The sequence below is a fragment of the Pseudomonas putida genome (genome assembly GCF_028682395.1).
Classification (GTDB): domain Bacteria; phylum Pseudomonadota; class Gammaproteobacteria; order Pseudomonadales; family Pseudomonadaceae; genus Aquipseudomonas; species Aquipseudomonas putida_AB.
Genome location: NZ_JANHLC010000003.1, coordinates 337,530 through 558,620, shown reverse-complemented (window position 1 = coordinate 558,620; position 221,091 = coordinate 337,530). Strand labels below are relative to the sequence as shown.

Annotated in this window: 217 protein-coding genes (2 of these 217 running past the window's edge); 118 read left to right on the top strand and 99 right to left on the bottom strand. The window is 61.3% G+C overall.

Features of this window, described 5'->3' with window-relative positions:
- Positions 1 to 1,375, bottom strand: the 5' portion of a protein-coding gene (locus NPS46_RS10910; RefSeq protein ID WP_012316927.1) for a copper resistance system multicopper oxidase. 443 nt of this gene lie to the left of the window's left edge; 1,375 of the gene's 1,818 nt are visible here — the first part of the coding sequence; the start codon lies at positions 1,373 to 1,375; its stop codon lies off the left edge, out of view.
- Between the two features lie 181 nt (positions 1,376 to 1,556).
- Positions 1,557 to 1,763: a co-regulatory protein PtrA N-terminal domain-containing protein gene (locus tag NPS46_RS10905; RefSeq protein WP_012316926.1), complete on the bottom strand. Its 207-nt coding sequence runs from the start codon at positions 1,761 to 1,763 to the stop codon at positions 1,557 to 1,559.
- 165 nt (positions 1,764 to 1,928) lie between these two features.
- Here NPS46_RS10905 and NPS46_RS10900 point away from each other — a divergent pair, with 165 nt between their 5' ends.
- From NPS46_RS10900 to tnpC, 5 genes are all read left to right on the top strand, one after another.
- A complete protein-coding gene (locus tag NPS46_RS10900; RefSeq protein ID WP_012316925.1) occupies positions 1,929 to 2,606 on the top strand; it encodes a heavy metal response regulator transcription factor in 678 nt (225 codons plus the stop codon).
- Positions 2,606 to 4,012 carry a heavy metal sensor histidine kinase gene (locus NPS46_RS10895; protein WP_012316924.1) on the top strand — a complete coding sequence of 469 codons (1,407 nt, stop codon included), beginning with the start codon at positions 2,606 to 2,608 and terminating at the stop codon, positions 4,010 to 4,012. The genes NPS46_RS10900 and NPS46_RS10895 overlap by 1 nt, the downstream gene beginning before the upstream one ends.
- 385 nt (positions 4,013 to 4,397) lie before the next feature.
- Positions 4,398 to 4,730 carry an IS66-like element accessory protein TnpA gene (gene tnpA, locus NPS46_RS25330; protein WP_009684096.1) on the top strand — a complete coding sequence of 111 codons (333 nt, stop codon included), beginning with the start codon at positions 4,398 to 4,400 and terminating at the stop codon, positions 4,728 to 4,730.
- A complete protein-coding gene (gene tnpB / locus NPS46_RS10885; RefSeq protein ID WP_009684097.1) occupies positions 4,727 to 5,062 on the top strand; it encodes an IS66 family insertion sequence element accessory protein TnpB in 336 nt (111 codons plus the stop codon). Before tnpA ends, tnpB begins: the two co-directional genes overlap by 4 nt.
- A 61-nt stretch (positions 5,063 to 5,123) precedes the next feature.
- Positions 5,124 to 6,659 carry an IS66 family transposase gene (gene tnpC / locus NPS46_RS10880; protein ID WP_274106956.1) on the top strand — a complete coding sequence of 512 codons (1,536 nt, stop codon included), beginning with the start codon at positions 5,124 to 5,126 and terminating at the stop codon, positions 6,657 to 6,659.
- A gap of 33 nt (positions 6,660 to 6,692) precedes the next feature.
- Here the strand turns inward: tnpC and NPS46_RS10875 are convergent, their stop codons facing one another.
- From NPS46_RS10875 to NPS46_RS10865, 3 genes are all read right to left on the bottom strand, one after another.
- Positions 6,693 to 7,226 (bottom strand): NUDIX hydrolase, encoded by a 534-nt coding sequence (locus NPS46_RS10875; protein WP_009684099.1) that lies wholly within the window; start codon positions 7,224 to 7,226, stop codon positions 6,693 to 6,695.
- A gap of 92 nt (positions 7,227 to 7,318) precedes the next feature.
- Positions 7,319 to 8,170 (bottom strand): universal stress protein, encoded by an 852-nt coding sequence (locus tag NPS46_RS10870; protein ID WP_012316922.1) that lies wholly within the window; start codon positions 8,168 to 8,170, stop codon positions 7,319 to 7,321.
- Between the two features lie 11 nt (positions 8,171 to 8,181).
- Entirely contained in the window at positions 8,182 to 9,669 is a 1,488-nt protein-coding gene (locus NPS46_RS10865; RefSeq protein ID WP_009684101.1) for a SulP family inorganic anion transporter, read from the bottom strand.
- A gap of 1,495 nt (positions 9,670 to 11,164) precedes the next feature.
- On the opposite strand from NPS46_RS10865, the gene NPS46_RS10860 reads away from it, so the two are divergent.
- Entirely contained in the window at positions 11,165 to 11,848 is a 684-nt protein-coding gene (locus tag NPS46_RS10860; RefSeq protein ID WP_177336881.1) for a hypothetical protein, read from the top strand.
- A 283-nt stretch (positions 11,849 to 12,131) separates the two neighbouring features.
- The gene (locus tag NPS46_RS10855) at positions 12,132 to 12,263 is read left to right on the top strand and encodes a YHYH domain-containing protein (RefSeq protein ID WP_016489890.1); all 132 of its coding nucleotides are present in this window, start codon (positions 12,132 to 12,134) and stop codon (positions 12,261 to 12,263) included.
- A gap of 72 nt (positions 12,264 to 12,335) precedes the next feature.
- On the opposite strand, the gene NPS46_RS10850 is transcribed toward NPS46_RS10855, so the two are convergent.
- The 3 genes from NPS46_RS10850 to NPS46_RS10840 are packed head-to-tail and all read right to left on the bottom strand — an operon-like array spanning position 12,336 to position 13,817.
- Positions 12,336 to 13,067, bottom strand: a complete 732-nt coding sequence (locus tag NPS46_RS10850; protein ID WP_012316919.1) for a TraX family protein — start codon at positions 13,065 to 13,067, stop codon at positions 12,336 to 12,338.
- On the bottom strand, positions 13,064 to 13,504 hold the full coding sequence (locus NPS46_RS10845; RefSeq protein ID WP_012316918.1) for a YqaA family protein: 441 nt from the start codon (positions 13,502 to 13,504) through the stop codon (positions 13,064 to 13,066). Before NPS46_RS10845 ends, NPS46_RS10850 begins: the two co-directional genes overlap by 4 nt.
- 4 nt (positions 13,505 to 13,508) lie before the next feature.
- On the bottom strand, positions 13,509 to 13,817 hold the full coding sequence (locus NPS46_RS10840; protein ID WP_012316917.1) for a metal-sensing transcriptional repressor: 309 nt from the start codon (positions 13,815 to 13,817) through the stop codon (positions 13,509 to 13,511).
- Positions 13,818 to 14,329: 512 nt separating this feature from the next.
- Between NPS46_RS10840 and NPS46_RS10835 the strand changes: the two genes are divergently transcribed.
- The 6 genes from NPS46_RS10835 (at position 14,330) to NPS46_RS10810 (ending at position 17,559) form a co-directional block, all read left to right on the top strand.
- Entirely contained in the window at positions 14,330 to 15,067 is a 738-nt protein-coding gene (locus NPS46_RS10835) for a HupE/UreJ family protein (RefSeq protein WP_012316916.1), read from the top strand.
- Between the two features lie 11 nt (positions 15,068 to 15,078).
- The gene (locus NPS46_RS10830) at positions 15,079 to 15,735 is read left to right on the top strand and encodes a hypothetical protein (RefSeq protein ID WP_012316915.1); all 657 of its coding nucleotides are present in this window, start codon (positions 15,079 to 15,081) and stop codon (positions 15,733 to 15,735) included.
- Between the two features lie 74 nt (positions 15,736 to 15,809).
- A complete protein-coding gene (locus tag NPS46_RS10825) occupies positions 15,810 to 15,932 on the top strand; it encodes a hypothetical protein (protein ID WP_016489889.1) in 123 nt (40 codons plus the stop codon).
- A gap of 170 nt (positions 15,933 to 16,102) precedes the next feature.
- The gene (locus tag NPS46_RS10820) at positions 16,103 to 16,378 is read left to right on the top strand and encodes a metal/formaldehyde-sensitive transcriptional repressor (RefSeq protein WP_012316914.1); all 276 of its coding nucleotides are present in this window, start codon (positions 16,103 to 16,105) and stop codon (positions 16,376 to 16,378) included.
- Positions 16,375 to 17,316: a CDF family Co(II)/Ni(II) efflux transporter DmeF gene (dmeF, locus tag NPS46_RS10815; RefSeq protein WP_012316913.1), complete on the top strand. Its 942-nt coding sequence runs from the start codon at positions 16,375 to 16,377 to the stop codon at positions 17,314 to 17,316. Before NPS46_RS10820 ends, dmeF begins: the two co-directional genes overlap by 4 nt.
- Positions 17,317 to 17,385: 69 nt before the next feature.
- Positions 17,386 to 17,559, top strand: a complete 174-nt coding sequence (locus NPS46_RS10810; protein ID WP_012316912.1) for a DUF1289 domain-containing protein — start codon at positions 17,386 to 17,388, stop codon at positions 17,557 to 17,559.
- 40 nt (positions 17,560 to 17,599) lie between these two features.
- Here NPS46_RS10810 and NPS46_RS10805 read toward each other — a convergent pair whose 3' ends face one another.
- Positions 17,600 to 18,904 carry an MFS transporter gene (locus NPS46_RS10805; protein ID WP_012316911.1) on the bottom strand — a complete coding sequence of 435 codons (1,305 nt, stop codon included), beginning with the start codon at positions 18,902 to 18,904 and terminating at the stop codon, positions 17,600 to 17,602.
- A 190-nt stretch (positions 18,905 to 19,094) separates the two neighbouring features.
- On the opposite strand from NPS46_RS10805, the gene NPS46_RS10800 reads away from it, so the two are divergent.
- The 3 genes from NPS46_RS10800 to NPS46_RS10790 are packed head-to-tail and all read left to right on the top strand — an operon-like array spanning position 19,095 to position 21,855.
- Positions 19,095 to 20,036 (top strand): chromate resistance protein ChrB domain-containing protein, encoded by a 942-nt coding sequence (locus NPS46_RS10800; protein WP_012316910.1) that lies wholly within the window; start codon positions 19,095 to 19,097, stop codon positions 20,034 to 20,036.
- Positions 20,029 to 21,399 (top strand): chromate efflux transporter, encoded by a 1,371-nt coding sequence (gene chrA, locus NPS46_RS10795; protein ID WP_043860740.1) that lies wholly within the window; start codon positions 20,029 to 20,031, stop codon positions 21,397 to 21,399. Before NPS46_RS10800 ends, chrA begins: the two co-directional genes overlap by 8 nt.
- A gap of 36 nt (positions 21,400 to 21,435) precedes the next feature.
- Entirely contained in the window at positions 21,436 to 21,855 is a 420-nt protein-coding gene (locus tag NPS46_RS10790) for a chromate resistance protein ChrB domain-containing protein (protein WP_228759674.1), read from the top strand.
- A gap of 686 nt (positions 21,856 to 22,541) precedes the next feature.
- Here NPS46_RS10790 and NPS46_RS10785 read toward each other — a convergent pair.
- Positions 22,542 to 25,949, bottom strand: coding sequence for a hypothetical protein (locus NPS46_RS10785; protein WP_274106943.1), 3,408 nt, complete (start codon positions 25,947 to 25,949; stop codon positions 22,542 to 22,544).
- Between the two features lie 346 nt (positions 25,950 to 26,295).
- Positions 26,296 to 26,616, bottom strand: a complete 321-nt coding sequence (locus tag NPS46_RS10780) for a hypothetical protein (protein WP_274106941.1) — start codon at positions 26,614 to 26,616, stop codon at positions 26,296 to 26,298.
- 548 nt (positions 26,617 to 27,164) lie between these two features.
- On the opposite strand from NPS46_RS10780, the gene NPS46_RS10775 reads away from it, so the two are divergent.
- From NPS46_RS10775 to cfaB, 4 genes are all read left to right on the top strand, one after another.
- The gene (locus NPS46_RS10775; RefSeq protein ID WP_274106939.1) at positions 27,165 to 27,416 is read left to right on the top strand and encodes a hypothetical protein; all 252 of its coding nucleotides are present in this window, start codon (positions 27,165 to 27,167) and stop codon (positions 27,414 to 27,416) included.
- Between the two features lie 57 nt (positions 27,417 to 27,473).
- Positions 27,474 to 28,319 carry a DUF692 domain-containing protein gene (locus tag NPS46_RS10770; RefSeq protein ID WP_274106937.1) on the top strand — a complete coding sequence of 282 codons (846 nt, stop codon included), beginning with the start codon at positions 27,474 to 27,476 and terminating at the stop codon, positions 28,317 to 28,319.
- Positions 28,310 to 29,098 carry a DNA-binding domain-containing protein gene (locus tag NPS46_RS10765; RefSeq protein WP_274106935.1) on the top strand — a complete coding sequence of 263 codons (789 nt, stop codon included), beginning with the start codon at positions 28,310 to 28,312 and terminating at the stop codon, positions 29,096 to 29,098. Before NPS46_RS10770 ends, NPS46_RS10765 begins: the two co-directional genes overlap by 10 nt.
- An 86-nt stretch (positions 29,099 to 29,184) precedes the next feature.
- A complete protein-coding gene (cfaB, locus tag NPS46_RS10760) occupies positions 29,185 to 30,372 on the top strand; it encodes a C17 cyclopropane fatty acid synthase CfaB (RefSeq protein ID WP_274106933.1) in 1,188 nt (395 codons plus the stop codon).
- A gap of 4 nt (positions 30,373 to 30,376) precedes the next feature.
- Here the strand turns inward: cfaB and cls are convergent, their stop codons facing one another.
- Positions 30,377 to 31,816 carry a cardiolipin synthase gene (gene cls, locus NPS46_RS10755; RefSeq protein ID WP_274106931.1) on the bottom strand — a complete coding sequence of 480 codons (1,440 nt, stop codon included), beginning with the start codon at positions 31,814 to 31,816 and terminating at the stop codon, positions 30,377 to 30,379.
- Between the two features lie 161 nt (positions 31,817 to 31,977).
- Between cls and NPS46_RS10750 the strand changes: the two genes are divergently transcribed.
- On the top strand, positions 31,978 to 32,493 hold the full coding sequence (locus NPS46_RS10750) for a DUF3617 domain-containing protein (RefSeq protein WP_274107128.1): 516 nt from the start codon (positions 31,978 to 31,980) through the stop codon (positions 32,491 to 32,493).
- 18 nt (positions 32,494 to 32,511) lie between these two features.
- Here the strand turns inward: NPS46_RS10750 and thrS are convergent, their stop codons facing one another.
- The 4 genes from thrS to folE2 are packed head-to-tail and all read right to left on the bottom strand — an operon-like array spanning position 32,512 to position 37,251.
- Positions 32,512 to 34,416 (bottom strand): threonine--tRNA ligase, encoded by a 1,905-nt coding sequence (gene thrS / locus NPS46_RS10745; protein ID WP_274106929.1) that lies wholly within the window; start codon positions 34,414 to 34,416, stop codon positions 32,512 to 32,514.
- A gap of 38 nt (positions 34,417 to 34,454) precedes the next feature.
- A complete protein-coding gene (locus NPS46_RS10740) occupies positions 34,455 to 35,792 on the bottom strand; it encodes a dihydroorotase (RefSeq protein ID WP_274106927.1) in 1,338 nt (445 codons plus the stop codon).
- Positions 35,793 to 35,794: 2 nt separating this feature from the next.
- On the bottom strand, positions 35,795 to 36,355 hold the full coding sequence (locus tag NPS46_RS10735; RefSeq protein WP_274106925.1) for a carbonate dehydratase: 561 nt from the start codon (positions 36,353 to 36,355) through the stop codon (positions 35,795 to 35,797).
- The gene (folE2, locus tag NPS46_RS10730; RefSeq protein ID WP_274106923.1) at positions 36,352 to 37,251 is read right to left on the bottom strand and encodes a GTP cyclohydrolase FolE2; all 900 of its coding nucleotides are present in this window, start codon (positions 37,249 to 37,251) and stop codon (positions 36,352 to 36,354) included. The genes NPS46_RS10735 and folE2 overlap by 4 nt, the downstream gene beginning before the upstream one ends.
- Positions 37,252 to 37,352: 101 nt before the next feature.
- Between folE2 and NPS46_RS10725 the strand changes: the two genes are divergently transcribed.
- Positions 37,353 to 38,555, top strand: a complete 1,203-nt coding sequence (locus NPS46_RS10725; protein ID WP_274106922.1) for an N-acetylmuramoyl-L-alanine amidase — start codon at positions 37,353 to 37,355, stop codon at positions 38,553 to 38,555.
- Here NPS46_RS10725 and NPS46_RS10720 read toward each other — a convergent pair.
- Positions 38,552 to 38,929, bottom strand: a complete 378-nt coding sequence (locus NPS46_RS10720) for a glutamine synthetase (protein WP_274106921.1) — start codon at positions 38,927 to 38,929, stop codon at positions 38,552 to 38,554. The genes NPS46_RS10725 and NPS46_RS10720 overlap by 4 nt on opposite strands.
- Before the next feature lie 117 nt (positions 38,930 to 39,046).
- On the opposite strand from NPS46_RS10720, the gene dksA reads away from it, so the two are divergent.
- From dksA to NPS46_RS10705, 3 genes are read left to right on the top strand one after another with little or no spacing between them, the layout of a single operon-like run.
- Positions 39,047 to 39,451, top strand: a complete 405-nt coding sequence (gene dksA, locus NPS46_RS10715) for an RNA polymerase-binding protein DksA (RefSeq protein ID WP_274106919.1) — start codon at positions 39,047 to 39,049, stop codon at positions 39,449 to 39,451.
- A 27-nt stretch (positions 39,452 to 39,478) separates the two neighbouring features.
- Positions 39,479 to 40,687: a zinc metallochaperone GTPase ZigA gene (gene zigA, locus NPS46_RS10710; protein WP_274106917.1), complete on the top strand. Its 1,209-nt coding sequence runs from the start codon at positions 39,479 to 39,481 to the stop codon at positions 40,685 to 40,687.
- Positions 40,687 to 41,337: a DUF1826 domain-containing protein gene (locus NPS46_RS10705; protein ID WP_274106915.1), complete on the top strand. Its 651-nt coding sequence runs from the start codon at positions 40,687 to 40,689 to the stop codon at positions 41,335 to 41,337. The genes zigA and NPS46_RS10705 overlap by 1 nt, the downstream gene beginning before the upstream one ends.
- Positions 41,338 to 41,342: 5 nt before the next feature.
- Here the strand turns inward: NPS46_RS10705 and NPS46_RS10700 are convergent, their stop codons facing one another.
- Positions 41,343 to 41,699 carry an NADH:ubiquinone oxidoreductase gene (locus NPS46_RS10700; RefSeq protein ID WP_274106913.1) on the bottom strand — a complete coding sequence of 119 codons (357 nt, stop codon included), beginning with the start codon at positions 41,697 to 41,699 and terminating at the stop codon, positions 41,343 to 41,345.
- A gap of 26 nt (positions 41,700 to 41,725) precedes the next feature.
- On the opposite strand from NPS46_RS10700, the gene NPS46_RS10695 reads away from it, so the two are divergent.
- Together NPS46_RS10695 and blaOXA are read left to right on the top strand one after the other, a co-directional pair.
- A complete protein-coding gene (locus tag NPS46_RS10695; protein WP_274106911.1) occupies positions 41,726 to 42,703 on the top strand; it encodes a CobW family GTP-binding protein in 978 nt (325 codons plus the stop codon).
- Positions 42,704 to 42,806: 103 nt separating this feature from the next.
- The gene (gene blaOXA, locus NPS46_RS10690; protein ID WP_274106909.1) at positions 42,807 to 43,604 is read left to right on the top strand and encodes a class D beta-lactamase; all 798 of its coding nucleotides are present in this window, start codon (positions 42,807 to 42,809) and stop codon (positions 43,602 to 43,604) included.
- Here the strand turns inward: blaOXA and NPS46_RS10685 are convergent.
- Positions 43,598 to 43,987, bottom strand: coding sequence for a DUF3301 domain-containing protein (locus NPS46_RS10685; protein WP_274106907.1), 390 nt, complete (start codon positions 43,985 to 43,987; stop codon positions 43,598 to 43,600). The two genes, blaOXA and NPS46_RS10685, sit on opposite strands and share 7 nt — an antisense overlap.
- Before the next feature lie 114 nt (positions 43,988 to 44,101).
- Here NPS46_RS10685 and pdxY point away from each other — a divergent pair, with 114 nt between their 5' ends.
- A complete protein-coding gene (gene pdxY, locus NPS46_RS10680) occupies positions 44,102 to 44,974 on the top strand; it encodes a pyridoxal kinase PdxY (RefSeq protein WP_274106905.1) in 873 nt (290 codons plus the stop codon).
- A gap of 27 nt (positions 44,975 to 45,001) precedes the next feature.
- Here the strand turns inward: pdxY and NPS46_RS10675 are convergent, their stop codons facing one another.
- Positions 45,002 to 45,487 (bottom strand): acyl-CoA thioesterase, encoded by a 486-nt coding sequence (locus tag NPS46_RS10675; RefSeq protein ID WP_274106904.1) that lies wholly within the window; start codon positions 45,485 to 45,487, stop codon positions 45,002 to 45,004.
- Positions 45,488 to 45,767: 280 nt separating this feature from the next.
- Between NPS46_RS10675 and NPS46_RS10670 the strand changes: the two genes are divergently transcribed.
- Positions 45,768 to 47,531, top strand: coding sequence for a cation:proton antiporter (locus NPS46_RS10670; RefSeq protein ID WP_274106903.1), 1,764 nt, complete (start codon positions 45,768 to 45,770; stop codon positions 47,529 to 47,531).
- 18 nt (positions 47,532 to 47,549) lie between these two features.
- Here the strand turns inward: NPS46_RS10670 and NPS46_RS10665 are convergent, their stop codons facing one another.
- The 4 genes from NPS46_RS10665 to uvrD form a co-directional block, all read right to left on the bottom strand.
- Positions 47,550 to 47,957, bottom strand: coding sequence for an SMI1/KNR4 family protein (locus tag NPS46_RS10665; protein ID WP_274106901.1), 408 nt, complete (start codon positions 47,955 to 47,957; stop codon positions 47,550 to 47,552).
- Between the two features lie 130 nt (positions 47,958 to 48,087).
- Complete coding sequence (locus NPS46_RS10660) at positions 48,088 to 48,945, bottom strand: Tim44 domain-containing protein (protein WP_274106899.1); 858 nt, start codon at positions 48,943 to 48,945, stop codon at positions 48,088 to 48,090.
- Positions 48,946 to 49,103: 158 nt separating this feature from the next.
- The gene (locus NPS46_RS10655; protein WP_274106897.1) at positions 49,104 to 49,544 is read right to left on the bottom strand and encodes an EamA family transporter; all 441 of its coding nucleotides are present in this window, start codon (positions 49,542 to 49,544) and stop codon (positions 49,104 to 49,106) included.
- A 24-nt stretch (positions 49,545 to 49,568) separates the two neighbouring features.
- On the bottom strand, positions 49,569 to 51,752 hold the full coding sequence (gene uvrD, locus NPS46_RS10650; RefSeq protein ID WP_274106896.1) for a DNA helicase II: 2,184 nt from the start codon (positions 51,750 to 51,752) through the stop codon (positions 49,569 to 49,571).
- Positions 51,753 to 51,999: 247 nt separating this feature from the next.
- Here uvrD and NPS46_RS10645 point away from each other — a divergent pair, with 247 nt between their 5' ends.
- The 3 genes from NPS46_RS10645 to NPS46_RS10635 all read left to right on the top strand — a co-directional run bounded on the left by NPS46_RS10645 (position 52,000) and on the right by NPS46_RS10635 (position 56,235).
- Entirely contained in the window at positions 52,000 to 54,867 is a 2,868-nt protein-coding gene (locus NPS46_RS10645; RefSeq protein ID WP_274106894.1) for an EAL domain-containing protein, read from the top strand.
- A gap of 190 nt (positions 54,868 to 55,057) precedes the next feature.
- Positions 55,058 to 55,924 carry a transcriptional regulator HexR gene (hexR, locus tag NPS46_RS10640; protein WP_274106892.1) on the top strand — a complete coding sequence of 289 codons (867 nt, stop codon included), beginning with the start codon at positions 55,058 to 55,060 and terminating at the stop codon, positions 55,922 to 55,924.
- A gap of 116 nt (positions 55,925 to 56,040) precedes the next feature.
- The gene (locus NPS46_RS10635; protein ID WP_274106890.1) at positions 56,041 to 56,235 is read left to right on the top strand and encodes a PA3496 family putative envelope integrity protein; all 195 of its coding nucleotides are present in this window, start codon (positions 56,041 to 56,043) and stop codon (positions 56,233 to 56,235) included.
- Here NPS46_RS10635 and NPS46_RS10630 read toward each other — a convergent pair.
- Positions 56,177 to 57,139, bottom strand: a complete 963-nt coding sequence (locus tag NPS46_RS10630) for a LysR family transcriptional regulator (RefSeq protein ID WP_274106888.1) — start codon at positions 57,137 to 57,139, stop codon at positions 56,177 to 56,179. The two genes, NPS46_RS10635 and NPS46_RS10630, sit on opposite strands and share 59 nt — an antisense overlap.
- A gap of 188 nt (positions 57,140 to 57,327) precedes the next feature.
- On the opposite strand from NPS46_RS10630, the gene NPS46_RS10625 reads away from it, so the two are divergent.
- A complete protein-coding gene (locus tag NPS46_RS10625) occupies positions 57,328 to 58,743 on the top strand; it encodes an acetyl-CoA carboxylase biotin carboxylase subunit (protein WP_274106886.1) in 1,416 nt (471 codons plus the stop codon).
- Positions 58,744 to 58,844: 101 nt separating this feature from the next.
- Positions 58,845 to 60,653, top strand: a complete 1,809-nt coding sequence (oadA, locus tag NPS46_RS10620; protein WP_274106884.1) for a sodium-extruding oxaloacetate decarboxylase subunit alpha — start codon at positions 58,845 to 58,847, stop codon at positions 60,651 to 60,653.
- Between the two features lie 68 nt (positions 60,654 to 60,721).
- On the opposite strand, the gene NPS46_RS10615 is transcribed toward oadA, so the two are convergent.
- The 3 genes from NPS46_RS10615 to NPS46_RS10605 are packed head-to-tail and all read right to left on the bottom strand — an operon-like array spanning position 60,722 to position 62,492.
- The gene (locus tag NPS46_RS10615; protein ID WP_274106882.1) at positions 60,722 to 61,393 is read right to left on the bottom strand and encodes a GNAT family N-acetyltransferase; all 672 of its coding nucleotides are present in this window, start codon (positions 61,391 to 61,393) and stop codon (positions 60,722 to 60,724) included.
- A 17-nt stretch (positions 61,394 to 61,410) separates the two neighbouring features.
- Positions 61,411 to 61,857 (bottom strand): GNAT family N-acetyltransferase, encoded by a 447-nt coding sequence (locus NPS46_RS10610; protein WP_274106880.1) that lies wholly within the window; start codon positions 61,855 to 61,857, stop codon positions 61,411 to 61,413.
- 11 nt (positions 61,858 to 61,868) lie between these two features.
- Complete coding sequence (locus NPS46_RS10605) at positions 61,869 to 62,492, bottom strand: FMN-binding negative transcriptional regulator (protein ID WP_274106878.1); 624 nt, start codon at positions 62,490 to 62,492, stop codon at positions 61,869 to 61,871.
- Between the two features lie 102 nt (positions 62,493 to 62,594).
- Between NPS46_RS10605 and NPS46_RS10600 the strand changes: the two genes are divergently transcribed.
- Positions 62,595 to 64,160 (top strand): PLP-dependent aminotransferase family protein, encoded by a 1,566-nt coding sequence (locus tag NPS46_RS10600; RefSeq protein ID WP_274106876.1) that lies wholly within the window; start codon positions 62,595 to 62,597, stop codon positions 64,158 to 64,160.
- Positions 64,161 to 64,165: 5 nt separating this feature from the next.
- Here the strand turns inward: NPS46_RS10600 and NPS46_RS10595 are convergent, their stop codons facing one another.
- Positions 64,166 to 65,170: an asparaginase gene (locus NPS46_RS10595; RefSeq protein WP_274106874.1), complete on the bottom strand. Its 1,005-nt coding sequence runs from the start codon at positions 65,168 to 65,170 to the stop codon at positions 64,166 to 64,168.
- Between the two features lie 208 nt (positions 65,171 to 65,378).
- Entirely contained in the window at positions 65,379 to 66,803 is a 1,425-nt protein-coding gene (aspA, locus tag NPS46_RS10590; RefSeq protein WP_274106872.1) for an aspartate ammonia-lyase, read from the bottom strand.
- A 178-nt stretch (positions 66,804 to 66,981) separates the two neighbouring features.
- Between aspA and NPS46_RS10585 the strand changes: the two genes are divergently transcribed.
- From NPS46_RS10585 to NPS46_RS10565, 5 genes are all read left to right on the top strand, one after another.
- Positions 66,982 to 67,890 (top strand): LysR substrate-binding domain-containing protein, encoded by a 909-nt coding sequence (locus tag NPS46_RS10585; RefSeq protein WP_274106870.1) that lies wholly within the window; start codon positions 66,982 to 66,984, stop codon positions 67,888 to 67,890.
- 242 nt (positions 67,891 to 68,132) lie between these two features.
- On the top strand, positions 68,133 to 68,624 hold the full coding sequence (gene purE, locus NPS46_RS10580) for a 5-(carboxyamino)imidazole ribonucleotide mutase (RefSeq protein WP_274106868.1): 492 nt from the start codon (positions 68,133 to 68,135) through the stop codon (positions 68,622 to 68,624).
- 11 nt (positions 68,625 to 68,635) lie between these two features.
- Positions 68,636 to 69,718, top strand: a complete 1,083-nt coding sequence (locus NPS46_RS10575; RefSeq protein WP_274106866.1) for a 5-(carboxyamino)imidazole ribonucleotide synthase — start codon at positions 68,636 to 68,638, stop codon at positions 69,716 to 69,718.
- A 106-nt stretch (positions 69,719 to 69,824) separates the two neighbouring features.
- Positions 69,825 to 70,070 carry a GlsB/YeaQ/YmgE family stress response membrane protein gene (locus NPS46_RS10570; protein WP_274106864.1) on the top strand — a complete coding sequence of 82 codons (246 nt, stop codon included), beginning with the start codon at positions 69,825 to 69,827 and terminating at the stop codon, positions 70,068 to 70,070.
- A 75-nt stretch (positions 70,071 to 70,145) separates the two neighbouring features.
- A complete protein-coding gene (locus NPS46_RS10565) occupies positions 70,146 to 70,682 on the top strand; it encodes a DUF3299 domain-containing protein (RefSeq protein WP_274107126.1) in 537 nt (178 codons plus the stop codon).
- A 42-nt stretch (positions 70,683 to 70,724) separates the two neighbouring features.
- Here NPS46_RS10565 and NPS46_RS10560 read toward each other — a convergent pair whose 3' ends face one another.
- Both NPS46_RS10560 and NPS46_RS10555 read right to left on the bottom strand, forming a co-directional pair.
- The gene (locus NPS46_RS10560) at positions 70,725 to 71,618 is read right to left on the bottom strand and encodes a D-hexose-6-phosphate mutarotase (protein WP_274106862.1); all 894 of its coding nucleotides are present in this window, start codon (positions 71,616 to 71,618) and stop codon (positions 70,725 to 70,727) included.
- 30 nt (positions 71,619 to 71,648) lie between these two features.
- Entirely contained in the window at positions 71,649 to 72,050 is a 402-nt protein-coding gene (locus tag NPS46_RS10555) for an acyl-CoA thioesterase (protein ID WP_150640794.1), read from the bottom strand.
- A gap of 377 nt (positions 72,051 to 72,427) precedes the next feature.
- Between NPS46_RS10555 and NPS46_RS10550 the strand changes: the two genes are divergently transcribed.
- The 8 genes from NPS46_RS10550 (at position 72,428) to NPS46_RS10515 (ending at position 82,917) form a co-directional block, all read left to right on the top strand.
- Positions 72,428 to 73,717 carry an MFS transporter gene (locus NPS46_RS10550; RefSeq protein WP_274106858.1) on the top strand — a complete coding sequence of 430 codons (1,290 nt, stop codon included), beginning with the start codon at positions 72,428 to 72,430 and terminating at the stop codon, positions 73,715 to 73,717.
- A gap of 161 nt (positions 73,718 to 73,878) precedes the next feature.
- A complete protein-coding gene (locus NPS46_RS10545) occupies positions 73,879 to 74,877 on the top strand; it encodes a phosphate ABC transporter substrate-binding protein PstS family protein (protein ID WP_274106856.1) in 999 nt (332 codons plus the stop codon).
- A 414-nt stretch (positions 74,878 to 75,291) separates the two neighbouring features.
- On the top strand, positions 75,292 to 77,325 hold the full coding sequence (locus tag NPS46_RS10540) for an ABC transporter permease subunit (protein ID WP_274107124.1): 2,034 nt from the start codon (positions 75,292 to 75,294) through the stop codon (positions 77,323 to 77,325).
- Positions 77,326 to 77,340: 15 nt separating this feature from the next.
- Positions 77,341 to 79,011 carry a phosphate ABC transporter permease PstA gene (pstA, locus tag NPS46_RS10535; RefSeq protein WP_274106854.1) on the top strand — a complete coding sequence of 557 codons (1,671 nt, stop codon included), beginning with the start codon at positions 77,341 to 77,343 and terminating at the stop codon, positions 79,009 to 79,011.
- Between the two features lie 92 nt (positions 79,012 to 79,103).
- The gene (pstB, locus tag NPS46_RS10530; RefSeq protein WP_274106852.1) at positions 79,104 to 79,937 is read left to right on the top strand and encodes a phosphate ABC transporter ATP-binding protein PstB; all 834 of its coding nucleotides are present in this window, start codon (positions 79,104 to 79,106) and stop codon (positions 79,935 to 79,937) included.
- A 124-nt stretch (positions 79,938 to 80,061) separates the two neighbouring features.
- Positions 80,062 to 80,823, top strand: coding sequence for a phosphate signaling complex protein PhoU (phoU, locus tag NPS46_RS10525; protein ID WP_274106850.1), 762 nt, complete (start codon positions 80,062 to 80,064; stop codon positions 80,821 to 80,823).
- A 159-nt stretch (positions 80,824 to 80,982) separates the two neighbouring features.
- Positions 80,983 to 81,903, top strand: coding sequence for a response regulator (locus NPS46_RS10520; protein ID WP_274106847.1), 921 nt, complete (start codon positions 80,983 to 80,985; stop codon positions 81,901 to 81,903).
- 117 nt (positions 81,904 to 82,020) lie between these two features.
- Positions 82,021 to 82,917, top strand: a complete 897-nt coding sequence (locus NPS46_RS10515) for a peptidoglycan DD-metalloendopeptidase family protein (RefSeq protein ID WP_274106845.1) — start codon at positions 82,021 to 82,023, stop codon at positions 82,915 to 82,917.
- A gap of 47 nt (positions 82,918 to 82,964) precedes the next feature.
- Here NPS46_RS10515 and NPS46_RS10510 read toward each other — a convergent pair whose 3' ends face one another.
- From NPS46_RS10510 to phoB, 3 genes are all read right to left on the bottom strand, one after another.
- Positions 82,965 to 84,308, bottom strand: coding sequence for a hemolysin family protein (locus tag NPS46_RS10510; protein ID WP_274106843.1), 1,344 nt, complete (start codon positions 84,306 to 84,308; stop codon positions 82,965 to 82,967).
- Positions 84,309 to 84,446: 138 nt separating this feature from the next.
- On the bottom strand, positions 84,447 to 85,754 hold the full coding sequence (phoR, locus tag NPS46_RS10505) for a phosphate regulon sensor histidine kinase PhoR (protein ID WP_274106841.1): 1,308 nt from the start codon (positions 85,752 to 85,754) through the stop codon (positions 84,447 to 84,449).
- A gap of 85 nt (positions 85,755 to 85,839) precedes the next feature.
- Complete coding sequence (gene phoB, locus NPS46_RS10500; protein ID WP_095108660.1) at positions 85,840 to 86,529, bottom strand: phosphate regulon transcriptional regulator PhoB; 690 nt, start codon at positions 86,527 to 86,529, stop codon at positions 85,840 to 85,842.
- Between the two features lie 152 nt (positions 86,530 to 86,681).
- Here phoB and NPS46_RS10495 point away from each other — a divergent pair, with 152 nt between their 5' ends.
- Positions 86,682 to 87,065: a COG4315 family predicted lipoprotein gene (locus tag NPS46_RS10495; RefSeq protein ID WP_274106838.1), complete on the top strand. Its 384-nt coding sequence runs from the start codon at positions 86,682 to 86,684 to the stop codon at positions 87,063 to 87,065.
- 83 nt (positions 87,066 to 87,148) lie between these two features.
- Here NPS46_RS10495 and ubiA read toward each other — a convergent pair whose 3' ends face one another.
- Together ubiA and NPS46_RS10485 are read right to left on the bottom strand one after the other, a co-directional pair.
- A complete protein-coding gene (gene ubiA, locus NPS46_RS10490) occupies positions 87,149 to 88,039 on the bottom strand; it encodes a 4-hydroxybenzoate octaprenyltransferase (RefSeq protein ID WP_274106836.1) in 891 nt (296 codons plus the stop codon).
- A complete protein-coding gene (locus NPS46_RS10485; protein WP_274107122.1) occupies positions 88,039 to 88,575 on the bottom strand; it encodes a chorismate--pyruvate lyase family protein in 537 nt (178 codons plus the stop codon). Before NPS46_RS10485 ends, ubiA begins: the two co-directional genes overlap by 1 nt.
- A 223-nt stretch (positions 88,576 to 88,798) precedes the next feature.
- Between NPS46_RS10485 and NPS46_RS10480 the strand changes: the two genes are divergently transcribed.
- From NPS46_RS10480 to NPS46_RS10465, 4 genes are all read left to right on the top strand, one after another.
- Positions 88,799 to 88,966 carry a rubredoxin gene (locus NPS46_RS10480; protein ID WP_032856748.1) on the top strand — a complete coding sequence of 56 codons (168 nt, stop codon included), beginning with the start codon at positions 88,799 to 88,801 and terminating at the stop codon, positions 88,964 to 88,966.
- 30 nt (positions 88,967 to 88,996) lie between these two features.
- Positions 88,997 to 90,145, top strand: coding sequence for an NAD(P)/FAD-dependent oxidoreductase (locus tag NPS46_RS10475; protein ID WP_274106833.1), 1,149 nt, complete (start codon positions 88,997 to 88,999; stop codon positions 90,143 to 90,145).
- Between the two features lie 189 nt (positions 90,146 to 90,334).
- Positions 90,335 to 90,610, top strand: a complete 276-nt coding sequence (locus NPS46_RS10470) for an HU family DNA-binding protein (protein ID WP_003213368.1) — start codon at positions 90,335 to 90,337, stop codon at positions 90,608 to 90,610.
- 239 nt (positions 90,611 to 90,849) lie between these two features.
- Entirely contained in the window at positions 90,850 to 91,230 is a 381-nt protein-coding gene (locus NPS46_RS10465; protein WP_274106831.1) for a helicase, read from the top strand.
- 60 nt (positions 91,231 to 91,290) lie between these two features.
- Here the strand turns inward: NPS46_RS10465 and NPS46_RS10460 are convergent, their stop codons facing one another.
- From NPS46_RS10460 to exbB, 6 genes are all read right to left on the bottom strand, one after another.
- Complete coding sequence (locus NPS46_RS10460) at positions 91,291 to 92,691, bottom strand: aminoacyl-tRNA deacylase and HDOD domain-containing protein (RefSeq protein ID WP_274106829.1); 1,401 nt, start codon at positions 92,689 to 92,691, stop codon at positions 91,291 to 91,293.
- 77 nt (positions 92,692 to 92,768) lie between these two features.
- Positions 92,769 to 94,844 (bottom strand): ATP-dependent DNA helicase RecG, encoded by a 2,076-nt coding sequence (gene recG / locus NPS46_RS10455; protein ID WP_274106827.1) that lies wholly within the window; start codon positions 94,842 to 94,844, stop codon positions 92,769 to 92,771.
- Positions 94,845 to 94,853: 9 nt separating this feature from the next.
- Positions 94,854 to 95,774 (bottom strand): hydrogen peroxide-inducible genes activator, encoded by a 921-nt coding sequence (locus NPS46_RS10450; protein WP_274106826.1) that lies wholly within the window; start codon positions 95,772 to 95,774, stop codon positions 94,854 to 94,856.
- Positions 95,775 to 95,923: 149 nt separating this feature from the next.
- Positions 95,924 to 96,664 (bottom strand): energy transducer TonB family protein, encoded by a 741-nt coding sequence (locus tag NPS46_RS10445; RefSeq protein ID WP_274106824.1) that lies wholly within the window; start codon positions 96,662 to 96,664, stop codon positions 95,924 to 95,926.
- The gene (gene exbD, locus NPS46_RS10440; RefSeq protein ID WP_274106822.1) at positions 96,661 to 97,086 is read right to left on the bottom strand and encodes a TonB system transport protein ExbD; all 426 of its coding nucleotides are present in this window, start codon (positions 97,084 to 97,086) and stop codon (positions 96,661 to 96,663) included. The genes NPS46_RS10445 and exbD overlap by 4 nt, the downstream gene beginning before the upstream one ends.
- Positions 97,087 to 97,092: 6 nt before the next feature.
- Positions 97,093 to 98,088: a tonB-system energizer ExbB gene (gene exbB, locus NPS46_RS10435; RefSeq protein ID WP_274106820.1), complete on the bottom strand. Its 996-nt coding sequence runs from the start codon at positions 98,086 to 98,088 to the stop codon at positions 97,093 to 97,095.
- A 192-nt stretch (positions 98,089 to 98,280) separates the two neighbouring features.
- Between exbB and NPS46_RS10430 the strand changes: the two genes are divergently transcribed.
- Positions 98,281 to 99,150, top strand: a complete 870-nt coding sequence (locus tag NPS46_RS10430) for an NAD-dependent epimerase/dehydratase family protein (protein WP_274106818.1) — start codon at positions 98,281 to 98,283, stop codon at positions 99,148 to 99,150.
- A 6-nt stretch (positions 99,151 to 99,156) separates the two neighbouring features.
- On the opposite strand, the gene NPS46_RS10425 is transcribed toward NPS46_RS10430, so the two are convergent.
- The 6 genes from NPS46_RS10425 to NPS46_RS10400 form a co-directional block, all read right to left on the bottom strand.
- Positions 99,157 to 99,900 carry a hypothetical protein gene (locus NPS46_RS10425; protein ID WP_274106816.1) on the bottom strand — a complete coding sequence of 248 codons (744 nt, stop codon included), beginning with the start codon at positions 99,898 to 99,900 and terminating at the stop codon, positions 99,157 to 99,159.
- A gap of 55 nt (positions 99,901 to 99,955) precedes the next feature.
- Positions 99,956 to 100,336: a RidA family protein gene (locus NPS46_RS10420; protein ID WP_274106814.1), complete on the bottom strand. Its 381-nt coding sequence runs from the start codon at positions 100,334 to 100,336 to the stop codon at positions 99,956 to 99,958.
- Between the two features lie 24 nt (positions 100,337 to 100,360).
- Positions 100,361 to 102,466 carry a bifunctional GTP diphosphokinase/guanosine-3',5'-bis pyrophosphate 3'-pyrophosphohydrolase gene (gene spoT / locus NPS46_RS10415; RefSeq protein ID WP_274106813.1) on the bottom strand — a complete coding sequence of 702 codons (2,106 nt, stop codon included), beginning with the start codon at positions 102,464 to 102,466 and terminating at the stop codon, positions 100,361 to 100,363.
- Positions 102,467 to 102,526: 60 nt separating this feature from the next.
- Positions 102,527 to 102,790 carry a DNA-directed RNA polymerase subunit omega gene (gene rpoZ, locus NPS46_RS10410; RefSeq protein ID WP_010447888.1) on the bottom strand — a complete coding sequence of 88 codons (264 nt, stop codon included), beginning with the start codon at positions 102,788 to 102,790 and terminating at the stop codon, positions 102,527 to 102,529.
- Positions 102,791 to 102,960: 170 nt separating this feature from the next.
- Positions 102,961 to 103,581 carry a guanylate kinase gene (gene gmk, locus NPS46_RS10405; protein WP_274106810.1) on the bottom strand — a complete coding sequence of 207 codons (621 nt, stop codon included), beginning with the start codon at positions 103,579 to 103,581 and terminating at the stop codon, positions 102,961 to 102,963.
- A 12-nt stretch (positions 103,582 to 103,593) separates the two neighbouring features.
- Positions 103,594 to 104,457, bottom strand: a complete 864-nt coding sequence (locus tag NPS46_RS10400; protein WP_274106808.1) for a YicC/YloC family endoribonuclease — start codon at positions 104,455 to 104,457, stop codon at positions 103,594 to 103,596.
- A 239-nt stretch (positions 104,458 to 104,696) separates the two neighbouring features.
- On the opposite strand from NPS46_RS10400, the gene rph reads away from it, so the two are divergent.
- Positions 104,697 to 105,419, top strand: coding sequence for a ribonuclease PH (gene rph, locus NPS46_RS10395; protein WP_274106806.1), 723 nt, complete (start codon positions 104,697 to 104,699; stop codon positions 105,417 to 105,419).
- Positions 105,420 to 105,449: 30 nt separating this feature from the next.
- On the top strand, positions 105,450 to 105,815 hold the full coding sequence (locus NPS46_RS10390; RefSeq protein ID WP_274106805.1) for a DUF4870 domain-containing protein: 366 nt from the start codon (positions 105,450 to 105,452) through the stop codon (positions 105,813 to 105,815).
- Between the two features lie 57 nt (positions 105,816 to 105,872).
- On the opposite strand, the gene NPS46_RS10385 is transcribed toward NPS46_RS10390, so the two are convergent.
- The gene (locus NPS46_RS10385; protein ID WP_274106804.1) at positions 105,873 to 106,652 is read right to left on the bottom strand and encodes an exodeoxyribonuclease III; all 780 of its coding nucleotides are present in this window, start codon (positions 106,650 to 106,652) and stop codon (positions 105,873 to 105,875) included.
- A gap of 81 nt (positions 106,653 to 106,733) precedes the next feature.
- Here NPS46_RS10385 and pyrE point away from each other — a divergent pair, with 81 nt between their 5' ends.
- Both pyrE and NPS46_RS10375 read left to right on the top strand, forming a co-directional pair.
- A complete protein-coding gene (gene pyrE / locus NPS46_RS10380) occupies positions 106,734 to 107,375 on the top strand; it encodes an orotate phosphoribosyltransferase (RefSeq protein ID WP_274106803.1) in 642 nt (213 codons plus the stop codon).
- A gap of 5 nt (positions 107,376 to 107,380) precedes the next feature.
- Positions 107,381 to 107,983: a DUF4124 domain-containing protein gene (locus tag NPS46_RS10375; RefSeq protein ID WP_274106802.1), complete on the top strand. Its 603-nt coding sequence runs from the start codon at positions 107,381 to 107,383 to the stop codon at positions 107,981 to 107,983.
- A gap of 39 nt (positions 107,984 to 108,022) precedes the next feature.
- Here NPS46_RS10375 and argB read toward each other — a convergent pair whose 3' ends face one another.
- The 4 genes from argB to coaBC form a co-directional block, all read right to left on the bottom strand.
- A complete protein-coding gene (gene argB, locus NPS46_RS10370) occupies positions 108,023 to 108,928 on the bottom strand; it encodes an acetylglutamate kinase (protein WP_274106801.1) in 906 nt (301 codons plus the stop codon).
- A gap of 24 nt (positions 108,929 to 108,952) precedes the next feature.
- Positions 108,953 to 110,341, bottom strand: coding sequence for a phosphomannomutase/phosphoglucomutase (algC, locus tag NPS46_RS10365; protein WP_274107120.1), 1,389 nt, complete (start codon positions 110,339 to 110,341; stop codon positions 108,953 to 108,955).
- A gap of 1,261 nt (positions 110,342 to 111,602) precedes the next feature.
- On the bottom strand, positions 111,603 to 112,058 hold the full coding sequence (gene dut, locus NPS46_RS10360) for a dUTP diphosphatase (protein WP_274106800.1): 456 nt from the start codon (positions 112,056 to 112,058) through the stop codon (positions 111,603 to 111,605).
- A gap of 5 nt (positions 112,059 to 112,063) precedes the next feature.
- The gene (coaBC, locus tag NPS46_RS10355; protein ID WP_274106798.1) at positions 112,064 to 113,272 is read right to left on the bottom strand and encodes a bifunctional phosphopantothenoylcysteine decarboxylase/phosphopantothenate--cysteine ligase CoaBC; all 1,209 of its coding nucleotides are present in this window, start codon (positions 113,270 to 113,272) and stop codon (positions 112,064 to 112,066) included.
- A 131-nt stretch (positions 113,273 to 113,403) separates the two neighbouring features.
- On the opposite strand from coaBC, the gene radC reads away from it, so the two are divergent.
- Positions 113,404 to 114,078 carry a RadC family protein gene (radC, locus tag NPS46_RS10350; protein ID WP_274106796.1) on the top strand — a complete coding sequence of 225 codons (675 nt, stop codon included), beginning with the start codon at positions 113,404 to 113,406 and terminating at the stop codon, positions 114,076 to 114,078.
- Positions 114,079 to 114,086: 8 nt separating this feature from the next.
- Here radC and NPS46_RS10345 read toward each other — a convergent pair whose 3' ends face one another.
- Positions 114,087 to 115,676: an ABC transporter substrate-binding protein gene (locus NPS46_RS10345; protein WP_274106794.1), complete on the bottom strand. Its 1,590-nt coding sequence runs from the start codon at positions 115,674 to 115,676 to the stop codon at positions 114,087 to 114,089.
- Positions 115,677 to 116,128: 452 nt separating this feature from the next.
- On the opposite strand from NPS46_RS10345, the gene rpmB reads away from it, so the two are divergent.
- Together rpmB and rpmG are read left to right on the top strand one after the other, a co-directional pair.
- On the top strand, positions 116,129 to 116,365 hold the full coding sequence (rpmB, locus tag NPS46_RS10340; protein WP_166367116.1) for a 50S ribosomal protein L28: 237 nt from the start codon (positions 116,129 to 116,131) through the stop codon (positions 116,363 to 116,365).
- Between the two features lie 11 nt (positions 116,366 to 116,376).
- Positions 116,377 to 116,532 carry a 50S ribosomal protein L33 gene (gene rpmG, locus NPS46_RS10335; protein WP_274106790.1) on the top strand — a complete coding sequence of 52 codons (156 nt, stop codon included), beginning with the start codon at positions 116,377 to 116,379 and terminating at the stop codon, positions 116,530 to 116,532.
- Between the two features lie 79 nt (positions 116,533 to 116,611).
- Here the strand turns inward: rpmG and NPS46_RS10330 are convergent, their stop codons facing one another.
- Positions 116,612 to 116,974 carry a cupin domain-containing protein gene (locus NPS46_RS10330; protein ID WP_274106788.1) on the bottom strand — a complete coding sequence of 121 codons (363 nt, stop codon included), beginning with the start codon at positions 116,972 to 116,974 and terminating at the stop codon, positions 116,612 to 116,614.
- 225 nt (positions 116,975 to 117,199) lie between these two features.
- Here NPS46_RS10330 and NPS46_RS10325 point away from each other — a divergent pair, with 225 nt between their 5' ends.
- Complete coding sequence (locus tag NPS46_RS10325) at positions 117,200 to 118,693, top strand: aldehyde dehydrogenase (RefSeq protein WP_274106786.1); 1,494 nt, start codon at positions 117,200 to 117,202, stop codon at positions 118,691 to 118,693.
- A 111-nt stretch (positions 118,694 to 118,804) separates the two neighbouring features.
- Positions 118,805 to 119,941, top strand: a complete 1,137-nt coding sequence (locus tag NPS46_RS10320; RefSeq protein ID WP_274106784.1) for an MFS transporter — start codon at positions 118,805 to 118,807, stop codon at positions 119,939 to 119,941.
- 13 nt (positions 119,942 to 119,954) lie between these two features.
- Here NPS46_RS10320 and NPS46_RS10315 read toward each other — a convergent pair whose 3' ends face one another.
- Both NPS46_RS10315 and NPS46_RS10310 read right to left on the bottom strand, forming a co-directional pair.
- The gene (locus tag NPS46_RS10315) at positions 119,955 to 121,511 is read right to left on the bottom strand and encodes a phospholipase D family protein (protein WP_425312721.1); all 1,557 of its coding nucleotides are present in this window, start codon (positions 121,509 to 121,511) and stop codon (positions 119,955 to 119,957) included.
- A gap of 59 nt (positions 121,512 to 121,570) precedes the next feature.
- Complete coding sequence (locus NPS46_RS10310; protein ID WP_274106782.1) at positions 121,571 to 123,004, bottom strand: PLP-dependent aminotransferase family protein; 1,434 nt, start codon at positions 123,002 to 123,004, stop codon at positions 121,571 to 121,573.
- Positions 123,005 to 123,179: 175 nt separating this feature from the next.
- Here NPS46_RS10310 and NPS46_RS10305 point away from each other — a divergent pair, with 175 nt between their 5' ends.
- A complete protein-coding gene (locus tag NPS46_RS10305; RefSeq protein WP_274106781.1) occupies positions 123,180 to 123,422 on the top strand; it encodes a DUF1127 domain-containing protein in 243 nt (80 codons plus the stop codon).
- Here NPS46_RS10305 and NPS46_RS10300 read toward each other — a convergent pair.
- On the bottom strand, positions 123,419 to 124,732 hold the full coding sequence (locus NPS46_RS10300; protein ID WP_274106779.1) for an NAD(P)/FAD-dependent oxidoreductase: 1,314 nt from the start codon (positions 124,730 to 124,732) through the stop codon (positions 123,419 to 123,421). The two genes, NPS46_RS10305 and NPS46_RS10300, sit on opposite strands and share 4 nt — an antisense overlap.
- 149 nt (positions 124,733 to 124,881) lie before the next feature.
- On the opposite strand from NPS46_RS10300, the gene NPS46_RS10295 reads away from it, so the two are divergent.
- Positions 124,882 to 125,235, top strand: coding sequence for a YkgJ family cysteine cluster protein (locus NPS46_RS10295; RefSeq protein WP_274106777.1), 354 nt, complete (start codon positions 124,882 to 124,884; stop codon positions 125,233 to 125,235).
- A gap of 5 nt (positions 125,236 to 125,240) precedes the next feature.
- On the opposite strand, the gene NPS46_RS10290 is transcribed toward NPS46_RS10295, so the two are convergent.
- Complete coding sequence (locus NPS46_RS10290; RefSeq protein ID WP_274106775.1) at positions 125,241 to 125,729, bottom strand: Lrp/AsnC ligand binding domain-containing protein; 489 nt, start codon at positions 125,727 to 125,729, stop codon at positions 125,241 to 125,243.
- Between the two features lie 156 nt (positions 125,730 to 125,885).
- Here NPS46_RS10290 and dadA point away from each other — a divergent pair, with 156 nt between their 5' ends.
- The 6 genes from dadA to NPS46_RS10260 all read left to right on the top strand — a co-directional run bounded on the left by dadA (position 125,886) and on the right by NPS46_RS10260 (position 132,006).
- On the top strand, positions 125,886 to 127,187 hold the full coding sequence (gene dadA, locus NPS46_RS10285) for a D-amino acid dehydrogenase (RefSeq protein ID WP_274106773.1): 1,302 nt from the start codon (positions 125,886 to 125,888) through the stop codon (positions 127,185 to 127,187).
- Positions 127,159 to 127,512, top strand: a complete 354-nt coding sequence (locus NPS46_RS10280) for a RidA family protein (RefSeq protein ID WP_274106771.1) — start codon at positions 127,159 to 127,161, stop codon at positions 127,510 to 127,512. The genes dadA and NPS46_RS10280 overlap by 29 nt, the downstream gene beginning before the upstream one ends.
- 88 nt (positions 127,513 to 127,600) lie before the next feature.
- Positions 127,601 to 128,674, top strand: coding sequence for an alanine racemase (gene alr / locus NPS46_RS10275; protein ID WP_274106769.1), 1,074 nt, complete (start codon positions 127,601 to 127,603; stop codon positions 128,672 to 128,674).
- Positions 128,675 to 128,801: 127 nt separating this feature from the next.
- Positions 128,802 to 129,350 carry a cupin domain-containing protein gene (locus tag NPS46_RS10270; RefSeq protein ID WP_274106767.1) on the top strand — a complete coding sequence of 183 codons (549 nt, stop codon included), beginning with the start codon at positions 128,802 to 128,804 and terminating at the stop codon, positions 129,348 to 129,350.
- A gap of 181 nt (positions 129,351 to 129,531) precedes the next feature.
- The gene (locus NPS46_RS10265; protein ID WP_274107118.1) at positions 129,532 to 129,945 is read left to right on the top strand and encodes a c-type cytochrome; all 414 of its coding nucleotides are present in this window, start codon (positions 129,532 to 129,534) and stop codon (positions 129,943 to 129,945) included.
- A 135-nt stretch (positions 129,946 to 130,080) separates the two neighbouring features.
- Positions 130,081 to 132,006 carry an acetyl-CoA hydrolase/transferase C-terminal domain-containing protein gene (locus NPS46_RS10260; protein ID WP_274106765.1) on the top strand — a complete coding sequence of 642 codons (1,926 nt, stop codon included), beginning with the start codon at positions 130,081 to 130,083 and terminating at the stop codon, positions 132,004 to 132,006.
- A 40-nt stretch (positions 132,007 to 132,046) separates the two neighbouring features.
- Here the strand turns inward: NPS46_RS10260 and NPS46_RS10255 are convergent, their stop codons facing one another.
- Together NPS46_RS10255 and rep are read right to left on the bottom strand one after the other, a co-directional pair.
- Positions 132,047 to 132,616, bottom strand: a complete 570-nt coding sequence (locus NPS46_RS10255; RefSeq protein ID WP_274106763.1) for a xanthine phosphoribosyltransferase — start codon at positions 132,614 to 132,616, stop codon at positions 132,047 to 132,049.
- Positions 132,617 to 132,670: 54 nt separating this feature from the next.
- Positions 132,671 to 134,680 (bottom strand): DNA helicase Rep, encoded by a 2,010-nt coding sequence (gene rep / locus NPS46_RS10250; RefSeq protein WP_274106761.1) that lies wholly within the window; start codon positions 134,678 to 134,680, stop codon positions 132,671 to 132,673.
- Positions 134,681 to 134,946: 266 nt separating this feature from the next.
- Between rep and NPS46_RS10245 the strand changes: the two genes are divergently transcribed.
- Positions 134,947 to 136,620: a putative bifunctional diguanylate cyclase/phosphodiesterase gene (locus tag NPS46_RS10245; protein WP_274106759.1), complete on the top strand. Its 1,674-nt coding sequence runs from the start codon at positions 134,947 to 134,949 to the stop codon at positions 136,618 to 136,620.
- On the opposite strand, the gene NPS46_RS10240 is transcribed toward NPS46_RS10245, so the two are convergent.
- A complete protein-coding gene (locus tag NPS46_RS10240) occupies positions 136,590 to 137,978 on the bottom strand; it encodes a NorM family multidrug efflux MATE transporter (protein ID WP_274106758.1) in 1,389 nt (462 codons plus the stop codon). The two genes, NPS46_RS10245 and NPS46_RS10240, sit on opposite strands and share 31 nt — an antisense overlap.
- Positions 137,979 to 138,136: 158 nt before the next feature.
- On the opposite strand from NPS46_RS10240, the gene NPS46_RS10235 reads away from it, so the two are divergent.
- Complete coding sequence (locus tag NPS46_RS10235) at positions 138,137 to 139,057, top strand: LysR substrate-binding domain-containing protein (protein ID WP_274106756.1); 921 nt, start codon at positions 138,137 to 138,139, stop codon at positions 139,055 to 139,057.
- A 10-nt stretch (positions 139,058 to 139,067) separates the two neighbouring features.
- On the opposite strand, the gene NPS46_RS10230 is transcribed toward NPS46_RS10235, so the two are convergent.
- Together NPS46_RS10230 and NPS46_RS10225 are read right to left on the bottom strand one after the other, a co-directional pair.
- Positions 139,068 to 140,564: a YifB family Mg chelatase-like AAA ATPase gene (locus NPS46_RS10230; RefSeq protein ID WP_274106754.1), complete on the bottom strand. Its 1,497-nt coding sequence runs from the start codon at positions 140,562 to 140,564 to the stop codon at positions 139,068 to 139,070.
- Between the two features lie 174 nt (positions 140,565 to 140,738).
- A complete protein-coding gene (locus tag NPS46_RS10225; RefSeq protein WP_274106752.1) occupies positions 140,739 to 140,999 on the bottom strand; it encodes an accessory factor UbiK family protein in 261 nt (86 codons plus the stop codon).
- A gap of 418 nt (positions 141,000 to 141,417) precedes the next feature.
- Between NPS46_RS10225 and glnK the strand changes: the two genes are divergently transcribed.
- The 4 genes from glnK to sutA all read left to right on the top strand — a co-directional run bounded on the left by glnK (position 141,418) and on the right by sutA (position 144,195).
- A complete protein-coding gene (glnK, locus tag NPS46_RS10220; RefSeq protein ID WP_002555808.1) occupies positions 141,418 to 141,756 on the top strand; it encodes a P-II family nitrogen regulator in 339 nt (112 codons plus the stop codon).
- 34 nt (positions 141,757 to 141,790) lie between these two features.
- The gene (locus NPS46_RS10215) at positions 141,791 to 143,128 is read left to right on the top strand and encodes an ammonium transporter (RefSeq protein WP_274106750.1); all 1,338 of its coding nucleotides are present in this window, start codon (positions 141,791 to 141,793) and stop codon (positions 143,126 to 143,128) included.
- 212 nt (positions 143,129 to 143,340) lie between these two features.
- Positions 143,341 to 143,766 carry a secondary thiamine-phosphate synthase enzyme YjbQ gene (locus NPS46_RS10210; RefSeq protein WP_274106748.1) on the top strand — a complete coding sequence of 142 codons (426 nt, stop codon included), beginning with the start codon at positions 143,341 to 143,343 and terminating at the stop codon, positions 143,764 to 143,766.
- Between the two features lie 102 nt (positions 143,767 to 143,868).
- Positions 143,869 to 144,195, top strand: coding sequence for a transcriptional regulator SutA (gene sutA / locus NPS46_RS10205; RefSeq protein ID WP_274106746.1), 327 nt, complete (start codon positions 143,869 to 143,871; stop codon positions 144,193 to 144,195).
- Between the two features lie 89 nt (positions 144,196 to 144,284).
- On the opposite strand, the gene NPS46_RS10200 is transcribed toward sutA, so the two are convergent.
- From NPS46_RS10200 to lptM, 6 genes are read right to left on the bottom strand one after another with little or no spacing between them, the layout of a single operon-like run.
- On the bottom strand, positions 144,285 to 144,986 hold the full coding sequence (locus tag NPS46_RS10200; protein WP_274106744.1) for an HAD family hydrolase: 702 nt from the start codon (positions 144,984 to 144,986) through the stop codon (positions 144,285 to 144,287).
- Positions 144,986 to 145,882, bottom strand: coding sequence for a tyrosine recombinase XerC (gene xerC / locus NPS46_RS10195; RefSeq protein ID WP_274106742.1), 897 nt, complete (start codon positions 145,880 to 145,882; stop codon positions 144,986 to 144,988). The genes NPS46_RS10200 and xerC overlap by 1 nt, the downstream gene beginning before the upstream one ends.
- A gap of 2 nt (positions 145,883 to 145,884) precedes the next feature.
- Positions 145,885 to 146,610, bottom strand: a complete 726-nt coding sequence (locus tag NPS46_RS10190; protein ID WP_274106740.1) for a DUF484 family protein — start codon at positions 146,608 to 146,610, stop codon at positions 145,885 to 145,887.
- A gap of 13 nt (positions 146,611 to 146,623) precedes the next feature.
- Positions 146,624 to 147,454, bottom strand: coding sequence for a diaminopimelate epimerase (dapF, locus tag NPS46_RS10185; protein ID WP_274106738.1), 831 nt, complete (start codon positions 147,452 to 147,454; stop codon positions 146,624 to 146,626).
- A gap of 4 nt (positions 147,455 to 147,458) precedes the next feature.
- Entirely contained in the window at positions 147,459 to 148,706 is a 1,248-nt protein-coding gene (gene lysA, locus NPS46_RS10180) for a diaminopimelate decarboxylase (protein WP_274106736.1), read from the bottom strand.
- Positions 148,707 to 148,716: 10 nt separating this feature from the next.
- Positions 148,717 to 148,863 carry an LPS translocon maturation chaperone LptM gene (gene lptM / locus NPS46_RS10175; RefSeq protein WP_274106734.1) on the bottom strand — a complete coding sequence of 49 codons (147 nt, stop codon included), beginning with the start codon at positions 148,861 to 148,863 and terminating at the stop codon, positions 148,717 to 148,719.
- 225 nt (positions 148,864 to 149,088) lie between these two features.
- Between lptM and cyaY the strand changes: the two genes are divergently transcribed.
- From cyaY to rnk, 3 genes are all read left to right on the top strand, one after another.
- Positions 149,089 to 149,421 (top strand): iron donor protein CyaY, encoded by a 333-nt coding sequence (gene cyaY / locus NPS46_RS10170; protein ID WP_274106732.1) that lies wholly within the window; start codon positions 149,089 to 149,091, stop codon positions 149,419 to 149,421.
- Between the two features lie 2 nt (positions 149,422 to 149,423).
- Positions 149,424 to 149,651 carry a DUF1289 domain-containing protein gene (locus NPS46_RS10165; protein WP_274106730.1) on the top strand — a complete coding sequence of 76 codons (228 nt, stop codon included), beginning with the start codon at positions 149,424 to 149,426 and terminating at the stop codon, positions 149,649 to 149,651.
- A gap of 138 nt (positions 149,652 to 149,789) precedes the next feature.
- Positions 149,790 to 150,200 carry a nucleoside diphosphate kinase regulator gene (gene rnk / locus NPS46_RS10160; RefSeq protein ID WP_274106728.1) on the top strand — a complete coding sequence of 137 codons (411 nt, stop codon included), beginning with the start codon at positions 149,790 to 149,792 and terminating at the stop codon, positions 150,198 to 150,200.
- Here the strand turns inward: rnk and NPS46_RS10155 are convergent.
- The 3 genes from NPS46_RS10155 to NPS46_RS10145 form a co-directional block, all read right to left on the bottom strand.
- A complete protein-coding gene (locus NPS46_RS10155; RefSeq protein ID WP_274106726.1) occupies positions 150,190 to 153,054 on the bottom strand; it encodes a class I adenylate cyclase in 2,865 nt (954 codons plus the stop codon). The two genes, rnk and NPS46_RS10155, sit on opposite strands and share 11 nt — an antisense overlap.
- 176 nt (positions 153,055 to 153,230) lie before the next feature.
- On the bottom strand, positions 153,231 to 153,476 hold the full coding sequence (locus tag NPS46_RS10150; protein ID WP_274106724.1) for a TIGR02647 family protein: 246 nt from the start codon (positions 153,474 to 153,476) through the stop codon (positions 153,231 to 153,233).
- A 145-nt stretch (positions 153,477 to 153,621) separates the two neighbouring features.
- Complete coding sequence (locus NPS46_RS10145) at positions 153,622 to 153,900, bottom strand: hypothetical protein (protein ID WP_274106722.1); 279 nt, start codon at positions 153,898 to 153,900, stop codon at positions 153,622 to 153,624.
- 121 nt (positions 153,901 to 154,021) lie between these two features.
- Here NPS46_RS10145 and NPS46_RS10140 point away from each other — a divergent pair, with 121 nt between their 5' ends.
- Entirely contained in the window at positions 154,022 to 154,681 is a 660-nt protein-coding gene (locus NPS46_RS10140; RefSeq protein ID WP_274106720.1) for a glutathione S-transferase family protein, read from the top strand.
- Between the two features lie 46 nt (positions 154,682 to 154,727).
- Here the strand turns inward: NPS46_RS10140 and argH are convergent, their stop codons facing one another.
- Positions 154,728 to 156,122, bottom strand: a complete 1,395-nt coding sequence (gene argH / locus NPS46_RS10135; protein ID WP_274106718.1) for an argininosuccinate lyase — start codon at positions 156,120 to 156,122, stop codon at positions 154,728 to 154,730.
- A gap of 460 nt (positions 156,123 to 156,582) precedes the next feature.
- On the opposite strand from argH, the gene NPS46_RS10125 reads away from it, so the two are divergent.
- The 7 genes from NPS46_RS10125 to rsd all read left to right on the top strand — a co-directional run bounded on the left by NPS46_RS10125 (position 156,583) and on the right by rsd (position 162,882).
- Positions 156,583 to 157,329 (top strand): LytR/AlgR family response regulator transcription factor, encoded by a 747-nt coding sequence (locus tag NPS46_RS10125; RefSeq protein ID WP_274106716.1) that lies wholly within the window; start codon positions 156,583 to 156,585, stop codon positions 157,327 to 157,329.
- Between the two features lie 127 nt (positions 157,330 to 157,456).
- Positions 157,457 to 158,398: a hydroxymethylbilane synthase gene (gene hemC, locus NPS46_RS10120; RefSeq protein WP_274106714.1), complete on the top strand. Its 942-nt coding sequence runs from the start codon at positions 157,457 to 157,459 to the stop codon at positions 158,396 to 158,398.
- Positions 158,395 to 159,183 carry a uroporphyrinogen-III synthase gene (locus tag NPS46_RS10115; protein WP_274106712.1) on the top strand — a complete coding sequence of 263 codons (789 nt, stop codon included), beginning with the start codon at positions 158,395 to 158,397 and terminating at the stop codon, positions 159,181 to 159,183. The genes hemC and NPS46_RS10115 overlap by 4 nt, the downstream gene beginning before the upstream one ends.
- Entirely contained in the window at positions 159,180 to 160,316 is a 1,137-nt protein-coding gene (locus tag NPS46_RS10110; RefSeq protein WP_274106710.1) for a uroporphyrinogen-III C-methyltransferase, read from the top strand. Before NPS46_RS10115 ends, NPS46_RS10110 begins: the two co-directional genes overlap by 4 nt.
- Positions 160,313 to 161,536: a heme biosynthesis protein HemY gene (locus tag NPS46_RS10105; protein ID WP_274106708.1), complete on the top strand. Its 1,224-nt coding sequence runs from the start codon at positions 160,313 to 160,315 to the stop codon at positions 161,534 to 161,536. Before NPS46_RS10110 ends, NPS46_RS10105 begins: the two co-directional genes overlap by 4 nt.
- Before the next feature lie 175 nt (positions 161,537 to 161,711).
- Positions 161,712 to 162,215 carry a disulfide bond formation protein B gene (locus NPS46_RS10100; protein ID WP_274106706.1) on the top strand — a complete coding sequence of 168 codons (504 nt, stop codon included), beginning with the start codon at positions 161,712 to 161,714 and terminating at the stop codon, positions 162,213 to 162,215.
- 205 nt (positions 162,216 to 162,420) lie between these two features.
- Positions 162,421 to 162,882, top strand: a complete 462-nt coding sequence (gene rsd, locus NPS46_RS10095) for a sigma D regulator (RefSeq protein WP_274106704.1) — start codon at positions 162,421 to 162,423, stop codon at positions 162,880 to 162,882.
- 61 nt (positions 162,883 to 162,943) lie between these two features.
- Here the strand turns inward: rsd and NPS46_RS10090 are convergent, their stop codons facing one another.
- Positions 162,944 to 163,606 (bottom strand): FKBP-type peptidyl-prolyl cis-trans isomerase, encoded by a 663-nt coding sequence (locus NPS46_RS10090; RefSeq protein ID WP_274106702.1) that lies wholly within the window; start codon positions 163,604 to 163,606, stop codon positions 162,944 to 162,946.
- A gap of 284 nt (positions 163,607 to 163,890) precedes the next feature.
- On the opposite strand from NPS46_RS10090, the gene NPS46_RS10085 reads away from it, so the two are divergent.
- A complete protein-coding gene (locus NPS46_RS10085) occupies positions 163,891 to 164,901 on the top strand; it encodes an AlgP family protein (protein ID WP_274106700.1) in 1,011 nt (336 codons plus the stop codon).
- On the opposite strand, the gene NPS46_RS10080 is transcribed toward NPS46_RS10085, so the two are convergent.
- Complete coding sequence (locus tag NPS46_RS10080) at positions 164,898 to 165,362, bottom strand: TIGR02444 family protein (RefSeq protein ID WP_274106698.1); 465 nt, start codon at positions 165,360 to 165,362, stop codon at positions 164,898 to 164,900. The genes NPS46_RS10085 and NPS46_RS10080 overlap by 4 nt on opposite strands.
- A 50-nt stretch (positions 165,363 to 165,412) precedes the next feature.
- On the opposite strand from NPS46_RS10080, the gene NPS46_RS10075 reads away from it, so the two are divergent.
- The 5 genes from NPS46_RS10075 to NPS46_RS10055 all read left to right on the top strand — a co-directional run bounded on the left by NPS46_RS10075 (position 165,413) and on the right by NPS46_RS10055 (position 171,496).
- Positions 165,413 to 167,323 carry an ATP-binding cassette domain-containing protein gene (locus NPS46_RS10075; RefSeq protein ID WP_274106696.1) on the top strand — a complete coding sequence of 637 codons (1,911 nt, stop codon included), beginning with the start codon at positions 165,413 to 165,415 and terminating at the stop codon, positions 167,321 to 167,323.
- Positions 167,323 to 167,916: a mechanosensitive ion channel family protein gene (locus tag NPS46_RS10070; RefSeq protein ID WP_274106694.1), complete on the top strand. Its 594-nt coding sequence runs from the start codon at positions 167,323 to 167,325 to the stop codon at positions 167,914 to 167,916. The genes NPS46_RS10075 and NPS46_RS10070 overlap by 1 nt, the downstream gene beginning before the upstream one ends.
- 89 nt (positions 167,917 to 168,005) lie before the next feature.
- Entirely contained in the window at positions 168,006 to 168,638 is a 633-nt protein-coding gene (locus NPS46_RS10065; RefSeq protein ID WP_274106692.1) for a LysE family transporter, read from the top strand.
- A 428-nt stretch (positions 168,639 to 169,066) separates the two neighbouring features.
- Positions 169,067 to 170,965, top strand: a complete 1,899-nt coding sequence (locus tag NPS46_RS10060) for a cytochrome c/FTR1 family iron permease (RefSeq protein WP_274106690.1) — start codon at positions 169,067 to 169,069, stop codon at positions 170,963 to 170,965.
- Positions 170,966 to 171,043: 78 nt separating this feature from the next.
- Entirely contained in the window at positions 171,044 to 171,496 is a 453-nt protein-coding gene (locus NPS46_RS10055) for a YaiI/YqxD family protein (RefSeq protein WP_274106688.1), read from the top strand.
- Between the two features lie 35 nt (positions 171,497 to 171,531).
- Here NPS46_RS10055 and elbB read toward each other — a convergent pair whose 3' ends face one another.
- Positions 171,532 to 172,200 carry an isoprenoid biosynthesis glyoxalase ElbB gene (gene elbB / locus NPS46_RS10050; protein WP_274106686.1) on the bottom strand — a complete coding sequence of 223 codons (669 nt, stop codon included), beginning with the start codon at positions 172,198 to 172,200 and terminating at the stop codon, positions 171,532 to 171,534.
- A 112-nt stretch (positions 172,201 to 172,312) separates the two neighbouring features.
- Here elbB and NPS46_RS10045 point away from each other — a divergent pair, with 112 nt between their 5' ends.
- Positions 172,313 to 173,551, top strand: a complete 1,239-nt coding sequence (locus NPS46_RS10045) for a sterol desaturase family protein (RefSeq protein ID WP_274106684.1) — start codon at positions 172,313 to 172,315, stop codon at positions 173,549 to 173,551.
- Here the strand turns inward: NPS46_RS10045 and NPS46_RS10040 are convergent.
- Positions 173,529 to 174,161, bottom strand: a complete 633-nt coding sequence (locus NPS46_RS10040; protein ID WP_274107116.1) for a DedA family protein — start codon at positions 174,159 to 174,161, stop codon at positions 173,529 to 173,531. The two genes, NPS46_RS10045 and NPS46_RS10040, sit on opposite strands and share 23 nt — an antisense overlap.
- 205 nt (positions 174,162 to 174,366) lie before the next feature.
- Between NPS46_RS10040 and hemB the strand changes: the two genes are divergently transcribed.
- Positions 174,367 to 175,377 carry a porphobilinogen synthase gene (hemB, locus tag NPS46_RS10035; protein ID WP_274106682.1) on the top strand — a complete coding sequence of 337 codons (1,011 nt, stop codon included), beginning with the start codon at positions 174,367 to 174,369 and terminating at the stop codon, positions 175,375 to 175,377.
- Positions 175,378 to 175,395: 18 nt separating this feature from the next.
- Complete coding sequence (gene ppk1 / locus NPS46_RS10030; RefSeq protein ID WP_274106680.1) at positions 175,396 to 177,615, top strand: polyphosphate kinase 1; 2,220 nt, start codon at positions 175,396 to 175,398, stop codon at positions 177,613 to 177,615.
- 82 nt (positions 177,616 to 177,697) lie between these two features.
- Here the strand turns inward: ppk1 and ppx are convergent, their stop codons facing one another.
- The gene (gene ppx, locus NPS46_RS10025; RefSeq protein ID WP_274106678.1) at positions 177,698 to 179,200 is read right to left on the bottom strand and encodes an exopolyphosphatase; all 1,503 of its coding nucleotides are present in this window, start codon (positions 179,198 to 179,200) and stop codon (positions 177,698 to 177,700) included.
- A 311-nt stretch (positions 179,201 to 179,511) separates the two neighbouring features.
- Between ppx and trxA the strand changes: the two genes are divergently transcribed.
- From trxA to NPS46_RS10005, 4 genes are all read left to right on the top strand, one after another.
- Positions 179,512 to 179,841: a thioredoxin TrxA gene (trxA, locus tag NPS46_RS10020; RefSeq protein ID WP_003206727.1), complete on the top strand. Its 330-nt coding sequence runs from the start codon at positions 179,512 to 179,514 to the stop codon at positions 179,839 to 179,841.
- 245 nt (positions 179,842 to 180,086) lie between these two features.
- Positions 180,087 to 181,346 (top strand): transcription termination factor Rho, encoded by a 1,260-nt coding sequence (gene rho / locus NPS46_RS10015; RefSeq protein WP_274106676.1) that lies wholly within the window; start codon positions 180,087 to 180,089, stop codon positions 181,344 to 181,346.
- A 137-nt stretch (positions 181,347 to 181,483) separates the two neighbouring features.
- Positions 181,484 to 182,950 (top strand): 4-hydroxy-3-polyprenylbenzoate decarboxylase, encoded by a 1,467-nt coding sequence (gene ubiD, locus NPS46_RS10010; RefSeq protein ID WP_274106674.1) that lies wholly within the window; start codon positions 181,484 to 181,486, stop codon positions 182,948 to 182,950.
- A complete protein-coding gene (locus tag NPS46_RS10005) occupies positions 182,950 to 183,918 on the top strand; it encodes a CDP-6-deoxy-delta-3,4-glucoseen reductase (protein WP_274106672.1) in 969 nt (322 codons plus the stop codon). The genes ubiD and NPS46_RS10005 overlap by 1 nt, the downstream gene beginning before the upstream one ends.
- 19 nt (positions 183,919 to 183,937) lie before the next feature.
- On the opposite strand, the gene NPS46_RS10000 is transcribed toward NPS46_RS10005, so the two are convergent.
- Positions 183,938 to 184,414 (bottom strand): sn-glycerol-3-phosphate transporter, encoded by a 477-nt coding sequence (locus tag NPS46_RS10000; RefSeq protein ID WP_274106670.1) that lies wholly within the window; start codon positions 184,412 to 184,414, stop codon positions 183,938 to 183,940.
- Between the two features lie 202 nt (positions 184,415 to 184,616).
- Here NPS46_RS10000 and NPS46_RS09995 point away from each other — a divergent pair, with 202 nt between their 5' ends.
- The gene (locus tag NPS46_RS09995; protein ID WP_274106668.1) at positions 184,617 to 185,264 is read left to right on the top strand and encodes a gamma-glutamylcyclotransferase; all 648 of its coding nucleotides are present in this window, start codon (positions 184,617 to 184,619) and stop codon (positions 185,262 to 185,264) included.
- 15 nt (positions 185,265 to 185,279) lie between these two features.
- Here NPS46_RS09995 and NPS46_RS09990 read toward each other — a convergent pair whose 3' ends face one another.
- Complete coding sequence (locus NPS46_RS09990; protein ID WP_274106666.1) at positions 185,280 to 186,257, bottom strand: NADPH:quinone oxidoreductase family protein; 978 nt, start codon at positions 186,255 to 186,257, stop codon at positions 185,280 to 185,282.
- Between the two features lie 156 nt (positions 186,258 to 186,413).
- Between NPS46_RS09990 and NPS46_RS09985 the strand changes: the two genes are divergently transcribed.
- Positions 186,414 to 186,821: a flagellar basal body-associated protein FliL gene (locus NPS46_RS09985; protein ID WP_274106664.1), complete on the top strand. Its 408-nt coding sequence runs from the start codon at positions 186,414 to 186,416 to the stop codon at positions 186,819 to 186,821.
- A gap of 152 nt (positions 186,822 to 186,973) precedes the next feature.
- Entirely contained in the window at positions 186,974 to 187,546 is a 573-nt protein-coding gene (locus tag NPS46_RS09980; RefSeq protein ID WP_274106662.1) for a hypothetical protein, read from the top strand.
- 7 nt (positions 187,547 to 187,553) lie between these two features.
- Here NPS46_RS09980 and NPS46_RS09975 read toward each other — a convergent pair whose 3' ends face one another.
- Positions 187,554 to 187,856, bottom strand: a complete 303-nt coding sequence (locus NPS46_RS09975; RefSeq protein WP_274106660.1) for a hypothetical protein — start codon at positions 187,854 to 187,856, stop codon at positions 187,554 to 187,556.
- 511 nt (positions 187,857 to 188,367) lie between these two features.
- Here NPS46_RS09975 and NPS46_RS09970 point away from each other — a divergent pair.
- Entirely contained in the window at positions 188,368 to 189,138 is a 771-nt protein-coding gene (locus NPS46_RS09970; protein WP_274106658.1) for a hypothetical protein, read from the top strand.
- Positions 189,139 to 189,272: 134 nt separating this feature from the next.
- On the opposite strand, the gene NPS46_RS09965 is transcribed toward NPS46_RS09970, so the two are convergent.
- The 3 genes from NPS46_RS09965 to NPS46_RS09955 all read right to left on the bottom strand — a co-directional run bounded on the left by NPS46_RS09965 (position 189,273) and on the right by NPS46_RS09955 (position 192,564).
- Positions 189,273 to 190,817 (bottom strand): phosphoenolpyruvate carboxykinase, encoded by a 1,545-nt coding sequence (locus NPS46_RS09965; protein ID WP_274106656.1) that lies wholly within the window; start codon positions 190,815 to 190,817, stop codon positions 189,273 to 189,275.
- A 179-nt stretch (positions 190,818 to 190,996) separates the two neighbouring features.
- Entirely contained in the window at positions 190,997 to 191,899 is a 903-nt protein-coding gene (hslO, locus tag NPS46_RS09960; RefSeq protein ID WP_274106654.1) for an Hsp33 family molecular chaperone HslO, read from the bottom strand.
- Between the two features lie 257 nt (positions 191,900 to 192,156).
- Positions 192,157 to 192,564, bottom strand: coding sequence for an RNA-binding S4 domain-containing protein (locus NPS46_RS09955; RefSeq protein ID WP_274106652.1), 408 nt, complete (start codon positions 192,562 to 192,564; stop codon positions 192,157 to 192,159).
- Positions 192,565 to 192,939: 375 nt separating this feature from the next.
- On the opposite strand from NPS46_RS09955, the gene NPS46_RS09950 reads away from it, so the two are divergent.
- Positions 192,940 to 193,389 carry an ATP-dependent zinc protease family protein gene (locus NPS46_RS09950; RefSeq protein ID WP_274107114.1) on the top strand — a complete coding sequence of 150 codons (450 nt, stop codon included), beginning with the start codon at positions 192,940 to 192,942 and terminating at the stop codon, positions 193,387 to 193,389.
- Complete coding sequence (rimK, locus tag NPS46_RS09945) at positions 193,386 to 194,291, top strand: 30S ribosomal protein S6--L-glutamate ligase (protein ID WP_274106650.1); 906 nt, start codon at positions 193,386 to 193,388, stop codon at positions 194,289 to 194,291. The genes NPS46_RS09950 and rimK overlap by 4 nt, the downstream gene beginning before the upstream one ends.
- Before the next feature lie 41 nt (positions 194,292 to 194,332).
- On the opposite strand, the gene NPS46_RS09940 is transcribed toward rimK, so the two are convergent.
- Positions 194,333 to 195,646, bottom strand: coding sequence for an ATP-binding protein (locus NPS46_RS09940; RefSeq protein ID WP_274106648.1), 1,314 nt, complete (start codon positions 195,644 to 195,646; stop codon positions 194,333 to 194,335).
- A 121-nt stretch (positions 195,647 to 195,767) separates the two neighbouring features.
- On the bottom strand, positions 195,768 to 196,508 hold the full coding sequence (ompR, locus tag NPS46_RS09935) for a two-component system response regulator OmpR (protein ID WP_274106645.1): 741 nt from the start codon (positions 196,506 to 196,508) through the stop codon (positions 195,768 to 195,770).
- 313 nt (positions 196,509 to 196,821) lie between these two features.
- Here ompR and NPS46_RS09930 point away from each other — a divergent pair, with 313 nt between their 5' ends.
- From NPS46_RS09930 to gcvH, 7 genes are all read left to right on the top strand, one after another.
- Positions 196,822 to 199,146, top strand: a complete 2,325-nt coding sequence (locus NPS46_RS09930; protein ID WP_274106643.1) for a Tex family protein — start codon at positions 196,822 to 196,824, stop codon at positions 199,144 to 199,146.
- Complete coding sequence (locus NPS46_RS09925) at positions 199,146 to 199,529, top strand: PaaI family thioesterase (protein WP_274106641.1); 384 nt, start codon at positions 199,146 to 199,148, stop codon at positions 199,527 to 199,529. The genes NPS46_RS09930 and NPS46_RS09925 overlap by 1 nt, the downstream gene beginning before the upstream one ends.
- Before the next feature lie 198 nt (positions 199,530 to 199,727).
- On the top strand, positions 199,728 to 201,311 hold the full coding sequence (gshA, locus tag NPS46_RS09920) for a glutamate--cysteine ligase (protein ID WP_274106639.1): 1,584 nt from the start codon (positions 199,728 to 199,730) through the stop codon (positions 201,309 to 201,311).
- Between the two features lie 157 nt (positions 201,312 to 201,468).
- Positions 201,469 to 202,470, top strand: coding sequence for an extracellular solute-binding protein (locus tag NPS46_RS09915; protein ID WP_274106636.1), 1,002 nt, complete (start codon positions 201,469 to 201,471; stop codon positions 202,468 to 202,470).
- A gap of 107 nt (positions 202,471 to 202,577) precedes the next feature.
- Entirely contained in the window at positions 202,578 to 204,194 is a 1,617-nt protein-coding gene (locus NPS46_RS09910) for an ABC transporter permease (RefSeq protein ID WP_274106635.1), read from the top strand.
- A 149-nt stretch (positions 204,195 to 204,343) separates the two neighbouring features.
- Positions 204,344 to 205,426: a glycine cleavage system aminomethyltransferase GcvT gene (gcvT, locus tag NPS46_RS09905; protein WP_274106633.1), complete on the top strand. Its 1,083-nt coding sequence runs from the start codon at positions 204,344 to 204,346 to the stop codon at positions 205,424 to 205,426.
- Positions 205,427 to 205,476: 50 nt separating this feature from the next.
- Positions 205,477 to 205,860 (top strand): glycine cleavage system protein GcvH, encoded by a 384-nt coding sequence (gene gcvH, locus NPS46_RS09900; RefSeq protein WP_274106631.1) that lies wholly within the window; start codon positions 205,477 to 205,479, stop codon positions 205,858 to 205,860.
- A gap of 89 nt (positions 205,861 to 205,949) precedes the next feature.
- Here the strand turns inward: gcvH and NPS46_RS09895 are convergent, their stop codons facing one another.
- From NPS46_RS09895 to NPS46_RS09875, 5 genes are all read right to left on the bottom strand, one after another.
- Positions 205,950 to 206,267, bottom strand: a complete 318-nt coding sequence (locus NPS46_RS09895; protein ID WP_274106629.1) for a DUF2388 domain-containing protein — start codon at positions 206,265 to 206,267, stop codon at positions 205,950 to 205,952.
- 67 nt (positions 206,268 to 206,334) lie between these two features.
- Positions 206,335 to 206,781: an NfeD family protein gene (locus NPS46_RS09890; RefSeq protein WP_274106627.1), complete on the bottom strand. Its 447-nt coding sequence runs from the start codon at positions 206,779 to 206,781 to the stop codon at positions 206,335 to 206,337.
- Positions 206,782 to 206,791: 10 nt separating this feature from the next.
- Positions 206,792 to 207,706: an SPFH domain-containing protein gene (locus NPS46_RS09885; protein WP_274106625.1), complete on the bottom strand. Its 915-nt coding sequence runs from the start codon at positions 207,704 to 207,706 to the stop codon at positions 206,792 to 206,794.
- Positions 207,707 to 207,794: 88 nt separating this feature from the next.
- The gene (locus NPS46_RS09880) at positions 207,795 to 209,576 is read right to left on the bottom strand and encodes a GspE/PulE family protein (RefSeq protein WP_274106623.1); all 1,782 of its coding nucleotides are present in this window, start codon (positions 209,574 to 209,576) and stop codon (positions 207,795 to 207,797) included.
- 141 nt (positions 209,577 to 209,717) lie between these two features.
- Positions 209,718 to 210,047 (bottom strand): hypothetical protein, encoded by a 330-nt coding sequence (locus NPS46_RS09875; RefSeq protein ID WP_274106621.1) that lies wholly within the window; start codon positions 210,045 to 210,047, stop codon positions 209,718 to 209,720.
- A 126-nt stretch (positions 210,048 to 210,173) separates the two neighbouring features.
- Between NPS46_RS09875 and NPS46_RS09870 the strand changes: the two genes are divergently transcribed.
- On the top strand, positions 210,174 to 210,644 hold the full coding sequence (locus NPS46_RS09870) for an Lrp/AsnC family transcriptional regulator (RefSeq protein ID WP_274106619.1): 471 nt from the start codon (positions 210,174 to 210,176) through the stop codon (positions 210,642 to 210,644).
- 36 nt (positions 210,645 to 210,680) lie between these two features.
- On the opposite strand, the gene NPS46_RS09865 is transcribed toward NPS46_RS09870, so the two are convergent.
- Complete coding sequence (locus NPS46_RS09865) at positions 210,681 to 212,048, bottom strand: inorganic triphosphatase (protein WP_274106617.1); 1,368 nt, start codon at positions 212,046 to 212,048, stop codon at positions 210,681 to 210,683.
- A 193-nt stretch (positions 212,049 to 212,241) separates the two neighbouring features.
- On the opposite strand from NPS46_RS09865, the gene argE reads away from it, so the two are divergent.
- On the top strand, positions 212,242 to 213,399 hold the full coding sequence (gene argE, locus NPS46_RS09860; RefSeq protein WP_274106616.1) for an acetylornithine deacetylase: 1,158 nt from the start codon (positions 212,242 to 212,244) through the stop codon (positions 213,397 to 213,399).
- A 131-nt stretch (positions 213,400 to 213,530) separates the two neighbouring features.
- Positions 213,531 to 214,829, top strand: coding sequence for an amino-acid N-acetyltransferase (gene argA / locus NPS46_RS09855; protein ID WP_274106615.1), 1,299 nt, complete (start codon positions 213,531 to 213,533; stop codon positions 214,827 to 214,829).
- 55 nt (positions 214,830 to 214,884) lie between these two features.
- Here argA and NPS46_RS09850 read toward each other — a convergent pair whose 3' ends face one another.
- From NPS46_RS09850 to NPS46_RS09835, 4 genes are all read right to left on the bottom strand, one after another.
- Positions 214,885 to 216,003 (bottom strand): ABC transporter permease, encoded by a 1,119-nt coding sequence (locus NPS46_RS09850; RefSeq protein ID WP_274106613.1) that lies wholly within the window; start codon positions 216,001 to 216,003, stop codon positions 214,885 to 214,887.
- Positions 216,003 to 218,729, bottom strand: a complete 2,727-nt coding sequence (gene rbbA, locus NPS46_RS09845) for a ribosome-associated ATPase/putative transporter RbbA (RefSeq protein ID WP_274106611.1) — start codon at positions 218,727 to 218,729, stop codon at positions 216,003 to 216,005. The genes NPS46_RS09850 and rbbA overlap by 1 nt, the downstream gene beginning before the upstream one ends.
- Positions 218,726 to 219,691, bottom strand: a complete 966-nt coding sequence (locus NPS46_RS09840) for an HlyD family secretion protein (RefSeq protein WP_274106609.1) — start codon at positions 219,689 to 219,691, stop codon at positions 218,726 to 218,728. The genes rbbA and NPS46_RS09840 overlap by 4 nt, the downstream gene beginning before the upstream one ends.
- Positions 219,692 to 219,846: 155 nt before the next feature.
- A complete protein-coding gene (locus NPS46_RS09835; protein WP_274106607.1) occupies positions 219,847 to 220,296 on the bottom strand; it encodes an EVE domain-containing protein in 450 nt (149 codons plus the stop codon).
- A 207-nt stretch (positions 220,297 to 220,503) separates the two neighbouring features.
- Between NPS46_RS09835 and NPS46_RS09830 the strand changes: the two genes are divergently transcribed.
- The gene (locus NPS46_RS09830; protein ID WP_274106605.1) at positions 220,504 to 220,656 is read left to right on the top strand and encodes a hypothetical protein; all 153 of its coding nucleotides are present in this window, start codon (positions 220,504 to 220,506) and stop codon (positions 220,654 to 220,656) included.
- Between the two features lie 21 nt (positions 220,657 to 220,677).
- On the opposite strand, the gene NPS46_RS09825 is transcribed toward NPS46_RS09830, so the two are convergent.
- Positions 220,678 to 221,091, bottom strand: the 3' portion of a protein-coding gene (locus tag NPS46_RS09825) for a 5-formyltetrahydrofolate cyclo-ligase (protein ID WP_274106603.1). The gene runs 186 nt beyond the window's last position; the window shows 414 of its 600 coding nt (coding positions 187-600); its start codon lies beyond the right edge, outside the window — the gene reads right to left on this strand; it ends in the stop codon at positions 220,678 to 220,680.

Here is a 221,091-nt window from a genome sequence, read left to right as displayed (position 1 = left end):
GATCGTTCAGCTTTGGCGTTGGCGACATAGTCTGCATATCGACCAGTGGGTTGTTGGTCTCGGAAGCCGGATGGCTTTGCATTGCGCCGCTCATGCCGGCCATGCCTTCATTGCCCATCCCAGTCATCTTGCTGTGGTCCATACCGGCCATGCTGCCGTGGTCCATTCCAGCCATCTTGCTGTGATCCATGCCGGCCATGCTGCCCTGGTCCATGCCAGCCATGCTGCCATGATCCATTCCGCCCATGCTGCCGTGGTCCATGCCCATATCGCTCATGGCGATGATCGGGCGTGGATCTACCGCCGGTACGGGCGCTTGCAAGCCTTCGCGAACTGCCAGGGTGCCTCGGGAATACCCGGTACGGTCCATGGATTGCGCGAAAATCGTATAGGCCTGTTCGTTTTCAGGCTCGACGATGACATCGTAGGTTTCAGCAACGGCGATCCGGAACTCATCGACCGATACGGGTTTGACGTACTGGCCGTCGGCAGCCACAACCGTCATCTTGAGCCCAGGAATCCGGACATCGAAATAGGTCATGGCCGAGCCGTTGATGAATCGCAGGCGGATCTTCTCGCCGGGCTTGAAGATACCCGTCCAGTTGCCGTTCGGAGCTTGGCCGTTCATGAGGTAGGTGTAGGTATACCCGCTCACATCTGCGAGGTCGGTGGGGCTCATCTTCATTTCAGCCCACATCTTCCGATCCGCTACAGCGGCCGACCAGCCTTTCTCGCTCACGTCGTCAACGAAGTCGCTGACCGTGCGCTTGTGGAAGTTGTAATAGTCGGACTGCTTCTTGAGTTTGGAGAGCACCCGCGCCGGGTCCTCATCCGTCCAATCGCTGAGCATGACGACGTAATCGCGGTCATATACAAACGGCTCGGGATCCTTAGCATCGATCACCAGTGCGCCATAGACCCCAGACTGCTCTTGGAGGCCTGAGTGGCTGTGATACCAGTAAGTGCCGTTCTGGTGGACCTTGAACTTGTATTCGTACATGCCATCGGGAGCGATGCCGTGAAAGCTCAAGCCCGGCACACCGTCCATATTGGCGGGCAGGATTATGCCGTGCCAGTGAATGGAGGTGTCCTGTTTCAACCGGTTGCGTACACGCAGCGTCACGGTGTCGCCTTCGCGCCATCGCAGGATCGGCCCAGGCACGGAGCCGTTGATGGCCATGGCCGTACGAGCTGCCCCCGTAATGTTGACGGGCAGTTCACCGATATACAGGTCGAATTCATTGCCGCTGAGCACGTTCGGTTGGCCAGGGCTGGTCACAGCCCAGACCGGCGCGCGCCACATGCCGAGCCCACCCAGAAGTCCGGTAGCGGCCAGGCCTTTGACGAATGATCGTCTCGTGGTTTTGCTTTGCATGCCGTTGCGTCCAGTCAGGTAGATCGCTGATATCCAGGCTGCTCGATGGCGCAGCCCTTGGGTTCGTTGGAGCTCTCACCAGTCTCGTAGACTTTCGCTACTGCGCGAGGCTGATGAGAGGCCGTAGTCTGAAACTGCCATAGTTCAGATTCCGGAGTGATTACATTTCTGTAAGCTCGGATCAGCAGCTCTCGTGGCCGACATGCTTGCTGGACTGTGCGGCGACCGGCGGCTGCTCTTTCTCCTGCTGCGCAACCTGATAGGCCTGCATGGAGTTTTGGCGAGCCGCTTCCATCCGCGCAAAGGTCCGGTCCGCGCCGCCCTCTGCCAGGGCGATGCCTGCCATGCCGAAGGTAACGACCACCACAATTGCTTTGACCATGTTCATCTGGAGATCCTCAGTGGGTTCTGCGCCTCATGGCGTCAGGTACAGGGTCAAATTAGCCTCGCGGTGCTGTCAGAAAACTGATCGCGACATTACTTTTCCGTCAGCTTCTGGTTGGGCGTCTTTTTTCCTGCAAACTGGAGATGCACTCCGCGTGGATGAGAGCAGATGAAATTACTCGTAGCCGAAGATGAGCCGAAAACCGGTGTCTACCTCCAGCAAGGCCTAACAGAGGCTGGCTTCACTGTAGACCGGGTGATGACAGGCACTGACGCCCTGCAACAGGCGCAGAGCGAAGCGTATGACTTGCTGATCTTGGACGTAATGATGCCGGGGCTCGATGGCTGGGAGGTCCTGCGCAAGATCCGGGCAGCGGGGAAAGACGTGCCGGTCCTCTTTCTCACGGCCCGTGATGGCGTAGATGATCGCGTTAAAGGCTTGGAGCTGGGTGCTGATGACTACCTTGTGAAGCCCTTTGCGTTCTCTGAGCTGTTGGCTCGGGTCCGCACACTGCTGCGCAGAGGCAACGGTGGTTCTGCTCAAACCACCATGAAGATGGCGGACCTTGAGGTTGACCTGCTCAAGCGCCGGGCTACGCGAAACGGCAAGCGGATCGACCTTACTGCCAAGGAGTTTGCCCTTTTGGAGCTGCTCATGCGCCGACGCGGGGAGGTGCTCCCCAAGTCGCTGATCGCTTCTCAGGTCTGGGACATGAACTTCGACAGTGACACCAACGTGATCGAGGTCGCGATTCGCCGACTGCGGGCCAAGATTGATGACGACTTCGCGCCAAAGCTCATCCATACCGCCCGAGGCATGGGCTACATGATGGATGTGGCAGAGTGATGCGCCCGCAATCATCGCTCGTCAAGCGACTGACCCTGATGTTCATGTTCGCGGTGACTGCTGTCTTGGTCGTTGCCGGCGTGGCTTTCTACGGGCTCAGCCAGCACCATTTCCGGATGCTGGATGAGCAGGCGCTCTCCGAAAAGCTGGAGTCAACGCGTCATATTCTGTCCATTTCAGCAGCGCGAGGCGAGCTCGGCGATCAGGAGCAGCAGCTGCGGGCATTGCTCGGCGCACATCAGGATCTTTCGGCGAAAATCACCAAGGCTGACGGAACGACCCTTTTTTCAGACTCCAAAGCCTCCCAAATTCCTCAGCGGTTCGAGCAGGCGCGCCAGGGTGCGGTCTGGGAGTGGCAGGATGAATCGCAGAACTTCCGCGGTATCACCGCCCAGTTGGCCATCGCGGGCGAGCCGGAACCTGTGACGGCGGTGCTGATGCTCGATGTCACCACTCATGCCCATTTCTTCCACACCTTGCAGTGGTGGTTCGGGATCGGCTTGGTGATCAGTGCAGTGGTGAGTGCAGGCTTGGGCTGGGTCGTGGCCAAAAGCGGGCTTCGGCCTGTCGGGCAAATCACCAAAGTGGCGACCGCGATGTCAGCAAGATCGCTCCGCGAGCGCATTCCCCTGAAGCCCGTACCGATTGAGCTTCAGGAGCTCATCCTGTCTTTCAACGGGATGCTGGGACGATTGGAGGATGCATTCGTTCGGTTGTCCAACTTTTCTGCCGATATCGCTCACGAGTTGAGAACGCCGGTCAGCAACCTACTGACCCATACTGAAGTGGTGCTCACCAAGAAGCGTGACCTGGATGCATATGAGGAAAACCTCTATTCGAACCTGGAAGACCTCAAGCGCATGTCGCGCATGATTGACGACATGCTTTTCCTCGCCAAGGCGGACAACGGTCTGATCGTGCCCGAGCAGATCGATGTGGACCTCTCCGAACTCGTATACAAGCTGTTCGAGTACTACCAGTTCCTGGCTGAGGACCGGGGCATTCAGCTGACCCTCCAAGGTCGTGGCAAGGTTCGTGGCGATCGCCTGATGATTGACCGAGCGCTTTCCAACATTTTATCGAACGCGTTGCGCTACACCCCGGAAGGCAACGAGATATCAGTGCAGATCGAGCAAACACGTGAAACCGTGACGCTATCCGTACGTAACAGCGGAGTAACCATCGATCCTCAGCACATTGGCAAGATCTTCCACCGGTTCTATCGGGCCGATCCAGCCAGACGCGAAGGCGGGCCAAGCAATGCAGGCCTAGGCCTGTCGATAACACGCTCCATCATCGAGGCTCACAGCGGACGAATTTGGTGTACTTCAGCGGAGGGTGTCACAACCTTCTTCATCAGTCTCCCAGCCTCCATGCGGTTGGTTGGTGCAGCCCCAACCCCTTAATGGTGAGTTCATCCCGGTAACCTATACTCGCCCATCCTGATTCTTATCGTGGCGCTTCCGCTTAACGGGATGGCGGGCATCGATTCGGCGACTGAACCTTGCCCAATGCAGACCATGGGCATGGAAATGATGGCGGGCATGGACCATGCCTGCTGCCAGGACCAAGACCTGGGAAAGACTGGTGACCATACCAATCCTGCAAGGTAGGCCAGGAGTGCAGGACTGCCAGCACAGTGCAGCCCAGCTTCCTAACGCCTGGACTGACTATGCCAAGCCACGACCGTAACCGTCCGGCCAACTCACCTTCCTGACCCCGACGCCAAAGGCGATGGTGTCCACCTAATTTAAGTGGACACCATTTCTAGCCTTTTAAGCGGGTCTTTCCATGCAGTCACAACGCCGTTCCTATTCAAAATCCTTCAAGGCCCAAGTTGTCCAAGAGTGCGCCCAGCCCGGCGCATCGATTGCCAGCGTCGCGCAGAAGCACAGCCTTAACGCGAACCTCGTACATAAATGGATTAGGGTACTCACGAACAAAACTATGGCGCTGCAACCTGCTTTCATTCCAGTGCCCTTGCCGCTAGCCGGAGGACATTCGCAGGCAGCTTCATCAAGTATCTGCATTGAAATCCAGCACCCGCGTGGCACCGTCAAAGTGAACTGGCCGACCGAAAGCGCTGTCGCCTGTGCCACCTTTCTGCGAGACCTGTTGGAATGATTCGGATCGATGCCATCTGGCTTGCCACCGAGCCTATGGACATGCGCGCCGGTACCGAGACCGCGCTGGCCAGGGTGATCGCGGTGTTCGGTGTGGCGAAGCCGCACTGCGCATACCTCTTCGCTAATCGCCGTGCCAACCGAATGAAAGTCTTGGTGCATGACGGTGTGGGCATTTGGCTGGCAGCGCGACGATTGAACCAAGGCAAGTTTCATTGGCCCGGCATCCGTCACGGATCGGAAGTCGAACTCGATAACGAGCAACTTCAAGCCTTGGTACTGGGTTTGCCGTGGCAGCGGGTCGGCGCAGGCAGCGCGATCACAGTGCTTTAGCCCCTGCCATTAGCCCATCGGTTTATCGCTGTTGACGACCTGCTCTGACACAATCAGCGGCATGACTTCCTCGCCCAATCTCGACCAGATGACACCGGAACAGCTGCGCGGCTTGGCCGAACAGGCTATGCAGTTGCTGTCCCAGGTCGACTCCATGAGCCAGAAAATCCAACGCCTCGAAACGGTCAACGAGCAACTGGCTCATGAAATCGCCATCCTCAAGCGACACAAGTTCGCCAAGCGCAGCGAGCAACTGAGCCCCGACCAAGGCAGTCTGCTTGATGATCTGCTCGATACCGATATCGCAGCTATCGAAGCCGAGCTGAAGGCAGCCAATCCGCCGGCCGCACCGGCCGAGCCACGTCATAAGCCCAAGCGTGCACCACTGCCGCCGCAGTTTCCGCGAACCGTGATCCGTCACGAACCAGAGAATACTCAGTGCGTGTGCGGCTGCCAGCTTCAGCGAATCGGCGAAAACGTCAGCGAGAAGCTCGATTACACTCCGGGCGTGTTCACAGTTGAGCGGCATGTGCGTGGAAAATGGACGTGCCGTCAGTGTGAAACACTGATCCAGGCGCCTGTACCGGCCCAAGTGATCGACAAGGGCATCCCGACCGCAGGCCTTTTGGCCCACGTGATGGTGGCGAAGTTCGCCGACCATTTACCGCTGTACCGGCAGGAGAAGATTTTTGGTCGGGCCGGACTGCCCATCGCCCGTTCGACACTGGCGCAATGGATCGGACAGACCGGTGTGCAGCTCCAGCCTCTGGTCGATGCGCTGCGTGAGCATGTGTTGGCCCAGGGCGTGATCCACGCCGATGAGACCCCGGTTCAGATGCTCGCACCAGGCGAAAAGAAAACCCACCGCGCTTACGTGTGGGCCTATAGCACCACGCCTTTCTCGGCCCTAAAGGCCGTGGTCTACGACTTCAGCCCCAGCCGTGCCGGCGAACATGCGCGTAACTTCCTGGGCACGTGGAACGGTAAGCTGGTCTGCGATGACTTCGCCGGCTACAAGGCCAGCTTCGAGCTGGGCATCACCGAAATCGGCTGCATGGCCCATGCACGCCGCAAATTCTTCGACCTGCATGCAGCCAATAAAAGCCAGTTGGCGGAGCAGGCGCTTCACTCGATTGGCGGGTTGTATGAAGTCGAGCGACACGCCAAGGAAATGAGCGACGAAGCCCGCTGGCGATTACGTCAGGAAACAGCGGTGCCCATCGCTGAAAAACTGCATGAGTGGATGTTGGCCCAACGCGAACTTGTGCCCGAGGGTTCGGCCACGGCCAAGGCCCTGGATTACAGCCTTAAACGCTGGGTAGCGCTGACGCGCTACCTGGAAGATGGTGCTGTGCCCATCGACAATAACCAGATCGAGAATTTGATCCGGCCGTGGGCGCTTGGGCGCTCGAACTGGTTATTTGCCGGGTCGCTGCGCAGTGGAAAAAGGGCGGCGGCAATCATGAGCCTGATCCAGTCGGCGCGTATGAATGGGCACGATCCGTATGCCTATCTCAAGGATGTACTGATGCGGCTTCCGACACAGCGGGCGAGCGAAATCACGCAATTACTCCCGCAGCATTGGATGCTTGCCTGAGGCAGGCTAAGTGGACTTCGCCAAATAGTCAGCTCAAAGGCTGATTGGCATCAACAATTCGGAAGCGACTTTTCTCAGCATGTAGGTTTCGCGCAGAATTGACTGCCCCATCGAAGACTCGTGACGCTGCATGACGGCTTCATTGTGTGCGATGGCTTCATGCAGGTTGATCCAGACAGGCCGCATACCATTAGCGATTTCGTGGCTTTCCATTCTCACCGGCTCTAGCTGGGGCGCTACTTCGCATTGATAAAAATGCGAGGTCATGTGCATCAGATCGTACTGTGGCTTTTGGTAGGGCCGGTACTCCTCGATGTAACCGTAGTGCTGGAGCACCTGTATTTCACGAGCACCAGTCTCTTCCTCAAGCTCACGCTTCAGGCCTGCGACAATGTCCTCGTCACCATCAAGGCCGCCTCCAGGAAAGCTGAAATCGTTATAGCGCTCGGTGAACAGCAACAGGATCTGTTCACCCCGCATCACGATGCCGCGAGCTGCATGTCGACGGAATACTCTGCCCTGCTTGGATTTCAGCTCGGGGTGAACAATTTCAGTTATGAGTTGCATGTGGTCTCGTAGCGGCAAGATCAGTTAGTCATCGTCCAGGGTGGCCACGGTATTTCCTCAGTTCTGGAAATACTGTGGCCAGTGGAACTGGCTCAGCGAAGCAGCAATAAGGGTACAGTGGATGTACGCAGCATCGTCGTGGTCGTGCTGCCTATCAGAAACTGCCTGATGCGTGAGTGCCCGTACGCCCCCATGACCAAGAGGTCAATGCCGTGCTCTGCCTGATACGCATGCAGTGTGGACTCTACTTCGCCTGGGCGGATCTCGGAATGCACCAGCGAGCCGGAAGACGCAAGCGTGGTTCGTGCCTTCTCCAGCGCGTTCTGGTTGTCTTCAGAATCCGTTCCAACCATGACGATATGAATTGGCAGGCCTTCGCACAGCGGGCTTGAAGCAAGCATCTGTAAGGTCTTGTGGCCTGTTGCGCTGCCGTCAAATGCCACCATGACCGTTTCAGGTTTCCTGAAATGGCTGGTTGTAATCAGGGTGGGGCGGTGGATAGTTCGGACTATCGCTTCAATCTGGCTGCCAAGACTTTGGGCACTGCGCGTGCTGTCCTCACCGACTCTTCCAATCACCAGTAACCGAATATCGTCTTGGAGATCGCTCAGGCTCTCGACGAGATGGCCATGGCGCTGCTTCATATCAGGTGACATGGCGCCAGAGTGAACTGTTCGCTCGCGAGCTTTTTCAAGCATGTGCTGCCCATGCTCCAACGCCAGTTTTGCCCGCTGCGCATCCAGCATGGCCAACTCTTCCAGCAGATGTTCTCTGCTACCGAGACCGATATTGCCGCTGAGGTCAGCGGATGCAGGATATTTCTCCTTATCCAGCACATGAAGCAAGGTCAGGGGAGCGCTGAGTCGTTGCGAGGCCCATGCTGCGTAATCGCAGACCGCCAATGAGGATTGTGAGTTATCAATGCATGCCATTACGCGGGTCATTGTCGTTCTCCTTAGTGGCTCATGAGCTTGTCGATGGCACCGGGTTTGTCATGCACGCCGAAGCGGTCAACGATTGTCGCGCTGGCTTCATTGAGACCGAGCACTTCAACCTCAGCGCCTTCGCGTCGGAACTTGATCACGACCTTATCCAGCGCTGCGACGGCGGTGATATCCCAGAAATGCGCCTGTGTGAGATCGATGGTGACCTTGTTGAGCGCCTCCTTGAAGTCAAAAACCTCAGTGAACTTGTCCGCAGAGCTAAAGAACACCTGGCCCACGACGCGGTAAGTCCGATGCGATTTCGTCTCTTCAAGAGTGCTCTTGATATCCAGGTAGTGCCCGACCTTGTTTGCGAAGAACAGGGAGGCCAGCAGCACACCTACCAGTACGCCGTAAGCCAGATTGTGAGTGGCCACGACGACCACGACGGTCGCCACCATGACGAGGTTGGTCGACAGCGGATGCTCTTTCAGATTACGCAAGGAATCCCAGCTAAAGGTGCCGATGGACACCATGATCATCACAGCCACGAGTGCCGCCATAGGGATTTTGGAGAGCCACTCGCCAAGAAATACCACCATCAGCAGCAGGAAAACGCCGGCACACAATGTCGAGAGACGGGTGCGGCCACCAGATTTCACGTTGATGATCGACTGGCCGATCATGGCGCAACCTGCCATGCCGCCAAGCATGCCGGCAGCGATGTTGGCCACACCCTGGCCTTTGCACTCGCGGTTTTTGTTGCTGGTGGTGTCGGTAAGGTCGTCGACGATGGTCGCGGTCATCATTGATTCGAGTAGACCCACTACTGCCAACGCAGCCGAGTACGGGAAAATGATGCGCAGGGTTTCAAAATTCAGCGGAACTTCAGGCCAGAGGAAGATCGGGAGCGTATCAGGCAGTTGGCCCATGTCACCGACGGTGCGGATATCCAAACCGAGGTAAATGGCGATGGCAGTCAGCGTCAGAATGCACACCAATGGAGAGGGAATCACCTTGCCGATTTTCGGTACATACGGGAACAGGTAGATGATTCCCAGGCCCGCAGCGGTCATGGCATAGACATGCCAGGTGACATTGGTCAGCTCAGGCAATTGCGCCATAAAAATCAGAATCGCTAATGCGTTTACGAAGCCGGTGACTACCGAGCGTGAAACAAAGCGCATCAACGAGCCGAGCTTCAGGTAGCCGGCAAGGATTTGAAGTACGCCACATAGTAGCGTCGCGGCCAGCAGGTACTGGAGTCCATGCTCTTTTACCAGCGTAACCATCAGCAGTGCCATGGCGCCTGTCGCCGCCGAGATCATTCCGGGGCGCCCGCCGACAAAGGCGATGACAGCACAGATACAGAAGGAGGCGTAGAGACCGACTTTGGGATCTACCCCGGCGATGATGGAAAAGGCGATGGCTTCCGGGATCAGCGCGAGTGCGACCACCAGCCCCGCGAGCACGTCGGCACGGACGTTGGAAAACCACGTTTGTCTAAGTTTTTGCAGCATATAAATATCCAAGGCAAAGCATCGCGCACGCCAAGGGAGTGGCGAGCGAATCGATACAAATTCAAATTTTGAGGATTTTTTGCTGTGTGCTTAAGGTGTAAAACCAGGCGTACAGCAGTGAGCACCCGCGAGCGAGGCTAGCGGAAGCAGGTTGTTGCGAGGGGGCGTAGCGCTAAGGCGGCGTAGGCTGCCAGTAGATCGTTTGGAGTACAGTCATGCTGATGTTCCTGTAGCTCAAGGGGTATGCGGAGCCGAAGTATACAATGAAGCCATCGTCGATTGCGACCCGCTGGCAGGCTCTGCATGACCTACGTCAGATACAGGCTTATTCAATGGGTATACCTGCGGGCAAGGCTTTGTTTTCCACCCGTTCTTGTCCGAGCTGGTCTGTGTGCTGAGGGGTGAGTTGGCCAGACGGTTACCCACGACCTGCCGATACCTATGCTGTAGGCATAGCGACAGGTTCTCCCCCCCGATCCATGGCGTCCTCCCCGCGTCTGACTCCCTCTTAATTTCACACCATCGTTCTGCGTAGCAGCGGGGCGATGGCACGCGGCTGGGCGCTGATCTGTCGAGGAATCATTTTCATGACTCCATAACGTTTTCAGGGACGGATCCAAGCTGAGCCTGCACAGCTGAAGGGCTTGAACGTAGGAGACAAGGTGAAATTTGGGTTCCGTATGGGGGGAAGCGTCGCGAAATCGTGAGCATTCAGAAGCAGTGATTTTCCAGCCTTAAATGATCGGGCAGGCCTTCGCACCGAGATGCTGACCACTGTCAGCAATGCGCACAGGCCTGTATGACCTGCGCAGATTCCTGCGAAGCAATGACTGCGTAAGCGAATTTCGCCAAACCTCCGCCTGCTTTCCATGCGCCTGATAAAAGATTTGGGTACGTCGATAACCGGCGTGCCTAGGGAGACAGGTAGACCGCTTATGGGCATGCGTTCTGGCAGAGCCTAGCTTGGGCAGCTAGCCAACCAAAGGCGCTGCTGTACAGATCTGGTAGCAAAGAAGCCCGCCTCGGCGGCGGGCTATCAGATGTCTCCAAGGGGAGGCTGTAGGCCAACAAGTCTCGGAGCAAGCGCTTGTAGGATACGCCTCTTGGCTCACGCCCACCAGCCAGCTCGACGGGAGCGAATGGTCCTGCGTTCTGACGGCATTTGAAGCGGCTTATGTGGGCCACGTCAATCGGCAGGGCAATCCGCCAAGACAAAGCAAGCTGGTTATCCCCAGGCGGTATACCCTCAGGGAGAGTCAAAGGCAAAGCTAGGGGTAAATCTAGCGGGTACTCACATTTGAGGGCAGAATCACCAGCTTCGCCTACATTGCACTGGGTTGAGGGGAAGGTGGTGGGAGCAGAGCTAGATCGGGTAAAGGATCGCAAAAGGAGCAGAGCGTTAATCGAAGACCTCTACCTCGACGCGAACCGAGTTTACGTAATCCACTACTCCTGCGAATCGTTTTATCAGAACGATACGGGGGAGTCGAAACGTGTGACCTCCATCGCCACACGAAACCTAAAAACCGGCCAGACCAAATCATGGTCCATCCATAAAGAAGCAGAGCTCAGCAAACAGCTCTCCAGCATGCAAGCAGAGCTCAATAAATTCGAAAAGTCGATGCTCAAAGGCTTTTTCCAATGGCTTGATAAGCACAAGGATTGCCGTTTCCTGCACTGGAATATGCGAGACGAAAATTTCGGGTTCTTTGCGCTTGAGCATCGCTTCCGGGTACTCGGCGGCAAACCCGTAGAGCTGCCGGATGACAAGAAGGTTGACCTTGCGCGTGAGCTGGTTGCGTTGTATGGAAGAAATTATGCCCCGCATGCCGATAGCAAGGGAAGGAAAGGCAGGATCATGGCATTAGCTGAACTCAACAATGCCAGCGACCAAGACGCGCTGCCGGGCGCTGATGAGGCTGCCGCCTTTGTGAACGCTGAGTACATAAAAATGCATCAATCGACCTTGAGGAAGCTCGATATGTTTGCGAACTTCTTCGAACGGACACATGACAAGTCCTTGAAGACGAAATCCAAATGGTACGAGCGGAACGGGGTGCACCCTGTTGTGTTGATTGAAATCGTCAAAGACCATCCGATCTACACGACAGTTATCGTACTGAGTGGCCTTGCCATAGCTGCCGTCAATTTCAGCCGTTTCTTGGAGCTTTTCAACTAGCTCCCCGTATCGGGTTCTGCGCTGTAGCGCAAGCGCCAGTTCACCACTCTTTGGGCCTCATTAGGAGGCCTGTAGGTGTATACGGGACTCGGGACGATTGGATTTAGAGAATTAAAACTCTCGCAGCGTTTAATTCCACGGGCTCCAGCCCGACGCCCGTAATTACCCCTTTCATTGGACCACACCTCGTCGGGGACGCAGCCGCTTGCCGTATGAAGGCAATTAGCCATAATCTTCGCCGGTGGCCGAAGCCACGTACAAAAACCAAGCATGGAGTAGCCTGATGAAAATCGTTTACCTCGTGATCGCAGCAGTCCTGTCGTTCTCCTCGGTCACTGCCTTCGCACATAGCGGCGGTACCGACTCCAAGGGTTGCCACACCAACCACAAAACGGGCGAGCGCCACTGTCACTAAGGCGGTCCGCAGGTCCTTCAGCGCTGGTGTTCTTGACCCTGAGGATGCCAGCCATAGAAGCAAAGCCAGCAGCTAAAGCAAGTTGCGAATACCCAGTAGCGCCACCAGGTGGCCGGGGTAGAACCAATAGCTCCACTGTTTGACAGGCACGACCTTGAACGGCAATGGGGCCCAGAACAGCGCCAAACCGAGCAGAGGTGCAAGAGCGGCGGTCGACAGTGCGAGGATGGCGAATGGTTCTAGTTGCGCTGCTTGCTCGAACAGGCCAGTTCGAGAGTTGGCAGCAGCACAGAGTGCGACGGGCAGTAACGCGAAAAGTTCGGGGCGCTTGATCGCGAGCACCAGAGCTGCCGGCACGAACACTCCATAAAAGCCGAACATCAACGGCTCGCTCAGCAAATAGGCAGCCAGAATCGCCCCGCCGGCCAGTACCAGGCTTTCGAGCGTCCGGTGCTGCACTCCCCAAGCGACCAGCAGACCCAACGCCAACGTGACCAGGACGTTGAATGTGCCTGAGGTGCTGACCATCCGGTATGGCACTTCTGATAGCGCCGCAAACAACACCAAAAGGGCGAGATACCGGCCATTACTCCGGATAAACAACTCACCAGGCTGGTTCCGCGAAACGTTGATGGCCACCGCCAAACAGAACAAAGGAAAGGACAGTCGGCCTAAGACAAACAGGTTACTGGTAGCCGGCCAGGCCAACCGCATGTGATCGAGCACCATCGTAATCAAGGCGATCCACTTGATCAGGTCCTGGCCCGTGTGCCGCTCTCTGTGACGGATGGGATCTGACGTCACGGCATGCTCCCGAGTACCAAAAGAGTCAGTAGCAAGTACCGCCCACCCTTGGCCAAGGTCACCAACAGTGTGAACCGCCAAAGTGGCTCGCGCATGACCCCGGCTACCAACGTAATTGGATCGCCGATAATGGGTACCCAGCTCAATAGCAGTGACCAGTATCCATAGCGCTGGTAGAAGACTTGTGCCTTCTCCAGCTTGGACTCCCTAATCGGGAACCAGCGCTTGTGCTTGAAGTGCTCGACGCCTCGACCCAAAAACCAGTTAACCACGGAACCCAGCACATTGCCGGCGGTAGCCACCGCGACAAGCGCCACGGGCAGGTACAGCTCAGACACTAGCATCGCGGCCAGCGCGGCTTCTGACTGCATGGGTAGCAGCGTGGCGGCCGCAAAAGCTGCCAGAAACAGGCCGAGGTAGCTGGTGAGCTCGAACACGGCCCTACAGGTACTTGGTAATTTGCTTGAATTCGTCCAGGGCCGATCGATCGCCCTTGCTCAAGGCTGCAACCGAGTCCTCAAGACAGTGGTCGATATGGTCCTGGATGAGCGTGCGCTTGGCCTGGCAGACGGCCTTTTCAACCGCATGCAGTTGCTGGGCAATGTCTACACACTCGCGCCCATCCTCGATCATGGCAATGATGCTGCGCAGATGGCCGTCTGCACGCTTCAGGCGCTTGATGATCGCCTCATGGCTCTGGTGAGTATGGGCATGGCCCTGTTCATCATCGTGCTGGTGATCATCGGACATATCTTGAGTCTCTGTCGGCGATACATTACGCTGGCGATGCTATCCCCCCCAGGGGGTTAGGTCAAACGTGCAACGTTGCTGTTGAATCAGCGTCATAGGCATCTGAATGTCCCGTCGTTTCCTGTCATCAGCCATCCTCGTGGCTTTGGCTATGGCCGTTATGCTGGCCTGGACGGGGCACGCCTATTCGTTGGCAGTACCGACTCAAGTCGCTGCCCAAGAAGCAGGGAACATGAAGCATGGGCATGACCATGGCGAGGCCTCATGGAGCTGCGCGCATTGCACTGACCACTATCATGCCCCGCTCACGCCCGACCACCAGCACGAGACCCCTCAGCTCTCTTCTGCTGCGCAACTGACACCTATCTTCGGCCCGTCCATGCCATTGGCCTGGTCAGGCAACTCGGTACCACACCCGCCTATCTTCCGAATCGAACGCCCACCTCGTCCTGCTTTTGCTTCCTGACCCTGGCCGCTTTGCGGCTCTCGATCACTGCAAAAAGGATTGATCCATGCGTTTACACTCGATAACGGGTGGGAGCTTGCTCGCTGTGCGTGCACGCCATCCCATCTGCCTCTTGTTCCTGTTCGTCGCGTCATTGCTTATCGGCATGCCGGAGGCATTGGCACACGCCGTAGCGGAAGGCGACAAGGGATTCATCCAGGAAAGCTCGGGGGTCATGCTGATCCCGTTCATCTACATGGGCGCCAAGCACATGATGACGGGCTATGACCACCTGCTGTTCCTGTTCGGCGTCATCTTCTTCCTCTACCGCCTCAAGGACGTGGGCCTCTACGTCACGCTATTCGCCGTTGGACATTCGGTCACGCTGCTGTTCGGCGTGCTTACTGAGATCAGCATCAGCTCCTACATCATCGACGCGATCATCGGTTTCTCGGTGGTCTACAAGGCGATGGACAACCTGGGGGCCTTCAAGCGCTGGTTCGGTTACCAGCCGAACACCAAAGCCGCGACGCTCGTCTTCGGCCTGCTGCATGGCTTTGGCCTGGCAACAAAGATCCAGGAGTACGAAATCTCGGCCGACGGCCTGATCCCCAACCTCATTGCTTTCAATGTCGGGGTTGAGATCGGTCAGTTGCTCGCGCTGAGCGCCATCCTGATCGTGATGGGCTTCTGGAGAAGAACCGGTGGTTTCTGGCGTCACGCCTACACCGCCAACGTTGCCATGATGAGCGCCGGTTTCCTGCTGATGGGTTATCAGCTGACTGGCCTGATTGTTACCGCTTGAGGATTCTGAACATGTTCAACTCCCCACTTCCTTCGGCAAACGAACTGCCGAGCAGCCGTCAGCTCATTCGATCCACCGCCATCGCCTTCGCTGCCGCGATGGGCCTTCTGGTCACCGTGGTCATGCCTTCGGAGTATGCCGTCGACCCAACAGGTCTGGGCCGAGCCATGGGTCTTACCCAGATGGGCGAGATCAAGATCTCCCTCGCCCAAGAAGCCTTGGCCGATGAGGCCGCTACGAAAGCCGCTGTACCTGCGCCGGCAATACCGGCACCGGTTCCCGAGGCTGCTCCCGCTCCGGCTCCACAAGTTGCAGCGGTGCAGCCTGCCCAGCAAGCAGTGCAGCCAGCGGCAAAAACCGACGAGGTCAGTTTGACCCTCAAGCCAGGCGAAGGGCGCGAGATCAAGCTCGAAATGCGTAAGGGAACTGTCGTTGCATATGAGTGGAATGCTTCGGGACCGGTCAACCACGACACCCACGGTGAAACCTATGACGCGGCCCAGGGCGACTTCCACAGCTACAGCAAGGGTCGTCAGGTGCAAAGCGACAAGGGTGAGCTGACTGCGCTCTTCGACGGCACCCATGGCTGGTTCTGGCGCAACCGTACCACGGGTAACGTCACCATTGTGCTGAACACGACTGGCGACTATCTCAACCTGAAGAAATGACGCGTGGTCGAGGCTCACTAGAAGTGAGCCTCGACCTATCAATTTTTTGATCTCACCACTGTGGAACCTACGACATGACCATCAAACTGCTACGTTCGCTCGCTGTAATCGGTCTCCTCGGCCTGCTCGTCGCATGCGGCGATGCCGAGCCAGAGGTGTCGAACGATAGCGCGGGCCATGGCCACGCTCACGACTGATACCCCGGTTAGAGCCAAGGAAGGCTCTATCTACCGCTCCTCAGGATGACGGTTGATACGTTCGCCAGTCATCCCGCTCGTCTCAAAAATCGCCTGCTGATTACTGGTCTCTTGTATAGGGGGGTGGGGTATGACAATCTCCGCGCCAATATACATAGGGGGAGTATGGTATGGGCCATCTCGCATCGAACAAAGAGGCGCTGCTCAAGCGCGTCAAACGCATTGCTGGGCAGGTGCAGGCAATTGAAAAAGCCCTTCAGGAAGAAGAGGACTGCGCCAAGACCCTGCTACTGGTGGCATCGGCCCGTGGAGCGATGAATGGGTTGCTGGACGAAATCATCAAGGATCACGCCAGGGCGCACGTAGCTCACCCGTCACTTACTGACGAAGAGCGCAGCAAGGGCGTAGAAGAACTCCTGGAAGCCATTCAGCGGTACTCAAAATGACTTCGGACATCCAAGCTATGAGCACGACGGCAACCACCCATGACCATGTTTTTCTCGGTGCCTCCCATGAAGAGAATGCGAAGCGCACGCTCTGGGTCGTGTTGCTGACCGTTGTAATGATGGTGGGTGAGATTGCCGCAGGCTACATCACCGGATCGATGGCCCTACTCGCCGACGGCTTCCACATGGCCACACACGCTGGTGCGCTCGGCATCGCGGCCGCTGCATACGCGTATGCCAAGCGACACGCCACCAACTCTGGGTTCAGTTTTGGTACGGGCAAGGTCGGCGATCTGGGTGGGTTTGCTTCGGCGCTGATCCTGGGACTCGTTGCCCTGGCAGTGGGTGCTGAGTCGATCGTCCGTTTGTTCCAACCGAATGAAGTGCAATTCAGCATCGCGATTGGTATCGCGATAGTTGGCTTGCTGGTGAACATCGTGAGTGCGTTGCTGCTGGGCCACGGGCACAACCATGATCACGGGCATGACCACCACCATCACCACGATCATGGCCACGGGCACGGCGACAACAATCTGCAATCGGCCTATGTGCATGTCCTGGCCGATGCACTGACCTCGGTCCTTGCGATCGTCGCACTGCTGGCGGGCAAATACCTTGGATGGGTCTGGCTCGACCCTGTGATGGGCATCGTCGGCGCCGTTGTTATCGGGCGCTGGTCCTGGAACCTGATGAAAGTGACTGCCGGCGTCCTTCTGGACAAAACTGATGATCACGTAGCGCAGGAAATCCGCGAGTTCATTGAGCAACCGGGTGACGTCCGCATCTGCGATCTTCACGTTTGGCGCGTAGGCCCCGACGCCCACGCCGCTATCGTCAGCGTTGTTGGCAAAGCCGCAACCAGTGTTGAAAGTATTCGTGAGCGGCTGTTGCCGGTTCATGAAATTCGGCACCTGACCGTCGAAATTCACCAAGCCTAATCTGTGGATGCGGGCCGCTGAGGCGGCCTGCACTCACGCGCCACAATCCTGCCCACAGGTAACTCATCCATGGCTTCGCAGATCGAGAACCCTTGTATTTCACTCTGTCAGTTGAAGGGCGATCTCTGTGTAAGCTGCGGACGGTCGAAAGATGAAATCCGCAAGTGGAAGCGCATGAAACGTCCGGAGAAGATGGCCGCCGTACAGAAAGCCAGTGCGCGGCTGAAGGCGCTCAAGAAATAGCACCGACCCAGCGACTCTCCACCGCCCTGGATGGAGGGCGCTATCGCCGTGGCCATTTCCGGTGGAGCTCATCAATGACAAACGAGTGCGCATGAGATTTTCCATCAGCGACATGAGGATGATCTTCCGAAAGATCGTCGTGCTGATGCGACACAACCTCGTGCTCATGGTCGGGATGCCAGATCCATTTGCTCAGTGTCCACGCAAACCCAGCGAGTAGACCTAGGCCAACGAACGCAGCAGTGAGGCTGACGCTGGCTCCCAGCCACCCGGCCAGCGGGTAGGTAATCAGCCAACAAGCATGAGACAAGGCGAACTGCGCCGCGAACAGCGCTGGTCGATCCTGAGCCGAAGAAGATCGACGCAAGATCCGCCCCGACGGCGTTTGTGCCAGGGAATATCCAGCGCCCAGCACCACCCACAGAACAACCAAGGCCGAATAACTGGAGACGAAAGCCCCGATCAGCAAACCAGCCACCAGGATCGCTCCGCCGGCAAGCATGGCCTTACGATCGTCCAGACGCTCAAGAAGTCGCGGAAGCAGCATGGCCACCACCATCGAACCGCCACCGAAAGCCATCAACGCCATGGCCATCGCGCTCTGATCCAGCCCAAGCTTCGCCTGAACCAACACGACCGTATTCACGATAACCATCGCGCTGGCTGCAGCAATTGCGAGGTTCAAGGCCAGGAGGCCGCGCAGGCGCGGGGTACGCAGGAAGATCCGTAGGCCTTTGGTCGTCCGCTCGTAGATGCTCCGCTTGGGCCCGCGAACGGCTACCGGCAATACCGCTGAAACCACCATCGCAGCTGACACGAGGAAACCCACGACGGTGCCACCGAACAGGCTGTGGAAGCTGACCACGGTCAACAGGGCTGCCGCGAGCATCGGGCTAATAACACTCTCCAGGTCATAAGCCAGGCGCGAAAGTGATAGCGCCCGGGTGTACTCACGCTCGTCAGGGAGGATGTCAGGAATGGTGGCCTGGAACGTTGGCGTAAACGCGGCAGATGCAGACTGCAGCACGAAAATCAGCACGTAGATCTGCCAGATCTCGGTGACAAACGGGAGTAACAGCGCCACGGCTGCCCTGACCAGGTCGAGGGAGACCAGCATGGCTTTTCTGGGTAGGTGTTCGGCAAACGCACCGGCAATCGGCGCCACGCCAATGTAGGCCACCATCTTGATCGCGAGCGCAGTGCCCAAGACGGCGCCGGCCTGCGCGCCGGCTAGATTATAGGCCAGAAGCCCAAGCGCTACGGTCGCCAGGCCGGTGCCGATCAAGGCAATCACCTGAGCAATGAACAGGTGCCTGTAAGTGCGGTTTTTCAGGACAGATAGCATGGCACCTCCGTGCACGGCTGGAGGCGATCTCTATCGCCTGAACTTCATCAGATCGACAACAGCGTATCCCCCCCAGGGGGATATGGTCAACGCGATTCCATACGGCTCGACACGCTCGATGAATACCCGTTGCATTTGGACGAAACTGGCTTAATGTAGGAAAAGATACATTTTATGTTGAGTTTTCTATATGATTAGCTGGTCGCTATTGATTTTGGGACTGCCGACAGCAAACGCCACCGAACGAATGCGCGCCTGGAGAACGCTGAAGGCCTCTGGCGCCGCCGTGCTACGCGATGGTGTGTACTTGCTGCCGGAACAAAGCGCGGGCCGCGAAACGTTCGAAGCCGTGGAGCGAGATGTGCTAGCCATCAACGGCACGGCATTTCTGCTGTCGTTGCCAGAACGCGAGGAGCGCTTCAGCGGGCTATTCGACAGAAGCGATGAATACGCCAAGCTGATGGAAGAAATTGCAGGCTGCCGAGCTGACCTATCCCCGGATAATGCGTTGCTGACAGCCCGACAGGTGCGCAAGCTCAGGAAGGCCTTCGGCCAGTTGGCAGCGATCGATTTCTTCCCAGGTGTACTCAAGACCCAAGCCGACGCGGCCCTGCAGGAGCTTGAGACCGCGATTAGCCGCGCTCTGTCTTCTGATGAGCCGAGTGCGCACGATGAGGCGATCAACCAGCTGGAGCGCAGCGAATACCAAGGTCGCCGATGGGCAACGCGAAAACGTCCTTGGGTAGACCGGTTGGCCTGTGCCTGGCTGATCCGTCGCTTCGTTGATGCCGATGCCCAATTCATTTGGTTGGACAGTCCCAGCGACTGCCCAAGCGATGCGCTCGGCTTTGATTTTGATGGGGCCCGATTCAGCCACGTTGGCCAGCGGGTTTCCTTCGAAACCCTCATCGAGAGCTTCGCCTTTCAGCAGCCAGGCCTGGCACGCCTGGCGGGTGTCATCCACTACCTGGATGTGGGAGGCGTACAACCTTCCGAAGCACCCGGTATCGAGCGTGTCCTCGCCGGATTGAGAGAGAGCATTGGCGATGACGATCAACTGACAATGGTCGCAGGAGGCATCTTCGATGGCCTGCTGACGGCTTTCGCAAGCGAGGAAGCCCAAAATGGTTGATACCACCTCCGCAGTAAGTGAACAGCCGCCATCGCAAGCGTCTCAGCAGCCGATCGGTCTGTATGAAGCCTTCCTGTTCTGGCTCAAGTTAGGCTTCATCAGCTTTGGCGGGCCTGCCGGACAGATCTCAGTCATGCATCAGGAGTTGGTCGAGCGTAGGGGGTGGATCAGCGAGAAACGGTTTCTACACGCGCTGAACTACTGCATGTTGCTGCCCGGCCCCGAGGCTCAGCAGCTCGCAACGTATATCGGTTGGCTCATGCACCGCAGCTGGGGTGGGGTAATTGCCGGCGCATTGTTCGTGCTGCCTTCACTGTTCATCCTGATCGGTTTGTCCTGGGTCTATGTCGCCTTTGGCGAGGTGCCGGTAGTCGCGGGCATTTTCTATGGCATCAAGCCGGCGGTCACCGCCATTGTCGTCCACGCTGCACACCGGATTGGTTCACGAGCCCTCAAGAACGGCTGGCTGTGGGCTATGGCCGGCGCCTCGTTCGTCGCTATCTTCGCCCTCAACGTGCCGTTCCCGCTGATCGTGCTGGTGGCCGCCATCATCGGCTATGTGGGGGGCCGCTTCGCACCCGGCAAGTTCGTGATCGGCGGCGGTCATGGGGCCGCGAAGAACAGCTTCGGTCCGGCGCTGATCGATGACGACACCCCAACCCCTGAGCATGCCCGTTTCAGCTGGGGACATCTGGTACACCTGCTGCTGGTCGGTGGAGCGCTGTGGGTGCTGCCCATGGGGTTGCTAACGCTGTCGTTTGGCTGGGACGGCAGCCTGACGCAGATGGGCTGGTTCTTCACCAAGGCTGCACTGATGACGTTTGGCGGGGCGTACGCGGTGCTGCCTTATGTCTACCAGGGCGCTGTCGGTCATTACGGGTGGCTGACGCCAACCCAAATGATCGATGGCCTCGCTTTGGGGGAAACCACGCCAGGGCCACTGATCATGGTGGTTGCCTTCGTCGGATTCATCGGTGGGTACGTGCATCCGATGTTCGGTGCGGAGCACCCGTTCCTTGCCGGTGCAGTCGCGGCGAGCCTCGTGACCTGGTTCACCTTCCTGCCTTCCTTCATCTTCATCCTTGCCGGTGGCCCAGTGGTGGAGTCGACTCACAACGAGATGAAATTCACTGCACCGCTGACAGGCATCACCGCGGCTGTGGTGGGGGTGATCCTGAACCTCGCCATGTTCTTCGGCTACCACGTACTTTGGCCAAAAGGCTTCAGTGGGGCGTTTGACTGGCCTTCAGCGGTGATAGCGGTTGCTGCAGCAATTGCCCTATTCCGCTTTAAGCGGGGTGTCATTCAGGTTCTATTCGCTTGCGCCCTGGCAGGCCTGGCAGTCCACATGTTGCGTGGTTGAAACCAACTGCCGGCCGACATCATCGGCCGGTGTTTCATGACCCATCGCCTGCCGGCGGTGGGGTGTCCAATGAAATGGGTAACGCGTGAACGTCCAAAGATCGATCGGATCGCCTGTCCTTGGCTCATCCAGCGCTTCATCGATACAGTCCCGGTTTTCCGCTACGTCCCCAGCAGCGAGGTCTTGCGCGTGGCAAGTGATGAAGGTGCCACGCTCTATGACATTCTAGGGGTAGACCTGAGCCATGTCGGGCCGTTAAGCAGCTTCGACGCCTTCCTCAAGAAGTACCAGCTCGATGATCCCACTCTGGCCAAGCTCGCCGAAATCGTCCGTGGCGCGGACACGTCCAGGCTGGATCTCACGCCCCAGTCGGCGGGGCTTTACGCCATTTCTTTGGGGCTGTTTCGCTGCTACACGGATGACCACGAAATGCTCAAACATGGCCGGATTCTGTAAGACGCCCTCTTTGCATGGTGCCGTGACTGCCACGGTGAAACGCACACCAGGTCACCGCAGATGTAAGAACTCAGCTTGCCGGGCAATGGAAATTTCTTCTGATGACGTATCGGTGGGGCTGCGTCATGAGCTCGCTGTACTGGCCCTTTGCTTGTTTCGCCGCGCAGCCGAGAATCGCTTCCAACCGGACTGTAAGGCCCGATCTAGGACTGTGTGCTGGCAGAGTGAAGAGGGGGCATGAGACAGACTTAGTACCTGTGAACAGGAGAAGCTCGTACCGATTACCTCTGTGTACAAAGATACCATCATAATTTTTCCGGGGTTTTTGCACGATATATCCTTGTGATTTTTCTTTGGCTGAACCTTTGCTGTGACAACCTTTACTGTTGTGACGACCTTTATTAAACGGAAAAGCCCAAGAATTTTTGAAAGATTATGCTTTGTGACAACCTTTATTCTCTCTTCTCCAGGATCAGCGCCCCCGCTCGGCCGCGGAATCCAAGAGCTTTTGTGACAAAGTTTATTAATCCGTAACAATCTGATCGGGCCTTAGGGCGTAAACTTGTTGCAACCTGGAGGCCCTTTGTCGGGTCTCCAGGTTTGTATGGTAAGGGCCATGTAGAAAAGTTGATGAGGTCCGATATATCGCCGTCTGCTTCGCGGGCGATTGATATTTGGCCACGTAGTCATTTAGCTGTAGATAAATTTATTGTTTCCAAGGTTTTTAAGGTCTGTTTAATATTACTGCGCTGATTGAAGCAGTTATAGATGTTCCAGCCGACCCAGCCCAATAGGGCGAAGGGCAGCACAACGGCTGCGGTAATGCCCAATGGAATGGCGATCAATTTGGGTAAGGTCGTCAACGCAAGCGTCAACCCGCCGATTAGGGGAATACAGCCCAGTATTTTCGCAGGTGTTGGTTCGAACGCGCGTTTGAACGCTGATATCAATGTCGTTCCGATGCTTTCCAATTTGGGAAGGCGGTTCTTGATTTTTTCCACCAAGGGTTGGGTCACCTCTTTTATTGCCTCATTCAGTTTCGGAGCCAGGTTTTCTTTCTCCAGTGTCGAGCAATTCTTATAGGAAGTTGAGCGGATCTTGGTGATTGTCTCGCTCAGCTCATTGGAGAGTGTGCGCAACGCCTTGGAATTGGTTTCTTCTTTGCTAAAGTTGCCGGCAAGTGGCACTTTGATTTTTGTCACGCCCTTGTCGTACAAGCTTAATACATGCTTACAGTTGTCCAGTACCTTTGCCTGGATACTGTCGGCCAGGCCCTGTTCCAAACTTTCGAAATCGCGGTTTATCTCTTCAATAATGTCTGAATCAGAGAGTTTCTTGGTTACTTGTCGGATATTTTCTTTGTGATGTGTTTGTGCAAACCCATACAGAGAGTCTAGTTTTTTATTGATGGCGATGATGTCGTCCGCCGCCTCTTTGCGAGATGTGCCTTTAAGGTAATTGGAGACGGAAAAAACTGAGATAGCATTGGTCAAGTTATCGATAAACTTCTTTCCATAGCCGGCGATAATCTCTTTGAGCACGGTATGGGAGTTTTTCTGTGCTTGTTTCACAATCTGTTGGATGGTCGCAGGGTTAATTTTTTCTGAGAAAATATTGGTACCCGTTATTTCTTCGGCGTAAAGATCATGGGCTTCTTTCTGACACTTAATCAGCATATTATTAGTACGCGTGCTCACACTCTCTGGCGGATGTTCCGTTTGAACCTTGTCCAGCCATGAGAGCATCTTCGTGCGAAGCCTGGTATCTAGAGTCGCGACGTCTTCGGAGAACCTTTCTAGCCGTTCCTCGGGTTTAAAAAAGCCTAAATAGCGTTTTAACATGTCTAAGAAACCGTCGTCATTTAGGGTCTGTTCGGACTTTATTTCTTTCAGCGATTTTTGTAGTTTATCCAGATCTTTTTTTGTACGACCATAATGCTCGATAAGTTGATCCAGTACGCCAGTGGGTAAGGGCTTTTCGTGGTTCTCGGGGGCACTGAAAAATTCAAGGGCCTTAGTCATGGCATCCCGCTTCATCTTTACCACTTCGCCGCTGCCGGGCATGTGAGGTGCTGGCTCGGCGGCCTTCTGGATAATATTTTTAAGAGTCGCTGCGTCGAGCATTTGAAAGCCCAATGCTGGGAGCTTGGAATCGGATAGCACTCGGAGCAAACTGCTTTTCCCTCCATTATGCAGTTTTCTGAATTCATTCAGAAGCGAATGTAAATCGCCATCAGTGACGTTGTTACGTGTCCATTGAAGTTGTTTGTCTTTTAATATCAGGAGTTCACCGATCGTCGAGTTTTCAGTGATGTCACGCTCCATCTTTTTGACGTGTGCCTCGTTGATGCTTTCCCCCCATTGCCTGTCTTTGGTCTTGATGTATTTATTGAGTAATTGGAGGAAAATGGGGGCAGCGGAAGATGTCGTCGAGCTGTTGGATGTTTGTGTCTGCTCAACGTTATCGGCTTCAGCATTCGCAAAAGGGTTGTATTCATCTAGATAGCTGTCGGCGCTTTTATTTGGGGCGCTGTCAGTGCTCAGCCCTTCGTTAGAGGAGGCGGGGGTTGTACCTGAAGGAGTGCTAATCTTCGCTGACTGAATACTATCTTGCGAATGAAGCGCAGAATCACCGGCGGCCTTATCTGCTGCGTTGAGTATTTCGAAGGCTGAGAATAGCACTTTGTACATGCTTCTTCCCTTCTTATGCTCTGCTTTGAATGCATCCAGCAACAACTTTAAAGCGGCGTTGGTAAATACGACCTCTTTATTTCGCCATTCGAGTTTATTATTATTTAATATCAGGTATTTTCTTATTATATCGTTGTTGGCGATGTCTTCTTCTATCTTTTTGACGTGTGCCTTGTTGACATCTCCAAAAGAACTTCCGTCTAGGGTCCTGAGGTAGTTATTGAGTGAATCCAGGACAATTTTGGGGAGGAGATCTGCGGAAGTTTCCGCTTGCGGTGAGGTGCTGGATGTGTGCGAAACGTCATCGTCTTCCGCAAAGGGGTTCTTATCGTGGGCAGAGAGGGTGTTTGCGGAAGGTATCGCTTTCGGTAAGGTCGCCGAGACGTTGGATGGCTGTGTTTGCTCAACGCTATCGGCTTTAGCATCCGCATAAATTTTATACTTGTTGGGATTGAGTTCGGCGCTTTTACTTAGGGTGCTATCAGTTCTCAGCGCTTCGGTAGTGGCTGTCTCTGAGGGGGCTTCAGTCGAATTTTTATCTTCATCAAAGGGGTCAGAGGGAGCGAGAATGCTAATGCTCGCTGGGTGAGCACGATCTTGCGCAGGGTGCGCAGAATCACGGGCGGCTTGCTGTACCCCGTCCCATGCTGTCTTCAACTTCTTTGTTAGACTGCTTTTGGAGCCATGACCGGCGTTCGCCAGCACTTCGATAAACGTGTCGAACTCTTGTTTGGTCAGTTGTGCCTGTTTGAAGCGCAGTACTGATTCGTCCAGCGAGAGAAAGTCTCGCAGTTCTGGCTTGGTCACGTCCTGTTTCAGGCAACTGGCTTTTTCATTGTCCTTGCAATACCTTATTAGCGCTTCCTGCAAGGGCGCAGAGGTGTGGGACGTCTGCTGTGCACCGCTCTCCTTCTGGGTCAAGCGCCATGCTTTCTTCAACAGTTTCGTTAGACTGCTGCTGGAGCCATGACCTTCGTTCGCCAGCGCTTTGATAAATGTGTCGAACTCTTGCTTGGTCAGTTGGTCCTGTTTTAGGCACAGTTCCGATTCGTCCAGCGATAGAAAATCTCGCAGTCCTGGCTTGGTCAGGTCCTGTGTTAGGCGGTCGGCTTTTTTACTGTCCTCGCAATAGGTTGTTAGAGCTTCCAGCAAGGGCGCAGAGCTCCAGCTGGCTGGAGGCTTTATAGCGGAGAGTGCGCTATTGATGCTGTCGTGAGATGGGCCCAAGCGTGGTTTGCCCTTGGTGAGGGGCCGATTTGGCTGTTTAGACGCTGATGCCTGCCTGAACAAGTGATAGTTTTCGGTGTCCGTCTTTTTCTGCACGGCTGTTGATTGCGTAGCTGGACGATCAGTATCGATGTAGGCAACTTCATTCTGAGTGATCGCGGTGGTCTGGCGGGGCATGGGAGTGTCCTCGAAGGGCTTGTGTCAGGGTTTCAGCCTAGGTGGCCGACGAAAAGCTGATCTATCAATGACAGTCGCGATTCTCCATAGCCTAGGCGGCAACGGGGGCCCTTTGCACGGCAGCACATGCGGGGGTCAGTTGCGGTTTGTGTGCTGTTCATCCACGCAGCACTGCAGCGCTCGGAAAGCCTTACCGGCAATGGGCCTGCGTCCTTTCTGCGAGGTTGGTTTGAACAAGATCTGTGGTGAGCGGTGACCACCGGCATCATGAGTTGAGTACCAAGGTGCCCGCGCAGGTATTCGCAGCCATGCTGCGATCCTGACGGTGGAGGGGCCAGGGCCTTGCTCAGGCCGGCTGCCGAACCTTGCGAGCCGGATCGTCCAGCAGCGTCGAGAGTGACGAGTCGCACTCGCTGCGAAAGTTGATGTATTGACCCCTGACCGTGACCATTCTGGAGTCGGCCTTGATCCAGAGTGTCTGGCCACTCTTGAAGGTCAGCCGATGAACTTGCTGGTCGTCTTCCTGGCAGATTTCGTGGCCGATCAGGTCCAGGAGATTGCTCAGCCCCAGTGTCGAGCCGGGTTGATTGAGAGTCAGGCAACTGCTGTGGTTGTTATCGAGTGCGGTCGTGCGCGTCTGAAATCGAGGATAGCTGGGCTTGTTCATGACGGCTCCCTGGATGCGTTCAATCAATATGGGAATGGGCGTACGGTTTTATCTTCGCTGAAGACAGGTGCCATTACTCATGTCAGTGTCAGCGGCGATGCCGGCTTATTTATGAATGAGCGCTTCCAGGCATTCACGAAGTTGAAGCTTGCTTTTAAATCAAAGAGAAGCGCATGCAAGAGCACTGTTTTTATGCCTGATTGGTACTGGCATTTTATGAAAAATTGATGCTAGACATCTGGGCCCAGCAGGGCAAGGCAGGCGGCTAGTGAAAATTGTTACCTGAACATCAAGGGTGTTTATAAGTTCTTTTACAAAAAGATCAAAATCCAATATTTGAACTTACGTGCTAATAGGATTTTTACTACAAAAATGTTAATTGATTTTGGTTGTTTTAAGTCGATCCAACCGTTTGTTCGTTGCCGCGATGGCTCGCAAAAAGAAATTTAGGTCAGCTGTAACGTCCTGCCAGGTCGTCACTCTAGAACTATGTCCGACAGAACATTGCGTTCGGCCGGTCTCCCCCTGAAATGACCGAGGATAAGAAAATGACCATCAAAACCGTTGCTGCCGGTGCTGCACTTGCGCTTGCCGCTGCCACCCTGTTCGCCGGTGTTGTCACTCAGGTGTCGGCTGCCGATGCTCAGGTGCATTGTTATGGCGTCAACTCCTGCAAAGGTCAGAACGACTGCAAAACCAAGGATCATGCCTGCAAAGGGATGGGCGCTTGCAAAGGGCAGGGCTTCAAGGCCATGACCCAGAGCGAATGCACCAAGGCCGGTGGAAAGGTCGGCGAGTAACTGCTTGCCTCCGGGGCTGTGTCGCCACCGCCCCGGGGTTTGGCCAGGGAGCCCATGATGCGTGTATCCGATACTTCTCTGGGATTTGGCCTGGGTTTGCGCAGCGCCTACTACCAGGAAATCCTTGCGCAACAGCCGGTTGTAGACTGGTTCGAGATCATTAGCGAAAACTATCTGGTTGACGGCGGCAAGGCGCTTTATTACCTGGACGCCATCGCCGAGCGTTATCCGGTGGTCATGCACGGGGTGTCGCTGTCCATCGGCGGCCCCCATGCGCTCGATCCGGACTACCTCAGGCAAATTAAACGCCTGGCGGCACGGGTCAATCCGGCCTGGATTTCCGATCACCTGTGCTGGAGCCGTGGCAGCGCGCACCAATTGCATGACCTGTTGCCATTGCCCTATACCGAGGAAAGCCTGCAGTACGTCGCCGGACGCGTCCGACAGGTACAGGACGTGCTGCAACGTCCATTGGTGCTGGAAAATGTCTCAAGCTATGTGCGTTCGGCCCGGGATGATTACAGTGAGTGCCAATTCCTGCGGGCCTTGAGCGAGGACAGCGGTTGCGAGCTGCTGCTGGATATCAATAACGTCTATGTCAGCTCGCGCAATCACGGCTTCGATGCCTGGGCCTTTATCGAGACATTGGCGCCGCAGACCATCCGCCAGCTGCATCTGGCCGGCCACAGCGACTATGGCGACTACGTAATCGATACCCATGACCATCCCGTCAGTGATCCGGTGTGGGCGCTGTATCAACGTACGCTCGAGCATCTGGGACCGGTGGCGACGCTGCTCGAACGCGACGACCATTTTCCGCCTCTGGGCGAGCTGCTCGACGAGCTGAACATCGCGCGTACCCTGGCTGACGAGGTGTTGGCACGGAGGTCGGCATGCGGCTGATCGACTGGCAACTGGCGTTTGAAGACTATCTGCGCGGCAGCGCCGATGGCGCCAGTGCGGTGCTGCACGACAGCCTACGGGGTGGGCCGAGCCTGAATGTCGCCAATGGTTTGGCCATCTACCGCAACGCCTATTCGGCCCGTTTGCGCGAAGTACTGCGCGCGGACTTCCCGGCGCTCCGCAACTGGCTGGGTGACGATGAGTTCGACGCGCTGCTTGATGCCTACATCCAGCACTATCCCTCGGTGCATTTCAGCCTGCGTTGGCTGGGGACGAACTTGGAAAGGTTTATCCGTCAGCATCTGGTTACCGCACAGAGTGCGCCGCTGGCCGAGCTGGCGCGGCTGGAATGGGCCTTTACTCTGGCTTTCGATGCCGCGGACGCTGATCTGCTGAACCTGCAACGCATGGCCGCCCTGAGCCCCGAGCAGTGGCCGCTGTTGCGGGTGGCCCTGGCGCCTTCGGTGCAATGGTTGAGCTGTCATTTCAATAGCCTGGCGCTCTGGCGTGCGGCCAAGGGGGAACTGGCCTTTCCCGTCAGCCAGCGACTGGAGCAGCCCGAAGTCTGCCTGGTCTGGCGTCGGGAGCTGCTCTGTCATTACCGCAGCCTGTCCGCTCAGGAGGCGTGGGCGCTCGCTGGTATGGCCCTTGAGAACTGGACCTTTGCCGCGCTGTGCGCACAGCTGGCGGACGAGCTTGTCGAGGGCGCGCCGCTGCAGGCGGTGACTTGGCTCAAGGGCTGGATCGAGGAAGGTTTACTACAGCTCATTGATCCATAGGTCTCCGCTATTAGACCGATAGCCTGCCGGCGCCGACAGATGTACTACCCTCAATTCAGACTTCTGAAACCAAGGGGGGATTACTGATGCTCGCGCAACTTCCACCGGCCCTACAGAACCTGCACCTTCCATTGCGCTTGCGACTCTGGGATGGCCATGAGTTCAACCTCGGCCCTTCTCCCAGTGTCACGATTGTGGTGAAGGATCCGCAACTGGTGACTCAGTTCACTCATCCCAGCCTCGATCTTCTGGGGAGTGCGTTTGTCGAAGGGCGATTGGAGCTTGAAGGGCCGATCAGCGAAGTGGTGCGAGTCTGCGATGAAATGAGCCAGGCGCTGCTCGAAGACGAGGGTGAAAACCTTCCTGTGCGTGCGGAGCATGACAAGGCGGCCGATGCTGCGGCCATTGCCTATCATTACGACCTGTCCAATACCTTCTACCAGCTGTGGCTCGACCAGGAGATGGTGTATTCCTGCGCGTACTTCGAGACGGGCGGTGAAACCCTGGAGCAGGCCCAGCAGGCCAAGTTCCGCCATCTGTGTCGCAAGCTGCGCTTGCAGCCTGGTGAATACCTGCTCGACGTCGGTTGCGGCTGGGGTGGGCTGGCGCGTTATGCGGCACGAGAGTTCGGTGTGAAGGTCTTCGGGATTACGCTGAGTGAGCAACAACTGGTGCTGGCGCGCGAACGGGTCAAGGCGCAAGGGCTCGACGGCCAGGTTGAACTGCAGTTGCTCGACTACCGTGACCTGCCCCAGGACGGGCGCTTCGACAAGGTGGTCAGCGTTGGCATGTTCGAGCATGTCGGCCACGCCAATTTACCGGTTTACTGCCAGCGACTGTTCGGCGCGGTGCGCGAGGGCGGTCTGGTGATGAATCACGGGATTACTGCCAAGCACACCGATGGCCGTCCAGTCGGGCGCGGGGCCGGTGACTTTATCGAGCGCTATGTGTTTCCCAATGGCGAACTGCCCCATCTGTCGATGATCAGTGCCCAGATCAGCGAGGTCGGGTTGGAAGTCGTCGATGTCGAAAGCCTGCGGCTGCATTACGCGCGTACGCTGGATTTCTGGAGCGAGCGCCTGGAAGACAATCTACAGGCCGCGGCCAAGTTGGTGCCCGAGCAGGCCCTGCGCATCTGGCGGCTGTACCTGGCTGGCTGCGCTTATGCCTTTGCCAAGGGGTGGATCAATCTGCACCAGATACTCGCGGTCAAACCCCATGCCGACGGCAGCCACGAGTTGCCCTGGACCCGCGACGATCTGTACCGCGACTGACTCGCTAGAGAATCGGCGAGATCAGCCGGGCGATGCGCATGCCCAGTTTTTGCAGGCGGTGTGTCTCCTGGCTGTCTTCCTTGGTCACCACCCGGGCCAGGGCAAAGTCGGCTTCGAGCATGGCGGCGACCTGGCCGGCAAAGGCCTCGTCGACGGTCAGTAGCATCAGCTCGAAATTCAGCCGGAAGGACCGATTGTCCAAATTGGCGCTGCCGATGGCCGTGATGGCCTCATCGACCAGCACCACCTTCTGGTGCAGGAAGCCTGGTTTGTAGCGCAACACCTTGACCCCAGCTCGCACGGCCTCGAAGGCATACAGGCTGGAGGCGGCATAGACGATCCGGTGATCGGCCCGGGCGGGCAGCAGAATGCGCACATCGACGCCGCGCAGCACCGCCAGGCGCAGTGCGGCGAACACGGCCTCGTCAGGGATGAAGTAAGGCGTTGTGATCCAGACGCGGTGGGTGGCTGCATGGATGGCTTCGACAAAGAACAGCGAGCAGGTTTCGAACGGATCTGCCGGCCCACTCGCGAGCAACTGGCAGAGCACTCCATCATCGGGGTAGGACTGCGGCAGGATCAGCGGCGGCAGGTTACGTGCGGCCCAGAACCAGTCTTCGGCGAACGACTCCTGCAGGCACGCAACTACCGGGCCACTGACCTCGACATGGGTATCGCGCCAGGGCGACAGCGGTGGCTTCTCCCCAAGGTATTCGTCGCCGACGTTGTGTCCGCCCAGAAACCCGCGCACCCCGTCGACCACCACCACTTTGCGGTGGTTGCGAAAGTTCACCTGGAAGCGGTTGATCCAGCCGCCATGGGTGGCAAAGGCATTGACCTGTACCCCGGCCTTGCGCAGTACATCGACATAGGTCGTCGACAGGGCATGGCTACCGATACTGTCGTAGAGCAGATAAACCTGCACGCCCTCGGCGGCCTTGCGTATCAACAGTTGTTGCAGGCGGCGGCCAAGCTTGTCGTCATGGACGATAAAGAACTGCACCAGCACGGCTTCACGGGCCTGCTCGATGGCCTGGAAAATGGCCGAAAAGGTGGCCTCGCCATTAATCAGCAGTCGGACCCGGTTGTTGGCCAGGCAGGGCATGCGGCCCAGCTTGGGCATGGCCCGCAGTGCGGCGTAGGCCTGGGAGTTGCGCGCGCTGAGCGCTTCTTCTACCCAGGGGCGCCAGTCGAGGGCGGTAATGGCAGTGTGCATTTCCAGGTTGGCCTGGCGCCGTGCCTGGATATAGGCATCAAACGTGCTGCGGCCGAAGATGAGGTAGGGGATCAGGGTCAGGTAGGGAATAAAGACCAGTGACAAGGCCCAGGCGATCGAGCCCTGGGCGGTGCGCACGGTCAGCACGGCATGGATGGCCGCGAGCGTGCCGAGAAAGTGGATCAGTGCAATCAGATAGCCAAAAAAGTGCGGGCCGAAGTAGTCCATGGGGCAGCCTTACTCCTGAGTCTTCAGTGCCTAACAGACCATGTTCGGGGGCGGATGTCGCTATTTAATTGTGCGTGCAACACAAAGGCTATTCTGGCGTCTATATCGGACAACTTTGAATTCATCACAGGAAGAAGGGCGGCCGCATGAAAAGTCACGGGATAAAGGTTCGTCTGTTGGGTGCCGCTTTTTGCCTGGTGTTGGCGCCATGGGCTCAGGCGCAGATGTTGCAGCCTGGGCTCTGGGAGTTGACCTCAAGCAATATGCAGGTCGATGGCCAGGCACTGCCGGATCTGCAATTGATGCTGGGCGCCTTGCAGCAAAACATCACGCCGGAGCAGCGGGCGATGCTGCAAAAGCAGGGGCTCAATATTGGTGGGCAGGGTGTACGCGTGTGCCTGACGCCCGAGCAGGTGAAGTCCGACTCGATCCCGCTGACCGACCCGCAATCCGGCTGTAGCCAGCAGATCACCGAGCGCAACGGCGCGCAGTGGCGGTTTCGCTTCAGTTGCCCGAAAGCCCAGGGTGCGGGCGTTGCGCATTTCGCCAGTGACCGCGAGTTCACCACCCAGGTCAGTGGCACGTTCAATGCTACGGGTATCCAGCAAAAGGGCAGCATGGACACTCGGGCGGTTTGGCTGGGCCAGGATTGCGGCACGGTCAAACCTCGGACCTAAGCGGCCAGCTTCAGGTTTTTAGCGGCTCGCTGGTAGCTTGCCGCTGGATGCCAACTCCGCCAGGCGTACACGGCCTTCGTTCGTGCCGTCTCGGCGGCGCAGGCTGACCTCGCCGGCGGCCATTTCCTGGTCGCCAACCACCAACAGGTACGGCACTTTTTGCAGGCTGTGTTCGCGAATCTTGTAGCCGATCTTTTCATTGCGCACGTCTGCGCTGATACGCCAGCCCTGGGTCCTCAGGGTCTGGGCCACCTGCTGGGCGTAGGCCGTCTGGTGCTCGCTGATGGTCAGCACCACCGCTTGTAGGGGCGCGAGCCATAGTGGCAGGGCGCCGCTGTAATGCTCCAGCAGAATGCCGATAAACCGCTCCAGAGATCCGAACAGCGCCCGGTGCAACATGACCGGTCGCGCGCGTTGGCCGTGTTCGTCGGTGTAGCCAAGGTCGAATCGCTCCGGCAGGTTGAGGTCGACTTGCAGGGTGCCGCATTGCCAGTCGCGACCGATGGCATCGCGCAACACGAATTCCAGCTTGGGGCCGTAGAAGGCACCCTCGCCGGGGTTGAGTTGGAACTCGATCGCCATTTGGTCCAGGGCCCCGCTCAGGGCTCCTTCGAGCTGGTCCCAGGTGTCATCGCTGCCAATCCGGTTGGGCGGGCGGGTCGAGAGTTTCACGGTGATGTCCTCGAAGCCGAACTCCCGGTAGATCTCGAAGACCAGCGCGATGGTCCGGGCGCACTCGTCCTGCATCTGCGCAGGTGTGCAGAAAATATGCGCGTCGTCCTGCGTGAAGTGCCGGACCCGCAGTAGCCCGTGCAACGCTCCGGAGGGTTCATAACGATGGACCTTGCCGAATTCGGCCAGGCGCAGCGGCAGGTCGCGGTAGCTTTTGCGCCCATGGGCGAAAATCGAGACGGCACCAGGGCAGTTCATCGGCTTGAGGGCAAAGACCCGTTGGTCCTCGGTCGCGGTGGTGAACATATGGTCGCGGTAGTTCTGCCAGTGCCCGGAGATTTCCCACAATCCCCGGTCCATCACATCCGGGGTGTTGACCTCACTGTAGCCGGCGGCTTCCTGACGCTGGCGCATATAGCCGATCAGGCCCTGGAACAGGGTCCAGCCCTTGGCGTGCCAAAACACTGATCCCGGCGCACATTCGTCGAAATGGAACAGGTCCAGCTGTGTACCCAACTTGCGATGGTCGCGTTTACCGGCTTCCTCAAGGCGTAGCAGGTAGGCCTTGAGGTCGTTCAGGGTGGCCCAACAGGTGCCATAGATGCGTTGCAAAGGCGCGTTGTTGGCGTTGCCGCGCCAATAGGCGCCGGCAACCTTGGTCAGCCGAAACGCCTGGAGGATGCCTGTCGAGGGAATATGGGGCCCACGGCACAGGTCTTCGAAATCTCCCTGGCGATACAGCGAAATGGTTGCCCCTGCCGGCAGGTCGCGAATCAGTTCAACCTTGTACGACTCGCCCAGCGCGGTGAAGTACTCGAGCGCTTCTTCGCGGGCGAGTTCACGGCGACGCACCGAATGATTGGTCGCCGCCAGGCTGTGCATGCGGGTTTCAATCAGCTCCAGGTCCTTGGGAGTGAAGGGCCGCTCATAAGCGAAGTCATAGTAAAAGCCATCTTCGATAACCGGCCCCAGGGTGAGCTGTGCGCCCGGGTAGATCTGCTTGACCGCCATCGCCAGCAGATGGGCACAGGAGTGGCGCAGGATCTCCAGGCCTTCGGGATCGCGCGGGGTGATGATGCTGACCCGGGCGTCCCGCTCGAGCATAAAGGTGCAGTCGACAACCTGGCCGTCGACTCGGCCGCCGACCGTAGCACGGGCCAGGCCGGCGCCGATGCTGGCAGCCAGTTCATGGACGGTAAGCGGCTGGTCGTACTCGCGCAACGTGCCATCGGGCAGGGTGATGCGGATCATCGAAACATTTTCCTTGGGGCGCGAGGGAGTATTGGAAGTCAGCGCATAAAGCGCATGGGCAGGCCCTGGCAGTCACGACGGATTTGCCCGGCATGCCAGGCCAGTTGGCCGGAAACCACTGTGCTGGTAACACGATGGCGAAAGTGCGCATGCATGAAAGGAGTCCAGCCGCACTGGCTGAGCACCGGCTGTAATGACACCGCTTGTGGTTGCGCCAGGCGTTCGATCAGGACCAGGTCGGCCCAGTAGCCCTCACGCAGATAACCGCGCTCGGCAATCGCGAACAAATCCGCGACGCGATGGCTGGTTTTCGCGACCAGGGTGGTCATCGGCAAGACGCCATCGGCGACCAGTTCGAGCAAGGCAGGCAAGGCTTGCTGAACCAGCGGTAGCCCGGCAGGTGCCTGCTCGTAGGGTTGCTGCTTTTCGTCCCAGGTATGGGGCGCATGATCGGACCCGATCACATCCAGGCGATTGCCGAGCAAGGCCAGACGCAGGGCGGCCTGGTCCTGCTGGCTTTTGATTGCCGGGTTGCATTTGATCAGGTTGCCGAGCCGCGCGTAATCACGATCATCGAAGAGCAGATGATGCAGGCAGACTTCGGCGCTGATGTGCTTTTCGCTCAGGGGTTTGTCTTCGAACAGGGCTAGCTCGCGGGCGGTGCTCACGTGCAAGACATGCAAGCGGGTGCCGTGGCGGCGTGCGAGTTCCACGGCCAGTGACGAGGATCGATAGCAGGCCTGTGCATCGCGAATCAGGGGATGTGCGCCGGGTGGGAAGTCGTTGCCAAAGGCACTGCGCAGGCTTTGCTCATTGGCCAGGATGCTGGGCGTGTGTTCACAGTGGGCCAGCAACAAGGTCGGGACTTCGGCGAACAGGCGCTCAAGGACGTGCGGGTCATCCACCAGCATCTGGCCGGTAGATGCCCCCATAAACACTTTTACCCCCGCCACCTGGCAGGGATCGAGCGCTGCGACGGTGTCGAGGTTGTCGTTGCTGACGCCAAAATGGAACCCGTAGTTGGCCACCGAGTACAGAGCCGCACGCCGCTGCTTGTCGGCCAGCGCCGCGAGCGTCAGGGTCGCGGGCCGGGTGTTGGGCATGTCCATGTAACTGGTGATGCCTCCAGCCACGGCAGCGCGCGATTCGCTATGGAAGGTGCCTTTGTGGGGCGCTCCGGGTTCGCGAAAGTGCACCTGGTCATCAATCATGCCCGGCAGCAGCGATTGCCCCTGGGCATCGATTTCGACCTGGGCATGAGGTGCGCATATCTGGCTGGCAATCTGTTCTATTCGCCCATGGGCCACTAGCAGGTCGGCGTCGAACTCGCGGCCTTCATTGACCAACCGGGCATTGCGGATAAGGATTGTCGACATGCCTAGAACTCGTTCTGCAGGGCTTTGTAGCCGCGCACCAGATCGACATTGGTGCGCGCCACATCTTCGGAAAACTCCGAGGCGCGGACACTGACCGGTGGGAACTGGCTGAGGTCGGTGTTGGGGCCGATGCGGGTCGTGGAGGGCACATAGAAGTCGGCGGGCAGGTCGCGGCCGTCCACGACCGAGTTGTGGCGGACCACGCTGCCGGCGCCGATCGTGCAGTTGAACAGCACACTGTTAAAGCCGATAAAGGCGCGGTCGCCGACGGTGCATGGGCCGTGAACGATTGAGCGGTGGGCGATGGACGTGAACTCGCCGATGGTCACCGCAGCGCCAGACTTGGAGTGGATCACCACGCCGTCCTGGATGTTCGAGTTGGCCCCAATGGTGATCGGGTCCATCCCGCCACTGGCATCGACTTCGTCGGCGCGGATGACGGCGTAGGGGCCGACAAATACATTTTCACCAATGACCACCTTGCCGCAAATGATCGCGGTTTTATCCACGTAGGCGGATTCGGCAATGATCGGTAGATCGCCGGAGGGATTCTTGCGGATCATTGCCCCGACTCCCAGTTCCAGCGGCTTTCGGCCACGGCATCGTGGGCATGCAGGCTTTCGGCGTGGACGACCTGCAAGCGGAAGGCGCTCACGTCGCTGCGCTCGCGGAACGCTTGATGCAAGCGGCGGGCGGCATCCTCGCAAAACATCAGGTTCTGGCCGTTGGCCAAGGCAAAGGCTTGTTCGTCGGCGCGCTTTACCGCCGTTTGTACGGCAGTGCCCAGTGCGGTTTCGGCGCTGTCGATCAGGCTTTTCAAGGGCAGCCACGGAGTATTACTGCGCAACCGCAGCCTCAGTCGAGCGACGCTGCGTTGACTATGGGGTGTTGCAACAATGCCGTTTGCACTGCCCAACCAGGACAGGACGTCTGCGTGCTGGAGTGGTTGGTTGGCGAAGTCGTCGATAAATTGCTGCTGAATCAACTGCCGGGCGAGCGCAGCGGAGCACGGGCACGTCGATGAATAGAGCACATCGATTTTTAGTTCCACGTGGAACATTGCGTTTTCCAGTCGCGCTTCGAGCACCAGTGGATAGGTTTTCCAGCCGGAAAGTGGGCTGACCAAGGCCGGCCGCTTGAGCAAAAGGTCGGTATGAATGTGCAAGAAAGCGCTGTTGGAAAGGCCCTCATGGCTGTCGAGAAAACGCTGCAATACATGCCGTAACAAGGCTGGAGTGAGATTTTCCTGCTGAAAATCTTCCAGCGCCAGATACAGACGTGACATATGGATGCCGCGCGCTTCGCCGTCATCGAGGCTGACACCGGCATCGGCTCTCGCACTCAGGCGTTGATCGTCTATTTGGATGGGCAGGGCGACGCCACGCATCCCAACCCAATCCAGGGGCAAGGCCTGCCTGGCGGTTTGGGCGGCAATATCCGGCAGAGTCAGCGCATTCATGAGCGGGTCCATCGTCGGAAGAAAAGTTAATGTTATATTATAACAATAAGCTCGAAAAAGCTTTTTTCAATCCGAACTGTTCCCGGCCGGTGGAAGACCTTATGCACAGACGTCAATTGCTCAACTGGCTGCTGGCCAGTGCTTCCCTTGCGTTACCGTTTTCCGTGATGGCGACGCAGATCCATCACGCCCGGCTTTCTCATTCGCCCGACAAGCTGCGCCTGGTGTTCGAACTCAGTGGTGCCGTGCAGTACAAGACCTTTGCGCTCAGTGCGCCCGAACGGGTGATCGTCGATATCCAGGGCGCGCGGCTGACTACCGACTTCAACCATCTGGCGTTGGCCGGCACGCCAGTTCGGGCCATTCGTAGCGGGCCGCTGGGCGGCGGCGAGGGGCGTCGGATCGTTCTGGACCTGCAGAAGCCGATGCGCCTGGAGAGCTTTCTTCTGCCGCCGGGCAACGGCCAGGGCCATCGTCTGGTACTCGATCTATTGCCACCGACGACGGCACTGATCGCGTCGCCGGACACATTGGCAAGGCCCCAGGGCCAAGGGGTTGGGCGCGACATTATCGTCGTGGTCGATCCGGGTCATGGTGGCAAGGATCCGGGGGCGGTCGGTGCGCGTGGCGAGCGGGAAAAGGATGTCGTGCTGGCTATTGGGCAACTGCTGGCCAAACGGCTCAAACGTGAGAAGGGCTTTGATGTGCGCCTGGTGCGCAACGCCGATGTCTTTGTGCCGCTGCGTAAACGGGTGGACGTGGCCCGGCAGCACAAAGCCGATATGTTTATCTCGATCCATGCCGATGCGGCGCCGCGGCTGACGGCCTCGGGCGCTTCGGTTTATGCGTTGTCCGAAGGCGGCGCGACCTCGACCACTGCGCGCTTCATGGCCCAGCGCGAAAATGGTGCAGACCTGTTGGGGGCTACGAGCTTGCTGAATCTCAAGGACAAGGACCCGATGCTCGCCGGGGTGATCCTGGATATGTCGATGAACGCGACCATCGCCGCCAGCCTGCAACTGGGCCATCAGGTGCTCGATAGCCTGGCGGGTATCACCACGTTGCATCAAAAACGCGTGGAACAGGCAGGTTTTGCGGTGCTCAAGTCGCCGGACGTGCCGTCGATCCTGGTTGAAACCGGGTTTATCTCCAATGCCCGCGATCGCCAGCGGCTGGTCACCGCCCGTCATCAGCAAGCGGTGGCCGAGGGTTTGTTTAGTGGCCTGCAGCGCTACTTTCGCGCTAACCCGCCGGCAGGCAGCTACCTGGCGTGGCAGCAGGCGCGAACCTCAGGGCAGGTTTAGCAGCCAACGAGGCGGTTGCAGGTGAAACGACCGGCTCCGCCGCTGGAGCTGGAGAATCGATTGAGGGTGGTCCAGCCCACCTTGCGGCTGTAGCCGACCCAGGCTTCGCCGTCCGATGCCAGCCCGGTAAAGAAGGTGAGGTTGCCATAGCGGCTGCTGACCTGGCTCCAGCGTCGCTTGTCGCGGACTTCGTAGCCGCGCAGGTAGATCGTCGTGCCGAGTGCGGCGACGCTATAGCTATTACCCAGATTGTCCCGGCAGGCCAGCAATGTCGCGCTGCGGGTGCAGTCGGCCGGGGTGACGGAAATCTGGCTATGGGCCGGTGTGGCCGCGAGACAGAGCCCGAACAGGGCACATCTGAAGATCACATTCATCGTTGTTTCCTGGGCGAGGGCCGCAGCGTTGCGCGCTTTGTCGGGTCGCGCAAGAGAGGGTTGGTATTATTGCGTTGTTATAATATAACATAATCTAAAGCCCAGCCTGTGATTGCCATGACCGAACAAGAACTGCTCGCCCAACCGAGCGCAGCCTATATGGATGAAACCCAGCAGGGATTTTTCCGCGAGCTGCTGCTGGACCAGCGTCACGCGTTGCAACAGCGCATCGGTGAAGAGTTCGAGCAGTTGCGCGAACACGAACCGAGCAGCGATCCGGCCGATGTGGGCAGCGCCGAAGAGCAGCGCCAGTGGCAACTGCGCCTGCTGGAGCGGGAGAAGAGGTTGCTCGACAAGATCGATGAAGCCCTCGAACACCTGGCCCGTGGCGAATATGGCTGGTGCCGTGAAACGGGCGAGCCCATTGGGCTGAAACGCCTGCTGCTGCGGCCCACCGCCACCTTGAGTATCGAAGCCAAAGAGCGTGAAGAGTGGCGCGAGCGGCACCAGCGCACGCTCTGAACCGCCGTCCCTGATGAGGAATACCCCATGCCCCAGCGCCTCCCTGTAACTGTGTTGTCCGGCTTTCTTGGGGCCGGAAAAAGCACCCTGCTCAATTATGTCCTGCGCAACCGCGAGCACCTGCGGGTGGCGGTGATCGTCAACGATATGAGCGAAATCAATATCGATGGCAGCGAAGTTCAGCGCGATGTCAGCCTCAACCGCGCTGAGGAAAAGCTGGTCGAGATGAGCAATGGCTGCATCTGCTGCACGCTGCGCGAAGATTTGCTGGAGGAAGTCGGCAAGCTGGCCCGGGAGGGCCGCTTCGATTACCTGCTGATTGAGTCCACCGGTATTTCCGAACCACTGCCGGTGGCCGAAACCTTCACCTTTCGCGGTGAAGACGGGCAGAGCCTGGCGGATCTTGCGCGGCTCGACACCATGGTGACGGTGGTCGATGGCCTGAATTTCCTGCGCGACTATCAGGCTGCCGAAAGCCTGGCGTCCCGGGGTGAAACCCTGGGCGAAGAAGACGAGCGCTCGATCACCGATTTGTTGATCGAGCAGGTCGAATTTGCCGATGTGATTCTGCTCAGCAAGATCGATTTGATCAGCAGCAGTGAGCGCGCCGAGCTGACCGCCATTCTCGAACGGCTCAATGCCCAAGCGCGGATTATCCCGATGGTGATGGGCGAGGTCGCGCTAGCGGAGATCCTCAATACGGGCCGTTTCGATTTTGAACGGGCGGCCCAGGCTCCGGGCTGGCTACAGGAGTTGCGCGGTGAACATGTGCCCGAAACCGAGGCGTACGGGATTGCCTCCACGGCCTACCGGGCGCGGCGTCCCTTTCATCCCCAGCGCTTCTACGACTTTATCGATCGGCCCTGGACCAACGGCAAACTGCTGCGCTCCAAGGGTTTCTTCTGGCTGGCGAGCAAGTATCAGGAAGCGGGCAGTTGGTCTCAGGCCGGCGGCCTGATGCGCCATGGTTTTGCTGGGCGCTGGTGGCGCTTTGTACCGCGCGAACATTGGCCGCAGGACCAGGAAAGTACCGCTGCCATCCTGGAGCATTGGACGAGCGACACCGGTGATTGCCGCCAGGAACTGGTGTTTATCGGGCAAAACATCGACTTTACGCTTCTTCGCGCCCAGCTCGATGAGTGCCTGCTTGACGATGCCGAGATGGCGAGCGGCATTGAGGGGTGGCGCCTGTTGAGCGATCCTTTCGGACCCTGGCATGACGAGGTGGCCGCCTGATGCTGGCGCCGCGCGTACAGCCGTCGGGGGGCGTTTACCAGGTGCACGGAGAAAGCCCCCAGGTGTTGGCCCGGATCCTGGAAGACGGGGTCAATCTGGCGGTCTGGCAGCGCCGCTTGCCGGTGCATATCGCCGAGTTTGCTCAGTTAGTGCTGGCCTTGAATCAACCGCTGGCAGAGTCGATCACCTTAGAGATGCCGACCGAGGATTCGGTGCCGAACCTGCAGGGGCTGGCGGTAGGCTTTAGTGACTTGGAGGGGTATGCCGGCTTTATCGCCGAGCTTTCCTGGCTGGTCAGTGCCTATGCCTGTTTACTGGGCGCGCAGCGCATTGGTTTGCGCTTGCGGGTGCTGGATAAGGCCATGTGCCCGCGTTTTCACGTCGATCATGTGCCCGTGCGGCTGATCAGTACGTTCGCCGGTGCCGGTTGCCAGTGGCTGGCAGAAGAGGTCATGGACCGGCGGCAATTGGGCAATCCGGCGGCCGAACCGCTCGATCCGACCTTGATCCAGCAGATTGGCTGTGGCGAGGTGGCGTTGCTCAAGGGAGAGCGATGGCGGGGCAATGAAGGCCAGGGCTTGGTGCATCGCTCGCCAGCGCTGGGGGCGGGTGAGCGGCGTTTGATCCTGACCCTCGACTGGCTGGCCTGAGTGCGTCAGGGGGCCTGCCAATGGCCCTGGCTCTGGTTCTCGCAAAACGGCTTGAGGTAGAGCGCATCGCGCGCCACGCCGTAATAGTGAATATCCTGGCGGTAAGGCATATTGGCGACCTGGGCATCGCGGCAGATGCCGAAAGAGCCGCCGGGACACTGTTCGACATACTCCACTTCAACCTTCTGTCCGGCCAGGTTCGGCTGACAAAAACCGTCGTGGAACAGTTGAGGCGGAATACTGCGGTTCTCCTGGCAGACTTTCACATCGAGCCGTTCGGCCTGACTATGCACCACGCAGGCCTGGGCCAGGACCGGATCCGCCCCCAGGAGCCATAGCCACGGCAACCATCTGACTTGCATCCACCACCTCCAAGAAAACCTCGAGCATGCTGCAGAACATTCCCACCCATGTCATCGCAGGCCCGCTGGGTGCCGGCAAGACCAGCCTGATTCGCCAGCTGCTGGCACAGCGGCCCGCCGGTGAGCGCTGGGCAGTGCTGATCAACGAGTTCGGCCAGATCGGCCTGGATGCTGCGCTGCTGACCCGCGCCGGGGATGGTATCGCACTGGGGGAAGTGGCTGGCGGCTGTTTATGTTGCGTCAATGGCGCGCCGTTCCAGGTCGGCCTCGCCCGTCTACTGCGCAAGGCGCGGCCGCATCGCTTGTTTATCGAGCCGTCGGGCCTGGGCCATCCGGCGCAGATACTGGCCCAACTGCAGGTCGCGCCCTGGGCTGGGGTGCTGGCCGTGCAGCCTTGCGTCCTGGTGCTGGATGCCGCGGCACTGGCGGCCGGTAAACCGCTACCGGCGGCACAACAAGAGGCTTTGTCGGCGGCGGGTTTGCTGGTGTTGAATAAATCCGAAGGGCTGTCGCAGGCTGAACGCCAGCGTCTGGTTGCGCTGTTGCCAGCGGGAAGTGCGTTGTACTGGAGCGTCCAGGCGGCGTTGCCGTTGGCGCTATTACCAGGGGCGACGACCCATGCCGGAGCGCCTGTGGATAACCCGGCTCTGCCAGCCGGGCCGAGTCCAATGCCGATGCTCTGGAGCGATCCGCGTCAGCCGATTTGCCTCAGTCAGCAGCAGGCGCAGGGCTGGAGCATCGGTTGGCGCTGGCATCCGAGCCAGCAGTTTGATCGTGAGCGTCTCGAGCATTTCCTCGGCAAGCTCGACTGGCAGCGGGCCAAGGCTGTTATCCACAGCCCGGCTGGCTGGATCTCGACCAACGCTGTGGATAATTCGGCTTTGGAATGGCTGCCGAGCGAGTGGTCCCGGGATTCGCGGCTGGAGCTGATTTTTGCCGCAGAGCAGGATGAGCAGGCTTTACGGGCGGGCATCGCCGCCTGCTTGTGTGAAAAGCCGGGGTAGGCGCGAGCGGGCTGGTGAAGGTTTCAGGCGTATCGATTGAACGGTGTGCTGATGGTTTTTTATCGCGAGCAAGCTCGCTTCTACAGGGTTGGGCCTGAGCCTCATGAACGTTTTTTTACTGATCTTCAGCCTGCTGTTCGCCCCCGCTCTCCTGGCGGCGGATATCGAGGAAAACCCGGCCCTGGCCGAGGTCTTTGCCAAGGCCGGGGTTCAGGGCACCTTTGTGCTGTATGACGCGAGTGCCCAGCGCTTGAGCGGCTTCAACGTTCAGCGGGCCGGTACCCGCTATATCCCGGCCTCGACCTTCAAGATTGCCCATACCCTGATCGGGTTATCCACAGGCGCGGTCAGCAGCGTCGATGAAGTGTTCCCCTACGATGGCAAGCCGCTTTATCTCAAGGCGTGGGAGCACGACATGGGCCTGCGCGAGGCCATCAAAGTGTCGAATCTGTCGGTGTATCAGGCACTGGCTCGCCGCATCGGGCTGACGCGTATGCAGGACACGCTAGCGCGGCTGGACTATGGCAATGGTGAGGTGGGTGACCACGTGGACCAGTTCTGGATCGCGGGCCCGCTGAAAATCAGCGCCGTCGAGCAGGCGCGTTTTCTGGCGCGCCTAGCCTTGGGCCAATTGCCGTTGCCCGCAGCGCTCCAGGCCAGCACGCGGGAGATCAGCTTGCTAGAGCAGGGGCCAGGCTGGCGGCTCTATGGCAAGACGGGCTGGGCCGACAAGCCATCCCCGGATATCGGCTGGTGGGTCGGCTGGGTCGAGCAGGAGGGCAAGGTTTACACCTTTGCGTTGAACATCGATATGCCCGCGGGCATCGCGGACGCGCCCTTGCGTATCCCGTTGGGCAAGGCCTGCCTGCGCGCCTATGGCCTGTTGCAGGTCGATCAGTGACGGGACTTGCTGTGCTCTTCGCGCCACTGGCTTAATTCGATCACTTCGGCGCGTGGCTGTGGTGGGGTTTCGCACGGATAGGGCGCCAGTTCGATCCGGGCACTATGGGCGCCGAACTGGGTGATGGTGCCGGCATGGCGCTGCTCGCCGGTGACGGTGAATTCGAAATTGTAAATCCGTGCCAGCCGCCGCCGGCCTCGGGCGTCGCGTTCAAAGCCGATTCGGCGCAGGGCCACGTTGCCGTCGAGCAGTTCGATATCGAGCTTGGCACAGTGCTGCTTGACCCTTTCCAGCGCCCGCTCGCGCAAGCCATGGTTGTGCCATAGCCAGGCGCCGCCGGTGGCCAGCAGCATCAGCACAAAGATATTTCCCAGGGTCAGCATGTGGTCATGGCTCCAAAAATTGGCAGCAGCTTAACTGTGTGATCGGTCTGTCGTACAGGCTGCGTTTGGTCGCATACTGCGCGGCTTGAATTCATCTGTCTTTCGGAATCCGGCATGAAACGCACACCCCATTTGCTCGCCATCCAGTCCCACGTGGTTTTCGGCCATGCCGGCAACAGTGCCGCGGTGTTTCCGATGCAGCGGCTTGGGGTGAATGTCTGGCCGCTCAATACCGTGCAGTTCTCCAACCACACCCAGTATGGCCAATGGGCGGGCGAGGTGCTTGCACCACAGCAGATTCCTGCACTGGTCGAAGGGATTGCCGCCATTGGCGAGCTGGGGCAATGCGATGCCGTGCTGTCCGGCTACCTGGGCAGTGCCGCCCAGGGGCGGGCGATCCTTAGTGGCGTGGCGCGGATCAAGGCGGCCAACCCCAAGGCGCTGTATCTGTGCGACCCGGTCATGGGGCATCCGGAAAAGGGCTGCAGCGTGCCGACGGAAGTCAGTGACTTCCTGCTCCAGGAAGCCGTGGCGGTGGCCGATATCCTCTGTCCCAACCAACTGGAACTGGATAGCTTTGCCGGGCGTCAGCCGCAGTCGCTGTTCGACTGCCTGGGCATGGCCCGCGCGTTGCTGGCCCGTGGGCCGAAAGCGGTGCTGGTCAAGCACCTGGCGTATCCCGGCAAGCCGGCGGACGGTTTTGAAATGCTGCTGGTGACCGCCGAAGGCAGTTGGCACCTGCGCCGGCCTTTATTGGCCTTCCCGCGCCAGCCGGTGGGCGTTGGCGACCTGACGTCCGGGTTGTTCCTGGCCCGCATTCTGTTGGGTGACAGTCTGCTGGCGGCTTTCGAATTCGCCGCAGCGGCCGTGCACGAAGTGCTGCTGGAAACCCAGGCCTGCGCCAGCTACGAGCTGGAACTGGTGCGGGCTCAGGATCGCATTGCCCATCCGCGGGTACGCTTCGAGGCGCAGTCGATCAGCCTCTAGGCGCTCCCGCCAACGATGCGGCGTCGATCAGACGACGTCGCCCTTGAGTTCCTGGTAGCGTTTTTCCAGTTCCTGGCGAATCTGTCGGCGTTGCCGCCCCTGGACGTAACGGCGCTTGCCTTCACTGGTTTCGGGCAGCAGCGGGGGCACCGCTGCCGGTTTGCGCTGGTCGTCGACCGCGACCATGGTGAAAAAGCAGCTGTTGGTATGACGCACCGAGCGCTCGCGAATGTTTTCGGTCACTACCTTGATGCCCACCTCCATAGAGGTATTGCCGGTGTAGTTGACCGACGCCAGGAAAGTCACCAGTTCGCCGACATGAATGGGCTCGCGAAAAATCACCTGGTCCACCGACAGGGTCACCACATATTGCCCGGCATAGCGGCTGGCGCAGGCATAGGCGACTTCATCGAGGTACTTGAGCAGGGTGCCGCCGTGGACATTGCCTGAGAAATTGGCCATGTCGGGAGTCATCAGCACGGTCATCGACAGCTGGGCATTTCCGGGTTCCATAACACGCTCACGGTTGTGTTGACGAAAAGGGACCACGGCATCTCTGCGAATGCTCGCGGCTTTTGCAAACCATCGATAACGGGACGCCGGGCCTGCCTGTGCCGTCACGCCATACGGATCTGTTTCTACATATTGCGCCGGCTTTTTGCCAGAAGTCGCAGTGTTAATCTTCAGAAAGCCATGCCATAGATAATCTCACCGCCAAAGCAGACCTTGCTGACATGCGAAATCGACCTTCGCTGTAGTCCGTGTGATGCGAAAAAACAGGGAGCCCCTCGCCATGCATGCCATCAGTTTTATCCAGGACCTGGCCGTGATCATGCTGGTGGCCGGCGTCGTGACCATCCTCTTCCACCGCTTCAAGCAGCCGGTGGTCCTCGGCTATATCGTTGCCGGTTTTATCATCGGCCCGCACACCCCGCCGTTCGGCCTGATTCACGATGAAGAAACGATCAAGACCCTGGCCGAGCTGGGGGTGATCTTCCTGATGTTCTGCCTGGGGCTCGAGTTCAGCCTGCGCAAGCTGTTCAAGGTGGGCGCCACGGCGTTTATCGCGGCCTTCCTGGAAATCGTGCTGATGATCTGGATCGGCTACGAAATCGGCCGCTGGTTCGACTGGAACACCATGGACTCGCTGTTCCTTGGCGCGATCCTGGCGATTTCCTCGACCACCATTATCGTCAAGGCACTGAACGACCTGAAGATGAAGAACGAGCGCTTTGCGCAGTTGATCTTCGGGGTGCTGATCGTCGAAGACATCCTGGGCATCGGCATTATCGCGCTGCTGTCGAGCATCGCGGTCAGTGGCACCGTCAGCTCCGGCGAGGTGTTTTCCACGGTCGGCAAACTCTCGCTCTTTATGATCGTTGCCCTGGTCGTGGGGATTCTGCTGGTGCCGCGCTTGCTGGCGTATGTGGCGCGGTTCGAAAGCAATGAGATGCTGCTGATCACCGTACTGGGCCTGTGCTTCGGCTTCTGCCTGCTGGTAGTCAAGCTCGAATACAGCATGGTGCTGGGGGCGTTTCTGATTGGCGCGATCATGGCCGAGTCCCGGCAACTGCTGAAGATCGAGCGACTGATCGAACCGGTGCGGGACCTGTTCAGCGCGATCTTCTTTGTCGCCATTGGCTTGATGCTCGATCCGGCCATTCTCCTGGCCTATGCCTGGCCGATTGCGGTGATTACCGTGGCGGTGGTGCTGGGCAAGATGCTTTCCTGCGGCCTTGGGGCGTTTATCGCCGGTAACGATGGCAGGACCTCGCTGCGCGTCGGCATGGGGCTGTCGCAGATCGGCGAGTTCTCTTTCATCATCGCGGCGCTGGGCATGACGCTGCAGGTGACCAGCAACTTCCTTTATCCCGTGGCCGTGGCGGTGTCGGTGATTACGACGCTGCTGACGCCTTACCTGATTCGCGGGGCCGATCCCTTGTCGCTGAAACTTGCGTCGGTCGTGCCTCAACGGGTGTCGCGAGTGTTCAGCCTGTATGGCGAATGGCTGCGTAGCATCCAGCCCCAGGGCGAGGGGGCGCTGCTGGCGGCGATGATTCGGCGGATTCTGTTGCAGGTCGGGGTCAACCTGGCGCTGGTCGTGGCGATCTTCTTCAGCGGCGGTTTTTTTGCCGCGCACATTGGTAACTATCTGCAGGACTGGATCGGTAATCCAGCTTGGCAGAAGGGGCTGATCTGGGGCGGGGCTTTGCTGTTGTCGCTGCCGTTCCTGATTGCCGCGTATCGCAAGCTCAAGGCGCTTTCGATGCTGCTGGCGGAAATGGGCGTGAAACCGGAGATGGCTGGGCGCCATACCCAGCGGGTGAGACGGGTGATCGCCGAAGTGATTCCGCTGTTGTCGCTGCTGGTGATTTTTTTGCTGTTGTCGGCCCTGTCGGCCAGTATCCTGCCGACCAACGAGTTGCTGATCCTGATCGGCGTGGTCGCGGCGGCCGTTGCCGCCGTACTGTGGCGCTGGTTTATCCGTGTGCATACACGCATGCAAGTCGCCTTGCTTGAAACCCTGGACAACCACAAGGACACGCCCGGGCACTGACCCGGGCGCGGCGCGGGGTCAGCTTTCCAGCCAGACCTCGCGAGCCCAGTGCCAGACCGACTCCCAGGTCTCTTCGGTGACGATCTCTTCTTCGCCGGACCAGAGCACCACGGTGCCGTCTTCCTCGACGCAGTAATAGTCGTCGCCGTCCTGGCAGATCGGGATCAGATCCCGGGCCACACCGGCGTCCCAGGCATTGGCCGCGACATCCGGCAGATAGGTATGGGACTGTGGGTCCATCACGGTCACGGGTTCCAGGCGGCCATAGACCACATCACTGACCGTCAGCAGAAACTCGCGAAACACGAAGGGGATGTTGATGAACAACTCCTCTTCGATCTCGACCAGATCATCTTCTTCGGGCAGTTCCAGTGGTACTGGAACGGCTTCGTTGAGCTCACGCAATTGTTCGATGACTTCTTCCACGACCCGGGTCCTCTTGCTCTATGGCGCGGTTTATAAGACGCGCTTTATACAGTAGCTCGTTACAAGTGCAATCGTGAAATGAAAAACCCCGGACGAGTCCGGGGTTTTCGGTGTTGCCAAGCGCTCTGTATCAGCCGTTCTGGCGGATACCGGCGACCAGCCATGGCTGGTTGTCGCCTTGTGGACGCTCCATGTTCCAGCTTTCGCTGAAGGCTTCGCCCTGGTCGAAGCGCGAGGACTTCGATACGCCGGTGAAGGTCAGCGTGGCGATGGTCTTGTCTGCGCGATCATCGAGGCCGTCCAGTTGCACGTTCAGGTTGTCGATGTAGGTGGACTGGAAGGCATCACCCAGCTCGGCGCGCTCGCGCTTGAGGAAGTCGAGCATCTGTGGGGTCACGAACTCCGCGATCTTGTCCATTTCGTTGGCGTCCCAGTGCTGCTGCAGGGACTGGAAGTGACTGCGCGCGGCTTCCAGGAAGCGCTCTTCGTTGAACCAGGCCGGTGCATTGATGACCGGACGGGCCACGGCTGCGGACGAGCCACCGAAGATCGAGTGCTGCGCCGCTGGCGGCTGCTCGAACACTTCACGCTGGAACGGCGCGTGGCCGGCGGGAGCCATTTGCTCCTGCTGCTTGCGGCGACGGGCGGCGATAAAGCGGAAGATCACGAAGGCGATGACCGCCATGATCAGGATGTCGAAGATCTGCATGCCCTGGAAACCACCGCCCATGAACATGGAGGCGAGCAGGCCGCCGGCGGCGATGCCGGCCAGAGGACCGAGCCAGCGCGCAGCACCGGCAGGTTTGGCCGCGGCAGCCGCGCCCGCAGCCGCAGGACCGGCGGCCGGAGTGGCAGGTGCTGCCTGGCGAGTCTGGTGGCTCGGGGCGGAGCCGAAGCTCTTGCCGCCGCCGAAGCGTTTGGCATTGGCGTCCAGGCTCATCGTCAAACCGATGCACAGCGCCAGGGCGATGCTAAGAAAACGTTGCATAAAAAGGTTCCCGTTTAGTGGAGTGCACGCGCGCCATACTGCACAGATGGCGGTGGGCTGGCTAGCGGCAGAGTGTTTCCGGTTTTTGCCTAAATATTTGTAGGAGTAGTCTTTTTCTCTGTAGTGCGCAGAAATAGTCGGCGTGAGAAATCTACAATCTAGCGCCTGAACGCCAGTAGAACGACGCCTGCGGTGATCAGGCCGATGCCGCTCCATTGGCGCAGATCGAGCTTCTCGCCCAGCAGTATCACCCCTAAAACCGCCACCAAGACCACGCTGAGTTTGTCGACCGGCGCCACCAATGACGCCGGGCCGAGCTTCAGTGCGCGGAAGTAGCAGATCCAGGAGGCGCCGGTGGCCAGCCCGGAAAGGGTCAGGAAGACATAACTGCGTGTCGAGATTGTGGCCAATGATTGATATTGGCCCGTTGCGTAGAGAATCAAGGCCAGGCTGATCAACACCACGACCGTGCGCAGCAGGGTGGCGAAGTCGGAATTGAGGTTCTCGATGCCAATCTTGCCGAAGATCGCGGTCAGTGCGGCAAACGTCGCAGAAAGCAGGGCCCAGAACGTCCATGACGAAAACACGCTAGGGCCCATGGTTTTTTACCTTTTATTTAGGTGTCAGACCGCTTCCAGTTTTGCGTAGCCCAGCATCAGCCATTTGCTGCCTTCGCTGAAGTTCACCTGCACCCGCGCCTGGGCGCCGGCACCCTCGAAATTGAGGATCACCCCGTCGCCGAAGACGGCATGGCGCACCTGCTGGCCCAGGCTGAACTCGGTCTGCGGGATTTCCGTGCCGCCGAACAGGCTGCTCGAACTCTGCTTCTGAGCGCCGCCGAAAGGTCGGCTTACGCTGTTGGACAGCCGTACTTCCTGGATCAGGCCCTTGGGGACTTCGCGAACGAAGCGCGACACCTTGTTATAGGTTTCGCTGCCGTACAGGCGTCGTGTTTCAGCGTAGGTCATCACCAGGTTCTGCATGGCCCGGGTAATGCCGACATAGGCCAGCCGGCGCTCCTCTTCGAGGCGTCCGGGTTCTTCCAGGCTCATCTTGTGCGGAAACAGGCCTTCTTCCATGCCCACCAGGAACACGTAAGGGAACTCCAGGCCCTTGGCGCTGTGCAGCGTCATCAGCTGGATGCTGTCTTCGTGCTCGTCGGCCTGGGTGTCGCCTGCTTCCAGCGACGCGTGGCCCAAGAAGGCGGCCAGTGGCGACAGTTCGGCATCTTCTTCGGCGTTCTCGAAGTTACGCGCGGCGCTGACCAGTTCCTCAAGGTTTTCTACCCGTGCCTGGCCTTTCTCGCCCTTTTCCGCCTGGTGGTAGGCGATCAGGCCGGTCTGCTCGATGACGGTCTGGGTCATCAGGTGCAGGGGCATGTCCTGGGTCTTGGCCGCGAGGTTCTCGATCAGTTCGACAAAGCCACCCAGGGCACCGGCGGCGCGGCCGGTCAGGCCTTTGTTGGCGACCAGTTGGCGCATGGCTTCCCACATCGATACATCGCTGTGGCGTGCATGCTCGCGAATCGCTTCGACGGTCTTTTCACCAATGCCCCGCGCTGGGACGTTGATCACCCGCTCCAGCGCGGCATCGTTGCCACGGCCTTCGAGCAGGCGCAGGTAGGCCATGGCGTTCTTGATTTCGGCGCGTTCGAAGAAGCGCTGGCCACCATAGATCCGGTACGGAATGCGCTCGCGCAGCAGGGCCTCTTCAAGAACCCGCGACTGGGCGTTGGAACGATAGAGAATGGCGATATCGCTGCGGGCCATGCCGGTTTTCAGCGCGCTTTCGATGGTTTCCACCACGTAGCGGGCTTCGTCGTGTTCGTTGAAGGCGGCGTAGAGGTTGATTGCCTCGCCTTCGCCGCCATCGGTCCACAGCTCCTTGCCCAGGCGCCCGGTGTTATTGGCGATCAAGGCGTTGGCCGCCTTGAGGATGCCGGCCGTGGAGCGGTAGTTCTGCTCCAGGCGGATGGTTTCGGCATCCGGGAAGTCTTCGGAGTACTGGTGGATATTCTCGATCTTGGCACCGCGCCAACCGTAGATCGACTGGTCGTCGTCGCCGACCACCATCAGGCTGTCACCGCCCTTGGCCAGCAGGCGCAACCAGGCGTACTGCACGGCGTTGGTGTCCTGGAACTCATCCACCAGCAAATGGCGAAAGCGCTTCTGGTAGTGGGCCAGCAGGCCTGGATGGTCGCGCCACAGGTCGAGGGCGCGCAGCAGCAGCTCGGAGAAGTCGATTACGCCGGCGCGCAGGCAGGCCGCCTCGTAGGCTTCATAAATGCTGCGCATGGTGGCCAGGAACAAGTCGCCGCTGGCCTGGATATGTTGTGGGCGCAGGCCTTCGTCCTTCTGCCCATTGATAAACCATTGGGCCTGGCGGGCGGGCCAGCGCTGTTCGTCCAGGCCCAGCTCGCGGATCACTCGCTTGACCAGCCGCTGCTGGTCGTCGCTGTCGAGGATCTGGAAGGTCTGGCTCAGGCCGGCTTCCTGCCAGTGCGCTCGCAACAGGCGGTGCGCCAGGCCGTGGAACGTGCCGACCCACATGCCGGCCGGGTTGATACCCATCAACTGCTCGATGCGATGGCGCATCTCGGCAGCCGCCTTGTTGGTGAACGTCACCGACAGGATCGAGTGTGGCGAGGCGTTCTCGACCTGGATCAACCAGGCGATACGGTGCACCAGCACGCGGGTTTTGCCTGAGCCGGCACCGGCCAGGACCAATTGACGACCCACGGAGGCCGCTACGGCCTGGCGTTGGGCATCGTTGAGGGAGTTCAGCAGAAGGGAGAGATCATCGCGCATCGGCGCATTCTAGGGTGCTGGGGCGGGGTGGGCAAACCCGGCATGGATTCGCTGTAAAAAAGCCCGACCTGCGGCGACCGACCGGTCACGCGCTACAGACGGCGCCCGCTCTCGCTCGGGCTTTATACGGAAGGTCAAGGTTGTGGAATATTTCGTACTAATTGTGACTTAGAGCAGTTTGGTCTGGGCAAATGCTTGTGTATGCTCCGTCGACGTTTCGGGCTCAACCATTATAAGAACACTGCCTATGACTCACAGCTTCAGCGCGACGGCTCCCACCGTGGAGGCTCTGCGGGTGACCCGCAAGCAATTTGCCACCGAGCTTGCGGTGGAGCGTACGCGGCTGCTTTATCAGGGCTCGCTGCTGCCTACCCTGTTCATGCTGCTCAACGGTCTGGTCTGCGCCTGGTTACTCTGGAGCCCGCAGCGCTACCTGCTGGTCAGCATTTGGCTGGTCTGGTTGATGGCCCTGGTGGCGTTGCGCGTGATCCAGGTCGCGGCCTTCGATTCGGCGCCCCCCAGCCGTCAGGCGCAGCCCATCTGGCGCCAGATGTTCCTGATCGGTTCCGCCGTCAGCGGCCTGACACTGGCCAGTGCCGCCATCGCCTTGGTCCCGGTGGACAGTTTCGTGCAGCAGGCCTGGGTCTTCGGCCTGATTGGCGCCGCGACGCTGTCGGCCAGCGTCGCCTATGCCGTGAGCCTGCCCGCGTTTCTCAGTTTTGCCCTGCCGTGCCTGCTACCGGGCATCGCCTACCTGTTCTGGCGTGGCGAGCAGTATGGCTGGGGCTGGCTGGGCCTGATCTTGCTGCTGTCGCTGAGTGTGGTTGCCTGGCAGGTCAATCGGCTGATCCAGAGCAGCCTGCTGCGGCGTTTTCAGAACCAGGCCTTGATCGAACACCTGCAACAGACCCAGGCCCGCGGCGCGCGGCTGAATGAAGAGCTGGCACGTGAGGTCGAGCAGCGCCGACGCGCCGAGCAGGAACTGCGTGAAGCTCAGGTCGGGCTGGAAGGCCGCGTGGCCCAGCGCAGTCTTGAACTGGATGCGGCCAACCAGGCGCTGAGCAAGAGCGAGGCGCGTCTGGCCCTGGCCTTGCAGGCCAGTGAACTGGGGCTGTGGGATTGGAACCTGCAAACCGACGAGGTTCACCACACCCAGCTCAAGGAGTTGTTCGGACTTGAGCCCGAGCATGTCAAAGCCATGCTCAGCGACCTCAAGCCTCGTCTGCACCCCCAGGATCTGCCGTTGCTCAAGCGCGCCCTGGTCGAGCATATGAAGGGCCGCTCCGAGGACTACCAGGTCGAGTACCGGATCCGCCATGGCGACGGCCGCTGGGTCTGGATCGAGGACCGTGGGCGCGCGGTGGAGCGCAGCGACAGTGGTCGGGTGATCCGTATGGTCGGTACTCGCCGCGATATCAGCGCCAGCAAGGAGCTCGAACAGCAGTTGCAACTGGCTGCCACGGTCTTCGAGGCGGCCAGCGAAGGTATCGTGATTTTCGATCCGGACTTCGCCCTGATCGCCATCAACCAGGCCTTTAGCCGAGTCACCGGCTATCAGATTGAAGACATGCTGGGGCGCAACATGGTGGAGTTGCCCTGCAGCCGCGACGCGCGGCGCCATTACCCGACCATTCGCCATGCCCTGGAGCAATACGGCAGTTGGCAGGGTGAATTGGTGGAAGCGCGCAAGAATGGCGAGTTGTATCCGCAATGGCTGCAATTGAGCGCTGTTCGCGACAGTCGCGGCAATGTCAGCCATATCGTCGGCTTTTTCGCCGATCTTTCCGCCCGTCGTGCCTCTGAAGAGCGCATGCGCTACCTGACCCACTACGACGAGCTGACCGGCCTGGCCAATCGTGCGTTGTTCCGCGAGCGGCTGCACGAGGCCAACCAGCGCGCGCGCCAGGGTGGCCGTAGCCTGGCGCTGCTGCATATCAACCTGGACCGCTTCAAGCTGCTCAATGACAGCCTGGGCCATGAAGTCGCCGACCAGCTCTTGCAGAAAATGGCGCGCCGACTGGTTAATGCCCTGCCCGAGGCCGACACGATTTCACGCCTGTCCGGCGATGAGTTTGCCGTGTTGTTCGATGCCTACGGCAACCTGTCCAGTCTGGCCCGGGTCGCGACTCGGCTGCTGGGCAAGCTGCGGCTGCCGCTGATGGTCGCAGGGCATGAGCTGGTGGTCAGTGCGTCAATGGGCATCAGCCTGCTGCCGGACAATGCGCGGGAGATTTCCGCGCTGGTCAGCCAGTCGAACATGGCCATGCAGCATGCCAAGCACTTGGGCGGGAATAACTTCCAGTTCTACACGGACAGCCTGCAAGCCAGCACCCTTGAGCGGCTGCAACTGGAGAACCAGCTGCGCAAGGCCATCGAAGAGCGTCAGTTGAAGGTCTTCTACCAGCCCAAGCTGTGCCTGGCTACCGGACGCCTGAATGCCGCCGAAGCGCTGGTGCGCTGGGACCATCCGGTACAGGGCATGGTGCCGCCTGGGGACTTTATCGGCCTGGCCGAGGAAACCGGCCTGATTGGGCCGATTGGCGAGTTCGTGCTGCGCCAGGCCTGCTGGCAGGCGTGCGAGTGGCAGCGCCAGGGCCTGGCGCCGATCCGTGTCTCGGTCAATCTGTCGGTGCATCAGTTGCGCCAGGGCAAGCTGGTCAGCCTGGTTCGCGAGGTGCTGGAAGACACCGGGCTGGCGCCGGGTTGCCTGGAGCTGGAGCTGACCGAAAGCCAGTTGCTCGACAGCGTGGAGCACATCATCTCGACCTTTGAGCAACTGCGTGGGCTGGGGGTCAAGCTGGCAATCGATGACTTCGGCACCGGCTATTCGTCGCTGAGCTATCTCAAGCGCATCCCGGTGGACTACGTGAAAATCGACCAGACGTTTATCCGCGGCCTGGCCGAAGGCAGCGAGGATGCCGCGATCACCCGGGCGATCATTGCCATGGCCCATAGCCTGGAGCTGAAGGTGGTCGCCGAGGGTGTCGAAAACCAGCATCAACTGAATTTCCTCAAGGCCGAGGGCTGTGACGAGCTGCAGGGCTATCTGATCAGCCGGCCGGTCGAGGCCGACGCTCTGGCGATCTTGTTGCAGGAGCAGCGACAGTTCTTGTAGCAGGTGCGCCATTGACTTTCAGCAGGGGCCGCGAGGTTGAAAAAACCTCGCCATAACCGCTACATAGAGCATTTGGCAGTGAAATCAGGTTGTTTGATGAGGATTTGGCGGGCAATAAGGCGATTCATGTAGTATAACTACAAGATTGCTACAACCTCGGCGTCCGCCGCTCACAACCGAGTCCTGCCCTGTGAACCTGTTGCAACACATCACTCAGTCGCGCCATCTGTTACGCAAATCGGAACTCAAGGTTGCCGATCACGTGCTGCTCGATCCTGCGGCCGTGATGCACAGCTCCATGGCCGACCTGGCCCACAGCGTAGGCATCAGTGAACCGACCATCGTGCGCTTCTGTCGCGCCATCGGTTGTTCCGGTTTCCAGGACCTCAAGCTGAAACTGGCGCAGAGCCTGGCGGCGGGGGCCAGCTTCGGCCAGTTCGCGATCCACGAGGATGACTCGGTTGCCGACTACAGCCTGAAAATTTTCGACACCACCCTGCATACGCTGATGGAGGTGCGCGAGAAGCTCGATCCGGTGGCCCTGCAGCAGGCGGTTACCGCGATGTCCCTGGCCCAGCGCGTAGAGTTCTATGGCTTCGGCGCCTCCGGTGCCGTGGCGGCCGACGCCCAGCATAAGTTCTTCCGGCTGCTGCTGACCGCAGCGGCCTATTCCGACCCGCATATGCAGGCCATGTCGGCAGTGACCTTGAAGCCTGGCGATGTTGCGATCTGCATTTCCCAGTCCGGCCGCTCCAAGGACCTGCTGATTACCGCCAACCTGGTCCGCGAAAGCGGCGCGAGCCTGATTACCCTGTGCCCGAGCCAGACCCCGTTGGCCGAGCTGTCGACCGTCAACCTGGCCATCGACGTGCACGAAGACACCGAAATCTATACGCCGCTGACCTCGCGTATTGCCCACCTGGTCGTGATCGATGTGCTGGCCATGGGCGTGGCCATGGCGCGTGGGCCGAGCCTGGTCAACCACCTCAAGAGCGTCAAGCGCAGCCTGCGTAGCCTGCGTCTCTCGCCCAAGTCGGTCAAAGCGCTGGACGATTGAACCTGGCGCGCCGGTTCCGGTGCGGTCATCTTCATCATCCTGTCACTCGCGTGCCGCCAAACCGTCACGCCGTTGAGCCATGCTCAAGCTCCCGTACACGCCTTGGGAGACTCGAAATGGCCCGCAACCACGCAGAGCAAAACAGCAGCGTCAAAACCCGTCGGCAGCAGGAAGATCAACGCCGCATGGAGTTTCGTCGCGCCATCGAAGACCGGACCGAGCTGCGTCATCTGCAGCAGGAAATCGCTGCCCTCAACTACTGGCAGGCGGAGCCGGCAAGCGACCGTCGAAGCGCTCAACCAGCGCGCTGATTTGCACGCGCTCGCTGCGGATAAATCCGAGAAACGCGTGGGCCACTGGCGACAGGCGCTTGGCCTTGGCCTGGACCACGCACCAGCTGCGGTACAGCGGTAACTCCTCGACCGGCAGCTCGCGCAGCGTCCCGGTCGCCAGCTCCAGGCTCAGGGCGTGGCGGGTCAGCAACGCCAGGCCCAGCCCGGCCACCACGCATTCACGCTGGGCATCGGTGGAGGCCACTTCCACTGTCTGGGTGAAGTGCACGCGCTTCTCCTTGAAGTATTCCTCGCAGGCCAGGCGTGTTCCTGAACCCTGCTCACGGATCAACAGCGTATAGGGTTCCAGGTCCTGCAGGCGCAGCGGTCCGCGCTGACAGAGCGGGTGATCCGGAGGTGCGACGGCGACAATCGGGTTGTTCAGAAAGGGCAGGAACTCCAGGCCCATGTCCTGGGGCACCATCGACATGATCAGCAGGTCGTCACGGTTATCCGAGAGCCGGCGGATGGCCTGGGCGCGGTTGACCACCGTCAGGTGCAGATTGACCTCGGGATGCTGGCGCTTGAAGGCGGCGAACAGGTGCGGCACGAAGTACTTGGCGCTCGATTCCACGGCCAGCTTGAGCTGGCCCTGCAGCGAGCCGCGCATGTCCGAGAGCTGCATATCGAGGTTGCCCAGGCGGGCGAAGATATCCCGACTGGCCTTTTGCAGGGCGTCGGCGGCCTCGGTCATATAGAGCTTCTTGCCGACATATTCGAACAGCGGCTGGCCAATCAGCTCTTCGAGCTGGCGAATCTGTAGGCTGACGGCGGGTTGGGTGAGCGACATTTCCTCGGCGGCGCGGCTGTAGGAGCGCAGATCACAGACCTCATTGAAGACCTGCAATTGACGCAATGTCATACGCATCAATGATTTGCGCATGCTTTTCGACTCCCTTGCCGAGGTTGGTGGAGCAACTATAAGTTTTTACTTATGGGTCGCCCAATAATAATTGATTTTTGTTTATCACCTGCGAGGCATAGTGTGGCGTTGCGACTGGCTTGAAACATTTGGTCACTCGTCGGCTCGGTCTAGCGGGTCGTTTGTTCCAGCGGCTTAGGAAACGCCAAGTGATAACAAAAATCCTGATCGCCAACCGTGGTGAGATTGCCGTCCGTATCGTGCGCGCGTGTGCCGAGATGGGCATTCGCTCGGTCGCGGTCTATTCCGAGGCCGACCGCCATGCACTGCACGTCAAACGTGCGGATGAGGCGCACAGCATCGGCGACGAACCGCTGGCCGGCTACCTGAACCCGCGCAAGCTGGTGAACCTGGCGGTGGAAACCGGTTGCGATGCGCTGCACCCAGGCTACGGCTTCCTTTCGGAAAACGCAGAGCTGGCGGACATCTGTGCTGAGCGCGGGATCAAATTCATTGGCCCGGCGGCGGAAGTCATTCGCCGTATGGGCGACAAGACCGAAGCACGCCGCAGCATGATCAAGGCCGGCGTGCCGGTCACCCCGGGCACCGAGGGCAATGTCGCGGACATCGCCGAAGCGTTGCGCGAAGGCGAGCGTATTGGCTACCCGGTCATGCTCAAGGCCACTTCCGGCGGTGGCGGGCGCGGTATTCGCCGCTGCAACAGCCGCGAAGAGCTGGAGCAGGCCTTTCCACGGGTGATTTCCGAAGCGACCAAGGCCTTTGGCTCGGCGGAAGTCTTCCTGGAAAAATGCATCGTCAATCCCAAGCACATCGAAGCACAGATCCTTGGCGACAGCTTTGGCAACGTGGTGCACCTGTTCGAACGTGATTGCTCGATCCAGCGCCGCAACCAGAAGCTGATCGAGATTGCCCCCAGCCCTCAGCTGACCCCCGAGCAGCGCGCCTATATCGGTGATCTGTCGGTGCGCGCGGCCAAGGCGGTGGGCTACGAGAACGCCGGTACCGTGGAGTTCCTGCTCGCCGATGGCGAGGTGTACTTCATGGAGATGAACACCCGGGTGCAGGTGGAACACACCATCACCGAGGAAATCACGGGCATCGATATCGTCCGCGAGCAGATTCGCATTGCTTCCGGCCTGCCGCTGTCGGTCAAGCAGGAAGATATCCACCACCGTGGTTTCGCCCTGCAGTTTCGGATCAATGCCGAAGACCCGAAAAACAACTTCCTGCCCAGCTTCGGCAAGATCACCCGTTACTACGCACCCGGCGGTCCCGGCGTGCGCACGGACACGGCGATCTACACCGGCTACACCATTCCGCCGTTCTACGACTCCATGTGCCTGAAGCTGGTGGTCTGGGCGCTGACCTGGGAGGAAGCGATGGACCGTGGCCTGCGCGCGCTCGACGACATGCGCCTGCAAGGGGTCAAGACCACCGCCGCGTACTACCAGGAAATCCTGCGCAATCCGGAATTCCGCAGCGGTGAGTTCAACACCAGCTTTGTGGAAAGCCACCCGGAACTGACCAATTACTCGATCAAGCGCAAGCCCGAAGAACTGGCCCTTGCCATTGCCGCCGCCATTGCCGCCCACGCAGGCCTATGAATAAGCAGCGGCAAGCTTCAAGCCGCAAGCCTCAGGTTGAAGCGCACACGCTTTGACCTTTCGCTTGTAGCTAGCAGCTTGCAGCTTCTGAGGAGATAAAAATGTCCAAGAAGATCTTTGTTACCGACACCATCCTGCGTGATGCCCACCAGTCCCTGCTGGCGACCCGCATGCGCACCGAAGACATGCTGCCGATCTGCGACAAGCTCGACAAGGTGGGCTACTGGTCCCTGGAAGTCTGGGGCGGCGCGACCTTCGATGCCTGCGTGCGCTTCCTCAAGGAAGATCCGTGGGAGCGCCTGCGCAAGCTGCGCGCAGCCTTGCCCAACACCCGCCTGCAAATGCTGCTGCGCGGCCAGAACCTGCTGGGCTATCGCCATTACAGCGACGACGTGGTCAAGGCGTTCGTCGCCAAGGCGGCGGTCAACGGCATCGATGTGTTCCGTATCTTCGATGCGATGAACGATGTGCGTAACCTGCGCGTGGCCATCGAGGCGGTGAAGGCGGCCGGCAAGCATGCCCAGGGCACCATCGCCTACACCACCAGCCCGGTGCACACCATCGAGGCATTTGTGGCCCAGGCCAAGCAAATGGAAGCCATGGGTTGCGACTCTATAGCGATCAAGGACATGGCCGGCCTGCTGACACCGTATGCCACCGGCGAGTTGGTCAAGGCGCTGAAGGCCGAGCAGTCGCTGCCGATCTTTATCCACTCCCATGACACCGCCGGCCTGGCTGCGATGTGCCAGCTCAAGGCGATTGAAAACGGTGCCGACCATATCGACACTGCGATCTCCAGCTTTGCCTGGGGCACCAGCCACCCGGGAACCGAGTCGATGGTGGCGGCCCTTAAAGGCAGTGAGTTCGATACCGGCCTGGATCTGGAACTGCTGCAGGAAATCGGTCTGTACTTCTACGCCGTGCGCAAGAAGTACCACCAGTTCGAGAGCGAGTTCACTTCGGTCGACACCCGGGTGCAAGTCAACCAGGTGCCGGGCGGAATGATTTCCAATCTGGCCAACCAGCTCAAGGAGCAGGGCGCGCTCAACCGCATGAGCGAAGTGCTGGCAGAAATTCCGCGCGTGCGTGAAGACCTCGGCTTCCCGCCGCTGGTGACGCCGACTTCGCAGATCGTCGGCACCCAGGCGTTCTTCAACGTCCTGGCCGGCGAGCGCTACAAGACCATCACCAACGAAGTGAAGCTCTATCTGCAAGGTGGCTACGGCAAGGCGCCCGGCCAGGTCGACGAAACCTTGCGTCGCCAGGCCATTGGCAGCGAAGACGTGATCGACGTCCGTCCGGCCGACCTGCTCAAGCCGGAAATGGTCAAGCTGCGCGCCGAGATCGGTACCGTGGCCCAGTCTGAAGAAGACGTGCTGACCTATGCCATGTTCCCGGATATCGGGCGCAAATTCCTGGAAGAGCGTGCGGCCGGCACCCTGGCGCCGGAAGTCCTGCTGCCGATTCCGGAAACCGGTGGCGTGCGTTCGGCGGGCGGTGAAGGTGTGCCGACCGAATTTGTGATCGATGTTCACGGTGAAACCTACCGCGTCGATATCACCGGTGTCGGCGTCAAGGCCGAAGGCAAGCGGCACTTCTACCTGTCCATCGACGGCATGCCGGAAGAAGTGGTGTTCGAACCGCTCAACGAGTTTGTCGGCGGTGGCGGCAGCAAGCGCAAGCAGGCCAGCGCACCGGGGCATATCAGCACCACCATGCCGGGCAATATCGTCGATGTCCTGGTCAAGGAAGGCGATACCGTGAAGGCCGGGCAAGCCGTGCTGATCACCGAAGCCATGAAGATGGAAACCGAGATCCAGGCGACCATCGCCGGCAAGGTAAGCGCCATCCATGTGGCCAAGGGCGACCGGGTCAACCCGGGCGAGATCCTGATCGAGATCGAAGGCTGATCGACGCCACGATCACAACGTTTTAAACCTCGGGGGAGCATCTGCTCCCCTTTTTTTGCCTGCCCTTTTTACGCCCGACACTCCACAAGCGCTCGCACCTGCCCCTCGGGCCCATGGTTCTGCGGCGCCAGCCAACGCTCGAAGCCGGCCGCCACCTGCGGCCACTCCGAATCGAGGATGCTGTACCAGGCCGTGTCGCGGTTCATGCCCTTGACCACCATATGCTGGCGGAACACCCCTTCGAACTGGAAGCCCAGTCGCTCGGCGGCCTGCTTGCTGCGTGCGTTCTCGTTGTTGCACTTCCACTCCAGGCGCCGGTTGCCCAGGGCAAAGGACTCCTTGGCCAGCAGGTACACGGCTTCGGTACTTTTTGGCGAGCGCTGCATCGGTGCGCCAAAGGTCACATGGCCAATCTCGATGCGGCCCTGGGTCGGGACAATCGACATCAGGCTGAGAAGTCCCTGAACCTGGCCGCTGGCCTTGTCGATAACGCTGAAAAAATACGGATCGCTATGGGCGGCATGGTTATCCAGCCAAGCGTCGAATGCCGTGCGTTCGGTAAAGGGGCCGTAAGGCAGGTAGTCCCACAGCTTTGGATCGGCCCCCGGGCCCTGGAGCGCCCGCCACAGATCATCTCCGTGGCGGGCAGGGTCGAGCTTTTCCAGGCGAATAAAATGACCTTCCAGTACCTGGGCGCTAGGTGTCGGGACGGCTGTCCAGTGTTCTACAGGTGTCGGCATCGAGCGTTCCTCGGGGGTTAGAGGGCTTTGCGAAACTGGATGAAACCGGGGCGTTCGGCGACGCGTTCGTAAAGGCGGATGCCGGTGGCGTTGGTTTCATGGGTCAGCCAATGGACCTTGGCGCATTGGTCGGCCTTGGCGCGCGCATAGACGTGTTCGATCAAGGCGCGGCCCAGGCCGGTGCCGCGCAGTTGAGGATCGACGAACAGGTCCTGCAGGTAGCACGAATTTTCGATGCTCCAGTTGGAGCGATGATAGATGAAGTGCACCAGGCCGACGGCCTTGCCATCGATCCAGACCAGGGCCGCGTGGGTGGGCTCGTCGGGATCGAGAAAACGCTGCCAACTGGATTGGGTGACGGCATCCGGCAACCGGGTTTCATAGAACTGCAGGTAGCCCTGCCATAAGGGCAGCCAGGCGGTCTGGTCGGCGGGAGTAACGGGGCGAATGTCGATCTGTGGCATTGCAGCCTTCCTTATTTCATCCAGTGGGCGAGATTGCGGTCCAGTATGTCGGTGCTGGCGGCGAGCCCCTGGCGCACGCCCTGGACATCGGCCGGGCTGCGGTTTTGGCTGAGCTTGCGCTTGCCTTCCAGGCGCGTGATCGGCAGGGCGAAACCGACAATGGCCCTGAGCATGCCGTCGATATAGTCGGCCGGGGCATCGGTGACTTGCCACGGGCTGGCGCGATCAGCCTCGTGGCGGTCGGTCAGGCTGCTGACCAGTTCGAGCAGGCGCGGCGGCTCGTCGAAGACCTCGGCCTGGCCATAAGCGTGGACCGCCAGGTAGTTCCAGGTCGGTACCACTTTGCCGTGCTCGGCCTTGGCTGGGTAGAACGAAGGGCTGACGTAGGCATCGCCCCCCGTGAAGATCACCAGCACCTCGCCACCGGCCGCCAGCGTCTGCCATTGGCGGTTGGCCCGGGCCAGGTGGCCGTAGAGGGTGCCATGGGGGCCTTCGTCGGCCTTGAGCAGCAGCGGCAGATGGCTGGCCTGCAAGCCTTCGGGGCCATGGGTCACCACGAGCGCCAGGCGCGTATCGCGGATCAGGCGCTGAAGTTCGAGGGGGTCCTCTTCGGTAAAGGCGCGGGGTGTGTACATAGCGATTTTCCTTGGCGAATGGCTGCATCCTAGGCAGGCTAATGGTTGGTTGTAAGAGCCATTAGCGATGATTTTTGTAGGTCCAATCCATAGGTCCAGACCATGCCGAGCCCGCCGTTGTCCCTGCCATTCGATCCCGCCGGGATTCTCCTCGACCCCCGTCAGGGCCTGACGCGCCAGCTGTACCAGGCTTTGCGCCAGCGTGTTCTGGACGGGCGCCTGGCCAGTGGCACGCGCTTGCCGGCAAGTCGGGACCTGGCGGCGGCGCTGGCGATTTCGCGCAATAGCGTGGTGCGGGCTTATGACCAGCTTTACGCCGAGGGCTTTATCGAGGGGCGGGTGGGTGATGGCACCTATGTGGCACGCTTGCCGGAAAAGAGCCTGCCATTGGAAAAACTATCCACAAAACTGTCCACAGGGTTTTCAACAGGCTTATCCACACCCTTATCCACAATTTCACTTATAAATACTGGCGTTACATCCAGTAAAGTTATCCATAGGGGCGCTTTGGCGCGGGTCGAGCGCCACCCTCTGGCGAAGCCGCCGAGTGGTCCGCCGCGGGCTTTTCGGGTGGGCATTCCGGCCTTCGATCTGTTTCCGTTTGCCGTCTGGGCCAAGCTGCAGGCGGCTTTTTGGCGAAAACCGGAGCTGCAATTGCTGTGCTATGGCGAGGCCGCCGGTGAGCAGCGTTTGCGCGAGCTGATCGCGGCCTACCTGCGCAGTTCCAGAGGGTTGCACTGCACGGCTGAGCAAATTGTGATCACCAGTGGCGCGCAGCAGGCGATTAGCCTTTGTGCACAGTTGCTGGTCGAGCCTGGCGATGGGGTGGCTGTGGAAAACCCGGGCTACCGCGCCGCGCGCAACGCCTTTGCGGTGGCGGGGGCGAAGGTGCAGGGCGTGGCGGTGGACAGCGATGGCATGCGCTGCGCCGAGCTGGCGCAGCTTGAGGATTGCCGCCTGGCTTATGTCACCCCGTCCCATCAGTACCCCACCGGCGCCACCATGAGCCTGGCCCGGCGCCTTGAGCTGCTGGCCTGGGCCGAACGTGCCGAGGGCTGGATCGTCGAGGATGACTATGACGGCGAGTACCGCTACAGCGGCACCCCATTGGCCCCGCTGGCCGCGCTCGACCGCCAGGGTCGGGTGCTCTATGTCGGTACCTTCGGCAAGATCGCCTTCCCGGCGCTGCGCCTGGGATACCTGGTGCTGCCACCGCCACTGGTTGAGGTGTTCAGCCAGCGGCGGGCCCTGGATATGCGGCATTCCGAGGTCAGTACCCAGGCCGTGATGGCCGAATTCATGGCGGCTGGCCATTTCCAGCGGCATATCCGCCGTATGCGACGCGCGGCTTTGGGGCGGCTGAATGCGCTGATTGCCGGCTGGCCTGTGGATATCCCCGGTTGTGCGGCGCTGCCCAGCGTGGTGGCGGGGCTGCATTTGACGGTGCGGGTGCAGAGCCTGGCGCGTGAGCGCGAGCTGATCGAGCAGGCCGCCAGTGTCGGGGTCGAGATCAGTGGCTTGAGCGGCTATTGGATCGAGGGCTCGACACTTCCCGAGGCGCAGAGAGCGGGGCTGGTGCTGGGGTTCGCCGCGGTGCCGGAAGCCGCGATAGCCACGGCATTGCGCGACCTGGAGCGGGTCTGGCGCCGGTCAGCGCCAGCCCGGTAGAAGGCTCAGCTCAGTTCGCCACACAGGTCTAGCTCGACCAGGCGGCGTACGTCGCCCACGTCCAGCGCGCAACCCAACAGGGCGTGCAACTTGCCAAAAGCCGCCTCGCGGGTCATGCCGCCCCCGGATAACACGCCGGCGCTGCGCAGGCGGCTGCCGGCTTCGTAGGTATCCAGTTCGACCCCGCCTTCATGACACTGGGTGATCGCGACCACGACAATCCCGCGAGCTTCGGCGCGGCGCAGGCTTTCGAGAAACCGTGGATCGTCACCCGGCCCGGTGCCACTGCCGTAGCATTCCAGCACCAATGCCTCGATTGCGCTGTCGAGCAGCCCGTCGAGGTGGGCGGCGCCAATGCCCGGGAACAGCGGCAGTACGGCGACGTTCGCCAGGCGCCTGGGCTGGCGATAGTCCAGTTGGGCCGGGAGGGTGGTCGCCCGGCGGCCAGTGCCCTGACGTCGCAAGGTGGCAAACGGATGCCGGCCGAAGCTGCGGATCTTCGCGCAGCGCGTCGGGTCCAGGCGTTCACCGTGGAAGTACAAATGCACGCCATGGGCCAGGCCTGCGCCCAGTGCAACCAGTGCGCCGCCGAGGTTTTCCCAGGCATCGCTGTCGGGCACGCCGGCCGGCAGCATCGAGCCGGTCAATACCACGGGGGCGGCCAGCCCCAGCAGTTGGAAGCTCATGGCCGCCGCGCTATAGGCCAGGGTGTCGGTACCCTGCAGGATGAGCACGGCATCGCAGCCGTCCTGGTCGATGGCCTCGATCACCGCTTCGCGCAGTTGCTGCCAATAGGCGGGCGTCATATTGGCGCTGTCGATCAGTGGTGCCATTTCGCGAAAGCGCCAGGCCGGGACCTGCAACTGCGCGTGGCTGGCCAAGTGTTCACGCATGCGCGCCTCGAACCCCGAGGCTGGCGCCAGGCCGTTGTCGCTGGCTTGCATGCCAATGGTGCCGCCGGTGTAGAGGACCATGACCTGGCGTGCGGGGCTCGGCGTTACGGGGTTCATAGGCAGTTCTCCTGAAGACAGGACAGCACTGTAGCGGAATCAACAGCCCTGTAGGGGCGAGCTCTTTTTGAAAAAGACCGCAGCGTGTTCCTGCAAGAAGGATGGGTGTGTGGCGAGCAAAAAAAAGGGCCTGGAGAGTGATCTCCAAGCCCTCAAAAGGTGAGAGGTGTCTAGTCCCTCGACCTGGTGAGCGTATTACAGCATCGGGTTACGCTTTGAGCGGAACCAGACGCGGAGCAATCATGTTTTCCGGACGCAGGATATCGTCGAGCATGGCGTCGTCGAGCAGGCCTTCCTCACGTACCAGTTCCAGTACGCCGCGGCCGCTTTCGAGGGCGATACGGGCGATACGGGTGGCGTTTTCATAGCCGATGTACGGGTTCAGCGCGGTGACCAGGCCGATCGAGTGCTCGACCAGTTCGCGGCAGCGGGCTTCGTTGGCGGTGATGCCGACGATGCAGTGCTCGCGCAGCATGTCCATGGCGCGTTGCAGCAGGCGGATTGAGTCGAAGATCTTGAACGCGATCAGCGGCTCCATCACGTTCAGTTGCAGCTGGCCACCTTCGGCCGCAATGGTCAGGGCCAGGTCGTTGCCGATGATCTGGAAGGCCACCTGGTTAACCGCTTCCGGAATAACCGGATTGACCTTGCCTGGCATGATCGAGCTGCCTGGCTGACGCGCTGGCAGGTTGATTTCGTTGATGCCGGTGCGCGGGCCGCTGGAGAGCAGGCGCAGGTCGTTGCAGATTTTCGACAGCTTGACCGCTGTGCGCTTGAGCATGCCGGAGAACAGGACGAAGGCGCCCATGTCCGAGGTGGCTTCGATCAGGTCGGCGGCTGGAACCAGTGGCTGGCCACTGATGATTGCCAGGCGATCGACAGCCAACTGCTGGTAGCGCGGGTCGGCGTTGATGCCGGTACCGATGGCGGTGCCGCCCAGGTTCACTTCGGTCAGTACTTCCGGCGCCAGGCTCTTGAGGCGGGCCAGGTCTTCGCCCAGGGTGGTGGCGAAGGCACGGAATTCCTGGCCGAGGGTCATCGGCACGGCGTCTTGCAACTGGGTGCGGCCCATTTTCAGTACGTGGCTGAATTCGACGCCTTTGGCGGCGAATGCCTGGATCAAGCTGTCGAGGCTGGCGAGCAGGGCGTCATGACCGAGCAGCAGACCCAGGCGGATGGCCGTTGGGTAAGCGTCGTTGGTCGACTGCGCCATGTTCACGTCGTTGTTCGGGTGCAGGTGCTGGTATTCGCCCTTGCTGTGGCCCATGGCCTCCAGCGCGATGTTGGCGATGACTTCGTTGGCATTCATATTGGTCGAAGTGCCAGCGCCGCCTTGAATCATGTCCACCACGAACTGGTCGTGGAAGTCACCGCGGATCAGACGTGCACAGGCTTCGCTGATGGCGGCGTGCTTGGCCTTGCTCAGGTGCCCCAGCTCGCAGTTGGCGTCGGCGGCGGCTTGCTTGACCATGGCCAGGGCCACAACCAGTTTTGGGTAGTGCGAGATCGGGACGCCGGAGAGACGGAAGTTATTCACCGCTCGCAGGGTCTGGATGCCGTAATACGCTTCGGCCGGTACGTCGAGTACGCCAAGCAGGTCTTTTTCTGTGCGGAATGATGCAGCGGAGGACATGATAGAAATCATCTCGATATGGACCCGGTCTGTGCCGGAACGTTGCCAATGCTAGGCTTGCAGGGATTTTTGGGCCAATGCTGTTAAACACTGGCCTATGCAGAAACGGCATAATGTCGGTGTGACGCGGGGTGCGCGAAGAGCGTATGAACCAAAACGGTGCGTGCGGGAGGAATCGATGAATCTGGAAAGCAAATGGTTGGAAGACTTCAGTGCCCTGGCGGCGACACGCAGTTTCTCCCAGGCGGCAGAGCGGCGTTTTGTTACTCAGCCTGCATTCAGCCGACGGATTCGCAGCCTGGAGGCGGCGCTGGGGTTGACGCTGGTCAACCGTTCGCGCACGCCCATCGAGCTGACGGCGGCCGGGCAGTTGTTTCTGGTGACCGCGCGTACGGTGGTCGAGCAATTGGGTGAAGTGCTGCGCCATCTGCACCATCTGGAAGGCGGGCAGGGTGAGGTCATGCAGGTCGCGGCGGCCCACTCCCTGGCCCTGGGCTTCTTCCCGCGCTGGATCGCACAGTTGCGCAACGAAGGGCTGAACATTGCCACGCGGCTGGTGGCAACCAACGTCGGCGATGCCGTGCATGCCCTGCGCGAAGGGGGCTGCGACCTGATGCTGGCGTTCTATGATCCGGACGCGGCCCTGCAGATGGATTCGGAAATCTTCCCGTCGTTGCACCTGGGGCACACCGAAATGCTGCCCGTCTGCGCTGCCGATGCCGACGGCAAACCGTTGTTTGACCTGGAAGGCGAAGCCAGCGTGCCTTTGCTGGCCTATAGCGCAGGGGCGTTCCTGGGGCGCTCGGTCAATTTGCTGCTGCGCCAGCGCAACCTGCGCTTTACCACGGTGTACGAAACGGCAATGGCCGACAGCCTGAAGAGCATGGCCCTCGAAGGCCTGGGAATCGCCTGGGTGCCGCAGTTGAGCGTGCGTGCGGAGCTGGCGCGCGGCGAGCTGGTGGTGTGTGGCGGAGCGCAGTGGCATGTGCCGCTGGAGATCCGCCTGTACCGCTGCGCCCTGGTGCGCAAGGCCAACGTGCGGCTGTTATGGCGCAAGCTGGAAGGCGGTGCCGCGCAGTCGGCGTAAGCGCCATCGATACGCGTCTCGCGGCTGACCTTTGAGTCAGCAAATACGCTGCTTTGAGGCCGGGAGGCCGCTACTGACAGATGGTCATTCGGGGGGCTGTTTATCGGCCTCTTTGCGGTATACTGCGCGGCCTTCGGCCGGTTCGACCGGCCATTTTTCGTATAACAAGCCACGCCGGTCTTCCCGCGTGGCTTGTTGTTTTTTGACGCGCCTGCGGGCGCCCAGAGAGAAGAGGCACGACGATGAGTGCACTGGTTGGCGTGATCATGGGCTCCAAGTCCGATTGGTCCACCCTTAGCCACACCGCCGATATGCTGGAAAAGCTCGGCATCCCTTACGAGGTGAAAGTGGTTTCTGCCCACCGCACCCCGGACCTGCTGTTCCAGTACGCCGAAGAAGCCGAAGCGCGGGGCATCGAGGTGATCATCGCCGGTGCTGGCGGCGCGGCGCACCTGCCGGGCATGTGCGCGGCCAAGACGCACCTGCCGGTGCTCGGGGTGCCCGTGCAATCGGCCATGCTCTCGGGCGTGGACTCGCTGCTGTCGATCGTGCAGATGCCGGCCGGTATTCCGGTTGCGACCCTGGCCATCGGCAAGGCCGGGGCGATCAACGCCGCGCTGCTGTCGGCGAGTATCCTGGGCGCCAAGCACCCGCAGTTTCATACCGTGCTGAAAAAATTCCGCGCTGAGCAGACAGACAGCGTCCTGGACAATCCAGACCCGCGCGAAGCCTGAGGTTTTTGACGATGAAGATCGGTGTAATCGGTGGCGGCCAGCTGGGCCGCATGTTGGCCCTGGCAGGTACGCCGCTGGGGATGAACTTCGCATTTCTCGATCCGGCCCCGGATGCCTGTGCGGCGGCGCTGGGCGAGCATTTGCGCGCCGACTACGGCGACCAGGACCATCTGCGTCAGCTGGCCGATGAAGTCGACCTGGTGACGTTCGAGTTCGAAAGCGTGCCGGCCGAAACCGTGGCGTTCCTGTCGCAGTTCGTCCCGGTCTACCCGAGTGCCGAGGCCCTGCGTATCGCCCGCGATCGCTGGTTCGAGAAGAGCATGTTCAAGGACCTGGGGATCCCAACCCCGGCCTTCGCCGATATCCAGTCCCAGGCGGACCTGGATGCCGCCGTGGCCAGCATCGGCCTGCCGGCCGTGCTGAAAACCCGCACCCTGGGTTATGACGGCAAGGGCCAGAAGGTCCTGCGCACCGCGGCGGATGTCGAGGGCACTTTCGCCGAGCTGGGCAGTGTTGCCTGCCTGCTCGAAGGCTTTGTGCCGTTTACCGGCGAAGTCTCGCTGATTGCCGTGCGTGGCCGCGATGGCGAAGTCTGTTTTTACCCGCTGGTGCACAACACTCACGATAACGGCATTCTGCGCCTGTCCGTGGCGAGTACCGCGCATCCGTTGCAGGCCCTGGCCGAAGACTATGCGGGCCGCGTGCTCAAGCAGCTGGATTATGTCGGCGTGCTGGCGTTCGAGTTCTTTGAAGTCGACGGTGGCCTCAAGGCCAACGAAATCGCCCCGCGCGTGCACAACTCCGGGCACTGGACCACCGAAGGCGCCGAGTGCAGCCAGTTCGAGAACCACCTGCGGGCCATCGCCGGCCTGCCGCTGGGTTCGACGGCCAAGGTCGGGGAAAGCGCGATGCTCAACTTTATAGGTTCGGTCCCGCCGGTCGAGCAGGTCATCGCCATTGCCGACTGCCATCTGCACCACTACGGCAAGGCGTTCAAGAACGGTCGCAAGGTCGGTCACGCGACGCTGCGCTGCGCCGACCAAGCGACTCTGCAAGCGCAGATCCTGCGGGTCGAAGCGCTGATCGAAGGCTGAGATATCCCGGGCAGCGGCGGAACCATTCGGTCCCGCCGTTCTCAGATGGCAGGATGCCAAAGCGCTGACTAGGCTTTGGCATATCCAATCATTGAGAGGAATTGCCATGGGTATCATCGGAACCATCTTCATCGGCTTGATCGTCGGCCTGCTGGCGCGTTTCCTCAAGCCCGGCGATGACAGCATGGGCTGGATCATGACCATTTTGCTGGGCATCGGCGGCTCGCTGGCGGCCACCTATGGCGGCCAGGCCCTGGGCATCTATCAGGCCGGCCAGGGCGCGGGCTTTATCGGTGCGCTGGTGGGCGCCGTGATCCTGCTGGTCATCTACGCGATGATCAAAAAGAGCTGACGTGACGAAGCCCTCTCTGCCTGGCGCGCATGGAGGGCTAGAATGCTTCGCCATCATTTGCCGACCGAGTTCTTCATGCGCCGTCTTTTATTGACCTTTCTCCTGCTGGGCAGTGGCCTGGCCCATGCTGCTGACCTGGCAGAAACCGACTGGCTCGAACTGATGCCCAAGTCGGACCAGAAAGCCCTCGAACAAATGCCGGAGATCGACCACGACTCCCCCGAAGCCATGGGCACCTTTACTGAGAAAGGTGGCCTGAAGCAGAGCAAGGGCCTGCCGGCAGTGATGTATTCGACCAAGACCGTGCCCGCGATGAACGGCAAGAAGATCCGCCTGGGAGGCTATCCGGTGCCGCTGGAGGCGGATGCCAAGGGGCGCAGTACCTTGTTTTTCCTGGTGCCGTACCCGGGTGCCTGCATCCACGTGCCGCCACCGCCGCCTAACCAGCTGGTGCTGGTGCGCTATCCCAAGGGCTTGAAGCTGGACGACATCTACACGCCGCTGTGGGTCACGGGCACGTTGAAGATCGAGCAGGTCACCAATGACCTGGCCGATGCAGCCTATGCCCTGGAGGCAGGGCAGGTGCGGGTCGTGCAGGAATCAGATCTGTAGAACGGCATAGGAGATATTGACGCATCAGCTGTAGCCGCCGTGCTACAGCGCCTCGGCATCCAGGCTCAGCCCCAGGCTATGGCGTGCACCGGGTGCCAGGGTGACGATGTCATCCAGCACATTGGCGGTTTCGATACACAACATGCCCTGCCAGCCATCGGTAGCCATATCGCTGAACTGCGCCGCGCGTTCGGTCCATGGGTTCCAGATCACGGCGGAACGCGAGCCGCTGCTGGTCAGGCGAATACGTCGCTGCCAGGTCGGGTCGACGATTGCGAGTGTGCGCGGCGTGTGCAGATAGATGCGGTCGGTTTCCCCCTCAAAGCGCAGGTCACCGTTCTGGATGACAGGCTTCCAGTCATCCAGGGTTTCGATATAGGTCAGGCCTTCGAGCCCTTCGACGTGCACCTGGCGCACGTCACTGACGGCGAAGTAGCTGTGCAAAGCCTGGCTGATGCTGACCGGCTGGTCGCCCAGGTTGTGGCTGGTCAGGCTCAGGTGCAACTGCTGGTCCAGGCGGATCTGCAGCGTCAGCTCGACATGATGGGGCCAGCCGGGCAGGCCGCCTTCGGGCTGGATCAGGCGGAACTCGATCACCAGGCCGTCGCCTTCGGGCGCGATGCCCAGCAGCTCCCAGTCGCGAGTCCGGGCCAGGCCGTGGGCCGATGCCGGTTCGCTGCTCTGGCGCATGGCCTGGACGCTGTCCGGGTTGCGGGCCAGATTGCCGAACCATGGCCAGCAGATTGGTATCCCTGCGCGAATCCCCTTGCCCCGCTTGAACACCGCCTGCTCATTGCGCCAGATCAGCGGCGGTTGCCCGTCGCGCTGGTAGCCAAGGATATGCGCGCCCTGGCGGGCCACCAGCAGCTCGGCGTCGCCGTGGCGAATGCGCCAGGCGTCCAGTTCATCCAGTTGCACGGTGTCGACCTGGGGCATGCGTGGGCTCTTTGCGAGGTGAAGGGAGGCTTAGCGCCGCGGCGGCACGGAGCGGGTTCGGCCGCTGCCATCGATGGCGACGAAGACGAAGACGGCCTCGGTGACCTTGCGCCATTCGCTGGACAACGGATCGTCGCTCCAGACCTCGACCATCATCTGGATCGAGCTACGGCCGATTTCCAGGGCCTGGGTATAGAAGGACAGCTGTGCGCCCACGGCGACCGGGACCAGAAACGCCATGCGGTCGATGGCGACGGTCGCCACGCGCCCGCCGGCCACTTTACTGGCCATGGCTGTGCCGGCGAGGTCCATCTGCGCGACCAACCAGCCGCCGAAGATATCGCCAAAACCATTGGTTTCACGCGGCAACGCAGTGATTTGCAGGGCCAGGTCGCCTTGCGGAATCGGGTCTTCCTGTTCGAGTTCTATCATGCCGGGGGCCTCTGACCCATGACGCTTCATTGAGTACTGCGGGTGAATAGCCGTCTTGAGAAAAACGATTCAGCCCGAACACACTGCGTTCGTCACGTTTCTCGTAAGGCGTGCTAAAGGGAAACTCTGCGAAACCGGCTGGCGGGCCGCCAACGGCGTTTTCGCACAGCAACCCTTCTAGCGCGGGGTATATGCCCGACAGGCTGGGAGTATATCGGTCGATAGACCGCGCGACGACCTTCCGGTTCTGGTTTTTTGCCTGACACGCCGGGCGATCTATGTGCATTTTCGAACAATTTGCTATCGTGCCGGACCTGCTAGGCCCCGACCAGCGTTGTCGGCCGCCGCCATTCGCCCAATAAGAGATGCCTGTACCCATGACCTCCGTGCCCAGCAGCAGTGCGCAGCCCGCGCGCCCGCTGACCCGAAATGATTACAAAACCCTGTCGCTGTCCGCTCTGGGCGGGGCGCTGGAGTTTTACGATTTCATCATTTTTGTTTTTTTCGCCACCGTTGTCGGCAAGCTGTTTTTTCCGGCGGACATGCCCGAATGGCTGCGCCTGATGCAGACCTTCGGGATTTTCGCCGCCGGCTACCTGGCCCGGCCGTTGGGCGGGATTATCATGGCGCACTTCGGCGACCTGCTGGGGCGCAAGAAGATGTTCACCCTGAGTATCTTCATGATGGCGGTGCCGACCCTGATCATGGGTCTGCTGCCCACCTACGCGCAGATCGGCATGTGGGCGCCAATCCTGCTGCTATTGATGCGCGTGATTCAGGGCGCGGCGATTGGCGGTGAAGTACCGGGTGCCTGGGTATTCGTTTCCGAACACGTGCCGCAACGGCATATCGGTTACGCCTGCGGCACCCTGACCTGCGGCCTGACGGTCGGCATCCTGCTGGGCTCGCTGGTCGCCACGCTGATCAATACGGTCTACACCCCCGAGGAAGTGAGCGCCTACGCCTGGCGGATTCCATTCCTGATGGGCGGGATCTTCGGCCTGCTGTCGGTGTACTTGCGCCGCTGGCTGCACGAAACCCCGGTCTTCGCCGAAATGCAATTGCGCAAGACGCTCGCCGAAGAGGTGCCGTTGCGCGCGGTGCTGCGCGATCACCGTGGGGCGATCGTGGTATCGATGCTGCTGACCTGGTTGCTGTCGGCAGGGATTATCGTGGTCATCCTGATGACCCCGACCGTGTTGCAGACGGTCTACCACTTCCCGGCGACCGTGGCCCTGCAGGCCAATAGCCTGGCCATCGTCTTCCTCAGCCTTGGCTGCATTGCGGCCGGCGCCCTGGCCGACCGTTTTGGCGCGGGCCGGGTCTTTGTGATCGGCTGCGGCTTGCTGCTGGCCACCTCCTGGACCTTCTATCACAGCCTGCATGAACATCCGGAGTGGCTGTTCCCGCTCTATTCGCTGAGCGGTCTGTTTGTCGGCACCATCGGCGCAGTGCCCTACGTGATGGTCAAGGCTTTCCCTCCGATCGTACGCTTCAGTGGGCTGTCGTTTTCCTACAACCTGGCCTACGCGATTTTCGGTGGGCTGACGCCAATGGTCGTCACCCTGATGCTCAAGGAAAGCCCGATGGGCCCGGCCTACTATGTTGCAATAATTTGCGGCATGGGCCTGCTGGTGGGCGCCTGGCTCTGGTCCAAGGGGCGCTGAGCACACCCGTCTTCACGTCTCCCAGCCCGTCTCTAGAGAAAGGCCAGCCTTCAATCGAATGCTGGCCTTTCATCTAATTGTCACATTCGGTTCATAGAGTGGTCACACGGCCTACAGATACTGGCCCCCGATCTAACCACCCTATCTGCTAGGAGTAAGGCATGAAACTGAAGCGTTTGATGGCGGCAATGAGCTTTGTCGCCGCTGGCGTTGCGACTGCCCACGCGGTTGCCGCTGTTGACCCTGCTATCCCGAGCTACACCAAGACCACCGGTGTTTCGGGCAACCTGTCCAGCGTTGGTTCCGATACCCTGGCGAACCTGATGACCCTCTGGGCCGAGGGTTACAAAAAGGAATATCCGAACGTCAACATTCAGATCCAGGCGGCCGGTTCGGCGACTGCGCCTCCTGCGCTGACTGAAGGTACCTCCAACCTGGGCCCGATGAGCCGCAAGATGAAGGACACCGAACTGGCGGCCTTCGAACAGAAGTACGGCTACAAGCCGACCGCTATTCCGGTCGCCGTGGACGCCCTCGCTGTCTTCGTTCACAAGGACAACCCGATCCAGCACCTGACCATGGAACAGGTCGATGCCATCTTCTCCTCGACCCGCCTGTGCGGTGCCAAGGACGACGTGAAAACCTGGGGCGACCTAGGCGTGAAGGGCGACCTGGCCAACAAGCCGGTTCAACTGTTCGGTCGTAACTCGGTATCCGGCACCTACGGCTACTTCAAGGAAGAAGCCCTGTGCAAAGGCGACTACAAGCCGAACGTCAACGAGCAACCAGGCTCGGCTTCGGTTGTGCAGTCGATCAGCAGCTCGCTCAACGGTATCGGTTACTCGGGCATCGGTTACAAAACCGCTAGCGTGAAAACCGTGGCCCTGGCCAAGAAAGGCGGCACTGACTTCATCGAAGACACCGAAGAAAACGCCCTGAACGGCAAGTACCCGCTGTCGCGCTTCCTCTACGTCTACGTCAACAAAGCCCCGAACAAGCCTCTGGCCCCGCTGGAAGCCGAGTTCATCAAACTGGTTCTGTCCAAACAGGGCCAGGAAGTTGTCGTGAAAGACGGCTACATCCCACTGCCAGCCAAAGTTGCCGCCAAGGCACTGGCTGACCTGGGTCTGCAAGAAGGCGGCGCTGTCGCCAAGAAGTAAGCCTTGAGCCGGGGCTGGCCCCGGCTTCAACGCTCGGTGAAAGCGCGGTCTCGCGCTTTCACACCCCCTATTTTCGATTCGCTGCCGGCCCTGCTGGGCGGCGAATTTCTTGCGTCACTGCATTGTCATCTTTCTGTCATACAGGATCGCTAGGGTGTGCGCATGAATGATCTGGCCAATTCCACCATGACGACGACTTCTCCCCCCAAGCGTATTGATTTCAATACGCCTGAACTGCAACGCAAACGCCGTATCCGTGCGCTCAAAGACCGCCTGACTCGCTGGTATGTGTTTGTTGGCGGCCTGGCCGTACTCGCGGCGATCACACTGATCTTCTTCTTCCTCGGTTACGTGGTGATGCCCCTGTTTCAGGGCGCCGACCTGACGGCCAAGCAGGCGATCACGCCAGTCTGGATGCAGGATGCCGGCAAGCCGCTGATGATCTCCCTCGAGGAGCAGAATCAGGTCGGCATGCGCGTTTCCGACAAGGGTGAAGCGCTGTTCTTCAATATCAAGGATGGCCAGGAACTGTCGCGCGTCAGCCTGCCGATCCCCGCCGGCGCAAGTGTCTCGTCCATCGGTAAAGACCAGCCTGGCAGCCCGCTGGTGATCCTCGGTCTCTCCAATGGCCAGGCGCTGGTGTTCCGCCACACCTATAAGGTCAGCTACCCCGACGGCAAGAAGACCATTTCTCCAGCCATCGAGTACCCCTACGGCCAGGCGCCCATCGCCCTGGACGAACAGGGGCATGCCCTGGACCATGTCAGCCTGAATGCCACCGACAGCACGTTGGTCGCCGCCGGTTCGAGCGGCGCGCAACTGCATGTGCTGGCGCTGACCAGTGAAACCAACATGATGACCGATGAGGTCACCACCGAGCTCAAACGCATCGAACTGCCGCAGATGACCGAGCCGGTCAAGGCGCTGTTTATCGATCCGCGCCAGCAGTGGCTGTACGTGATCAACGGACGCGCCCAGGCCGATGTCTTCAGCCTGCGTGACAAGAGCCTCAACGGGCGCTACAAGCTGTTGGAAGATGGCAATGCAGAAGTGACTGCCAGCACCCAGCTGGTGGGTGGTATCTCGCTGATCATCGGGGATTCCAAAGGCGGCCTGGCCCAGTGGTTCATGGCTCGCGATCCGGACGGCGAGCAACGCCTGAAACTGATTCGCAGTTTCCAGATGGGCACCGCGCCCATTGTTGAAATCACCGCCGAAGAACGTCGCAAGGGCTTTGTCGCCCTGGATGCCGCGGGCAAGATCGGCGTTTTCCATAGCACCGCGCACCGCACCCTGCTGGTCGAATCGGTGGTCGATGGCCCGGGTATCTTCGGCCTGTCGCCACGGGCCAACCGGGTGATCGTCGAGCAGGGCGGCAAGCTGCAACCGCTGACCCTCGATAACCCGCACCCGGAAGTTTCCTGGAGCGCGCTATGGAGCAAGGTCTGGTACGAAAACTACGACGAGCCCAAGTACGTCTGGCAATCGACCGCGGCCAACACCGACTTCGAACCCAAGCTGAGCCTGTCGCCGCTGACCTTCGGCACCTTGAAGGCCGCGTTCTACGCCATGCTGCTGGCGGCACCGCTGGCTATTGCCGCGGCCATCTACACCGCCTACTTCATGGCGCCGGGCATGCGCCGCAAGGTCAAGCCGGTCATCGAGCTGATGGAAGCGATGCCGACGGTGATCCTCGGCTTCTTTGCCGGCCTGTTCCTGGCGCCGTATGTCGAAGGGCATCTGCCGGGGATCTTCAGCCTGCTGTTGCTGATGCCGGTCGGCATCCTGGTGGCGGGTTTCATCTGGAGCCGTCTGCCCGAGTCGCTGCGCCTGCGTGTGCCGGATGGCTGGGAAGCGGCGATCCTGATCCCCGTGATCCTCTTCGTCGGCTGGCTCTCGCTGTACATGAGCCCGTTCCTGGAAGCCTGGTTCTTCGGTGGTGACATGCGCATGTGGATCTCCCACGACCTGGGCATCACCTACGACCAGCGCAACGCCCTGGTGGTTGGCCTGGCGATGGGTTTTGCGGTGATCCCGAACATCTACTCCATCGCCGAAGACGCCGTGTTCAGCGTGCCGCGCGGCCTGACCCTGGGCTCGCTGGCCCTGGGTGCAACGCCATGGCAGACCATGACGCGGGTGGTGATTCTGACCGCCAGCCCGGGGATTTTCTCGGCGCTGATGATCGGCATGGGGCGTGCGGTGGGTGAAACCATGATCGTGCTGATGGCCACCGGCAACACGCCGGTCATGGAAATGAACCTGTTCGAAGGCCTGCGCACGTTGGCGGCCAACGTCGCGGTGGAAATGCCCGAATCGGAAGTCGGCGGCAGCCACTACCGCGTGTTGTTCCTCTCGGCGCTGGTGCTGCTGTTGTTCACCTTCGTCATGAACACCCTCGCGGAGCTGATTCGTCAGCGTCTGCGCAAGAAATACTCGTCGCTTTAAGAAAGGTAGAAGTCTGTGAAACAGAACTCCCTAAAAGGCTGGTTCAAGAGCGGCGCCCCAGGCGTCTGGATCAGCGGTGGTGCGGTCTCCATCGCGGTGATCATGACCATCGGTCTGCTCTCGGTGATTGCTGTGCGCGGCCTGGGCCACTTCTGGCCGGCGGACGTGGTGCATGCCACCTACGAAGTGCCGGGCCAGCCGGCCCAGGTGGTGGTCGGTGAGGTGGTGCAGAAGGAAGAAGTGCCCCGTGAGCGCCTGAAAAGCGCCGGCCTGCCGGTACCCGATCAGGGCCCTGAATTCATGACGCGCGAGCTGATCAAGATCGGCAACCGTGACCTGAATGGCAACGACTTCACCTGGATCGTGGGCGACTGGCTGAAAAACCAGACCACGCCACCCGATTTGATGGTGCTGGAGCGCCGCGAGTGGGGCAACTTCTACGGCACGCTGGTCAACGTCAAAGAGAACGGCAAGGTGATCGCCGAGGGGGCGGCGGCCTGGCCTGAACTGCAGACCAGGGTCGAGCGTATCGGCAAGCTTGCCGCCCAGCTCAAGACCCTGGAGAAGTCCGATATCGGCGCGATCAACGCCGGCCTCGAACGGCTGCGCCTGCACGCTCGCAAGTTGGAGTTGGCCGGTAAGCTCGACGCTGCCGCCCAGGCCGACATGGACACCGAGCGTGCTGAGCTCAATGCGCGCTACCAGGATATCGAAGCCCGTCTGAGCGACCTGCATGCCCAATTCAACCGCGACAGCCTGACGGCCCGTGACGGCAATGGCCGCGAGTTGGAAATCAGCCTTGGCAAAGTGGTGCACGCCTACCAGCCGAACGCCATGGGCACCCTGACCAAGGTCGGTTTCTACTTCGCCAAGATCTGGGAGTTCCTGAGCGACGACCCGCGTGAAGCGAACACTGAAGGTGGTATTTTCCCGGCGATCTTCGGCACCGTGATGATGACCCTGATCATGGCCGTGATCGTCACGCCGTTCGGCGTACTCGCTGCAGTCTACCTGCGTGAATATGCACGCCAGAACACCTTGACCCGGGTGATCCGCATTGCGGTCAACAACCTGGCCGGGGTTCCGGCCATCGTCTACGGGGTGTTCGGCCTGGGCTTCTTTGTCTATGTGCTGGGTGGTTCGCTGGACCGGATGTTCTTTCCGGAAGCCCTGCCGGCGCCGACCTTCGGCACACCGGGCCTGCTCTGGGCCTCGTTGACCCTGGCGCTGCTGGCAGTACCGGTGGTGATCGTTGCCACCGAAGAAGGCTTGGCACGGATTCCGCGTACCGTTCGCGAAGGTTCGCTCGCCCTGGGTGCGACCAAGGCCGAGACGCTGTGGAAGATCGTGCTGCCGATGGCCAGCCCGGCGATGATGACCGGCATGATTCTCGCGGTGGCACGTGCCGCCGGTGAAGTGGCCCCGTTGATGCTGGTGGGTGTGGTGAAGCTGGCGCCGTCGCTGCCGCTGGATGGCAACTACCCGTACCTGCACCTGGACCAGAAGATCATGCACCTGGGCTTCCATATTTATGACGTGGGCTTCCAGAGCCCTAACGTCGAGGCCGCGCGGCCGCTCGTGTACGCCACGGCGCTGCTGCTGGTGCTGGTCATTGCGACGCTCAATCTGTCGGCCGTGTGGATTCGCAACCATCTGCGCGAGAAATACAAAGCGCTGGACAGCTAAGCCACTAAGCCAGAAGCCCCAAGCGGCGAGCAACAAGCCGCTTTGCTCACAACTTGAAGCTTGTAGCTTGTAGCTACGGACGGAGTGAAATCATGCAACACGAAACCCATACCCATGGCATCAATATGTCCGCCCTGGGCCGCAGCAAGCAGAGCCTGAGCCTGGCCGACGAAACCGTGGCCATTGAAGTGCCCGGCCTGAGCCTGTACTACGGCGAAAAGCAGGCGCTGTTCGATGTCAGCATGAATATCCCCAAGCAACGGGTGACGGCCTTTATCGGCCCGTCCGGTTGCGGCAAGTCGACCCTGCTGCGCACCTTCAACCGGATGAATGATCTGGTCGATGGTTGCCGTGTGGAAGGCGAGATCAATCTCTACGGCAACAACATCTACCGCAAGGGCGAGGACGTTGCCGAGCTGCGCCGTCGCGTGGGCATGGTGTTCCAGAAGCCCAATCCATTCCCCAAGACCATCTATGAAAACGTGGTTTATGGCCTGCGCATCCAGGGCATCAACAAGAAGCGCGTGCTCGACGAAGCGGTGGAGTGGGCGCTCAAGGGTGCAGCCTTGTGGGAAGAGGTCAAGGACCGCCTGCATGACTCGGCCCTGGGCCTGTCCGGCGGCCAGCAACAACGTCTGGTGATCGCCCGCACCATCGCGGTAGAGCCTGAAGTACTGCTGCTCGATGAGCCTTGCTCGGCGCTCGACCCGATTTCGACCCTCAAGGTCGAAGAGCTGATCTACGAGCTCAAGTCCAAATTCACCATCGTGATCGTGACGCACAACATGCAGCAGGCCGCGCGGGTTTCCGACTACACCGCGTTTATGTACATGGGCAAACTGGTGGAGTTTGGCGACACTGACACGCTATTCACCAACCCGGCGAAAAAACAGACCGAAGACTACATCACCGGTCGTTATGGCTAGTCGGTAGTGCAGGCCGCGGGCTTCAAGCGGCCAGTTGGAGCGGTTTGGCGTAATGACATAGATAGCTTGCAGCTTGCGGCTCGTAGCTTGCAGCTCATAGCTCACAGCTTTTGCGGAGCACACCATGATTTCAAAGGAAGGCCTCACCCACCACATCTCCCAGCAGTTCAACGCTGAGCTCGAGGAGGTGCGCAGTCATCTCCTGGCCATGGGCGGGCTGGTCGAGAAGCAGGTCAATGATGCGGTTACCGCGTTGATCGAGGCCGACTCCGGCCTGGCTCAGCAAGTGCGTGAAATCGATGAAAAGATCAACCAGATGGAGCGCAATATCGACGAGGAATGCCTGCGCATTCTGGCCCGTCGCCAGCCTGCGGCTTCCGACCTGCGTCTGATCATCAGCATCTCCAAGTCGGTGATCGACCTGGAGCGCATCGGCGACGAGTCGACCAAGATCGCTCGCCGCGCCATTCAGCTCTGTGAAGAGGGTGAGGCGCCGCGTGGCTATGTCGAGGTCCGGCACATCGGCGACCAGGTGCGCAACATGGTCCGCGATGCCCTCGATGCCTTCGCCCGGTTCGATGCCGAGCTGGCCCTGTCGGTGGCGCAGTACGACAAGATCATCGACCGCGAGTACAAAACCGCCCTGCGCGAGCTGGCCACCTACATGATGGAAGACCCGCGTTCGATCTCCCGGGTGCTGAGCATTATCTGGGTGTTGCGTTCGCTGGAGCGCATTGGCGACCACGCCCGCAATATTTCCGAATTGGTGATCTACCTGGTGCGCGGCACGGATGTCCGGCACATGGGCCTCAAGCGCATGCAGGCGGAAGTTGAAGGCGTCGCGCTGGACGATGCTAATGTTCCGGCAAAATCTGACGATAAGTAAGGTTGCCCGAGTAAAGCGCCCGGCCTAGGCCGGGCGTTTTGTTTTCCGGGATTTGGATGTATTGGCGCCAGCGAACCTTGTGTCTCGGCGTGACAATTCAGTCTTGGCGTAATGACATCATCCAGCGTTATGCTTGCCGGGATTTCATAGGAGCGGTCGATGAGTAAAGTCAGTGTATTGGTGGTGGATGACGCCTCGTTTATCCGTGACCTGGTAAAAAAATGCCTGCGTAACTATTTCCCTGGCATCAAGATCGAAGACGCGGTGAACGGCCGCAAGGCCCAGGCAATTCTTGCCCGCGAGCCCTTCGACCTGGTGTTGTGCGACTGGGAAATGCCGGAAATGTCCGGCCTCGAACTGCTCAGTTGGTGCCGCCAGCAGGAAAACCTCAAGGGCCTGCCGTTCGTGATGGTCACCAGTCGTGGCGACAAGGACAACGTGGTGCAGGCCATCCAGGCCGGCGTGTCCGGTTACGTGAGCAAGCCGTTTACCAACGAACAGCTGCTGACCAAGGTCAAGCAAGCCCTGCAAAAGGCCGGCAAGCTCGATACCCTGCTGGCCAGTGCGCCAACCAAGATGAATTCGGCCTTTGGCAACGATTCTCTCAGTGCCCTGACCGGCGGCAAGGCCGAGGTGGTCAAGCCGACGACTCCGGCGGCGGCGCCTGCACCCGCGCCGAGCAAGGGGCTGCTCAACAGCCCACCGGTCAAGCCTGCCGCACCGGCTGCCAGCGCCGCCACGGGTGGTCGTGGCCAGGGCCAGTTGCGCCTGGCCAGCGGTGTGCAGCAATGCCTGATCAAGGCACTGAGCATCAAGGAAGCCTTGCTGGTAGTGCGTCGCACCGAGAACCTGCCGCAGGTTCTCGAAAGCGCGGTTCTCGACCTTGAACAGGGCGAGAATGCCGAAATCGCCCGCCTCAATGGCTATCTCCATGCCGTCGTTGCCCATGAGCCGAAGCCGGACAGCGAATGGCTGCAGCTGACCTTCCGCTTTGTCGACCAGGATGCACAGAAGCTCGATTACATCTCGCGGCTGATTGCCCGTGGTACGGCGCAGAAACACTTCGTTCCAGGCGCCTGATACCGCTCCGTCGCGCTCCTGAGGGAGCACGGCGGACATGCATGGCCCCGGCGGGGCGCAAAATCTGCAGCGGCCTGCTAGGCTGCCTCCCAAGTCTTTATCTGCAGATGCCTATCCATGCTGACCCGTCTACTGGTTCTCTGCGGCCTGGCCATGGCCGCCACCCCGGCTGCGGCCGTGACCATCTACAAATACACGGATGCCAATGGTGTAGTTTCCTACACCGACCGGCCAACGGCGGGCGCGCAGGTGTTCGTGTTCCGCGATCGCATGGTGGAACACCTGGAGCGCCAGGTTCGCCTGGATATCAAAAAGCAGAAGGGTGTCGACAGCGTCTTCGTACGCAATGACCTGTATGCGCCCGTCGAGGTCGAATTGAGCTTCGCCGGGCTGAAGAACGTCAGTGGCGCGCCGGCCCAGCCCATCCGGCGGGTATTGCCGGCGCGCAGCAACGTACGCCTGGCGCTGCTCACGGCCACCCGGGCTGACCAGCCGCTGACCTATACCCCCAAGTTTCGCTACTCCCTGGGTGACCCGTCGGGCCTGGCTCAGGCCTATCGCTACCCTTTGCCCTGGCGTGGCGGGCCGTTTCGCCTGAGCCAGGGCGCCAATGGCCAGTACAGTCACTACGGTGTCAAGAGTCGCTACGCCATGGATATCGCCATGCCCGAGGGCACGCCGATCATTGCCGCGCGCGGCGGCATGGTGGTCAAGACCGAGAACACCCAGACCGGCCGGGGTAACGACCCATCGGGCAACTTTGTGCGCGTGCTCCACGACGACGGCACCATGGGCGTCTACCTGCATTTGCAGCGTGGCTCGGTGCAGGTTCGCGAGGGGCAGCGGGTGGCGGTGGGCAGCGCCTTGGCGCTGTCGGGCAATACGGGCAACAGCAGTGGGCCGCACCTGCATTTCGTGGTGCAGCGCAATACCGGGTTGGGGTTGGTCTCGATTCCGTTTCAGTTCAATCAGCCGGTGGGCAGCTTGCCGAACTTTGCGGTGGGCGGTCAGTAGCGACGTCCCCCTTGGAAGTGAGCTTACTCCCAAGGGGGGACGCGGGCTTAGTCGAGCTTCAGCACTTTGGCCAGCACGATTTTCGGGCCTTTCATCTTCTTGATGATGATCCGCAGGCCTTCGACTTCCATCACTTCCTCTTCCTCGGGCACACGCTTGAGGCTTTCATACACCAGCCCGGCCAGGGTTTCGGCTTCGATATGGTCAAGGTCGACGCCCAGCAGACGCTCAACCTTGAACAGCGGGGTATCGCCACGCACCAGCAGCTTGCCGGGCTGATAGGCCAGGATGCCGCGCTCGGCCTTGCGATGTTCGTCCTGGATATCGCCGACCAGCACTTCCAGCACGTCTTCCATGGTCAGGTAGCCAATGATCTTGCCATCGGCTTCCTCCACCAGCACGAAGTGCGAGCCGCCTTGGCGGAATTGCTCCAGCAGGCGCGACAGCGGCATGTGCTTGGAGACCCGCTCGAGCGGTCGAGTCAGTTCGCCCAGGTTGAAGGATTCGGGAATATGGTCCAGCGCGGCCAGTTCCAGAAGCAGGTCCTTGATATGCAGCAGGCCGACGAATTCGTTGTTCTGGGCATCGTAGACCGGATAGCGGCTGAACTTGTGCCGGCGGAACAGCGCGAGGATTTCCTTGAGCGGCGCATGGCTGTCGAGGGTCACTAGGTCTTCGCGGGAGTTGGCCCAATCGACCACTTCCAGTTCGCCCATTTCTACGGCCGAGGCCAGTACGCGCATGCCCTGGTCGCTCGGGTCCTGGCCCCGGCTGGAGTGCAGGATCAGCTTGAGTTCTTCCCGGCTGTAATGGTGATCGTGATGCGGGCCGGGCTCGCCCTGGCCGGCGATGCGCAGGATGCCGTTGGCGCTGGCATTGAGCAGGTAGATGGCCGGATACATCAGCCAGTAGAACAGGTATAGCGGCACGGCCGTCCAGAGGGACAGCAGTTCCGGCTTGCGGATCGCCCAGGATTTGGGGGCCAGTTCGCCGACCACGATATGCAGATAGGAAATGATAAAGAAGGCGGTAAAGAACGAGACGCCCTTGATGACTTCGGCGGACTCCACGCCCACCGCGCCCAGCAGGGGCTCGAGCAGGTGGGCGAACGCGGGCTCGCCGACCCAGCCCAGGCCCAGGGAGGCCAGGGTGATGCCCAACTGGCAGGCAGATAGATAAGCGTCGAGCTGGCTATGGACGGTGCGCAGGATCTGCCCGCGCCAGCCGTTCTGCTCGGCGATGGCCTCGACCTTGGTCGAGCGCAGTTTGACCATGGCAAATTCGGCCGCAACGAAGAAGCCGTTGAGCAGAACCAGGATCAGAGCAAAAAGAATCATGCCGAAATCGGCGAAGAGCGAAGCGAGGGTCAAGCTGCTAGAGGAAGGGTCCATGATGGATTATTACGGGTTCCGAAGTGCGAAAAGATGAGTGGAATACGCGCCTGAAAGGCAGGCGCCAGCCAGCCAATGTAGCGGCTGGCAAGGCGCTTGCCTAGTGCCCGGGCGCCGCAGGGGCAGGCCGGGGCGGCTTCAGTCGTGGGTTTTGCTCACCTGTGCCGGGGCGAAGTGGCAGGTAAAGGTACTGCCATGGCCCAGCACGCTGCTGATCTCCAGCCGTGCCCGATGGCGCAGCAATACATGCTTGACGATGGCCAGCCCCAGGCCCGTGCCGCCGGTGGTGGAGTTGCGGCTGGAGTCGACGCGGTAGAAACGTTCGGTCAGGCGCGGCAGATGTTTGTTGTCGATGCCGATCCCCGAGTCCTGCACGCTGAGGTGCGCGCCATACTCGTCGGCCCACCAGCGGATGCGGATGTTGCCTTCGGCGGGGGTGTACTTGACCGCATTGAAGATCAGGTTGGAGAACGCACTGCGCAGTTCGGCCTCGCTGCCCTTGAGGCGTGCGTCGGCCTGGACCTCCAGGCTGATGCTCTGGTTGCGGGGGCCGGAGAGGGCCTGGGCATCCTGCTTGATCGACTGCAAAAGGCTGTCGATGGCCACGGGCTGGTTGTCCGAGGGATAGTCGGTGGCTTCCAGCTTGGCCAGCAGCAGCAGGTCGTTGAGCAGAGTCTGCATGCGCCCGCCCTGGGATTGCATCTGTTGCAGAGCACGGGTCCAACGTGGATTGATCTCCTCGACATTGTCGAGCAGGGTTTCCAGATAGCCGCAGATCACCGTCAACGGCGTGCGCAATTCATGGGAGACGTTGGCGATAAAGTCTTTGCGCATCTGCTCCAGCTGGTGGATGCGCGTCACATCGCGAACCAGCATCAGGTGCTCGTTGTTGCCGTAGCGGGTGATGTAGAGCTGGATGCGCAGGCGATCGTTGATCGGCGAGGGAATTTCCAGCGGCTCGGCGTAGTTGTCCTGCTCGAAGTATTCCTTGAAGCGCGGATGGCGGACCAGGTTGGTCACCGGCTGGCCGCTGTCCTGGGGCGTCTTGAGGCCCAGCAGGGTTTCGGCGGCGCGGTTCCACCACTCCAGGTTGCCGTCGCTGTCGAGCATGATCACCGCGTCCTTGAGGGCGGCGGTGGACTCCTGAACCCGGTCGATCACGGCCTGCAGGCGCCCGCGAACCCGTTGATCGCGGCGTTGCAGGTGATAAATGCTGTCGAAGACCTCGCCCCACAGGCCATAGCCATCGGGTGGCGCTTCATCGGGTTTGTGCAGGCGCAGCCATTCGTGCAGGCGCAACAGCTGTTTGAGCGTCCAGCCCAGGTAGAGCCCCAGGCCGACGGCCAGGCTCCAGCCGTAATAGCCGCTGATCAGCCCGATCAGCAGGCAGGCGGTGACCAGCAACAACACATGGCGGATCAGAGTGGCATGCCAGTTTTGATTCACTTCGACCTAAGTCCTTGGAGGGGAAGAGCCGTTTCAGGCTGCAAGCCGTACGTTGGCAACTGGGCGGCGCTAATGGCCGCTGTTTTCAGCCTTTTGTCGAGAAGCGGTAGCCGGTACCGCGTACGGTTTGTACCAGATTCTCGTAGGCCTCGCCGAGGGCTTTGCGCAGGCGGCGGATATGCACGTCCACGGTCCGCTCCTCGACATAGACATTCCCGCCCCAGACCTGGTCCAGCAGTTGGCCACGGGTGTAGGCGCGTTCCTGGTGGGTCATGAAAAATTGCAGCAGGCGATATTCGGTCGGGCCCATTTCAGCCGGCTTGCCATCGATGGTCACGCGGTGGCTGATCGGGTCGAGCAACAGGCCGCCGACTTCGATGGGCGCCTCGCCATCGGTCGGGCCGGCACGGCGTAGCACGGCTTTGAGGCGGGCGACGAGTTCGCGCGGGGAAAACGGCTTGGTGATGTAGTCGTCGGCGCCGACTTCCAGGCCCTGGATCTTGTTGTCCTCTTCACCCTTGGCGGTCAGCATGATGATCGGGATATCCCCGGTCAGCTCATCGCGCTTGAGGCGGCGTGCCAGCTCGATGCCCGAGGTGCCGGGGAGCATCCAGTCGAGCAGGATCAGGTCGGGTTTGCGGTCGACGATAATGGCGTGGGCCTGCTGGGAATTTTCCGCTTCCAGGCAGTCATAGCCGGCCATTTCCAGCGCAACGGCGATCATCTCGCGAATGGGCGCTTCGTCGTCGACGATCAGGATACTCCTGCCAACCATGCCTTTAACCCTCTTGTCATTTAACTGTCTTGCGCCGCATTAGATAACGGAATTATTGCAGTCGTGTGACAGCTTTTTGAGCGTACAACGATCTGCCGATCCGTGGGCTACGCTTTGGATTCGAATCCCACCGCAACCAAAGGACGATTTCGATGACTGCCTCTCTTTTTTCCCCCAAAGCCTTGCTTATCGCGGCTGCCCTGGCATTACCGGTGTTTGCCCAGGCGGCAGAACCGGCGATGACCAAGGACGGCATGCTGGTTGATCACCAGGGCATGACGCTCTACACCTTTGCCAAGGACGGTGTAGGCAAATCCATGTGCAATGACAAGTGCGCTGCCAACTGGCCACCGCTGATGGCGGCGGGCACCGACAAGGCCATGGGCGAGTGGAGCGTGGTCAAGCGCGACGACGGCACGATGCAATGGGCCTATGACGGCAAGCCGCTGTACACCTTCGTGATGGACAAGAAGGCCGGCGATATGACCGGTGAGGGCAAGATGGATGGCGCCTGGAAGGTCGCCAAGCCGCAGTAGGCCTCTAGGACCGGCTGGCTGGCGATCCGCAGGATTGAAGGTTCACCGTGATCGCCAGCAAGCTGATTCCTGCCAGGTTGTGACTAGCGCAAGGCGTAGTCGGCGACGATGCCGACAAAGATCGCCAGCCCCGCCCAGTGGTTATGCAGAAACGCCTTGAAGCAACGCTGCGGGTCGCGGTTGCGGGTGTACCAGAACTCCCAGACAAAACACGCCGCCGCCGCGAGCAGGCCCAGGTGGAACCAGCCACCCAGTTCGAAGCGCCCACCGGCCAGCAGCAGGCAGCCGAGGGCCAGGCCCTGCAGGCTCAGGATAATCAGGCGATCGGCATCGCCGAACAGAATCGCGGTGGATTTCACCCCGATCTTCAGATCGTCCTCGCGGTCGGTCATTGCGTAATAGGTGTCGTAGCCCACTGTCCACAACAGGTTGGCGATAAACAGCAGCCAGGCGGTCGCCGGCAGGCTGCCGGTTTCGGCGGTAAAGGCCATGGGCATGCCCCAGGAGAAGGCCGCCCCGAGCACCACCTGCGGGTAGTAGGTGTAGCGCTTCATAAAGGGGTAGCTGGCGGCCAGTGCCAGGCCGCCGAGCGAGAGCCAGACCGTTGCCGCATTCGTGCACAGCACCAGCACAAAGCTGATGGCCATCAACACCGCGAAAAACACCAGGGCTTCCTTGGCGCTGATCTTGCCGCTGGCCAAAGGACGTTGCTCGGTGCGTCTGACGTGGCCGTCGATCTTGCGGTCGGCGAAGTCGTTGATGACGCAGCCGCCGGCGCGGGTCAGGATCACGCCGAACACGAAGATCAGCAGGTTGCTCAGGGAAGGCACGCCCTGGGCGGCGATCCACAGCGCCCACAGGGTTGGCCACAGCAGCAGATAGATGCCGATGGGCTTGTCCATCCGGCTGAGCTGGATAAAGTCCCAGGCACGCGGGTTCAGGCGGTTGAGCGACTTGAGCAGGCGCAGGTACATCAGCGGTTCTCCGGATCGGTCTGGGCGGCCAGCCACAGGCTGGGCAGGAAAATTTCCGCGACCAGCACGCTCAGTGCCCCGCGGTCGAAACGCGAGCGTCGGGCCCAAAGGTCATGGGCCAGGTCGGCGGGCGGCAACCAGGTGCCGGGGTAGCGACACACCTCGATGGCTTGACGTTGGAACGCCTGGTCACAAAACAGCAGTTCGCCCAGCGAGCGGCTACCCAGTTCGTCCAGATGCAAGCCGTCACCTTCCAGCGCGCTCTGCGCCGCCACGCTGCGGGCGAAGACCCAGGCCTGGCCATGTCCGCGCAAATACACCTCGCGCACCCAGCCCCGGCTCTGGTTGGGTAGCCCCAGCACCTGGCACTCGTCATCGCGCAGGGTTTGCCAGCCTTCGCTCAGCGGGGTGACGCTGAAAGCGTCGCCGGACAGGCGGGTCAGGCGGCGAGTCAGGGAGCCTTCGTCGAACAGCCAGTCGCGTGTTGGGGTGTCGAGCGGGGTGTCCAGCCGGTCTTGAGTCAGCCAGACGGGCATGGCGGAGGGGGCGGTGTGCGGCACGATAAGCAAAATCTGGCAGCAAAAGAGGTGGCGAGCTTACCACGCAAAAGTGGCTATTTGACTGATCTGCAGCCCTTTGCGGGACGATCGTGCTTGCATCTGCGCCGGCCCCTCAGTACAAAACGCCCTGAGCCAAACGGCAACGCGAGACCATCGACCGTTTGTGCCGCTGATAGCCTGGACAGTGAGGAAACGTGTAATGAAAAAGTGGCAATGCGTAGTGTGCGGGCTGATCTACAACGAAGCGGACGGCTGGCCGGATGACGGCATCGCCCCAGGGACCTTGTGGCAGGATGTGCCGGAAGATTGGTTATGCCCGGACTGCGGCGTGGGCAAGATGGATTTTGAAATGATTGAGATCGGCTGATTCGCCGAACCACCTGATTTGGAGAACGGAATGAACGCACCTGTCGTGATCGTCGGAACCGGGCTGGCCGGTTACAACCTGGCTCGCGAGTTTCGCAAGCTCGATGGCGAAACCCCGTTGTTACTGATCACTGCCGATGATGGGCGCTCCTACTCCAAGCCGATGCTGTCCACCGGCTTTGGCAAGAACAAGGATGCAGAGGGGCTGAGCATGGCCGAGCCGGGCGCAATGGCCGAACAGCTCAAGGCTCAGGTGCGGACCCACACCCGCGTTAGCGGTATCGACCCTGGCCACAAGCGCTTGTGGATTGGTGAGGAAGCGGTGGCCTATCGCGACTTGATCCTGGCGTGGGGCGCCGAGACCGTGCGAGTGCCGGTCGGTGGCGATGCCCCCGAAGCCATTTTCCCGATCAATGACCTGCAGGACTATGGACACTTTCGCGCCGCCGCAGCGGGCAAGCAGCGTGTGTTGGTGCTGGGAGCGGGGCTGATTGGCTGCGAGTTTGCCAATGACCTGCTGCTCGGCGGCTACGCAGTCGATCTGGTGGCGCCGTGCGAGCAAGTGATGCCGACCCTGCTGCATCCGGCAGCGGCCTCGGCGGTGCAGGCGGGCCTGGAAAGCCTGGGCGCGCGCTTCCACCTGGGGCCGGTGCTCAACCGCCTGCAGCGCATGGCGTCGGGCCTGGAGGCGCACCTGTCCGATGGCCAGGTGATCCCGTGCGACCTGGTGGTCTCGGCCATTGGCCTGCGCCCACGGATCGATCTGGCCGCTGCCGCGGGGCTGCTGGTCAATCGCGGGGTGGTGGTCGACCGTCAGTTGCAGACCTCCCATGCCAATATCTACGCCCTGGGCGACTGCGCCGAAGTCGACGGGCTGAATCTGCTGTATGTCATGCCGCTGATGAACTGCGCGCGCGCCCTGGCCCGCACGCTGACAGGCGCCCCGACGCAGGTCAGTTATGGCGCGATGCCGATTACGGTGAAGACCCCGGTATGCCCGCTGGTGGTTTCACCGCCGCCCCGTGGTCTGGAGGGGCGTTGGACGGTCGAAGGCCAGGGCGCCGACATCAAGGCGCTGTGCCGCGACGCTGAAGGTCGCTTGCTTGGCTACGCGCTGACCGGGAGCGCGGTGATGGAAAAACTGGCACTGAACAAGGAGTTGCCGGCCCTGCTGGCGTAAATGGCAGTCCATCTGTCGTAAATGCCCTGAAAATGCCCCTACAAAGGTGGCGTCGAGACTGGCGCACCTCTCGACAGCGTGCCATCCTCACTCCCGTCTGCCGCAGAGTAGAGCCTGCGGCGCGTTGGGCGCTGTTCCGGAAGAACAGCACAGACATAAAAACAAAAATCGTCTAAATGAGGCTTCACCATGCGTAAACCAGAACTCGCAGCCGCAATCGCCGAAAAAGCTGATCTGACCAAAGAGCAGGCCAATCGCGTCCTCAATGCTGTTCTCGAAGAAATCACCGGCGCCCTGCACCGCAAGGACAGCGTAACTCTGGTCGGTTTCGGCACCTTCCTGCAGCGTCACCGTGGCGCGCGTACCGGCAAGAATCCACAAACCGGCGAGCCGGTAAAAATCAAAGCCAGCAATACCGTAGCGTTCAAGCCGGGCAAATCGCTGAAAGACAGCGTCAACCCGTAAGCTTCACGCCGCGCACTCCCCCAAGGGGAGAGCCGTATTGAGAATGGGCAGACTGGCCACGCCGGATGCCCATTTTTAATGGCCGTGATAAACCTTCGGCGTTACAAAACGCTACGAAAACATGGGGCTATAAGCGGTAAAAATAGCGCGATCTTCTGTTAACGCATGAGATCGGTGGCGTTCTTAAGGCAAATCGCTACACTGCGCCGGCCGTTTATATTATTGACTGAGGCGTGTGCATGAAATTTCGTTTTCTTCTATGGGCCATGGGCCTGCTGATGGCGCGGGCCAGTCGCAACAACCCGGCGTTCCAGCAGCAGCTGGCCGACAAGTCGCTGGTCTTCCAGTTACAGACTCAGGACGGCAAGGTGGCCCGGCACTTTATCGTCAAGGACCAGCGCATCAGCAGTAAAGGTGGAACGTACCCGGAGCCGGCATTTGCCATCGCTTTCAAGGATGCCGCCTATGGTTTCGCCACGTTACAAGCGAAGAACAAGCAACTGGCCTTTATGACCGGGATTCAGGACAAGTCGATTCAGATCAAGGGCAATCCGGCACTGGTGATCTGGTTCCAGGGCCTGACCAAGTACCTCAAGCCGAAGAAAAAGCCCAAGGCCTGATGGCACTGAAAAGGCCGCCCGCCCCGGGTGCAAGGGGCGAGCGGCCAGCCTGTCGGGTGGTTACGGCTGGCTGAATTGCGAGGCCAGTTCGCGCAGCATCACTTCCGCTTCCAGCACCTTGTTGACCACGTCCTCGGCTTTCTCCCGGGTCAGGCCCACCCGCTCCAGCAGATCGTCGGGAATGGCTTCATCGGGGCCGGAGCCGATACCGCGGCTGCGTAGCAGGCGTACGGCCAGGCACACTAGGTTGGGGTACTCGGCGTACTCGCCGGCATAGCTTGGGTCATGCTGGAAACGCAGCGCCGTGGCCAGTTCCTCGGGCATATCCCAGTAGCGCATCAGCCAGGCACCAATCTGTTCACGACTGATGCCCAGCAAGTGCTGTTCGACATAGCTGTGGCACAGGTGCGGGTTGACCTCCAGATGGCGGCAGATCAGCGAGAAGTGCGGCGGGAAGACGTGGGCCAGCAATAGGTAGCCGAAGTTGTGCAGCAGGCCGGCGAGGTAGGTCAGGCCCGCCTCCGGCCGCTGTGCCCGGGGCATCGCACGGGTCAGGCCTTCGATGACCGCGGCCGTGTAGATCGATTGGTGCCAGTACGGCGTGCTGTGTTGTGGCTGGTCCTTGGGCAGGCTCAGGGTCTTGCCCAGTGCGAGGCCCAGGGCCAGGTTGATCACCAGGTCGAAGCCCAGCACACGCACAATGGCGTCTTCAACCGAGCGGATCTTGCCCGGTGAGGCGTAATAGGGCGACGCCGCCCAGCTAACGACCTGGGCCGCCAGGGCAGGGTCGGTCTCGACTACGCCGGTGATGTCGTCGATGGTCGCATTGGGGTCGACCCGTAGACGGATAATTTTCTGCGCGGTTTCCGCCAGGGGCGGGATCTCGATAATCGATTCCAGGCGCTGCTGGATCCGTCGGGCGGTGAACGCCTGGACCGCCAGGCTGATCTCTTCGCGATCATCGTTGGGACGGTCGAGGTTGGGGCGAATGGCGCTGACGGCTTCGCCAAAATGCCCGGCGCTGGCTTTGGTCAGCATGCTCTTGAAGGCTTCGCTGGTGATCTCCAGCAGTACCCCGGGCTCGCCGGAGTTGATCAGCAGTAGCGGCTCGTGTAGCAGCTCTTCTTCATACAGGCAGGGCGAGCTGGTCAGGGCCGGCAGGCCCGGCAAAAGGCTCAGGCTGTGTTTGCCCAGCATGCGTTCGAGGCGCTCGGTCGACACGCTGGTCAAGCGGCGGCCGGTCAGCTCTGCCAGCCGATTGAGGTCGAGCAGGTGACTTTGCGGAAACAGCACCATGAGTGCGCCGATCTCATCGTCGAGCAACACCGCCTGGACCTTGCGTGCAGTCGACAGACCGGGGGCGTCGAAGACTTCCCGGAAGCTGATGTTCAGCTTGTCGAGCAACAGTCGAATCACCGACGGAGCGTGCGGAGTTGCGTCTATCAGGGCGACTTCTGTCATGGTCTGTATCCGTTTTCCTACAATCTCGAGAGTATAACCAGCTTGTCTGTAGGGTTGCTCATACAAAAAAGGCCTCATTACACCTGGCCATACTGCTGCCCGTGGCGCAGCCAGCGTTCGAGTAGCGGGCTGACGTGCTGCGGCCAGTGTGCCACTAATGCCTGGGCGGCATCGCGTACAGCCGGGAGCAGATCGGCGTCGCGCATCAGGTCGGCGACCTTGAATTGCAATAGGCCGGTCTGGCGTGTCCCGAGCATTTCCCCGGGGCCGCGCAGTTCCAGGTCCTTTTCGGCGATCACAAAGCCATCGTTGGTTTCGCGCATGATACCCAGGCGTTGGCGGCCAATCTGCGACAGCGGTGGATGGTAGAGCAGCACGCAGTGGCTGGCCGCGCTGCCCCGGCCGACACGGCCGCGCAACTGATGAAGTTGGGCGAGGCCGAGGCGCTCGGGGTTTTCAATAATCATCAAGCTGGCATTGGGCACATCGACCCCGACCTCGATCACCGTGGTCGCCACCAGCAATTGCAGGGCACCACGCTTGAATTCGGCCATGACGGCGGCTTTTTCCGCCGGCTTCATGCGCCCGTGGATCAGCCCGACCCGCAGCTCGCCCAGGGCGCTGGTCAATTCTTCGAATGAGGTTTCGGCGGCCTGGCAGGTCAGTTCCTCGGACTCTTCGATCAGGGTGCACACCCAATAAGCCTGGCGCCCTTCGGCACAGGCCGCGCGCACGCGTTCGACCACTTCGACGCGGCGGCTGTCGGCAACCAGCACGGTGTTGACCGGCGTTCGGCCGGGTGGCAGCTCGTCGAGAATCGAGGTGTCCAGATCGGCATAGGCGCTCATGGCCAGGGTGCGTGGAATGGGAGTGGCGGTCATGATCAATTGATGCGGGCACATCTGGCCGCCGACGCCCTTGCGGCGCAGGGCAAGGCGCTGCTGGACGCCGAAGCGATGCTGTTCGTCGATGATAACCAGGGCCAGGTTCTTGAACTGCACTTCATCCTGGAACAGGGCGTGGGTGCCGACCACCATCGGCGTGCCGCTGGCGATCTGTTCCAGGGCCGCCGTTCGTGCCTTGCCCTTGAGCTTGCCGGCCAGCCAGGCGACCTCGATGCCCAGGGGTTCGAGCCAGCGCTGGAAATTGATGAAATGCTGCTCGGCAAGAATCTCGGTGGGTGCCATCAGTGCCACCTGGTAACCCGCCTCCAACGCTTGCAGCGCTGCGAGGGCGGCGACCACGGTCTTGCCCGCGCCGACGTCGCCCTGGATCAGGCGCAGCATCGGTTCCGGCTGGCTCAGGTCATAGGCCACTTCATTACCCACCCGCTGCTGGGCGCCGGTGGGCGGGAAGCCCAGGTTGGCCAGAAAGGCTTCAGGCAGGCGCTTGGCCAAAGGCAACGCCGGAGCGCGCTGGGAGCGCAGGCTTTCGCGCAGGCGTTGCTGGGAAAGCTGATGGGTCAGCAGCTCCTCGAAGGCGAGCCGATGCTGGGCCCAGTGATGGCCCAGGGCGAGTTCCTCGACATCGGCGTCGGCCGGTGGCTGGTGCAGATAGCGGATAGCCTCGTTCAGGGGGGCCAATTGGTAATCCCGGGCCAGCTCCTGGGGCAGCCAGTCCGGCAGGCTGCGAGGGCCGAGCAGAGCCAGGGTCTGCTGGCAGAGCAGGCGCAGGCGTTGCTGGGTCAGGCCTTCGGTCAGGGGGTAGATCGGGGTCAGGGTCTGATCCACCGGCGGCGGTTCGTCGCCGGTCAAGGCTCGGTATTCCGGGTGATAGATTTCCAGCCCGGAGGCGCCGGGGCGGGCCTCGCCATAGCAGCGCACATGGGTGCCACGCTTGAGGCCGTCCTTCTGGGCATTGCTGAAGTGATAGAAGCGCAGACTGAGGCTGCCGGTGCCATCGTTCAGGCGGACCAGCAGGCTGCGACGCTTGCCCATCACGACATCGGCTCCGCTGACCACGCCTTCGACCACGGCGTCCTGCCCAGGGCGCAACGCGCCGATCGGTACCACGCGGGTGCGGTCCTGATAGCGCAGGGGCAAGTGGAACAGGACGTCCTGGAGATTCTCCAGGCCGACCTTGGCCAGCTTCTCGGCCATCGCTTCGCCAACACCCTTGAGTGCCGTCACCGGCACTTTTGACAGCTCGGTCATGGCCGCGGCTTAGCTCGCGGCAGGCGGCTTGGCCACGGAGCAGAGGCGGATCGAGTCAGCGAGGATCTCGATGGCCTTGGGCCGCGGGAAGCTGGCACGCCAGGCAATGGCCACCGTGCGGAACGGCACGGGCGGGGTCAGGGGGCGAACTTCAATGACACCGGGGGCGTAGTGATGGCTGTCCACTGCCGACAGCGGCAGGATCGAGATGCCGAGGCCGGAGGCAACCATATGGCGAATGGTTTCCAGCGAGCTGGATTCGACCGTGGTGTGTCGATTGCCGTCGTTGCCCTTGGTCAGCGTCGGGCAGGCTTCGAGGACCTGGTCACGGAAACAGTGGCCCTCCCCTAGCAACAGCAGGCTCTTGTCGTTGAGCAGGTTGCTGTCGATGGTTTCCTTCTGGGTCCAAGGGTGCGACGCCGGCATCAGTACATAGAACGGCTCGTCGTAGAGCGGCAGCGTCAGCACGTCGGCCTCATTGAACGGCAGGGCGATGATCACGGCATCCAGTTCGCCGTTGCGCAGCTTGTCGCGCAGGATATGGGTGAAGTTTTCTTCGATATACAGCGGCATCTGCGGCGCGACGCGATGCAGTTGCGGAATCAGGTGGGGAAACAGGTAAGGACCGACGGTGTAGATCGCGCCGACTTTCAGGGGCGCCGTCAGCTGGTTCTTGCCGGCCTGGGCAAGTTCACGGATGCCCTGGGCCTGTTCAAGGACCTTTTGCGCCTGGGCCACGATGCCTTCGCCGACAGGCGTCAGGCGCACCGCGCTCTTGCTGCGTTCGAAAATCAGCACCCCCAGCTCGTCCTCGAGCTTTTTGACGCCGACCGACAGGGTCGGCTGGCTGACATGGCAACGCTCCGCCGCATGGCCGAAATGCTGCTCCTGGGCGAGAGTGACGATGTAGCGCAATTCTGTGAGGGTCATAGCGGGCATCCATGAGGTTGCGACCAAGCATAACGGCTGCAATCGATAGACGCACGTTATCAGCGCGCGAAAGGGTAACGATGTCCATCAATGCTGGCGACGCCCAGCCCCAGATGGACCAAGGGCACCTTGCGGTGCCCTTGGGAGGATCAGCGGCGACGTCGGTCGATGGAATAGACGAACGGCGCGACGATCTCGATGCTGCCGTTGGTCAGCATGTCCGCTGGCGGCTTGGGCAAGGGCTGGGCCCGCCGGATCATCTCCAGAGTGGCCCGGTCCAGATCGGCGTTGCCGGAGCGGCCGACCAGTTCATAGGACAGTACCTTGCCTTCGGCATCGACCACGAAACGCAGGCGGTTGAGACCTTCCTTGCCGCGTTGCTGGGCCGATAGCGGGTACTTCTTGTGCTTGCCCAGGTGGGCGAGCAGGGCGCTTTGCCAGCTTTCCTTGGCCGCGAGCTGCTGCATGGACGGCCCTGGGGCCGGCGCTGCGGATTTCTGCTCCGGGGCGTCGGTCGGCGGGGTATCGCTGACTTTTTCGTCCGGTGTCAGGTCCTTGGGCGGTTCGATCGGCTTTTCTGGCTTGGGCGGTTTTGGCTTGGCCTTGGGCTTGATCGGCTTGGGCACCGAAATCGTCGGCTTGGGCGCTTCGGCCAGCTTGGGCAGCGGCAACTCTTCAACCGGAGCTGGCGGCTGCGGCGGCGTGACGACCTTGGGCGGTGGGGGTGGTGCTGGCAACGGTGCCAGCTCGACCATCATGGCCTGGGGCGGTAGCTCGAGCGGCTTGGCAGTCGGCCAGTTGAGCGCGATCAGGATCGCGACAGCGTGGATGCCTAGCACCACCGCCAGGCTACCGCTGTAACGCGTCAGCTTTTGGCGCGTCGTGATCATTTCTTGGCTGCCGTCTCGAGTCCGACCAGACCGACCTTGAGGTAGCCGGCCGCACGCAGGGAGTCCATCACGCTCATCAGGTCACCGTAGTCCACGCCCTTGTCGGCCTGGAAGAAGATCGTGGTGTCCTTGTTGCCCTTGGTCTTGGCATCGAGCATGGCCCCGAGCAGCTCGCGGCTGACTTCGTCTTCGCCGATAAACAGGCGGTCGTCGGCCTTGACGCTGAGGAACACCGGTTTCTCCGGCCGGGGCGCCGGTTTGGCGGTGGACGCCGGCAGGTCGACCTTGATATCCACGGTTGCCAGAGGGGCGGCGACCATAAAGATGATCAGCAGCACCAGCATCACGTCGATAAACGGGGTGACGTTGATTTCGTGGTTCTCGGCGAGATCGTCGCCGCCTTCGTTCAAATGCAGGCCCATGGCCGATTACCCCACTTTCACCATGTGCGGTTGCGAGCCACGCTCGGGCGGCAGGTGGTCGAGGTCACGGCTGACCAGCAGCAGCACTTCGGCCGAGGCATCGGAAACCTGTGCCTTGTAGCCTGCGATGGAGCGGGCGAAGACGTTGTAGATCACCACCGCCGGAATCGCTGCGACCAGGCCCAGTGCCGTTGCCAGCAGGGCTTCGGCGATACCGGGGGCCACCACCGCAAGGTTGGTGGTCTGGGTTTTGGCGATGCCGATAAAGCTGTTCATGATGCCCCAGACGGTGCCGAACAGACCGACAAAAGGTGCGGTGGAGCCAATCGTGGCGAGCACACCGGTACCGCTGCTCATGTTGCGGCCGCAGGCGGCGACCAGGCGCTCGAGGCGGAAGCTGACGCGCTCCTTGATGCCTTCCTTCTCGCGGCTATTGGCCGAGAGGCGCATCTCATCCAGGGCGTCCTGTACCAGCAGATGGGCGAGGGTGCCTTTCTGGGTTGCGGTGTCGCTGGCTTCCTTGAGGGTGCTGGCCTTTTTCAGGTGGGCGATTTCAATCCGCAGGCGGCGCTTGGCGCCCAGCAGTTCGAAGCCCTTGGCGATCCAGATCGTCCAAGTGATGATCGACGCAATGGCCAGGCCGATCATCACGATCTTCACGACGATATCGGCGTTTTTGTACATGCCCCATGGCGACAGATCGTGGGCCATGCCCAGGCTGTTGTCTTCTTCCAACAGGGCTGGATCGTCCGCGATGCTCTGCAGGCCCTCCAGCGCGTCCTGCACTTCAGCTGGTAGCGCGGCGCTGCCGTCGGCGTTGAGTGCGGCACCCTCTGCAGCCGGTGCTGCCTGCTCTACCGGTGCGGGGTGAGCGTTGTGTTCATCGGCGAATGCCGCGGTAGGCGCCAGCAGCAGACTGAACAGCACGGCAGCGATCGAGCGCCAGGCGCGCGACGGGCTGGGAGACGTGGTTGGCGAAGCGGAGGAAAGATTGCGTGTCATGCTGGCCGGACCTGAGGGGGGAAAAGAGTGATTTGTCCTTCCAGGCCTCGCGGGGGGCCGAGAACAAAATGGGCGCTCATTATTGCAAGTAATTCTTGTTAACAGAAGCAATCGCGCGGGTTTTTTTCGTTATTAGCTGGCCGTTGGTCAATCGCCGGGGCTAGTCTGCGCCTTTATCCAGGGAGTATTTCGATGTCTGTCCCTTGTGTTTTGATCGTCGGCTGCGGCGATATTGGCGGTCGCCTGGCGACTCGGCTCGTGGCTGAGCGTTGGCAGGTTCATGGCTTGCGGCGTTCGGTTGGTCAGCTGCCGGCGGGCGTACGAGGGGTTGCCGGAGACCTGTTCGAGCCTCGTTGCCCTGCCGCCTGGCCCACTGGTCAAGTGGATTACCTGGTGTATTGCGTGGCGGCCAGCCAGCACGATGAAGCCGGTTATCAGGCCGCTTATGTCGAAGGTTTGCAGCGTGTCCTCGGCTGGCTGGCCGAACATGGCCAGCAGCCGCGCCGTTTGCTGTTTGTCTCCAGCAGCAGTGTCTATGCCCAGCATCAGGGCGAATGGGTCGATGAAACGTCGCCAACCGAGCCGGTGGGTTATTCGGGGCGCCTGATGCTCAAGGCCGAACAGGTCGCCTTAGACAGCGGCATTCCTGCCACGTGTGTGCGCCTGACGGGTATCTATGGGCCCGGGCGTGAGCGTTTGTCGAGTCAGGTGCGCGAAGGATATCGCGTGGCTGTCGAGCCGCCGTTGTATGGCAACCGTATTCATGCCGACGATGGCGCGGCCTTGCTGGCGCATCTGCTCGAGGCGGACTGGCAGGGCCGGGTACTGGAGGATTGTTACATCGGGGTCGATGACGAGCCGGCGCCACTGGCTGAGGTGGTTGAATGGTTGCGTGGTTATCTGGGGGTAACTGCCTGGGCAGAGGAGGCAAGCATCCGGCGCGCGGGCAGCAAGCGTTGCAGTAATGCACGGGCCAGGGCGCTGGGCTGGACGCCGCAGTATCCAAGCTTTCGCGAAGGTTATGCGGCGCTGCTGGGGCCGGCTAAGCGCTCCGGCCTGTAAGGGGGGTTACTGTTTTTCCAGGAGCCACTGGCGCTCGCCGGGGCGCAGCTGTGGCATTTCATCAGGCTGGGCGGTGTTGACCGCCTGGAGAATCTCCAGTTGCTTGTCCGTGCGGACGAATATCCACGGGCGACCGTTCTCGTTTTTCTCCAGCCACATGCTGTCGTACTCGCCGCTCATGGAGGCGCAGTCGCCTGCCAGGCAGAGTGCGTAGCGGTCGTTGTCGCCGAGGCCGGCAACATGGCCATCGGCCTGGAACTGGACCTGTCCACCCGCACCGGGGCCGCTGACGATCTTCCAGTTGCCGCCCAGGTAGGCTTTGTACAGCGCCTGCTCGAAGCTGCTGCCCAATGGCGCGCCAGGGGCGGGTGTGACGCTGGCGCGGACAAAGGGTTGCTCGGGTTCCGACTCGCCGGCGGCCTGGATCAGCTCCTTGCCGTCCAGGGTCAGGGCTCCGGAAGCGCTGCCATAGAAATCGACCGTCCAGTGCCCGGGCTTGTCCTGGGTGACGAGCTTGCCTTCGACGCGCTCGAAGCCGTTGCTGTAGTTGGCGAGGCCGTTGCGGGTATCGATTTCCCACTCCAGGTTCGGCCCGTAGGTCAGCAGGGCTTCGCGCAGGTTGCCTCCGTTCGCGGCAGCATCAATGGCGGCCTGGTTGATCCAGGTGCCGTTGATATCGTAGTTGGCCGGGTCGCTGGCACAGCCGGCGAGGAGCGCGGCGAACAGCGGGAGGACGAGCGCTTTGCGCATGACGGAATCCTTTTACAGCGGTTTGGCGCAGCACCGGGGTGCTGCGCCCAAAGGCTTACTCGATGACCAGAATGGCATCCATTTCAACTTGCGAGCCGCGTGGCAGTGCAGCAACGCCGATGGCGGCACGGGCTGGGTACGGCTGTTCGAAGTACTTGCCCATGATCTCGTTGACCTTGGCGAAGTGGCTGAGGTCGGTGAGGAAGATGTTCAGCTTGACGATGTCCTTGAACGAACCGCCAGCGGCTTCGGCCACGGCCTTGAGGTTCTCGAACACCTGTACGGTCTGGGCTTCGAAGCCTTCAACCAGTTCCATGGTCTCTGGGTCGAGCGGGATCTGGCCGGACATGTACACGGTGTTGCCGGCCTTGATAGCCTGGGAATAAGTGCCGATGGCAGCCGGTGCCTTGTCGCTGGTGATAACGGTCTTGGTCATGAATGACTCCTTGTAATGGGCGGGTTACGCACGCATGCGGGTAATACGGATGACCCCGGTAAGGGCTCGTAACTTCTTGATGACGCGAGCCAGGTGCACGCGGTCGTGGACGCTGACCACCAGCTGAACCACGCTGATGCGCCCATCGCGCTCGTCCATGCTGATCTTTTCGATATTGCCATCGGCTGCGTTGACGCTGCTGGCCAGCAAGGCGATCAGGCCGCGCTGGTGTTCCAGCTCGACGCGCAGTTCGACATTGAACTCGCCGGTAACGTCCTTGGCCCACGAGAGCTGGATGCATTTTTCCGGGTTGTGGCGGATTTCGCTGATATTGCGGCAGTTGTCCAGGTGCACGACCATTCCTTTGCCTGCAGACAAATGGCCGACGATGGGGTCGCCAGGAATCGGTGTGCAGCATTTGGCGTAGCTGAGCACCAGGCCTTCGGTGCCACGAATCGCCAAAGGGCCTTCCGGGCTTGGCAGTTGCTCGCCTTCGCCCAGCAAGCGGCGGGCGACGACATAGGCCATGCGATTGCCCAGGCCGATATCTTCGAGCAGGTCTTCGATCTGTTCCAGGCGGTACTCGTGGAGCATGGCCTGGATGCGCTCGGCCGGGATTCTTTCCAGGGCGCTGTCGAAACCGTTGAGGACCTTGTTCAGCAGGCGTTCGCCCAGGCTGATGGACTCGGAGCGGCGCTGCAGCTTCAAGGCATGGCGGATATGGGTTCGCGCCTTGCCGGTGACCACGAAATTGAGCCAGGCCGGGTTCGGGCGTGCGCCCGGGGCGCTGACGATTTCCACGGTCGAGCCGCTTTGCAGGGGTTCGGACAAGGGGGCCAGGCGGCGATTGATCCGGCAGGCAATGCAGCTGTTGCCGACATCGGTGTGCACCGCATAGGCAAAGTCGACGGCCGTGGAGCCTTTGGGCAGCTCCATGATCCGGCCTTTGGGCGTGAAGACGTAGACCTCGTCCGGGAACAGGTCGATCTTCACGCTTTCAATGAACTCCAGGGAGTTGCCTGCGCGCTGCTGCATTTCCAGCACGCCTTTGACCCACTGGCGGGCGCGGGCATGGGTGCCCTTGGGCTGCTCGTCGCCGCTGGACTTGTAGAGCCAGTGGGCGGCGATGCCGTTGTTGGCCATCTCTTCCATTTCGCGGGTGCGGATCTGGATCTCGATCGGTACACCGTGCATGCCGAACAGCGTGGTATGCAGCGACTGGTAGCCGTTGGCCTTGGGAATGGCGATGTAGTCCTTGAAGCGCCCTGGCAGTGGTTTGTACAGATTATGTACAGCGCCCAGGACCCGATAGCAGGTATCGACCTTGTCGACGATGATCCGGAACGCGTAGACGTCCATGATCTCGTTGAAGGCGCGGCGTTTGCCGCGCATCTTTTTATAGATGCCGTAGATATGCTTTTGCCGACCGCTGACTTCGCCTTCGATACCGTCGACGGCCAGGCAGTGGCTGAGGGATTCCTCGATTTTGTTGACGATTTCCTTGCGGTTGCCCCGGGCGCGCTTGACCGCCTGGTAGATCCGCGCGGAACGCATCGGGTGCATGGCCTTGAAGCCCAGGTCTTCGAACTCTATGCGAACGGCATGCATACCCAGGCGGTTGGCGATGGGTGCATAGATTTCCAGGGTTTCCTTGGCAATTCGCCGACGCTTTTCTCCGGAGAGTACTTCCAGCGTGCGCATGTTGTGCAGGCGGTCGGCCAGTTTCACCAGGATCACGCGGATATCGCGCGCCATAGCCATGGCCATTTTCTGGAAGTTCTCGGCTTGCGCCTCGGCCTTGGTCTCGAAATTCATCTGGGTCAGTTTGCTGACCCCGTCGACCAGTTCGGCCACGGTTTCGCCGAACTGCGCTGAAAGCGCTTCCTTGGCAATACCGGTGTCTTCGATCACGTCATGCAGCATGGCTGCCATCAGGCTCTGATGGTCCATATGCATGTCGGCAAGGATATTGGCCACCGCCAGCGGATGCGTGACGTAAGGCTCGCCGCTGCGGCGGCGTTGGCCGTCGTGGGCTTGTTCGGCGTAGAAGTACGCTCGGCGGACCAGGTTGACCTGGTCTGGGCCGAGGTAGGTCGATAAGCGATCGGCGAGGGCGTCTATGCTCGGCAAGGTGTTGCTCCTTGCCGATGGCTTTGACCCCGCGCCGTGCTACGTCGACCAGGCATAGGCTTAGACGGCCTCGTTGGACTCGTCCTCGAACGCTGCGAACAGCGGCTCGTCTTCAACGATTTCTTCGTTGGCGATCATTTCGTAGCTCACCAGGCCTTCAGCGATTTCGCGCAGGGCAACCACGGTAGGCTTGTCGTTTTCCCATGCCACTTTCGGCTCTTTGCCACCGGTGGCCAGTTGACGAGCACGCTTGGTAGAGAGCATGACCAGCTCAAAGCGGTTATCCACGTGTTCTAGGCAGTCTTCAACGGTTACGCGGGCCATGGTCTTCCTCGTAGCAAATGCAATATGCGCGCTGCCCGAATTGGGCGAGCGGACTGAATAGTTTAAAAAATCACCAGCGATTAGGGAAGCGCTGATTTTTCAAGGCGCTTTGCCAATGGGTTGTAAGCAGCCATTTAAAGCGCTTGTAGCCCATTTGCAAAGCCTTGTTTTCACGCCAACAGTTGGCTGAGCAGCGTGCCAAAGCGCTCTTGCTGCGGTTCCTGGCGCAACTGATTGGCGCGGAAGATCGCTTTTAGATCCTCCAGGGCGATGGCGAAGTCGTCATTGATGATCAGGAAATCGTACTCAACGTAGTGACTCATCTCGCTGACCGCTTCGCGCATCCGCCCTTCGATGATCTCGTCGCTATCCTGGCCGCGATTGGTCAGGCGTTGGCGTAAGGCCTGCTGGGTCGGTGGCAGGATAAAGATCGAACGTGCCTTGGGCATCAGCTTGCGGACCTGCTGAGCACCTTGCCAGTCGATTTCCAGAATCAGGTCATGGCCTTCATCCAGGGTTTGCTGCAGATGGCTTTGCGAGGTGCCGTAGAGGTTGCCGAAGACTTCGGCCTGCTCAAGGAAGTCGCCTTGCTCGATCATCCGCACGAACTCGGCGCGCTCGACGAAGTGGTAGTTCACCCCGTCGACCTCGCCAGGACGCATGGCGCGCGTGGTATGGGACACCGAAACGCGGATCTGCGGCTGGGCGTCGATCAGGGCCTTGACCAGGCTGGTCTTGCCCGCGCCCGAAGGGGCGGAAATGATGTAGAGGGTGCCGGTGCTGTGGTTCATGTCGGGTTTGCCTTACTCAATATTCTGTACTTGTTCGCGCATCTGCTCGATCAACACCTTGAGGTTGACCGCCGCCTGGGTGCTGCGCGGATCGAAGGCCTTGGAGCCCAGTGTGTTGGCTTCGCGGTTGAGCTCCTGCATCAGGAAGTCCAGGCGTCGACCGGCGGCCCCGGCGGATTTGAGGACCCGGCGGACTTCGATGATATGGGTGCTCAGTCGGTCGAGCTCTTCGGCCACGTCGCTCTTTTGCGCGAGCATGACCATTTCTTGCTCCAGCCTCTGGGGGTCCAGCTCGGCCTTCATGTCGGCAAAACGATCAAGAATCTTCTGGCGTTGGGTGGCGAGCATCTGTGGCGCCAGCTCGCGCAGGACCACCACATCCTGTTCGATGATGCTCAGCCGTTCGTCGATCAGTCGCGCGAGCTCCGCGCCTTCGCGCTCGCGGCCGCTTTTCAACTCCTTCAGGCCTTGATTGAACAAGGCCAGCGCCGCGGTGTTGAGTGCTTGCGGGTCGCTGGCATCGGCGACCAGCACGCCAGGCCAGGCCAGCACTTCCAGTGGGTTGATCGCGGCGGGCTGCTTGATCAGGCCGGCCACGGTTTGCGCAGCGGCAATCAGCTGGGTGGCGCGTTCACGGTCGATTTGCAGCGCCTTGCCGGTGGTTTCCTCGGTGTAGCGCAGGGTGCATTCCAGCTTGCCACGCGACAGGCCTTGGCGCAGGGCTTCGCGTACGGCGCCTTCGAGATCGCGGAACGATTCCGGCAGGCGCAGGTGCGGCTCTAGATAGCGGCTGTTGACCGAGCGCAGTTCCCAACTCAGGGTGCCCTGGGCGCCGGCGCTTTCGACGCGGGCGAAGGCGGTCATGCTGTGCACCATGGCGGTACCTCGCGATTCGGTGGGTGGAAGCCTGCTGGCTATAAAGGCGCAGGATTGTAGCGCAGTGCGCCGAAAGCCCCAAAACTGCCGGAGTGAGAGGTCATGCGTGCCTCTGTTTGGGGCTATGGTCGTGGTCGGTGGGCGCCTTGACCGAGTCGCGATGGTTTTAGATGTGCCCTCGTCGGGGCTGGGCCTTTATACTGCTCGGCAGATTTCCGTCCCTGTACAGGTATTCCCAGATGAAACGTCCAAGTGGTCGCGCCGCCGATCAGCTGCGCTCGATCCGCATCACCCGTAACTACACCAAACACGCCGAAGGCTCTGTACTGGTGGAGTTCGGTGATACCAAAGTGATCTGTACGGTCAGCGTCGAGAACGGTGTGCCGCGTTTCCTCAAGGGCCAGGGCCAGGGGTGGTTGACCGCCGAGTACGGCATGCTGCCGCGCGCCACTGGCGAGCGTAACCAGCGTGAAGCCAGCCGTGGCAAGCAGGGTGGCCGTACGTTGGAAATCCAGCGCCTGATCGGCCGCTCGCTGCGGGCTGCGCTGGACATGTCCAAACTGGGTGATGTCACCCTGTATGTCGACTGCGATGTGATTCAGGCCGATGGCGGCACCCGCACCGCGTCGATCACTGGCGCCATGGTTGCGCTGATCGATGCCCTGAAGGTGATCAAGAAGCGTGGCGGCCTCAAGGGCGGCGACCCGCTCAAGCAAATGATCGCCGCTGTTTCGGTGGGCATGTATCAGGGAGAGCCGGTGCTGGACCTGGACTACCTGGAAGACTCTGCCGCCGAGACCGATCTCAATGTGGTCATGACCAACACTGGCGGTTTTATCGAAGTGCAGGGTACCGCCGAGGGCGCACCGTTCCAGCCGCAAGAGCTGAATGCCATGCTCGAACTGGCCCAGAAAGGCATGACAGAGATTTTCGAACTGCAGAAAACCGCACTGGCCGATTGATTTCGGTCGGCCTCAGGCAAGGAGAGCGTCATGAACGAGCCGGTACAAGTGCCAACACCTAGCTATGAAGTGCGGCAATGGGCGATGTTTTGCCACTTGTCGGCTTTTCTCGGGTTCTGGTTTCCTTTTGGAAACCTGATCGGCCCTTTGGTGCTTTGGCAGCTCAAGCGCGAGAAGGATCCATTTATCGACGCCCAGGGCAAGGAAGCGCTGAATTTCCAATTGACTGTGGCCATTGCATCGGCCGTCTGTTTTATCCTGATGTTTGTCTTAGTCGGCTTTGTCTTGTTGGGGCTCTTGGCTCTTGGCGCGCTGGTGCTGACCATCATCGGCGGGATCAAGGCGGGTGAAGGGCAGGCGTATCGCTATCCGTTCACCTGGCGCCTCGTCAAATAGCCTGGCTGCAGGCGCAAAAAAGCCGACGTTGAGTCGGCTTTTTTGTGGGTGCTGGCTTTAGATGGTCAGCGTCCAGTCGTAATCCACGATCAGTGGCGCATGCTGCGAGAACCGTGGTTGACGTGGCAGGCGTGCGCTACGGACGAAGCGCCGCAGGCCCGGGGTCAGCAACTGGTAATCGAAACGCCAGCCGAGATTAAGCATTTCGGCCTGTTCGTTGTCTGGCCACCAGCTGTACTGATCGCCTTCGCGGCTGACTTCGCGCAGGGCGTCGACATAACCCATGTTGCCGATAATCTCATCCATCCAGGCCCGTTCAGGCGCCAGGAAACCCGGAGATTGCTGGCTGTCACGCCAGTTCTTGATGTCCAGCTTCTGCTGCGCCACGTACAACGAGCCGCAGTAGATGTATTCACGTCGCTTGCGCCGCTGCTTGTCGAGGTAGCGGGCAAAATCGTCCATTAGCTTGAACTTCTGGTTCAAGTCTTCATCGCCGTTCTGCCCCGAAGGAAGCAGCAAGGTCGCGATGCTGACCTTATCGAAATCGGCTTGCAGGTAGCGCCCGTAGCGGTCGGCTGTCTCGAATCCGAGACCGCTGATGACAGCCTTCGGTTGCAACCGCGAATACAAAGCCACACCACCTTGGGAGGGGACTTCGGCATCGCAGGCATAAAGGAAGTAGCCATCCAGTTGGAAGGCTGGGTCGTCCAGTTCAAAGGCGGAGGCGCGGGTGTCCTGCAGGCAGATGACGTCAGCATTCTGGGCTTGCAGCCAACTGAGCAAACCGCGCTCGACTGCCGCCTGAATACCATTGACGTTCACACTGATGATCCGCATAAATGGCCCCAAAAATCACGTGCGTGTATGATACCCGAGGTCTACCTAATTAGCTAAATCCGTGGTATCTGGGGCTTTTTCATGCAGGCGTATCAGCGCGATTTCATTCGTTTTGCCATCGATCGCGGAGTTTTGCGCTTCGGTGAGTTCACCCTGAAGTCCGGGCGCACCAGCCCTTACTTCTTCAATGCCGGTTTGTTCAACAGCGGTTCGGCCCTCGCTCAGTTGGGGCGGTTCTATGCTGCGGCAATCGTCGAGAGCGGTATTTCCTTCGATGTGCTCTTTGGCCCGGCTTATAAGGGCATCCCCCTGGCAGCCGCTACCGCAGTCGCCCTGGCCGAACAGCATCAGCTCGACCTGCCTTGGTGCTTCAATCGCAAGGAGGCCAAGGCCCACGGCGAAGGTGGCAGCCTGGTCGGTGCGCCATTGACCGGCGATGTGCTGATTATCGATGACGTGATTACGGCCGGGACCGCCATTCGTGAGGTGATGCAGATCATTCAGGCCCAGGGCGCTAAGCCTGCCGGTGTCCTGATCGCCCTGAACCGCCAGGAGCGCGGTAATGGCGAGCTGTCGGCGATTCAGGAAGTCGAACGCGATTTTGCGATTCCAGTGGTCAGCATCGTTTCGCTGAACCAGGTGCTTGAGTTCCTCGCCGATGACGAGCAGCTCAAACAGCATCTGCCAGCGGTCGAGGCCTACCGCGCGCAGTACGGGATCTAACCCGTATGCCGGCCCTGCTTTTCAGGTCCGGGCTGCTGGTACTGAGCTTTTGCTGGGTATTTGAAGCCGGGGCCGAAGGGCAGGGCGTATTGCTCTACCGTTATATCGATAGCCGTGGTCAAACGGTTATCGACCGCCAGGGCGTTCCGCCCGACTACATCGGCAAGGGTTATGACGTGCTCAACGAACATGGGCGCGTTGTGCAGAGCGTTGGCCCGGCGCCTACGGCCGCAGAACTGCAGCGCAGGCAGGCTGAGCAGCAGCAGGCTAGCGAGAATGCTCAGTTGCTACGTCGTTATTCCAGCCTGGCAGACCTGGACCGTGCGAGTGCCCGCCGACAGGCCGAGTTTTCCAGCAGGATGAGCAGCTTGCAGAGCAGTTTGCAGGCGCTATTGGCGCGTCAGGCGGAGTTGCAGGGCAGGGCGGCGGCCCAGGAACGGGCAGGGCGCGAGGTGTCCGAGCCATTGCTCGACGAGCTGGCAGACGCCAGAGAGCAGCAGGCCCGAATGAGCGCCAGTATGGCGGCTTATCAGGCCGAGCAGGCCCAGGCGGAGCAAGCGTTCGCGGCAGACCGCGTGCGGTTGCAGCAACTGCTGCCAGCCCTTTAGGTTCACCGCAGGCGCAGCGAACCAGGGCTGGCGCAGACCTCAGGGGCGCTTGCGATTGCTGATCAGGGTGCCCACGCCGGTGTCCGTGAAGATCTCCAGCAAGACGGCATTGGGTACGCGGCCGTCGATGATCAACGAGCTGCCCACGCCACCCTGTACGGCTTCCAGTGCGCAGCGAATCTTCGGCAGCATGCCGCCATAGATGGTGCCGTCGGCGATCAGTTCATTGACTTGCTCGGTCGTCAGCCCGGTCAGGACCTTGCCTTGCTTGTCCATCAGGCCGGCGATATTGGTCAGCAGCATCAGCTTCTCGGCCTTGAGGGCCTCGGCCACCTTACCTGCTACCAGGTCGGCGTTGATGTTGTACGACTCACCATCGGCCCCCACGCCAATAGGCGCGATCACTGGGATGAAGTCGCTTTTGACCAGCAGGTTCAGCAGGTCGGTATTGATCCCGACGACTTCGCCGACATGGCCGATATCGATGATTTCCGGTGTGGTCATTTCCGGCGTCTGGCGCGTCACGGTGAGCTTTTTCGCGCGAATCAGCTCCGCGTCCTTGCCGGTCAGGCCGATGGCGCTGCCGCCATGACGGTTGATCAGGTTGACGATGTCCTTGTTGACCTGGCCGCCCAGTACCATCTCCACCACGTCCATGGTCTGGGCGTCGGTGACGCGCATGCCGTCGACAAAATGGCTTTCGATGGAGAGGCGCTTGAGTAGGTCGCCGATCTGCGGGCCGCCGCCGTGCACGACCACCGGGTTGATACCAACGGCCTTCATCAGCACGATGTCACGGGCGAAGCCGGTTTTCAGCTCTTCGCTTTCCATGGCATTGCCGCCGTATTTGATCACCAGCGTCTTGCCGACATAACGGCGGATATAGGGCAGCGCTTCGGACAAAACCTTGGCTACGTTGGTGGCGGCATCGCGATCGAGGGTCATTAAGGGCTCCGGTGGAACAAGGGGTCAGAACGGTAGTTGGAGATCGGGGGCAACACGTTTGAGCTGGGCGTGGAACACGTCCTTGATGCGCTGCAGCTCGGTTTCGGTTTCGGCTTCAAAGCGCAATACCAGCACCGGCGTGGTGTTGGAGGCGCGCACCAGGCCCCAGCCATCGGGGTAGTCGACCCGCACCCCATCGAGGGTGGTCAGGCTGGCGTCGCCCCACTGCGCGTCATGCAGGGCGTCAATGATGCTGAATTTATTCTCGTCGGTCACATTGATATTGATTTCCGGCGTGGAAATATCATTCGGGAAGCGCGAAAACAGCGTTTCGACGCTGGCCTGCTGCTGACTGACGATCTCCAGCAGCCGCGCGGCACTGTAAATACCGTCGTCGAAACCGAACCAGCGTTCCTTGAAGAAGATGTGCCCGCTCATCTCGCCGGCTAGCAGGGCGCCGGTCTGTTTCATTTTCTTTTTGATCAACGAGTGCCCGGTCTTCCACATGACTGGCCGACCACCGTATTCGCTGATCAACGGTGTCAGGCGACGGGTGCATTTGACGTCGAAGATGATGTCGGCGCCCGGGTTGCGTGCCAGCACGTCCTGGGTAAACAGCATCAGCAGGCGATCGGGGTAGACGACGTTGCCGGTGTTGGTCACCACGCCGACGCGGTCACCGTCGCCGTCGAAGGCCAGGCCCAGGTCGGCCTGTTCCGATTTGACCTTGGCGATCAGGTCGGCCAGGTTTTCCAGCTTGCCCGGATCCGGGTGGTGGTTGGGGAAGTTGCCGTCTACCTCGCAAAACAGCGGGATAACGCTGCAGCCAAGGGCTTCTATCAATTGCGGGGCGATCACGCCAGCCGCACCGTTGCCGCAATCGACCACGACCTTGAGCTTGCGCGCCAGGACGATGTCGTCGCGGATCTGCTGAAAGTAGCGGTCAAGAATGTCGACCTGTTCGATGCTGCCCTGGCCGCGACTCAGGTCATTGGTCTGCAGGCGGGTGTGCAGGGCCTGGATCTGCTCGTTGGCCAGGGTGTCGCCGGCAATGACGATCTTGAAGCCGTTATAGTCGCGCGGGTTGTGGCTGCCGGTGAGCATGACCCCGGACTTGCCCGCCAGGACGTTGGCCGCATAGTAGAGGGCGGGCGTGGGGACCAGGCCGACATCGCTGACATGGCAGCCGGCGTCGTACAGGCCCTGGATCAGCTGTTCCACCAGCACTGGGCCGGAGAGGCGACCGTCACGGCCGACCGCGACGTTCGGCTCGCCCTGGGCCAGGCTTTCGGCGCCGATGGCGCGACCGATCCAGTAAGCCGTTTCGGCGCTCAGAGTTTTGCCGTATACGCCGCGAATGTCGTAGGCGCGAAAGATACTGGCAGGGAAGGCTGGAGGTGTCTGGTTTATCACTGTGGGGTGCTCCGGTCCCAGGAAATCCTGGTCTTCGTCGAGAATGTCGATAGCGAGCGAGTCGGTATCCTGGCGTCGCGTGGTACCCCGGGTGATGCTTGCCCGGGGTAACGCTGGGGCGTTGCTGGCGGTAGGGCCTGGCGTCGCACCGGTGCTGGCACCTGGCTGTTGGTTGCGCAATGAAAAACGGGCCAGGCTCTGTGCCAGCCGATTCAGTGCAGGCAGGCGCAAACTGAAGGCTTTGACGGGTTTTCCGGCGCAGAGTTCGTCCAGCAGTTGCTCCAACTGTCGGGCGTCGCCTTCCAGTTGCCGTTCTACACGCCTGGCGCTCAGTCGCAGCGCGGCGAACGTGGCGCCCAGGGCGAGCAGCATGGCAAGGAGCGTCAGCGCGTGGGCATACCAGGGGTAACTCAGGTCATAGCGTTCGCCCGGGCTGAAGCTAAGTGTCCAGTTGGGGTTGGCGGTGCCGAAGGCGTATTGCCCCGCACTGCTGCCTTCGCCCTTTTCGTAGAGCGCTTGTGGGGGGCTGCCCAGGACGCTCTGCAGTAAGCGGAACTGGCCGATCTGAGGGGCTTGTTGCAGTGGCTGATCGAGTGCGCGGGTAATCCGTTGCAGCTCGTACACCAGCAGCAGGGTGCCCAGCACCGGCCCTTCGGGCGTTTCGCGCAGGGCTGCGGTGCTGTAGATCAGCTGTTGCGGCCCGACCTTATAGATCTCTGCCGCGGGGCTGGTGCCGCGCTCCGTGCGTCGAAGCATGTCCAGGGCGGAGTAGCTCAACGGTGCGGCGGAGTCGGTATCGGGCTGTGAGTAGCCGACGGGGAGTATGCGGGCGCTGACCAGTGAAGGAATAAAGGCCAGGCCAGCCTCGGCCTCTTCGATAGATTGTGGCGCATTGCTGTGCAGGGCCTGGAGCAGACGCGGGCTTCGAGCGGCGGCGACCGTTTGCGCCTGCAGGTCGTCGCTTGCCTGGCTCAAGGCGGCGGCCAGGGTTGCCCCGCCGGCTTGTTGCAGCGTTGGCAGGACGGCGCGGTTCCAGGGGGCGAGCACACCGAACCAGAACAGGCCGAGAGCGAGCAGGCAGCCGGTCAGGGCGAGGGCCATGGCCGGGCGGATATCCACCAGCCCGGTGGCGGGGATGGAAGGGCGAGTGTTCTGCGTGTCGCGCCTGGAACCGTTCAAATACCGTCTCCGCGAGATTCATCCTGAATTGCAACGCGATACGCGCAGGCCGAGCGTGGCGCCCGGCCTGGGTCAGCAACGGTCAGTGGCTGCCGGAGTGGCCGAAACCGCCTGCACCGCGCTGGCTTTCATCGAAGGTGTCGACGAGCTCGAAATGAGCCTGGACCACTGGCACCAGTACCAGTTGAGCAATGCGTTCGCCCACCACGATATTGAAGGCGCTCTGGCCGCGGTTCCAGCAGGACACCATCAGTTCGCCCTGGTAGTCGGAGTCGATCAGGCCAACCAGGTTGCCCAGCACGATGCCATGTTTATGCCCCAGGCCGGAGCGCGGCAGGATCAGTGCCGCCAGCCCCGGGTCGCCGATATACACCGACAGGCCGGTGGGGATCAGCAGGGTCTGGCCGGGCTCCAGGACGGTGTCCTGCTGGAGCATGGCGCGCAGGTCCAGGCCGGCGGAGCCGGGCGTGGCGTACTGCGGCAGAGGAAATTCCTGGCCGATGCGTGGGTCGAGGATCTTGGCTTGTAGAGCGTGCATGTGAGTTAAACCTGGTTCAGACGTTCGGCGATAAAAGTGATCAGCTGGCGGGCGATTTTGCCTTTGCTGGTCTGGGCGAAGAGTGTGGCGTGCAACTGGCGGTCGATCACGCTGCAGGCATTTTCCTCGCTGTTGAAGCCAATGCTGGGGTTGGCCACGTCATTGGCGACGATCAGGTCGAGGTTCTTGTCCTTGAGCTTGCGTGCCGCATAGTCGAGCAGGTGTTCGGTCTCGGCGGCAAAGCCGACACTGAACGGACGATCGGGGCGGGTCGCGATGGTGGCGAGAATGTCCGGGTTGCGGACCATCTGCAGCAGCAGGCCGTCACCGCTCGCAGGGTCTTTCTTGAGTTTTTGTGGGGCGATCACTTCCGGGCGGTAGTCAGCGACGGCCGCCGAAGCGATAAACAGGTCGCAGGGGATAGCCGCTTCGCACGCCGCGAGCATGTCGCGAGCGCTGACCACATCGATTCGCGTGACCCGGTCCGGGGTCGGCAGATGCACGGGGCCGGTGATCAGGGTCACGCGGGCACCGGCTTCGGCAGCCGCTTCGGCCAGAGCAAAGCCCATCTTGCCGGAGCTGTGGTTGGTGATGTAACGCACCGGGTCGATGTTTTCCTGGGTCGGTCCGGCGGTAATCAGCACGTGCTTGCCGGTCAGGGCTTCGCGCTGGAAACAGTCGGCGGCGCACTGGGCCAGATCATTGGCTTCGAGCATGCGGCCCAGGCCGACATCGCCGCAGGCCTGGCTGCCGGAGGCCGGGCCGAAGACTCGCAGGCCACGGCTTTGCAGAAGCTGGGTATTGGCCTGGGTCGCCGGGTCGCGCCACATCGCTTGGTTCATGGCGGGCGCAATGGCCACGGTGGCGTCGGTGGCCAGGACCAGGGTGGTTAGCAGGTCGTCGGCCATGCCCTGGGCCAGACGGGCGATCAAGTCGGCCGTGGCCGGGGCGATCAGGACCAGGTCGGCCCATTTCGCCAGCTCGATATGGCCCATCGCGGCTTCCGCGGCAGGGTCGAGCAGGTCCAGGTGAACCGGGTGCCCGGACAGGGCCTGGAGTGTCAGCGGGGTGATGAATTCGGCGCCGCCGCGGGTCATGACCACGCGCACTTCCGCGCCCTGGTCGAGAAGTCGGCGGACCAGTTCTGCGCTCTTGTAGGCAGCAATGCCACCGCCGACGCCGAGAACGATGCGTTTCCGATACAGCCGCTGCATAAGCCTGCCTTTAATCCGATGATTGCTACCCGGAACGACGCCTCCCCAGGCCGAATTCCGGGTAAAAAAGTTGGGCTAAGATAGCACAGCGACCGCTATGGAACAGCGGCGCCCACATACATGGAGGTGCTATGAGTATTCGCAACTGGCCTGCGGCGGAACGGCCGCGGGAGAAGCTTCTCAAGCTGGGCTCCGGGAGCCTTTCTGATGCCGAACTGCTGGCGATTTTCTTGCGTACCGGCGTCGCGGGGCTCAGCGCCGTCGACCTGGCGCGCCAGTTACTGTCGGAGTTTGGCAGTCTACGCGCACTCATGGAGGCGGGGGAGGAGGCGTTCAGTCGGCACCTGGGGCTGGGCCCGGCCAAGTTCGCCCAGTTGCAGGCGGTGCTGGAGATGGCTCGCCGCCATTTGGCCGAGCGGTTGCAGCGCGATTCGGTGCTGGAAAGCCCCAGAGCCGTGCGCGACTACCTCAAGGCCCTGCTGCGCCATGAGCCCCATGAGGTCTTCGGTTGTCTTTTCCTGGATTCAAAGCATCGCGTACTGGCGTTCGAGGCGCTGTTTCACGGCACCATTGATAATGCCAGTGTCTATCCCCGACAGGTGGTCAAGCGCGCCCTGGTGCATAACGCGGCAGCACTGATCCTGTGCCACAACCACCCTTCTGGTATCGCCGAGCCCAGCCAGGCGGACCGGGTCCTGACCCAGCGCCTCAAGGAGGCGCTGGAGCTGGTCGATGTGCGGGTGCTCGATCACTTTATCGTCGGTGAGGGCGACCCGCTGTCGATGGCCGAACACGGCTGGCTCTAGCGCAGGCCTCAGGGTTGGCGGCTGACCTTGGAGAAGTCCAGGCGGCCAAAGGGGCTGACCTGGTACCCCTGGACGTCCTTGCGGGTCAGGGTGAACGCTGTCGGGTGTGCCAGCGGCAGCCACAAGGCCTGCTGCTGGATCTGTGCCTGGGCCTGCTGGTACAGCTTGCTGCGTACACCCTGTTCGCTGGTGGTCCGGCCGGCGTTGATCAGTTTGTCCAGGCCCTGGTCGCAATAGCGCGCGAAGTTGGTGCCGGACTTGAGCGCCGCGCAGGAAAACTGCGGTGTCAGGAAGTTGTCCGGGTCGCCGTTGTCGCCTGCCCAGCCCATAAACAACAGGTCATGCTCGCCGGCCTTGGCGCGACGGATCAATTCCCCCCACTCGATCACGCGAATGTCTGCCTGAATGCCGATTTTTGCCAGGTCGGCCTGCAGCAACTGGGCGCCCAGACTCGGGTTGGGGTTGAGCAGGCTGCCCGAAGGACGGGTCCAAATGGTGGTCTTGAAACCTTCCTTGAGCCCAGCCTGGGCCAGCAGCTCGCGAGCTTTGGCCGGATCGTGGGCATAGCCCGGCAGCGCGCTGTCATAGCTCCAAGTGTTGGGCGGGTACGGGCCGTTGGCGGCCTGGGCAGTGCCTTCGAAGACGCTTTTCAGGTAGCTGTCCTTGTCGAAGGCAAGATTGATCGCCTGGCGCACCTGCGGCTTGTCCAGCGGCGGGTGCTGGGTGTTGATGGCGACGAAGGCGGTCATGAAGGCGGGCGTCTGCTCGACCTTGAGCTGTGCGTCCTGGCGCGCGGCGGCGACATCCAGCGGCTTGGGCGACAGCGCCACCTGGCACTCATTGCGTCGCAGCTTTTGCAGACGCACGTTGGCATCGGGGGTGATGGCGAAGATCAGGTTGTCCACCGCCGGCTTGCCGGCGAAATAGTCGCGGTTGGCCTTGTAGCGAATCACCGCGTCTTTCTGGAAACGGCCGAAGACAAACGGCCCAGTGCCGATGGGTTGGCTGTTGAGTTTTTCCGCGGTGCCGGCGTTGAGTAGCTGATCAGCGTACTCGGCCGAATAGATCGAGGCGAAGCCCATGCTCAGGGTGGCTAGGAACGTCGAATCAGCATGGTTCAGGGTGAAGCGCACGGTCAGTGGATCAAGGGCTTCGACCCGCTTGATCAGGGTCGGCAATTGCAGGGACTGGGCGTGAGGGAAGCCGCTCTGGCTGATTTGATGCCAGGCGTTGGCCGGATCGAGCATGCGCTCGAAGCTGAAGCGCACATCGGCGGCAGTCAGTTCGCGGCTAGGGGTGAAATAGTCGGTGCGGTGGAACTTGACCCCAGGGTGCAGCTTGAAGTCATAGACCAGGCCGTCCTCGGAGAGGGTCCAGCTGTCGGCCAAGCTGGGCACTACCTGGCCGCGCTGGGCATCGAACTCCACCAGGCGGTTCATCAGTACATCCGCCGAGGCATTGGTGGTGCTCAACGAGTTGTACTGCACGACATCAAAGCCTTCGGGGCTGGCTTCGGTGCAGACGCTCAGGGTCGTGGCGGCCTGGGCCGTGGTGGCCAGCAGTGGGGCGAGCAGTAGAGTCAGGGCAGCGAGACGCATACAATCAGATTCCTTCGCAGGTCGTTGTCCCATCTGCAAGCGCAGTCTGGAAAACCCTTACCCTAGTGGCCACGATGGCAAATGACCATCCTCTTTTGCGTCGATATTTTGGATTTTTTCCGATAGGGGCGCCGAGAGCGTGCTGAGCAGGGCTCGGGATTGTCCGGTGGCATGCGCCTGGTGCGACGAGTGGTTGAGTCGGGCGCCAGCCCTTGGCGCTGGCCTGTACAGGGCGTGTGGGCGGACAGGCGGCAGGCGATAAGTGCACGGAATGTTGTTGCGCCTTAGTCTTTCTGGTATAAAGCAGCGCTCTTTTCTAGGGGCCCGGTTCCTTCGTTTGTAGGTGTAGCCGGTAAGACCCTTAAAGAAACGCGGCGCCTAGCGCCAAATGACTGAGAGATTAAGCGGCCAACCCATGCCGGGTTGGGCATGTGGTTTTAGAGGGCTGAGGCATGTCGAGAGTCTGTCAAGTTACCGGTAAGGGTCCGGTGACTGGGAATAACATTTCCCACGCAAACAACAAAACCCGTCGTCGTTTCCTGCCGAACCTGCAGCATCATCGCTTCTGGGTTGAGTCTGAGAAGCGTTTTGTGCGTCTGCGCGTATCTGCCAAAGGCATGCGTATCATCGACAAGCGTGGCATTGATGTCGTGCTGGCCGAAATTCGCCAAAATGGCGCTAAGGTTTAAGGGAGAGAATCATGCGTGAATTGATCCGTTTGGTGTCGAGCGCTAACACTGGCCACTTCTACACCACCGATAAGAACAAGCGCACCACTCCGGACAAAATCGAAATCAAAAAATTCGATCCGGTTGTTCGCAAGCACGTGATCTACAAAGAAGCCAAAATCAAGTAATTGGTTTTGTTTCTTGAGAAAAAGGCCCGTATCGAGAGATACGGGCCTTTTTCGTTGGGCGAGGATAAAGCGCCAGTGCTCAGGGCTTGGCTTCGAAGATCACATAGACCTTGCGGCAGGGCTCCAGCACTTCCCAGGTGCCGCTAAAGCCGGCGGGGATCACGAAACGGTCGCCGGCGCGCAGGGTCTTGGCGTTGCCTTCATGGTCGCGCAGCACCGAAACACCCTGCTGGATCTCGCAGTATTCGTGCTCGCTGTAGTTGACCTGCCACTGCCCGACAGCCCCTTCCCAGACGCCTGCACTCATCTGTCCGCAGGGGCTGTCGTAGTGGTTGTAGAGGGTTTGCTCGGGGTCGCCCCCCAGGACTTTCTCAGGCGCTGGCCGGTAGCGTTCCGGTTCGGTTCCCGCCTGGCTGAAGTCGACGATGTTCTGGATATTCATGGCACTGTCCTCCTGAGTTGGCCCGCAATGCCGGGAGTCTATGTTTATTAAAATGAACATGGCAATGGCGTTTACCGGGGCTTTGTCAAATATATTGAAACTTCGGGTGCCGCTGGTTTAGGGTGGCGGCTGCCGTGGGCGAATCGCTGGCCCGCTGGGCAACTTTGCGGACGGTGACAGGGTAGAACGCCTGGCGCTGCCATTTAATAAGAGGAGGACACTCGTATGACCACCCTGACTCGTGCTGACTGGGAACAGCGTGCTCGTGAGCTGAAGATTGAAGGCCGCGCCTATATCAATGGCGAGTACACCGCCGCGGTCTCGGGGGCGACATTCGAATGCCTCAGCCCGGTTGATGGCCGTCTGCTGACCAGCGTTGCCAGTTGCGATGCCGCCGACGCCCAGCGCGCCGTGGAGAACGCCCGCGCGACCTTCAACTCCGGTGTTTGGTCGCGCTTGGCACCGACCAAGCGCAAGGCGGCAATGATTCGTTTCGCCGGCTTGCTCAAAGAGCACGCCGAAGAGCTGGCCCTGCTTGAAACCCTCGATATGGGCAAGCCGATCAGCGACTCCCTGAATATCGACATTCCCGGTGCGGCCCAGGCCCTGAGCTGGAACGGCGAAGCCATCGACAAGGTCTACGACGAAGTCGCCGCGACTCCCCACGATCAGCTGGGCCTGGTGACCCGCGAGCCGGTTGGCGTGGTCGGTGCCATCGTGCCGTGGAACTTCCCGCTGTTGATGGCTTGCTGGAAACTCGGCCCGGCGCTGGTGACCGGTAACTCGGTCATCCTCAAGCCTTCGGAAAAATCCCCACTGACGGCCATTCGCGTCGCCGCCCTGGCGGTCGAAGCCGGTATCCCGGCAGGGGTGCTCAACGTCCTGCCAGGCTACGGGCATACCGTCGGCAAGGCCCTGGCCCTGCATATGGACGTCGACACCCTGGTGTTCACCGGCTCCACCAAGATCGCCAAGCAATTGATGATCTACGCTGGCGAGTCGAACATGAAGCGCGTCTGGCTGGAAGCCGGCGGCAAGAGCCCGAACATCGTCTTCGCCGATGCGGCAAACCTACAAGCTGCGGCAGAATCCGCTGCCAGCGCCATTGCCTTCAACCAGGGCGAAGTGTGCACCGCCGGTTCGCGTCTGCTCGTCGAGCGTTCCATCAAGGACAAGTTCCTGCCGATGGTGATCGAGGCGCTCAAGGCCTGGAAGCCGGGCAATCCGCTGGATCCAGCCACGACCGTGGGCGCTTTGGTCGACGCCCAGCAGATGAACACCGTGCTGTCGTATATCGAGGCCGGTCATGCCGACGGCGCGAAGCTGGTGGCGGGCGGCAAGCGCATCCTGGAAGAAACCGGCGGTACTTATGTCGAGCCGACCATCTTCGATGGCGTCAGCAACGCGATGAAAATCGCCCAGGAAGAAATCTTTGGCCCAGTCCTGTCGGTGATCACGTTCGATACCGTCGAGCAAGCGATCGAGATTGCCAACGACACGCCTTACGGTTTGGCCGCTGCCATCTGGAGTGCGGACCTGTCCAAGGCTCACCTGACAGCCAAGGCGGTACGGGCTGGCAGCGTGTGGATCAACCAGTACGATGGCGGCGACATGACCGCGCCTTTTGGCGGTTTCAAGCAGTCGGGTAATGGCCGGGACAAATCCCTGCATGCGCTGGACAAATACACCGAGCTGAAGGCGACCTGGATCCAGCTGTAATCCTTTCGCGTCCCCTGTAGGAGCGAGCTTGCTCGCGATCAGTCCGCTGCCCAGTCAGCCCTGATCGCCAGCAGGCCGCTCCTGTTTTTTTGGCAAGTCCGGAGCGTGACCATGCGTTGGGCGACTTACTTCGCCGTACTGTCTTCCATTCTGACCATCGGCCTGGCGCTTGGCGTCAGCATGCCGCTGGTGTCCTTTCGCCTGGAAAGCTGGGGCTATGGGGCATTCGCCATTGGCGTAATGGCCGCTATGCCGGCGGTGGGCGTCTTGCTGGGGGCCAGTGTGGCGAGCCGTCTGGCGGCCTACTTTGGCACCCCGGCGGCCATGCGCCTGTGTCTGTGGGCCGGGGCCATTTCCATCGGGCTGCTGGCGATCCTGCCCAGTTACCCGGTATGGCTGGTGCTGCGCCTGTTGATCGGCGTGCTGCTGACCATCGTCTTTATCCTGGGTGAAAGCTGGATCAACCAGTTGGTGGTCGAGCAATGGCGCGGTCGGCTGGTGGCGTTGTATGGCAGCGCCTATGCCCTTAGCCAGCTGTCCGGGCCGTTGCTGCTGGGCGCGCTGGGTACCGAGGGCGACCTGGGGATCTGGATCGGCGTGGCGTTGCTGATGGTTTCGCCGTTGCTGTTGATGGGGCGCGACGGTGCGCCAACCACCGAGTCGTTCAGCGTGACGTTTGTCGATCTGCTGGGCTTTTGCCGCGACCTGCCGGCTATCGCCTGGGCTGTGGCGCTGTTCGCGGCCTTCGAGGCGATGATTCTGACCCTGTTGCCGGTGTATTGCCTGCGCCAGGGGTTTACCGCCGATATTGCCCTGGCCATGGTCAGCACCGTGGTGGTGGGCGATGCGCTGCTGCAATTGCCGATTGGTGCGCTGGCCGACCGGATGTCACGGCGCACGCTGTTTATCGGCTGTGCGGTGGTGCTGATGCTCTCCAGCCTGGCCATCCCGTTGTTGATCGATACGCTGCTGATCTGGCCACTGTGGGTGCTGTTTGGTGCGAGTGCCGGGGGCTTGTTCACCCTCTCGTTGATTCTGATTGGCGAGCGTTATCGCGATGACGCCCTGGTTCGCGCCAATGCCCATGTTGCGCAACTGTGGGGCATTGGCTGCCTGATCGGGCCTCTTGCGGCCGGGGCGGGCAGCCAGTGGATCAGTGGGCATGCCTTGCCCCTGCTGATGGCGGCGGGGGCCCTGGGGCTGGTGATCCTGGCAACGCGTCCGGGGGCGATGGGGCGCCCGGTCTAGGCACTGCCGGGCCTCAGAGCATGCGCTCGAGGCCCACCGTGGCGCTGATCCAGGCATTGAAATGTCGCCACCAACTGCCCGGTTCGCGATCCAGGGTATGCAGTTGGCCATTGTCTTCTGTTTCCCACACCACCCGACCCTCCTCCAGCCGGACGTGGTAACTCAGCGCCGGTGCCATCCCCTGCAGTGCCAGGGTGCGGACATGCTCGGCCAGTTCGGGGCTGTCCACCAGCACGCCGACCTCGGTGTTCCACAGCACCGAACGCGGGTCGAAATTGAATGAGCCGATAAACGCTTTCTGCCGGTCGAAAATCATCGCCTTGCTGTGCAGGCTGGACGCCGAGCCATGGCTTGCGCCGCCGCCGAACAGGCGTGGGCCGCTGCCACCGGTATCGCCGGGCTGGCGGCGTAACTCGAACAACTGCACGCCGTGTTCGAGCAAGGCCTTGCGATAGGGCGCGTAGCCGCCGTGAACGGCGGGCACATCAGTCGCGGCGAGGGAGTTGGTCAGCAGGCTGACTGCAACCCCGGCTTCCGCTCGTCCGGTCAGGTACAGCAGCCCTGGTTGGCCGGGAACAAAGTAGGCGGAAATCATGATCAGCTCGTGGCTGACATTGCTCAGTTGCGGGGCCAGTTGGGTGGTGAGCAGCAGTTGCGGGTCGGGCTCGTTCTTAGCCAGGACTTTGCTCGGCGCATCCCACAGTGCCTGGTTCCAGGCCCAGATCAACTCGCGGCGCCAGGTGTCCATGCGCGGTTGATAGCGGTAGGCGCTGAGGCGTCGGTACAGCGCTGAATTCTGCTGGCGCGAAGTGGCCAGGGACGCTTCCAGATCCTGGCGCACCTTGGCCAGTTCCTGAGGCGAGGGTTCGCTGGCAATAAAGTCGCCAATGGGTTTGCTCAGGGCGCTGTTCCAGTACTGGTCGAAACTGTGCCCCAGTTGCTCGGCCACCGGGCCGACGCTCAGCATGTCGATATCGGTGAAATTCAGGTTGGGTTCGGCATCGAAATACTCGTCACCCAGATTCCGTCCGCCGACGATCGCCATGCTGTTGTCGGCCAGCCAGAGCTTGTTGTGCATGCGCCGGTGCTGCAACGACAGATTGAACAGCCGCCCCAGGGCGCGCGTCACACCGGTGCTGCGGCCCAGGTGGAGCGGGTTGAACAGGCGAACCTGGACATTGGGGTGGGCGGCCAGGGTGGCGATGATCTGGTCGAGGCCATCGCTGGCGGTGTCATCGAGCAGAATCCGTATCCGAACCTTGCGGTCGGCGGCCTTGAGTAGCTCGTCGACCAGCATGCGCGTGCTCAGCCCGTCGTGGACGATGTAGTACTGCAGGTCCAGGCTGGCTTGCGCGTTACGGATCAGCTCGGCGCGGGCCATGAAGGCTTCGCTGCTGTTGGGCAGCAGGCGAAAGCCCGAGCGACCTTGATGCAGCGCGGCCTGCTCCAGGACCGAGCGGCCAAAGGCCGAGTCTTGTGCGGGCAGGGCCTGGCTGGGCAGGCGCGGCACATTGAGGGTGGCACAACCGCCGAGTAGCAGGGCGAGCAGAACGACAACGGATGATTTCAACGCGGTTCGCCCCGAATGATGGTCTGCCTTGCCCATGGACAGCACGGCCAGCACAAAGGTCAGCCGCGCGCGCGATCACTTTGCGCCAGCAGGCGGGCCGCCGTGGCCCCGACCTTGCGTACGGCCTCTTCGAGCTGGGGCGTTGGTTTGGCAGCGTAGTTCATCCGCAGGCAGTTGCGGTACTTGCCCGAGGCCGAAAAGATGCTGCCCACCGCAATCTGCACACCTTGTTCCAGCAGGTCGCGATTGAGGCGCAGGGTGTCGAAGCCTTCCGGTAGTTCGACCCAGAGCATAAAGCTGCCCTTGGGGCGGCTGGCACGCGTGCCTTGGGGGAAGTAACGGGTGACCCATTCGATCATCAAGTCGCGGTTGCGCTGGTACTGGCTGCGCATGCGGCGCAGGTGCGGTTCGAAATGCCCGCCCTTGAGGAATTCGGCGATGGCGATCTGAGGCTGGGTCGCGGTCGAGCCGGTGCTGATGTATTTCATGTGCAGAACCCGCTCCAGATAGCGTCCCGGCGCCACCCAACCAATGCGCAGGCCGGGTGCGAGGGTCTTGGAGAACGAGCTGCAGAACAACACCCGGCCATCGTCGTCGAGGGACTTGATAGAGCACGGACGTGGGTAATCGTAGGCCAGGTCGCCGTACACGTCGTCTTCGATGATCGCCACATCGAAGCGCTGGGCCAGGGTCAGCAGGGCGCGCTTGCGTGACTCCGGCATGATGTAGCCCAGTGGGTTGTTGCAGTTGGGGGTCAACTGTATGGCCTTGATTGGCCATTGCTCCAGGGCCAGCTCCAGGGCTTCGAGGCTGATACCGGTCAGCGGGTCGGTGGGGATTTCCAGGGCTTTCATGCCCAGGCCCTTGAGGGTCTGCATCGCGCCGTGAAAGCTGGGCGAGTCGACGGCCACGATGTCCCCGGGTTCGCAGATCGCGCGGATGCTGCAGGACAGCGCTTCATGGCAGCCGGTAGTGACGACCAGGTCATGGGCGACCAGTTGGCAGCCAGCGTCGAGCATCAGCCGGGCGATCTGTTCGCGCAGGGCCTGGGTGCCGTAGATATTGTCGTAGTACAGGCCGGGCATGTCCTGGCGCCGGCTGATCTGCGCCAGGCTGCGCAGCAACGGCTTGAGGGTCGGGCTGGTGATATCGGGCATGCCGCGACCCATCTGTATGATGTCTTTTTGCGGGACGCTACGGATCAGTTCCAGCACCTGTTCCCACTGGGAAATCTCCACCGGCCGCTGGGCCGGCCGACCGACCACCGGCAGCGCCGGCAGGGTGCGCGCCGCGGGCACGAAGTAACCGGACTTGGGCTTGGGCGCCGCCATGCCCTGGTCTTCCAGCAGGCGGTAGGCTTGCTGGACCGTACTCAGGCTGACCCCGTGTTCGACGCTGAGCGCCCGAACCGAGGGCAGCCGGTCGCCAGGGCGATAGAAACCTTGTTCGATACGGGTGCCGAGCAATTCGGCGAGATTGACGTAGAGGGTCATGGCGTTTTCGTCCCATAGGCTGAGAACCAGCACAGATGGGGAAAAAATACAGGATTCAGTCAGGCTTTTGGAAAAACTGTATGGAAATAATACAGATTGATTGAATCTGTATTGAAAAGGCCGCACAGCTCATCCTGTTCACTCAAGGCAATCGAGTGACAAGGGAGCAATGGCGATGAGTGGGTTAAGCGATGTGCAGCTGGTTTTGCAGGAGAGTGAACCGTCGCCCGAGCAGGTTCGCACCGACGCGGGCGGCGTGCGTCAGTGCCCGCCGGGGCTGAGTCGCTGGGGCCTGTTCTGGCATCGCTTGCACACGCGCCGGCAGTTACTCGAACTGACCCAGGCGGAACTCGGCGACATCGGGCTGAGTCGCAGCGACGCCCTGGCCGAAGGACTCAAGCCGTTCTGGCGCGACTAGCGCAGCTCTTGCAGGCGATGCCACAGCATCCCCAGGGCCAGCAAGGGCGAGCGCAGATACTTGCCGCCGGGGAAGGTGATATGAGGGACCTTGGCGAACAGATCGAAACGTCCGCTCTGCTGGCCGCTGATAGCTTCGCCCAGCAGCTTGCCGGCCAGGTGGGTGGCATTCACGCCATGACCTGAATAGGCCTGGGCGTAATACACATTCGGCTGGCTCTTGAGCCGGCCGATTTGTGGCAGGCGATTGGCGCCGATGCCGATCATGCCGCCCCACTGGTAGTCGATTTTGACGTTGGCCAGTTGCGGGAACACCTCGAGCATTTTCGGACGCATGTAGGCGGCAATGTCCTGTGGATCACGGCCCGAGTAATGACAGGCGCCGCCGAACAACAGCCGGCGATCGGCGGAAAGCCGATAGTAATCCAATGCCACACGTTGGTCGCAGACCGCCATATTCTGGGGCAGCAGGGCGTGGGCCTGTGCTTCGCTCAACGGTTCGGTGGCGATGATGTAGCTGCCGGCCGGCAGCACCTTGCCGCCCAGTTCGGCATTGAGCCCATTGAGATAGGCGTTGCAACCCAGTACCAGTGTGGCGGCGCGCACCCTGCCTTGGGCTGTGTGTACGCAGACCTCGGGGCCGTAATCGATCCGGCTCACTGCCGAACCTTCGTACAACTGCACACCCAGGCTGGCCGCGGCAGCGGCTTCGCCCAGGGCCAAGTTGAGCGGGTGCAGGTGGCCGGAACCCATGTCGATCAGGCCGCCGACATAACGATCCGAGCCGACCACGCTGTGCATCTCGTCGGCCTGCAACAGGCGGGTGGAATGGCGATAGCCGAGGCTGCGCAATTCTTCGGCTTCCTGGGCGAAACCTTCGAGGTCGCGGGGCTTGTTCGCCAGGTCGCAGTAGCCCCAGGTCAGGTCGCAGTCGATCTGGAAGCGCGCGACCCGCTCGCGCACGATTTCCACCGCTTCCAGGCCCATGAGTTTCATTTGCCGCACACCGTCCTGGCCGATCACTGGGGCGAACTGATCCAGGCCATGGCCGACTCCACGGATCAACTGCCCGCCATTGCGCCCGCTGGCGCCCCAGCCAATCTTGTGGGCTTCGAGCAGGACAACGCGCAGGCCGCGCTCCGCCAGTTCCAGGGCAGTGTTCAAGCCCGAGAAGCCACCGCCGACCACGCAGACATCAGCCCGTACTTCGCCCTGCAGCGGCGGATGATCCGGTTGCGGCAGGCTGCTGGCGGCGTAGTAGGAGGCGGGGTGAGCGTGGCTCGGGACAGGTTGCTGAACACGGGCGTTCATGTGCGTAATCCTGGTTTCTTGTGTTTGGAAAATTTGACGGAGCATAAGCCCGCCGCTCGGGCACGGGCAACAGGGGCCGGACGGCGCTGTCTGGTGCGGGGTGTTTGAGGCACAATTGTGACCTTTCACTGTCTTCGGTAATCGCTTCAATGAGCTGCAACAGCCAGAAAATCCGCTTTCTGCGCCAGCAAATCCCTTCGTTCGAATGTGTACCGGGTTGCCACGACTGCTGTGGTCCGGTGACCACGTCGTCGGAGGAAATGGCTCGGCTACCGCGCAAGACCGCCGCCGAGCAGGAAGCTGCGCTGGACGAGTTGAACTGTGTCCACCTGGGGCCGAACGGTTGCACGGTTTATGACGAGCGCCCGCTGATCTGCCGGCTGTTCGGCACCACGGCGACATTGCCGTGCCCCAATGGCAGGCGCCCGGCAGAGTTGATCCATCCGCGCATCGAGAAACAGGTCCACGAATACATCGCCAGCACCCGCCAGGTCCTGGTCTGAGCGGCTCAATCCGGGATCGGCAGGCACAGGCTTTCCTTCACTTCCTCCATCACGATATAGCTCTTGGACTCGCGCACGTGGGGCAGCTTGAGCAGGATGTCGCCCAGTAGCTTGCGGTACGACGCCATCTCGCAAATCCGCGCTTTGACCAGGTAGTCGAAGTCCCCCGACACCAGATGGCATTCCAGCACGTGGGGCAGCTTGAGCACGGCACGGCGGAACTCTTCAAAGGTATCGCCGGACTTGTAGTCCAGGCTGATCTCGACAAAGACCAGTAGGCTGCCCTTGAGGTGCTGCGGATTGAGCCGGGCGTTGTAGCCCATGATGATCCCCTCGCGCTCCAGCCGGCGAACCCGTTCGGTGCAGGGCGTGGTCGAGAGCCCGACCTTCTCTCCCAGCTCGGTGAAGGAGATCCTCCCGTCGGCCTGGAGGATGCGCAGGATATTGCGGTCGATCTTGTCCAGCTCGCGCTTGCTCTGGTGGTTGGTACGCATAGGGGATGCCCCTCCGTCAAAAGGGTTTGTGCCGAGAATTGTCGCCAAATATAGGCATTTATACAGTGAAAAGCACTGGCTATTGCTTCCTATACTGCACCCATCTTTGCGCAAAACAACAAACGTGCGCGGCTGGCCGCGATGAGGGATATAGAGATGCGAGTTCTGGTATTGGGTAGCGGCGTCATTGGTACCGCCAGCGCCTATTATCTGGCCCGTGCCGGCTTCGAGGTGGTCGTGGTCGACCGCCAGCCAGCCGTAGCGATGGAAACCAGCTTTGCCAACGCCGGCCAGGTGTCGCCCGGCTACGCCTCGCCGTGGGCCGCGCCGGGTGTGCCGCTCAAGGCCATCAAATGGCTGCTGCAGCGCCACGCGCCGTTGGCGATCAAGGCCACCGCCGACATTGACCAGTACCTGTGGATGGCGCAGATGCTGCGCAACTGCACCGCCAATCGCTATGCCGTCAACAAGGAGCGCATGGTCCGCCTGTCCGAGTACAGCCGCGACTGCCTCGACGAACTGCGCGCCGAAACCGGTATCGCCTACGAAGGCCGTACGCTGGGGACCACTCAGTTGTTCCGCACCCAGGCCCAGTTGGATGGCGCGGCCAAGGATATTGCCGTGCTCAAGGAGTCCGGCGTGCCCTTCGAGCTGCTCGACCGAGCCGGTATCGCCCGGGTCGAGCCAGCGCTGGCCAGTGTCACCGATATCCTGGCCGGTGCCCTGCGCCTGCCCAACGACCAGACGGGTGACTGCCAGATCTTCACCACCCGCCTGGCGGAAATGGCCGTCAAGCTCGGGGTGGAATTCCGCTATGGCCAGAATATCGAGCGTCTGGACCATGCCGGTGACCGGATCAATGGTGTCTGGATCGATGGCAAGCTGGAAACCGCTGATCGCTATGTCCTCGCGCTGGGCAGCTACTCGCCGCAATTGCTCAAGCCGCTTGGCATCAAGGCGCCGGTCTACCCGCTCAAGGGTTACTCACTGACCGTGCCGATCACCAATCCGGCCATGGCACCGACTTCGACCATTCTCGACGAGACCTACAAAGTCGCGATCACCCGTTTCGACAACCGTATCCGCGTGGGCGGCATGGCGGAAATCGCCGGCTTCGACCTGTCGCTCAATCCGCGTCGGCGCGAAACCCTGGAAATGATCGTGGGCGATCTCTACCCGCAGGGCGGCGATCTGTCCCAGGCCAGTTTCTGGACCGGTTTGCGCCCGACCACGCCGGACGGTACGCCGATTGTCGGTGGCACTACGTTCCGTAATCTGTACCTCAACACCGGCCATGGCACCCTCGGTTGGACCATGGCGTGTGGCTCCGGGCGCTTGCTTGCCGACCTGATGGCGCGTAAAACGCCGCAGATCAGTGCCGAAGGCCTTGATATTTCCCGTTATGGCAACCCTCAGGAGACTGCAAAACATGTCAATCCAGCGCCAGCTCACCAATGAGCGACTGAGCCAGATCGTGACCCATAACGGGACCGTGTATCTGGCAGGGCAAGTCGGCGACGATATGAACGCCGGGATTGAAAAGCAGACCCGTGAAGCCCTGGCCAGTATCGAGCGTTTGCTGGATCTGGCAGGCACCGACAAAACCCGTCTGCTGTCGGTGACGATCTACCTGAAGGATATCGATGCCGATTTCGCTGGCATGAATGCGGTCTGGGACAAGTGGTTGCCTAAAGGCGTGGCGCCGACCCGGGCCACCGTCGAGGCCAAATTGTGCGAGCCGCAAATCCTGGTCGAGCTGTCCGTCGTGGCCGCTCTGCCGTAAGTCACAGTCCCTCTTGCGGTATGGCGGGCGGTTTGCCGCCGGTCCATACCGCTTTTTATTCCCAACGACCGTCTAGAAGTCTGCCGCCATGCGTCCTGCTCGTGCCCTGATCGATCTTCAAGCCCTGCGTCACAACTACCAACTGGCCCGTGAAGTGTCGGGGGCCAAGGCCCTTGCCGTGATCAAGGCTGATGCCTACGGCCATGGTGCCGTACGTTGCGCCCAGGCTCTGGAGGCCGAGGCCGATGGTTTCGCCGTAGCTTGCATTGAAGAAGCGCTCGAGCTGCGCGCTGCCGGGATTCGGGCGCCGGTGCTGCTGCTGGAAGGTTTTTTCGAAGCCGACGAGCTGGGGCTGATCGTTGAGCACGACTTCTGGTGCGTGGTGCATTCACTCTGGCAGTTGGAAGCGATCGAGCAGGCGCGAGTGGCTCGCCCCCTGAATATCTGGCTCAAGCTCGACTCGGGTATGCACCGCGTCGGCTTGCATCCCAAGGATTACGCGCAGGCTTATCAGCGTCTGCTGGCCAGCGGCAAGGTTGCGAAGATCGTCCTGATGAGCCACTTTGCCCGCGCCGATGAGCCGGGTTCGACCTGCAGCAGCGAGCAGGTGGCGGTGTTCGAGGCGGCGCGCCAGGGGCTGGCGGCCGAGGTCAGCCTGCGTAATTCCCCGGCACTGCTGGGCTGGCCGCAGATTCCCAGCGACTGGGTACGCCCGGGCATCATGCTGTATGGCTCGACCCCGTTCGAGGAGACCAACGCGCTGGCGGCTCGCTTGCAACCGGTGATGACGCTGGAATCGAAAGTCATCTGCGTGCGTGAGCTGCCGGCCGGCGAGCCGGTCGGTTATGGCGCGAAATTCATTACGCCCAAGCCGATGCGAATCGGTGTGGTCGCCATGGGCTATGCCGACGGTTACCCGCGTCATGCGCCCACCGGTACGCCGGTGCTGGTCGCCGGTCAGCGCAGCCAGCTCGTGGGGCGGGTGTCGATGGATATGCTCTGCATCGACCTGACCGATGTACCGCAGGCCGGGCTGGGGTCGACCGTGCAGTTGTGGGGGCGTGACATCCTGGCCAGCGATGTCGCGGCGCAGGCCGAGACCATCCCCTACGAAATTTTCTGCAATCTGCGTCGAGTGCCGCGGCTCTACTCCGGTAGCTAGCGCGCAGCCCACGCATCACACGGACGTCCTGCCGCAAGGGATACAGGCCCAAGTGTTGTAAATACTGAACGCTATGCCATGATAACGCTCAATTACAACATCGCCTGATCCCTAGGAGGCTGCCGCATTGGACGTCGGTGAACGACTGCAATCCATCCGTAAGCTCAAAGGTCTGTCGCAGCGAGAACTTGCCAAGCGTGCCGGCGTGACCAACAGCACCATTTCGATGATCGAGAAGAATAGTGTCAGCCCCTCCATCAGTTCGCTGAGGAAGGTGTTGGGCGGTATTCCCATGTCGATGGTCGAGTTCTTTTCCGAAGAAGTCCTTCAGGAAAACCCGACCCAGATCGTCTACAAGGCCAACGAACTCATCGATATATCCGATGGCGCCGTGACCATGAAGTTGGTCGGCAGGGCGCACCCCAGTCGGGCGATTGCGTTCCTCAACGAGATCTACCCGCCGGGTGCCGATACTGGCGAGGAAATGCTCACCCACGAAGGCGAGGAAACCGGAATCCTGGTCGAAGGTCGGCTGGAACTGGTGGTCGGCCTGGAGACTTTTCTGCTCGAAGCCGGCGACAGCTACTATTTTGAAAGCACCAAGCCCCACCGTTTCCGCAATCCGTTCGATGCGCCGGCGCGACTAATCAGCGCAGCCACGCCCGCGAACTTTTAACCAGAGAGGCGCCCTGTGTGGTTTTCAGCGGTGCCCACAGCAGTAATTCGCTACTTCTAATTCCCCTTCGACTTTAGGGTTGTTTCAGAGTGGCGGGCTAACCGTTATACTTGCGCCCGCCCGCGAAACCGTGGCCGTGGGCGTGACTAGCCACCATGAGGGTGTACGTGTGAACCTAATTATGAAAATGCTGGCTGTACCAGCAACCGTATTGGCCCTTTGGGCAGTCGGCGCTCAAGCTGCGACCAACGACGACATCGCCAAGCGCCTTGAGCCAGTGGGTCAGGTGTGCGTTCAGGGTCAGGAATGCAAAGGGATGGAAGTCGCTGCTTCGGCAGGCGGCGGCGGTTCGAAAACCCCCGATGAAATCATCGCCAAGCACTGCAACGCCTGTCATGGCACTGGCCTGTTGGGCGCACCGAAAATCGGTGACACTGCAGCCTGGAAAGAGCGTGCCGACCACCAGGGTGGCCTCGACGGTATCCTGGCCAAGGCCATCACCGGTATCAACGCCATGCCGCCAAAAGGCACTTGCGCTGATTGCTCGGATGACGACCTCAAAGGCGCCATCGAGAAGATGTCCGGGCTGAAATAAGCCGATCTTCCTCAAAAAAGCCGCTTACGAGCGGCTTTTTTGTGCCTGTAATTTCATCTTCCAGCCTGTTCAATGCAGCAAAGACCCGGCAAGCTCGGTCCAACCTCAATTCAGGGAAGGTCCGTGGAGGGTCCAATGGTGCAGTCCTGTTCTATTGAACATGCCGTCGATACAGTGTTGGCGCAGTTGCCCGCGCATATTCACCTGGCAATGCCGCTGGGGCTGGGCAAACCCAATCGTTTCGTCAACGCCTTGTATAAGCGCATCGCCCAGTTGCCGGAGCGTCAACTGACGATCTATACCGCCTTGAGCCTGGGTCGGCCGGCCCTGGGTGAAGGCTTGCAGCGCCGCTTCCTCGAACCCTTCAACGAGCGGGTGTTCGGCGACTACCTTGAACTCGATTATCTGGCGGACCTGCGCCATGACCGCCTGCCGGCCAATATCCATATCGAGCAGTTTTTCCTGCAGCCCGGCAGCCTGCTCAACAGCACGTCGGCGCAGCAGGATTACATCAGCAGCAATTACAGCCATGCCGCTCGGGATATCAATGCCGCTGGCCTGAACCTGGTCGCGCAACTGGTTGCGCGCGACTCGCGTAACCCGGACCGGTTGAGCCTCAGTTGCAACCCGGATGTGACCCTGGATCTATTGCCGATGATCGCCAAGCGCCGCGCTGCGGGTGAAACCATCCTGCTGCTGGCCCAGGTGCACGACGACTTGCCCTATATGCCTGGCGACTCGGAGCTCGACAGTCAGGACTTCGACCTGCTGATCGACGAGTCGGAACGCACCACGCTGTTTTCCACGCCGAATATGCCGGTCGGGAATCAGGACCACTTTATCGGTTTGCATGCCAGCACGCTGGTGCGCGATGGCGGCACCCTGCAGATCGGCATCGGTGCCATGGGCGATGCGCTGACGGCCGCAGTGCTGACGCGTCATGCCGATAATGGCGCCTATCAGGCGTTGCTCGATGATATCGATGTCTCACCCTGGCGGCCGTTGATCGAAGCCGAGGGCGGGCGCGAGGCGTTTGTCCATGGGCTTTATGGGTGCAGCGAGATGTTCGTCAACGGCCTGCTGGTACTGGCGGATGCCGGTATTGTCCGGCGCAAGGTGTATGCCGATATCGAGGTGCAGCGCCAGGCCAATGCCGGCACGCTCGACAGCACGCAGGCCGGTGGCGTCTGCGTACATGGCGGTTTCTTCCTTGGCCCGCGCAGCTACTATCAGCGTTTGCGCGAGTTGCCCCACAGTCGGCTGGCCGAATTCAACATGACGGCCATCAGCTACATCAACGAACTCTATGGCGACGAAGCGCTCAAGCGCTTGCAGCGTCGGGATGCACGCTTTATCAACAGCGCTTTTACCATGACCCTGCTCGGTGCCGGAGTGGCCGACCAGCTGGAGGACGGTCGTGTGCTGAGCGGGGTGGGTGGCCAATACAACTTTGTTGCCCAGGCCCATGCGCTGCATGATGCGCGCTCGGTGCTGATCCTGCGCAGTTGGCGCGAGTCCGCAGGCGAGGTCAGTTCTAATATTGTCTGGGAGTACGGCCATTGCACCATTCCTCGGCACCTGCGCGATATCGTGGTGACCGAGTACGGGATCGCCGACCTGCGTGGCAAGACCGATGCGGCAGTGGTCGAGGCCCTGCTCAATATCAGCGACTCGCGCTTTCAGCCGGGGCTGATCGAGCGGGCGCGCAAGGCCGGTAAGCTCCCGGCGGACTTTCGTCTCGATCCGCGCTTTGCCGATAACAGCCCGCAGCGGTTGCAAGCGATTGCCGATCGGCACCCCTCGTTGTTTGTGGAGTATCCGCTGGGCAGTGATTTCACCGCAGTGGAGAAGGACCTGTTGCGGGCCCTTAACTGGCTGAAAAGCCGATTCAAGGTCAGCGAGATTTTCCAGTTGGGCAGGGCGACGCTCGACGCGCCAGCGCCCTCGGTTTTCCCGGCCCATTTGCAGCGTATGCGTCTGGCACAGCCTGAAGGCCTGCGCGAGGAGCTGTATCAGCGCCTGCTGTTGGCAGGGTTGCAGGCCACGGCCCGCAGCCGCTGATCACCGGCGTCTGAAGCAGACGCCGGAGTACGCAGCAACCTTATAGGAAGGTGACTTGCCCACCGGCCAGGGATTTGACCCGGGCCAGCGATTCGACGCGATAGCCCTGGGCGTCGAGTTCGGCGCGGCCGCCCTGGAAGGACTTCTCGATCACGATCCCCAGCCCGGCGACGGTGGCGCCGGCCTGCTTGATAATCGAGATCAGGGCCTGGGAAGCCTTACCGTTGGCCAGGAAGTCATCGATGATCAGCACGCGGTCGCTGCTGGTCAGATGACGTGGCGAAATCGCCACGGTGCTTTCGACCTGTTTGGTGAAGGAATACACCGTGGCCGACAGCAGGTTCTCGGTCAGGGTCAGGGATTGGTGCTTGCGGGCAAAAATCACCGGCACGCCCAGGTTCAGACCGGTCATGATCGCGGGGGCAATGCCCGACGCTTCGATGGTGACAATCTTGGTAATGCCCGAATCGGCGAAGAGCGTGGCGAATTCATCGCCGATCAGCTTCATCAGCGCCGGATCGATCTGATGGTTGAGAAAGGCGTCAACCTTCAGGACCTGATCAGAAAGCACGATGCCTTCTTCACGGATTTTCTTGTGCAGTGCTTCCACGGAGCGTCCTCAAATAGCGCTTGGTGCGCTGGAATCAGTTTTAAAAAGTAGTCGTTATTTTTTCAGCATGGCGCGGATATCCGCCAGGGCCGAGTTGCCACGCACGGCTTTGACTTCTGTCGGTGTGTCGTCATTGCCTTCCCAGGCCAGATCTTCCGGTGGCAGCTCATCGAGAAAGCGGCTGGGCGAGCAGTCGATGATTTCACCGTACTGCTTGCGCTTGGCTGCAAAGGTAAAAGCCAGCGTCTGACGTGCTCGGGTGATCCCGACATAGGCCAGGCGCCGTTCTTCTTCGATGGTGTCGGCTTCGATGCTGGAGCGGTGAGGCAGGATTTCCTCTTCCATGCCCATGATGAACACGTAAGGGAATTCCAGCCCCTTGGAGGCGTGCAAGGTCATCATCTGCACGCCTTCGGCGCCATCCTCTTCTTCCTGCTGACGCTCAAGCATGTCGCGCAGGACCAGTTTGCCGATGGCTTCCTCGATGGTCATTTCGCCATCTTCATCTTTTTCCAGGGTGTTCTTCAGCGCTTCGACCAGGAACCAGACGTTACTCATGCGGTAGTCCGCGGCCTTGTCGCTGGAACTGTTGGTGCGCAGCCAGTTCTCGTAGTCGATATCCATGATCATGCTGCGCAGCGCGGCGATCGGATCGTCCCCGGCGCACTGTTCGCGGACCCGGTCCATGAAGCGCTTGAAGCGCGCCAGTCGATCGGTGAAGCGGCTGTCCAGATGCTCGCCAAGACCGATTTCGTCGGTCGCGGCGTACATCGAGATCTTGCGTTCGGTGGCGTAGTTGCCGAGCTTCTCCAGGGTCGTCGAACCGATCTCCCGACGTGGGACGTTGATCACCCGCAGGAAGGCGTTGTCGTCGTCCGGATTGACCAGCAGCCGGAAGTAGGCCATCAGGTCCTTGACTTCCTGGCGCCCGAAAAAGCTGTTGCCGCCCGATAGGCGATACGGAATCTGGTGGTGCTGCAGTTTCAGCTCGATCAGCTTGGCCTGGTAGTTGCCGCGATAAAGGATGGCGAAATCGCTGTACGGGCGGTCGGTACGCAGGTGTAGGGTGAGAATTTCCACCGCGACGCGCTCGGCTTCGGCGTCCTCGTTGCGGCAGCGGATCACGCGGATCTCGTCGCCATGGCCCATCTCGCTCCACAGCTGCTTCTCGAAGGCGTGGGGGTTGTTCGAGATCAGCACGTTGGCGCAGCGCAGGATGCGGCTGGTGGAGCGGTAGTTCTGTTCGAGCATGACCACTTTCAGGGACGGGTAGTCGTCCTTGAGCAGCATCAGGTTTTCCGGGCGGGCACCGCGCCAGGCATAGATCGACTGGTCGTCGTCGCCGACCACGGTGAACTGGTTGCGGCTGCCGATCAGCAGTTTGACCAGCAGGTATTGGCTGGCGTTGGTGTCCTGGTACTCGTCGACCAGCAGGTAGCGCACCTTGTTCTGCCACTTCTCGAGGATGTCGGCATGTTCCTGGAACAGCTTGACCGGCAGCAGGATCAGGTCGTCGAAGTCCACCGCATTGAAGGCCTTGAGCGTGCGCTGGTAGTGGGTGTAGACGATGGCCGCCGTCTGTTCCTTGGGGTTGCGCGCGTTCTCCAGGGCCTCGGGGGGCAGAATCAGGTCGTTCTTCCAGGAGCCGATCATGTTCTTGATCTCGTCGACCCCGTCGTCGCCCGAGTATTCCTTTTGCATGATGTCGGTCATCAGCGCCTTGACGTCGGCTTCGTCAAAGATCGAGAAACCGGGTTTGTAGCCCAGTCGAACATGCTCCTTGCGGATGATGTTCAGGCCCAGGTTGTGGAAGGTCGACACCGTCAGTCCGCGACCTTCGCCACCGCGCAGCAGGCTGGCGACCCGTTCCTTCATCTCGCGCGCGGCCTTGTTGGTAAAGGTCATGGCGACGATGTACTGGGCGCGGATGCCGCAGTTTTGGATCAGATGGGCGATCTTGCGGGTGATCACGCTGGTTTTGCCGGAACCGGCACCGGCGAGCACCAAAAGAGGGCCGCCGACGTAGTTCACGGCTTCTTGCTGCCGGGGGTTGAGTCGGGACATGACGAAGTAGGGAGTCGTTTGCAAAAAGGGCGGGCATTTTAACAGGCTGGACAGATATTGCCGCGACTCTCCGACACTGTGACGTAGCACGCGATCTAAATTTGCCGGTTTTGATACTTTCCCGCAGGATGCGCACACAAAACCCGTCTACTGTAGGGTTTGGCTCAATACAAATCGGCGTTTGATAATCAATATCATTTATCATTGCCTACCCGCACGTCATAATGCCGACCGCCAACGTTTTTTGCGAAGTCTAGGGAGTCAGCTTGTCTACGCCTGTCGAACCCTTGCGTTTGCTGTTACTGGCCGAGGAGCCTGGCTGGGCGGCGCTGTTGCGCGAGTGCCTCGTGCCATTGGGCGACAGTGCCGTACTGATCAGTGCACCGAACTGGGAGTCGGTCAGCAACCTGTTCGACCATGGCGTGGCAGCCATTGTGTTGACGGTGCCTGCCCTGCAGCCGGCGCCCAGGCGATGCAGCCTCCCCAGCGTATTGCTGCTGGAAGAGGAACCGCTGCTGGCGCCGCTGGGGGTCAGTGACTGGCTGGTGCGTGGCGCCCTCAACGCCGATGTGCTGCGTCGTTGCCTGCGCCATGTGCGCGAGCGCGGGGTGTTGGAACATACGTTGCAGCGCCTGGCCGAGGAAGATCCCTTGACCGGTATCGCCAATCGCCAGGGCTTCCAGGCTTTGCTGGCAGCGCGTCTGGCCGAGAACGAAGGCCGGGGCGTCGCCCTTGGGCACCTGGACCTGGATAACTTTCGCCACGCCAACGATGCCTTGGGCCACCAGGCCGGCGACCGGCTGATCCTGCAAGTGGTTGCACGCCTCAAAAACCAGCTGGAAGCGGGCGATTGCGTGTCGCGCCTGGGCAGCGACGAGTTTGCCCTGCTGATCGATACCCGCCGCGCGCCCGAGCGTGCCGAAGCGATTGCCGAACGCATTACTGAAGCCCTGTCCGAGCCTTACTGGATCGATGGCGAAAGCCTGCTGATCGGCTGCAGCCTGGGCATTGCCCATGCGCGAGCCAAAGCCGGGGCTGACCCGCTGATGTGGCATGCGCATATCGCCATGCAGCAGGCCAAGAGTATTCAAGGCTGCACCTTTCATGTGTTCAACGAGCGTATCAACCGCCATGCGCGCAGCCTCGCCGACCTAGAGAGCGAACTGCGCCGGGCGTTGCGTCGCGATGAGCTGGAGTTGCATTACCAGCCACGCCTGGACCTGGGCAGTGGGCAGATCGTCGGCCTGGAAGCCTTGGTGCGCTGGCGCCATGGCGAACGCGGGCTGTTGCCCCCCAGCGAGTTCGTGCCGCTGGCCGAACAGAGCGGGTTGATCGTACCGCTTGGCTACTGGGTGATTTCCCGCGCGCTGCGCGATATGCAGGCGCTACGCGAACGGGGCCTGCCGGCGTTGCATATGGCGATCAACCTGTCGTTTCGCCAGTTCCAGGACAGCCAGTTGCTGGCGACCCTGGGCCGGCTGATTGCCGAGCGTGGCGTTGAGGCGCGCTGGTTGGAGTTCGAGCTGACGGAAACGGCGGTGATGCGCCGCAGCGACCTGGTCAAGCAGACCATGGATGCCCTGGGTCAGTTGGGCGTGCGCTTTTCCCTGGATGATTTCGGCACCGGCTTTTCCTCGTTTGTGCACCTGAACAGCCTGCCTATCGCACTGCTCAAGGTGGACAAGAGTTTTGTCGGCGGCATGGAGTTGCGTGAGGAAAACCGCAAGCTGGTCCACGCCATGATCAATCTCGCCCACAACCTGCAGTTGGAAGTCGTCGCCGAAGGCGTTGAAACCCCCGAGCAACTTGAGTTGCTCAGGGGCTTTGGCTGCGACCAGGTGCAGGGGTATCTGATCAGCAAGCCTTTGCCCTTGGCGGAACTGGTGGATTACCTGACGTTTGGCGTGAGTCAGCAGGCAGTGGTCGGCGCGACCCTCTGAGGTTCGCGCTTGAGCATGCGGGTCATGCGCCACTCGAATGCGAGGGTCAGGCCGATGGCGGCACAGGCCAGCCCCAGGGCCAGGCCCCACCAGACCCCGGTCGGGCCCCAGCCCAGGCTGAAGGCCATGGTCCAGGCGGCAGGCGCGCCAATCAACCAGTAGCAGCCCAATCCCACCAGAAAGGTGGTCTTGGCATCCTTGAGCCCACGGATCGCGCCCATGGCGATGGTCTGGGTGCCATCGAACAGTTCGAACCAGGCGGCGACCACCAGCAGGCTCACCGCGAGCTCGATCACGTCGGTGAAGGCCGGGTCGTTGCGGTCCAGGAACAGCCCCACCAGTTGATAGGGCAGCAGCCAGAACAGCGCGGCGAAGCCGAGCATCACCAGGGCGCCAAAAGCAATCCCGACCCGCCCTGCCAGGCGTGCGGCCAGTAGTTGGCCGCCACCATAGTGTTGGCCGATACGCATGGTGATTGCGTAGGACATCCCCGCCGGAACCATAAACGCCACCGACACGATCTGCAGCGCGATCTGATGCGCCGCCAGTTGCGTGCTGCCCATGGTGCCCATGCACAATGCGGCGAAGGCAAACAGGCCGACCTCCACCGCATAGGTACCGCCAATCGGCAGGCCCAGGCGCCAAAGTTCGCGCAGGTAGTCGCTCTTGGGCCGCATCAGGCCCTGGCGCAGAGGGTAGGCGGCGTAGGCGCGATGGCGGCGGATATGCCAGGCAAGCCCGAGGGCCATGGCATTGGCGACAATCGCGGTGACCAGGCCGATGCCCATCAACCCCAGCTTCGGCAGGCCAAACAACCCTTCGATCAGCGCGTAATTGAGTACGAAATTGGCGACGGTGCCGATCAGGCTGATCACCATCACGGGCGTCGGCCGGCCGAGAGCACTGGTGAAGCCGCGCAGCGCCATGAAGCTCAGGTAGCCGGGCAGGGCAAAGGGCAGCATCAACAGGAACTGGCCGGCGGCTTCCACATTGCTGGCGGTCTGGCCAAACAGCAGCAGAATCGGTTTGAGGTTCCATAGCAGCAGGCCAGCGACCAGCGCCATGGCCCAGGCTAGCCAGAGTCCGGCCTGGGTCAGGCGGGTAGCGCCTTCGCTATCGCCGGCGCCATGGCGAATCGAGACCAGGGTACCGACCGCGGCGATCACGCCAATGCAGAAGATCGACACGAACGAATAGCTGGCTGCACCAAGGCCGCCGCCCGCCAGTGCTTCGGGGCTGATCTTGGCCATCATCACGGTGTCGGTCAGCAGCATCAGCATGTGGGCCAACTGCGAGGCGATCAGCGGGCCGGCCAGGCGTAGGATGGCCTTGAGCTCGACGTGTACGGGATGCTTCATGGGAATCGGTTCCAGGTCCGGCGGGTCGCGGCAAAGGCTGGATTTTCGGCGCTTTACCGGTGATGCACAAAAGGATAAAAGCGATTGATCACATGATTAAAACTCATGTGTCAGGACTTTCTGCTAGGGTACGCGCACTGCCTTGCCCGAGGGTTCCCATGTCCCGTCGCCTGCCACCCTTGTATGCGTTACGTGCTTTTGAAGCCGCCGCGCGGCACAGTTCCTTTACCCGCGCCGCTGAGGAGCTGTCGATTACCCAAAGTGCGGTGAGTCGGCATATCCGCACCCTGGAGGAGCATTTCGCCTGCCGCCTGTTCCAGCGCAACGGGCGCAATCTGCAGCCTAGCGAGGCGGCGCGATTGCTGCTGCCAGGCGTACGCGAGGGTTTCGCTGCGCTGGAGCGGGCGTGCAATACCCTGCGCGCCGAAGACGGCATCCTGCGCATGAAAGCGCCGTCGACCCTGACCATGCGCTGGTTGCTGGCGCGCCTGAGTCGTTTCCGGCATTTGCAGAAGGGCAACGAGGTGCAGTTGACCAGTGCCTGGATGGATATCGATAACGTGGATTTCAATCAGGAGCCTTTCGACTGCGCGGTACTGCTGGGTAACGGGCACTTCCCGGCGGACTGGGAAGCCAGCTATCTGTTTTCTGAATGGTTGATTCCCGTCGGAGCGCCCAACCTGCTCAACGATCAGCCCTGGGATCTGGCCCGCCTGGCCAGTACCGAGTTGCTGCACCCCACGCCGGACCGCCGGGACTGGCGCGATTGGCTCCAGCGCATGGGGCTCAGTGGCCAGGTGTCGCTCAAGGGCGGTCAGGTATTCGATACCCTTGAACTGGGCATGATTGCCGCGGCCCGAGGCTATGGCGTGTCCATGGGCGACCTGCTGATGGTCGCCGAGGATGTGGCCCAGGGCCGCTTGAGCCTGCCATGGCCAACGGCCGTGGCCAGTGGCCTGAATTACTACCTGGTCTGGCCGAAGACCCGACCCGGTGGCGAGCGTCTGCGTCGGTTGAGCGATTTTCTGCAGCAGGAAGTCGAGGCCATGGAGCTACCCCAGGTCGAGCGACTGGGCTAGCCCCGGCGGCTCATGACGTTGTGCAGGGGCGGTACTGCAACGCTTCTGCCAGTTGTTCGCGGCTGATCTGTTCCACGTGTTCCAGGTCGGCCAGGGTACGAGCAACCTTGAGCAGGCGATGGGCCGCACGCAGCGACAGGGTCAGGCGTTCGCAAGCGACTTCGAGCCAGCGCTCATCGCTCGTGCGCAACTGGCAGTGTTGGCGCAGGCCGGGCAGATCGAGAAACGCATTGGCACAACCCTGGCGCTCCTGCTGACGCTTGCGCGCCTCGGCGACCCGGGCAGCGGCATGGGCCGTGGTGTCGTTGCTGCGCAGGGGTGGGCTAAGCGCAGTGGCTTCGCGCGCCACGGTCAGGTGCAGGTCGATGCGGTCGAGCAGCGGCCCTGACAGTTTGTTGCGATAACGTTGGAGCTGCTCCGGGGTGCAGCGGCATCGGCCGCTGGGCTCGCCCAGATAGCCGCAGGGGCAGGGGTTCATGGCCGCTACCAACTGAAAGCGCGCCGGGAACTGCACCCGGCCGCTGGCGCGGGCGATCACGATCCAGCCCGATTCCAGGGGCTCGCGCAGCACTTCCAGGACCCGCCGGTCGAACTCTGGCAACTCATCGAGAAACAGCACGCCATGGTGGGCGAGGGTGATTTCCCCCGGCTGCGGTTTTGAGCCACCCCCCACCAGCGCTGGACCGGAGGCCGAATGGTGAGGCTGGCGAAAGGGGCGCTGCGGCCAGTGGCTCATGGGTTTGTGGCTGGCGACCGACTGGATCGCCGCGACCTCCAGGGCCTCGCTTTCGTCCAAGGGCGGCAGCAGTCCGGGCAGGCGGCTGGCCAGCAGGGTCTTGCCGGTGCCGGGCGGGCCGCTGAGCAGTAAATTGTGGGCGCCAGCCGCAGCGATCAACAGGGCTCGTTTGGCGGCGAACTGGCCTTGGACCTCGCTGAGGTCGGGATAGGCCACCTGCTGGCGCAGCAGGCCACTGGAGACAAAAGGCTCAATGGGCGTCTGCCCGTTGAAATGGGCGACGGCCTGCAGCAGGTGTTCGACTGCGATGACTTCCAACCCACGGGCCAGGCTCGCCTCTTCGGCATTTTCTCGGGCAACCACCAGTTGCCGTCCCACGGCACGGGCTGCCAGTGCTGCCGGCAGGACGCCCTGCACCGGGCGAATATGCCCGGACAGCGCCAGTTCTCCCAGGCACTCGACCTGTTCCAGCGCCGGCGCGGGCAATTGCCCGCTGGCAGCCAGGATGCCCAGGGCAATGGCCAGGTCGAAGCGGCCGCCATCCTTGGGCAGGTCGGCGGGGGCGAGATTCAGGGTGATGCGCCGTGCGGGGAAGTCGAAGCCGGCATTGAGAATCGCACTGCGAACCCTGTCCTTGCTCTCCTTGACCGCGGTTTCCGGCAGGCCTACCAGTGTCAGGGCCGGCAACCCATTGGCCAGATGCGCCTCAACGGTGACAGTCGGCGCCTGCACGCCGACCTGGGCGCGGCTGTGGACAATGGCCAGGGACATAGATCCTTCCTTGAACGGGGTGACGCCGCATCCTGCGGAGTTGCAAGGATAGTCGAGGCCGGAAACGGCCATGGCGTCATCACGAGAAGGATTTTTCGTCTATTCGCGAAGTCTGCTGCTCCAGGCTCATGCTGGAGAACGGCAGCCATTCGGGCAGCTAGCGGTGCAGGTGGATTACTCGGTTGGCGGGGTGAGACGCGCTTCCAGCTCTGCCACTTTGGCCTCCAGGCTTTCCAGGCGGGCGCGAGTACGGGCGAGCACGACCATCTGGCTATCGAATTCTTCCCGGCTCACTAGGTCCAGCTTGCTGAAGCCGCTTTGCAGCAAGGCCTTGAACTGGCTTTCGAACTCATTGCGAGGCAGTGGTGTTTCGCCGCTGAACAGGCGGGCGGCATGGCCGCTCAGGGCATCGAGAAAGGCTTTGGGCGCGAGCATGGGGAATGTTCCAGAATCAGATGGCGGGCAGTGTATCACGGGCTCCGAGTCTATTTTTCCGGGCGGCGAGCCGCACGTTTTTCGCGCATTTTGCCAAAAGACAACGCACTGTTTTTGTGCGTATTGCATCCGATTAAATGGCCGAATGATGGCGTTATCGATCCAATGCACTGAAAACGCTGAAATTTCTCGAGCTGGCAAGGTTTCTGCTTAGTCCCTTGTGACCCATGCACTGATGCAGTCGCTGTGACGAAATGCAGTGCGGCAGGCGGAGCGGGGAGTGTTTCGTCAGAAGCGGTTAGCTGGCGTCGGCCAGGCGGTGTAAGCCGACGATGCGTTACAAAGCCAGGCACTGCGCTTAGACTTGAGTCGGGTTTGTTTTCCTGGGGCAAGTCCACCAATTCGGGAGAGAGTTTTCATGAAGCTAGTCACTGCCATCATCAAGCCGTTCAAGTTGGACGATGTACGCGAGTCACTGTCCGAGATCGGCGTGCAGGGCATTACCGTCACCGAAGTCAAAGGCTTTGGCCGTCAGAAGGGACACACCGAGCTGTATCGCGGTGCGGAATATGTAGTCGACTTCCTGCCCAAGGTGAAGATTGATGTCGCCATTGACGACAAGGATCTAGACCGGGTTATCGAAGCGATAACCAAGGCCGCCAACACCGGCAAGATCGGTGACGGCAAGATCTTCGTGGTCAATCTGGAACAGGCTATTCGCATCCGTACCGGCGAAACCGATACCGACGCAATCTAAGCCGCCAAACCCCAACGCCCCAGGAGAAAACAATATGACTCTGCGTAAATTCGCAGGGCTAGGAGCCCTGTTGTCCATCGTAATGCCCGGCCTGGCCATGGCGGCAGACGAAGTGGCAGCTCCAGTCCTCAATTCCGGCGACACCGCCTGGATGCTCACGGCCACAGCCCTGGTGCTGTTTATGACCATTCCGGGTCTGGCGCTGTTCTACGGCGGCATGGTGCGCTCGAAAAACATTCTTTCGGTGATGATGCAGTGCTTCGCCATCACCGGCCTGATCAGCATCCTGTGGGTTGTCTACGGCTATAGCATCGCGTTCGATACCACCGGTATGGAGCAGGGCGTCGTCAACTTCAATTCGTTCTTCGGTGGGCTGTCCAAGGCCTTCCTGGCCGGTGTCACGCCAAATAGCCTGACCGGTCCTGCGGCCCTGTTCCCGGAAGCGGTGTTCATCACCTTCCAGATGACATTCGCCATCATCACGCCGGCCCTGATCGTCGGCGCATTCGCCGAGCGGATGAAATTCTCCGCCATGCTGATCTTCATGACCATCTGGTTCACCCTGGTCTATGCGCCGATTGCGCACATGGTCTGGAGCGGCAACGGTGGCCTGATGTGGGACTGGGGCGTGCTGGACTTCGCGGGCGGCACCGTGGTGCACATCAACGCCGGTGTGGCCGGTCTGGTGGCTTGCTTGGTGCTGGGCAAGCGTAAAGGCTACCCGAACACCCCGATGGCACCGCACAACCTGGGCTATACCCTGATGGGCGCGGCCATGCTGTGGATCGGCTGGTTCGGCTTCAACGCCGGCTCTGCGGCCGCTGCCAACGGCACCGCCGGCATGGCTATGTTGGTGACCCAGATCGCAACCGCTGCCGCGGCCCTGGGCTGGATGTTCGCCGAGTGGCTGACCCACGGTAAGCCAAGTGCCCTGGGCATCGCTTCGGGTGTGGTAGCTGGTCTGGTTGCCATTACTCCGGCTGCGGGCACCGTCGGCCCGATGGGCGCCCTGGTGATTGGCCTGGTGGCGGGCGTGGTGTGCTTCTTCTGCGCCACCAGCCTCAAGCGCAAACTGGGCTATGACGACTCGCTGGATGCCTTCGGCGTGCACGGCATCGGCGGCATCGTCGGCGCAATCCTGACCGGCGTGTTCGCCGCTCCTGCCCTGGGTGGCTTCGGCACCGTGACCGATATCGCGGCGCAAGTCTGGATCCAGTGCAAAGGCGTTGGCTTTACGGTGATCTACACCGCGATCGTGACGTTCGTGATCCTCAAGGTCCTGGACATGGTCATGGGCCTGCGGGTGACCGAGGAAGAAGAAGCCGTCGGCCTCGACCTGGCGCAACACAACGAACGTGGCTACAACCTGTAAACGCTACAAAAAAAAGTGCCCGGCTTGCCGGGCATTTTTTTGCCTTGGATTTGGCTCGCCTGCCCGCGCTGAAAGGATTTATCTAAAGCCGTTGCGCACTTGTTTTGCGCGCTGTGGCAATGGCGCCAAAAACTTACGGGTGAGAGTGATTATTCGGGACTTTGATTTTTTATTCAGCACGCTAGAATGCGCGCCGATAGGTGGAGAACTGTATGTGGCATCAGCGGCTGATAACGCTGCGCGCAAGGCCTCGAGGCTTTCATCTGGTAACGGACGAGTTGCTCTCGGCGTTGCCTGAACTCCAGGGCTGTCGTGTCGGTCTGTTGAGTTTATGGCTGCAGCACACGTCTGCTTCTTTGACGGTCAACGAAAACGCGGATCTGGCAGTACGTCGCGATTTCGAGATTTTCTTCAACCGGCTGGTGCCCCAGGGCGCCGGCGGCTATGAACACAACGACGAAGGCGCCGATGATCTCCCTGCGCACTTCAAGGCCAGTTTGCTAGGCTGTCAGCTGACCGTGCCGGTCACGGCGGGAAAGCTGGCGATGGGGACTTGGCAAGGCATTTATCTGGGCGAACACCGTGACCATGGCGGTGCGCGCAAAGTCCTCGCTACCCTGCAGGGTGACGGGGTTTAGGCCGGTGATAACACCGCCCATTGGATTTTTTTCCGGCGATCTTCGACAGAAGATGCGGCTGGGCTATAACTAACCTGCTTTTCGCAAGTCATGAGGTAGAACATGAGCGACGATGATCTGGAAAACGATGACCTCGAAGTAGGCGACGAAGACGAGACCGAGGAAGGCCTCGAAGCGGCAGCCGAAGACGTTGCCGACGACGATGGTGGCGATGACGCCCCGGCACCCGCTGCCAAGGGCAAAGCCAAGGCCGCTGTATCGGTTGACGAGTTGCCAAGTGTCGAAGCCAAGAACAAGGAGCGCGATGCGCTGGCTCGGGCTATGGAAGAGTTCCTGGCACGGGGCGGTAAAGTGCAGGAAGTCGAGGCCAATGTGGTAGCGGACCCGCCCAAGAAGCCTGATAACAAGTACGGTAGCCGACCTATCTAAGCGTTTGCTTCTTGCTTGCTGAAAAAGCCCGCCGTCGCTGCGGGCTTTTTCATGGGCTTCTGCAAAGTACCGTTAGCCCGGGCGATTACTCAGCCGCGCCAGCGGGCCAGCAACTCGGGCAGCTCGCTCAGGTTGCCAATTTCGCCGTCGGGCCGCTGGACGGCGCCCCAGGGCTTGCCCTCCGGGTTGTACCAGATGGCGCGAAAACCGGCCTGCTGGGCACCTGCGATATCATCGCCAGGGTGGTCGCCGATATGCACTGCGGCCCCTGGGGCGACATTTCCAGCGCGCAGCAGTGCTTCATGGAACAGCCGTGGGTCGGGCTTGGCGACACCGATATCTTCGGCACACAGGGCAAACTGGAAGTACTCGGCCAGGCCCAGGCGGCGAATATCGGCATTGCCGTTGGTGACGACGCCCAGGCGATAGGACCGGGCCAGTTGCTCCAGGGTCGGTTGCACCTCGGGGAAGACGTCGAGCTGATGTCGGGCCTGGAGAAAGACCTCGAAGGCCGCGCCAGCCAGCTGTGTCGCCTGTTCGTGGGCGTAGCCGGCCTCGCGCAGGGCCTGCAGCAGTACGCGGCGGCGCAGGGCGCTGATCCGGTACTTCAGCTGTGGTTCGCTGGTCAGGATCTGCTCGCGGATGGCCCACAGGTGTTCCGTGGGGACGTCGCCCAACTGCGGCGCCTGTTCCGCCAGCCACTCGCGTAATACCAGCTCTGCGCTGACGATTACCGGCGCGGTATCCCACAGGGTGTCGTCGAGGTCGAAGGTAATCAGCTCAATCGTCATCAGTCACTGCCTTTACTGCGTTTGGCCCGTGGGTGGGCGCTGTCATAGACCGCGGCCAGGTGCTGGAAATCCAGGTGGGTGTAGATCTGCGTGGTCTTGATATCGGAATGGCCTAGCAACTCCTGCACCGCCCGCAAGTCCTGGGAGGATTCGAGCAGGTGACTGGCGAAGGAGTGTCGCAGCATATGGGGGTGCAGGTTCTGCCCCAATTCGCGCTCGCCGGCAGCCTTGACCCGCAGTTGTATTGCCCGTGCGCCGAGACGCCGGCCTTTCTGGCTGACAAACACTGCATCGTCCTGCGGATTGCTCAGGGCCCGCAGGCCCAGCCAGATCCCCAGGGCCTCGCGGGCCTTCTGGCCGATGGGCAGCAGGCGCGTCTTGCTCCCCTTGCCAAGGACCTGCACCAGGCCGTCGGCCAGGTCGAGTTGCTCCAGGTTGAGCCCGGTCAGTTCGGACAGGCGCAGGCCCGAGGAATAGAACAGTTCGAGGATGGCCTGGTCGCGGTGGGCCAGGAAGTCATCTTCCACCGCACCTTCAAGCAGTTGCAGGGCGCGGTCGGTATCGAGCGTCTTGGGCAGGCGTCGTTCGCCCTTGGGCGGCGTCAGGCCATTGGCCGGATCGTGCTCACACAGGCCTTCGCGGTTCAGGTAGTGGTAGAGCCCACGGACTGCCGAGAGCAGGCGGGCCAGGCTACGCGAGGACTGGCCCTGTTGGTGCAGGCGCGCGACCAGGCGGCGCAGCCGCTGGATATCCAGGGCGCGCCAGCTATCGAGTTGTTCCTTGGTGCAGAACGCCAGGACCTTGTTCAGGTCGCGGCGATAAGCCTCAAGCGTATGCGGCGACACCTGGCGCTCACTGCGCAGATGGTTGCAGTAGGCGTCCAGCTGTCGTTCCACGCTTAGCGTACCGAGCGCAGGGCGTTGGTGTAGCGCGGCAGGGTGCGGCCGAGGACTTCGGCGATATGACCGAGAAACAGGGTGCCGACCGAGCTCTTGTAATGCTGTGGATCGCGGCTGGCAATTGCCAGCACGCCATGCAGGCCCAGGTGGTTGAGGCCGACCACGGCCGTGGAGCCGATCTGTTGGCGCTGTTCTTCGCCGAACAGGAAGTCCAGCTCATGGTCACGCAGGCTACCGCTGACGCTCTTGCCTTCCTGCAGCAGGCCGCCAATGGCCTGTTGCGCTTCGGCGAGGCTGGCCCAGCGGCCGACTGGCATGCTGGTGTCGCTGAACAGGATCAGGCTGACAAAAGGCACCTGGAAGTCCTGGCGCAGGCTGTCTTCAACAGCGATGACCAACTCGTCGAGGCTGCCGGCATCCATCAGCGCGAGGGTCAGGCGGCGGGTTTTGTCGAACAGGCGGTCGTTGTCACGGGCCACGTCCATCAGTTGGGAAAGGCGATGGCGCATCTCGATATTGCGTTCGCGCAGGATTTTCATCTGGCGCTCGACCAGCGAAACGGTATCGCCGCGCTGGTGAGGCAGACGCAAGGCCGTCAGCAGTTCTTCGTGGTCGACGAAGAACTCTGGATGAGCCTCGAGGTACGCCGCTACCGCCGCGGCCTCCAGGCTGGCTGCAGGTGATTCGTCCGGCTGTTCGGCGCTGGCTCGAGGCTTATCGGTCATGGCATTTGCTCACTCATAGACGCACTTGTCCTTCATACACCCGTGTGGCCGGGCCCGTCATCATGACGGGTTGGCCAGGGCCGGCCCACTCGATGCTCAGGCGTCCGCCGGGCAGGTCGATCGTGACCGGCGAGTCCATCCAGCCCTGGCTGATGGCCGCCACTGCCGCGGCGCAGGCACCGGTGCCGCACGCCTGGGTTTCCCCGGCGCCGCGTTCCCAGACCCGCAGTTGCGCGCGCTGGCGATCGATCACCTGGAGAAAGCCGACATTCACCCGTGCCGGAAAGCGTGGGTGATGCTCAAGCTTGGGCCCCAACTCGTGCACTGGCGCAGCGTTGACGTCCTCGACGCGCAGCACCGCATGGGGGTTGCCCATGGAGATGGCGGCAAGTTCGATCATCTGGCCGTCGACCTCGACTTGATAGCTCGGGGCCTGAGCCGGCGCTTCGAATGGGATCTCCTGCGGCACCAGCCGTGGTGGTCCCATGTTGACGCGGATCTGGCCGTCATTGCGCACATCGAGTTCGATGATGCCGCTCTTGGTCTCGACGCGGATCTGGCGCTTGGCGGTCAGGCGCTTGTCGAGCACGAAGCGGGCGAAGCAGCGGGCACCGTTGCCGCACTGCTCCACTTCGGAACCGTCGGCATTGAAAATCCGGTAGCGAAAATCCACGTCCGGGTTGCTCGGCGCCTCGACGATCAGGAGCTGGTCGAAGCCGATACCGGTATGGCGGTCGCCCCATTGCTTGGCGTGCTTGGGCTGGATATGCGCGTGCTGGCTGACCAGGTCGAGGACCATGAAGTCGTTGCCCAGGCCATGCATCTTGGTAAAACGCAGCAGCATGGGCTTACTCCGGCAGCAGGCTTTCGCCGGCATACAGCTCGGCCAGCGTTTCACGCCGACGCACTTCGAACATCTGCTCGCCGTCCACCAGCACCTCGGCAGCGCGGCCGCGGGTGTTGTAGTTGGAGCTCATGACAAATCCGTAGGCACCGGCCGAATGCACGGCCAGCAGGTCGCCTTCTTCCAGCGCGAGCTGGCGATCCTTGGCGAGGAAGTCGCCGGTCTCGCAGATCGGCCCGACGATATCGTAGGCCCGTGGCTGGCTGTCGCGCGGCTGCACGGCGGTGACGTCCATCCAGGCCTGGTACAGGGCCGGACGAATCAGGTCATTCATAGCCGCATCGACGATGGCGAAGTCTTTGTGCTCGGTGTGCTTGAGGTACTCGACGCGGGTCAGCAGCGCACCGGCGTTGGCGACGATAAAGCGGCCCGGCTCGAACAACAGCGCCAGGTCGCGGCCTTCGATGCGCTCACGCACAGCCTTGATGTAGTCGGCAGCCTGTGGTGGCTCTTCGTCGCGATAACGCACGCCTAGACCGCCGCCCAGGTCGATATGACGCAGGTAGATACCGCACTCGCCCAGGCGATCGATCAGCGCCAGCAGGCGGTCGAGGGCATCGAGGAACGGCGGCAAGCTGGTCAGTTGCGAGCCGATATGGCAGTCCACACCCATGATTTCCAGGTTCGGCAGCTGTGCGGCGCGGATGTAGACATCCTCGGCGTCGGCGATGGCGATGCCGAACTTGTTTTCTTTCAGGCCAGTGGAAATGTACGGGTGGGTGCCGGCATCGACGTCTGGGTTGACCCGCAGGGAGATCGGCGCGCGAACGCCCAGCTCGGCGGCCACCACTTGCAGGCGCTCCAGCTCGTCGGTGGACTCGACGTTGAAGCAGTGCACACCGACTTCCAGGGCACGGCGCATGTCGTCACGGGTCTTGCCGACGCCGGAGAACACAATCTTGTCGGCGCTGCCGCCAGCGGCCAGGACGCGTTCCAGCTCACCGCGCGAAACGATGTCGAAACCGGCACCCAGGCGCGCCAGGACATTGAGCACGCCGAGGTTGGAGTTGGCCTTGACCGCAAAGCAGACCAGGCTCGGGATGCCTTCAAGGGCATCGGCGAAGGCCCGGTACTGGGCTTCGATATGGGCCCGCGAATAGACGTAGGTCGGTGTGCCAAAGCGTTCGGCGATGGCGGACAAAGCTACACCTTCCGCGAACAGCTGGCCGTCGCGGTAGTTAAAAGCGTCCATTGGAGTTCCCTTAATCGTGCTTGTGCGATTGCGTCTTGGCCTGTTCTTCGGGCGACTTGGTGTCATCCGGCAGGTACAGCGGGCCTTTCTGGCCGCAGGCGGAAACGAGGCAGGCAACCGCGAGGAGCGCGGCAAGGGAAGAGATCAGGCGCTTCATGGCGAAATCCTTTGGAAAGCGTTAATTGCGCCCGAGTATACCGGCCACCCGACGCCTTGCCTATGCGCTCGGCAGCCCGTCCGACGGGCCTGTGCCGGGCAGGTCGATTGCCTTGCGCGGGCATCCGGGGCTAAGTTGGGCGCTAGCCTATATCCTTTGCATTCGGGGCACAGCGTCCGTATCTTGCGGCGTTTGACGTCACAGACACTTATCGAGGTTCGCGCAATGAGTTTGACTGAAGCCCGTTTTCACGACCTGGTCGATAACACCCAGCAAAATCTGGAAGACGTCTACGACGAAAGCGGTCTGGATGTGGATCTGGAAAACTCCGCCGGTGTGTTGACCGTTAAATTCGAAGGCGGCAGCCAGCTGATCTTCAGCCGCCAGGAGCCGCTGCGTCAGCTCTGGCTGGCCTCGCGCTCCGGCGGTTTCCACTTTGACTATGACGAGGAAACCAGCCGCTGGGTCTGCGATACCAGCGAGGAACTGCTCAGCGAGATGGTCGCGCGCATGACCCTGGAGCAGGCGGGCGTCGAACTGGATTTCGAAGAGATCTGATCGTGGCTCAAGCAACGCCTGTTCGTCCCCCCAAACCGCTTTACAGCAATGTCAGCCCGGCCGTGCCTTCGCCCTGTATCAGCCTGTGCCGGCTGGATGAAGCGAAAGTCTGCCTGGGCTGTTTTCGCCATGTCGAAGATATCCGCGAATGGCGTTCGGCCGACGATCAGCGCCGCCGGGTTATCTGCGCCACGGCGGGGCAGCGGCGCGAGGCAGCCTGCGGCCGATAGGCGCGCGTGGCTTGTGTATTTATTCTGCTGTGGTAGTGTCCGGCTACACCTCGCTTATCGAGGCCTGTAAAAACCCTGCCTGTTTCGGGCGGGGTTTTGCTTTTTTTGTCGCGCAGAAAAAAGGAGTCTGCCTGGATCATGAGCACCGCACCTTCCATCATCCTCACCCGCCTCGACGTGCAACGTCTGGAGCGCCTGATCGACAGCCTCGATGACTCGCTGCCGGGCGTCGTCGCGTTGCAGGCCGAACTCGATCGCGCCGAACACGTGGTAGGCCACGATGAAGTGCCGGCCGGTGTCGTGACCATGAACTCGCGTGTGCATTGCCGCGAAGAAAGCAGCGGCAAGGACTATCACCTGACGCTGGTCTATCCCCAGGATGCCGGTGGCGATGGGCGTGTCTCGATCCTCGCGCCGGTCGGCTGTGCATTGCTGGGCCTGCAGGTCGGCCAGCATATCGACTGGCCCGCGCCGGGCGGAAAAACCCTTAAGTTGACCCTGCTCGAAGTCGAGTTCCAGCCCGAAGCGGCCGGTGACTTCAACCTCTAAGGGCGTCGATCTGGTCCAGCGCGCTATTGAGGGCGCGCTCCAGGTCAGCCTTGTAACGCAGGTATAGGTTGCTCGAGCGCGGGGCGTCATTGAGCAGGCCTGACAGATCGAGGTCGGTGATGTAGCAGCGGTAGCGCTCGGCCTCACGCCGCTGCCCGATGATCTCGCGGGCGACCACGCTGAACAGCTGGTCGCCATATTCCAATTCGCTAAACTCCCGCTGATTGCAGTACAGGGCCACATGCCTGCGCCCGGCTGTGCCTTTGCCGATAATCGCCTGGACGTCATAGAACGGCTTGTTCGTCGCGCTCTGGGGAGCCGCGCGCCGTTCGAGACGCCGTGGCTGACCGTTGCCGATGCTCTGTAACTGGTAGTAGTGGATCTCTAATGCACTGCCAGGTGCCTGGCCATCAAGTGGCTGCAGCGCCTCGCGGCGGTAGAGGATCGATTGCAGGAAGCGCTGCAGCGGCGCCAACAGGCTCGGCTCATCGTGATAGGGCAGGCGCTGCTGCCATAGGCAGGCGAACTCATCCAGTACATACAGCTCGGCCTGGCTGTCGTCGATACGAAAAAACACCTGCACGCAGTCTTTACGGGCCATGGGCAGGATCAGTGCCAGGTCCTGGTCGCGCAAGGCCATGGCATCGAGGTGCAGCGGACGATAGCCGGGCTGCTCGATGGCAAGGTAGTCGAGCAGCTCGGGCAGGCTGCCCAGGGCCTGGTGACGAACCCGTCCGCGAATCAGTTCCAGTACGTGGTAGTGCTGTTGTATCTGTAACAGATAGCGGTGGCCCTGGCCGCTGGCGAGCAGTTGCGCTGCAGTCTGGGCGACTTCCTCGACTCGCTGGGCGATAAATCGCGCGCGGTTCTGGCAAAAGCACCGAACCTGCAGGCGGGGTGCATCGCGCCCCTCGGGCACGCTATTGAGGTAGTCACGCAGGCAGTCGAGCAGGGCGTGGGGGCCTTCATGGCGGGCCACCATCACTTCGTTCCAGCTGTTGAGCGTCACCTGGTCCAGGGTCAGTACCAGGTTATCCCGCACACCGGCATAGCTCAGGGAATCTGTGCGCCCGGTGGTCATATGTACATTGAGTTCGCTGTGGTGTTTGAGCGGGTCCAGCCCCACATTCACCAGCCACAGTATTTCACCGGCAATGCTGGGGCGCAGCAGCTGCTCTTCATCGACGCTTTTCAGTGGCAGGGCGATGGTCTGTTGCAGGCTGGTCAGCAGGTTAAACAGCTCGAACTCGCGCAGATCGCTGGCGCCCGGATGCAGCGCCAGGCGTGTGCTGCTGTCGATCACGCCGTTGCGATGGCACCAGGTCAGGAGTTCGAGCAGGTCGCGGCTGCGCTTGATGGGGGCGAAATGCTCCCATTCCGGTGCGGCCAGGCTGCCGTTGTATAGGCCCCAGTGGTAGCTGCCGGGTTCCTGGCGGTTTTGCTCGTGGACCAGGGTCAGGGTGTCCTCGGCCAGGTCCGGGGCGATCCCGGGGTTGATGAATTCCACCTTGCCGGCCTTGCGCTCGAAGGCCGCGTACAGGCGGCGGCCCAGCACATTCAGATCGCGTTTGTTGATCTGGCTGGCCGACTGCTCGGCGCGAGCGAATTCGTTGAGGAAGCGGTAGCTGAAGTTCAGCTCGTTGACCAAGGCACGGCGCTCGGCACTGACCTGGCGGACCTTCCACTGGCTACGGCTGTCGAGGGTCGCCAGTTGCCGCTGGTCCCAGCCCCATTCATGGGTGAGTCGTTCGAGCAGCAGGTGTTGCCAGCCCTTGTTGCGCTGGCGCTGATGGCCGCCGATCTTGCGATTGACCTTCAGGTAGAGGGCGCGGCGCACCAGCTCCAGCCGCTCGGGCTCGTTGCGGTCGCGCAGATACTCCTCGATGCGCCGGTAAATCGTGACATAGGGGTCGAGCTCGTCGAGGTCCAGGTGGTTGGCGAATACGGCCTGCTTATAGCGCAGGCTCAGGCACTCGACCCGTGGGTGTTCGCTGGCGTAGACCTCGGTCAATAGCAGCTTGAGCACCGATTTGTAGGGCGATTCGATGCCCTTGAAGAGCTGCCAGAGCCCCGCGCCGATAAATTCGCCGGGTGGGATATACGCCAGGTTGCCCAGGTCCAGGCAGTCGTCGGCACGGATAAAGCGTTTGGACAACAAGGTATGGGTGAATTCGGCGTAGCGTTTTTCCTCATAGACCGGCACCAGCCACCACAGGGGGGTGCGTCCGGCGAGCCAGAGCGCCGTGCGGTAGAACTCGTCCAGCAGCAGGTAGTGCTGGGTGGTGCCGCAGTCTTCCGAGCTCAGTTGGGCGTCGCGTTCACCCTGGACGAAGCGCTCGGGCTCGATCAGAAACAGGTGGGCTTCAGCACCTTGGCTATTGGCCCACTCTTCCAGCAGGCGGCATTTTTTCTGCAGCTCCGCGAGTTCGTCCTCGCTCAGGTGGCTGGCATGGCAGACCCACAGGTCCATATCGCTGTCTTCGGCCTGGGCGAGGGTGCCCAGGCTGCCCATCAGGAACAGGCCGTGGATCGGCCGCGGGGGATTGCCATGGCGGGTCTTGTAGGAGAACGAGCGAGTCAGGCGCTGTGCTTCGGCCAGGGTCTGGGCATCGGGTTCATAGCCGGACAGGCCGGCGGGTGTGCTACCGGACACATAGCCGGGTAGGAGCGGGTGATTGACATGAAAGAACAGCGGCAACAGGTTGAGGACCACCTGTTGCCGCGGGGTCAGCCCCTCCATGGCCCGGGCCAGGCGCCCCGCATTGAGACTCAGAAAGCGCGCACGCAGTTGGGTGAGAACCTTGCGGTCGATTCCCTCGTCCAGATCGGGGCGTATCTCGTGGGTGCGGGTCATGTCGAATTCGAACCGGCTCGCGGGGCGCGAAAAGTCAGGGAATCACAGCTGATGGAGTTTACAGCCATTGTGCGAAGGGTAGCAGGCGGGAGTTGTTTTCTGGCGCCAGTTATTTATCACTGGGCGACGCAAAACCTGCAGAAGCCCGGTCGGGGGCTTCGCAGGCAGGTTCGGACTCAGGCGGTTTCTTTGACGTTCAGGATGGTCAGCAGGCCCTGGGCATGCTCGGCGGCATCGCGACCCAGGCTGGTGAGGTAGCCACCATCGGGCTGGGTGATCAGTTCCTTGGCGTACAGGCGTTTGGCGGCAGCGATAGCTTGGGGGGCAGCGGTCTGGTGAATTTTCAGACCTTCCTGGGTACTTCCCAGATTGAAGAGTGCAAGGATTTCCAGTTCGGCAACCAACTCGGGGGTATACGACATAGGTGCTCCAGACTTTCTAGGAATAGGCGACAACGCCTTTAAGGTGCCCCCACTTCGTCAGCCTGTCCAGTGTTGCATGGCGCTGTCTTGCCGGTTGCAGGCAGCAGCCTTGCCCAGGCCGTGTGAACGCCCCCTGGGCCGGGGCTCAGCTCTTCTCGGGCGGTAGCTCGGGCAGGGCCCGCAGGGCGGCTTCGTACCACTCGTTGTTGAAGGGACGGTCCTCCTCGAGGATGGCGTCGATCTCGACGGCCAGCACGTGGGCCATCAATTGAAGGATTTCTTCGCGCTCGTAGCCGACCAGGGTCAGTTTGTTGAACGTCGCCTTGGCGGCGGGTGGTGTGTCGTTCTCGATTTGGTTTTCGATCGCCTGGATCAGGGTGTTCTCGGCGAACTCTTCGTCATCGATATCGTGGGATTCGCTCATGGCGGGCTCCTTGGGAAAGGTGGCCAGTCTACCCGTATTCAGCGGCCTGATGCTGCTGGTCAGCGTCGGGCCGAGCCTCTATAACAGGTACTGCCAACCCCACACGGCCCGGAGGCTGATGATGCTCAAGCTTTATGGATTCTCGGTCAGTAACTACTACAACATGGTCAAGCTGGCGCTTCTGGAGAAAGGGCTGCCTTTCGAGGAGGTGCCGTTTTTCGCTGGCCAGACCCCAGAAGCCCTGGCCATCAGCCCGCGCGGGAAGGTCCCGGTACTGGGTGTCGAGCAGGGTTATATCAATGAAACCAGTGTGATCCTCGAATACATCGAGCAGACCCAGGGCGGCAAGCCGCTACTGCCAGCGGATCCGTTCCAGCGGGCCCAGGCCCTGGCGTTGGCCAGGGAAATCGAGCTGTATATCGAGCTGCCGGCACGTGCCTGCTACGGCGAAGCGTTTTTCGGCATGACGGTGCCCGAGGCGATCAAGGAAAAATCCAGGGCCGAGTTGCTGCTGGGGATGGCTTCGGTCGCCCGGCACGGCAAATTCGCGCCTTTTGTGGCTGGTGCGGCGTTCGGGGTGGCGGACCTGTATTTTCTGTACAGTGTCAGCTTGGCTTGCCTGGTTTGCGAAAAGCTTTTTGGCCTGGACCTGCTGGCGGACTACCCGGCGGCCAGGGCGCTGCTCGAACGTCTGGAGCAGTTGCCCAATGCGCAGAAAGTGGCCGCAGACAAGGCGGCCGCGATGCCGGCGTTTCTCGCCAAGGTCCGCGGTCAGCGCTAGGGCGCGCGCACCTGCCTTCCCGAAGGCGGCAGGTGCGAGTGCGGGCTTAGCGGCTGGCCAGCAATGCCTGGCCGCGTGCCACGGCGGCACGCACCTGGGCCGGTGCCGTGCCGCCAATGTGGTTACGGGCATTGACCGAACCTTCCAGGGTCAGGACCGCGAACACGTCGTCGTCGATCTGATCGCTGAAGGCGCGCAGTTCCTGCAGGCTCATTTCCGCCAGGTCCTTGTTGTTTTCCACGCCGTATTTCACGGCGTGGCCGACGATTTCGTGGCAATCACGAAATGGCAGGCCGCGGCGTACCAGGTAGTCGGCCAGGTCGGTCGCGGTGGAGAAACCGCGCAGCGCAGCTTCGCGCATGATCGCGTGCTTGGGCTTGATCGCCGGAATCATGTCGGCAAAGGCGCGCAGCGAGTCGCGCAGGGTGTCGGCGGCGTCGAACAGCGGCTCCTTGTCTTCCTGGTTGTCCTTGTTGTAGGCCAGAGGCTGGCCTTTCATCAGGGTCAGCAGGCCCATCAATGCACCGAAAACCCGGCCGCTCTTGCCGCGCACGAGCTCCGGCACGTCGGGGTTTTTCTTTTGCGGCATGATCGAACTGCCGGTGCAGAAGCGGTCAGGCAGATCGATAAACTGGAATTGCGCGCTGGTCCACAGCACCAGCTCTTCGGAGAAGCGCGACAGGTGCATCATCGCCAGGCTGGCGGCGGCGCAGAATTCGATGGCGAAGTCGCGATCGGAAACGTTGTCCAGGGAGTTGCCGCCCACGGCATCGAAGCCCAGTAGCTGGCAGGTCAGTTCGCGGTCGATCGGGTACGTGGTGCCGGCCAGCGCGGCGCTGCCCAGGGGCATGCGGTTGGTGCGCTTGCGGCAGTCGACCAGGCGCTCGTAGTCGCGGCTGAGCATCTCGAACCAGGCCAGCAGGTGGTGGCCGAAGGTCACGGGCTGGGCGGTTTGCAGGTGGGTGAAGCCGGGCATGATCGTCTCGGCTTCACGTTCGGCCTGTTCCAGCAGGCCTTTTTGCAGGCGGGTGATCTCGCCCAGGATCAGGTCGATCTCATCACGCAGCCACAGACGGATATCGGTCGCCACCTGGTCGTTGCGGCTACGGCCGGTGTGCAGTTTCTTGCCGGTGACGCCGATGCGGTCAGTCAGACGCGCCTCGATGTTCATGTGCACATCTTCCAGGTCGACGCGCCAATCGAATGTACCCGCCTCGATTTCGCTCTGGATGGTGTTCAGGCCGGCGATGATGGTGTCGCGCTCGGCGTCGGTCAGCACGCCGACCTTGGCCAGCATCGTGGCGTGGGCGATGGAGCCCATGATGTCGTGGCGGTACAGGCGTTGGTCGAACGTGACGGAGGCGGTGAAGCGGGCGACGAAGGCGTCGACGGGTTCACTGAAGCGGCCGCCCCAGGACTGATTGGTCTTGTCGGTGCTCATGGGTTCGCTCGTGATCTGCGCAAGAGGGCTGACGGAAAAGTTGCGGGCGATGATAACAGGGTTGCCAATCCAGTCGGTGACGCCGCTCAGGCGATTTTTGTCGTTCGCCCGGGGCTTGACGACACAGTTTGAGTGCAAGGATATTTTTCGATAGAGCGCTATCGTCTTGGCAAACGTCTACAGTTGCTCAGGAAGGCTGACGTATTTGCGGCTGTCCCCCTCGTTTTGGCAATGGCGGGCGGTTGGAGGTGAATAGATTGCGTATCTGCATACCCAATGGCGAAACCCTGCTTTGGCCAGCCCTGCGCCGGGCGCGAGCGGCTGGGGTGAATAATATAGGTGTCGGGTTCACGGCACTTTTTGGCCTTCGCGCTAGTCTTAGCGTGGATCGCGGTGACGGACGTCACGTCACGTGTCTACGCTTTCCTTGTGCACGACTCACGCAGGAATCCAGCGCTATATGAATGTCCTGATCGTTGATGACGAACCCCTGGCCCGCGAGCGCCTGAGCCGAATGGTCAGCGAGCTTGCCGGTTACAGTGTCCTGGAGCCCAGCGCCACGAATGGCGAAGAGGCCCTGTCGCTGATCGACACCCTCAAGCCGGATCTGGTGTTGCTCGATATTGGCCTGCCCGGCCTTGACGGGCTGCAGGTCGCTGCCAAGCTGTGCGAGCGCGAGATGCCGCCGGCACTGGTACTCTGTTGCGCCCCGGACGAATTCGCCGAAGCCGCCTTGCAGGCCAGCGAAGTGAGCTATCTGCTCAAGCCGCCTACCCCCGAATCTCTCCTGGCGGCCCTGAAGAGGGCGGTTCGCCCCGGGCGCACCCAGTTGGCGGCGCTGACTCGTCCGGCCGCCGAAAGCGGCAATGGCCCGCGCAGCCATATCAGCGCCCGGACCCGCAAGGGAATCGAGCTGATCCCGTTGGCGCAGGTTATCTATTTCATTGCTGATCATAAGTACGTGACCTTGCGCCATGAGGGAGGGGAAGTGCTGCTGGACGAGCCGCTCAAGGCCCTTGAGGATGAGTTTGGCGAGCGCTTTGTGCGTATTCATCGCAATGCACTGGTCGCCCGTGATCGCATCGAGCGACTGCAACGCACACCACTGGGGCATTTCCAGCTCTACCTCAAGGGGCTCAACGGCGATGCGCTGATCGTCAGCCGGCGACATGTGGCGGGCGTGCGCAAGCTGATGCAGCAGCTTTAGCGTGGCCTTCAGGCGGTAACGGGCGGTTTCGATTCCGGCCAGGGAGGCCGCACCCTTCTGATACAAGTCAAAGCAGTTTTGGCTGAGCTGTTATTATCTGCCGTATCTATTCAGTACGGATTGATCCATGTCCTCTCGCGAAATCCGCATCGCTACCCGCAAAAGTGCCCTGGCCCTGTGGCAGGCCGAATACGTCAAGGCTCGTCTGGAGCAGGCTCACCCGGGCCTCGTGGTGACTCTGGTGCCCATGGTCAGCCGTGGTGACAAGCTGCTCGACTCGCCATTGTCGAAAATCGGCGGCAAGGGCTTGTTCGTCAAGGAGCTGGAAACCGCGCTGCTTGAGAATGAAGCCGACATTGCCGTCCATTCGATGAAGGACGTGCCGATGGACTTCCCCGAAGGCCTCGGTCTGTTCTGTATCTGCGAGCGTGAAGACCCACGCGATGCCTTTGTCTCCAATACCTACGCCAGTCTGGACGCCTTGCCGGCCGGCAGCGTGGTGGGTACGTCGAGCCTGCGCCGCCAGGCCCAATTGCTGACGCGGCGCCCGGACCTGCAGATCCGTTTTCTGCGCGGCAACGTCAATACCCGTCTGGCCAAGCTCGATGCTGGTGAGTACGACGCGATTATCCTTGCAGCCGCGGGGCTGATCCGCCTTGGCTTTGAAGAGCGCATTACCAGTGCCATCACGGTCGAAGACAGCCTGCCCGCCGGTGGCCAGGGTGCCGTGGGGATCGAGTGTCGCAGTGCCGACAAGGCGATCCATGAACTGTTGGTGCCGTTGCATCACGCCGATACCGCGGATCGTGTCACCGCCGAACGGGCGTTGAACAAGCACCTGAACGGTGGCTGCCAGGTGCCGATTGCCTGCTATGCAGTGCTGGAGGGTGATCAACTGTGGCTGCGTGGCCTGGTTGGCCAGCCGTCGGGCGGTTTGCTGCTGGTGGCTGATGCCCGGGCACCGCGCGGGGCTGCGCAGACCCTGGGCGTTCAGGTCGCTGAAGATCTGCTCGGGCAAGGCGCCGACGCCATTCTGCAAGCCGTCTATGGCGAGGCGGGCCACGAGTGACGGGCTGGCGCCTGCTGCTGACTCGTCCGGCCGAAGATTCGGCTGCGCTCGAGCAGTTGCTCGCCGAGTCCGCCATTTTCAGTACCAGCCTGCCATTGCTGGAGATCGAGGCCTTGCCCGTCAATGCGCCGCGCCGCGCGATGATGCTCGGGCTGGAGGCTTATTGCGCGGTGATCGTCGTCAGCAAGCCCGCTGCCCGCCTGGGCCTCGAGCTGCTGGATACATACTGGCCGCAGCCGCCGGCCCTGCGCTGGTTCACGGTGGGAGCGGCAACCGGACAGATTCTTGCGGATCGCGGCCTCGAGGTCTTTACCCCGGCGCAAGGGGATGACAGCGAGGCATTGCTGGCACTGCCGGCTTTTCAGCAGGCCGTGGCCCGCCCGCACGCCCGTGTATTGATCATGCGGGGCGAGGGCGGTCGGGAAATGCTGGCTGAGCGCTTGCGTGGGCAAGGTGCTAGTGTCGACTATATGGAACTCTACCGCCGCCTGCTGCCCACTTATGCTGCGCACGAGCTGGTGCAGCGGATTCGCGCGGAACGCTTGAATGGCCTGGTGGTCAGCAGTGGACAGGGGTTCGAGCACTTGCAGCAACTGGCCGGGCAGGATTGGCCGGCATTGGCCGAGCTGCCGTTGTTTGTACCAAGCCCTCGGGTTGCCCAAATGGCGCGTGCCGCCGGCGCCCGAACTGTTGTGGATTGTCGTGGCGCCAGTGCCGCGGCTTTGCTAGCGGCGCTGCGGGAACACCCCGTACCCGTTTTCCAAACGCAAAGGATGGATACGTGAGCGAAACAGCCTTGCCCCAAGATCAAACCCCGCCCGCGCTCGACACGCCGGCGCAATCCCCGGTCCAGAAGCCGGCCCAGCCCCGTGGCGGCGCCCTGGTGGCAGTGGCCTTGTTACTGGGCGTCGCCGGAGTGGCGGCGGGCGGCTGGGGCGTCTGGCAGGTGCGTTCGCTGCAGGCCAGTCAGCAACAGCAGTTGAGCCAGTTGCAGAGCGTTGGTGAACAAGCGCAGGCGCTCAAGCTCAATGACCAGCGCCTGGCTAGTCGGCTCGACGAACTGCCGGCTGCCGGTGAGCTGGAAGATCGGCGCCGCCTGGTTGCGCAGTTGCAGGGCGATCAGCAGCGGCTCAATCAGCGTCTGGAAACCGTGCTTGGTGCCAGTCGCAAGGACTGGCGCCTGGCCGAGGCCGAGCATCTTCTGCGCCTGGCCAGCCTTCGGTTGTCGGCGTTGCAGGACATCGCCAGCGCGCGTGCGTTGGTTCAAGGCGCGGATGAAATTCTGCGTGAGCAGAACGACCCGGGATCCTTCGCCGCTCGCGAACAACTGGCCAAGAGCCTGGCGGCCCTGAACAGCGTTGAGCAACCGGATCGCACGGGTTTGTTCCTGCGTCTGGCCGCGCTGCGTGACCAGGTGCAACAGCTCAATGAACTGGCCCCCGAGTTCCGCGACCAGGGCATCTCCGTTTCGCGCCTGACCGCCGATGGCGATGGTGCGAGTCGCTGGTCTGAATGGTGGGACAAGCTCTCCCATTACTTCCGGATCGATTTCAATGCCGACAAGAATGTGCGTCCCTTGCTGGCCGGGCAAAGTCTGACTCAGGTTCGTCTGGCCCTCAGCCTGGCCCTGGAGCAAGCGCAATGGGCTGCGCTCAATGGTCAGGCTGCCGTCTATGAACACGCTCTGGCGCAGGCGCGTGATGTGCTTGTCGGCAGTTTCAACCAGGACAACGGCCCCAGTAAAGTGATGCTCGAGCAACTCGTCCAGCTGTCCAAGCAGCCGGTCACCGTGGTCACCCCAGACCTGGCGGGCACGCTGGGTGCGGTGCAGGCTTATCTCGAGCAGCGACATGTGAGTGCCGACGATGGCTCTAAAGCCTCGGCACCGCCACCTGCTGTGCAGGAGGCCACGCCATGAAGCGTCGCTATGCCATTGTCTTCTTGGTCATTGCTGCCGCGGCGTTGATTGGCGTCGCCATCGCCAAGCATTCGGGTTACGTACTGATTGCCTATGACACCTTTCGCTATGAGTCGAGCCTGTGGGCAACCCTCGCTCTGCTGGTGGGTATCTGGCTGGCCTGTTGGCTGATCAAGGCGCTGGTTGTCCTGGTCATGACCTCCACTGGCGTCGTCAACCCATGGTCGCGGCGCAATCGCAGCCGACGGATTCAGATGGCAATCGAGCAGGGTCAGATGGACCTCGCCGAAGGCCGCTGGGCCAGCGCTCAGCGTCATCTGCAGCGTGCTGCCGAGGCGGAACGCCAGCCACTGTTGTATTACCTTGGCGCGGCGCGGGCGGCCAACGAGTTGGGGCGCTACGAGGACAGCGACAAGTTGCTGGAACGGGCGCTGGAGCGCCAGCCCCAGGCCGAGCTGGCGATTGCCCTGAGCCACGCGCAGTTACAGACCGATCGCGGTGAGACCGAGGCGGCGCTGGAAACCCTGCAAGTCATGCACGAGCGTCATCCGCACAGTGTGCAGGTGCTGCGCCAGCTACAACGCCTGCACCAGCAGCGTGGCGACTGGTCAGCCCTGATCCGGCTGATGCCGGCCTTGCGCAAGGACAAAGTCCTGCCGGCCAACGAACTGGCCGAGCTGGAACGCCGCGCCTGGGGCGAGAACCTGACACTGGCCGCACAGCGTGAGCAGGAAGGCGAAGCCGGCTTGCAGTCGTTGCAGCGCGCCTGGCAGCAACTAACAGCCGCACAACGCCATGAGCCGCAACTGGTCCTGGCCTATGCCGAACAGCTGCGCCAGCTGGGCGCCGAGGCCGACGCCGAGGAAGTACTGCGCGGCGCGATGAAGCGCGAATACAACAGCCACCTGGCACGGCTCTATGGGTTGTTGCGGGGCAAGGATCCGGCTCGTCAGCTACAAACTGCAGAAGGGTGGCTCAAGGAGCACCCGGACGATCCATCGCTGCTGCTGACCCTGGGACGGCTGTGTCTGCAAAACAGCCTGTGGGGTAAGGCGCGCGATTATCTGGAAAGCAGTTTGCGCGTGCAGCGCAACCCCGAGGCTTGCGCCGAACTGGCCAGGTTGTTGGCGCAGCTGGGGGATACCGAGCGCAGCAATCAGCTGTTCCAGGAAGGGCTTGGCCTGCTCGATCGGCGGATTCTCGCACTGCCATTGCCCTGAAAAGTGGTTCTGAAAACTATTGCCGGGAAACCTCCTACATGTTTCCTTGGTGGTTCGTTTTTTTGTAGCGGGCAATTCTCTACAGACTTGCAGAAGTGTCCGTGCTGGCTTGCCTTGAAAGGGGCAAGCCCTTTCCACTAACGTGATTGCTTGTTTTCTTTGTCACGGATAAGCCATGTTCTTGGCCCCCTCGCGGTCTTTTTTTCTCGTGCTTTTTTTGGCTGGTGTCATGGCCATGGGGGGCTCGTTCTATCTGGAACATTGGGTCGGATTGACGCCGTGCACGTTGTGCATACTGCAGCGTTATCTGTTGCTGGGCTTTTGCGTGACCACGCTGGCGGGGCTGGCGCAGGGGCCGGATCGGCTGGGTACTCGTCTGTATGCCCTCTGTGCCTTGGTGTTCAGCCTGGGGGGCGTGGCGGTGGCCGCGCGCCAGGTCGTGCTGCTATCGGCGTCCAAGCTCGGGCCGCTGCACCTCTGCCGACCGGGGCTGGATTACCTGCTGGACAATATGTCGCTGTTTCAGGCATTCAAGTTGATTTTCAACGGCTCGTGGGAGTGCTATTACATCAACTGGACACTCTTTGACTTGAGCATTCCGGAATGGAGCCTGCTGTTTTTTGTCGCCATGAGTGCATTGGCGCTTTACCCGCTGATACGCCCCTCCGGGCATTTCTAATGCCTCAAGGTACAGGTGCGACAACTGCTCAGGATTAAACGCTTGTATGAACTTTCTCTCCTGCGTACCTTGAAGCGGTTGTCGCGCGGGCATAATCTGGCCCGCACGCGTTATCAAATATGTCGCCAGATAGTCTCCCTCCAGGGTGGTTTTTGACCTTGTGTGGTCACTGGACGTCATGCCCATCAAGGGAAGAGAGATCACCATGCTCGAAAGTTGTCAGAATGCTCAGGAACGATGGGGTGGAGTGCATCTGCTGATCGATCGCTGGTTGCAAGACCGCCACGAACTGGTGAAAGCCTACGATGTACTGGGGGCCGACCCCGCTGCTTTAAGCGAGAGCCGCACACCATTGCAGGAGTTTTGTGGGGTGTTGGTCGACTATGTTTCGGCCGGTCATTTTGAGATCTACGAACAACTGACCAGCGAGGCCAAGGCGTTCGGCGATCAACGTGGCCTGGAACTGGCCAAGACCATCTATCCACGGATCGATGTCATTACCGAAAACCTGCTGGCCTTTAACGACCTGTGCGATGAAGGCAAGTGTGTCGCGGAGAAATTCAAGGAACTCGGGGGCTTGTTGCATGAGCGTTTCGAACTTGAGGATTGCCTGATCGAAGTGCTGCACAACGCGCACAAGGAAGAAGCTGCCGAACAGCAGGTCTGATGGGTGAATCAGGAGTCCAATGAACGGTGCGCATGGCGCACCGTTTTTCGTTTCTGCTCGGTCAGTCGCCTACCGAGAGCAGTTCGATTTCAAAGACCAGGGGCGTGAAGGGTGCAATCAGGTCGCCGGCACCCTGGGTGCCATAGGCCTGGGCGGAAGGAATCACCAGCCGCCATTTCGCCCCGACCGGCATGTGTACCAGCGCATTTCGCCAGCCTTCGATCACACTGTCCAGGCGGAACCATTGAGGCTGGTCGTTCTGGTCAAACACCGTGCCGTCCGGCAAGCGTCCCACATAGCGAACCTGCACCTTGCCATTTACCGCTGGCTTGGTGCCGGTGCCGGGCACCAGTTCGGTGAGCAAGATGCCGTGACCCAGCTCACGAGTGCCCGGCAGGTTTTTTTGTTGGGCAAGGAATGTGTTCTCGGCGCTTAACGCCACTTCCGTTTTCGGTGGGCCGTCCTGCTCGCTCGCCTGAGCCTCGTGCTCGGTAAGAATCTGTTCAATACGTTCATCGCTCAGGGCCAGGGGCTTGCCCTGATAGGCCTGTTGCAGCCCTTTGACCAAAGCGTCGATCTGCAGATCCGGGACTTCCTGCTTCAGGCGTTCGCCCAGGCTCGCGCCAAGGCTGTAGGCCAGGTCATGGGCCTTGTCGTCGGGCGCGGGTGCTGACTGGGCCAGAGGCAGCACCAGGAAAAGAGAGAGCAGTAGATAACGCGGCATAAACGGGCTCCGACACGTGAGTGCGCTGGATTATGCCAGCGCCGGAGGCTGCATGTGGAACAACCGTAGGGTCGTTTTGGTGATGAATTCATACCGAGGATTGCGCAGGTAAACGTAGGAATTTTTATCGGGCGCTGACGTCATTTTTTTTGCCTTCTGGATGATCCTGCTCAAGTTTTGTTCCTACATGCAACGCAGCGCTTTCGATACTGTCAACATGCCCTAGCGGCGCTTACGCCAGAGGTCTAGTATGAGCCGCACTCACGTCAGCCAGGAGGTAAACCATGTCGGCGAAAAAGAAGCCTGTAAATACTCCGTTGCACTTACTCCAACAGCTTTCGGGCAGCCTGCTCGATCATTTGGAAAATGCTTGTTCGCAAGCTTTGGCTGATGCTGAAAAATTGCTCGCCAAGCTTGAGAAGCAACGCGGTAAGGCGCAGGAAAAACTACACAAGTCGCGTACCAAGCTGCAGGACGCAGCCGCTGCCGGCAAAGCCAAGGCGCAAAGCAAGGCCAAGGGCGCAGTGACTGAGCTTGAAGAACTGCTCGACGCACTCAAAGAGCGTCAGTCCGAGACCCGCAGCTACATCCTGCAACTCAAGCGCGATGCCCAGGAAAGCCTGAAATTGGCCCAGGGTGTAGGTCGCGTGAAAGAGGCCGTATCCAAGGCGCTGACCGCGCGTGCTGCCAAGCCTGCTCCAGTCGCAGCGGCGAAAAAGCCAGCGGCCAAACCTGCAGCCAAAGCAGCGGCAAAAGCCCCGGCCAAACCAGCTGCTAAACCAGCTGCCAAGCCCGTTGCCAAAGCGGCGGCGAAGCCTGCTGCGAAGAAACCTGTTGCTGCCAGCGCTGCCAAACCAGCGGCTAAAACCGCAGCCAAGTCTGCGGCGAAGCCCGCGGCCAGGCCTGCAGCCAAACCAGCGGCTAAACCGGTTGCCAAAACCGCGGCGGCCAAGCCTGCAGCCACCAAAGCAGCACCTGCCAAAGCGGCCGCCAAGCCCGCCGCAGCCAAGCCAGCGGCTAAACCAGCAGTTGCCAAAACAGCAGCAGCCAAGCCGGCTCCTAAGCCTGCGGCCAAACCTGCGGCTAAACCGGCCGTTGCCGCCAAGGCATCTGCTGCAAAGCCAGCGGCCAAGCCTGCTGCAAAGCCAGCTGTGAAGAAGCCCGCCGTTGCGGCAAAACCTGCTGTCGCTCCGGCCGCGAGCAAGCCTGCGGTATCGACACCGGCGCCTACCGCAACGCCTGCGGCGAGCCCGGCTCCGGCCGCGACCAGCAGCACCCCGACCAGCGCTTCCTAAGCGTCGGTGATCGCGACGCGCAATCTCTGCAGCGCGTCGTGATGAGCCCTGCCGGTCCGGCCTGCACATGCTTGCAGCCAGATCGGCAGGTCCTCGGCCGCACCCTGCGGCCAGCTTTGCGATACCCCCTCCAGACGCAATAACAACTGCCGCTCCGCCTCCAACTCCAGGCTCTTCACCTGCTCGCGCAAAACGCGCAAAGCTTGATCCGTTTGGGCTGTGTCGCGCCACTGCGTGCGTAATCGGCGCAGGGGCTCGACCACCTCGTCATGCCAGGGCTGCGCCACCTCTCGTAGCGCTTGCGTGCGCGGGGATTCCCACGCTACGCCTCGCTGTCCAAGCCAGGCAGCGCAAAGCAACAGGCAGACATTGGCCCCGTCGCTCTGCAGTCGCAGGCAGGCCTCTTCCACGCCCGGGCGGGCGTAGGTCTTGAGGGCGAAACTCCACAGGTCAGTCGTCATCTTCCTACCCAAGCCAGTTGCGAGCGAAGCTGGTAGACTCCGCCGCCATTATGATTCGACTTCAGAACCTGACTTTACAGCGTGGCCCGCAACGTCTGCTAGAAGACGCCGAGCTGACCCTGCACGCCGGCCACAAAGCCGGCCTGATCGGCGCCAATGGTGCCGGCAAATCCAGCCTGTTCGCCTTGCTGCGCGGTGAATTGACCCCGGACTCCGGCGATTGCCTGCTGCCGGCCGACTGGCGCATCGCGCACATGCGCCAGGAGGTCGACACGCTCGAACGCCTGGCGGTCGACTATGTGCTCGATGGTGACCTGCGCTTGCGTCAGGTCCAGCGCGAGCTGGCGGCTGCCGAAGCCGCCCACGACGGGGCTGCCCAGGCGCGCCTGCATGCCGAGCTGGACAGTGCCGATGGCTATACCGCCGATGCGCGGGCCCGCAAGCTGCTGGCCGGGCTGGGCTTTACCAATGAGCAGATGGATCGCCAGGTCGGCGATTTCTCGGGTGGCTGGCGGATGCGCCTGAACCTGGCACAGGCGCTGATGTGTCCATCGGACCTGCTGTTGCTCGATGAACCGACCAACCACTTGGATCTCGACGCCATCATCTGGCTGGAGGAGTGGCTCAAGAGCTACCCCGGCACCTTGCTGCTGATTTCCCACGACCGCGACTTCCTCGATGCCGTGGTCGATCATGTGGCCCATGTCGAACAGCGCAAGCTGACGCTCTATCGCGGCGGCTACAGTGCCTTCGAGCGGACCCGCGCCGAGCGCCTGGCCCAACAGCAGCAGGCGTACGAGAAGCAGCAGGCGCAGCGCGCCCACATGGAAAAATACATCGCGCGCTTCAAGGCGCAGGCGACCAAGGCCCGTCAGGCCCAGAGCCGGATCAAGGCCCTGGAGCGGATGGAGGAATTGTCTGCGGCCCATGTCGATTCGCCTTTCGACTTTGTCTTCCGTGAGTCGGAAAAAATCTCCAGCCCTTTGCTCGACCTGTCCGATGCCCGCTTGGGCTATGGCGAGACGACCATCCTGGAGAAGGTCAAGCTGCAACTGACCCCCGGCGCGCGTATCGGGCTACTGGGGCCGAACGGTGCCGGTAAATCGACCCTGATCAAAAACCTCTCCGGCGAATTACAACCGCTGTCCGGGCGCCTGGTGCGTGGCGAGAACCTAGTGGTGGGCTACTTTGCCCAGCACCAGCTCGACTCTCTCGACCCGAAAGCCAGCCCGTTGCTGCATCTGCAACGCCTGGCACCGACCGAGCGCGAGCAGACGCTGCGTGACTTCCTTGGCGGTTTCGACTTCCGGGGTGCGCGGATCGACGAGCCGGTGCTGAATTTTTCCGGTGGCGAGAAAGCCCGCCTGGCCCTGGCGCTGATTGCCTGGGGGCGGCCGAATCTGCTGTTGCTCGACGAGCCGACCAACCACCTGGACCTGGAAATGCGCCTGGCGCTGACCATGGCTCTGCAGGAGTTCAGCGGTGCGGTGTTGGTGGTTTCCCACGATCGACACCTGCTTAAAAGCACCACCGACGATTTCCTGCTGGTGGCTGATGGCAAGGTCCAGGAGTTCGACGGCGACCTCGAAGATTACGCGCGCTGGCTGGTGGATTATCGTCAGCGCAACGCGCCGGTCAGCACCGCCCCGGTGAACGCCGACAAGACCGATAAAAAGGCCCAGCGCCAGGCCGCTGCGGCATTGCGTCAGCAATTGGCACCGCACAAGCGCGAAGCCGACAAGCTGGAAGCCGAACTGGGCAAGCTCCACGAGAAGCTCGCGAAAATCGAAGCCAGTCTGGCCGATAGTGCTGTCTACGAGGCGGCACGCAAGGATGAGCTGCGCGATCTGCTGGCCGAGCAGGCCAAGCTGAAAGTGCGCGAAGGCGAGCTGGAGGAGGCCTGGATGGAGGCCCTGGAGCGGGTCGAGACGATGCAGGCCGAGCTCGAGGCGCTCTCCTGATGGACGGGTTCAAGCTGGGTTTGCCGGCCGCCTGGGTCGAACCCCTGTGGATGGGTTTGCAGATCCTGCTGATCCTGCTGGCGGGTTACCTGACCCAACGCTTTGTCGCCCGGGGCCTGACTCGTCTGGGCGAGCGTTATCCCTTCCCGCCGCAGTTGTTGATGCCGCTGCGGGGCGGTCTGCGCTGGCTGATCATGGGCAGTGCCCTGATTTTTGTGCTCGAACGCCTGGGCGTATCTGCCACGGTGCTATGGACTGCTTTGTCCGGCTTTGTCGCCGTTGCGGCCGTGGCGTTCTTCGCCATGTGGAGTGTGCTGTCGAACCTACTGTGTGCCATTTTGATCTTTACCGTTGGGCCATTTCGCTTGGGCGATGTGGTCGAGTTGGTGGATACCACCGACAAGCCGGGGATCAAGGGCCGTGTGGTGGCGATCAACCTGCTCTACACCACCCTGGTCGAGCCGGCCGAGCTGGGCACCGGCAGTGCGATGGTGCAGGTGCCCAACAGTCTGTTCTTCCAGCGCTCGGTTCGCCGCTGGCGTGGCAGCGACCTCTTGGCCCCCAGCTCCAGCGAAAACCTTCCGGGCCAGTAAGACTGGGCCTTTGCCGTAAAAAATGATGGTCAAGCGAGCGCGCGCGGATTAGCTTAGGGCTTTGTAACAGTTCTTTTGCGGGGTGCGTGATGGTCCTTGAGACGTGGCTGGCCTTTTTTGCAGCGTGCTGGGTAATCAGCCTTTCTCCTGGCGCTGGCGCCATTGCGTCGATGTCCTGTGGCTTGCAGTACGGTTTCTGGCGTGGCTACTGGAACGCTCTTGGCCTGCAACTGGGCCTGGCCCTGCAGATCGCGATTGTCGCGGCGGGCGTCGGGGCGATTCTCGCCACTTCGGCCACGGCCTTCTATGCGATCAAGTGGTTTGGGGTAGCCTATCTGGTTTATCTCGCGGTCAAGCAATGGCGGGCGTTGCCCACCGACCTGAGCGATGACGCGGCCATTCGCCCCATCGGCAAGCCCCTGGCCCTGGTGTTTCGCGGCTTCCTGGTCAATATCAGTAATCCCAAGGCGCTGGTCTTCATGCTCGCGGTGCTGCCGCAATTTATCGATCCCCATGCACCGCTGGTGTCCCAGTACCTGATCCTAGGGGTGACCATGGTCTGCGTCGACCTGATCGTGATGGCGGGTTACACCGGTTTGGCTTCGCAGGTGCTGCGCCTGTTGCGCACGCCCGCTCAGCAGCGGCGCATGAACCGCACCTTCGCCGGCCTGTTCGTGGGCGCGGCAGGACTGTTGGCCACCATCCGTAAAGCCGCGGTCTGATTCCCTGATGCAAAATGGCAGGAGTGGTAAGACTCGCTCCTGCTAAGGCCGCTGTCAGACACGCGTAGGTTTCAGCCAGTATCGAGTTTGACCGAGCCCATGCCGTGTCTATCTTCCTGGCCTGCCAGTGCTCGCTGGCGGTATTGAGTTCGCCGTCGCATGAGGTTCGGCCGCACGCATCCGAGTGCGGCAACGCGCCGCTCAGGAGCAAGGGCCGGCGAGGGCGGTTGGCCATGGTGCGCGAGGACTCCCTGAACACCAATAGCCGGGGGCTGCTCGATAGTCGGGTACAGCGCTGGCAAGCCCGAAAACAGCCTGAACTCTGGCCGGGCGACGAAAGAATGGTCAGTTGTGCCTGCGAGCCCTTGAGTGCGGACGATTGAGAGTGAACAATATGTTACTTATTGTTTCCATTTGGATCCTCCCCCATGACCGCCCCTTCACGTTTCCTGGCCTGGCTAGTGTTGCCGGTGTTTGTCCTGTGCAGCTTTGGCCTGCAGGCGAACACTGTGGACGGCGGCGCTCAGGCGCTGCATCTACTCGACTATATCGGCGCTGATTACCCGGCGACGGTAGAGGATGGCAAGGTCATCGATGCGTCCGAGTACCGTGAGCAACTGGAGTTTCTCACGGTGTTGCAAGGCTTGGTCGCCGCCTTGCCGCAGCATCCTGAGCGGGCTGAGCTGGAGCAGGGCGTGGCTCGCCTGCGCACGGCCGTCAGCCAGCGCGAGGACAGCGCCAGCGTGGCTCGCCAGGCCCGTCAGTTGGGCGCCAGGCTGGCGGTGACTTATGAGATCAGTCAGGCGCCGGTGATCACGCCGGATCCGACCCGTGGCGCGCCCCTCTACGCGCAGCATTGCTCGGTGTGCCATGGGGCTGCCGGTGCGGGTGATGGGCCGGCCGGGGTAGGGCTGGAGCCGCCTCCGGCCAATCTGCAGCAGGCGGTACGCATGGACCGGCTGAGCCTCTACGACCTCTATAACACCCTGGGGCTGGGGATCGACGGCACGGATATGCCGGCGTTCGCCGATCAACTGGATGAGCGCCAGCGCTGGGACCTGGCGACCTATATCGCCAGTTTCAGTACCCAGGCACCCACGCCAGGGGCCCAGCACAGCTACAACCTCGCCGACCTGGCACGCCATACCCCCAACGAGGTGCTGGCCAGCGAAGGTCGGGACGCTGCCACGCAGTTCCGTGCGCAGCGAGCGCAGCCACCGAAGGCGATCCGTGGGCCGGCGCAGTTGCTCGACTACACCGGGGCGACCCTCGACAAGAGTCTGGCGGCCTACCAGGCTGGCGATCATGAGCAGGCCTATGACCTGTCCGTGGCGGCCTATCTGGAAGGTTTCGAGCTGGTCGAAAGCTCGTTGGATAACGTTGATGCCAACGTACGCAAGGACACCGAGAAAGCCCTGATGGCCTACCGGCAATCATTGCAGGACGGTTTGCCCGTCGAGCAGGTGCAGCAGCGCCTGGCGATCGCCAAGGAAAAACTCAAGGCCGCTGCGCAGTTACTCGGCAATGACGGGCTAAGCCAGTCGCTGAGCTTTATCTCCGGCCTGCTGATTCTGTTGCGCGAAGGCCTGGAGGCGATTCTGGTGCTGGCCGCGATCCTGGCGTTTTTGCGCAACACAGGCCAGCAGTCGGCGGTGCGTAGCGTCAATATCGGTTGGGGCCTGGCGTTGCTGGCAGGGTTGGCGACCTGGGCGCTGGCGGCTTATGTGATTGATGTCAGTGGGGCCCAACGCGAGTTGCTCGAAGGCTGCACAGCGCTGTTTGCCAGTGTCATGGTGTTGTGGCTGGGCGTGTGGATGCACGACCGGCGCCACGCTGCGGCCTGGCAGGATTACATCAAGAGCAGCCTGGTCAGCGGTGGCGGGCGTTTTGGCTTCGCGATCCTGGCGTTCTTTTCGGTCTATCGCGAACTGTTCGAAGTGATCCTGTTCTACGAAACCCTGTGGCTGCAGGCCGGCCCGGCAGGGCATAACGCCGTATTGGCGGGCGGGGCAACGGCGTTGCTGCTATTGGTTGGCCTGGCTTGGATCATTCTGCGCGGCTCGGCGAAGTTGCCGCTGGCGCTGTTCTTCGGGATCAACGCGGCGCTGTTGTGCGCATTGTCGGTAGTGTTCGCCGGGCACGGCGTCAAGGCGCTGCAGGAAGCCGGGATCTTCGGCACGCGGCCGGTGGCGTTTTTCGATTTCGACTGGCTGGGCATTCATGCCGATGCCTACTCGCTGGCCGCCCAGGCGGTGGCGATTATCGCGATCATCGTGCTCTACAGCCGCAGCAAACTGGCGGACAAGCGCCGGGCGACTGCGTCCTGAGGCACGCCTGAGCCAGGTCGCGTGGAGTGGGCGCGACTGGCATCATGGCGCCTTTCTACTGACGGGAGTGGTGTGCGCATGCGTGTCTGGATTGATGCCGATGCCTGTCCTCGGGCAGCCAAGGACCAGGTGGTCCGGTTTGCCCTCAAGCGCGGGTTCGAGGTGCTGCTGGTCGCCGGGCAGCCGCAGATCAAGCCGGCGTTTGCCTGCGTCAAGTTGATCGTGGTGCCCAGCGGCCCGGATGCCGCCGATGATTACCTGGTCGAACATGCCGAGCCTGGCGATCTGGTGATTTGCAGCGATGTGCCCCTGGCGGACCGCCTGGTGAAGAAGGGCGTGGCGGCCCTGGACCCGCGAGGCAAGGAGTTCGATGCGCAGAACATGGGCGAGCGGCTGGCCGTGCGCAACCTGTTTACCGATCTGCGTGAGCAAGGCCAGATGAGCGGGGGGCAGGCGCCCCATGGCGAACGCGAGAAGCAGGCGTTCGCCAATGCCCTGGACCGGATCCTGACGCGCCTGCTGCGCGTATAAGCGCGACTGGCTCTTACGCCAGCCTGCGGCTGGCTTCAGGCATCGCCTTCGTGGGTCAGTTCCAGTACGCGATCGACCAGTTTATTGATCCCCGCTGCGGCTTCGCCGATGGACTGCGCAAGCATGTAGGCCGGGGTGCTGACCAGCTTGCGGGCCTTGTCTTCGACGATCTCGCTGACCACGCATTCTTCATGGGTGGCCCCCATCTTGTTCAAGGCCGCTGCCGTGTCGGCATCGTTGCCGATGGTGCAGATGACGCCCGGGCCGTAGATCTTCGCGGCCAGGGCCGGGGTGATGCAGATCAGGCCCACCGGTTTGCCCGCCTCGGCAAAGGCCTCGGCCAGGGCCAGGACTTCAGCCTGGACGCTGCAATTGGCCCCTTCGACCGCGAAGTTGGAAAGGTTCTTGGCGGCGCCGAAGCCGCCGGGCACGATCAGTGCGTCGAAATCCGCGGCATTGGCCTCGCGGATATCCTTGACCGCACCGCGGGCGATCCGTGCCGACTCCACCAGCACATTGCGCGACTCGGGCATCTCTTCGCCGGTCAGATGGTTGATCACGTGCATTTGCGCAATATTGGGTGCAAAGCACTGTACCTTGGCGCCGCGCTGGTCGAGACGCAGCAGCGTGAGCACGCTTTCATGGATTTCCGCGCCGTCGTACACGCCACAGCCGGAAAGGATTACCGCAATATTTTTAGTCATGTCTGCCTCCGAATACATGGCGTTAAATGTCCACTACTTTGTCACTCGTTGTCATCGGGTTTTTCCCAGGCTACACCTAATCTTGGGCCAACCATCCTGCCCGGGTAGCGTCATGAATCTGATCCTGTATGCGGTGCCGTTTTTTGTCGTGTTGATTGTGGTCGAGCTCTTTGCCGATTACTGGCGTGGTACGCGTAATTATCGCCTGGCCGATGCGATCAACAGCCTGAGTACCGGTGTGTTGTCTACCACCACCGGCCTGCTGACCAAGGGGGTCGGCCTGGTGACCTATGCCATTGCCTGGCAGCACCTGGCGCTGTTCGAGCTTTCTGCGCAGAACCCGTGGGTCTGGGTGGGCGCCTTTGTCCTCTATGATTTCTGCTACTACTGGCTGCACCGCATGGGACACGAGCGCAACGTGCTGTGGGCCGCGCACTCGGTGCATCACCAGAGCGAGGAATACAACCTGTCGACGGCATTGCGCCAGACCAGCACCGGTTTTCTGCTGAGCTGGATCTTCTACCTGCCGTTGGCCGTCATCGGCGTGCCTCTGAGCGTGTTCGTCACCGTGGCGGCGCTCAACCTGCTGTATCAGTTCTGGGTGCATACGCGGCACGTGCCCAAGCTGGGCTGGTTCGAGTGGTTTTTCGTTTCGCCGTCCAATCATCGTGTCCACCATGCGCAGAACCCTCTCTACATGGATCGCAACTACGGCGGGGTGTTCATTATCTGGGACCGCCTGTTCGGCACCTTCCAGGAAGAAGACGATAACGAGCCGGTGATCTTTGGCGTGACCACGCCGCTGGCCAGCTGGAACCCGTTGTGGGCCAACCTGCAGTTCTATGCCCAGCTCGCACAGGATGCGCGGCGCGCCGAACGGCTGTGGGACAAGGTGCGGATCTGGTTTATGCCGACTGGCTGGCGTCCGGCCGATGTGGCTGCGAAATATCCACTGGCCAAGCAGGACTTGAGTCAGTTCCGCAAGTTCGAGGTGCCGCTCGGGCTGCGCCAGCAGATCTATGTCGCTCTGCAGTTTGCCGTCTATGTAGCGCTTGGCAGCTATCTGATGAATTTCGAGATGCAGCTGTCGACGCCTGCGCTGATACTTGGCTGGAGCTATATGGCCGTGGGGTTGTTTGTACTGGGCGTGGCCCTGGAGAATCGGGCCTGGGCGCTGAAACTGGAGTACTGGCGGCTGGGGTTGAACCTGCCGCTGGCCTGGCTGGCGCCATTGCTGGGGCTGTGGCCGGCCAGCCCGGTGGCCTGGGTTGGCCTGCTCAGCTACAGCCTGCTCAGCCTGATTGCCCTGCAGTGGAGCAGGGCGGGGGTTACTCGGCTGGCGGGCTCGTAGGCTTCGTTGGGTCGGCGGTTACTGCGGCCTCGGCCTGTGCCAGCTCGCGCTTGGCCAGGCGGGCCGATTTGATCCGGCGCCATAGCCAGAGGCAGAAGCCCAGCAGGAGCAGGGCACCGAGCACCCACAGTTCGTACTTCTTCACGCTGCCCAGCAGCCCTTCGAGTACGGCACCGAAATGGTAGGCGGCAGCGGCCAGCGCGGCGGCCCAGATCGCTGCGCCGATACCGTTGAGCAGCAGGTAGCGGCCCGGCGGATAGCCGGACAGGCCGATGGCCACGGGCATGACGGTACGTAGGCCATAGACAAAGCGGAAACTCAGCACCCAGATATCGGGATGGCGGCGGATATGCTCCAGTGCCCGGTCGCCCATCATCTGCCAGCGGGGTTTGCGGGCCAGCAATTTGCGCCCGTGCTTGCGCCCCAGGAAGTACCAGAGCTGATCCCCGGCATAGCTGCCGCAGAACGCCACCAGAACGACCAGGTTGATATCCATGTATCCGCGGAACGCGAGAAAGCCGGCCAGAACCAGAATGGTCTCGCCTTCGAAAAACGTGCCGAGAAACAGGGCGAAATAGCCGAAATCCTGCAGAAATTGTTGGAGCATTATCTGGATGCTGGCGAAATGAACGCGCAGCCTAACGCTTCGAGCTCGGCGAGGAAAGTATCCAAATGTGTCTGCGCGTTAACAAATCTTACAGTAGGCAATGACTGCGGCTACAGGTCGCAGGGGCAAGCGCAACTGTCATCTGTTGGTCATAATGGCCGCTTATAACTGTCACGCTCGCCTGCCTGCGCGGGCTCAGGAGTCTGCCGTGAGCTTTACCCCCGCCAACCGCCTGTTCCCTTCCACGCGTCTGCGGCGCAATCGTCGCGATGATTTTTCGCGCCGTCTGGTGCGTGAAAACGTGTTGAGCGTCGATGACCTGATCCTGCCGGTGTTCGTGCTGGACGGCGAAAATCGTCGCGAAGCGGTGGCCTCGATGCCCGGTGTGGAGCGGCTGACCATCGATCTGTTGCTCGAAGAAGCGGCCCGGTGGGTAGAGCTGGGTATTCCGGCCCTGGCGCTGTTCCCGGTGACGCCTGCCGAACTCAAGTCCCTGGACGCCGCCGAGGCTTGGAATCCCGAGGGGATTGCCCAGCGTGCGACCCGTGCCCTGCGCGAGCGCTTTCCGGAGTTGGGCGTCATCACCGACGTGGCCCTGGACCCATTCACCACGCACGGCCAGGACGGTATTCTGGATGAAGAAGGCTATGTGCAGAACGACATCACTGTCGATGCACTGGTTAAGCAGGCCCTCTCCCACGCTGCTGCAGGCGCCCAGGTTGTTGCACCGTCGGACATGATGGACGGTCGTATTCAGGCGATTCGCGAAGCGTTGGAGCTTGCGGGGCATGTCAATGTGCGAATCATGGCCTACTCGGCCAAGTACGCCAGTGCCTACTACGGTCCGTTCCGTGATGCAGTCGGCTCGGCCCTGAACCTGGGCAAGGCGAACAAGGCGTCCTATCAAATGGATCCGGCCAACAGCAACGAGGCCCTGCACGAAGTCGCTGCCGATTTGTCGGAAGGGGCCGATATGGTTATGGTCAAACCGGGGATGCCGTACCTGGACATCCTTTTTCGCGTCAAGGAAGAATTCAAGGTCCCAACCTTTGTCTATCAGGTCAGCGGCGAGTACGCCATGCATATGGCCGCGATCCAGAACGGTTGGTTGAGTGAAGGGGTGATACTCGAATCCCTGACCGCTTTTAAACGTGCAGGCGCTGATGGCATCCTGACCTACTTTGCCGTTCGTGCCGCTCAATTGCTACGAGAGCAATAGCTCTCACAGGAACACTCGATGAATACCGAAGGACTCAGCGAAGCTGCAGTAGAAGAAGCTCACCCGGTGGTCGAGCAGATCGACGAAACCCCGCCGGAGCTCGAGGCCCCGCCGGCGGTTGCCGCCGAGGTGCCCGCGACGGCTCCGACGATCGTGCTCCCGAGCCTGGATGACAGCAGCCTGTACATCCATCGTGAGCTGTCGCAACTGCAATTCAATATCCGCGTGCTTGAGCAGGCGCTGGATGAATCCTATCCGCTGCTGGAGCGGCTGAAGTTTCTGCTGATCTTTTCCAGCAACCTGGATGAGTTCTTCGAAATTCGCGTGGCCGGCCTGAAGAAGCAGATTACCTTCGCCCGCGAGCAAGCGGGCGCTGATGGCCTGCAACCGCACCAGGCCCTGGCCCGGATCAGCGAACTGGTACACGGTCATGTCGACCGCCAGTACGCGATCCTCAACGATATCCTGTTGCCGGAGCTGGAAAAGCACCAGGTGCGCTTTATCCGCCGGCGCTATTGGACCACCAAGCTCAAGACATGGGTCCGCCGCTTCTTCCGTGACGAGATCGCGCCGATCATCACCCCCATTGGCCTTGATCCGACGCACCCCTTTCCGTTGCTGGTGAACAAGAGCCTGAACTTTATCGTCGAGCTCGAAGGCATCGATGCCTTCGGTCGTGATTCGGGCCTGGCGATCATCCCGGCACCGCGCCTGCTGCCGCGGATCATCAAGGTGCCGGAAGAGGTGGGCGGGCCTGGCGACAACTATGTGTTCCTGTCCTCGATGATCCACGCCCACGCCGACGATCTGTTCCAGGGCATGAAGGTCAAGGGCTGCTACCAGTTCCGCCTGACCCGTAACGCCGACCTGGCCGTGGACACCGAAGATGTCGAAGACCTGGCGCGCGCCCTGCGCGGCGAGTTGTTTTCGCGTCGTTACGGCGATGCCGTGCGCCTGGAAGTGGCCGATACCTGCCCCAAGCATCTGTCCGACTACCTGCTCAAACAGTTCAACCTGAGCGAGACCGAGGTGTACCAGGTCAACGGTCCGGTCAACCTGACGCGGCTGTTCAGCATCACTGGCCTGGACAGTCACCCGGAGCTGCAATACACGCCATTCACGCCGCAGATCCCCAAGCTGCTGCAGAACAGCGAGAATATTTTCAGCGTGGTCAGCAAGCAGGACATTCTGCTATTGCACCCGTTCGAGTCGTTTACTCCGGTCGTCGATCTGCTGCGCCAGGCTGCCAAGGACCCTCACGTCCTGGCCGTGCGCCAGACCCTGTACCGCAGTGGCGCCAACTCGGAAATCGTCGACGCCCTGGTCGATGCCGCACGCAACGGCAAGGAAGTCACGGTGGTGATCGAGCTGCGTGCGCGGTTCGATGAAGAGTCCAACCTGCAACTGGCCAGCCGTCTGCAAGCGGCGGGCGCGGTGGTGATCTACGGTGTGGTCGGCTTCAAGACCCACGCCAAGATGATGTTGATCCTGCGGCGTGAAGCGGGCGAAATCGTGCGTTACGCGCACCTGGGCACGGGTAACTACCATGCCGGCAACGCCCGTCTTTATACCGACTACAGCCTGTTGACTTCCGACGACGCGCTGTGTGAAGACGTTGGTAAGCTCTTCAGCCAACTGATCGGCATGGGCAAGACCCTGCGCATGAAGAAATTGCTGCATGCGCCGTTCACCCTGAAGAAGGGCATGCTCGACATGATTGCCCGCGAGACGCAGTTCGCCCTCGACGGCAAGCCGGCGCACATCATTGCCAAGTTCAACTCGCTGACCGATCCGAAGATCATCCGTGCGCTGTACAAGGCCAGCCAGTCGGGCGTGCGCATCGACCTGGTGGTGCGCGGCATGTGCTGCCTGCGCCCAGGGATTGCCGGGGTTTCGCACAATATCCACGTGCGCTCGATCATCGGTCGCTTCCTGGAGCACACGCGGGTGTTCTACTTCCTCAATGGCGGGGATGAGCAGATGTTCCTGTCCAGCGCCGACTGGATGGAGCGCAACCTCGACAAGCGTGTCGAGACTTGCTTCCCGGTTGAGGGCAAGAAGTTGATCCTGCGGGTCAAGAAGGAGCTGGAAAGCTACCTGACCGACAACACCCACAGCTGGAGCCTGCAGTCGGACGGGCGGTATATTCGCAACACGCCGACCGGCAACCAGAACCCGCGCAGCGCCCAGGCGACACTGCTCGAGCGCCTGAGCAGCCCGGTGTTGACTGTGCGTTGATCGATAGGGAAGGCGACCGCCACGCGGTCGTACAGCCTGAACAAGCGGCGGCGACTACAGCGATGTAGTCGCCGCCGTTTTTTTAGCGGATCTTCAGCTCGATACCGACACGCGTCAGCCACTCGGCTTCCTGGGCGAAGTCAGCCTGGGTCAACTGGTTTTCATCCAGCCAGTTCTCCGGAAACAGCACCTCGAGGGTGTCGCCTGCGGCATGCAGGGAGACCTGGGGCATGGTCTGGGTGCCGCGGATATGGTGGAACAGAATCGCAAAGCGCAGCAGTACGCACAGGCGGATCAGCTTGGTGCCTTCATCACCGAACTCGGCGAACTTGTCCCTGGGGATGTTACGGCGATGGCCGCGCACCAGCAGGGCAAGCATTTGCTGGTCTTCCCGGGAGAAACCGGCCAGGTCGGAGTGCTCGATCAGGTAGGCGCCGTGCTTGTGGTAATGGTAGTGGGCGATATCCAGGCCGACTTCATGGACCTTGGCCGCCCAGCCGAGTAGCTCACGCCAGATCCCGTCGTCCAGGCCCCAGGCCTCGGCCACTTGATCGAATGCATGCAGGGCCTTGCGCTCGACGCGTGCGGCCTGTTCCAGGTCGACGTGGTAGCGCTCCATCAGGGAGCTCAGGGTGCGCTCGCGGACGTCCTCGTGATGATGGCGGCCCAGCAGGTCGTAAAGCACGCCCTCACGCAGAGCGCCGTCACAATGGTCCATGCGCTGGAGTTCGAGGGCATCGAAGATGGCTTCGAGAATGGCCAGGCCGGCAGGGAAGATGGTGCGACGGTCGGGCTTGATGCCTTCGAAGTCGATCTTCTCCACATCACCCAGCTTGAACAGCTTGCGCTTGAGCCAGGCCAGGCCCTCGGCGTTGACTTCGCCACTGCCATGGCCGCCGGCCTTGAGCGCCAGGCCAATGGCGCGGATGGTGCCGGACGAACCAATCGCCTCATCCCAGCTCAGGCGATGCAGGGCATGTTCGATGCTCATGATCTCCAGGCGCGCGGCTGTGTAGGCCTGGGCATAGCGGGCCGGGGTGATCTTGCCGTCGCGGAAATAACGCTGGGTAAAACTGACGCAGCCCATCTGCAGGCTTTCGCGCAGCAGTGGTTCGAAACGCTGACCAATGATGAATTCGGTACTGCCGCCGCCGATATCGGCGACGAGGCGCTTGCCCGGGGTGTCGGCGAGGGTGTGGGAGACACCCAGGTAGATCAGGCGGGCTTCTTCGCGTCCGGAGATGACTTCCACCGGGTGCCCAAGGATTTCCTCGGCGCGGCGGATAAATTCGCCGCGGTTGCGGGCTTCACGCAGGGCGTTGGTGCCGACGATACGCACGGCGCCCAGGGGCATGCCGTTGATCAGTTGGGCGAAGCGCTTGAGGCAGTCGAGACCGCGCTGCATGGACTCTTCGTTGAGCTGGCGTTCTTCATCGATACCGGCTGCCAGTTGGACCTTCTCGCCGAGCCGTTCGAGAATGCGAATTTCGCCATTCTGAGCCTTGGCCACGACCATGTGGAAGCTATTCGAACCCAGGTCGATGGCAGCGATCAGGGAAAGATTCTTGGCTTTGGAATGGGGCATGGTTAAAGGGTCTCGGTCGATAACCTGAGCATCGTGCCACGATCAACCGCTGTCGCCAACGCGCAGCAACGTAAGCATTGATATAGAGCAGGATCGAATCCTTAATACAGCTGGCAACTATCATGCTTGCAGCGCAGAAGAGTCGCTGTGAAAAAACGAAAAAAAACAGGTTTTTCCCAGCGCTATCGCGCTTGAGCTATATCCGGAATCATGAGCCACGATAGCGAGACTCAATCATCTCCGGCTTCCTGAACGCAGGAAGGCCAGCTATGATGAGCGACGTTTTTTTGCTTACAACCACGGAGACTTCCATGAGCAGCGATCTTATCAAACACGTCAGCGACGCTAGCTTCGAGGCCGATGTTCTCAAGGCCGAAGGCGCCGTGCTGGTCGACTACTGGGCTGAATGGTGCGGCCCGTGCAAGATGATTGCCCCGGTTCTGGACGAAATTGCTGAAACCTATAAAGGCAAATTGACCGTTGCCAAGCTCAACATCGACGAAAACCAGGAGACCCCGGCCAAGCATGGCGTGCGTGGTATCCCGACGCTGATGCTGTTCAAGAACGGCAATGTTGAAGCGACCAAGGTTGGCGCGCTGTCGAAATCGCAACTGGCGGCTTTCCTCGACGCCAATATCTAAGCGTCCGATTGCACCAGAAAAGCCCCGCAAATAGCGGGGCTTTTTCATTCCTGGGCACTAGACGCTGTGAAACCCAGGTGTTACATTCGGCCCCGCACTGGTTTCTCCAGTGCCCCCTGCAAGCCGTCGCCGACGCATTCCTTTTCGAACAAAGTACGCGATCCTGTCGCCTTCTCCAGCGGCGCGGCCTCATTAAGCCAAAAGCTTAATTTCCCCCCCTCCATAAATGATTACGTCATTCCTATATGAATCTGACTGAACTCAAGCAAAAGCCGATTACCGAACTGCTCGAATTGGCCGAACAGATGGGCATAGAAAATATGGCCCGTTCGCGCAAGCAGGACGTGATTTTCTCGCTGCTCAAAAAGCACGCTAAAAGCGGCGAGGAAATCTCCGGTGATGGCGTGCTGGAGATCCTCCAGGACGGCTTCGGCTTTCTTCGCTCCGCAGACGCCTCCTATCTGGCCGGCCCCGACGATATCTACGTCTCGCCCAGCCAGATCCGTCGCTTCAACTTGCGCACCGGTGACACCATCGTTGGCAAGATCCGCCCTCCCAAGGAAGGCGAGCGTTATTTCGCACTGTTGAAAGTCGATACGATCAACTTCGATCGCCCAGAGAACGCCAAGAACAAGATTCTCTTCGAGAACTTGACGCCGCTGTTCCCGACCGTGCGCATGAAGATGGAAGCCGGTAATGGTTCCACCGAAGACCTCACCGGTCGTGTGATCGACCTGTGCGCCCCCATCGGCAAGGGTCAGCGCGGCCTGATCGTCGCCCCGCCGAAAGCGGGCAAGACCATCATGCTGCAGAACATTGCCGCGAACATCGCGCGCAACAATCCGGAAGTGCATCTGATCGTTCTGCTGATCGATGAGCGCCCGGAAGAAGTGACCGAAATGCAGCGCACCGTGCGCGGCGAAGTGGTTGCCTCGACATTCGACGAGCCGCCAACCCGCCACGTGCAGGTTGCCGAAATGGTGATCGAGAAGGCCAAGCGCCTGGTCGAACACAAGAAGGACGTGGTGATCCTGCTCGACTCCATCACCCGTCTGGCTCGTGCCTACAACACCGTGATCCCGAGCTCCGGCAAGGTCCTGACCGGTGGTGTCGATGCCCACGCCCTGGAGAAGCCAAAACGTTTCTTCGGCGCGGCGCGTAACATCGAAGAAGGCGGCTCGCTGACCATTATCGCCACTGCGCTGGTTGAAACCGGCTCGAAGATGGACGAAGTGATCTACGAAGAGTTCAAAGGTACTGGCAACATGGAGCTGCCGCTCGATCGCCGGATTGCCGAGAAGCGCGTTTTCCCGGCTATCAACATCAACCGTTCCGGTACCCGCCGCGAAGAGTTGCTGACTGCCGACGACGAGTTGCAGCGCATGTGGATCCTGCGCAAGCTGCTGCACCCGATGGACGAAGTGGCCGCCATCGAGTTCCTGGTCGACAAGCTCAAGCAGACCAAGACCAACGATGAGTTCTTCCTGTCGATGAAACGCAAGTAAGTCGAGCAGGCCAGCAAGAGCCGGGGAAACCCGGCTTTTTGCTGTCTGAGCGTTTCCACCGGGGCTCTGCCCTTCAGAACAGGCCGGTTCGGCGCTAAACTCATGCCCCCGAACGGCACGGACAAAGAGGCTCACGCATGCAATATCGCGACTTGCGCGACTTTATCAGCGGCTTGGAACAGCGCGGCGAACTCAAGCGCATCCAGGTTCCGGTGTCCCCAGTGCTAGAAATGACCGAGGTCTGTGATCGCACCTTGCGCGCCAAAGGGCCGGCCCTGCTCTTCGAGAACCCGACGGGTTATGACATTCCGGTGCTGGGCAACCTGTTCGGCACTCCCGAGCGCGTTGCGCTGGGCATGGGGGCCGAAGCGGTCAGCGAGCTGCGCGAGATCGGCAAGTTGCTGGCGTTCCTCAAGGAGCCCGAACCGCCGAAGGGTCTCAAGGACGCCTGGTCGAAGCTGCCGATTTTTCGCAAGATCATTGCCATGGCGCCCAAGGTGGTCAAGGACGCCCCCTGCCAGGAAGTGGTCATCGAAGGCGACGATGTCGACCTGAGCATGCTGCCGGTGCAAACCTGCTGGCCGGGCGACGTCGGGCCGCTGATTACCTGGGGCTTGACCATCACCAAGGGGCCGAACAAGGACCGTCAGAACCTGGGCATCTATCGCCAGCAGGTCATTGGTCGCAACAAGGTGATCATGCGCTGGCTCAGCCATCGTGGTGGCGCACTGGACTATCGCGAGTGGTGCGAGAAGCATCCGGGCCAGCCGTTCCCGGTATCGGTGGCCCTGGGCGCCGACCCGGCAACCATCCTGGGCGCGGTGACGCCGGTGCCGGACAGCCTTTCCGAATATGCGTTCGCCGGCCTGCTGCGCGGCAACCGCACTGAACTGGTGAAATGCCGGGGCAACGATCTGCAGGTGCCGTCCAGCGCAGAGATCGTGCTGGAAGGTGTGATCCATCCCGGTGAAATGGCTGACGAAGGTCCTTATGGTGATCACACCGGCTACTACAACGAGGTGGACAGCTTCCCGGTATTTACCGTCGAGCGCATCACCCACCGGGTCAAGCCGATCTACCACAGCACCTATACCGGCCGCCCGCCTGATGAGCCGGCGATCCTCGGGGTAGCCTTGAACGAAGTGTTCGTGCCGATCCTGCAAAAGCAGTTCCCGGAAATCACTGACTTCTACCTGCCGCCTGAAGGCTGTTCCTACCGCATGGCGGTGGTGACCATGAAGAAACAGTATCCGGGCCATGCCAAGCGCGTGATGTTGGGTGTCTGGTCGTTTTTGCGACAGTTCATGTACACCAAGTTCGTTATTGTCACCGACGACGATATCAATGCCCGCGACTGGAACGACGTGATCTGGGCCATTACCACGCGTATGGACCCCAAACGCGATACGGTCATGATCGACAACACCCCGATCGACTACCTCGACTTCGCCTCGCCGGTGTCCGGCCTGGGCTCGAAGATGGGCCTGGACGCCACCCACAAATGGCCGGGCGAGACCACGCGCGAATGGGGTCGGGTTATCGTCAAGGATCAAGCGGTCACCCGCCGCATCGATGCCATCTGGAATCAGCTAGGAATAGATTGATGCGCGTAACCTTGCAGCCGTCCGGCGCGGTGCTAGAGACACTGCCCGGCGAGCGGATTCTCGATGCGGCACGGCGTCTGGGGTATGAATGCCCGCAGAGCTGTCGCAACGGCAATTGCCATATTTGCGGCGCCTTGTTGGTGGAGGGTCGGGTCGAGCAGGCGGGCAACGTGCAGGACCACGGCGAGTTCTACACTTGCATTGCACAGCCCCTGGAAGACTGCGTGGTGCTCTGGGATGGCGTGCTTGCCCTGGGAGAACTGCCGGTGCGTAGCCTGGCGTGTCAGTTGACGGAGTGTGTCGAAGTCGGCGGCGATGTCTGGCGGGTGCGCCTGCGTGCGCCAGCGGGCAAACCACCGCGCTATCACGCCGGGCAGTACCTGCTGATCGAGCGTGAGAACGGTGAGAAATCGGCGTTTTCCCTGGCGTCCCCGCCCAGCGCCGGGCGTGACCTGGAACTGCATGTACTTGCACGCGAGGCCAGTGCCCGCCATCTGGTCGAGCAGTTGCAGCGCGAGCGCCTGGCTCGTATCCAGTTACCGTTTGGCGACACTCACCTGGCCGAGTTGCCCGATGGCCCGCTGGTCTTGATCGCTGCCGGCACGGGCATGGCTCAGATGCACAGCCTGATCGAGCATTGCCGCTCCCATGGCTTTCGCCACCCGGTCCATCTGTACTGGGGCGTGCGCCGACCGGAGGATTTCTACACGCTGGAACACTGGGACGAATGGCAGGCGTTGCCCAACCTGTTCCTGCACAAGGTCGTCAGCGACCTGTGTGGCTGGGAAGGGCGCTGCGGCATGCTGCACGAGGCTGTGTGCGAGGATATCGCCGACCTGGCGGGAGTGCATGTCTACGCCAGCGGCTCGCCGGCGATGATCTACGCGACCCTCGATGCCCTGGTTGAGGCCGGTATGGATGCCCACCAGATGCGTGCCGATGTCTTTGCCTATGCACCCAGGCCCTGAGCCGAGGCGCGACGACTGACTAAAAGCGCAGGCCGGTGGTGATCATGGCGGCATTGGTGCCCAGCAGCACCAGTTCGGCGGCCACGGGGCCGACGTAGGCGCCTATGGACGGAATGATCACCGGGGCAACGCCGTAGCGGTTGAGCGGAATCTTGTCGCGATACTCGCCGCGGTAGCCCTGGATCATCCCGCCGGTGAGCTTGGCGTACACCGGATAGGCCTGGCTGTCGTAGCGCTTGCCAGCGTAGGCATAGTAGGAGCGCTGGCGAAATGAATTGCGAAAGGTCGCCGCCCCGTACACCCAACCCGAGGCTTCATTGCGCTCCAGGCCGATCAGGTCCTGGTGATTGTTGTGCTCCGGGTCTGGCGCAAAGTGTCGGGTGTAGGCGCTGGTCTGGGCGTACCAGAAGCCTTCGTCGCGCTCGGGTAGTTCACTTGCCAGTGTAAAGCCGGAGTGGGCCAGTAGCAGCCACCCCGCCATGGGGAGTGTTTTCATCAGGCACCTCGCGTGCGGCCAAGAGTGGAAGGTTGCCGCGATAACGCCTATTGTCGGAAAGTCTGCGTTGCGTAACTTGAACATAGGCTGAAGCCGGGCGCCGTTTCTGCTGCCAGCCGCCGTACGGTGGTGGTTTTGGGCCCCGGGTACGTTACAGTTTGTGTTCACCTGCCTCGCCTACGGGAGTCGAACGCGATTCACCATGCCAGTTACCGATCCTGCACGTCTTGATCCGCTTTACCCGCCCCGCCTCGAACTCGGGGCGCAACTGTCCCACGAGCAACTGCACGCTTCCCTGCAAACCACCCTGGCCATGCACCGTGGTGGTCCGGTCTGGCTGTTTGCCTATGGATCACTGATCTGGCGGCCCGAGTGCACGGCGGTCGAACGCCTGCGCGGGCGGGTGCATGGCTATCATCGCGGGCTGTACCTGTGGTCCCACGAACACCGTGGTACGCCGCAATGGCCCGGGTTGGTATTTGGTCTGGACCGTGGTGGCTCGTGCAGTGGCTTCGCCTACCGGCTGCCCGATGAGCACCTGGAGGCCTCGCTGTTTGCCCTCTGGCAGCGTGAGATGCCTGTGCCGTCCTATCGCCCGCACTGGCTCAATTGCCGCCTTGAGGATGGCAGTAACGTACAGGCGTTGGGCTTTGTGCTGGAGCGGCATCTGCCGACCTATGCCGGCAAGCTGCCGGACGAAGTGCTGACGCAGGTCCTGGCCAACGCCAGCGGGCGCTACGGCACGACCCGCGACTATGTCGAACAGACCGTCAGGGCCCTGCGCAGCCACGCCATGCCCGACCGCAGCCTGGAGGCACGGCTCAAGCGCTGTCGATGCGACAACGCCTGAGCCGGCGGTAGAGGGTTAGCGCACCTGTACCACCACCTTGCCCACGGCCTTGCGTTGGCCGAGATCATCGATGGCTCGCGCTGCCTGGGCCAGCGGGTAGGTCTGTGACACCAGTGGCTTGAGCTTGCCTTCGGCGAACCAGGTGAACAGTTGCTGGAAGTTGGCGGCGTTGTCCTGGGGCTGGCGCTGGGCGAACGAGCCCCAGAAGACCCCGATTACTGCCGCGCCCTTGAGCAGCGCCAGGTTCACCGGTAACTCGGGGATGCGCCCGCTGGCGAAGCCGACCACCAGCAGGCGGCCGTTCCAAGCGATGGCGCGAATGGCCTGGTCGAACAGGTCGCCGCCCACCGGGTCGTAGATCACGTCGGCACCCTGGCCGTCGGTCAGACGTTTGATCTCATCCTTCAGGCTGCTTTCGCTGTAGTTGATCAGTTCGTCCGCCCCGGCTGCCTTGGCCACTGCTAGCTTCTCGGCGCTGCTGGCGGCGGCGATGACCCGGGCCCCCATGGCTTTGCCGATTTCCACCGCTGCCAGGCCGACGCCACCCGAGGCGCCGAGCACCAGCAGGGTTTCGCCGGGCTGCAATTGGCCGCGCTGCTTGAGTGCGTGCATCGAGGTGCCATAGGTCATGCTGAAGGCCGCGGCGGTGGTGAAATCCATGCTCGTCGGAATGGGCAGCACGTTGTAGCCCGCGACAGCGACCTGTTCGGCAAAGCTACCCCAGCCGGTGAGGGCCATGACGCGGTCGCCGACCTTGAGGTGGCTGACTTTCTCGCCTACAGCGCGGACCACCCCGGCTGCCTCTCCGCCCGGGGAGAACGGGAAGGGCGGTTTGAACTGGTATTTGCCCTCGATGATCAGCGTGTCGGGGAAGTTCACCCCGGCGGCATGCACGTCCAGCACGATCTCGTTCTTCTTCGGCTCGGGGCCTGCGATCTCTTCGAGCACCAGGCTCTCGGCGGGGCCGAAGGCTTTGCACAGCACGGCTTTCATCGGGCTCTTCCTTTTGGAGTGATGGCCGATAAGTGTAGGTACGTGCGCTAGAGGGTCAACAAGCATGCCTGGCCCTGATAGCCGACCATAAGCTTGTGCTTGGGCATCGCCTGCCGTGTGGCTATGCTAGGCGCCAAACCGAATAAGGAGCGAACTGTGAAAGCGTTGATCGTGTGGATGTTGGCCCTGGCACTGCCCATGGCGGCCTTGGCGGAAGAGGCCAAGGAAGGCGCGGCCCCGAAAGTCAGTTACATCAGCCTGAGTCCGCCGTTGGTTGGCAACTATGGCCTGGATGGCGGGCCGAAGCTGAAGGTCTACAAGGCCGATGTGGCTCTGCGGGTCACCGGCGATGAAGCTGCCAAGCTGGTCAAGGTCAATGAACCGCTGATTCGCAACCAACTGGTGGCGTTGTTCGCGCAGCAGACGACCGAGACCATGAATAACGTCGAGGCGAAGGAAAAGCTGCGTCAGGAAGCGCTCAAGCAGACCCAGCAAGTGCTGAGCGACGAGACAGGCAAGCCGGTGGTCGAGGACTTGTTGTTCAATAACCTGATCGTTCAATAAGTCGAGCCACCCCGGTGTAAACGCCAGGGTGTGCAACTGTCAGGTTTTTCTGTGAGTCCGGGGTCGCTAGTCTTTAAAGACTGTCGCCCCTGACTCGCCGGCGGAGCAACCTTGTATAACGGCGATCTCGTCGTTTTCCGAGGTTTTGAACCGTGAGCACAATTCCCTGTATGTATCGCGACAGTGCCCTGCCGGGGAGGGTCTGGCTGCTTTGGGTGTTTGGGCTGTCGTGGCAGGCCATGGCCCAGGCCGAGCTGCCGTCGAACCTGCGCCAGCGCATCGATGCGCTGGTGATCGATGAATTCGTCACCGCTACCGAGGTCCTTGAATCGCGCGAACGCGCTTGTCGGGATACCCAGGAAGTCCTGCCGGCCAATCTGCTGGCCCATATCGCCCTCAGCAACGAAGAAAAGAAGACCGCGCTGATGTACTTCAGTGCACGGGCGGCCTGGGAGTGCCAGAAGGACGCGACGCTGGCACTGCTGTCGGCTATCCAGCTGGGCCGCGAGGCCGGCCTGGAAGAGTTCTCGGCCAGCTTTGACCCAGAGAACCTCAACGCTCGAGCCCTGGTGATCGGCCAGTACACCATGCTGCGCTACGAGGCGCGCTACCTGGGCTTGCCAGCGGCCAAGCGCGAACAGCTGGAGGCTATCGAGGGGCTGAAATGGCCGTTTAAGCTGTTTGAATCGGCCATGGCGTTGGGCTTACGGGTGGGGCGTCGTTAACGCCGGCTCAGGGTTTTTCTATGGGTATGCCCTTGAGCAGGGCTTCGACCACACCCAAGGACGCCTCGACCATATGGGTCATGGTCAGCAAGAGGCGTCGGTCAGGGCCCTCGATATTCTCAATCTCATCCGCCACGGCAATGGCGCCCTGCAGCATCAGGGAGACCTGGATCAAGGCGGGCTCGGCGCTCACGCCTTCCCGTACGGCAAAGAGCGGTTGCTGTTCGGCGCCGTGCTCGCCAAAGGCGTGGCTGGCGGTGTGCTTGAGAGGGGCTAAGGGAGATGGAGGAGCCGGGGCGTGCTTTTTCATAGGTAAGCCTCCTGTGCAAAACGGAGTTCCCACCGTCCTTCTCACGGGATGGGGTGACAGCTGTACGCGGGGTGAGAACCGAGGCCTAGGAGCCCGGCCAGGTTGAAAGCTGCCCGCACACCGCTGCCATAACCAGGGCGCGGGTACAACCGAGCCCGCAATGAAAAGCAGCATTACGCATCTATGCACTTGCTCGGGCTCTCACGCCCGGCTGCTGTTGGCCGGCGACGGACGAAGCCTATTGTGGGAGGGCAGAGCAGTGCAAGGTAGCTGGGAAGGGATGGCAAACGTCAGCGATTCTCTCGGATATGCCTTACCAAATAAGGTAAAAAATCTTGATATGCATCACAAGAGCACACGTCTGGCAGCAGCTTGGGCTCCGCTTCCTGCAAGGTACTGGCAAAATAATATCTAGGCGGTTTACCCTCTTCCGGCGGCTACTTCACGCCCCGTGCCGCTCTGACGATCAGGAGATCGATCCGTTCCACTTTGACCAAGGACCGGTAGCACAATGAGCCATTACCGATCTCGCTCTCGTAATCAATACGAGCCATTGCATGCTGACGCCGATAGCATCGCGTCCCGACCCCGGCGCAAGCCGCCTGCGAAGGCCCCGCCGGTTTATCGCAAGGCACTGATCCTGCTGGGGCTGGTTGCCATCACGCTATTTGGCCTGGCGTTCTGGTTGGAGCCTGAGCTGCCTTCCGGGCAGCCCGGCTTGTCGGCTCCTGCTCAGGCACCGTTGTCAGCGCCGGCGGCGTCCGGCCCCGCGCTTGCGACGGCGGCCAGTCCTCCCGCACGGCTGACGGAGCAGCAAAAGCCCCGGCCGCTGGCCGAGTGCATCAAGGCTGGCAATCTGATCGATGAAACGGTACTCGCCTGCCGCTATGGCAACCCGCCCGGTGGGCGTGACGTCAACTCGGGTGGGAAGCTGTTTACCAGCGCTAGCCAGCGTTCGGTTGCATCCGCTCCCGAGCAGCGCCTGGCCCGGACCAATGAGCCTGAGGGGCGGGATCGGGCGCAGGTTCGCCAGTGGGATGGCCAGGGCTCGTACATCGCCCAATGGCTGTACCGAAGCAATCGAATCGACAGTGGCAGTGTCTGCGCCAACTATCGCCAGGGTTCGATCGAGCGCCGCGAATGCCGCAAGGGCGCCAAGGTGTATTTCAAGGAGCAATGCACTGCGTGGACTCAGCGCTGGAACCATCAGCGCAGTGAGCCCGTGCAGGCCATGCGTGAGCGCTTTTGCAGCGCGGCCGAAAGCTTCAGCCCCATGCACTGATGTTTGGCGCGGGCGCATTTCCCGGCAGGCGCGAGCCAGTTCGCGCCGCCCCTACATCTCCTCAGTCGGATGTCGATCCGCCAAAACGAAAAAGCCGCCCCGAAGGGCGGCTTTTCAGATGACGCTCAGGTCAATCAGGCTTTTGGGCCCGCTGCCTTGATAGCGTCGCTCACGTCGAACTTCTTGAAGTTCTCGGTGAACAGGCCGGCCAGGGCCTTGGCCGCTTCATCGTAGGCTGCTGGATCGGCCCAGGTATTGCGTGGGTTCAGCAGTTGGGTATCAACGCCAGGTACGGCCAGTGGCACGTCCAGGTTGATGATATCCAGGTGCTCGGTCTCGGCACCGATCAGCGCGCCGCTCTGGATCGCTGCGATCACCGCACGGGTGGTCGGGATGTTGAAGCGCTTGCCCACGCCGTAGCCGCCGCCAGTCCAGCCGGTGTTGACCAGGTACACCTTGGAGTTGAAACCACGGATACGCTTGATCAGCAATTCGGCGTACTCGCCTGCTGGACGCGGGAAGAAGGGCGCGCCGAAGCAGGTGGAGAAGGTCGATTTGATGCCGCTGCCCGAACCCATCTCGGTCGAACCGACCAGGGCGGTGTAGCCGGACAGGAAGTGGTAAGCCGCTTGTTCTTCGCTGAGGATCGACACGGGCGGCAGTACGCCGGTCAGGTCGCAGGTCAGGAAGATCACCGCATTTGGCTCGCCACCGAGGTTTTTCGGTGCGCGTTTTTCGATCAGTTCGCGCGGGTAGGCGGCGCGGCTGTTCTGGGTCAGGCTGTCATCGGCGTAGTCGGCTTTTTTGGTGACCGGGTCCAGGACCACGTTCTCCAGTACGGCGCCGTGCTGGATGGCTTTCCAGATGACCGGCTCGTTTTTCTCGGACAGGTCGATGCACTTGGCATAGCAGCCGCCTTCGATGTTGAACACCACGCCCACGCCCCAGCCGTGTTCGTCGTCACCGATCAGGTAACGGCTTTCGTCGGCCGACAGGGTGGTCTTGCCGGTGCCCGACAGGCCGAAGAACAGGGTGACGTCGCCGTCTTCGCCCATGTTGGCGGCGCAATGCATCGGCAGTACGTCGACCGCTGGCAGCAGGAAGTTCTGCACGGAGAACAGGGCTTTCTTCATTTCGCCGGCGTAGCGCATGCCAGCGATCAGCACTTTCTTGGCTGCGAAGTTGATGATCACGGTGCCGTCGGAATTGGTGCCGTCGCGCTCAGGCTCGCATACGAAGTTCGGGGCGTTGAGGATCTGCCACTCTTGCTTGCCGCCAGCGTTGTACTGTTCCGGGTTGATGAACAGGCAGCGGCCGAACAGATTGTGCCACGCGGTTTCGGTGGTCATCTTGACGGGCAGGTAGTGCGCAGGATCGGAGCCGACGTGAACGTGGGAAACAAACCGCTCGCGCTCGCCCAGATAGGCAGCAACACGGTCCCACAGGGCGTCGAACTTGTCGGCCGGGAACTTGCGGTTGATCGGGCCCCAGGCGATAGCGTCCTGGGTGCTTGGCTCTTCAACGATAAAACGATCCACTGGCGAGCGGCCGGTGCGGTGACCGGTACGTACAACCAGAGCGCCGGTATCGGCAAGCTCGCCTTCACCGCGAGCCAGGGCTTCTTTGACCAGATCGTCGATGCTCAGATCGGTGTACACGGCGTTATTTGCTTGCGTCATGAGATTCCCCGTCGGCCATTGGCCGAGTGCTCCAAACGTTTTGTAGTAGAAAGACCTGCACTACTACCGCGAAAAAAGTGGGCCGGATTATGCCAGAAAAGCCCAAAAAGAGTAGGGTCCTCCCGTCAGTACGGCGTAATCCCGGCGTTTGACAGGAGATTTACCTGTGCTGAAGCGTTTTAGTGACGAGTATCTGACGGCGACTCAACCCCGCCACCGGCGAACAATTGATCGATATCCGCCGCGTCGAACAGATAACGCTGGTTGCAGAACTGGCAGTCGATCTCGATCTTGCCGCCGTGCTCGATCACCAGTTGCTTGGCGTCTTCCAGGCCCACGCTGATCAAGGCATTGCCGGAGCGCTCGCGCGAGCAGCTGCAATGGAAGCGCAGGGGCGCGCGGTCGAACATGCGTACGGCTTCTTCGTGGTAGAGGCGATGCAGCACGGTCTCATTGTCCAGGCCCAACAGCTCTTCGGCGGTCAGGGTGCTGGCCAGGGCGGTGAGGTGCTGCCAGTTGGCGGCGCGCTCCTCTTCGTCCTTGATCCGGTCGGCAGGCAACTGCTGCAGCAACAGGCCGCGGCTGTGAGTGCCGTCGGCATAGAGCCAGAAGCGCGTGCCGATCTGCTGCGACATGACGAAGTAGTTGGTGAAGCATTCCGACAGGTTGGCCCCGTCCAGATCCACCAGGCCTTGGTAACGCTGGCCTTCGGTCGGATCGACGGTGATGGCGAGGACGCCCTCGGGCATCAGCTCGGCTAGGGTCGCGTCGGGGCCGATCTGCTCGGCGTGATAGCGTGCCAGGCCGCGGATTTCACGCTCGCTGGAGCACTCGACCATCAGCAGGGGGACGGCGCCTTCGGAACGGGCCTGGAGAATCAGCAGGCCGTCGAACTTCAATGTGCCGACCAGCAACGCGGCGGCGGCCATCAGTTCGCCAAGCAGCTGTGCGACGGGTTGCGGGTAGGGGTGCTTGGCCAGCACTTCGGCGTAGCTACGCTCCAGCGCGACCAGTTCGCCACGGGTGTCGCTGTCATCGAAGATGAAGCGCTGGGTGTAGTCGGTGTCCGGTAAATCGTGCATAGGTCTGGGTTCTGAAGTGATGTCAGTAATTGGGCAAGGGCTGGTTAAAGCGCGCTTTCCGCTCCTGGATGGCGCGTCGAACCCGGTGATTTGACCGGTATTTTAGGAACAATTCGCCGTTGTTCCAAGCAGGCTCGGGTTTTGGCCGCCGGCGCGGGGCAGTTTACGCCTTATGGCGTGGTGCGACTTTGCAGGGCTGGGGCTCGCGAGCAAGCTCGCTGCGCAGTACCCGCGAGCTCACGAGGTGACGGTCCGGGTTAGTCGGCGCTGCTGCCCTGGAACTGGAACAGTTGCCGCCGCTGCTTCTTGGTCGGCTTGCCTTCGGTGGTGATACCCAATGCGCCGGCCTTGCGCTGGGCGGCTGCTGCTTCGCGTTTGGCGATACTTTGTTCGGTTTCGGCATACAGCGCCTGGGCCTCGGGTGCGCCGCGGCGGACGACGGATAGGGCCTTGACGACCACCGTGCGCTCATCGAAGCCGGCGCGGATCTGCAGTTCGTCGCCCAGTCGTGGCTCTTTGCTCGGTTTGCAGCGCTCGCCGCGACAGTGAACCTTACCGCTTTCGATAGCGGCCTTGGCCAGGGCGCGGGTCTTGTAGAAGCGCGCGGCCCATAGCCACTTGTCTAGGCGAACCTTGTCGTCATCCTCTTCCGATTTTTGTGCCATGGGCTCACCTCATTCTGAAATATGCGTGAACTGTACTACCGTTCCTAGCAATGCAGGCAAGGGGTCTGGGCCTGATGCTTGACGTTAGGCGCGAGTGCGCTCGCGACGGGGGCAGGAGCGTCGCTTCTTTCCAGGCCAAACTTGCTAGGCGCAGTTTAGCGCGAGCAAGTTTGCCCCCATAGAGAGGCATTTTTACTGGACTGACGGCTGTTTGCCGGAGGCGCCGAACCCACTAGCAGAACGCCCGGAATATATCTGTCGCCATTTGCCGGATATTCTGCGTGAATACCGCGAATCCGGCCTGGCAAGGGCCTGTGCAAGTTGATTGAGCGGTAGATCCATTTGAAGACATTTGACCATTTGACCGTGATCGGTCTGCGTGAGTGGGTAGCCCTTCCCGATCTGGGAGTGGCGGGCCTGCGTGCGAAGATCGATACCGGTGCCAGTACCTCAAGCCTGCACGCCACCGACATCGAGCTTTTCGAGCGCGATGGTGTGGCGTGGGTCCGTTTTACCGCCCATCTGGGCACGGTGGTGCAACTGCGTCACCGTCGTTGCGAAGCACCGCTGGTCACCATGAAAACCATCAAGAGTTCCAATGGCCAGGCGCAAAAGCGCTATGTGATTCGTACCACCCTGGCGCTGGGCGATAAGATCTGGCCGGTGGAGTTCACCCTGGCCTGTCGCAAGTCCATGCGCTATCGCCTGTTGCTCGGTTCCAAGGCTCTGGTTGACGGCCAGTTGGTGGTCAACCCAGGGCTTAAATACATTCAAGACAAGCCGGTGTTCCCGGTCACTACTACCTCTGCCACAGGTGTTGCATGAAGATCGCTGTGCTGTCGCGTAATCCGCGTCTGTATTCCACTCGTCGTCTGGTCGAAGCTGGCACCCAGCGGGGCCATGAGATGGTGGTGATCGACACGTTGCGGGCCTATATGAACATCGCCAGCCACAAACCGCAGATCCACTACCGCGGCAAGCCGCTGGAGGGTTTCGATGCGGTGATCCCGCGTATCGGTGCCTCGGTCACTTTTTATGGCTGCGCGGTGTTGCGCCAGTTTGAAATGATGGGGGTCTATCCGCTCAATGAGTCGGTGGCCATTGCCCGTTCGCGGGACAAGTTGCGCTCGTTGCAACTGTTGTCGCGCCGCGGTCTTGGGTTGCCCGTGACCGGTTTTGCCCACTCGCCGGACGATATTCCCGACCTGATCGAGATGGTCAACGGTGCCCCCCTGGTGATCAAGGTGCTTGAAGGTACCCAGGGTATTGGCGTGGTGTTGTGTGAAACGGCGACGGCGGCTGAGTCGGTGATCGAGGCTTTTATGGGCCTCAAGCAGAACATCATGGTGCAGGAATACATCAAGGAGGCCGGCGGGGCGGATATTCGCTGCTTCGTGGTCGGCGACAAGGTGATCGCCGCGATGAAGCGCCAGGCCAAGCCCGGCGAATTCCGCTCCAACCTGCATCGGGGTGGCAGTGCCAGCCTGATCAAGATCACGCCGGAAGAGCGCATGACCGCAATTCGTGCGGCCAAGGTCATGGGGCTGAGTGTCGCCGGGGTGGATATCCTGCGCTCCAACCATGGCCCGCTGGTGCTGGAGGTGAACTCTTCACCGGGGCTAGAAGGCATCGAGGTCACTACCAGCAAGGATGTGGCCGGGATGATTATCCAGCACCTGGAGAAAAACAGCGGCCCGAACCTGACCCGGACCAAAGGCAAGGGCTGAGCCGCCTGCGCCCCTGCTTGCAGGGGCGTCGTGACGCTGGGTCAGTCGGCGCCTCGTGGCAGCATCAGGCCCAGTGGCAGGCGTACTCGTGCTTCGAGGCCGCCGCCAGCGCGATTGCGCAACTCGACGTTGCCGCCATGCATCGAGGCGATGCGCTTGACGATTGCCAGACCCAGCCCGGTGCCTTTGCCGCCACGGGCGCGGTCACCCCGGATAAACGGGTCGAAGATCCCTTCCAGTTCCGCATTGGGAATCCCCACGCCACGGTCCAGTACGCTGAGTACGACATAGGGCGCACTAGGGTCACCGGACACATGGGCCGCCACTTCGACATCGCCGCCGGCATGGTGTAGGGCGTTGCCGATCAGGTTGTTTAGCAGGCGCTTCATCGAGACCCGGCGCAACGCAAACGGCTGGATCGGCTCCAGGTGCAGACTGATGCGCCGGGCTGTCTGGTTATAGGGGGCGACGACTTCGCGGATCAGTTCGCACAGGTCGACCTCTTCCACCTTCTCGTCGCGGCCATCGCGAATAAACGCCAGGAACTGATCGAGGATGGCGTCCATATCCTCGATATCGCGCACCATATCATCGGTCAGGTCCGTGTGGTCGCCCATCAACTCGAGGGACAGACGCAGCCGGGTCAGAGGCGTGCGCAGGTCGTGGGACACCCCGGCCAGCATCAGCTCGCGCTCGCGCCCGGCCTGTTCGACATCCTCGGCCATCTGGTTGAAGGCGCGGTAGACCTCGGTCATCTCACTAGGCGTGTCGCTGACGGGCAGGCGCACGCTGCGGCCCTGGCCAAGTTGCCGGGCGGCATACACCAGGCGCTTGAGGGGCTGGTTGAGCTGGCGCACGAAGATCCAGGCCGAGGCGGTCGAGAGCAGGCCGATGGCGAGGAACCAGCCGAGCACGCTCCAGATCTTCTGGCCGCGCAACGGGTGGGGGTAAAGCGGCACCTTCAGCCAGCCGTCGCCCAGGCTCGGCGCTCGGACCCACAGGGCGGGCGGTGCATGGACACGCAGGCGCACTTCGGTGTCGGCACCCAGTTCGGCCTGCATCTGGCGCTGGTAGATTTCGCTGTAGGGCCAGTGCTGCTCGCCTTCCGGCACACCTGCACCGACCACCCGGATCAAACCGGCCGCTTCGGCGATGTTCTGGCGATCATCTTCGTTGGCTGCCCAGTAGGCGCGCAGCGTCAGAGCAACGCCGTGGCTGTATTGACGATCGACCAGCACGTCCTCGTTCATCAGCAGATAAACCAGGGTGAGTGCCTTGGAAAACAACACCACGATCAGCACCAGCCACAGGGTGCGGGAGAAGAAACTTTGGGGAAACCAGAGTGGGGTTTTCATAGGCAGTGTTCACGCAATTTGCAGGAGCGAGGCGTGCTCGCATAAGGGTGGGCCTCAAACCATTCGGGGCCTGTGCGTTGATTCGCCAGGCCCCGATGAGTGTGTTCCTACAAAGAAATCGTTACTTGGTGGCCGCGCCATCCGGCACGAACACGTAGCCAACACCCCAGACTGTCTGGATGTAGCGCGGTTTGGACGGATCCGGTTCGATCATCCGACGCAGACGCGAAATCTGTACGTCGATCGAGCGTTCCAGTGCATCCCATTCGCGACCGCGCGCCAGGTTCATCAGCTTGTCGCGGGTCAGCGGTTCGCGGGCATGCATGACGAGCGCCTTGAGCACGGCGAATTCGCCGGTGGTCAGCATATGCACTTCGTCGCCGCGCTTGAGTTCGCGGGTGGCCAGCGACAGCTCGTAGTCGCCGAAGGTCACGCTTTCGTCCTCGCTGCCCGGAGCCCCCGGGACTGGTGCGGACTGGCGGCGCAGTACCGCTTTGACGCGTGCCATCAGCTCATCGGGGTTGAACGGTTTGGCCAGGTAGTCATCGGCGCCCAGTTCCAGGCCCTTGATCCGGCTCAGTTCGTCGCCCTTGGCGGTGAGCATGATGATCGGCACCTGGTTGTTCGCCGCACGCAGGCGGCGGCAAGCGGTCAGGCCATCTTCGCCGGGAAGCATCAAGTCGAGCACGACCAAGTGGAACACTTCGCGTGCCAGCAAGCGGTCCATCTGTTCGGTGTTGGGCACGGCGCGCGCACGGTAACCCTTGCTGGTGAAAAAACGTTCCAGAAGGCTGCTGAGCCCTGGGTCGTCATCCACGATGAGGATTTTCTCGCCTTCCGCGGTTTGTGCTGTGCTGCTCATTGTGTTGCTCCTTTTATCACGGCGCGCATTATGGCTCAGACACATCTTAAATTGTGTCTGGAGCATTGTTAGCAGATTTTACAACGCTTGCTATTTAGTGGCAGCAGGGCCTCTACGTTGGGCAATCCCCAGAATGCGAGAACGCTGGTTATAATGCGCCGCCTCTGGGGCGAGCCGGCGGTTTTTCGCCGCCGCAGTCAGCAATTTGCCGATTTCACGGGTCAACAGGGCTACCTTTTGATTCCCAACCAGGCTTGTCGCGGCTTAATAGAAAGGCGCGCGGACCTGCTTTCACAATTTGCCAGGTGGTTATATGGACAGCATCAACAGCCGCATCGCCGAAGAGCTCGGCGTACGCCCACAACAGGTCGAAGCGGCCGTCGCGCTACTGGATGAGGGCTCCACCGTGCCGTTCATCGCTCGTTACCGTAAGGAAGTTACCGGTAGTCTCGATGATATCCAGCTGCGTCACCTTGAAGAGCGTCTGCGCTACCTGCGCGAGCTGGACGACCGGCGCCAGAGCATCCTGGCCAGCATCGAGGAGCAGGGCAAGCTGACCCCGGAACTGGCCCGCGAAATCAAGCTCGCCGACACCAAGACTCGCCTCGAAGACCTCTATCTCCCGTACAAGCAAAAGCGTCGCACCAAGGGCCAGATTGCCTTGGAAGCCGGCCTTGGCGAGCTGGCCGACGGCTTGTTCAACGACCCGTCGCTGAACCCGGAAGGCGAAGCGGCCCGCTTTGTCGACGCCGAAAAGGGCGTGGCCGACGTCAAGGCGGCGCTGGAAGGCGCCAAGTACATCCTGATGGAGCGCTTTGCCGAGGACGCCAGCCTGCTGGACAAGCTGCGCAGCTTCCTTAAGCAGGAAGCCACCCTCAGTGCCCGTCTGATTGCCGGCAAGGAAGAAGAGGGCGCCAAGTTCCGCGACTACTTTGAACACGATGAGCCGCTCAAGAGCATGCCGTCGCACCGTGCCTTGGCGATTTTCCGTGGCCGTAACGAAGGCATTCTCAGCTCAGCGTTGAAAGTCGGTGAAGAGCTGCCAGGCACCCTGCACCCGTGTGAGCTGATGATTGGCGAGCGCTTCGGTATCCAGAACCAGGGCCGCCCGGCCGACAAGTGGCTGGGCGAAGTGGTGCGCTGGACCTGGAAGGTCAAGCTTTATACCCATCTGGAGACGGATCTGCTCGGCGAGCTGCGCGATGGTGCGGAAACCGAGGCGATCAATGTGTTTGCTCACAACCTGCATGACCTGCTGCTGGCTGCGCCCGCTGGGCCGCGGGCCACTCTCGGGCTGGATCCCGGGTTGCGTACCGGGTGTAAGGTGGCGGTGGTCGATGCCACTGGCAAATTGCTAGACCACGCGACGGTCTACCCCCACGTGCCGAAAAACCAGTGGGACCAGACCATTGCCGTGCTGGCCGCGCTCTGCGCCAAGCACTCGGTGGACCTGATCGCCATCGGCAACGGCACCGCCAGCCGTGAAACCGACAAGCTGGCCGCCGAGCTGATCAAAAAATACCCAGGCATGAAAATGACCAAGGTCATGGTCTCGGAAGCGGGTGCTTCGGTGTACTCGGCTTCGGAGCTGGCGTCCAAGGAGTTTCCGGATCTGGACGTTTCGATCCGTGGCGCGGTGTCCATTGCGCGCCGTCTGCAGGATCCGCTGGCCGAGCTGGTCAAGATCGATCCGAAGTCCATTGGTGTCGGCCAGTACCAGCACGATGTGTCCCAACTCAAGCTGGCGCGCGGCCTGGATGCGGTGGTCGAGGACTGCGTGAACGCCGTGGGCGTCGATGTGAACACGGCGTCGGTGGCGCTGTTGGCGCGTATCTCCGGGCTCAATGCAACCCTGGCCCAGAATATCGTCAGCCACCGGGATGAGTTCGGTGCGTTCAAGACCCGTGCAGCGCTGAAGAAAGTCGCGCGCCTGGGCGAGAAAACCTTCGAGCAGTCCGCCGGTTTCCTGCGCGTGATGAATGGTGACAACCCGCTGGACGCCTCGGCGGTCCACCCGGAAGCCTATCCACTGGTACAGCGCATTGCCGCCGAGACCGATCGCGATATCCGTTCGCTGATCGGTGATGCGGGCTTTCTCAAACGCCTGGATCCGAAGAGATTCACCGACGAGACCTTCGGCCTGCCGACCGTCACCGACATTCTGCAGGAGCTGGAGAAGCCTGGCCGTGACCCGCGCCCCGGGTTCAAGACCGCCGAGTTCCAGGACGGTGTCGAAGACCTCAAGGACCTCGAACTGGGGATGATCCTCGAAGGCGTGGTGACCAACGTGACCAACTTCGGTGCCTTCGTCGACATTGGCGTACACCAGGACGGTTTGGTGCATATCTCCGCATTGTCGGAGAAGTTCATCAAGGATCCCCGTGAAGCGGTGAAAGCCGGTGACGTGGTCAAGGTCAAAGTCATGGAAGTCGATATCCCGCGCAAACGCGTGGGCCTGTCGATGCGCATGGGCGACACCCCGGGCGAGAAGATCGACGGTGCCCGTGGCGCCCGTCCAGGTTCCGCGCCGCGCCAGTCGCAGCAGTCGGCACCGCGCAAGGACAGCACGCCGGCAGCCCCGGCCAACAATGCCATGGCCTCGTTGTTTGCCAATGCCAAGACCTTGAAGAAGCGTTGATGGAGCTGCCTGAGGGGTTGACCCATAGCGCCTTCAGCGAGTTGATTGGCTGCCGCTTGCAGCGCCTGGACGAGGGCGTTGCCGAAGTCGCCCTGGCGTTGCAGCCCCAGCTGCGCAACCGCGGCGGCAAGCTGCATGGCGGGGTGATTTTCAGCCTGGTCGATATCGCCATGGGGCTGGCCTGTTCCAGTGCCCATGGTTTCGATCAGCAGAGCGTGACCGTCGAGTGCAAGATCAACTACCTGCGCGCGGTCGCCGATGGCGAAGTGCTGTGTATCGCCAAGGTGATCCACGCTGGCCGGCGCACCCTGGTGGTCGAGGCCGATGTGATGCAAGGGGACAAATTGGTCGCAAAAGCACAAGGCACGTTCGCGGTTGTTTAGCTGTTTGCCCTGGATTTGAGGTAATTTCGGCACCACGAACGTGGCGCCGGAAACCTTTGGCGACACTTCTGCCGGTTTCATGGGCAGGTAGATCGACTTTTCTTACAAGCTAGGCGACAACGCCAGTTTTAACTTCACCCTTGTAGACCGTCCTGACCACCCCCATATTGGGGCGACTGACGCGTGAAGGAATCCAACTTGAGCGAACTTCTCAACCGCCGCCTGGCCTTGCTCGGCGAGCGTGCCAACCTCTCCCTGCTCGAAGATTGCCTGCACGGCATTGAGCGCGAATGCCTGCGCGTCACGGCTGAGGGGCGCCTGGCGCAGACCCCGCACCCGGAAGCTCTCGGTTCGGCGCTGACCAATGAGCAAATCACCACCGACTATTCCGAGTCGCTGCTGGAGTTCATCACCCCGGCGCTGGCCAATCCGGCCGACACCCTGAGCAGCCTCGACAGCATCCACCGCTTTGCCTACAGCAAGCTTGGCGACGAGTACCTGTGGAGTCCCTCGATGCCGTGCCCATTGCCGGCCGAGGAAGATATCCCGATTGCCTACTACGGCACGTCCAATATCGGCCAGCTCAAGTACGTGTATCGCAAGGGCCTGGCCCTGCGCTACGGCAAGACTATGCAGTGCATTGCCGGGATCCACTACAATTTTTCCCTGCCGGAAAAGCTCTGGCCGCTGCTCAAGCAGGCCGAGGGTTTTGTCGGTTCCGACCGCGACTACCAGTCCGCGGCCTATATCGCCCTGATCCGCAACTTCCGCCGTTACAGCTGGCTGCTGATGTACCTGTTCGGTGCTTCGCCGGCGCTGGACGCGGGCTTCCTGCGGGGGCGTGCGCACCAGCTCGAACAACTGGATGCCGACACCCTGTATCTGCCTTATGCCACCAGCTTGCGCATGAGCGACCTGGGTTACCAGAGCAACGCCCAGGCGGGCCTGACGCCCTGCTACAACGACCTGAGCAGCTATACCGACAGCCTGCGCAAGGCGGTGGCCACGCCTTACGCGCCTTATGTGGAGATCGGCACCCACAAGGATGGCGAGTGGGTTCAACTCAATACCAACATCCTGCAGATCGAAAACGAGTACTACTCCAATATTCGCCCCAAGCGAGTGACCTACACCGGCGAGCGGCCGATCCAGGCGCTGATGGCCCGTGGCGTGCAATACGTTGAAGTACGGTTGTTGGATATCAACCCGTTTATGCCGACCGGTATCGACCTGCCTCAGGCGCGCTTTCTCGACGCCTTCCTGTTGTATTGCGCGCTGAACGAGAGCCCGCAACTGGAAAGCCTCGAATGCGGCAATTGCACGTCGAACTTCCTCAGTGTGGTCAAGGAAGGCCGGCGCCCGGGCCTGCAATTGCAGCGTCAGGGGCAAGCGGTGGAGCTGAAGGTCTGGGCCGACGAATTGCTGGAGAAGATCGCGCCTCTGGCCGCGCTGCTTGATCAGTGCCACGGCGGCGATGCCCACGCCAAGGCCCTTGCCGATCAGGCGGCGAAAGTTCGTGATGTGTCGCTGACGCCGTCGGCGCAAGTGCTCGCGAGCATGACCCAGCACAAGGAAAGCTTTGCCGGCTTTGCCCTGCGCCAGAGCCAGGCCCATGCCGAATTCTTTCGCAGCGAACCGCTGAGCACCGCCGAGCAGGCTGGTTTCGAGGCGCGTGCGCGCAACTCGCTGGCCCAGCAGGTTGAGCTCGAGCGTACCGAAGTGGGTGACTTCGATGTCTTTGTCGGGGCATACCAGGCCAGTATCCTGGCGATCAGCAACTAGGTGTGACGCCTGCGGCCAGGCTCGTCATGGGCCTGGTCGCAGGCATTTTCGTGGGCGACTGTAATATTTGGTAACGTCTTGCTGGTCGGCTCGATTGAGAAGGAAAATGTGAGTCACTATCATTTCGCCTCATTTTCGACTTTGAGAGACCGCTCCCATGTTGGCACCCAAGCGCCTACTGACAGCCCTGGCCCTTACCCTGATCGGCACCGCCGCCCAGGCGGCCGACGAAGTGGTGGTCTATTCCTCGCGTATCGACGAACTGATCAAGCCGGTGTTCGATGCCTACACCCAGAAGACGGGTGTGAAGGTGAAATTCATCACCGACAAGGAAGCACCGCTGATGCAGCGGATCAAGGCCGAGGGCGAGAACGCCACTGCCGACCTGCTGCTGACTGTCGATGCCGGCAACCTCTGGCAGGCCGAGCAGATGGGCATTCTGCAGCCGTTCACCTCCAAGGTGATCGACGCCAATATCCCCGCGCAGTACCGCTCCTCGACCCATGCCTGGACCGGCCTGAGCCTGCGCGCCCGGACTATTGCCTATTCCACCGACCGGGTTAAACCGGCCGAACTGAGCACCTACGAAGCCCTGGCGGGCAAGGAGTGGGAAGGCCGCCTGTGCCTGCGCACGGCGAAGAAGGTCTACAACCAGTCCCTGACCGCGACCCTGATCGAAACCCACGGCGCCGAGAAGACCGAAGAGATTCTCAAAGGCTGGGTCAACAACCTGTCCACCGATGTGTTCTCCGACGACGTGGCGGTGCTGGAGGCGATCAATGCCGGGCAGTGCGACGTGGGTATCGTCAACACTTACTACTACGGCCGCCTGCACAAGCAGAAGCCGGATCTGGCGGTCAAACTGTTCTGGCCAAACCAGGCCGACCGTGGTGTGCATGTCAACCTCTCGGGCATCGGCCTGACCAAGTACGCACCGCACCCGGACGCCGCCAAGGCATTGGTGGAGTGGATGACCACCCCTGAAGCGCAGACGATCTTCGCGGACGTGAACCAGGAGTTCCCGGCCAACCCGAGCGTCAAGCCTTCTGCCGAGGTGGCCGGCTGGGGCAGCTTTGTCCCCGACACCCTGCCGGTTGAAGTGGCGGGCAAACGCCAGGCCGAAGCGATCCGCTTGATGGATCGGGCTGGCTGGAACTAAGCCCCAGGCTGTAAAGTCCGCTATCGCCAGCAGGCGCGGCGCCCCACTCGGGCCCGCGCCTGTTTGCTATTGACTGTTCCACTCCTTTTTACCGTTCGAGAGTGTTCGTGGCCCATCCCGCTCAACGCCGCTGGTACCCGCTGGTTTTCGCCGTCGCTGCCCTGATCCTGTTGCCCTTGAGTGTGTTGCTGTTGTCCTGGCAGACCATCGACCAGCAGATCTGGAGCCATTTATGGGAAACCCAGATGCCGCGCCTGCTGGGCAACACCCTGACGCTGGTGGTGGGCGTGGGCATCGGGGTGACCCTGCTCGGTGTCAGCCTGGCCTGGCTGACCAGCCTCTGCGAGTTCCCCGGTCGACGCTGGCTGGATTGGGCGCTGATGCTGCCCTTTGCGATCCCGGCCTATGTCCTGGCCTTTGTCTTTGTCGGCCTGCTGGACTTTGCCGGGCCGCTGCAAACCCTGTTGCGCGAATGGTTTGGCACAGGACTGCGCCTGCCCCGCGTGCGCTCCACCGGCGGGGTGATCATCGTGCTGGTGCTGGTGTTCTATCCCTATGTCTATCTCCTGGCGCGTACGGCCTTCCTGGCCCAGGGCAAGGGCTTGATGGAGGCGGCGCGGGTCCTGGGGCAATCGCCCTGGCAGGCGTTCTGGCGGGTGGCACTGCCCATGGCACGGCCGGCGATCGGAGCCGGGGTGGCGCTGGCGCTGATGGAAACCCTGGCGGACTTCGGTGCGGTGGCGGTCTTCAATTTCGACACCTTCACCACCGCCATCTACAAGACCTGGTACGGCTTTTTCAGCCTCTCCAGCGCCGCGCAACTGGCCAGCCTGTTGTTGCTGGTGGTCATGCTGGTGCTCTATGGCGAGCGCCGGGCACGGGGCGCTACCCGCTCGGGCAATGAACGCCCGCGCGGCAAGGCCCTGTACCAGCTGCATGGCCTCAAGGCCTGGATGGCCAGCGGTTGGTGCCTGCTGGTGTTTGCCTGCGCCTTTGTCATTCCGATGCTGCAATTGATCGTGTGGTTCTGGCAGCGCGGGCGTTTTGACCTCGATGAGCGTTACGCTGGGCTGATCCTGCACACGCTCTATCTGGGAGGGATGGCGGCGCTGATTACGGTCAGTGTCGCGCTCTTGCTCGCCTTCGCCCGGCGCCTGGCGCCGACCCGGGGTATTCGGACCGGTGTCAGTCTGGCCAACCTGGGCTATGCATTACCCGGTTCGGTGCTGGCCGTGTCGATCATGCTGGCGTTCAGCTTTCTGGACCGCGAACTGGTGATCCCGCTCTCGAGCTGGTTAGGCGGCGCGGGCAAGCCGCTGCTATTGGGCAGTCTGTCGGCCCTGCTATTGGCGTATCTGGTGCGGTTTATCGCGGTGGCCTATGGGCCATTGGAAAGCAGCCTGGCGAGAATTCGCCCCTCGTTGCCAGAAGCCGCGCGGAGTTTGGGTGTCAGTGGGCCATCACTGTTTTTCAAAGTGTATCTGCCTCTCTTGCTACCGGGCACTTTGAGTGCGGCGCTGCTGGTCTTTGTCGATGTGCTCAAGGAAATGCCTGCCACCCTGCTGATGCGCCCGTTTGGCTGGGACACGCTGGCGGTCCGGATCTTTGAAATGACCAGTGAAGGCGAGTGGTCGCGAGCCGCGTTGCCGGCCCTGACGCTGGTGCTGGTCGGGCTATTGCCTGTGATTGGCCTGATCCGCCGTTCGGCGCGGCAAATCGCTTAGGTGCCAGCCCTGCCCCTTGCGGCTACAATGCGCGGCATTCGGTGCGGTCCGTCTGACAGACCGGGTCGTCGCGCGTTGTTCGCTGCCGGTTGGCGGTGACACTCCCCGGGACCCGTCCGCATCCTCGCCAAGCCCGGAAGGAGAAACCCATGGGACAGCGTACGCCTCTGTATGACCTGCACCTCGCCCTAGGCGCGAAAATGGTCGATTTTGGCGGTTGGGACATGCCCCTGCATTACGGTTCGCAAGTCGAGGAACATCATCAGGTCCGTCGCGATTGCGGGGTTTTCGATGTCTCCCATATGACCGTTATCGACATCGATGGCACCCAGGCCAAGGCCTGGCTCCAGCGTCTGCTGGCCAATGATGTGGAGCGCCTGGAAAGCACCGGTCGGGCTCTGTATAGCGCCATGCTCAACGAGCGTGGCGGGGTGGTCGACGACATGATCGTCTATCGCCAGGGTGCCGGTTATCGCCTGGTGGTCAACGCGGCGACCCGTGAGCAGGACCTGCAGTGGATGCAGGCGCAGTTAGAGGGCTATGACGTTGCCCTGTGCGAGCGCCCCGAGTTGGCGATGCTGGCGATTCAGGGGCCGCATGCACGGCACAAGGTGGCTGAGTTGGTGAGCCAGTCGCGCAGCCAACTGATCCAGCAGCTCAAACCCTTCGAAGGCGCCAGTGATGGCGACTGGTTTATTGCCCGCACCGGCTATACCGGTGAAGACGGCCTGGAAATTCTGCTCCCGGCCAACCAGGCGCCGGCGTTTTTCAATGACCTGGTCGGCGCCGGCATTTCGCCTATCGGCCTGGGCGCACGCGATACCTTGCGCCTTGAAGCCGGTATGAACCTCTATGGGCAGGACATTCACCAGGCCGTAACGCCGCTGGTGGCCAATATGGCCTGGAGTATTGCCTGGGAGCCGGTGTCGCGCGACTTTATCGGACGCCAGGCATTGGAGGCCGAGTTGGCCGCTGGCGTAGGACAGAAACTGGTCGGTCTGGTGCTCGAGGAGCGGGGTGTTCTGCGCGCTCATCAAGTGGTTCGCATCGCTGAAGTTGGCGAAGGAGAGATCACCAGTGGTAGTTTCTCTCCTACGCTAAGCAAATCGATTGCGCTGGCGCGCGTACCGATGGCCACTGCTGATCGTGCGGAAGTGGAAATTCGCGGCAAGTGGTATCCGGTTCGCGTGGTAAAACCTACCTTCGTTCGTCATGGCAAAGCCCTGATCTAATTTTTTGCGGCGGGCCGAACCGCTGACATTTATTCCCGAGGACACTGAATATGAGCGATATCCCTGCCGATCTGCGTTTCGCTGAAAGTCACGAATGGGCCCGTCTTGAAGCGGATGGCAGCATCACCGTGGGGATCAGCGATCACGCCCAGGAAGCCTTGGGCGATGTGGTGTTCGTCGAGCTGGCCGAAGTTGGCGCCCAGTTCAGCGCCGGCCAGGCTGCTGGCGTGGTGGAATCGGTCAAGGCTGCCTCGGACATCTACTCGCCGGTGTCCGGTGAAGTGATTGCCGTCAACGACGAGCTGTCGAGCACGCCTGAGCTGCTCAATAGTGCGCCTTACGCCAGCTGGATCTTCAAGCTCAAGCCAAGCAACCCGGCCGAGCTGGAGAAGCTGCTGGACGCTGCGGGTTATAAAAACGCTATCGGCGAGTAAATTCGTCGCATAAAAAATGCCGCTCTTGATGAGCGGCATTTTTTTGCCTGGATATCCCTATCTGCCTGCGTTCCCTTGTCGGTGCAAGGCTATTGGTCGGCCACCGCATTCTTGGCCAGGATCGCGTTGGCCAGGTCCATGTCACTGGCCTGCAGCCCCGGGTTTTCAGCCCGGACCTTCTGCATCGCGGCTTCCAGGTACGGCCCGCGGATTGCGCCGTCACTGGCAACATAGCTGCCAGCATCGTCCTGAGCGGCGACTATCAGCTTGTGGTCCTTGAAGGTCAGGTAGGTCGAACCGGTGGTCGCACCGGACGAAATGACATTGCGCCAGAATCCGTCGGCCATGGCTGAACCAACGGGAAGGGCAAGCAGGGCAACGGCGGCGACAGCTAATTTGAGACGCATGAGGGTAACTCCGGCTGGGTATCTGACACGTTTGATTATAGATACCCGGCGGGAGTTCCTTCTGCCGTCAATCGACGCTTTCGACCTTGAGAATGGTCCCATTCTGACCGACTACCCGGACCTGGGCACCGATATCGGTATCGGGTCCGGTGACCATCCAGACGGTGTCGCCGGCCTTGATCTTGCCACTGCCGTTGACGATTGCCTGGTTGACCAGGAAGACCCGTCCGACCAACTCCTGGCCGCGCATGTTTAGGGCTGGCTGGGCGCTGGTCTTGTTCACCCGGCGCTGGCGTTTCCACCAGAGCACCGTGGTCACCAGCGACAGGCCGGCAAACAGCAGGCATTGCAGCGGCCACGGCAGCCAGGGCGCGATAAAGCCCAGGACGCCGACGACCAGCGCTGCGATCCCGATCCAGAGCAGGTAGAAACCCGTGCCGAACATCTCCAGGGTCAGCAGCAGGGCGCCCAGGGCTAGCCAGTAGTAGGGCAGGTTATGCACGAGAGAGCCCATGGCGCGTGCCTCAGCCTTTCTTGCTGTCGAAAGTAGCCTTGACGATTTCGCCAATACCGCCCACCGCGCCGATTACCTGGCTGGCTTCCAGCGGCATCAGGATCACCTTGCTGTTGTTGGCCGAGGCCAGCTTGCCCAGGGCGTCGATGTACTTCTGCGCGACGAAGTAGTTCACCGCCTGGACGTTACCGTTGGCGATGGCCTCGGACACCACTTGGGTCGCCCGGGCTTCTGCTTCGGCCTGACGCTCGCGCGCCTCGGACTCGAGGAAGGCGGACTGCCGGCCACCCTCGGCTTCGAGGATCTGTGCCTGCTTCTTGCCTTCGGCGGTAAGGATCGCCGAGGCGCGCAGGCCTTCAGCCTCGAGGATCTGGGCGCGCTTGATCCGTTCGGCTTTCATCTGGCCGGACATGGCGGCCATCAGGTCGGCAGGTGGGCTGATGTCCTTGATTTCGATACGGGTGATCTTGATGCCCCACGGTGCAGTCGCTTCGTCGACGGTGCGCAGCAGGCGCTCGTTGATGTTGTCGCGCTGGCTCAGCATCGCATCCAGCTCCATGGAGCCCAGGACGGTACGGATATTGGTTTGCAGCAGGTTGCGCACGGCGTGTTCGAGGTTGTTCACCTCGTAGGCGGCCTGGGCGGTGTTGACCACCTGGAAGAAGCACACGGCATCGATCTGCACCGTGGCATTGTCGGCGGTGATGACTTCCTGTGGCGGGATATCCAGCACGCTCTCCATCACGTTGATCTTGCGGCCGATACGGTCCATCAGCGGAACGATCAGGTTCAGGCCCGGGGTCAGGGTGGTGGTGTAGCGTCCGAAGCGCTCCACTGTCCATTGATAGCCCTGCGGGACGACCTTGACGCCCATAAAGACCACGACGATCGGTAGAACGATAAAGAACAGCAGTGCGATCTCCATAAAAATTCCCTGTAGGTGACTGGCGATAATGATCAGGGCCTGATTGTGCGGTACCAGCAGGCGATAAGCACTCAATAATGCCGTTGGCCTAAGCCTGCTCGCTCTGGGGCGTGACCCGCAGGACCTCTTCCACCGTGGTCAGCCCGGCCGCAACCTTCTGTGCGCCGGAGAGGCGCAGGCTGCGCATCCCTTCCTTGAAGGCCTGGCGACGGATGGCGAGCAGGTCGGTATCAGCCTGGATCAGGGCCTTGAGGCTGTCCGAGAGCTGCAGGATTTCATACACCCCGGCGCGTCCGCGGTAGCCGGTATCACGACATTCCAGGCAGCCCACGGCCCGTTGGGCGGTGCTGGGCAGCGGTGCCTGCCAGGGGCGGGTCAGGCTCTGCCAGTCATCTTCAGCGAGCACCAGTGGGGCCTTGCAATGCGGGCAGAGGGTGCGCACCAGGCGCTGGGCCATGACGCCCAGTAGCGTGGCCTTGATCAGGTAGTGCGGCACGCCCAGTTCCAGCAGGCGGCTGATGGCACTGGGGGCGTCGTTGGTGTGCAAGGTGGAAAGCACCAGATGGCCGGTCAGTGCAGCCTGGATCGCCATTTCGGCGGTTTCCAGGTCGCGGATCTCGCCGATCATGATGATGTCCGGGTCCTGGCGCATCAGCGCGCGCACGCCGGCAGCAAAACTCAGGTCGATATTGTGCTGGACCTGCATCTGGTTGAACGCCGGCTCGACCATCTCGATCGGGTCCTCGATGGTGCAGAGGTTGACCTGGGGCGTCGCGAGTTTCTTCAGGGTGGTGTACAGGGTGGTGGTCTTGCCCGAGCCGGTCGGCCCGGTCACCAGGATGATGCCGTTGGCCTGGCTGGTCATATCCTGCCAGCGCCGCAGGTCATCGGCGCCAAAGCCCAACTGGTCGAAGTTCTTGAGCAGTACATCGGGGTCGAAAATCCGCATCACCAACTTTTCGCCAAAGGCCGTTGGCAGCGTCGAGAGGCGCAATTCCACTTCGCCGCCCTCCGGGGTCTTGGTCTTGACCCGGCCGTCCTGGGGTTTGCGTTTTTCCGCGACGTTCATCCGCCCCAGGCTTTTGAGCCGGCTGACGATCGCCATGGTGACATGGGGCGGGAACTGGTAGACGCCGTGCAGCACGCCGTCGATGCGAAAGCGCACCGTGCCCTGTTCGCGCCGTGGCTCGATATGGATATCGCTGGCGCGTTGCTGGAAGGCGTACTGGAACAGCCAGTCGACGATATTGACGATATGGGCGTCGTTGGCGTCCGGTTCCTGATCGCTGGCGCCCAGCTTGAGCAATTGTTCGAAGTTGCCCAGTTGGCTGGCCTTCTGCTCACCGCTGTTGGCACCGCTGACCGATTTGGCCAGGCGAAAGAACTCCACGGCGTAGCGTTGGATATCCAGCGGGTTGGCAACAACGCGCTTGATCGGCAGCTTGAGCGCATGGGACAGGTCGGCCTCCCAGGCGGTGACGAAGGGCTGGGCGCTGGCGATGGTCACCGCGTCGCGGTCCACCGCCACGGCGAGAATCCGATGGCGCTGGGCAAAGGCATAGGACATCAGCCGGGTGGTTTCGGCGACATCGATCTTCAGTGGGTCGATGCGTAGGTAGGGCTGGCCGGCGTGGTGGGCGAGCCAGAGGGTCAGATGTTCGAGGTCCAGTTTGCGCCCTGGGCGGCTGAGGTCTTCCAGGTGCTGGCTGGCGAGGAACTCCAGCGGGTGCAGCAGGCTGTTGGCAGTGTTGCGCCGGGTATTGAGGGCGCGCTCGGCGGCTTCTTGGTTGAGGAAGCCCTGGCTGATCAGCTCGCGCAGCAGGTCATTGAGATCCAGCCAGCGATCCTCGGTTGCGTGGGCGAGAGACATGCGCGCTCCTTGTGCGGGACTGACGAACCATCACCCGGAACCGTTTCCCTGTTCTGGGTGATGGAGCAAGCGTAGTCGCGGGCGCGGGGCTCGTAAGGTGCGATATCTGACATTTGCCGTGCGAATCTTCAACGTCGACGCCTAGCCCGTGGCTAATACCACGTGCTGAAAGGCTTCGCCGGGTTGTACCTGCACCGAGCAGACGCTGATCAAATTGCGCAATTTTTCACCAATGACCTGGGCGCGATGCCAGCTCAGGCCTTCAAGGGCAATGTCGATCAGCATCAAATCCTCTTCCTGGACGGCCGAGACTTGCCTCGGGGTCAGCCATTGCAGGGCGAAAAGGTTGAGTGCGCGGCAGAGCATGTCCGGCTCGACTTCGGCGACGATCCGGTAGTGGACCTGGCAGGGAGCGGCATGGGCAGCCCAGGCATCGGTTCGGCGGGAAAGGGCGGCATCGAGAGAGGGCATGGGGAACTCCGGTTTCTATGGCGGAAATTCTTGCATGGGCCTGGCGGTATTTCTTATCTATGATTCGATGAATTCGCTTTATTTCAACTTGTTCAATTTGATTTTTTATTGATTTGGGGGATTTTTATGCACGGTGAGCTGGATAGCTATGATCGCCGGATTCTGGCCTTGTTGCAGGAGGACGCCTCGCTGTCCAGTGCCCTGATCGCCGAGCAGGTGGGCTTGTCCCAATCGCCGTGCTGGCGGCGTATCCAGCGCCTGAAGGAGGAAGGGGTGATCCGCGGGCAGGTGACGTTGCTCGACCGCAAGAAAATTGGCCTCAATACGCAGATATTTGCCGAGGTCAAACTCAACGCCCACGGCCGTTCCAACTTCACTGAGTTCACCGACGCGATTCGTGGTTTTCCCGAAGTGCTGGAGTGTTATGTGCTGATGGGGGCGGTGGATTTTCTGCTGCGCATCGTCACGGCGGATATCGAAGCGTATGAGCGCTTTTTCTTCGAGAAACTGTCGATGGTGCCGGGGATCCAGGAGGTCAATTCGATCGTCGCCTTGTCGGAAATCAAGTCGACCACCAGCTTGCCGGTGCTGCGCTAGGCAAGGGCCCTGGGGCCCTTGCCGTGAAGGTGCGGGTTACAGACGCAGCAGGGTTTTCCAGGCGCGGCTCTGGAATACGGTCAGGGCCTGCTGGACGCGGGCGTCGAGCACTTCATCGCTGATCGGCAGTTCGGCCAGTTGGGTCAGTTTGTTCAGCTCGCCGAACAGGCGGTCGAGTTCCGGCAGGTCGAGCACGCCACGGGCCAGGTGCAGCCAGGCCTGGATGCGCTCGATCCGCGGCAGTTGCTCGGCCAGGTCCTCGGGTTGCTGCTGGTAGCGTCCCAGTTGCAGAGCGACGGCTTCGTCGGCCAGCAGGCGTGGCAGCCAGTTGCCCAGTTGCGCGGCGCCCTGGCGGTTGCCGCGGGTGTTGCGCTCGGCGGTCCAGCTACGGGCCAGCAGCCAGCGCGAGGTGTTCAGCGAGAATAGGCCCCAGCGCGGGTCTTCGAGTTCTTCAAGGAACTGCTCTGGCGCGGCCTTGCGTACGTCTTCGTCGTCGATACCGGCCTGGACCAGCGGGCGCCAGTCTTCCAGCAGCGCGTCGAGGGCCAGGCGCAGGTCGTGGGTCGACTGGCGAGGCGCCGCCTGGCCCATGCTGCCGGCCAGGGCACGCAACTCGATCATTTGCTGGACCCAGTCCTGCAGCAGGCGCCAGTGGCCATTGAAGCGATACTGCTCGGCCAGGCGCTGGCTGCTGCCCAGCAGGTGCCAGGCCAGGGCGGCGAAGGCATCGTCCAGTGGGGTTTCGGCGGTCAGCGCCGGTTGGGGCAGGCTGAGTGAGTAGCTGTTGGCATCGAACAGGCGATAGCCGCGCTCGGCCTTGCTGATATCGCAGGGCATCAGGGCGAGTTTTTCCGCCAGTTCGGCAGCCAGTTCCAGCAGCGCCGCTGGTTCGCCTTCGCGCAGCTCCAGTTCCAGCTCGCAGATTTCTTCCTTCTGCTTGCCGGCCACTACCTGGCCCAGATCCAGGGCTGCCTCGATCACGACCTTGGCCTTGCCACGGCCCCAGGCGATTTCCGCGCGTTCACGGACAAAATCGGTGGTGAAGATGGGCTTGAGGGTTTTTTTGTCCAGGCCGGCCAGCTCCTCGGGCCAGCAATCGCCATCGAGCTTTTTCAGGTCGAGCTTGGGTTTGTCCAGCTGCCAGTCGTACTCGTTGCGCTCGGACAGGCCGGCAACGCTCTGGCCGCGGGTCTTGAGGGTCTGGATCACGGCATCGCCGTCGCGGCGCAGGCGCAGGGCGACCTTGGCCTTGGCCAGGTCCCGCTCGGGGGTATCGAAGTACTGGTTGGTCAGTTCGCGGCGTTCCCAGCCACTTTTGTTGCGTTTTTTCAGCAACGGGTGCTCACGCAGCGCGGCGAGGGTTTCGCGGCTGACGCGCAGTTTGATTTCGGTTTCTTTTTGCATGGCCGGAAAATCCAGGATCGGGAGCGCAGCCGGGGGGAGTCTGTGGCTGTCAAGACCGTGCAGTGTACAGGACATGTCGGGATGGCGCGTCGCCAGGCTTTAATCCTGGCGGACGATGGCCCTATGATGGACCGCAGCGGCTGAGGCGAGGCCGAGTGTTACGCTATTTTTCGATCCGCCCGGGAGAGATTGCATGCCATTGCCGACCATGAAGGAACAGTTCGCTGCACTGATTGCCCGGCCTTCGGTCAGTTGCACCCAGGCTCACCTGGATCAGTCCAACCGCCCGGTGATCGATCTGCTGGCCAGTTGGCTGGGCGATCTGGGCTTCACCTGCGATATCCAGCCGGTCAGCCCCGGCAAGTTCAACCTGCTGGCCAGTTTTGGCAGCGGTCCCGGCGGCCTGGTGCTGGCCGGGCACAGCGACACGGTGCCGTTCGATGAAGCGCTGTGGCAGACCGATCCGCTGAAGCTCACTGAAGTCGACGGCCTTTGGGTCGGCCTGGGCAGCTGCGATATGAAGGGCTTTTTCGCCCTGGTCATCGAGGCCGTGCGGCCCTTGCTGGGCCAACCTTTCAAGCAGCCCCTGCTGATCCTGGCAACCTGCGACGAAGAAAGCTCCATGGCCGGCGCCCGGGCATTGGCCGAGGCGGGCCGGCCGCTGGGCCGGGCGGCGGTGATCGGCGAGCCGACCGGGCTCAAGCCGATTCGCCTGCACAAGGGCGTGATGATGGAGCGTATCGATATTCTTGGGCGCAGCGGCCACTCTTCGGACCCGCGCCTGGGCCATAGCGCCCTGGAGGCCATGCACGATGCCATGGGTGAGCTGCGCGGCCTGCGCCTGCTCTGGCAGCGCGAGTTTCACAACCCACAGTTCAGCGTGCCACAGCCGACACTGAACTTTGGCTGTATCCATGGTGGCGACAACCCCAACCGGATCTGCGGCCAATGTTCCCTGGAATTCGACCTGCGCCCGCTGCCAGGCATGGACCCGCAGGCGCTGCGCGCGGCCATTCGCGAGAAACTGGTGCCGGTGGCCGAGCGTCATCAGGTGCAGATCGACTACGCGCCGTTGTTCCCGGAAGTGCCGCCTTTCGAGCAGCCGGAGGATGTCGAGCTGGTGCGGATTGCCGAAAAGCTCACCGGTCATCGCGCCGAAGCAGTGGCGTTCGGCACCGAAGCACCTTATCTTCAGCGTCTTGGCTGCGAGACCCTGGTGCTCGGCCCTGGCGATATCGCCTGCGCCCACCAGCCGGGGGAATACCTGCAAATGTCACGTTTGCAGCCTACCGTGCAGTTATTGCGTGATCTGATTGAGCATTACTGCCTGACACCGGTAAATGTCCGGTAAAGCCACCCGTATAGATGAAGGAGCACGAGCGTGTCGCCAAGCCTGTTTCGACGATAACCAGCAGCCTGCTGTGAGTTTTCGCATTTCGTTTGTTTTTCTACAGGCTGTTCTTTCTACAGGTTCTTCAGGTTATGCCCGAATACGTCAATTGGCTTCGTCACGCTTCGCCCTACATCAATGCCCACCGCGACTGCACCTTTGTCGTCATGCTGCCCGGCGACGGTGTGGAGCACCCCAACTTCGGCAATATCGTCCATGACCTGGTGCTGCTGCACAGCCTGGGCGTGCGCCTGGTGCTGGTCCACGGCTCGCGCCCGCAGATAGAAAGCCGCCTGGCCAGCCGCGGCCTGATCCCTCATTACCATCATGGCCTGCGCATTACCGATGCGGCGACGCTGGAGTGTGTGATCGATGCGGTCGGTCAGTTGCGCATCGCCATCGAGGCACGGCTGTCCATGGATATGGCGTCCTCGCCGATGCAGGGGTCGCGCCTGCGCGTGGCCGGCGGCAATCTGGTCACAGCCCGTCCGATTGGCGTCCTCGAAGGCGTCGACTATCACCATACCGGTGAAGTCCGCCGGGTCGACCGCAAGGGGATCAACCGGTTGCTGGACGAGCGCTCTATCGTCCTGTTGTCGCCGTTGGGTTATTCGCCGACCGGAGAGATTTTCAACCTGGCCTGCGAAGACGTGGCGACTCGCGCGGCCATTGATCTGGGCGCCGATAAACTGCTGCTGTTCGGCGCCGCCCCGGGCCTGCTCGATGAAACCGGCCGGCTGGTTCGCGAGCTGCGTCCGCAACAGGTGCCGGCGCATTTGCAGCGCCTGGGCGCGGACTACCAGGCCGAGTTGCTGGATGCGGCGGCCGAAGCCTGCCGGGGCGGCGTGGCGCGTAGCCATATCGTCAGCTATGCCGAAGATGGCGCGCTGCTGACCGAGCTGTTTACCCGTGACGGCGGCGGTACGCTGGTGGCCCAGGAACAGTTCGAACTGGTGCGCGAAGCCGCCATCGAGGATGTCGGCGGCCTGCTGGAGCTGATCAGCCCGCTGGAAGAGCAAGGCATCCTGGTGCGGCGCTCGCGCGAAGTGCTGGAGCGCGAGATCGAGCAGTTCAGTGTGGTCGAGCGCGAAGGGATGATCATCGCCTGTGCGGCGCTGTACCAGATCGCTGACTCCGACGCGGGCGAGCTGGCCTGCCTGGCGGTCAATCCCGAGTATCGCCATGGCCGGCGCGGGGATGAGTTGCTCGAACGGATCGAGACCCGGGCCCGGGCCCAGGGCTTGAAGACCCTGTTCGTGCTGACGACCCGTACTGCCCACTGGTTCCGCGAGCGTGGCTTTGTGCCGAGCAGCGTCGAACGCCTGCCCAGCGCACGGGCGTCGCTGTACAACTACCAGCGTAATTCGAAGATCTTCGAAAAAGCCCTCTGATCCGGTGCTGTGTGTAGACGCGAGCGGGCTCGCGCCTACATGACAGCGGGTCGGCTCAGGACGCCAGGCTCTTGCGGAACCGCGCCAGGGCAATGGAAAAGAACACCAGGCCGATGCCCGCCAGCGCCAGCAGGTCGGGCCAGACCACATTGACCCCTGCATCGCGGAACAGGATCGCCGCGCTCAGGCTGACAAAGTGAGTCGAGGGCGAGCCCTGCATCACCCATTGCAGCCATTCGGGCATGCTGTCCAGCGGCGTGCTGCCGCCGGACAACAGCAGCATCGGGATAATCACCGGGATTGCCAGCAGGCCGAACTGCGGTGTCGAGCGGGCCAGGGTCGCGAGGAATATACCCAGGGCGGTGCTGGCAAACAGATACAGCGCGGTCACCAGCAGGAACAGTCCCAGGGAGCCGGCCAGCGGCACGCCCAGAGCGCCCTTGACGATCACCTCCAGCGAGACCCAGGTACACAGCACCACGACCAGCATATTGCTCCAGATTTTTGCCAGCATGATTTCCAGTGCCGTCAACGGCAGCACCAGCAGATGGTCAAGGGTGCCGTGTTCGCGTTCGCGCAGGAGCGCGGTGCCGGTCAGCACAATGGCCAGGATGGTGATGTTGTTGACGATCTGGATCACCGCCAGGAACCAGCCGCCCTCCAGGTTCGGGTTGAACAGCGCCCGGCTGGTCAATTGCACCGGGGTCTGGCTTGCCGCGTTCGCCTGGCCGCTGTACTCCAGCAGTTCGCGCTGGAAGATCCGACCGATATAGCCGGCGCCCATAAAGGCCTGGCTCATCGCCGTGGCGTCGACGTTGACCTGCAGACTCGGCTCACGCCCGGCCAACAGGTCGGACTGGAAGTTGACCGGTACATTGATCACGAACGTGTACTGGCCGCTGTCCATGGCCTGGTCCAACTGGTCATAGGGCAGCGGGGCCGGTGCCTGGAACTCCGGGGGTTGCAGGGCCTCGGCGAGCTGACGCGACAGGGGGCTGTGATCTTCGTCGACGATGGCGACACTGGCGTTGTGCACGCCGATCACCGAGCCGGCGGCGGGCATGTAGATCGCCACGCTGAAGGCGTAGAACAGAAACAGCAGCAGGACGCTGTCGTGGCGCAGGCTGGTCAGTTCCTTGAGACCCAGGCGCAGGATATGGGCAAGTTGCTGCATCAGGCCTCCTGCTTCTTGAGCATGATCAGGCTCAGCCCGGTAAACGCGACAAAGAACCCGAACAGCGCCAGGCACTGCGGCCACAGCTGTCGTAGGTCCAGAGCCTTGGTAAAGGTACCGACGGCAATATCGAGGAAATGCCCGGCGGGAAACAGCATGCCCATCAGCGCTGCGGTACCGTCGAGGGATGAACGCGGCACGATCAGCCCGGAGAACTGGATGGTCGGCAGGCTAGTGATGATCATGGTGCCGAGGATCGCGGCAATCTGGGTGCGCGTGAAGGCCGAGATCAGCAGGCCCATGCTGGTGGTCGCCAGTACATAGAGCAGGCCGCCGAGGGCCAGGGTCAGTGCGCTGCCCTTGAACGGTACGCCAAACAGCCAGCGGTTCATTGCCACCAGCAGCGCCAGGTTGACCAGGCTGACGGCCAGGTAGGGCGCCTGTTTACCCAGCAGGAACTCCAGGCGGGTGAGGGGCGTGGCATAGAAGTTGGTGATCGAACCCAGTTCCTTTTCCCGCACGATCCCCAGCGCGGTGAGCATCGCCGGGATAAAGGCCAGGATCAGGGCCATCACGCCGGGGCCAATGGCATTGACGCTGACCACGTCCTGGTTGTAGCGAAAGCGGGTTTCCAGTTTGGCCGCAGCGCCCTGGCGCTGGGCCGGGCTGCTTTGCGCGGCCAGTTGTTCCAGGTTGGCTTGGTGGACCGCTTCCACATAATTGCGGCTGGTCTCGGCCCGAAACGGCATGCCCCCATCGAGCCAGGCGGCGACCGTCGGCTGGCGTCCGGCATAGAGATCGCGGCCAAAGCCCGGCGGGATTTCCAGGGCCAGTTTGATATCCGAGCGCTGCAGGCGTTTGTGCAATTCGCTTGCACTGCTGATCGGCGGACGCTCGTCGAAATAGCGCGAGCTGCGAAACGCTTCCAGATAGGCGCGGCTTTGCGGCGACTGGTCCTGGTCGTAGACGGCGAAGGCGAGGTTTTCCACGTCCAGGGAAATCCCGAAGCCAAAGATCACCATCATGAACAGTGCACCCAGCAAGGCAAAGGCCATCCGCACCTTGTCGCGCAGCAGCTCCTTGCCTTCGCGGCTGGCCACGGCCAGTAGACGGGCCGGACTGAAGCCGCCATTGCCGGGCGAGATCGGCGCGGCGGCGACCGGTTGCTCCGCCAAGGCCGCCTCGGGGGCGGCATCGGGGTTGTTCTGGGCCTGCTCCAGGCAACGGACAAACGCCGCTTCCAGGGTTTCGCCCGCGAACTGTTGCTGCAACGCGGCCGGCGTATCGCAGGCCAGTACGCGCCCGGCGTGCATCAGCGAAATGCGGTCGCAGCGCTGGGCCTCGTTCATAAAATGGGTCGAGAGGAAGATCGTCACGCCCTGCTCGCGAGACAGCTCGATCAGCAGGCGCCAGAAATCGTCCCGTGCTGCCGGGTCGACGCCCGAGGTCGGTTCATCGAGGATCAATACTTCCGGGCGATGCAGCACGGCCACCGCCAGCGACAGGCGCTGACGCAGGCCCAGGGGCAGGGCGCCGGACTGCTGGTCGGCGACGTCGCCGAGGTCGAAGCGCTGGATCAGTTCCTCGATGCGCGGGCCGCTTTGGGCCTTGTCCAGGTCGAACAGCCGGGCATGCAGCTCCAGGTTCTGCCGTACGCTGAGTTCGCCATAGAGTGAGAAGCTCTGGGACATAAAGCCCACGCGCTTGCGTGTGGCCAGGTCCTTGGCGTTGACCGGGTTGCCCAGCAGGCTGGCGCTGCCCTCGGTGGCCGGCATCAGGCCGGTCAGGACCTTCATGGTGGTGGTCTTGCCACAGCCGTTGGAGCCCAGAAAGCCGAAGATCTCGCCGCGGCCGATGGCGAAGCTGACCTTGTTCACGGCGGTGAAGTCGCCAAAGCGCAGGGTTAGGTCGTGCGCCTCGATGGCGATGTCCTGCTGGCTGCTGTCGCGGGGCGGGATCACCAGCGGCTCGGCGTTGTGGGCGCTATCGCCCTGGAAGTGGGTAAAGGCCTCGTCGAGCTTGCCGCTCGGCGTGCTGGCCGCCAGCTCACGGCTCAGGCCGGCGGCGATCAACTTGCCGCGGTCGAGCATCAGGCAATGTTCGAATTGCTCGGCCTCTTCCATATAGGCCGTGGCCACGAGCAGGGTCAGTTGCGGGCGCTGGCGCCGGACATCGTTGACCAGCTCCCAGAAGCGCAGGCGCGACAGTGGGTCGACCCCGGTGGTGGGCTCGTCGAGGATCAGCAGGTCCGGTTCGTGGATCAGCGCGCAGCACAGGCCGAGCTTCTGCTTCATGCCGCCGGACAGTTTGCCGGCGGGCCGTTCGGCAAAGCGCTCCAGGTCAGTGGCCTTGAGCAGGTTGCGCATGCGCTGGTCGCATTCGGCCTTCGACAGCCCGAACAGGGTGGCGAAGAAGCGAATGTTCTCGTTGATCGACAGTTCCGGGTAGAGGTTGCCGCCCAGGCCCTGGGGCATAAACGCGATGCGCGGGTACAGGCTGTTGCGGTGGCGGCGTTGGTCGATCGAGCCGCCAAGCACTTGCAGCTCGCCCTGCTGGAGTTTCTTCACCCCGGCGATCAATCCCAGCAGGCTCGACTTGCCGGCACCGTCCGGGCCGATCAGCCCGCAGCGGGTACCGGCGGGCAGCTCGAAAGCGATGTCGATCAGTGCCTGTTGCTTGCCATAGCGGTGGTTGAGGCCGCTGGCGTGCAGGGCCAGGGCGCTCATTGCAGGTTAGCCGGCCAGTCCACGGGGGCGGTGCGCACATAGCCAGCACCCGGCATGCCCGGCTTGGCCTGCGGCACGGCGTTCGGATCGGTCAGGCGCACCTTGACGCGAAACACCAGTTTCTGGCGCTCGTCGCGGGTCTCCACCTCTTTGGGCGTGAACTGGGACTTGGCTGCGACAAAGCTGATTTTTGCCGGCAGGGCCTGGTCGGGCAATGCATCGAGGACAATCCGCGCCTCGTCACCCACCGTCAGGCGGCCGACCACTGCAGCGGGAAGATAGAGGTTCATGTACTGGTCGCTCGGATCAATCAGCAGCAGGACCCGGCCACCGGCGCCGAGGACTTCGCCAGGCTCGGCCAGACGCAGTTGGATCACGCCGTCGATGGGCGCGCGCAGGCTGGCGTCGTCGATCTCGCTGGTCAGTTGGGCGACCTGGGCCTGGGCGGCACCGATGGCGGCCTGGACCGCCGCGACCTGGGCCTTGGCGGCCACCAGGGCGGAATTGCTGGTGTCGAACCGGGCTTGTTGCTGGTCGAGCAACTGGCGGCTGGCATAGCCGCGCTGGGACAACTCGCGGATGCGCTTGAGTTCCTGGCCGGCGAGCAGCAGCTCGCTCTGGCGCAGTTGCACATTGGCCTGGGCGGCGGCGAAGTTCTCCCGGGCGCGCAGCACTTCGGCTTCGGCCTGGTTGCGCTGGGCTTCGAGGGTGCGGGTGTCGATCCGGGCCAGCAACTGGCCCTTGAGCACCTTGTCGCCTTCGTTGACGCGCACTTCAGCCAGGCGGCCCGGGGTTTTGGTCGCGATCTGGACTTCGGTGGCCTCAAGGCGCCCGTTGCCCATGCTCAGGCCTTCGGGGAGGCGGTCGTGAAGCGATTTCCAGTAACCGAAACCGCCGGCGGCCAGTAGCAGAACGACCAATGGGATGGCGAAAAGACTGGAGGTACGGTGATTCATCGACATTACGGCTTCCTGCTTCAGTAGCGTCCTATTTTGAGCGGTCAATTTGCGAAATAAATTGATACCGATCAAATGATGACCAAGCCTACACCCGAATGGCTCCGAGCGGGGCGTGACCCATGAGTTCTCTTGTGTGCCTGGAGGCTACATCCCAGGTTTCAGCGCAACGCCAGGATCGCTGCCCATTCTTCAGGGGTGACCGGCATCACGGACAGGCGGCTGCCTTTTTGCACCAAAGGCATATTGGCCAGCACCGCCTGTTGTTTCAGATAACCCAGGCCCAGAACCCGCTTGAAGGTTTCGACGTGTTCGACCTGCAGGGCGCTCCAGGGGTTTTTCTCCGGGGTGGCCTTGGGGTCGTGATAAACGCTTTGCGGGTCCAGGGCCGTGGGGTCCGGGTAGGCCGCTTCGACAATCCGAGCAATACCGGCGATCCCCGGCTCGGGGCAACTGGAGTGGTAAAAGAAGAAGAGGTCGCCCACCGCCATGGCTCGCAGGAAGTTGCGCGCCTGATAGTTGCGTACGCCATCCCAGCGTGCAGTTCCGAGCGTTTGCAGGCCCTCGATGGAGAGCTCTTGCGGTTCGGATTTCATTAGCCAATAGGCCATTACTGCTCTCCTTAAAGGTGTGTTCAAAGGGGTGCTGGATCAGTTGTCTGGCAATTTTATGACAAACCGACAGTCGGTTGACGTCAGTATTTGCGTGTCAGTTCGCGTTGCCGCAGAATGCCGAAATTTTAAGCTTGACGCTGCTGCACGGCCTAATAATTGAAACCGTTGCTGTCATCGTGTGCGACATGCCTAGGGGGGCAATCGATGAAACGCAAACCGGATTTACTGTGGATTCTGGTCATTTTGTTCGGCCTGGGCGTGGTCACCACCGGCTACGCGCAAAGCCTTTGGGCCAGCAAGCCGCAGGCCCCCGTGGCCATTGTCCAACAGCAGCAGATTCAAACGCCTACGCGCTAAGCGCACGGGCCGCGCTATCCCCTATTGCGGCCCATACCAGCGCCTGTCGGTCACGGTTCCCTGTAGCGGCACATCCCAGCTGGCTTGGTTCAGCGCATCGACCTTCTGACATTCATGAGCCAGGCCCAGCAATCGCGGTTGGCGCCAGGTGCTGCGCCGTGCCTGATAGGCGAGGCTGCGGTCGTAGAAACCGCCGCCCATGCCCAGGCGCCCGCCCTGCTCATCGAAACCGACCAAGGGCAGGAGCACCAGGTCCAGTGCCCAGACTTTGCGTTGACGCGCCGGGTTGACCCGCGGCTCGAGAATCCGGAAACGATTGCGCCGCAGTTTTTCCCCGGGGCGCAAGCGCTGGAAGACCATCTTGGTCCGTGGCCAGGCGCTGAGCACCGGCAGATAGACGGCCTTGCCCCGACGCTGGGCTTCGCGCAGGAGCAG

What these genes read in the sequence shown, in the direction of transcription:
- NPS46_RS10790 (WP_228759674.1), top strand. Translation starts at nt 21,436, where the DNA reads ATGACCCATCGCCTGCCGGCGGTGGGGTGTCCAATGAAATGGGTAACG.
- NPS46_RS10445 (WP_274106824.1), bottom strand. Translation starts at nt 96,664, where the DNA reads ATGATCACGACGCGCCAAAAGCTGACGCGTTACAGCGGTAGCCTGGCG.
- NPS46_RS10675 (WP_274106904.1), bottom strand. Translation starts at nt 45,487, where the DNA reads ATGGAACCCGGAAATGCCCAGCTGTCGATGACCGTGCTGATGACTCCC.
- NPS46_RS10825 (WP_016489889.1), top strand. Translation starts at nt 15,810, where the DNA reads ATGACCATCAAACTGCTACGTTCGCTCGCTGTAATCGGTCTCCTCGGC.
- cls (WP_274106931.1), bottom strand. Translation starts at nt 31,816, where the DNA reads ATGGACTACTTCGGCCCGCACTTTTTTGGCTATCTGATTGCACTGATC.
- NPS46_RS10780 (WP_274106941.1), bottom strand. Translation starts at nt 26,616, where the DNA reads ATGAACAAGCCCAGCTATCCTCGATTTCAGACGCGCACGACCGCACTC.
- NPS46_RS10840 (WP_012316917.1), bottom strand. Translation starts at nt 13,817, where the DNA reads ATGTCCGATGATCACCAGCACGATGATGAACAGGGCCATGCCCATACT.
- NPS46_RS10230 (WP_274106754.1), bottom strand. Translation starts at nt 140,564, where the DNA reads ATGTCCCTGGCCATTGTCCACAGCCGCGCCCAGGTCGGCGTGCAGGCG.
- NPS46_RS09940 (WP_274106648.1), bottom strand. Translation starts at nt 195,646, where the DNA reads ATGAAAACCCCACTCTGGTTTCCCCAAAGTTTCTTCTCCCGCACCCTG.
- NPS46_RS10875 (WP_009684099.1), bottom strand. Translation starts at nt 7,226, where the DNA reads ATGCAACTCATAACTGAAATTGTTCACCCCGAGCTGAAATCCAAGCAG.
- NPS46_RS10830 (WP_012316915.1), top strand. Translation starts at nt 15,079, where the DNA reads ATGTTCAACTCCCCACTTCCTTCGGCAAACGAACTGCCGAGCAGCCGT.
- blaOXA (WP_274106909.1), top strand. Translation starts at nt 42,807, where the DNA reads ATGAACGTTTTTTTACTGATCTTCAGCCTGCTGTTCGCCCCCGCTCTC.
- dmeF (WP_012316913.1), top strand. Translation starts at nt 16,375, where the DNA reads ATGACTTCGGACATCCAAGCTATGAGCACGACGGCAACCACCCATGAC.
- exbB (WP_274106820.1), bottom strand. Translation starts at nt 98,088, where the DNA reads ATGACACGCAATCTTTCCTCCGCTTCGCCAACCACGTCTCCCAGCCCG.
- pyrE (WP_274106803.1), top strand. Translation starts at nt 106,734, where the DNA reads ATGCAGGCGTATCAGCGCGATTTCATTCGTTTTGCCATCGATCGCGGA.
- NPS46_RS10325 (WP_274106786.1), top strand. Translation starts at nt 117,200, where the DNA reads ATGACCACCCTGACTCGTGCTGACTGGGAACAGCGTGCTCGTGAGCTG.
- zigA (WP_274106917.1), top strand. Translation starts at nt 39,479, where the DNA reads ATGCCCCAGCGCCTCCCTGTAACTGTGTTGTCCGGCTTTCTTGGGGCC.
- NPS46_RS10660 (WP_274106899.1), bottom strand. Translation starts at nt 48,945, where the DNA reads ATGCAACGTTTTCTTAGCATCGCCCTGGCGCTGTGCATCGGTTTGACG.
- NPS46_RS09970 (WP_274106658.1), top strand. Translation starts at nt 188,368, where the DNA reads ATGAGCCATTACCGATCTCGCTCTCGTAATCAATACGAGCCATTGCAT.
- NPS46_RS10695 (WP_274106911.1), top strand. Translation starts at nt 41,726, where the DNA reads ATGCTGCAGAACATTCCCACCCATGTCATCGCAGGCCCGCTGGGTGCC.
- NPS46_RS10765 (WP_274106935.1), top strand. Translation starts at nt 28,310, where the DNA reads ATGCGGCTGATCGACTGGCAACTGGCGTTTGAAGACTATCTGCGCGGC.
- rimK (WP_274106650.1), top strand. Translation starts at nt 193,386, where the DNA reads ATGAAGATCGCTGTGCTGTCGCGTAATCCGCGTCTGTATTCCACTCGT.
- alr (WP_274106769.1), top strand. Translation starts at nt 127,601, where the DNA reads ATGCGTCCTGCTCGTGCCCTGATCGATCTTCAAGCCCTGCGTCACAAC.
- NPS46_RS09925 (WP_274106641.1), top strand. Translation starts at nt 199,146, where the DNA reads ATGGAGCTGCCTGAGGGGTTGACCCATAGCGCCTTCAGCGAGTTGATT.
- NPS46_RS10305 (WP_274106781.1), top strand. Translation starts at nt 123,180, where the DNA reads ATGAGTGGGTTAAGCGATGTGCAGCTGGTTTTGCAGGAGAGTGAACCG.
- NPS46_RS10085 (WP_274106700.1), top strand. Translation starts at nt 163,891, where the DNA reads ATGTCGGCGAAAAAGAAGCCTGTAAATACTCCGTTGCACTTACTCCAA.
- NPS46_RS10735 (WP_274106925.1), bottom strand. Translation starts at nt 36,355, where the DNA reads ATGATCCGCAAGAATCCCTCCGGCGATCTACCGATCATTGCCGAATCC.
- gcvH (WP_274106631.1), top strand. Translation starts at nt 205,477, where the DNA reads ATGAGCGATATCCCTGCCGATCTGCGTTTCGCTGAAAGTCACGAATGG.
- trxA (WP_003206727.1), top strand. Translation starts at nt 179,512, where the DNA reads ATGAGCAGCGATCTTATCAAACACGTCAGCGACGCTAGCTTCGAGGCC.
- NPS46_RS10800 (WP_012316910.1), top strand. Translation starts at nt 19,095, where the DNA reads ATGATTAGCTGGTCGCTATTGATTTTGGGACTGCCGACAGCAAACGCC.
- NPS46_RS10700 (WP_274106913.1), bottom strand. Translation starts at nt 41,699, where the DNA reads ATGCAAGTCAGATGGTTGCCGTGGCTATGGCTCCTGGGGGCGGATCCG.
- argA (WP_274106615.1), top strand. Translation starts at nt 213,531, where the DNA reads ATGCCCGAATACGTCAATTGGCTTCGTCACGCTTCGCCCTACATCAAT.
- NPS46_RS10140 (WP_274106720.1), top strand. Translation starts at nt 154,022, where the DNA reads ATGCTCAAGCTTTATGGATTCTCGGTCAGTAACTACTACAACATGGTC.
- NPS46_RS10770 (WP_274106937.1), top strand. Translation starts at nt 27,474, where the DNA reads ATGCGTGTATCCGATACTTCTCTGGGATTTGGCCTGGGTTTGCGCAGC.
- NPS46_RS10705 (WP_274106915.1), top strand. Translation starts at nt 40,687, where the DNA reads ATGCTGGCGCCGCGCGTACAGCCGTCGGGGGGCGTTTACCAGGTGCAC.
- NPS46_RS10610 (WP_274106880.1), bottom strand. Translation starts at nt 61,857, where the DNA reads ATGCCACAGATCGACATTCGCCCCGTTACTCCCGCCGACCAGACCGCC.
- NPS46_RS10835 (WP_012316916.1), top strand. Translation starts at nt 14,330, where the DNA reads ATGCGTTTACACTCGATAACGGGTGGGAGCTTGCTCGCTGTGCGTGCA.
- NPS46_RS10785 (WP_274106943.1), bottom strand. Translation starts at nt 25,949, where the DNA reads ATGCCCCGCCAGACCACCGCGATCACTCAGAATGAAGTTGCCTACATC.
- NPS46_RS10450 (WP_274106826.1), bottom strand. Translation starts at nt 95,774, where the DNA reads ATGACCCTCACAGAATTGCGCTACATCGTCACTCTCGCCCAGGAGCAG.
- NPS46_RS10225 (WP_274106752.1), bottom strand. Translation starts at nt 140,999, where the DNA reads ATGCTCGCGCCCAAAGCCTTTCTCGATGCCCTGAGCGGCCATGCCGCC.
- pdxY (WP_274106905.1), top strand. Translation starts at nt 44,102, where the DNA reads ATGAAACGCACACCCCATTTGCTCGCCATCCAGTCCCACGTGGTTTTC.
- rpmG (WP_274106790.1), top strand. Translation starts at nt 116,377, where the DNA reads ATGCGTGAATTGATCCGTTTGGTGTCGAGCGCTAACACTGGCCACTTC.
- NPS46_RS10585 (WP_274106870.1), top strand. Translation starts at nt 66,982, where the DNA reads ATGAATCTGGAAAGCAAATGGTTGGAAGACTTCAGTGCCCTGGCGGCG.
- NPS46_RS10290 (WP_274106775.1), bottom strand. Translation starts at nt 125,729, where the DNA reads ATGCGTACCAACCACCAGAGCAAGCGCGAGCTGGACAAGATCGACCGC.
- NPS46_RS10560 (WP_274106862.1), bottom strand. Translation starts at nt 71,618, where the DNA reads ATGCCCCAGGTCGACACCGTGCAACTGGATGAACTGGACGCCTGGCGC.
- NPS46_RS10000 (WP_274106670.1), bottom strand. Translation starts at nt 184,414, where the DNA reads ATGAAAACACTCCCCATGGCGGGGTGGCTGCTACTGGCCCACTCCGGC.
- NPS46_RS10655 (WP_274106897.1), bottom strand. Translation starts at nt 49,544, where the DNA reads ATGGGCCCTAGCGTGTTTTCGTCATGGACGTTCTGGGCCCTGCTTTCT.
- rbbA (WP_274106611.1), bottom strand. Translation starts at nt 218,729, where the DNA reads ATGAGCGCCCTGGCCCTGCACGCCAGCGGCCTCAACCACCGCTATGGC.
- rnk (WP_274106728.1), top strand. Translation starts at nt 149,790, where the DNA reads ATGAGCACCGCACCTTCCATCATCCTCACCCGCCTCGACGTGCAACGT.
- NPS46_RS10605 (WP_274106878.1), bottom strand. Translation starts at nt 62,492, where the DNA reads ATGTACACACCCCGCGCCTTTACCGAAGAGGACCCCCTCGAACTTCAG.
- NPS46_RS10390 (WP_274106805.1), top strand. Translation starts at nt 105,450, where the DNA reads ATGAACGAGCCGGTACAAGTGCCAACACCTAGCTATGAAGTGCGGCAA.
- NPS46_RS10295 (WP_274106777.1), top strand. Translation starts at nt 124,882, where the DNA reads ATGAGCTGCAACAGCCAGAAAATCCGCTTTCTGCGCCAGCAAATCCCT.
- NPS46_RS09840 (WP_274106609.1), bottom strand. Translation starts at nt 219,691, where the DNA reads ATGTCGATGAATCACCGTACCTCCAGTCTTTTCGCCATCCCATTGGTC.
- rpoZ (WP_010447888.1), bottom strand. Translation starts at nt 102,790, where the DNA reads ATGGCCCGCGTAACCGTTGAAGACTGCCTAGAACACGTGGATAACCGC.
- NPS46_RS10310 (WP_274106782.1), bottom strand. Translation starts at nt 123,004, where the DNA reads ATGACCCTCTACGTCAATCTCGCCGAATTGCTCGGCACCCGTATCGAA.
- NPS46_RS10155 (WP_274106726.1), bottom strand. Translation starts at nt 153,054, where the DNA reads ATGACCCGCACCCACGAGATACGCCCCGATCTGGACGAGGGAATCGAC.
- NPS46_RS10720 (WP_274106921.1), bottom strand. Translation starts at nt 38,929, where the DNA reads ATGAATGTGATCTTCAGATGTGCCCTGTTCGGGCTCTGTCTCGCGGCC.
- NPS46_RS10470 (WP_003213368.1), top strand. Translation starts at nt 90,335, where the DNA reads ATGCGTAAACCAGAACTCGCAGCCGCAATCGCCGAAAAAGCTGATCTG.
- NPS46_RS10215 (WP_274106750.1), top strand. Translation starts at nt 141,791, where the DNA reads ATGACTCTGCGTAAATTCGCAGGGCTAGGAGCCCTGTTGTCCATCGTA.
- sutA (WP_274106746.1), top strand. Translation starts at nt 143,869, where the DNA reads ATGAGCGACGATGATCTGGAAAACGATGACCTCGAAGTAGGCGACGAA.
- NPS46_RS10425 (WP_274106816.1), bottom strand. Translation starts at nt 99,900, where the DNA reads ATGCGCAAAGCGCTCGTCCTCCCGCTGTTCGCCGCGCTCCTCGCCGGC.
- NPS46_RS10060 (WP_274106690.1), top strand. Translation starts at nt 169,067, where the DNA reads ATGACCGCCCCTTCACGTTTCCTGGCCTGGCTAGTGTTGCCGGTGTTT.
- NPS46_RS10485 (WP_274107122.1), bottom strand. Translation starts at nt 88,575, where the DNA reads ATGCCCGTCTGGCTGACTCAAGACCGGCTGGACACCCCGCTCGACACC.
- NPS46_RS10100 (WP_274106706.1), top strand. Translation starts at nt 161,712, where the DNA reads ATGTTCTTGGCCCCCTCGCGGTCTTTTTTTCTCGTGCTTTTTTTGGCT.
- tnpB (WP_009684097.1), top strand. Translation starts at nt 4,727, where the DNA reads ATGATTCGGATCGATGCCATCTGGCTTGCCACCGAGCCTATGGACATG.
- aspA (WP_274106872.1), bottom strand. Translation starts at nt 66,803, where the DNA reads ATGTCCTCCGCTGCATCATTCCGCACAGAAAAAGACCTGCTTGGCGTA.
- cyaY (WP_274106732.1), top strand. Translation starts at nt 149,089, where the DNA reads ATGAGTTTGACTGAAGCCCGTTTTCACGACCTGGTCGATAACACCCAG.
- rho (WP_274106676.1), top strand. Translation starts at nt 180,087, where the DNA reads ATGAATCTGACTGAACTCAAGCAAAAGCCGATTACCGAACTGCTCGAA.
- NPS46_RS10430 (WP_274106818.1), top strand. Translation starts at nt 98,281, where the DNA reads ATGTCTGTCCCTTGTGTTTTGATCGTCGGCTGCGGCGATATTGGCGGT.
- ppk1 (WP_274106680.1), top strand. Translation starts at nt 175,396, where the DNA reads ATGAATACCGAAGGACTCAGCGAAGCTGCAGTAGAAGAAGCTCACCCG.
- NPS46_RS09975 (WP_274106660.1), bottom strand. Translation starts at nt 187,856, where the DNA reads ATGAAAAAGCACGCCCCGGCTCCTCCATCTCCCTTAGCCCCTCTCAAG.
- NPS46_RS09865 (WP_274106617.1), bottom strand. Translation starts at nt 212,048, where the DNA reads ATGCAAAAAGAAACCGAAATCAAACTGCGCGTCAGCCGCGAAACCCTC.
- NPS46_RS10600 (WP_274106876.1), top strand. Translation starts at nt 62,595, where the DNA reads ATGCCGAGCCCGCCGTTGTCCCTGCCATTCGATCCCGCCGGGATTCTC.
- NPS46_RS10300 (WP_274106779.1), bottom strand. Translation starts at nt 124,732, where the DNA reads ATGAACGCCCGTGTTCAGCAACCTGTCCCGAGCCACGCTCACCCCGCC.
- dut (WP_274106800.1), bottom strand. Translation starts at nt 112,058, where the DNA reads ATGCACGCTCTACAAGCCAAGATCCTCGACCCACGCATCGGCCAGGAA.
- NPS46_RS10905 (WP_012316926.1), bottom strand. Translation starts at nt 1,763, where the DNA reads ATGAACATGGTCAAAGCAATTGTGGTGGTCGTTACCTTCGGCATGGCA.
- NPS46_RS10475 (WP_274106833.1), top strand. Translation starts at nt 88,997, where the DNA reads ATGAACGCACCTGTCGTGATCGTCGGAACCGGGCTGGCCGGTTACAAC.
- rph (WP_274106806.1), top strand. Translation starts at nt 104,697, where the DNA reads ATGAAACGTCCAAGTGGTCGCGCCGCCGATCAGCTGCGCTCGATCCGC.
- hemC (WP_274106714.1), top strand. Translation starts at nt 157,457, where the DNA reads ATGTCCTCTCGCGAAATCCGCATCGCTACCCGCAAAAGTGCCCTGGCC.
- argH (WP_274106718.1), bottom strand. Translation starts at nt 156,122, where the DNA reads ATGAGCACCGACAAGACCAATCAGTCCTGGGGCGGCCGCTTCAGTGAA.
- dksA (WP_274106919.1), top strand. Translation starts at nt 39,047, where the DNA reads ATGACCGAACAAGAACTGCTCGCCCAACCGAGCGCAGCCTATATGGAT.
- NPS46_RS09870 (WP_274106619.1), top strand. Translation starts at nt 210,174, where the DNA reads ATGCACGGTGAGCTGGATAGCTATGATCGCCGGATTCTGGCCTTGTTG.
- NPS46_RS10005 (WP_274106672.1), top strand. Translation starts at nt 182,950, where the DNA reads ATGCGCGTAACCTTGCAGCCGTCCGGCGCGGTGCTAGAGACACTGCCC.
- NPS46_RS09915 (WP_274106636.1), top strand. Translation starts at nt 201,469, where the DNA reads ATGTTGGCACCCAAGCGCCTACTGACAGCCCTGGCCCTTACCCTGATC.
- NPS46_RS10555 (WP_150640794.1), bottom strand. Translation starts at nt 72,050, where the DNA reads ATGATAGAACTCGAACAGGAAGACCCGATTCCGCAAGGCGACCTGGCC.
- purE (WP_274106868.1), top strand. Translation starts at nt 68,133, where the DNA reads ATGAGTGCACTGGTTGGCGTGATCATGGGCTCCAAGTCCGATTGGTCC.
- cfaB (WP_274106933.1), top strand. Translation starts at nt 29,185, where the DNA reads ATGCTCGCGCAACTTCCACCGGCCCTACAGAACCTGCACCTTCCATTG.
- NPS46_RS09835 (WP_274106607.1), bottom strand. Translation starts at nt 220,296, where the DNA reads ATGGCCTATTGGCTAATGAAATCCGAACCGCAAGAGCTCTCCATCGAG.
- lptM (WP_274106734.1), bottom strand. Translation starts at nt 148,863, where the DNA reads ATGAAGCGCCTGATCTCTTCCCTTGCCGCGCTCCTCGCGGTTGCCTGC.
- elbB (WP_274106686.1), bottom strand. Translation starts at nt 172,200, where the DNA reads ATGACTAAAAATATTGCGGTAATCCTTTCCGGCTGTGGCGTGTACGAC.
- ppx (WP_274106678.1), bottom strand. Translation starts at nt 179,200, where the DNA reads ATGCCCCATTCCAAAGCCAAGAATCTTTCCCTGATCGCTGCCATCGAC.
- phoB (WP_095108660.1), bottom strand. Translation starts at nt 86,529, where the DNA reads ATGGTTGGCAGGAGTATCCTGATCGTCGACGACGAAGCGCCCATTCGC.
- NPS46_RS10125 (WP_274106716.1), top strand. Translation starts at nt 156,583, where the DNA reads ATGAATGTCCTGATCGTTGATGACGAACCCCTGGCCCGCGAGCGCCTG.
- NPS46_RS10465 (WP_274106831.1), top strand. Translation starts at nt 90,850, where the DNA reads ATGAAATTTCGTTTTCTTCTATGGGCCATGGGCCTGCTGATGGCGCGG.
- NPS46_RS09885 (WP_274106625.1), bottom strand. Translation starts at nt 207,706, where the DNA reads ATGGAGATCGCACTGCTGTTCTTTATCGTTCTACCGATCGTCGTGGTC.
- NPS46_RS09995 (WP_274106668.1), top strand. Translation starts at nt 184,617, where the DNA reads ATGCCAGTTACCGATCCTGCACGTCTTGATCCGCTTTACCCGCCCCGC.
- NPS46_RS10630 (WP_274106888.1), bottom strand. Translation starts at nt 57,139, where the DNA reads ATGCGCAAATCATTGATGCGTATGACATTGCGTCAATTGCAGGTCTTC.
- NPS46_RS09875 (WP_274106621.1), bottom strand. Translation starts at nt 210,047, where the DNA reads ATGCCCTCTCTCGATGCCGCCCTTTCCCGCCGAACCGATGCCTGGGCT.
- phoU (WP_274106850.1), top strand. Translation starts at nt 80,062, where the DNA reads ATGATTTCAAAGGAAGGCCTCACCCACCACATCTCCCAGCAGTTCAAC.
- NPS46_RS10065 (WP_274106692.1), top strand. Translation starts at nt 168,006, where the DNA reads ATGGTCCTTGAGACGTGGCTGGCCTTTTTTGCAGCGTGCTGGGTAATC.
- NPS46_RS10870 (WP_012316922.1), bottom strand. Translation starts at nt 8,170, where the DNA reads ATGACCCGCGTAATGGCATGCATTGATAACTCACAATCCTCATTGGCG.
- NPS46_RS10105 (WP_274106708.1), top strand. Translation starts at nt 160,313, where the DNA reads ATGAAGCGTCGCTATGCCATTGTCTTCTTGGTCATTGCTGCCGCGGCG.
- NPS46_RS10345 (WP_274106794.1), bottom strand. Translation starts at nt 115,676, where the DNA reads ATGCGTCTCGCTGCCCTGACTCTACTGCTCGCCCCACTGCTGGCCACC.
- tnpC (WP_274106956.1), top strand. Translation starts at nt 5,124, where the DNA reads ATGACTTCCTCGCCCAATCTCGACCAGATGACACCGGAACAGCTGCGC.
- NPS46_RS10775 (WP_274106939.1), top strand. Translation starts at nt 27,165, where the DNA reads ATGACCATCAAAACCGTTGCTGCCGGTGCTGCACTTGCGCTTGCCGCT.
- NPS46_RS10260 (WP_274106765.1), top strand. Translation starts at nt 130,081, where the DNA reads ATGGTGCAGTCCTGTTCTATTGAACATGCCGTCGATACAGTGTTGGCG.
- NPS46_RS10240 (WP_274106758.1), bottom strand. Translation starts at nt 137,978, where the DNA reads ATGAAGCATCCCGTACACGTCGAGCTCAAGGCCATCCTACGCCTGGCC.
- NPS46_RS10280 (WP_274106771.1), top strand. Translation starts at nt 127,159, where the DNA reads ATGTCAATCCAGCGCCAGCTCACCAATGAGCGACTGAGCCAGATCGTG.
- exbD (WP_274106822.1), bottom strand. Translation starts at nt 97,086, where the DNA reads ATGGGCCTGCATTTGAACGAAGGCGGCGACGATCTCGCCGAGAACCAC.
- thrS (WP_274106929.1), bottom strand. Translation starts at nt 34,416, where the DNA reads ATGATCCGCATCACCCTGCCCGATGGCACGTTGCGCGAGTACGACCAG.
- dadA (WP_274106773.1), top strand. Translation starts at nt 125,886, where the DNA reads ATGCGAGTTCTGGTATTGGGTAGCGGCGTCATTGGTACCGCCAGCGCC.
- gmk (WP_274106810.1), bottom strand. Translation starts at nt 103,581, where the DNA reads ATGAACCACAGCACCGGCACCCTCTACATCATTTCCGCCCCTTCGGGC.
- NPS46_RS10670 (WP_274106903.1), top strand. Translation starts at nt 45,768, where the DNA reads ATGCATGCCATCAGTTTTATCCAGGACCTGGCCGTGATCATGCTGGTG.
- NPS46_RS10330 (WP_274106788.1), bottom strand. Translation starts at nt 116,974, where the DNA reads ATGAATATCCAGAACATCGTCGACTTCAGCCAGGCGGGAACCGAACCG.
- NPS46_RS09930 (WP_274106643.1), top strand. Translation starts at nt 196,822, where the DNA reads ATGGACAGCATCAACAGCCGCATCGCCGAAGAGCTCGGCGTACGCCCA.
- gcvT (WP_274106633.1), top strand. Translation starts at nt 204,344, where the DNA reads ATGGGACAGCGTACGCCTCTGTATGACCTGCACCTCGCCCTAGGCGCG.
- NPS46_RS10320 (WP_274106784.1), top strand. Translation starts at nt 118,805, where the DNA reads ATGCGTTGGGCGACTTACTTCGCCGTACTGTCTTCCATTCTGACCATC.
- NPS46_RS10150 (WP_274106724.1), bottom strand. Translation starts at nt 153,476, where the DNA reads ATGTCGTATACCCCCGAGTTGGTTGCCGAACTGGAAATCCTTGCACTC.
- NPS46_RS10385 (WP_274106804.1), bottom strand. Translation starts at nt 106,652, where the DNA reads ATGCGGATCATCAGTGTGAACGTCAATGGTATTCAGGCGGCAGTCGAG.
- tnpA (WP_009684096.1), top strand. Translation starts at nt 4,398, where the DNA reads ATGCAGTCACAACGCCGTTCCTATTCAAAATCCTTCAAGGCCCAAGTT.
- NPS46_RS10570 (WP_274106864.1), top strand. Translation starts at nt 69,825, where the DNA reads ATGGGTATCATCGGAACCATCTTCATCGGCTTGATCGTCGGCCTGCTG.
- NPS46_RS10080 (WP_274106698.1), bottom strand. Translation starts at nt 165,362, where the DNA reads ATGACGACTGACCTGTGGAGTTTCGCCCTCAAGACCTACGCCCGCCCG.
- NPS46_RS10235 (WP_274106756.1), top strand. Translation starts at nt 138,137, where the DNA reads ATGTCCCGTCGCCTGCCACCCTTGTATGCGTTACGTGCTTTTGAAGCC.
- NPS46_RS10070 (WP_274106694.1), top strand. Translation starts at nt 167,323, where the DNA reads ATGGACGGGTTCAAGCTGGGTTTGCCGGCCGCCTGGGTCGAACCCCTG.
- NPS46_RS09895 (WP_274106629.1), bottom strand. Translation starts at nt 206,267, where the DNA reads ATGCGTCTCAAATTAGCTGTCGCCGCCGTTGCCCTGCTTGCCCTTCCC.
- NPS46_RS10575 (WP_274106866.1), top strand. Translation starts at nt 68,636, where the DNA reads ATGAAGATCGGTGTAATCGGTGGCGGCCAGCTGGGCCGCATGTTGGCC.
- NPS46_RS10865 (WP_009684101.1), bottom strand. Translation starts at nt 9,669, where the DNA reads ATGCTGCAAAAACTTAGACAAACGTGGTTTTCCAACGTCCGTGCCGAC.
- NPS46_RS09830 (WP_274106605.1), top strand. Translation starts at nt 220,504, where the DNA reads ATGAAACGCAAACCGGATTTACTGTGGATTCTGGTCATTTTGTTCGGC.
- NPS46_RS09965 (WP_274106656.1), bottom strand. Translation starts at nt 190,817, where the DNA reads ATGACGCAAGCAAATAACGCCGTGTACACCGATCTGAGCATCGACGAT.
- NPS46_RS10685 (WP_274106907.1), bottom strand. Translation starts at nt 43,987, where the DNA reads ATGCTGACCCTGGGAAATATCTTTGTGCTGATGCTGCTGGCCACCGGC.
- NPS46_RS10820 (WP_012316914.1), top strand. Translation starts at nt 16,103, where the DNA reads ATGGGCCATCTCGCATCGAACAAAGAGGCGCTGCTCAAGCGCGTCAAA.
- NPS46_RS10375 (WP_274106802.1), top strand. Translation starts at nt 107,381, where the DNA reads ATGCCGGCCCTGCTTTTCAGGTCCGGGCTGCTGGTACTGAGCTTTTGC.
- chrA (WP_043860740.1), top strand. Translation starts at nt 20,029, where the DNA reads ATGGTTGATACCACCTCCGCAGTAAGTGAACAGCCGCCATCGCAAGCG.
- NPS46_RS10550 (WP_274106858.1), top strand. Translation starts at nt 72,428, where the DNA reads ATGACCTCCGTGCCCAGCAGCAGTGCGCAGCCCGCGCGCCCGCTGACC.
- NPS46_RS10090 (WP_274106702.1), bottom strand. Translation starts at nt 163,606, where the DNA reads ATGCCGCGTTATCTACTGCTCTCTCTTTTCCTGGTGCTGCCTCTGGCC.
- NPS46_RS10805 (WP_012316911.1), bottom strand. Translation starts at nt 18,904, where the DNA reads ATGCTATCTGTCCTGAAAAACCGCACTTACAGGCACCTGTTCATTGCT.
- rep (WP_274106761.1), bottom strand. Translation starts at nt 134,680, where the DNA reads ATGTCCCGACTCAACCCCCGGCAGCAAGAAGCCGTGAACTACGTCGGC.
- NPS46_RS09880 (WP_274106623.1), bottom strand. Translation starts at nt 209,576, where the DNA reads ATGTCTCTCGCCCACGCAACCGAGGATCGCTGGCTGGATCTCAATGAC.
- NPS46_RS09955 (WP_274106652.1), bottom strand. Translation starts at nt 192,564, where the DNA reads ATGGCACAAAAATCGGAAGAGGATGACGACAAGGTTCGCCTAGACAAG.
- NPS46_RS10545 (WP_274106856.1), top strand. Translation starts at nt 73,879, where the DNA reads ATGAAACTGAAGCGTTTGATGGCGGCAATGAGCTTTGTCGCCGCTGGC.
- NPS46_RS10740 (WP_274106927.1), bottom strand. Translation starts at nt 35,792, where the DNA reads ATGTCGACAATCCTTATCCGCAATGCCCGGTTGGTCAATGAAGGCCGC.
- NPS46_RS10895 (WP_012316924.1), top strand. Translation starts at nt 2,606, where the DNA reads ATGCGCCCGCAATCATCGCTCGTCAAGCGACTGACCCTGATGTTCATG.
- NPS46_RS10615 (WP_274106882.1), bottom strand. Translation starts at nt 61,393, where the DNA reads ATGCCGACACCTGTAGAACACTGGACAGCCGTCCCGACACCTAGCGCC.
- NPS46_RS10075 (WP_274106696.1), top strand. Translation starts at nt 165,413, where the DNA reads ATGATTCGACTTCAGAACCTGACTTTACAGCGTGGCCCGCAACGTCTG.
- NPS46_RS10055 (WP_274106688.1), top strand. Translation starts at nt 171,044, where the DNA reads ATGCGTGTCTGGATTGATGCCGATGCCTGTCCTCGGGCAGCCAAGGAC.
- NPS46_RS10595 (WP_274106874.1), bottom strand. Translation starts at nt 65,170, where the DNA reads ATGAACCCCGTAACGCCGAGCCCCGCACGCCAGGTCATGGTCCTCTAC.
- radC (WP_274106796.1), top strand. Translation starts at nt 113,404, where the DNA reads ATGAGTATTCGCAACTGGCCTGCGGCGGAACGGCCGCGGGAGAAGCTT.
- NPS46_RS10480 (WP_032856748.1), top strand. Translation starts at nt 88,799, where the DNA reads ATGAAAAAGTGGCAATGCGTAGTGTGCGGGCTGATCTACAACGAAGCG.
- NPS46_RS10400 (WP_274106808.1), bottom strand. Translation starts at nt 104,457, where the DNA reads ATGGTGCACAGCATGACCGCCTTCGCCCGCGTCGAAAGCGCCGGCGCC.
- NPS46_RS10420 (WP_274106814.1), bottom strand. Translation starts at nt 100,336, where the DNA reads ATGACCAAGACCGTTATCACCAGCGACAAGGCACCGGCTGCCATCGGC.
- NPS46_RS10520 (WP_274106847.1), top strand. Translation starts at nt 80,983, where the DNA reads ATGAGTAAAGTCAGTGTATTGGTGGTGGATGACGCCTCGTTTATCCGT.
- NPS46_RS10145 (WP_274106722.1), bottom strand. Translation starts at nt 153,900, where the DNA reads ATGAGCGAATCCCACGATATCGATGACGAAGAGTTCGCCGAGAACACC.
- ubiD (WP_274106674.1), top strand. Translation starts at nt 181,484, where the DNA reads ATGCAATATCGCGACTTGCGCGACTTTATCAGCGGCTTGGAACAGCGC.
- coaBC (WP_274106798.1), bottom strand. Translation starts at nt 113,272, where the DNA reads ATGCAGCGGCTGTATCGGAAACGCATCGTTCTCGGCGTCGGCGGTGGC.
- argB (WP_274106801.1), bottom strand. Translation starts at nt 108,928, where the DNA reads ATGACCCTCGATCGCGATGCCGCCACCAACGTAGCCAAGGTTTTGTCC.
- NPS46_RS10210 (WP_274106748.1), top strand. Translation starts at nt 143,341, where the DNA reads ATGTGGCATCAGCGGCTGATAACGCTGCGCGCAAGGCCTCGAGGCTTT.
- NPS46_RS09850 (WP_274106613.1), bottom strand. Translation starts at nt 216,003, where the DNA reads ATGCAGCAACTTGCCCATATCCTGCGCCTGGGTCTCAAGGAACTGACC.
- NPS46_RS10265 (WP_274107118.1), top strand. Translation starts at nt 129,532, where the DNA reads ATGAAAATGCTGGCTGTACCAGCAACCGTATTGGCCCTTTGGGCAGTC.
- ubiA (WP_274106836.1), bottom strand. Translation starts at nt 88,039, where the DNA reads ATGTACCTGCGCCTGCTCAAGTCGCTCAACCGCCTGAACCCGCGTGCC.
- NPS46_RS10510 (WP_274106843.1), bottom strand. Translation starts at nt 84,308, where the DNA reads ATGGACCCTTCCTCTAGCAGCTTGACCCTCGCTTCGCTCTTCGCCGAT.
- folE2 (WP_274106923.1), bottom strand. Translation starts at nt 37,251, where the DNA reads ATGAATGCGCTGACTCTGCCGGATATTGCCGCCCAAACCGCCAGGCAG.
- pstB (WP_274106852.1), top strand. Translation starts at nt 79,104, where the DNA reads ATGCAACACGAAACCCATACCCATGGCATCAATATGTCCGCCCTGGGC.
- glnK (WP_002555808.1), top strand. Translation starts at nt 141,418, where the DNA reads ATGAAGCTAGTCACTGCCATCATCAAGCCGTTCAAGTTGGACGATGTA.
- recG (WP_274106827.1), bottom strand. Translation starts at nt 94,844, where the DNA reads ATGACCGAGCTGTCAAAAGTGCCGGTGACGGCACTCAAGGGTGTTGGC.
- rsd (WP_274106704.1), top strand. Translation starts at nt 162,421, where the DNA reads ATGCTCGAAAGTTGTCAGAATGCTCAGGAACGATGGGGTGGAGTGCAT.
- rpmB (WP_166367116.1), top strand. Translation starts at nt 116,129, where the DNA reads ATGTCGAGAGTCTGTCAAGTTACCGGTAAGGGTCCGGTGACTGGGAAT.
- NPS46_RS10645 (WP_274106894.1), top strand. Translation starts at nt 52,000, where the DNA reads ATGACTCACAGCTTCAGCGCGACGGCTCCCACCGTGGAGGCTCTGCGG.
- NPS46_RS10540 (WP_274107124.1), top strand. Translation starts at nt 75,292, where the DNA reads ATGCAGGATGCCGGCAAGCCGCTGATGATCTCCCTCGAGGAGCAGAAT.
- NPS46_RS10190 (WP_274106740.1), bottom strand. Translation starts at nt 146,610, where the DNA reads ATGACCGATAAGCCTCGAGCCAGCGCCGAACAGCCGGACGAATCACCT.
- NPS46_RS10725 (WP_274106922.1), top strand. Translation starts at nt 37,353, where the DNA reads ATGCACAGACGTCAATTGCTCAACTGGCTGCTGGCCAGTGCTTCCCTT.
- dapF (WP_274106738.1), bottom strand. Translation starts at nt 147,454, where the DNA reads ATGCTGCTGCGTTTTACCAAGATGCATGGCCTGGGCAACGACTTCATG.
- NPS46_RS10495 (WP_274106838.1), top strand. Translation starts at nt 86,682, where the DNA reads ATGACTGCCTCTCTTTTTTCCCCCAAAGCCTTGCTTATCGCGGCTGCC.
- NPS46_RS09990 (WP_274106666.1), bottom strand. Translation starts at nt 186,257, where the DNA reads ATGAAAGCCGTGCTGTGCAAAGCCTTCGGCCCCGCCGAGAGCCTGGTG.
- argE (WP_274106616.1), top strand. Translation starts at nt 212,242, where the DNA reads ATGCCATTGCCGACCATGAAGGAACAGTTCGCTGCACTGATTGCCCGG.
- NPS46_RS10635 (WP_274106890.1), top strand. Translation starts at nt 56,041, where the DNA reads ATGGCCCGCAACCACGCAGAGCAAAACAGCAGCGTCAAAACCCGTCGG.
- NPS46_RS10515 (WP_274106845.1), top strand. Translation starts at nt 82,021, where the DNA reads ATGCTGACCCGTCTACTGGTTCTCTGCGGCCTGGCCATGGCCGCCACC.
- ompR (WP_274106645.1), bottom strand. Translation starts at nt 196,508, where the DNA reads ATGAGCAGCACAGCACAAACCGCGGAAGGCGAGAAAATCCTCATCGTG.
- hslO (WP_274106654.1), bottom strand. Translation starts at nt 191,899, where the DNA reads ATGCACGATTTACCGGACACCGACTACACCCAGCGCTTCATCTTCGAT.
- NPS46_RS10565 (WP_274107126.1), top strand. Translation starts at nt 70,146, where the DNA reads ATGCGCCGTCTTTTATTGACCTTTCTCCTGCTGGGCAGTGGCCTGGCC.
- NPS46_RS10200 (WP_274106744.1), bottom strand. Translation starts at nt 144,986, where the DNA reads ATGACGATTGAGCTGATTACCTTCGACCTCGACGACACCCTGTGGGAT.
- NPS46_RS10810 (WP_012316912.1), top strand. Translation starts at nt 17,386, where the DNA reads ATGGCTTCGCAGATCGAGAACCCTTGTATTTCACTCTGTCAGTTGAAG.
- NPS46_RS10460 (WP_274106829.1), bottom strand. Translation starts at nt 92,691, where the DNA reads ATGACAGAAGTCGCCCTGATAGACGCAACTCCGCACGCTCCGTCGGTG.
- NPS46_RS09890 (WP_274106627.1), bottom strand. Translation starts at nt 206,781, where the DNA reads ATGGGCTCTCTCGTGCATAACCTGCCCTACTACTGGCTAGCCCTGGGC.
- lysA (WP_274106736.1), bottom strand. Translation starts at nt 148,706, where the DNA reads ATGGACGCTTTTAACTACCGCGACGGCCAGCTGTTCGCGGAAGGTGTA.
- NPS46_RS10900 (WP_012316925.1), top strand. Translation starts at nt 1,929, where the DNA reads ATGAAATTACTCGTAGCCGAAGATGAGCCGAAAACCGGTGTCTACCTC.
- oadA (WP_274106884.1), top strand. Translation starts at nt 58,845, where the DNA reads ATGTCCAAGAAGATCTTTGTTACCGACACCATCCTGCGTGATGCCCAC.
- NPS46_RS10855 (WP_016489890.1), top strand. Translation starts at nt 12,132, where the DNA reads ATGAAAATCGTTTACCTCGTGATCGCAGCAGTCCTGTCGTTCTCCTCG.
- NPS46_RS10045 (WP_274106684.1), top strand. Translation starts at nt 172,313, where the DNA reads ATGAATCTGATCCTGTATGCGGTGCCGTTTTTTGTCGTGTTGATTGTG.
- uvrD (WP_274106896.1), bottom strand. Translation starts at nt 51,752, where the DNA reads ATGCGCGATGATCTCTCCCTTCTGCTGAACTCCCTCAACGATGCCCAA.